The organism is Sulfitobacter sp. G21635-S1 (assembly GCF_027213915.1).
Lineage (GTDB): Bacteria > Pseudomonadota > Alphaproteobacteria > Rhodobacterales > Rhodobacteraceae > Sulfitobacter.
On record NZ_JAPWGV010000002.1, the window covers coordinates 111,408 to 338,448 of the forward strand.

Below are 227,041 nucleotides of genomic sequence, written 5' to 3' on the forward strand. Positions count from 1 at the left end.
GCGAAGGAGGCTTCGGTCCTGGCCAGCCCGTGCAGCAGGACCACACAGCGCGACGGCGCTGCGGCAAGCCCGGAAGCAGCCCCCAGGGACAGGACGGAAATGATGGCAATGATGCGTATCATGGGCCTGAGATAGACTGATTTATCCGAATATGAAATGCTGGCGCCACTGACGTTGCGAAAAGATCGCCCTATGCCTTCTGCCTCCCCCCGTCTTGCGGCCCGCGCCATCCTGATACATCAGGACCGGTTGCTGCTGGTCAACGCCTACCCCAACGGCGAAAGCCCCCTGATGTGCGCCCCGGGCGGCGGGGTGCATCCGGGCAGTTCGCTGCCGGACAACCTGGCGCGGGAGGTCTATGAGGAGACCGGTCTGACCATCACGGTCGGCGCGCCCTGTCTGGTCAATGAGTTCCACGACCCCGGCGGCAGTTTTCACCAGGTCGACATCTACTTTCGCTGCATGTTGTCGGGCGCCCCTGACATCGACCCCGCCTGGCAGGATGTGGACCGGGTGGTGAACAGATGGCAATGGACCAGCCGGGACGAGCTGGCCAACATCCCGCACAAGCCCGACAGTCTGGGCGCGGTCGCCTTCGGTGCGCCGGGAGCGATCAGCTACGATCCGCTGGAACCGATTGTGCGCTGATCGCCCAGCCGATCCCGCCCAGGACCAGGAAAGTGGCAATGATCAGCAGGAGGCTCAGGCTTTCGCCCAGAAACACCACACCTGCGCCGATGGCGATCACCGGAACGCTCAGTTGCACCACCGCGGCGGTGGCGGAATCGAACCCTGGCAGCACGTTGTACCACAGCGCATAGCCCAGCCCCGATGTAAGCCCGCCGCAAAGGATGCCCAGCGCGAGGCCCGTGGGAGTGAAATACAGCCCGGTCGAGGCCAGCAGGACCAGAAGGATCGGCAGGCAAAGCAGGAAATTCGCCGCTGTCGCCGCAAGGGGGTCAGCGGCACTGCGCCCGATGATCGTATAGGCGGCCCATCCCAGCCCGGCAAAGACCATCAGCAAAGCCCCGGCAAGATCGCTGCTGTTCCCCGCCCCCGGCCAAAGCGCCACCAGCAGCCCGGCAAAGGCAATCGCGGCACCTGTGATCTGCCGCATGTTGGGGGCCGTACCCCTTAGCGCACCATGGAGAAACATCGTGATCTGCACCACGCCGAACAGGATCAGCGCGCCCAGCCCCGCATCCAGCGTGAGATAGGCCAGCGAAAACCCGATCATATAGGCGGCAAGGCTGAACGCCCCCGGCAACCGGTTGCGCCGCAGCAGCAGCAGCCCCCCGCCCCGCAGGGTGATCACCATCCCCAGCACCAGCGCACCGGAAGCCACCCGGACAATGGCAAAGCCCGAGGGGTCAATATGCTGCCCCTCAATGGCCAGCCGGGTCAGGACGGAATTGGCCGCAAAGGCGATCATGGTGAGGGCGGTGAACAGGGCAAGGCGCATGACGACAGCAGTAGCGACAGGACCGCCTTTCGCCAAGACGTTGAACGCGCAACCGGAACGATCCCGTGCAAGGCAAGGGGGAACGACCGCTTCGAGCCCCATTTATCATGAGGCGCAGGCCGGGTGTCGCCCGACCTGGAGGGCGTTCCAAACCTCAGTATGGTGGGAAGCGTTTCAGCCCCCACGCCGGGTCATGTGATGGCAAAGGTTGCAAAATCGCCCTCCGGGGGGAGGTCGGGCGATGCCCGGCTTACGCCGGGCGGGGTGTTGGGGGGCAGGCACCGCGCCAATGGCAATGTCAGCAAAGTCCCGCTTACCAGACTTTCACGCGCTTCTCGGCGAAGGTCCAGAAAGCGCCCTTTCGAACCTCGGAGGCGAAGCGCAAGCCGGGCCTGGGTGCTCATGTTTGACGGCAACTTTGTCCACATTATCCCCAACCGTCCATCAAAGATATCTCGGGCCGAATTGCCCCTACCTCACAACCACCGCCATGAACCGCCGATCCATGAAAAAGGGGCGCGCCTTGCGGCACGCCCCGGTTTTCTCTGACAGGTCAGAGCAGCTTACATCATGCCGCCCATGCCGCCCATGCCACCCATGTCGGGCATGCCGCCGCCGTTGCCGTCTTTCGACGGACGATCGGCAACCATGGCTTCTGTGGTGATCAGCAGACCGGCGATGGATGCCGCGTCCTGCAGTGCTGTGCGCACAACCTTGGCCGGGTCGATCACGCCGAACTTGAACATGTCGCCATATTCTTCGGTCTGCGCGTTGAAGCCGAACTTCAGGTCGCTGCTTTCGCGGATCTTGCCGGCAACAACCGAACCGTCCACGCCGGCGTTTTCAGCGATCTGACGCAGCGGTGCTTCCAGTGCCTTGCGCACGATGGAGATACCGACGTTCTGATCGTTGTTCGCACCGGTCAGGCCGTCCAGCGATTTGGCTGCCTGAACCAGGGCCACACCGCCGCCGACGACGATACCTTCCTGCACAGCCGCACGTGTCGCGTTCAGGGCGTCATCGACGCGGTCCTTGCGCTCTTTCACTTCGACTTCGGTCATGCCGCCGACGCGGATGACGGCAACGCCGCCTGCCAGCTTGGCAACACGTTCCTGCAGCTTCTCACGGTCGTAGTCGCTGGTGGTCTCTTCGATCTGGTTGCGGATCTGGGCCACGCGTGCCTCGATCTCGGCCTTTTCGCCAGCGCCGTCGACGATTGTGGTTTCGTCCTTGGTGATGGTGACTTTCTTGGCCGAACCCAGCATGTCCATGGTGACGGATTCAAGCTTCATGCCCAGATCTTCGGAGATGACCTGACCGCCGGTCAGGATCGCGAGGTCCTGCAGCATCGCCTTGCGACGATCGCCAAAGCCCGGTGCCTTCACCGCTGCGATTTTCAGACCGCCGCGCAGCTTGTTGACCACGAGGGTCGCCAGCGCTTCGCCTTCCACGTCTTCAGAGATGATCAGCAGCGGCTTTTGCGACTGGATCACCTGCTCAAGCAGCGGAACCATCGGCTGCAGCGAAGACAGTTTCTTCTCGTGCAGCAGGATGATGGCATCTTCCAGCTCGACGGTCATCTTGTCGGAGTTGGTGACGAAATAGGGGGACAGGTAGCCGCGGTCGAACTGCATGCCTTCGACGACATCGGTCTCTGTTTCCAGACCCTTGTTTTCTTCGACGGTGATGACACCCTCGTTGCCGACTTTCTGCATCGCATCGGCGATCTGACGGCCGATTTCTGCTTCGCCGTTGGCGGAGATGGTGCCGACCTGTGCAACTTCGTCGCTGTCGGTCACGTCACGGGCCGCTGCACGGATCGCTTCGACAACCTTGGTGGTCGCCATGTCGATGCCGCGCTTCAGGTCCATCGGGTTCATGCCGGCGGCAACCGATTTCATGCCTTCCTTGACGATGGCCTGCGCCAGCACGGTGGCGGTTGTTGTACCGTCGCCTGCTTCGTCATTGGTACGCTGGGCCACTTCCTTGACCATTTGCGCGCCCATGTTTTCGAACTTGTCCTCAAGCTCGATCTCTTTCGCCACGGAAACACCGTCCTTGGTGATGCGCGGTGCGCCGAAAGATTTGTCCAGAACCACGTTGCGGCCTTTCGGGCCCAGCGTGACTTTCACCGCGTCGGCAAGGATGTTCACACCCTTGAGCATGCGGTTACGTGCGTCAGTCGCGAATTTGACGTCCTTAGCAGCCATTTTGTTTTCTCCTCTTGAGAGTTCTTGTTCAGTTCAGTTCAGCGATCAGGGTTCAGAGCGGCCGGATGGCTTACTCGATGATCCCCATGATGTCGCTTTCCTTCATCATCAGCATTTCCTGACCGTCGACGGTCACTTCGGTGCCGGACCATTTGCCGAACAGGATCTTGTCGCCTGCCTTGACGGCCGGTGTGATCAGTTCACCGCTGTCCTTGCGGGCGCCTTCGCCCACGGCAACAACTTCGCCTTCGGAGGGTTTCTCTTTTGCGCTATCGGGGATGATCAGCCCGCCAGCAGTTTTCTCTTCGCTTTCAGTGCGCTTTACCAGCACGCGGTCGTGAAGCGGTTTCAATGCCATCTTTGTAGCTCCTTAACGCTCAAAGTTTCTCCCAGTCGCCCGTTTGTCCGGGCCGTTATCACTCAACATGGTCGAGTGCTAACGGCGCATAGCTAGGGTTCGGATGAAGCCGAGTCAACCATTGGTTTGTGGAAAATTTTATTGTGCCGGGAGTGGCGCGGTGGTTTCGCTGAAACTAAGCATACAGGCCTTGCATTCAAGGGATGTTCTGCGGTCTCCAAACCGAGTTCAGAGGTGCGGAGGGTCCCGATCTTTTCAAAAAGATCGCTCCGGAGTTTTCAAAAACTCCGACACCACCAAATCCAGCCCCGCCTTCCCGAAACCGATCTTTTCAAAAAGATCGCTCCGGAGTTTTCAAAAACTCCGGCACCGTCAGGTCCCCAGGACCCTTCCGCTGACCGCAACCGCCTCTGCGCCCGCCGGGGTCAGGCCATAGACCCCCTTCTCGACCTTCTCGAACCAGCCATAGTGGTTGTCGCGCATCATCGTGGTCGCGCGTGCGACGCCGGTTTCCCGGGCCACATCCGCGCCCCGGCTGGCCCCGACCTCGAACAGGTAGACCGCAAGTTTCAGCGTGTCCTGCCGGTAGGCGGTGACCAATCCGGCCCGCGTCTGCCCGCCATCATTGGGGTCACCCTGCCGCCGCGCGAATTCGCGCAGCAACATCGCCTGCCGCCTGGCCGATTTGCGCGGGGCATAGGGGCCGGGATCGCAATGGACCTCGACCAGCCCGTCCGACAGCCGCACGGTGATCAGCCCCAGACCCAGCCGCCGCGCCAGCGCGGTATTCGCCTTGATCGCCTTGGCAAACCGTTTGCCCGGCTGGCGCGCCACCGCCAGATAGATGTCATCGCTGACCTTGAGCCGTTCAAGGCACTGGTGAAACAGCGCCAGTGAAAACCCCAGCTTCAGCTCGATGATCAGGGGCGGTTCCGCACCGCGCACAGCCATCACATCCGCCGCGCCGACTTCGGCCTTCACCACATAGCCCTGATCCTCCAGATAAGCCTTGATCGGGGGGTAAAGATCGGTTTCTCGCGGTTGCGTCATGGCGCCAGAGTGACCTATTTCGCCCGCCCTTCCAAGCCGCTATGATCGCTTGATGACCCGTGATGACCTGAATCGATTCTGCGCCGCGATGCCCCAGGCGACCCATGTGGTGCAATGGGGCAATGCGGATGTCTACAAGGTGGGCGGCAAGGTGTTCGCCATCATCGGCTTGGGCGAAAGCGGAGATACCGTGACCTTCAAGGTGTCTGAACTGGCATTCGAAGTGCTCTCCGACAGCCCGGGGCTGCGCCCTGCCCCCTACATGGCCTCGCGCGGGTTGAAATGGATCCAGCAATACGGCCAGCCGGGCCTGTCGGATGACAGCCTGCGCGATCATATTGCAGCCTCTTACGACATGGTTGCGGCCGGGCTGAGCAAGAAGCGGCGCAGCGAGCTGGGGCTGTGATGCTGCGCCGCAGCATGACGGGGTGACAAGGCAGGGCACTCCCCCTATAAGGCGCGCGAACCCACCGTTTCAATCGCAGGAAAAATTGCATGACAACGCTCGTTTTCGGTCACAAATCACCCGACACCGACAGCACCGGCTCTCCCATCATCTGGGCGTGGTATCTGAACCATGTCCACGGCGTCGACGCCGCCCCCGCCCTGCTGGGCGAGCCCAATACCGAAGCGCTGTTCATGCTGGACCATTGGAAGCTGGACAAACCGCAGATCATCGACGGAGTCAAAGACGACCAGCCCGTCGTGATCGTGGACACCAATAACCCCGCAGAGCTGCCCGACAACATCAACAACGCCGACATCAAGGCGATCATCGACCATCACAAACTGGTCGGTGGGCTGGAAACCAAGGGGCCGATCCACATCAACATCCAGCCTTTGGCCTGCACCGCGACCATCATGTACAAGGCCATCGGTGACGACATGGCGCAGATGCCAACCGAGATCAAAGGCGCGATGCTGACCTGCATCCTGTCCGACACGCTGGAATTCCGCAGCCCGACCACCACCCCCGAAGACGAGGCCATCGCCAAGGCGCTGGCCAAGGATCTGGGCATCGACATTGCCGAATATGCAGCCAGGATGTTCGCGGCCAAGTCGGACGTATCCTCTTTCTCCGAAGCAGAATTGCTGCGGATGGACAGCAAGGAATACGAAGTTGGCGGCAAGCAGTTCCGCGTCTCTGTTCTTGAAACCACCTCGCCCAAGAGCGTCCTGGACCGCAAGGATGCGCTGATGGCCGCGATGCCGGGTGTCGCGACAGAGGACGGCGCCGACCAGGTGCTGCTGTTCGTCGTGGACATCCTGAACGAGGAAGCGACCATGCTGATCCCGAATGAGCTGAGCAAGACCGTTGCCGAGAAAAGCTTTGGTGCCTCCGTCTCCGGCGATACGGTGGTTCTGCCCGGCATCATGAGCCGCAAGAAGCAGATCATCCCGAACCTCAAGGTCTGATTGTAACGGCGGGGGCCGGCACGCCACGCCCGGCCCCTGCGTCACACGGTTTCCTATTCACCGGGAATCGCCTATGGCTGCGGCAATCGCCAAGGAGAATCCCATGAACCGTATCATCACCAGCCTTTCCCAGGTTTCTGCGCAATATGATGCGTTGTTTGTCGATCTCTGGGGCTGCGTGCACAACGGTGTGACGGCCTTTCCCGAAGCGGTGGCAGCGCTTCAGGCCTATCGTGCATCGGGTGGCAAGGTCATCCTGGTGACCAATTCGCCCCGCCCCCGTGCGGGGGTCGAAAAGCAGCTGGTGCATTTCGGCGTACCGCAAGACGCCTGGGATTCCATCGCCACCTCCGGCGATTCCGCACGCGCCGCGATGTTTCGCGGCACCGTGGGCCAGAAGGTCTGGTTCATCGGCCAGCCCGGCGAGGAGAAGTTCTTTGAACCGCTCAGCATCCAGAAAAACCCGATTGAGGTCACACAGGTGCCCCTGGACGCGGCCGAAGGGATTGTCTGTACCGGCCCCAAGGATCCTTTCGCCGACCCCGAGGTCATGCGTCCGGAATTTGAAGCGGCGATTGCCCGCGGCCTGAAACTGCTCTGCGCCAATCCCGACATTGTCGTGGACCGGGGCGAGGAACGCGAATGGTGCGCCGGGGCGCTGGCGCAACTCTACACCGAAATGGGGGGCGAGAGCCTTTATTTCGGCAAACCGCATCCGCCGATCTATGACCTGGCGCGGCGCCGCCTGACCGCCCTCGGCACCGAGGTCCCCGACGACCGGATTCTTGCCATCGGCGACGGTATCCTGACCGACATCAAGGGCGCACAGGGCGAAAACATCGATTCGCTCTTTATCACCGGCGGCCTGGCCGCGAGTGAGACCCAGACCGGCAGGCAGCCGAATCCGGAAGCGCTCAAGGCCTTTCTGGCAAGGGATGTCTACGATCCGACCTATGCAATCGGGTTCCTGCGGTAGAAAAAGACTTGCGTTTCTGCGCCTGCGAAGTAATTAAGTTGCCAGAAGTTCGCTCTTTGCGGCATTTTATTACCTAGGGGGACAGTATGTTGGACAACTTTCCGCGCGGAACCATTGTCATAGAAGACATTGAAATCGGTATGTTCCGCTATATCCGCAAGGAAGTGACCGATGCGGATATCGAGATGTTCGCGACCGTCTCGACCGACCGCAACCCGGTGCATCTGGATGACGATTACGCGCAGGACACCATCTTTCAGGGCCGCATCGCCCATGGGATGCTGACGGCGGGTCTGATCTCTGCCGTGATCGGGGAACAATTGCCGGGGCATGGCACCGTCTATCTTGGCCAGTCGCTGAAGTTCCTGCGCCCGGTGCGCCCGGGCGACGAGGTTTATGCCGAGGTGAAGGTGACCGATATCGACATGTCCAAACGGATCGTCCGGATGGACTGCCATTGTTCGGTCGAGGGCAAGAAGGTCCTGATTGGCGAAGCCACGGTTCTGGCCCCCTCGCGCAAGTTCGACTGAGGCACCGGCACCCCAGCCCGGACTTTTTGGAAGATTGGAATTGGCGTGTCTTGCCCTCCCCCTGAGGGGCGGCTAGGCAAGAGCCATGCAGATCTTGCGCGATTATCAGTTCGTAGAAGCCGCCGACCGGGGCGCGACCGCCGCCATCGGAAATTTCGACGGGGTCCATCGCGGCCACCTGTCCGTGATCGAACTGGCCCGCGCGGCGGCACCGGATGCCCCTTTGGGGATTGTCACATTCGAACCCCACCCGAGAGAGTTCTTTGCCCCCGATGCCCCCCCCTTCCGGCTTATGGGCCGCGTCGCCCGCGCCCACCGGCTGGAGAAGCTGGGCGTCAAGAAGCTCTATGAGCTGGCCTTCAACAAGAACCTTGCCGCGCTCAACCCCGAAGCCTTTGCCGCCGATGTGTTGCGTGACGGGCTGGGGCTGAAGCATGTGGTGGTTGGCGCGGATTTCTGCTTTGGCAAGAACCGTGCCGGCACTGCGCAGGACCTGGAACGGTTCGGCCGCGACATGGGATTTGGCGTGACCATCGCACCCCTTATGGAAAACGACGACAAGACCGTGTCGTCCACCGCGATCCGACAGGCGCTGACGGACGGCGAACCGCGTGTCGCCGCCGCAATGCTGGGCCATTGGCACCGCATCGAGGGCCCCGTGATCGGCGGTGAACAGCGCGGCCGGGAGCTGGGGTATCCGACGGCCAACATGTCCATAGACGGGCTGCATCCGCCTGCTTTCGGGGTCTATGCCGTTCTGGTCGATGTGCTGGAAGGGGCACACGCCGGATCTTATCACGGCGTGGCAAGCCTTGGCGTCCGGCCCATGTTCGGGCAAAACAAGGCGAACCTTGAAACATTCCTCTTTGATTTCAAGGGCGATCTCTATGACACGCCCCTGTCGATTGCGCTGGTCGACTACCTGCGCGGTGAAGAGAAATTCGACAGCCTTGATGCGCTGATCACCCAGATGGATGCAGACAGCGCCGAGGCACGGCGCATTCTGGCGGCGCTGTGAGCGATCCCATCCTCCGCAAGGGCCTGCGTCCCCGGTTCTGGGAGACAACGCCGCTGACGAAAATGACGCCCCGTGAATGGGAGGCGCTCTGCGACGGCTGCGGCAAATGCTGCCTGAACAAGCTTGAGGACGAGGACACAGAGGAAGTCGCCCTGACCCGTGTCGCCTGCCGCCTGCTTGACGATGCCACCTGCCGCTGCGCCCATTACGAGAACCGGCACGAATTTGTCCCCGATTGCATCGTGTTGCGCCCCGACAACCTGGACACCCACGCATATTGGATGCCGCAGACCTGCGCCTATCGGCTGCTGTGGCAGGGCAAGCCCCTGCCCGACTGGCACCCGCTGATCACCGGCACCGCGCAATCCGTGCACGACGCCGGCGTGTCGGTTCAGGGCCGCACTGTTTCGGAATTTGATGTCCCCTTCGAAGAATGGGAAGACCACATCATAGAGGAGTAGCACCGTGTTTTTCAGCTCTGACAATGCCGGTCCCGTGCATCCCGCGATCATGGAGCGGATCGTGGCGGACAATGCCGGGTACCAGATGCCCTACGGCAAGGACACCATCATGGACGAGGTGCGCGACCGTCTGCGCGACATTTTCGAAGCGCCGGAGGCGGCGGTCTATCTGGTGGCCACGGGAACGGCGGCAAATGTGCTGGCGCTGGCGTGTTATGCGCAGCCCTGGCAAACGATCTTCTGCTCCAGCGTGTCGCACATCCATCAGGACGAATGTAACGCGCCCGAATTCTACACCGGCTCGGCCAAGCTGACCCTGGTGGAAACGCAGAGCAAGATGTCGCCCGAAGGTCTGGAGGCCGCGATCTCCGGCCAGAAGCCCGGCAACGTTCATGGCGCCCAGCCGGGGCCGGTCTCCATCACGCAGGTCACCGAACGGGGATCGGTCCACAGCATTGCCGAACTGCAGGCGCTGACGGCAGTGGCCAAGGCGCACGATCTGCCCGTGCATCTGGATGGCGCGCGCTTTGCCAATGCGCTGGTATCGCTCAATTGTTCCCCGGCGGAAATGACCTGGAAGTCCGGTGTCGACGTGGTCAGCTTTGGCGGCACCAAGAACGGCTGCATGGGTGTGGAGGCGGTGATCTTCTTTGATCCCGAAAAGGCATGGGAATTCGAATTGCGCCGCAAGCGCGGGGCGCATCTGTTTTCCAAGCACCGCTATCTTTCGTCACAGATGGCGGGCTATCTCGCGGATGACCTCTGGTTGCGCATGGCGCGGCAGGCCAATGACAATGCGGCATATCTGGCCGATGGCCTGCGCAAGGCAGGTGCGACCTTCCTGCACGAGCCTCAGGCCAACATGATCTTTGCCAGCTGGCCGCGTGCGGTGCACCGCAAGCTGCACGAGGCCGGGGCGCGCTATCACCTCTGGGGCGGCAGCCTTGAAGGGGCGGATGACGAAATGGTCGCTGCGCGCCTTGTCTGCGACTGGTCCCTGCCCCGTGACCAGATTGATGCCTTCCTCAGCCATTTCTAGGACGGTGCCGTCAGGCTCAGACCGTATCCAGGAATTCCTTCCAGATAGCCGCTGTCTCCCCGGGGTGGCTGATCGGGGCCATATGTCCCGCGCCCGGCACAACAGCCTGCCGCGCATTGCGCATCCGGGCGGCCAGACCGTCATTGGTCGCGATGATGGCGGGATGGGCCTGCTCTCCGCGCAGCACGAGGGTCGGCATACGCGCTGCATCCAGACCGCCCGGTTGCAGTAACCCGCGGTCGTCGTCGTAAAGCACATCGCGGCTGCCCGGCACCACGCGAACGCCACGCGTCATTGCGGCACGGGTCCGTTCCGGCAGGCTGTCCCAGGCCGGGGCCTGATCGCTCCACATCCTGTTGAAGACCCGCGCGCCGGCCTCCGCATCTCCGCTGTTCATCGCCTTTGTGAAGGGCAGTGAATGACTTTCATAGGCGGCTACGGTGTCAGGCGCATCCTGCCGTGCGATGGCGAAAAAGACCGGTTCGATCACCGTCAGGCTGCGCACTCTTTCGGGATAGGACACCGCGATGCGCAGCGCGGTCATCGCGCCGAAGGAATGGCCGATCACATCCATCGGCGCATCATCCATCGCGGCAACCGAAGAGGCCACCGCCGTATCGCTCAGGTGGCTGACCCCGTCCCAGTCATCGCTCTTGCCATGGCTGGGCATATCGGGCGCGACAAATGTGACCTCTCCGTCCAGGGCATCGACCATCCCTGCCCATGCGCCGCCAAATGCCAGCGTGCAATGCAGCCCCAGCACCCGGCGCGGACCCTGGCCCAGGGTCCGCACATGGGCGTGGAAGCCGGGTTGTGGGGTCACAGATCGCCTGCAAGATGCAGGTCGATGTCGGCAATCCGGTCCTGCCCCCAGAACCGCTGATCGCCCACGAAATAGAACGGTGCGCCAAAGACGCCGCGCTCCACCGCTTCCTCCAGGTTGCGGGCATAGGTCTCTGCCCCTTCCAGCAGACCGCTGTCCGCCAGTTTGGGGTCGAACCCCGCCTCGGTCAGGCAGGCGCGGATCACATCATCCTCGGCGATGTCCTTTTCCTCGGCCCAGACCGCGCGGGTGATCACATGCGCCAGCTTGCCCAGATCGCCGCCGCCGGCATTCTGCGCCGCGATGAACGCATAGGCCGCGGGCGCCCCGTTTGTGGGCCAATGTGCAGGCTGCAGATTAAAGGGCATGCCCAGCTTCTTTGCCTGCCGGACCAGTTCCTGCGCCCGGTATTCGATGCGGCTGATGTGCCGGTCCTTGGGGGCTGTGCCCCCGGTCCGGGCAAAGGCGCTGACGATGTCGAAGGGCTTGTAGTTGATCGTTGCGCCATGTTTCCGGGCCACCTCTTCGAGCCGGGTGCCGGCAAGGTAGCAATAGGGGGACAGTGTCGCGAAAAAGTAGTCGATCTGGGACATTTGGCGTTCCTTGAGGGGCTGATAGCTTGGTGGCACCGTAGCTGCGTGCTAAGCGAGGTTCAACGACACGAATCTGTCATATTCCCGCTGCCACGGAGACCCTCCCATGCCCCGCACTTCCGAGCCCAAGCTTATTTCAGGCAATGCCAACATGCCGCTGGCCAAGGCGATCGCACGGCGGATGTCGCTGCACCGGGGTGTCAACGTGGGGCTTGTCGATGCACGGGTGGAGCGGTTCAACGACGGCGAGATTTTCGTGGAGGTGTTCGAGAACGTGCGCGGCGAGGATATGTTCATCATCCAGCCCACGTCGAACCCGGCCAATGACAACCTGATGGAACTGCTGATCATGGCCGATGCCCTGCGCCGGTCCTCGGCTGCACGGGTCACTGCGGTGCTGCCCTATTTCGGTTACGCCCGGCAGGACCGGCGGACCAAGGCGCGCACGCCCATCACTGCCAAGATGGTGGCAAACATGCTGGTCGGCACCGGGATCGAGCGGGTTCTGACCATGGATCTCCATGCGGCACAGATCCAGGGGTTCTTTGATATCCCGGTGGACAACCTTTATGCCTCTCCGGTCTTTGCGCTGGACATCGCGAATGCCTTCAAGGACCGCATGGACGAGCTGATGATCGTCAGCCCTGATGTGGGTGGCGTGGCGCGGGCGCGCGAATTGGCCAAACGCCTGAACGCCCCGCTGGCCATCGTGGACAAGCGCCGCGAGAAAGCCGGAGAAGTCGCGGAGATGACCGTGATCGGCAATGTGACCGACAAGATCTGCCTGATCGTCGATGACATCTGCGACACCGCCGGCACCCTTTGCAAGGCTGCCGAAGTGCTGCTTGAGAACGGGGCGAAGGAAGTGCATTCCTACATCAGCCACGGTGTCATGTCCGGCCCGGCGGTGGACCGCGTCACCAAGTCGGTGATGAAGTCGCTGGTGATCACCGACAGCATCCAGCCCACGGTAGAGATCAAGAAAGCCGCAAATATCCGCATCGTGCCAACGGCGCCGATCTTTGCCCAGGCGATCCTGAACATCTGGAACGGGACCTCTGTGTCATCGCTGTTCGAGGCCAATACGCTGGGCCCGATCTATGACGGAATGTACGCGGCGGAATATGCCTCCCGCTGACCGGCACGCCCGCAACAACTTCGGGTTTGAGCATCTGAGGGTCTTCTGACCCGAGCCCCGGGCGCAGAGATGGGCCGTTTCCGGAACGCTATTCGACGTCCCAGTCGCCTTCGTCGCTCAGATGGCCGATGGCAATCCAGGAAATGCGCATCCGCGCGACCCGCGTGTCGCCCCAGGTTCTGAAAACCATGTCGAAACCGGATTTCGTGACGGATTCCGCGCTGATGTCCGCGCGCATGACTGTTGTCGCGTCTAGATCCCACAACGACGGGGAAAGCTGGACCGTGGGCGGCTCCAGATAGGTTTCGGAAAATCGAATATGCCGCCTGCGCTCGCGCTGGCCGCGCCCGGTCCACATCGCCCCCCCGTCTTCGTAATCCGAAAACAGGATGACATCGCCGCTGTCCACACCGGTCGTATGACTTCTTAATCTTTTCATGGGTATATTATGGCCTGAAAGTGGCGTCGATCAAAGCCGGATTATGCGCCTTCAACCCCAGGTATCGGGTTGTTATCACGTCGATTTCCGGCTTCGGGTAACCTCTGTGGTCAACATGGCGTTCAAAGCGGGCCGCTTTGCGACCCAGGGCCGGAAACCCTGATCCCACCGTCTGCCGTTGCCCTGCATCCGGAACAAAAAAGCCCCGCTATTGCAGGGCTTTTCCTTGGAATGTCGATGACGTCAAAGATTTGGTTGCTTTGAAGACAGGCCAATCTCGCCGCCAACCGCTACCATGTCGGCGAGCAGCTTGGCCGCGTCGTCAACCGGTCCCGGCTCGTTCTCGAAGGCTTCCTTTGCCCTGGAATAGACATGGGTGGCCTCTTCGATCATCTCATCGAGATGTTCCTGGGTCATGTCACCCTTGGGCACGGCACGCTCGGCCAGAACCGATACACCACGGCTGCTGATCTCGGCGAAGCCGCCGGTCACAACGTATTCCGCCGTGCCTTCCGGCCCTTCGACCGACAACACGCCGGGGCGCAGGGTGGTGATGGTGGGGGCATGCCCCTCCATCGCTGTCATGTCGCCATCGGCGCCGGGGATTTGCACGGAGGTGACCTGCAAGGAGGCCAGCCGCCGCTCGGGCGACACCAGATCGAATTGCATTGTGTCTGCCATCAGTCAGGCTCCCTCAGGCTGCTTCAGCAGCCAGTTTTTCGGCTTTCGCCTTCACTTCTTCAATGCCGCCTACCATGTAGAACGCACCTTCCGGCAGGTGGTCATATTCACCGGCCACAACCGCCTTGAAGGACGCAATGGTGTCTTCCAGCGGCACCTGCACACCGTCGGACCCGGTAAAGACCTTGGCCACGTCGAAAGGCTGGCTCAGGAAACGTTCGAGTTTACGGGCGCGGGCAACGGTCATCTTGTCGTCTTCGGACAGTTCGTCCATCCCGAGGATCGCGATGATGTCCTGAAGCGACTTGTAGCGCTGCAGGATCTGCTGCACGTCGGTCGCAACCTTGTAGTGTTCCTGACCGATGATCTGCGGATCCAGCAGGCGCGAGGTGGAACCCAGCGGGTCCACAGCCGGATAGATACCCTTTTCAGAGATCGCACGGTCCAGAACGGTTGTCGCGTCAAGGTGCGCAAAGGATGTCGCTGGCGCGGGGTCGGTCAAGTCATCCGCAGGCACGTAAACGGCCTGAACGGAGGTGATCGAACCGTTCTTGGTCGAGGAGATGCGTTCCTGCATCTGGCCCATGTCGGTCGCCAGCGTCGGCTGGTAACCCACCGCCGAAGGAATACGGCCGAGCAGAGCCGAAACCTCGGAGCCCGCCTGCGTGAAGCGGAAGATGTTGTCGACGAAGAACAGAACGTCGGAACCGGATTCGTCGCGGAACTGTTCGGCCAGGGTCAGGCCGGACAGGGCAACACGCATACGCGCACCGGGAGGCTCGTTCATCTGACCGTAGACCAGCGCAATCTTGGATTCCTGCAGGTTGTCAGGGACGATAACGCCGGATTCGATCATCTCGTGGTACAGGTCGTTGCCCTCACGGGTACGTTCGCCCACGCCCGCGAAAACGGACAGGCCCGAGTGCACCTTGGCGATGTTGTTGATCAGTTCCATGATCAGAACCGTCTTGCCCACGCCGGCACCGCCGAACAGACCGATTTTACCACCCTTGGTGTAGGGGGCCAGCAGGTCGATCACCTTGATGCCTGTGGTCAGGATTTCGGTTTCGGTGGACTGCGCGTCAAACGAGGGCGCTTCGCCGTGGATGGCGCGGGTCTCGTCGGTTTCGACCGGGCCCTTTTCGTCAACCGGCGCGCCGGTCACGTTCAGGATGCGGCCCAGTGTGGCCTTGCCGACGGGCACCTGGATGGGGGCGCCGGTGTCGGTGACCTTGCCGCCGCGCACGAGGCCTTCGGTGGCGTCCATCGCGATGGTCCGCACGGTGTTTTCGCCCAGGTGTTGCGCCACTTCGAGAACCAGCGTCTTGCCCTGGTTTTCGGTGTGAAGGGCGTTCAGGATCTCGGGCAGGTTGTCTTCGAACTGCACGTCAACGACGGCGCCGATGACCTGAGTAATTTTGCCGACTGCTTGTGCCATGTCGTTTCTCCGATATTGCTTACAGCGCTTCCGCGCCGGAAATGATTTCGATCAGCTCGTTCGTGATGACGGCCTGACGGGAACGGTTGTATTCGATTGTCAGGTCTTCGATCATCTCGCCCGCGTTGCGTGTGGCGTTGTCCATGGCGGACATGCGCGCGCCCTGTTCAGAGGCCGCATTCTCCAGCAGACCCGAGAAGATCGCCGTGGCGACACCGCGCGGCAGAAGATCGGCCAGAATGGCCTCTTCGCTCGGCTCGTAATCAAACAGGGTGCTGGCACTGTCGGCCTCGCCCTCTTCGAAAGTCGCCGGGATGATCTGCCTGGCCTGCGGAACCTGGCTGACCACGTTCACGAATTCCGCAAAGAACAACGTGGCGACATCGAATTCGCCCGCGTCGAACCGGTTCAGAACGTCCTTGGCAATGCCCTGTGCATCGGCGTAGCTCAGGCGCTTCACCTCCGACAGATCGACATGGCCGACCAGGTGTTTGCCAAAGTCGCGGCGCAGCTGGTCACGGCCCTTTTTACCGACGGTGAGGATTTTCACCTCTTTGCCGGCGCCGAGCAGCTTTTGCGCGTGTACCTTGGCCTTCTTCACGATGTTCGTGTTGAAACCGCCGCACAGCCCCCGCTCTGACGTCATGACGATCAGCAGGTTCACCTTGTCCGACCCGGTGCCTGTCAGCAGCTTGGGAGCGCTGTCGCTGTCGCCGACCGAAGCCGCCAGCCCCGCCATCACGGCATTGAACCGTTCGGCATAGGGGCGTGACATTTCGGCAGCCTCCTGCGCGCGGCGAAGTTTCGCCGCGGCAACCATTTGCATGGCCTTGGTGATCTTGCGGGTCGATTTGACCGACGAGATCCTGTTTTTAAGGTCCTTGAGATTTGCCATTGGCTTATCTCTCCTTAAGCGAAGTCTGCGGCGTAAGCGTCGAGCGCAGCTTTGATCTTGTCTTCCAGCTCGTCTTTCACCTTGCGGTCATTGTTGGTGATGTCCTTGAGCAGATCGGCGTTCTTGGAACGCAGGTGCGACAGGAGCCCCTGTTCCCAGCGACCAACTTCGGTGACTTCCAGCTTGTCGAGGTAGCCATGTGTACCGGCGTAGATGACGCAAACGATTTCCGCGTTCGACAGCGGCGAATACTGCGGTTGCTTCATCAGCTCGGTCAGACGCGCACCGCGGTTCAGCAGGCGCTGGGTGGCGGCATCGAGGTCGGAACCGAACTGCGCAAAGGCAGCCATTTCGCGGTACTGAGCCAGCGACAGTTTCACCGGACCTGCAACCGAGGACATCGCCTTGGTCTGGGCCGAGGACCCAACGCGCGACACCGACAGACCGGTGTTCACGGCGGGGCGGATGCCCTGGTAGAACAATTCGGTTTCCAGGAAGATCTGGCCGTCGGTGATCGAGATCACGTTGGTCGGAATAAAGGCCGACACGTCGCCGCCCTGGGTTTCGATGATCGGCAGCGCCGTCAGCGAGCCGTTGCCAGCGTCGTCGCCCAGCTTGGCCGAACGCTCCAGCAGACGGGAGTGCAGGTAGAAAACGTCGCCCGGATAAGCTTCACGGCCCGGCGGGCGGCGCAGCAGCAAGGACATCTGGCGGTAGGACACAGCCTGTTTGGACAGGTCATCATAGACGATCAGGGCGTGACGGCCGTTGTCGCGGAAGAATTCCGCCATCGCGGTCGCGGCATAGGGTGCCAGGAACTGCATCGGCGCAGGCTCGGACGCGGTTGCGGCAACAACGATGGAATAGGCCATCGCGCCGGTGTCTTCGAGCTTTTTGACCAGCTGGGCCACGGTGGACCGCTTTTGACCAATCGCAACGTAGACGCAGTACATCTTCTTGCTTTCGTCGCCCTCTGCGGCGTCGTTGACCTGCTGCTGGTTCAGCATCGCGTCAAGCGCGACGGCGGTCTTACCGGTCTGACGGTCACCGATGATCAGTTCACGCTGGCCACGGCCAATCGGGATCATGGAGTCAACGGCCTTGAGGCCGGTTGCCATCGGTTCATGCACCGATTTACGCGGGATGATGCCCGGCGCCTTCACATCGGCAACGCCGCGCTGCTTGGCGTTGATCGGACCCTTGCCGTCGATCGGGTTACCCAGACCGTCCACAACCCGGCCCAGCAGTTCGTTGCCAATCGGCACGTCCACGATGGAGTTGGTCCGCTTGACGGTGTCGCCTTCCTTGATGTCCCGGTCGGAACCGAAGATCACGACGCCGACGTTGTCGGATTCAAGGTTCAGGGCCATGCCCTGAATGCCGCCGGGGAATTCAACCATCTCACCGGCCTGAACATTGTCCAGCCCGTAGACGCGCGCAATACCGTCACCGACGGACAGCACACGACCGACTTCGGCAACCTCGGCCTCTTGGCCGAAATTCTTGATCTGGTCCTTCAGGATTGCAGAAATCTCTGCGGCTTGGATACCCATTTATCCGACCTCTTTCATTACGTTCTGGAGGGAATTGAGCTTAGAGCGGATCGACGTGTCGATCATCTTGGAGCCCACTTTGACGATAAGACCGCCGATGAGGCTCTCATCAACGGTCGATTGAAGTGTTACGGCTTTGCCGGTGTTCGCGGTCAGCGATTTTGCCAGCTTGTCAGATTGCGTCTTTGTCAGCGCCTTGGCGGAGGTCACCTCGACAGTGACTTCACCCTTGTCCTCGGCGATCTGGGCGCGCAGCGTCTTGACCAGCTGGGGCAGGACGAACAAACGTCGCTTTGTCGCCATCAGCGCCAGCGTGTTGGTCATGATCGGGGACAGTTTCATCTTCTTGGCAATTGCGGAAATCGCAGCGCCCTGCTGGTCACGGGTATAGACCGGCGAATGGATCAGGTTGCGGAAATCTTCGCTGTCATTCAGCGCGTCGCTCAACGCGTCCAGGTCGGCTTCGATGCCTTTGACCTTTTTGCCATCCTTGGCCAGATCATAGACCGCCGAGGCGTAGCGCTGTGCGATACCGGTGGAAATCGAAGCTGTTTCGGACACGTCCATCCTCTCAAAAATCTGTCCGGATATGCGAAAGAAGTCGCGTCACCGGTTCGTTGGCGCGGCTTGAATAGGCTCAAGACGTCTAAATCAGGTGCCATGTAGCAGAGCACTTCCCTGCCCGCAACACAGTATAGTGCGGCTTTATGACCTGCATATCCCTTTATTTAGGACACGGATAGCACTCTGCGTTTTTTTGCGGGTCGCGCCCTGGTCGTTTGTTCAAACCATGGGCGGGGCGGCGAATCTCCTTGCAGCCTCCGGGGTGTGGCCCGGCGCTGCGACCCCATGATGAGCCGGGTTCGCGATAGTCCGCACTGATCTGCAGCAATTGTTTCATCGGGGGCAACGACTTGCCCGGTTTTTGGCCAGGCATTTGACAGAGGGTCGCTTATCGGTTGCCATGCTCTCTCCTGTTTTGTTTTAGGGGATTCCCATGCTTGGTCTCACACTTCTGCCGCTGCTCGGTGTTGGCCTTTTGCTGATGGCTTTGAACAATGACGACGACACGGTGGACACGCCCGATCCGGACCCTTCCGACGATGTGGTCAATGGCACGGAGGGTGACGACATTTTGTCGGCCGTTGGCTCGGAAACCGTAAACGCGGGCGAAGGCAACGACAGCCTGACCGCCACCGACACGTCTGATGGGGCCGTTCTGAACGGCGATGACGGGCGCGACGACCTGCGCGCGGGTGGCAACGCGCCGACCCTGAACGGCGGCGAAGGCAACGACAGTCTGTACAACGACGATGCCGTGGACGCGGTGCTGAACGGCGACGGCGGGGATGACTTCTTTGGCCTGCAAACCGACCAGGACCTCGAAGCGAACGGCGGCACCGGCGACGACAGTTTCGAAGCCTTCATCGAAGGCGGTGACCTGCGCCTGAACGGCGGCGACGGCAATGACGATTTCTACGTCGGCGGCGAGGGCGGCACCATTCACGGCAACGCAGGTGACGACGTGATTTACAGCGAATCCGCCGGGGCCGAGGTCTTTGGCGACGCGGGAGATGACGATATCGGGGTGCGTGTGGTGCTTGATGACGGAGCCGCAGCCGCAGCCAGCACCCTTTCCGGCGGTGACGGGTCCGACAGTTTCACCATCGACCTGTTCGACGCGGCGCATCCGGGCGCAACGGATGCCGCCGACCTGGGCATCGTGGCCCATATCTCCGACTTTGATCCGCAGGAGGACAGTCTGGTCCTTGATCTGCGCGAAACCGGCAGTCAGGTGACCACAATATCGACAGAACCTGCGGCGGATGGCTCCTATCTGGATGTCACTGTCGAGGTGGCCCCTTCTGCCACCGCGTCAGCGCAGACCTTTACCGTTCGCATGACGGGTGTGACCGCGCTGGAGGCCGATCAGATCGTGATCCGCGAACCCGATCCCGATCCGGTGGCGGCATAGGCTTTTCCGGCAGGCTAAGGTCAGACCCCTAGGTCCGGGCGCTGCTCACGGCGGGCTCGGTGAGCCCGTCCAGCACGCTGATGCGCTTGCGGTTCCTTTGCGTCCGGCCCTTGGGCGGATAGACCAGCTTTGTGGCCTCAACCATGAATGCGCCCCCGGCAAAGATGGTCGGCACGTGCCGACCGATCCGTTCGAACAGGCCGGAGGATTTCATCCAGATACGTTGCTGCGAGGGGATCTGGTAAAGCGCGCCGACCTGGCGCTCAGGCAGAAACTGATGCTTGCGCAGCTGCGCGTCGAGCTGCCCCGGCGAATAGGGTCGCCCATACCCGAAAGGCGTCCGGTCCCGCCGCGCCCAAAGCCCGGCGCGGTTCGGCACGATGAATAGCGCCTTGCCCCCCGGCCCCAGCACCCGCCAGCATTCCTCCAGCAAGTCCGAGGGCCGCTCTGACGTTTCCAGTCCGTGCAGCAACACCAGCTTGTCCACATGCCCGGTCTCGATCGGCCAGAGCGTTTCCTCGGTCAATACGGAGGTATTCGGCATGCCCGCAGGCCAGGGCATCACCCCCTGCGGTCCTGGCATCAGCGTCATCACCCGTCGCGCATCGCTCAGGTAGGGGCGCAGCAGCGGCGCGGCAAAGCCGAAGCCCACCACGGTCTGGCCCTTGGCCTCCGGCCACAGCCCCAGCATCCGGGTGCGCAGGGATTTCTGCGCCGCACGCCCCAACGTGCTGCGGTAGTAGAAATTACGCAGGTCCTGAACATCAAGATGCATTGCAGCCCATCGTCGTGAATGTCACTCTGGCCCTGACCTTACCAACAGGAGAGAGGAATACACCATGCCCTTTGATCTGATTACAATTCCCTGCCTGTCCGACAACTATGCATACCTGCTGCATGACGAAGCCACCGGCGAGACTGCCTGCATCGACGTGCCCGAAGCAGGCCCGATCAAGGCGGCGCTTGAGGATCACGGCTGGACCCTGTCGCAGGTGTGGCTGACGCACCATCACTGGGACCACGTCGATGGGCTTGCCGACCTGCTGGCGGATCACCACGCCTCTGTCGTGGGTGCGGCGGCCGACGCCCACCGGATGCCGGAGCTCAATGTCCCGGTAAAGGAAGGCGATACCGTCAAGCTGGGCAGCCTCACCGCGCATATCCTGGATGTATCGGGCCACACGGTTGGCCATATTGCCTTTTATGTGCCGGGTGCCAGCGCCGCCTTTACTGCCGACAGCCTGATGGCGCTTGGCTGTGGCCGCCTGTTTGAAGGAACGCCCCCGCAAATGTGGGATTCCATGCAGAAACTGATGAAACTGCCCGGCGATACGACCATCTGTTCAGGGCATGAATACACCGCATCCAACGCAAAATTTGCGCTGACTGTTGATCCGCAGAATGACGCTCTTATATCAAGGGCCAAGGCCGTTGAGGACGCCCGTGCCAAGGGTCAGCCAACGGTACCATCGCAACTCTCAACCGAACTCCAAACCAATCCCTTCCTGCGCCCCGCCGACCCCGGCATTCGCGCGAACCTGGGGATGCCAGACGCTTCGGACAGCGACGTCTTTGCCGAAATTCGCAAGCGCAAGGACAATTTCTGATCGGGCGCGCCGCTGCGTTGCATGTGCAATGCCCTGGACCGCTCCGATCCGTCAGCAAACCTGCCGCATCTGACGCCAAAACAACGCTATCACGGTCTTTGTGAAGAGAATTTTCAAGAAAATGCTTGAAGCCGGGCCATGATCAACCAAACTCTAATACTATGAGGCCATGGTCGGACCGGGGCCCTGTTATTCCACAGCCCCCTGCCGACCCCGATCGAAAAGGAGCACCTCGTGCCTTCATTCTCGAATACGCTTGAGCAAGCAATTCATGCAGCGCTGGCCCTGGCCAATGCCCGCCGCCACGAATTCGCGACTCTGGAACACCTTTTGCTGGCCCTGATCGACGAACCCGATGCCGTCCAGGTGATGAAGGCATGTTCAGTCGATGTTTCCGAACTGCGCGACACGCTGGTCGAATTCGTGGACGAGGACCTGAGCAACCTTGTCACCGATGTCGACGGTTCCGAAGCCGTGCCGACAGCCGCCTTCCAGCGCGTGATCCAGCGTGCCGCAATCCATGTCCAGTCGTCCGGCCGGACCGAGGTGACGGGCGCGAATGTGCTGGTCGCCATCTTTGCGGAACGTGAATCAAACGCCGCCTATTTCCTGCAGGAGCAGGACATGACCCGCTACGACGCGGTCAACTACATCGCGCATGGCGTGGCCAAGGACCCCGCCTATGGCGAGCAGCGCCCGGTGGCCGGCGCGCCGGAGCATGAGGAAGAACCCCAGGGCGTGACCGAGGGCGACAAGAAGGAATCCGCACTCGCCAAGTATTGCGTGGACCTCAACGCCAAGTCGCGTGAGGGCGACATCGACCCGCTGATTGGCCGCGAGGCCGAAGTGGAGCGTTGCATTCAGGTGCTGTGCCGCCGCCGCAAGAACAACCCGCTTCTGGTGGGCGACCCCGGTGTGGGCAAGACCGCCATCGCCGAAGGGCTCGCGCGCAAGATCGTCGCTGGCGAGACGCCGGAAGTGCTCTCCAAGACCACCATCTATTCGCTCGACATGGGCGCGTTGCTGGCCGGAACCCGGTATCGCGGCGATTTCGAGGAACGGTTGAAAGCCGTGGTTTCGGAACTTGAGGCGCATAAGGACGCCGTCCTTTTCATCGACGAGATTCACACCGTGATCGGTGCGGGCGCGACCTCGGGCGGTGCGATGGATGCCTCCAACCTGCTGAAGCCCGCGCTTCAGGGGGGCAAGCTGCGCACCATGGGCTCCACCACCTACAAGGAGTTCCGCCAGCACTTCGAAAAGGACCGCGCGCTGAGCCGCCGGTTCCAGAAGATCGACGTGAACGAACCTTCGGTCGATGACGCGGTGAAGATCCTGCGGGGCCTGAAACCCTATTTCGAGGATCACCACTCGGTCAAATATACCTCCGACGCGATCAAGACGTCGGTGGAACTGGCACACCGCTATATCAACGACCGCAAGCTGCCGGATTCGGCCATCGACGTCATTGATGAGGCCGGTGCAGCCCAGCATCTGGTCGCTGCCTCCAAGCGCCGCAAGACCATCGGCACCAAGGAGGTCGAAGCCGTCGTGGCCAAGATCGCCCGCATCCCGCCCAAGAACGTATCCAAGGACGATGTTGTGGTGCTGAAGGATCTGGAAGCCTCGCTCAAACGCGTGGTCTTTGGCCAGGACAAGGCGATCGAGGCGCTGTCCTCTGCCATCAAGCTGGCCCGTGCGGGCCTGCGCGAACCAGAAAAGCCCATCGGCAACTATCTCTTTGCCGGGCCGACCGGTGTCGGCAAGACCGAGGTGGCCAAACAGCTGGCGGATACGCTGGGCGTGGAACTGCTGCGCTTCGACATGTCGGAATACATGGAGAAACACGCGGTCTCCCGCCTGATCGGCGCGCCTCCGGGCTATGTCGGCTTTGACCAGGGCGGCATGCTGACCGATGGTGTCGACCAGCACCCGCATTGCGTGCTGCTGCTGGACGAGATGGAAAAGGCGCACCCGGATGTCTACAACATCCTGTTGCAGGTGATGGACCACGGCAAGCTGACCGACCACAACGGCCGGACGGTGGATTTCCGTAATGTGGTGCTGATCATGACCTCGAACGCGGGTGCCGCTGAACAGGCCAAGGAAGCCATCGGATTTGGCCGCGACCGCCGCACAGGCGAGGATACGGCGGCAATCGAACGCACCTTCACGCCGGAATTCCGCAACCGTCTGGATGCGGTGATCAGCTTTGCACCGCTGCCCAAGGAGGTGATCCTGCGTGTGGTCGAGAAGTTCGTGCTGCAGCTTGAGGCACAGCTGATGGACCGCAACGTGACCATCGAGCTCAGCAAGAAGGCCGCCGAATGGCTGGCCGACAAGGGCTATGACGACAAGATGGGTGCGCGCCCGTTGGGCCGCGTGATCCAGGAACACATCAAGAAGCCGCTGGCTGAAGAACTGCTGTTCGGCAAGCTGGCCAAGGGTGGTGTCGTCAAGGTCGGCGTCAAGAAGGACGAACTGACGATCGAGGTTCTGGGGCTGGAAAACAAGCGTCTTTCGGGCAACAAGCCCCCGCTTCTGACCGCCGAGTGACAGGCACGACGATCTAGTCAAAAGGCGCCCTGCGGGGCGCCTTTTTCATTTCCGGTTGTTGGAATCGAAGAACCGTGGGATGCTTGGGTGCCGAAAAGAGGCCCCGATCGGACAGGTCATCCGATACCGCCCCATCCGGGCGGGCCTTGTTGAAAAGACGCACCCACGGCACCTGACCCCGCAACGGCGGGCAGGTGCCCAATTGCGAGGTGCTTTGCCTGCCTTCTTCGAAAGGCACGACCATGAAACCTGAAACCCGTATCGCGATCCTGACTGGCGCGATGATGTCCTTTGTCATGTCCCTCTTTTTCTCTGGGTTCTTCACCCTGCTGGCACTTGGCCCCGGTGCCGCATGGCTCGCGGCCTGGCTGCGCGGGCTGGCTATCGGCTGGCCCCTTGGCTTCCTGCTGGCTGCACTGACCGGCCCGGTGATACGCCGCCTTGCGCTCTACATTGCGCTGCCGCGGCGCTGAGTACGTGACAAGCGGTGCGCGCGGTCTATGCTGAGCGAAACAACCATCCGAGGACCGCGCGCGCCGTGACCCCTGCATTCTTCCGCACCATTCTTTCTGCAATTGCCCTTGCCTTGCCAGCCACGGCACAGGAGCCGAGGCTGGTGCCTCCAATCGACTGCGACCTCACCCGCTCCTGCTACATCCAGCAATATATGGACCGCGATCCCGGCCCCGGCGCCACGGATTTCACCTGCGCGGGCCTGACCTATGATGGTCACAAGGGAACCGATTTCGCCCTGCCCACCCTGGCGGATATGGCTTCGGGCGTCGATGTGCGCGCTGCTGCACCCGGCGTCGTGGCGGGCGTTCGCGACGGGATGGATGACCTTGGTTATACGCCCGAACGCCGCGCCGAACTTGCAGGGCGCGAATGCGGCAACGGGGTGCTGATCCGGCATGAGGGGGGCTGGCAGACCCAGTATTGCCACCTCAAACAGGGCAGTGTCGCCGTCAGCCAGAACCAGACCGTCGAAACCGGCACCGTCCTGGGGCAGATCGGCCAGTCCGGCAATGCCGCCTTTCCACATGTGCATCTTTCGGTGCGCGATCCCGATGGCGCTTCGGTTGATCCCTTCGATCCGGATGGCACGCTGAGCTGTGACACGCCCGGCGACAGCACGCTCTGGGCCGACCCGCCCGCCTACCGCCCCGGCGGGCTGCTGAATCTTGGGTTCTCGGACGCGGTCCCCGACTATCAAAAGGTCAAAGCAGGAGAGGCCACCTCGGACAGCCTGCCCGTGGACGCCCCGGCGCTGGTGGTTTTCGCCTATTTCTTTGGCCCGCGCGCGGGCGATATCCTGCAGCTGGAGATGACCGGCCCCGCCGGACAGGTCATCGCGGACGAGATCACGCTGAGCAAGACCCAGGCCAAGGCATTCCGGGCAATCGGCAAACGGCGCAGCAGCGCGCTCTGGCCTGCCGGGCGTTATACCGGCACAGCGGTGCTGCTCCGGGACGGCGCGCCAGTGGACCGCATGACTGCGGAGATTTCCCTGCGCTGATCGGCTCCGGGTTACTTCTCGGTGAATTTCAGCTCGATCCGGCGGTTCTGCGCGCGGGCTTCCTCGCTGTCGCCGGTGGCGACAGGCTGATACTGGCCAAAGCCGTTCGCAGCCAGCCGGTCGGGCGGGATTCCCTGAGCGCTGATCATGTATTTCACCACCGAAAGCGCCCGCGCCTGAGACAATTCCCAGTTGTCGGCGAATTCGCCCAGGCCGGAGAGCGGCACGTTGTCGGTGTGGCCGTCCACCCGGATCACCCAGTTGATCTCGGACGGGATGTCGCCCGCGATGGCGCGCAGGATGCCCGCCACCTTGGCAATCTCCCGTTCACCGTCGGGCGACAACACCGCCCCGCCGGGCGGAAACAGCACCTCTGAGGAAAAGACGAAGCGGTCCCCTTCGATCCGTACCCCCTCCTGCGCACCCAGCAGGTTCCGCAGGCGGCCGAAGAATTCGGAGCGGTATTGTTCAAGATCCTTGGTCTGCGCCTCAAGCCGCGCGCGCTCTGCCGCTTCCAGCTCGGCACGGCGGCGCTGCTCTGCCGCGACGCGGGCCAGGGCGGTGTTCAGTTCGGACCCAAGCGATTGCAGTTCCACCGATTGCGCCGCATCCCGCGCCACCGCATCGTCCAGCAAGGCCTGAAGGTCGCCCAATTGCTGGCGCAGGGCCGCAACCTGCTGGTTCAGCAATTCCGTCTGCCGCTGGGCCGCAGCACTTGTGGCTTCTTCCTCGGCCAGTGCCGAGCGCGCCGCCGCAAGCAGCGCCGCGCGTTTTTCCGCCTCGCTTGTTGTATCCTCGGCCAGGGTTTCCGCCGCCAGCTTTGCCGCCAACGCCTGTGCCAGTTGTGCGCGCAGGTCGTCGCGCTCTTCCGTCAGCTCTGCACTTGTTTCATCAAGACGCCCGCGCAGCGCTTCGATTTCCGCACGCAGGCGCGCGGCGTTCTCCTGCGCGTCCTCGCCTTCGGAAATTGATTTTTCTGCCTCCTGCAAACGGAGCAGGGTCTGCGACAGACGGCTGTCCAGATCCGCCTCCGCCGCCCTTGCCGCGGCCAGCAGGGTCAGGGTTTTCTCCGCCTCCCGGCGTTGCTGCTCCAGTGCCAGGGTCATCGCCGTCAGTTCCGCATCCGCATTTTCCAGACGGTTGCGCAGCATTTCCGCTGCTGCCGCTTCGGCCAGCCGCGCGGCCTCTTCCTCGCTCAGTGCTGCCTCGGTCTCGGCAACCTGTTGTGTCAGGTCGGCCACCTGGCCCTCGGCCTCCGCGTTGCGCGCCCGCAGGTCCGCGACCAGGGCATCCAGCGCCTCGCGGCGGGAGGCAGCAAGGCGCGCGGCTTCGGCCTGGGCATCCACCTCATTGCGCGCGCTGGCCAGCGCGAGGTTCAGCGCCTCCTGTTCGCTCAGCAATTGCGCCTGACGTTCCTGCAAGCTGGCCTGCGAATCCTCCAGTGTCGCCACCTGACCCAGCGCAGTGTCGCGTGCAGCGATCAGGGCGGCGACCTGCGCCTCGAACCCGGTAATCCGGGTCTGCGCAGCTTTCAGTGCAGTTGCCTGGCTGTCGCGCTCGCTTGTCAGGGATGCGATCAGGGCGGCCTGCTGGTTGACCTGTTCCTGCGCATCATTCAGCGTTGCGTTAAGCGCGCCCAGACGCGCCTCAAGCTGCGCGTTGGAACGTTCCTCCACCCCCAGCGCGCGGGCCAGGGCGGCAACCTCACCCGAAAGCTGGTCCAACTCGCTTTCCTGACCGGTGATCCGTTCGGTCAGGACATATTGCACCACCATGAAGATGGTCAGCACGAACATCAGAACCAGCAAGAGACCGGTCATCGCATCCACGAAGCCGGGCCAGATCGACCCCTGGAAGCGCGTTCCTGTCCGCCGGGACAAAGCCATGGTCAGCTCTCATCCGGCGTTTCGGGACTGCGCATCCGGCGCGGCACGGATGCGGGCCGCCCGCCCGATACCGCCTTGGCCAGCAGCGAAATGTCATGGCGCAGTTCAGCCATGGTTTCCTGACGGCCGGCGGAAATCTCTTCCAGGATCCGCAGCATCTGCACGTCGATGGACCGCAGGCGCATCCGGCTTTCGGCATCCATACCGTCGCCGCCCGTCTTTTCCAGCGTGGCGATCAGCCGCTCCTGCCCCTCTGCAATACGCTCCAGCGTGCTGGCAGAGTTATCGCCCCGTTCCATCCGGTTTGTCATCCGGTCCACCGCATCGGCCAGCTTGCCCAGTTTTTCATCCACCATGGACCGGCTGATGTCGGACTGGGTGTACATCTGCTGCAGGCTTTCCATCTGCTCTGCCATGTGATCGACCACGCCCGCCATCATATGCTGATCGCTGGTGGCATCATCCCCGGCAGAAAAACCGACGCGGGTGATGGAACTCAGCCAGTCTTCGAGTTCCTGATAAAACCGGTTCTGTCCGTGGCCTGCGAAAAGCTCAATCAGCCCCACCACCAGCGACCCGGCCAGACCCAGCAGGGAAGAGCCAAAGGCAACGCCCATGCCGCCCAGCTGCGCCTCAAGTCCTGTCATCAGGCGGTTGAAGACATTGACACCCCCTTCGCCCTCGGAGGGTGCCAGGCTGCGAATGGTATCCACCACCGCCGGAACGGTCGTGGCCAGCCCATAGAAAGTCCCCAGAAGGCCGAGGAAAATCAGCATGTTGACAATATAACGCGTGATCTCCCGTGCTTCGTCGATGCGGGTCGCAACGGAATCCAGGATAGAGCGTGTCGATGTTGCGCTGATCTGCATCCGCGCCCCGCGCGTCCGCAAAAGCTGCGCCAGAGGTGCCAGCAGTTGCGGCGCCATTGTTTCCGGGTCGGGCTTGTCCGAGGCGAAATTCTCGATCCAGCGGACCGAACCGATCAGCTGGAAGACCTGATAGAAACAGGCCAGCACACCGATGACGAAGACAAAGACGATCACCCCGTTCAGATAGGGGTTGGCCACAAAGATCGGAAACACGGAAGGCAACGCAATAAAGCCGCCGACGGCGGTCAGGGCCAGCACCACCAGCATCAGTGTAATCTGACGCACCGGCTGGGAGAATTGCGGTGTCTGCGCGCGGTCTGGCTGCGCCATCAGGCTTGGCTCCTGACCCTTTTTCCTGCTCTCACCAGTGTTTATACCGAATTTGCCGCGTTGCGCCATGTAATTATGAGGTCAGATGCCTCACCCTTTCGTGCAGCCAATCCAGTTCTGCGTCGTGCAGGCCGATCTCGGCCAGGTGGCTGGCCGTGTTGTAGAGGTATTCGGTATTGGGCCCCCGGCCCCCGACCGCACGCGCGATGATCTGCGCCTGTTCCTCCAACGGCAAACCACCACAATACTGGTCGTGGGTTTCGTCGATGACATAGACCACGGCCCGGACCCGCCTGCCATCGGTCAGATCGACGTCCAGGTTCTTTTCCAGATAGGCGGAGGAGATCAGCTCACGCTCCCGCAGATAGGCCAGCGTCGCCGCCTCCTGCCCCGGCGCCACGCGCAGGGCGATGCCGGTGCAGGCATGATCCGGCTGCTCGTCCAGCGCCAGCACCAGTCCCGGAGATTCCTCGCTGCCGCGATGGTGGATCGAGCGCATGCAGAAGGACCGCGCATATCCCGGCAGAGTGCCGACCACGCTTTCCGCAACCTCGAACCCCGGGTTCCACAACAGGGACCCATATCCGAACACCCACATTTCCATCTGGCTGGTCCTTTCGCTTTGCCCCCGGTAAACCGCATCATCGGGTCGAGTTAAAGGGGGCTCTTGATGCGCAGCTTGGTGATTTTGCTCATATCCGTCGCCCTGCTTTGGTCTGCATGGTGGGCCGGGGCCAGCTATGCCCTGCGGCAAGGGGCCCTGGCATGGCTGCAGGACCGCCGCGCCGTCGGGTGGCAGGCAGAGGCCGAGTTGACACAAAACGGCTTTCCGCTGCATTTGCGCAGCCAGGCACATGGGGTGACCCTGGCCGACCCGGCCAACGGGAATGCGGTATCGGCGGAACGGATCACGCTGTCGGCGCCGACCTATTGGCCCGGTTATGTCACGCTGGAGCTGCCGCAAACGCCGATCACCATCACCCTTGCGGGTCAGCAGTTCAGCCTGCAGGCACAGGATGCCGCCGCCCGGTTGCGGCTGCGCCCGGGAACCGCGTTGCAACTCGAAAGTGTGGCGCTGCACAGCTCGGCATGGCAGTTCTCGGCCTTGCACGGCGCCTTGCTGCGCGCGGAGGCCCTGACCCTGACGGCACAGCAGGATGCGGCAACCGAAACGCTCTATACCATTGATGTCGAGGCGGCAGCGCTGACACCGGGCGATGCCCTGCGCGACCTTCTGAACCTGACCGGTGACTGGCCAGCCACATTTGACAGCTTTGCGCTGAAGGGCGCCATCCGGTTTGACAGGCCGCTGGACCGGGAGGCGCTGACAGGCCCGCCCGCACAGCCGCGCGCGATGGACCTCAAGGCGCTTGATCTGCGGTGGGGCGCGCTGGCGCTGACCGGCAATGGACAGGTTACGATTGACGCGGCCGGTGTGCCGACCGGTGATGTGACCCTGCGCCTGGCACAATGGCAGGAGATGATCGACCTCGCCGCAACCTCAGGCCTGCTGGACCCGGCCCAGCGCGATCAGGTGCAGCTGCTGATGGGCGGGCTGGCCAATATCGGCGGTCAGGACGGCGATATCGAAATCACCCTTGCCTTTGCGCAGGGGCAGATGGCGCTTGGCCCGGTCGCGCTTGGACCCGCGCCGCGCATCATGCTGCGACAGGTTCAGCGGCAATAGGTGCCTGACCGGTAACGCGCGGTATCGAAATGAAAATGGTCGCGATGAAACCGGTTGGCATTGGGGCCCAGCACCGTGCCGAACGGCCCGCAGGCGGCCTTGTGCATCTGGCGCAGTGGTTTGGAATAGGTTCGCGCATTCCACCCCTGCAAAACGCTGACCTCGGTGCCGTTGTTCAGGACAAAGCCCGAAATGTCGATGGCCCGGCCCTTGCCGTGTTCCGATATCTTTGCGCCCTTCTGGTTGTTGCGCCCCCGGCAAGCGTAATGCGCCGCCACCCTGACACCTTTCAGACCGCCACCCGATCTGGACAGGGCCGGCTTGGCCGCGCGTTCCATCCAGGCTTTCAATGCATTGGCCGTGGTGCAATCCATCACCGCGCCGGTGCTGAGCTTTACGCCCGAGACCGACCGCACCTTCACCGCATTGTCCACACCGCAGCCGCTCTGCGTGCCCTTGACCCGGCCCAGGACTTCGCCCTGAATTGCCAGATCACCGCAGACGGCGCCTTTCCTGAGCATTTCGCGCTGCGTGCGGGCGGTCTTTTCCACTTTGCGGGACCGGAACAGGGGGCGCAGGGATTTGAACAATCCCTTCCTTTCGGGCTGCACATTCTGCGTCATGATGGTGTCGTCGGGCTGCCCGGCCGGGGCCACCGGTGCCGATTGAACCGGCTCACCGCCCTCGCGCGGGACCGGGCGCAGCGACGTGTTCGGGCCGCTGGCCTGGGCCAGCGTGGCCAGAACCAGCAGAACACATGCCGCCCCCGCCGCTTTCATTTCTTGCCCCCTCCCCGGCCGAAGTCGGGCGCATCGGTATCCTGACCCGCCTCGATGATCCCTTTGCGGATCGCGCGGGTCCGGGTGAAGTAATCGTGCAGATGCGCCCCGTCACCCTGTCGGATCGCCCGTTGCAGCGCAAACAATTCTTCGGTGAAGCGGCCCAGGATTTCCAGCGTCGCATCCTTGTTCGACAGGAAAACGTCGCGCCACATGGTCGGATCAGAGGCGGCGATGCGGGTGAAGTCGCGGAAACCACCGGCGGAATATTTGATGACTTCGCTGTCGGTCACCCGGCGCAGATCATCGGCGACCCCCACCATCGTATAGGCGATCAGGTGTGGCGCATGGCTGGTCACCGCCAGCACAAGATCATGATGTTCCGCATCCATTTCGTCGACATTGGCACCAAGACCTTCCCAGAGCCGCCGCAGTTTCGCGATGGCTTCCGGGTCCGTACCCTCCGGCGGGACCAGAAGGCACCAGCGGTTTTCGAAAAGCTCGGCAAAACCCGCACGTGGGCCGGAGTGTTCGGTCCCGGCCAGAGGGTGTCCCGGGACAAAATGCACATCTTGCGGAATATGCGGTCCGACCTGGGCGATGACATCCGCCTTGACCGATCCCACATCGGTGACGGTGGCCCCCGGTTTCAGCGCCGGGGCGATTTCCGCCGCCAGCTCCCCCATCACGCCCACGGGAACGCAAAGCACGACCAGATCCGCGCCTTCAACCGCCTCAAGCGCGGTGTCGCAGATCCTGTCACAAAGACCGATCTCGCGCGCGATCTTGCGGGTCTCGGCGGAACGGGCATAGCCGGTGACCTCGCGCGCCAATCCGCCCCGTTTGATCGCCCATGCCATCGAGGAGGCGATCAGGCCAAGGCCGATCAGCGCCACGCGGTCATAGACTTCAGTCATCCGCCTCACCGTTCTTGAACTGGCGCACCGCATGCACGACCCGGCGGCAGGAGGGTTCGTCACCCACCGAAATCCGCAGGCAATTGGGCAGGTTGTAGCTGGCCGAAGGCCGCACCAGCAGGCCCTGAGACGTCAGATGTGCGTTGCAGGCCGCAGCCTCTTCGGGGCTGGCGAAACGGGCCAGCACGAAATTGGTCAGCGACACGTCGGACGGCACGCCGATTTCGGCCAGCGCGTCGGCCATCCAGGTCCGCATGCGCGCGTTTTCCGCCCTGCAGTGATCCACATAGGCCACATCGCGGATGGCCGCCTCTGCCGCGGTCAGCGCCGCCTGGGACAGGTTGAACGGCCCCCGGATGCGGTTCAGCACGTCGATGACATGGCGCGGGCCATAGCCCCAGCCGATGCGCAGGCCGCCCAATCCGTAAATCTTCGAGAAGGTCCGCGTCATGATGACATTTTCGCGCGCCTCCACCAGCGCGGCACCGCCGTCATAGCCATCGACATATTCCGCATAGGCCCCGTCAAGCACCAGCAGCGCCTGCGGTGGCAGGGCCTCCGCAAGCCGCGCAACTTCGCCGGGCGCAATCATGGTGCCGGTCGGGTTGTTGGGGTTGGCGATAAAGACCAGCGCGGTCTTGGGACCGCAGGCGGCAAGGATATTGTCCACATCCGTGACCCGCTCGCGCTCTTTCACCTCCACCGGGGTGGCACCTGCCGCCAGCGCATTGATCTTGTACATGCCGAAACCGTGTTCGGTATGGATCACCTCGCGCCCCGGCCCGGCATAGGCCTGGCAGAGAAAGGCGATGATCTCGTCCGAACCGGCGCCACAGATGATGTTGTCGGGATCGAGGCCCAGGACCTCCCCGATTGCCTGGCGCAGACCGGCATGGTCCGTTGACGGATAGCGATGCAGGCTGAACGCCGCGCGGCGGAAGGCCTCCATCACAGCTTCGGAGGGGCCCAGGGGATTCTCGTTCGAGCTGAGCTTGACCACGTTCTGGATGCCCGCCACATGGCTGGCCCCGCCCTGGTAGAGCTTGATATCCATGATGCCGGGCTGCGGCGTTATCTGTGTCATGCGGCGCACTCCATGATGATGGCCCAACTTCTAGCGGCCCCCGCGGGGCGGCACCACCGGTTTCGTCAACTGGCCAGCACGTTGCGGAAAAGCCAGGGATCGCTTTCGTCGATGTCCTCGGGGAACAGCTCCCAGCGGTTCTGCAGCGGCGTCCAGTCGGTATAATGCGCCTCTACCGGGCCCAGGTAGGGGCGTTGCACCTCAAGGCAGCGGGCATGATCCATCTCGTCGGTTTCGACAATCCCGGCGGTCGGGTTTTCCAGCGCCCAGACCATGCCCGCCAGCACGGCAGAGGTCACCTGAAGGCCGGTGGCATTCTGGTAGGGGGCCAGTTCGACCGCCTCTGCGTTGCTCAGGCGTGAGCCATACCAAAGCGCGTTCTTTTCATGCCCGTAAAGCAGCACACCCAGCTCGTCGATGCCTTCGCTGATCTCATCGGGTTCCATGATGTGGTGTTTGGTCTGGGTCACGCCGGAACCGAACATCTCGTGCAGGGAGAGCACCGCGTCGTCGGACGGGTGATAGGCATAATGACAGGTCGGGCGGTAATCGGGGTTCCCGGCCGCGCCGACGGTGTAATAGTCCGAGATCGACACCGCCTCGTTATGGGTCACCAGAAAGCCGAACTGCGGACCGGGCGTGGGGCACCAGGTGTGCACCCGGGTGATGGCACCCGGACGCTCGAACCAGATTGCCGCCTGGCAGCCGGTGTCATAGCTATGGGCATTCTCCGGCATCCAGGTCTCGTGCGTGCCCCAGCCCAGTTCGGCAGGCTGGAACCCTTCGGAGATGAACCCCTCCACCGACCAGGTGTTGACGAAGGTGCCGCGCGGGCGGGGAATGCGGCGGGCCTGGGTGTCGCGTTCGGCGATATGCACGCCCTTGACGCCCAGCGACTGCATCAGTGTCGCCCAGCCCTCGCGGGTTTCGGGGGTGGTCACCTGCCTGCCCGTATCCTGTGCCAGGGTCAGCAGCGCCTCTTTCACGAACCAGCTGACCATGCCGGGGTTGGCCCCGCAGCAGGACACCGCCGTTGTCCCGCCGGGGTTGGCCGCCGCCTCGTCCCGCACCTTCTGGCGCAGGGCGTAATTGGTGCGTTCCGCATTGTTCTGGGTTTCGAAATAGAACCCCTCCCAGGGCTCCACCACCGTGTCGATATAGAGCACGCCCAACTCGCGGCACAGCTTCATGATATCAAGGCTGGAGGTATCCACGCTGAGATTCACGCAGAACCCCTTGCCGTCCTTGAAAAGCCCCCCAAGCAGATCGCGATAATTGTCGCGCGTGACCTTTTCCGCGATATGGCGAATCTTGCGCTGGCCCAGAAAGGTATGCACGCCCGTATCAGGTTCGATCACCACAAGCTGATCCGCGTCATAGTCGAAATGACGTTCGATCAGCGGCAGCGTGCCGCGCCCGATCGAGCCGAAGCCGATGATCACGATTGGACCGTCGATGCGGCCATAGGTTGGATATGCGGTCATGTGGCGTACCTCACTTTGTCACGGGTTGCCCCCGCTGATGCATGAGGCAGGCTACAGGGTCAATCCTGTGCCGGTGTGTCGTTGACCAGACAGGCTTCGAGTGCGGCTTTCACATCGGCGGGCCAGGGGATCGAGATATGTTTGTCGAGGTCCGATGCGGCCAGGACCTGGGTGCTGGACCAGCGCTTTTCGCCCTTGCAGCTGATCTCGTGGTACATGGTCACCGAAGAGCGCCCGACCTTTTTCACATGCACCTCAAAGGTCAGTTCCTCGCCGAAAAAGGAGGGGCTGGAAAAGTCGGAGGACAGATGCACCGTGGGCGTGCCCCAGCGGTCTTCCCAGATGATCTTGTGCCAGGGCCAGCCGAGGTGAAGCCAGAATTCCTCGTTCACGCCGTTGAGAATATTCAGGTAGGAGGGGAAATAGGCGGTGCCAGAGATGTCGCAATCGCCGAAATTCAGCATGCGGGTGGTCTTGAACGGAACTTGCATGGGCGTCTCCTCCTGCGTTGGGGGATGGTGGTACACTGGCAGAGGCCGCTTTCCCAGATACATTTCCCAAATACAAATCAAGACATGTCAAAAATGACATGTCTTGATTTGTAGTCCTGCACAGGTGACGCCGAGCCGAGGCTTAGGGACCCTCAAGGAGCACGGCAAATCAGCCAGACAGGATGTGTTACGGCTGAACCTTTCCGGGATGCTGTTTGAAATTTCCGCCACACGTGCTCCCAGGCCGCGCTCTTCAACCTGCCAACATTGCCGGCGGTTTTGCCCAAGGGTCCCGTTAACCCCGCCTTCACCTTCCCCCGCTACGCAAATCAAGACATGTCAAAAATGACATGTCTTGATTTGCAGATCGCGGAGGAGGCGGCCGGGAATGCTGACCTACAGACCAGACAAGTTCGAGCGCGCCTTTCATCTGCAGGACGGTGCAGCGCTCTGGGATTTTCTCAGGCAGCCCGAAAACCGCCTGCGCATGGAAACGGCAACCTATCTCGGCCGTCCGGCCATCGAACCGCTCTCCCCCGCGCTTGTACAAGCCTTCGGCAACCAGGTCAGGGATCATCAGATCAGGCAGATGATCGGCCATATGGTGCGCCAGATCATGGAGGAAGGCGGCTATCGCCTGGACCGCAGCGGCGTGCGCATCAGGCGCAAGAACAACATATTCTTCAGCGGCAGCAGGTATCTCGCACCCGATTCCGCATGAAAAAGGCCGCACCCTGCGGTACGGCCTTTCCAGACAGGATGGCGAAAAACCTTAGTTCTTCGCGTAGAATTCCACGACCAGGTTCGGTTCCATCATCACCGGATAGGGCACATCGCCCAGACCCGGTGTGCGCACGAATGTCGCTGTCATCTTGGAGTGATCGGCTTCGATGTAATCGGGCACGTCACGCTCGGCCAATTGTGTCGCTTCCAGCAGGGCAACCATTTGCTTGGAACGGTCACGCACTTCGATCACGTCACCCTCTTTCACGCGGTAGGAGGGGATGTTCACTTTCTTGCCGTTCACGCGGACATGGCCGTGGTTCACGAACTGGCGCGCGGCAAATACGGTTGCGACGAACTTGGCACGGTAGACAACCGCGTCCAGGCGACGTTCCAGCAGGCCGATCAGGTTTTCACCGGTGTCGCCTTTGACACGCTCTGCTTCACCATAGATGCGGCGGAATTGTTTCTCGGTCAGGTCGCCGTAGTAGCCTTTCAGCTTCTGCTTGGCGCGCAGCTGAATGCCGAAATCGGACAGTTTGCCCTTGCGGCGCTGGCCGTGCTGGCCGGGGCCGTATTCGCGGCGGTTTACCGGGGATTTCGGACGGCCCCAGATGTTTTCGCCCATGCGGCGGTCGATCTTGTGCTTGGCAGCGGTGCGTTTTGTCACGGCTGTTCTCCTTTATGTGGCCCCGAGGGGCGGTAAAGGGCGTTGTCCTTTGGGCTTGCACCCCGACAGGCATCCCCTTGCGGGGGCCACCAACACCAATGAAGCCGCGCTTATACGGGGGTGCCACGGGGAGTCAATGCAAGAATTCCCGATTCCGGCAGACCGCGCGGATCCGACGCCAGAACCGTCTTTGGCCGCTGGTATCCACCCGTCGGGCCTCAAGCGCCTGAACGCCCCATTTCCGCACATGCCGCGTGCCGGTGACAGGTCACGATATGATCGTTGACCAACCCGCAGGCCTCCATCCAGGCATAGACGATGGTGGGGCCGCAGAACTTGAAACCTTCCTTCTTCAGATCCTTCGACACCTGCTGTGACAGCACGGTCTGCGGGGGCACGTCGGCCTGTGTCGCAAACCGGTTCTGCAATGGCACACCGTCCACATAGCGCCACATGAAAGTATCAAAACCTTCGCGGGCCTCCACCTCTTGCCAGGCGCGGGCATTTGCAATCGCCGCCTCGATCTTGCCCCGGTGACGGATGATCCCCGGATCTGCGACCAGCCTGGCCACCTCCGCCTCTCCCCAGGTTGCGATTTCATTGGGATCGAACCCGGCAAACGCCCTGCGGAAATTGTCCCGCTTCCTGAGGATGGTGATCCAGCTCAGCCCGGCCTGGAATCCATCCAGGATCAGCTTTTCCCACAAGGCCCGGCTGTCATATTCTGGCACCCCCCATTCCCTGTCGTGGTAGTCCATATATACCGGGTCGGTCCCGGCCCATCCGCACCGCTGCATGGCCCCTCCTCTGCGCAGGAAAAATTCGAAGCAAATTCGTTCCTTAAAGCGCCGTTATCACTTTGGACGCCAAGGTGGCGCAGCACCGTGGGAAAGTACATGCCGTGAATGCCAGACAAAAACAGAAATGGGCCGATGTGCCCGCAGATGCCGTCAATCCACTGACCCATGCCGTCGCCGCGCGCGACCGCAATACGCTTGCCATGGTCCGTGATGCCATAACGCACAAGGAAACCATGCTGGCCTATCAGCCTGTCGTCTCCGCGCGCGCGCCCGGCACCCGGGCCTTTTACGAGGGGTTGATCCGGGTGCTGGACGCCACCGGTCGCGTGATTCCGGCGCGCGAATTCATGCCGGTGATCGAAGACACCGATCTGGGGCGCGAGATTGACGTCATTGCCCTGCGGATGGGGCTGACCGCCCTGCAACGGCATCCGGCCCTGCGCCTTTCGATCAACATGTCTGCCCGCTCCATCGGGTACAAGGCCTGGAAGCAATTGCTGCACCGCGCCCTCAACCGCAACCCGATGCTGGGCGAACGGCTGATCCTGGAAATCACCGAAAGCTCTGCCATGACCGTGCCGGAACTGGTGGTCGACCTGATGGATGAACTGCAACCCAAGGGAATCTGCTTTGCCCTTGATGACTTTGGCGCAGGCCAGACCGCCATCCGCTATTTCAAGGATTTCCTCTTTGACGTGATCAAGATCGACGGCCAGTTCATCCGCGGCATCGCACGGGATGCGGACAACCGCGCCCTGACCGGTGCCATGGTTTCCATTGCGCAGCATTTTGACATGCTCACCATCGCCGAATGTGTGGAAAACGAACAGGACGCCGCGGCCGCCGCTGCCCTTGGCGTGGATTGTTTGCAGGGCTATTTTTTCGGCGCGCCCACCACGCAGCCCGACTGGCTGAAACCTGCAGCGCAGTCTTCGGCCCGGTAACCTACCTGCGCCACTCAGTTGCCGCGCCCCTGTCCTTGGGATATGACAAGCCAGAGGGCAGAGGAGTCGCGGTATTCACCCCTTCACCGCGGCGAGACTCTTCTGTCGAACATGAAGAGGAACGCTATCTCATGACCAACGTCGTCATTGCATCCGCCGCGCGCACCCCAGTGGGCAGCTTTGGAGGCTCCTTCGCCAATATCCCTGCCCACGATCTGGGCGCTGCCGTCTTGCGTGAACTCGTTGCCCGCGCGGGCGTGGATGCCGCCGATGTGTCCGAAACGATCCTGGGCCAGGTACTGACCGCTGCACAGGGCCAGAACCCTGCGCGTCAGGCCCATATCAACGCGGGCCTGCCGATCGAATCCGCCGCATGGTCCATCAACCAGGTTTGCGGCTCCGGCCTGCGGGCCGTGGCCCTTGGCGCACAGCACATCCAGCTGGGTGATGCCGCCATCGTGGCCGCCGGTGGCCAGGAGAACATGACCATGTCGCCCCATGCGCAAAACCTGCGCGCGGGCCAGAAAATGGGCGACCTGCAATTCATCGACACGATGATCCGCGATGGTCTTTGGGATGCCTTCAACGGCTACCACATGGGTCAGACCGCCGAAAACGTTGCCGAAAAATGGCAGATCAGCCGCGACCAGCAGGACGAATTCGCGGTCGCCTCCCAGAACAAGGCCGAAGCCGCGCAGAAGGCCGGCAAGTTTGCCGACGAAATCGTCGCCTACACCGTGAAGGGCCGGAAGGGCGAAACGATTGTGGATCAGGATGAATACATCCGCCACGGCGCCACCATCGAAGCCATGCAGAAACTGCGCCCCGCCTTTACCAAGGACGGCTCCGTAACCGCCGCCAACGCCTCCGGCCTCAATGACGGTGCCGCCGGCGCCCTGCTGATGAGCGCGGACGAAGCCGAGAAACGCGGCATCGAACCGCTGGCACGGATCGCATCCTATGCCACTGCCGGTCTGGACCCGTCGATCATGGGCGTCGGCCCGATCTATGCCAGCCGCAAGGCACTGGAAAAGGCCGGCTGGAAAGCTGAAGACCTGGACCTGGTCGAGGCCAACGAAGCCTTTGCCGCCCAGGCCTGCGCGGTGAACAAGGACATGGGCTGGGACCCGGCCATCGTGAACGTCAACGGCGGTGCCATCGCCATCGGCCACCCCATCGGGGCCTCCGGCGCGCGGATCCTGAACACCCTGTTGTTCGAGATGAAACGCCGCGGCGCGAAAAAGGGCCTGGCAACATTGTGCATCGGCGGCGGCATGGGCGTTGCCATGTGCCTTGAGCGCCCTTGATCTGATTGGCAACGCGGCCCTTTCACGGGGCCGCGTTGCAGCGCGCTGATGCCTGCACTTCCCCGCCCTCCTGTTTCGAACGCTGGTCTGCTGAGGTGGCGGGAGGGACGGCTTTTCCCCGCAACATGTCACCGAACCCTGCGCCGCGGCAGATCAGGCGCGCAGCCCGGGCAAGACTGCGCCGATGCCGCGAAAACGCTGAATTGGGTGGCTCAAGTTCTCTCCCCATATAGTAGAATCGACAAATTGAACCGCCAAGCTCGCTTCGGTGTTGCCAAGCTTGAACAAGCCGCATAAACCGGATGTGGTAGCAATAAAGTTGCGTCTGATAGATGCATTTCGAAATATCATTACTGGAGGAAACTAAATGTCCCGTGTCGCACTTGTAACCGGAGGGAGCCGTGGGATCGGCGCCGCCATCTCGAAAGAACTGAAGGATGCAGGCTATTCCGTTGCCGCCACCTATGCCGGCAATGATGAAGCCGCTGCCGAATTCACCAAGGAAACCGGGATCAAGACCTACAAGTGGAACGTTGCCGACTACGAGTCCTCCAAGAATGGCATAGCACAGGTCGAATCGGACCTGGGACCGGTCGAAGTGGTCGTCGCCAATGCGGGCATCACCCGTGACGCACCCTTTCACAAGATGACGCCGGAACAATGGCACCAGGTGATCGACACCAACCTGACAGGCGTGTTCAACACCATTCACCCGATCTGGCCGGGCATGCGCGAACGCAAGTTCGGGCGCATTGTGGTGATCTCCTCGATCAACGGACAAAAGGGGCAGTTTGCGCAGGTCAACTATGCCGCAACCAAGGCCGGCGATCTGGGGATCGTGAAATCGCTGGCGCAGGAAGGTGCGCGGGCGAACATCACCGCGAATGCGATCTGCCCGGGCTACATCGGCACGGATATGGTCATGGCCGTGCCTGAGAAGGTCCGCGAATCGATCATCGCGCAGATCCCGGCGGGCCGTCTGGGCGAGCCGGAGGAAATTGCCCGCGCCGTCAAATTCCTGGTCTCGGATGATGCAGGTTTCATCAACGGCTCCACCATCTCGGCCAATGGCGCGCAATTCTTTGTCTGATTGCAGCAGTTGAGACAATCAAAGGCCGGCTCCTTCGAGCCGGCCTGAGGCTGCTGAAAAAGCACGTTCCTGCACCCGCCCCCCCGAAACAACGAAATCGTTCTTCCACGACGCCAGCCACAACCCTTGGCGCGGGCTGAAAGCCCGGGCCGCGCCCGACCCTCCCCCCGGGAGGGCGCTTTTGGTGACTTCTCGTATCACACTGACAACATTGATATTTGTAAGGGAAGCGCTCCGAATGCGCGTCTCAATGCGCCCTCCCAGGCTCGGGCGCGGCCCTTCGTTCGAAAACGTAACGCCGAGCGCAGAAGAACGATTTACCTCCGGCGGCAGCCGTTTCCGGGTTTGTCAGCTATCTGAGGCCGGCTCCTTCGAGCCGGCCTTTTTGCTGGTACGGGCTGGGAAAGCCCGATCCGCCGCCCTTAGAACGCCCGACCTTAAACCAGAGACATGAGCGCCTGCGGCGCTCCCGGGGCATTCATGTCGCTGGATACTTCAGGTTAAAGATCGGACGCTTTAGCGGCTGGAACGGGGAAACAACCAACCCCAAAAGGCGTTGACAGCAGCCCCACGCGCACGATGTGCCTTGTGGATGGCGTTGCGGGCTGCGGCGTTTGTTGTGGCTTCAATCATCGGATCAATCCTTGTGATCGTTTTACAGCGTCCCGCCTTTCACCTGATACATTCCGTATCGCCGATGTCCCAGGAGCGCGAAGCGCGGCAGGGTATCGGCTATACAAGTTTAAGGCGGGGCGCTTTAGTGTTTTTGACCTGAACCCAATCTGGGCCTTTGCAACGGTGCTTACAAACGAGACTTTTCAATCCGTCAGTTAAAGTATACTTAACTGAGAATGGTAGGTCGCCTTCCCCCTCTCACCGCCCTGCGCGCCTTTGATGCCGCTGCGCGTCACATGTCCTTTGCCAGGGCGGCAGCGGAACTGAACGTCACCCCTGCCGCGTTAAGCTTTCAGATCAAGTCGCTGGAAGAACACCTTGGCACCCCCCTGTTCCGGCGTCTGAACCGCATGGTGGAACTGACCGAAGCCGGGCGCGCGCTCGCGCCGGATGCCCGGAGTGGTTTTGAAATTCTGACCCGGGGCTGGCGCGCGGCCCAGCGCACCCAGGACCATCAGTCACTGACCGTGACAGCGGGGCCTGCCTTTACCGCCAAATGGCTTGCCCCCCGGCTTTTCGACTTTGCGCAGGAACATCCCGACATCGAACTGCGGTTCTCGGCCTCCCTGCATCTGGTGGACTTTGCCCGCGACGATGTGGATGTGGCGGTGCGCTTTGGCCTTGGCCCCTACCCCGGCCTTTATGCCCTGCCGCTGGCAGAGGAATGGGTAACGCCGGTGATGGTGCCCGAACTGGCCGCCCGATACCCCGAGCCTGCCGATCTGCGCAACGCGGTGCTGATCACCGATGAATCGATGGATTTTCTCGCCCCGCCCGCCGATTGGGCCGCATGGTCCGCCGCATTGGGCTTGCCCCCGCTCAAGCCGGCGGGCCCGCGGTTTTCGCAGGCCGATCACGCGGTGGATGCTGCCCTTGCGGGAATCGGCGTTGTGCTGGGGCGCCGCGCATTGGTGATCAAGGACCTGGCAGAGGGCCGCCTGATCGCGCCGTACAAAACCGCCCTGCCGACCGGGGCAAGGTTTACCTTCATTTGCCCCGAAGGGGCGGAGGACCGCCCCCAGATTGCGGCCTTCCGGGACTGGATGCTGCGGGAGATTGACAAGACTGCACATATCGCCGACGCAATGACCGTGTTGAACAGGGCATCCCCATCATGACAGGCAAGGCCGCCACCGCCATCGGTTTCATCGCCGTGCTTCTCTGGGCGCTGCTGGCGCTTTTTACCGTCGGATCGGCACCTACACCGCCCCTCCTGCTCAACACATTGTGCTTTGCTATCGGCGGGACGCTTGGGCTGATCTGGGCCTGTGCGACCGGTTCGCTTGGCGCATTACGGCGGGTGCCGCTGCGGGTCTATGTCTTTGGCACCCTGGGGCTGTTCGGCTATCACGCGCTCTATTTCTCGGCCCTGCGCCTGGCACCTGCGGCCGAAGCGGGGCTGATCGCCTATCTCTGGCCGCTTCTTATCGTGATCTTCTCGGGGTTGCTGCCGGGCGAACGGCTTCGCGGCGGCCATATGCTGGGGGCCGCGTTGGGATTTGCAGGCGCAGCCCTGATCATCGCCGGGGGCGGTCTGGGGTTTTCGTCGGAAAACCTGCCGGGCTATTTGCTGGCCCTGCTCTGCGCGCTGACCTGGTCCAGCTATTCGGTTCTGTCACGGCTGGTGGGCAATGCGCCGACCGTCTCCGTGACCGTCTTCTGCCTCGCGGCGGCGGCCCTGTCCCTGCCCCTGCATCTTTTGTTCGAGCAGACGATTCTGCCCGCCACCGCATTGGGCTGGGCGGCGATTCTCGGCCTTGGCCTTGGTCCGGTCGGGCTGGCGTTCTTTGTGTGGGATATCGGTGTGAAACACGGCGACATACAGCTATTGGGAACAAGCTCTTACGCGGCACCGCTTCTGTCTACATTGGTGCTTGTACTCGCCGGGGTCGCCGCCCCCAGTCTCACGTTGCTGTGGGCGGCCTTACTGATCACTGGCGGCGCAGGTATTGCCGCCTATACCAGCATGAGAAAGCGTTAGGTCCGCAGACCTACGCCGAAAGGCGCGCAATTTCTTCCTTGAGGCGCAGTTTTTCTTTTTTCATTGTAGCAACTTCCAGATCATCAACTCCAGGGGAGCGTTGGGCCGTCTCCACCGCTTCGCTCATCGCCTGATGTTTCCTTCTCAGAGTCTCCAGATGTGCGTCAAAAGCCATATAATCCTCCATATGATGAGCTAACCCTTCGAGTGGATCACAGAACGATGTTTCTGTCACGCTGCCTCGCAGCATAATCGCTAAAGTAGTAAAAGATTGCCTAACGCGGCCTAAAACTTCAGCGCGGCCCCGGCGCGGAGCACGGCGTCAACCGCCGGCACATAGTCTTTTGCGTCACTTTCGTGATGCGCCCCTGCATGCAGTGCGAGTGCGGGGTGCAGGCGGAATGCCGCCCGCCCGCTCTTGCGCGCCCGCAATATCACGCGGTCAGGGGCACGCCCCGGCCGGGCGGCAAGCGGCAGCACCTCGACAGAGCCAAGGTCATCCGGCAGGGCGCGGATCAGGTCGGGCAGGCGCTCGACCCGGTGAATGAAATGGGCCTGCCCCTTGGGGGCGAGACGTTTCGCCGCAACCCTGACCCATGTGGCCAGCGGCACTCCCTCACCGTGCGCCGCCTCACGCGCCGGATCGTCGGACCGGACAGAGGCCGCGCGATCATAATAGGGCGGATTGGCCAGCACGTGGTCGAACTGGCGTTCACGCAGGGCCTGCGGCAGCCTGGCAAGGTCGGCTGTGAACACCTCCAGCGCCTCGCCTCCGTTGCGCCGGGCCAGATCCGCCATCGGCGGATGGAGCTCCACACCCGTCAGCGCCAGGCCGGAAACCCTTGAATTCAGGCATAAGATCGCAGCACCCACACCGCACCCCAGATCCAGCACGCGCTGGCCGGGCCGGGCCTGCACAGAGGCGGCCAGCAGCACCGCATCCACCCCGGCGCGGTAGCCCTGTCGCGGCTGCCACAGGTGCAGCCTGCCGCCCAGAAAGGCGTCATGGGTCAGATCGCTGTCACCCGACCCGCTCACAAGCCCAGCGGGATCCCGTTATCGCGCATCACCTGGCAGGCGGCGTCATGGTCATCGGGATGCACCATCAGCCGGCGCGGAAAAATTCCGATGCCGCCTTCCAGCACGCTCATATTTACGTCCATCTCGAAGCAGGCTATATCCTCGCCCCTGAGAAGGGCCGTGGCAAAGGCGATGATCGTCATGTCGGTGCTGCGCAAAAGTTCCTTCATCAGATTGATTTGGGGCAAGCGTGCCCGTTTGTCGAGCCTTGGGTGGGGCCATGCCATGAATGTCGCGACAAAGGCCAAGCCGCACGAAAGGCTCGCCGCCTATCTGACCGAGGATATGGCCGCCGTTGGTGCGCTGATCCGCGAGCGGATGGCGTCGAAACATGCGCCGCGCATCCCCGAGGTCACGGCGCATCTGGTCGAGGCGGGCGGCAAGCGCCTGCGCCCCATGCTGACCCTCGCGGCGGCGCGCATGTGCGGCTATGAAGGCCCCTACCATGTCCACCTCGCAGCGACGGTGGAGTTCATCCACACCGCCACACTGCTGCATGACGATGTGGTCGACGAAAGCGCCCAGCGGCGCGGGCGGCCCACGGCCAACCTGTTGTGGGACAACCAGTCATCGGTGCTGGTGGGCGACTATCTGTTTGCGCGGTCCTTCCAGTTGATGACCGAACCGGGCTCCATGCGGGTGATGAGGATCCTGTCGAATGCCGCGGCCACCATCGCGGAGGGGGAAGTGCTGCAACTGACCGCAGCGCAAAACCTGGCAACCGACGAAAGCGTCTATCTGCAAGTGGTCCGGGGCAAGACCGCCGCGCTCTTCTCTGCCGCCACAGAGGTCGGCGGCGTGATCGCCGATGCACCCGAGGAGCACGTCAAGGCGCTGTTCGATTATGGCGATGCTTTGGGCGTGGCCTTCCAGATTGTCGATGACCTGCTGGACTATCGCGGCCAGGCCGATGCCACAGGCAAGAACGTGGGCGACGATTTCCGCGAGCGCAAGCTGACCCTGCCGGTGATCAAGGCAGTGACCCGTGCCGATGCCGAAGAACGCGCTTTCTGGGTGCGCACCATCGAGAAGGGACGCCAGGAAGACGGCGATCTTGAGACCGCGCTGGACCTTTTGCAGCGCCACGGCGCCCTGTCGGACACGCAGGAGGATGCCATGGGCTGGGCGGAACAGGCCAAGGCGGCGCTTGCCCCCCTGCCCGACCATCCGGTGAAATCCATGCTGATTGATCTTGCGGATTACGTGGTCAGCAGAATCAGCTGATCCGCGGCTGGCAAAGCGCCTGCATGTCGCCCAGTTGCGTTGAGGTAACCCACCAGTGCGGCCGCACGTCCGACAGCCACGCGGCAGCCGATTTGGCCCTTGCGGCAGTCTCGTAGAGCCCGAAACAGGTGGCCCCCGATCCCGACATCCGCGCCAGCAGGCAACCTGCCGAGGCCCTGAGGGTTTCCAGCGCATCCTGGATCACCGGTGCCAGGGACACGGCAGGTGCTTGCAGGTCATTGCGCTGATCCTTCAGCCAGGCGATCAGGTCGTTGGCTGTATGGAAGTCTGGCAAATGATCCGGCATTTCCGGATTCCCACGCTGTTCCAGCGCCTTGAACACCGATGGTGTGGACAGGGCCACGCGGGGGTTTGCCAGAACCGCATGTAGTCCGGGCAGGCCCGGCACCGGTGTCAGGTCCTCTCCGACCCCGCGCATCCGGCTGGGACGACACGACAGGCACACCGGAATGTCAGCGCCCAATGCCAGTAACCGGTCGGCCAGATCCGCCGGAACCGCACCCGTTCCCCGGCTGGCAAGCAATGCCCGCACCACCGCCGCGGCATCGGCGGAGCCGCCCCCGATACCGGAGGAAACCGGCAGGTTCTTTTCCAGCCTGAATCTGCCGGTGGGCGTCCCCTGCATCAGAGCTGCCGCCCGCAGCACCAGGTTGTCGCCACCACCCTGCAACCCGCCGCCTTCCGGGCCGGAAATGGTCAGCGAAAGCGATGTGCCCGTGGTCAGTTCCAGCCTGTCACCCACATCGGCAAAGACCACCAGCGAATCCAGCAGGTGATATCCGTCGGGGCGTTGACCGGTGACATGCAGTGTCAGGTTGATTTTCGCAGGCGCGCGGACCCGCACGCGCAGCGGTACGTCAGCCACCGGCCGCTCAGATGTCGCTGCTGGTTTTCAACGGTTCGGCGCCTTCTTCCTCCAGCACCGCGTCCAGACCAACCTCAAGCTTGCGGCGCATCCTTTCGGGGTCCGCCTCGCCGTCGGTATCCTCGGGGTCGACAAAGGAAATCGCCCGGCGCCACTGGAACTCCGCTTCACGTTTGCGCCCGACAGCCCAATAGACATCGCCAAGGTGATCGTTGATCACCGGATCGACCGCCAGGAGCTCCACCGCGCGCTCCATCTGATCCACCGCCTCCTCGTAACGGCCAAGCCGATAAAGCACCCAGCCCAGCGAATCCACGATGTAACCGGAATCAGGGCTGGCCGCGACAGCGCGTTCGATCATGTCCAGCGCCTCGTCCAGGTCACGCTGCTGTTCGACCAGCGAATAACCGAGGTAGTTCAACACCTGCGGCTGTTCGGGATTGATCGCCAGCGCGGCACGGAAATCCGTTTCGGAGGCGGCCATGTCGCCGGAGCGCTCATAGGCGATGCCACGGGAATAGAAGAGCACCCAGCGCATGCGGTTGTCTTGTGGCACCCGTTCAATGGCGCGGTCATAGGCGGCAATCGCACCGGCCCAGTCTTCGCGCCCGCGCAGCAGGTCACCCAGGGTCGAATGTACCACCGCCAGATCGCCGTGGCTGCGCGCCAGCTGGGTCAGCACCTCAATCGCCTGATCGTCCTTGCCGGATCGGCGCAAAGCGCCTGCGCGGCCCAGTTCGGCAGCATGATAGGTGGGGTTGTCCGCAGGCACCGCGGCGAATTCGTCGATGGCCAGTTGGTACTGGCCAAGGTTTTCCAGCAATTCCGCGGTCAGCAGCAGCGCATCCATGTGATCGGGCCGCAGGTATCGTGCGACACGGGAATAGAGCAGCACATAGTAATCGCCGGTATTCTCGTTCTTCAGGACCGCCGCAAAGGTATAGAACACCTCGGCCATCCCGGCCAGGGGATCCGGCACATGGGTGAAAGGCACCGGTTCCCCCGCCGCAAGCGCCGCTGTCAGCATATCAAGTTCGGGGTCGGTCCCAGTGCCAAAGCTGGTGCGGATCAGTGTCAGCGCCTCGTCCTGCCGGTCGAGTTGCGCCAGGATTTCGGCATGGGCCATGACACCCCGGCGGGTCTGACCGGCAGCGCCCACCAGGCCCTCGCCGAATATGTCTGCGGCACCTTCGTAATCGCCGACGCTCGCCAGTGCGAGGGCCTTGTGATACATCACCAGCCCCTGCATCCCCGGTTCTTCGCCAAGCGTATCAAACGCCGTCATGGCCGAGGTCACGTCGCCCACACCCATATGCGCCCAGGCCTTGACCAGCCCGTCGACCCAGGGGCCGATCCCGGTTGCGTCATCGCCCCGTTCCAGCAGGCCCTCATAGTCACCCCGCTTGGCCATGTCGGCGGTCAGGACAAGCCGGGCCACCTGGCTGCGGTGGTTCTTTTCCTCAAGCGCACGGGCCAGCGGCACGGCCTTTTCCACATCACCCAGGGACAACAGGGACAGCGTCCCGCTTTCCATCAGTTCGGCATTGGTCGGATCATGGCTCAGCGCCTCGGTGTAATACCGGGCGGCCTCTGCGTAATCGCTGCTGACAGCAGCATGCCGCCCCGCCAGATAGGCCCCCGCCACCGATTGCGCCTGTACCGGCGGGGTCAGGGCGCTGCTGGCCGCAAGAATGGCAACCGCACTCAGCACTCGTTTCATCATTTTGCAACGGCCTCTAATTCTGTTTTCCCAAAGGCTATCAGGTCCAGCGCCAAGCGCAATGGCACAGCCCCGCCATGACGCACCTGTGAGCAAAGTGGCGCGGACAGGAAAAAGGCGGGGTCACCCCCGCCTCATTTCGCATCACATGTCATTTCGCATCACATGTTGGGATAGTTCGGCCCGTCGCCCCCCTGCGGCGTGGTCCAGACGATGTTCTGCGTCGGGTCCTTGATGTCGCAGGTCTTGCAATGCACGCAGTTCTGGAAGTTGATCACGAAACGCGGGTCCTTGCCGTCTTCGATGACAAATTCATAAACCCCTGCCGGGCAATACCGCGCCGAGGGCCCCGCGTATTCAGGCAGGTTGACCTTGACCGGGACATCCGGGTCTTTCAGCGTCAGATGCGCAGGCTGGCTTTCCTCGTGGTTGGTAAAGGAAAACGCCACGTTGGTCAGACGGTCAAAGCTGAGCTTGCCGTCGGGCTTGGGATAGTCGATGGGCTTGTGCATGGACGCCTTTTCAGTGGCTTGCGCATCGGTTTTGCCGTGTCCCAATGTTCCCAGCAGCGAAAAGCCCAGGGTGTTGCACCACATGTCGAAACCGCCCACCGCGAGGGAGGTGGTCAGGCCGAATTTGGACCACAGCGGCTTGACGTTGCGCACTTTCTTGAGGTCCGCACCGATGGCACCGCCGCGCACGTCCTCCTCATAGGCGGTCAGCTCATCGCCAGACCGGCCAGCCGAGATCGCCTCATAGGCTGCTTCCGCCGCTGCCTTGCCGGAGAGCATGGCATTGTGGTTGCCCTTGATGCGCGGCACGTTGACCATGCCGACGGAACAGCCCAGCAGCGCCACGCCCGGTGCCACCATCTTGGGCATCGACTGATAGCCGCCCTCGGTGATCGCCCGCGCGCCGTAAGCCACGCGCTTGCCGCCTTCCAGCAGCTCCTTGACCATCGGGTGATGCTTGAAGCGCTGGAATTCCATGTAGGGAAACACATGCGGGTTCTTATAGCCCAGATGTACCACAAAGCCGACATAGACCTGATTGTTATCAAGGTGATAGATGAAAGAACCGCCGCCCGCGTTCTTGCCCAGCGGCCAGCCCATGGTATGTGTCACAGTGCCTTCGCGGTGCTTGGCGGGGTCGATCTCCCAGATTTCCTTCATGCCCAGGCCGTATTTCTGCGGCTCCTTGCCTTCGTCCAGACCGTATTTGGCGATCACCTGCTTTGACAGGCTGCCGCGCACGCCTTCGGACAGGAACACGTATTTGCCATGCAATTCCATGCCCGGCTCATAGCTGGGGCCGGGCTTGCCATCCGGCCCCACGCCCATTTCCCCCGCGACGACGCCCTTGATTTCGCCGTTGTCACCGAACACCAGCTCGGAACAGGCCATGCCCGGAAACACCTCGACGCCCAGTTCCTCGGCCTGTTCAGCCATCCAGCGGCAGACATTGCCCATGGAAACGATGTAGTTGCCGTGGTTGTTCATCAGCGGCGGCATGGGGAAGTTCGGCACCCGCAGCTTGCCCGCCTCGCCCAGCAGGTAAAAGTTGTCTTCCTTCACCGGTACGGTGATCGGCGCGCCCTTTTCCTTCCAGTCGGGGATCAGCGCATCCAGCCCGCAAGGGTCCAGCACCGCGCCCGACAGGATATGCGCCCCGACTTCAGAACCTTTTTCGAGCACGACGACATTGCAGTCGGCATCCAGTTGTTTGAGCCGGATCGCAGCGGAAAGACCGGCAGGCCCCGCGCCCACGATCACCACGTCATATTCCATTGCTTCGCGTTCGATCTCGGCCATGCTCGGCGCTCCCTCCAGGCAATTAAAAAGGTTTGAAATTGGCTAAACCACGCCAAGCCCCTTTGCAATCCGGACGTGGGGTGAAATTTCGGGCGTGTCACCGCATGCAGGCAAGGGAAAGCGCCCTACGGGCGACCGGGTTCCGCTGGCATGATGCCGCAGGATCAGCCTTCGGGCGTGTCGCCCATCAGGAAACGCGGCCCCTGTCCCCGATCCGCCGCCTTGTCGGCAGGGTTGTAAAGCGCGCAGCTGTCCAGGCTGAGGCAGCCACAGCCGATGCAGCTGTCCAGACGTTCGCGCAGCTTGGTCATCGTGTCGATGCGCTGGTCCAGCGCGGCCTTGAAACCGGCGCTGATCTGGGCCCAATCGGCCTTGTTCGGCGTCCGCCCGCCCGGCAGCCGGTCCAGTTCCGCCTTGATCTGGGGCAGGGTAAATCCGAATTGCTGCGCGATCATCACAAAGCTCAGACGCCGCAGATCCGCCCTTTCGAACCTGCGCTGGCCGCCCGCATTGCGCCAGGGCCGGATCAGCCCCTGCGCCTCGTAATAGCGGATGGCAGAGACCGCCAGCCCGGTCCGGTCCGCCAGCGCCCCAATCGACAAACCGTCATTTACCGCCATCTGAAATTTCTCCGCAAAATACCTTGACCTAAAGTGAGGTTTAGCAATTACGATGAAAAAATCAACAACAAAGGAGGCCCAGATGCCTGCGATCCTCGAACATACGAATTACACCGTGTCCGACCCTGCCGCCACCGCCGCATGGATGGAAAAGCTGTTTGGCTGGCACATCCGCTGGCAAGGCGATGCCATGGCGGGCGGGCATACGGTTCATGTGGGCACTGACGATCATTACCTGGCGCTTTACACCCCCGGCACCCCGGCCAGCGAAGCGACCTTCAGTTACACCCGTGTCGCCGGCCTGAACCATATCGCGGTCGTCGTCGACGATCTGGACGGCACCGAAACCGCCATCAGGGCGCATGGGTTCAAGACCGGAAATCACGCCGATTACGAACCCGGACGGCGTTTCTATTTCCACGACGATGACGGCATCGAATACGAGGTCGTGGCCTACAACTGATCCCCTCTGCCGCCGATCCTGCGCTGCCCCCCTTGCAATCGGCGGCAACTTTGGGTCACTTGGAGTCCAAGCAAAGCAACCAAGGCCGCTCCCGGTATCAAACCGGGGTGCGGCCCTCCTTACGTGGACGGACGGCCCATGGAAAAGATCCCGATGACCCGCGCGGGTCACACCGCACTGGAAACCGAACTCAAGCAGCTGAAGAGCATTGAGCGCCCCGCCATCATCAAGGCGATTGCAGAAGCGCGCGAGCATGGCGACCTGTCGGAAAATGCCGAGTACCATTCCGCCAAGGAAAAGCAGTCCTTCATCGAAGGCCGCATCAAGGAGCTTGAGGGCGTGATCTCGCTCGCCGATGTGATCGACCCCGCGAAAATGTCCGGCCCGATCAAGTTCGGCGCAACCGTGACACTGGTCGACGAAGACACGGACGAGGAAAAGACCTATCAGATCGTGGGTGAGTACGAGGCCAAGATCGAGAATGGCCTGCTGAACATCAAATCGCCCATCGCCCGCGCCCTCATCGGCAAGGAAGAAGGCGATTCGGTCGAAGTGCGCACACCAGGGGGCGAAAAATCCTATGAGGTTCTCAAGATCGTCTATGCCTGACAGGGGGCTGCGGCATGACTGACGCGCCCGAATCCGCTGCCGGCACCGAAACGTCCGAGACCGCCAAACCGGCGGCCAGGGCGCCCCGGGTGACCCCCTTGGGAATTTACGACAAGCCAAAGCCCGATGCGATCACCTCGATCGAGGTGATTGCCATCGCGCTGAGTGCTGTCTGGCTTCTGGGGGCCGGTATTTTCTTTGTATTTGTCAGCTCCGAGCCGGAAACGCAGGCGGAATCCGGCGGGTTCCGGTTTCTGATGACCATGCTGGCAGTCTTCATGCCGGTTGCGATGATCTGGGTTTCGGCGACGGCGGCGCGCGCCAGCCGCGTGATGCGCGAGGAAAGCCAGCGCCTGCAATCGGCCATCGACGCGATCCGCCAGTCCTACATCGCGCAGCAGCAGGGCATGCATATGCGCACCGAACCCTCGGTCGCGCGCAAACTTGATGAAATCGCCGCCGCCGCCCGCAAGACCGAAACCGCGCTGGCGACCTTTCAGTCGCGCCGCGATGAGCGGATGCGCCTCGCCCCCCTTGCCCCCGCGCCACAGGTCGATGACCAGCCGACACTGGCACTGGGCACCCAGGCCAGCGACATGATGCCGCTTCTGTCGAACGAAGACTTCATCCGCGCCCTCAATTTTCCCGAAACCGCCGAGGACGAGACCGGCTTCGCCTCCCTGCGCCGGGCCTTGAAGGACCGCGCTGCCAAACAGCTGATCCAGGCCGCGCAGGATGTGCTGACCCTGCTCAGCCAGGACGGCATCTATATGGACGACCTGCGCCCCGACCGGGCGCGCCCCGAAGTCTGGCGGCAATTCGCGCAGGGCGCGCGCGGCCGTCCGATTGCGGCACTGGGCGGCATCCGGGACAGATCGTCGCTGGCGCTGAGCAATGCACGGATGAAGCAGGACCCGATCTTTCGCGATGCCGCGCATCACTTCCTGCGTCGCTTTGACAAGACCTTCGCCGCCTTCGAGCAACAGGCATCGGACGGAGAGATTTCAGCCCTCGCCGACACCCGCACCGCGCGGGCCTTCATGCTGCTGGGCCGCTGCGCGGGGACGTTTGACTGACCCTTGAACAGGGTTTGATCGCTGGGTTACCCCTACATCCCGAAACTCCCGTAAGGAATGAACCGCACCATGTCCCCCGGCGCCACCTCTGCCACCGGTTCGGGCAGTTCCACCAGCCCTTCCGCCCAGCTTAACCCGCTGATCCGCCCCGACCCTTCGGAGGCAAAGACCTCGGCCCGCCCGTCCCGCATGCGCGCCCGCAGATATTCCCGGCGCCCCGCCTTCTTGCGCTTGGTGAATCCGGCGGGCACGTCGAAACCCTGGGGCACCGGCCAGCTTTCCCCGGCCAGGACCGCCAGCGCGGGCCGCGCAAAGATCAGGGTACAGACCAAAGCCGCAACCGGGTTGCCCGGCAGGCCAAAGACCGGTTTGCCCTGCCACATGCCCAGGGCCAGCGGACGCCCCGGCTTGACAGCGATGCGCCACAGCCCCATCGCCCCCGCCTCTTCCAGCAGGGCCGAGACGTGATCCTCATCCCCGGCAGAGGCGCCGCCGCTGGTCAGGATCACATCCACCTGCCCCGCCGCATCATCGAGCACCCCGCGCAGCGCCGCCCTGTCGTCACCCACCTGCCCCAGATCGACCGGCTGATGGCCAAAGCGCTGCAACATGGCCAGCAGCATCGGGCGGTTCGCATCGAAGATCTGCCCGTCGGAGGCCGGATTTCCCGCAGCGACCAGTTCATCACCCGTTGACAGCACACCGACCCGCAGCGCGGCCCGCACCGCAACTTCGGCATTTCCCGTAGCCGCCAAAAGGGCCAGGTCGGGGGCGGTGATGCGCCGACCCGCGCGCAGGACCGGATCACCCGCCTGCACATCCTCACCCGCCCTGCGCGTGTTGGACCCTGCCTTGACCGGCCCCTGAAAAGTCACCTCTGCACCGTCAAGCACCACGTCCTCTTGCAGGACAACGGTATCGACCCCCTGCGGAAGGGCCGCCCCCGTCAACACGCGGATCGCCTGCCCCTCGGCCACCACGCCGGGGCGGTCCCCTGCCGCTGCACGCCCTTTGGCCAGGGTCAGGCGATGGCTGCCTGCGCCACGCGCGCCTGCGAAACCATAGCCATCCACGGCCGTATTGGGCAGCGGCGGGTTCGCCCGCAAGGCGGCAACATCCGCTGCGGCAACCCGGTGCATCGCCTGATCAAGGGGAACAATCTGCAGCGGTGTGACCACCTGCATCCGCGCTTTCAGATGCGCCAGGGCCTCCTCCACCGGGGTCCAATGCACCCCCGGCGGCAAGGCAAAACAATCGTTGCGCAGGGGCGGCGGTGCAGTGCCTGCCTGCGCCGCCGCGATCAGCTCATCGCGTATCCGCGCGCCCAGTATCCAGGCCTCCTCGCCCGCCTCATCCGGCAGATCCGCCATATCCGCCGCCAGCCGGTCGGGCGGCAATTTGGCCAGCGCATTGGCCAGCAGCCGCACCTGTTCGCGGTCCCGGATGGCATCGGCCCCCCGTGCCTGCATCGCACCCCGCACCGCCTGTTCCACCAGACCGGGCCAGATTTCCGCCAGGACAACAGCCGCGCCGCTGATATCCTCCAGCGGCCAGGCGCGCGCGCCGCAGGCCCTGCGCAGCCGCGCCAGCACCGGCAGCCCCATCATGACCTGCCCGCCCACCGTCGGGGGGAAAGCCATCTGGAAACAGGAGGAAGCGGCATTTGCCACGATGTCCGTGACACGCCTTTCGGCGACTTCATCGAAGCGGACGCCCTGCTTGCGATAGGGCACGCCGGGCCATCTGTCGCGGTGCGATTTCCCCCAGAAGGGGCCGGGGCCGCTGAAAAGCGCGTTCAGGCGCTCGGCCACCTCATAACGGTTGTTGTCGCCCGAGGCATCCTCGCTGATCTGGCTCTCGAACCAGTCCCACAGGGCCAGCGTGCCCTTGTTGCCGACAACCTTCCGGGCAAACCCCTTTGGATAGCCAAAGGGGAAGTCGAACCCCAGCAACAGCCGCCGCCCCGCCGCCACCTCCTGCGCAATCAATGCGCGCAAGTGGCCTTCCGCCTCCTGCCTGCTGCGACAGTAAAGCGGTGCCTGCTCCACCCCTGCGCGGTTGACCCCGATCCAGATCGCATCCTTTGACGGATGTGCCGGGGCGCGCTTTCCAGCGGACCAGTCGACAACGGCAAATGTATCGAACGCCGTCACAGCCCGACCTCGGCCAGGATGAAATCGGCGATGGCGCTTGTGTCATTGAGGTCAAAGACCGGCCGGTCGAGGTCGAGCGGCACATCGCTGGCCACTGCCCGCACGGTCGGATCCTCCGGCGCGATCAGGGGGTTGCCCGTTTCGGCGCGATGCGCCTCCACCTTGGGATGAGCATCGCGCTTGTAGCCTTCGATCAGCACCAGATCGACCGGCGACAACCGCGCCAGCAGCGCTTCCAGCGTCGGTTCCGCCTCGGCGCGCAGCTCATGCATCAGTGCAAAGCGGTTGCGCGATGCCAGCATCACCTCGGTCGCGCCTGCAACACGGTGACGGTGGCTGTCCTTGCCTTCGTGGTCCACGTCGAAGGAATGGTGCGCGTGCTTGACCGTGGAGACGCGCAGGCCCCGCCCGGTGATTTCGGTTACCAGCCGTTCCATCAACCCGGTCTTGCCCGCGTTCTTCCACCCGACAACGCCGTATAACTTCATAACATTGCCTCGGCCCGCTGCAGGTCTTCGGGCGTATTGATGTTAAAGAACGCCGCCTCATCCGGGAACAACGCTTCGCGCCCGTCGTGGCGCGCTGTCCACTGCACAACCTTGCGCATGCCGTCTTGAAGTGATGCACGAAGATCGTCGCGTAACCCCACAGGCCATAAGCCAAAAGTCGGGTGCCGCGCATGGCCCCGCTCAGGATCAGGCGTCGCGGCCAGCACCAGCGGCTGCGCCATCCCCTCGCTTGCCAGCAACAGCTGCGGAACCAGATCGCAGGGAAAGAACGGCGTGTCGGCGGCGGCGGTCACGATCGTATCCGCCCCCCGTTCCGCCGCCCAGTCCAGCCCGGCCAGAACCCCCGCCAGGGGGCCTGCGAAACCGTCGATACTGTCGGGCAGAACCGGCAGCCCAAGCGCCGCAAAGCGGGCTGCATCGCCATTGGCATTCAGCGCCAGATCAGCGACCTGCGGCGACAGCCGCCCGATCACCCGGTCCAGCACGCTCTGCCCGCCCAGCCGCAACAACCCCTTGTCGCCGCCACCCATGCGCGTGGCTTGTCCGCCTGCCAGGATCACGCCGAGAGGTTGCTTCATGTCGCAGCCTCATGCCACCGGACCACATCCCTCACACCCTTCGCCACCAGCATCGCTCCGACGCCACCGCCGGGGACCAGCATGCCCGCAAAGTGCAATGCGTAGCTCTCGGTCATGATGCGGCCTTCCGCCCGGAGCGCCTCGGCTCATCGGCCACAGTTTCCGGATCCACATCCCGCACCAGACGTTCCGCACCGCTCAGGCAGATGAACCGCCGCCCCTTAAGCCGCCCGATCAGGGTCAGCCCGACCTGCCGCGCAATCTCCACGCCCCAGGCGGTAAAGCCCGAGCGTGACACCAGCACCGGGATGCCCATCATCGCCGTCTTGATCACCATTTCGGAGGTCAGCCTGCCGGTGGTGTAAAGTATCTTGTCCGCCCCATCGACGCCCTCGGACAGCATCCAGCCCGCAATCTTGTCCACCGCATTGTGGCGCCCGACATCCTCCATATAGACCAGTGCGCGCTGCCCCTGGCACAACACGGTGCCATGGATCGCACCCGCCGTGAGGTACAGGCTGGGCGTCCGGTTGATCCGGGCGGAAAGCGCATAAAGTGCAGAGGTCGTCACCGGCGTCTGCGGCAGATGTACCTGGTCCAGCCCCTCCATCATGTCACCAAAGACGGTGCCGACCGCACAGCCCGACGTCCGCGTCTTGCGGCGCATCTTGTCTTCGAAATCGGTTTCGACAGCGGTGCGGACCACCACGGTTTCCAGCTCTTCGTCATAATCCACGCCGGTGATCTCATCGCCCAAGCGCAGCATCTGCTGATTGCGCAGGAATCCCAGCGCCAGATACTTGGGATAATCCCCGATGGTCATCGCGGTGACGATCTCCTGACGGTTGAGGTAGATGGTCAGCGGGCGCTCCTCCACCACGCGGATGTCGGTCTCGACCCCGTTCTGGTCCGTGCCGCGCACCGCCCGTGTCAAACGATCCGCCGCAGGATCGGGCGCGATCAGGAAATCAGACAAATCCGGGTTCTGGGCCAATTGTATCCCCTTTTGTAACAGGTTACCCCTGTCTGCATAATCTAGGGGTATCCCATGACCATCACCACCACCAAATCCGCCTATCTGAAGGGCATCGCCGACGGTGCCCCCTTCATTCTGGTGATCATTCCCTTTGCCGCGCTCTTTGGCCTGCTGGCCACCGAAGCCGGTCTTTCGGTGATCGAGGCGCTGTCCTTTTCCGTGGTGGTCATTGCCGGGGCCGCGCAGTTCACCGCCCTGCAGCTGATGCAGGAACAGGCCCCGACGGTGATCGTCCTGTGCTCTGCCCTTGCGGTGAATCTGCGCATGGCGATGTATTCCGCCTCTCTTACCCCCTGGATCGGGGGCGCGCCGCTGTGGCAGCGCGCGCTGGCGGCCTATCTGACAGTCGATCAATCCTATGTCATCGCGATGGCCCAATACGAAAAGGCGCCAAAGATGACGATCCCGCAGCGGATGGGATATTTCTTTGGGGCGGTCACGCCGATCGTGCCGCTGTGGTATTTCTTTACCTTCATCGGTGCCTACCTTGGCGCCCGGGTGCCGGACGGCCTGGCGCTTGATTTTGCGATTCCGATTACATTTCTCGCGATGATCGCGCCGATGTTCCGCACGCTGGCCCATGTGGTTGCGGCCTTTGTCGCTGTTGTCGTCAGCCTGTTCGCGACCGGCATACCCTATTCGCTGGGCGTCATCGTCGCCGGCTTGATCGGCATGATGGCAGGCGCAGAGGTCGAGCGCCGGATGAAGCGCCGCGCGGGAGGTCCGACATGATCGACAAGACAACACTCTGGATCGTGATCATCGGGCTGGGGCTGGGCAGCTTCTTCTTGCGATTCGTCTTTACCGGGCTGGTCGGCAACCGGGCGATGCCGGAATGGTTGCTGCGGCACCTGCGTTACACCGCTGTTGCCGTATTGCCTGCCCTGGTGGCACCCCAGGTCCTCTGGCCGAATGCAACCGGGGGCGAGTTCGACCCCGCACGGCTGGCGGCAGCGACGGTCACGCTGGCGGTGGGCGTTCTGACCAAGAATGTCATCGGTGCCATCCTCTCAGGAGCGGCAACGCTGTACGGTCTGCTCTATCTGCTGGGGTAGCGGTTAATCCGCGACGACAATGCCCGCCTTGACCGCGTCGGTCACATGGCCTTCGTCATCTTCGAAGTAGCGGGTTGTGGTCACACCGGGGCGTTTTGCAATCTGTTCCATGAACTGCGCAGGGTAGAAGGTGGTTTCGATGTCACCAAAGCCCGGAACCTTCTTGAGCAGGGAGGTGGTGGCATTGGCGCAATAGGCACCGGGCACAGCGCCATTCGCCTGGACCAGCCGCAGGGCGGTTTCCGCCTGCTCGGGTGTCACGATCATTTCCTGGGTGACCACATGAAATGTCTCACGCGCATGGGCGGATTTATAGGCCTGGATCCAGGACGGTGTCATGCCATAAAGCACATCGCCGCGTTCGACGACGCGTTCGTCGCGGAATGACCCCGCCGGGTCGAAGATGACCTGCTGGGAGCCATTGACCAGCAAGGCGGTATGACCGCCCTTGCCGGTGCGGTTGTTGATCATCGTGAAGACGGTGATTTTCTTGGGGCCCGGCGCCTGATAGGCGGCCGCGGCCACTGCTTCCGGCGGGCTGTCGGGGCTTGTGTCAGCCGCGCAACCGGCAAGAAGGGCGGCGCAAACAAGGCCGGTCAACAGGCGTTTCACTAAAGAAATCTCCGATACTGGTCACATATGCCTGGCATCACCGGATGCCGCAGCGCTTCAGCGGATGAAGATCGCCATCAGCACCAGCAGCAGCAGAATGATGATTCCGGTGCGGGTCACAAAGGACATGAAAGATGCAAAGGTCTGTTCCTGCACCTTGATGTCCATGCTGCCATGTTCGTGATCGGCCATATCAATCGGTCCCTCGTTTCAATGTTTGCGGCTGACTACCCTATTCAAACCGTCCTGTCACGACCCCATAGTGGCTCAGGGTCAGGTTGTCGCGGCGCTGTTGTCCGCATCATTCTCCAGGTCCTGGACCAGCCGGAAGCCGATCCGGTTGGGTTCGGCATCCTCGACCGCTTTCGGCAGCGCCCGCAGGATCACGTTCAACTGGCTGACATGCTGGATATGCTGCATTCTTCCGCCCACCGGATCGGCGCCGTAAAAGGTGATGATATCGGGATCGAAATAGCCCATGCCCACGATCCGCAGCACCCCGGCATCAGCCCCGGTAAAGCCCATCGCGACCTCGTGATCGCTGTCCAGCTGCTCTTCGAATTTCTTGAGATAAAGGACAATGCGCTCATAGGCCCATTGGGCCGGTGATTTCTGCTCCATGGGCTGACCGCTGACCGCACCGGGCACCGGCTGGTCCTGCGCGCGGGCCGTCTCGGGGTCCATGTGAACCTCATAGCGGCGCGGCAGCGCGTCGGCCTCATAGGCTTCGGCGGCGGTCTTGATCTCGTTGTCCATGTTCACACCTTGCTCTGGTACACCCAGGCCCCGTCCTGCTGCCGCAGCGCGCGGGTGGCGTGGCCTGTCTGGTATAGGTGGCTCAGATGGGCAACGGCTTCAACCAGGGCGAGGCCATATTCGCCCTCGCCGATCTTGCGCTTGAACAGCGGCGGGAAACATTCCGACGCGGATCTGGGGGTCGCGATGTAATCCATCAGACGTTTCAATGCGCCGTGATGATTCTCGATCAGTTGCTCCATCCGCTTGGGCAGGCCGGTAAAGGGCAGTTTGTGTCCACCCAGCACCAGATGATCGGCCCGCGCCAGCGGGGCCAGCCGCTCGCAGGCCTCAAGCCATTCGCCAATCGGATCCGCCATCGGCTCGGTTGCATAGACACCGACATTCGGGCTGATGGAGGGCAATATCTGATCCCCTGCGATCACCAGGTTGTCATCCCTGCTCCAGAAGGTCGCATGCTCCGGGGCATGGCCATTGCCGATGTGCACATCCCAGGTGCGCCCGCCCATGACAATGGTGTCGTCCTGCCTGATCCGGGTGTAGCCCAGCGGCATCGGGTCGACCACATCGGCAAAGTTGAAGGGCCGGTCGTTGCTCCGTTTCTCCAGCAGCTCGCTGTGCATGCCCGACTGGCGGTAAAAGCTCAGCGTTTCAGCCGGGGCCACTTCCTGCGTGTCGAGGGTCAGCATCCGCGCCGTCAGCCAGGCGGTACGCGTGGTCACCAGCTCGGCGCCGTGTTCGGTCTGGAACCATCCGGCGAGGCCCACGTGATCGGGGTGGTGATGCGTTACCACCACCCGGCTGACAGGTTTGCCCCCCAGCGGGCCCGCCAATGCCTCTGCCCAGATCGCCTTGGATTTCTTCGACGAAAACCCGGTGTCGATGATGGTCCAGCTGTCACCTTCATCCAGCGCATAGATGTTCACGTGATCCAGCTTCATCGGCAGCGGCATCCGAAGCCAGAGCACGCCGGGCGCAACCTCGATCGCGGCGGTGCCATGTTCGGGCGGCGTCTCCCAGGGATAGCGCAGGCCGGCGGGTGCAATATCAGCCATTACGCCACCAGATCGTCGGCTGTGACGGCAAAGAGATCGGCCGCGCCCGCCTGGGCATGGGTCAGCAGCCCGCCATATTCCGGCATGATCCGCTGGATATAGAACCGCGCAAGGCGTTCGCGCGGCCCGCCCTTGTCGGCCATGGCGGCCTTGAGGTGCAGATGCCCCCCCAGCACCCGCGCAAAGGCCCGCAGATAGGGCACAGCCCCGGCAAAGCGCGCCTGCATGTCATCCTGCGCCACCAGCCAGTCGGTCGCCTCGCGCAGGCTTTCGCAGGCCTGCCAGACCGCATCGGCCATGTTGGGAAAGCTGTCGCGCGCCCGTTCGATATCCGCTTCCATCTCGTCCAGCAGCGCGCCCGCCGCATCGCCGCCGTCCATCATCTTGCGGCCCACCAGATCCATCGCCTGAATGCCGTTGGTGCCCTCGTAGATCGCGGTGACCCGCACGTCGCGGGCGAATTGCGCGGCACCGGTTTCCTCGACAAAGCCCATGCCGCCGTGGACCTGCACGCCGGTCTGGGCAACCTCGTTGCCCACGTCGGTGCCAAAGGCCTTGGCAATCGGGGTCAGCAGCGCTGCCCGCGCCTTCCAGGCGGCGTCGCCGGTGGCATTGGTCATGTCGATGGCATGGGCACAGGACATGGCGATGGCCCGCGCGACATAGATGTCGGCCTTCATGGTCGCCAGCATCCGGCGCACATCGGCATGGTCGATGATCGTACCCTTGCCGCCCTGCCTGCGTTCCTGCGCATAGGCCAGCGCGTGCTGATAGGCACCTTCCGCCACGCCCACGCCCTGCCCGCCGACACCCAGACGCGCGTTGTTCATCATGGTGAACATCGCGGCCATGCCGCCCTGTTCCGGCCCCACCATCCAGCCGGTGGCACCGGCGTATTCCATCACGGCAGTGGGCGAGCCATGCAGGCCCAGCTTGTGCTCCAGGCTGACGACCTTCAGATCATTGCGCCTGCCCGGGTTGCCATCGGCATCCGGCAGGAACTTCGGCACCAGAAACAGGCTGATCCCCTTGGTCCCCGCAGGGGCGCCGGGCAGACGCGCCAGCACCAGGTGGCAGACGTTCTCGGCAAAGTCGTTGTCACCCCAGGAGATGTAGATCTTCTGCCCGGTGATCGCATAGGTGCCGTCGCCCTTGTCCTCGGCCCTGGTCGACAGCGCGCCCACGTCCGAACCGGCCTGCGGTTCGGTCAGGTTCATCGTGCCGGTCCATTCGCCCGAGATCAGCTTGGGCAGGTAAAGTGCCTTGAGTGCGTCAGAGGCATGATGCTCCAGCGCCTCGATCTGGCCCTGGCTCATCAGCGGGGCCAGTTGCAGCGACAGGCAGGCGCCGCTCATCATCTCGTTCACGGCGGTGTTCAATGTCATCGGCAGGCCCATGCCGCCATGCTCCGGGTCCGCCGTTATGCCGATCCAGCCCCCCTCCGCGATGGCGCGAAACCCCTCGGCAAAGCCGGGTGAGGTGCGCACGACCCCGTTTTCAAGCCTGGCCGGATGCAGGTCGCCGGGGCGCTGCAGCGGTGCCAGCACGGCGTCGCACATCTTGCCCGCCTCGGAGAGGATGGCACGGGTGACATCCTCTGTCGCCTCCGCAAAACGCGCTGTGGCGCGCAGGGCCTCCGTGTCCAGGATGTGTTCGATCAGAAAGGCAAATTCATCTGTGGCAGCTTGGTATGGCATGTCTATCCTCTCCCGACTGGGGCGCAGCGGCTTGGCAACCCCGTCCCCACCCTGCTATGGGCAGGTCCGTAGTGCCGTCAACATGAAGCGCGGCACCCTGCCCCGCAACCCAAAACGCAGCGTCATCAGCACCCATGGCCGATCAGTCAGAGATCCTGCAATTCGACACGGACGGCATCGCCAGGGCCGCAGCACTTCTGTCCTCCGGGCAGTTGGTCGCCTTCCCGACCGAGACGGTCTATGGGCTGGGCGCGGATGCGCGTGACGGGGATGCCGTGGCGCGGGTCTATGCGGCCAAGGGCCGGCCCGGTTTCAATCCGCTGATCGCCCATCTGGCGGATGCCGGACTGGCCCGCAGCTATGTGCAATGGTCCGACATGGCGGAAATCCTGGCAACCGCATTCTGGCCGGGACCGCTGACGCTGGTCCTGCCGCTGAAACCCGGTCACGGGCTTTCAACGCTGGTGACCGCGGGCCTGGACACGGTGGCCCTGCGGGTGCCTGCCCATCCCGCAGCCCATGCGCTGCTGGAGGCTTTCGGCGGCCCGGTGGCGGCCCCTTCGGCCAATCCATCGGGTCGGATCAGCCCGACCACGGCTGCACATGTCTTGGCCGGTTTGTCGGGGCGCATCGCAGCGGTGCTGGACGATGGCCCCTGCACGGTGGGTCTGGAAAGTACCATCATCGGCCTGGATGGCCCGGCCCCCACCCTGCTGCGCGCAGGCGGGCTGCCGCAGGAGGCCGTGGAAGCGGCCCTTGGCCGGCCGCTGTCGGTTGTGAGCGGCGCAGAGGTGATTGCGCCGGGGCAGCTTGCCTCCCACTACGCGCCGCGCGCGCGGGTCCGGCTGAATGCCACATCGGCAGAGGCCGAAGAGGTGCTGCTGGGGTTCGGCCCGGTGGACGGGGTGCTGAACCTCTCCCCGACCGGTGATCTGGTGGCGGCGGCAAGCCATCTGTTTGACCATTTGCACCAGCTAGACGCCATGAACCGCCCCATCGCGGTGGCTCCGATCCCCGATCACGGGCTGGGCCGTGCCATCAACGACAGGCTGCGCCGCGCCGCCGCCCCACGTTAAGAGATTGCGGAAGAAATCCCGGGGTCAGGCCCTGCCTGCCGTCGCCGACAGGCCCAGGGGATCGACACCCAGCGATTTCAGCGCCGCGGACCATTTACGCTCGTCCGGCAGGTCGAACACCGTTTCTTGCGTTGCCTCGCAGGTCAGCCAGCCATTCTGGGCAATCTCGCCCTCCAGCTGGTCAGGCCCCCAACCGGAATAACCCAGCATCAACTGCGCCTTTTCGGGCCCCTTGCCTGCGGCGATGTCCTCAAGCACATCAAGCGTCGCCGTCACGGCAAAAGCACCTGCGATGTTCATGGTCTGCATGGCAGAGCGGTATTCCGGCGAATGCAGCACGAAACCGCGACCGGTCTCCACCGGCCCGCCGATATGCACCCGCAGGTCGAACTGCGCCGGGGCTGTGGGGGTCTCGATCTGGTCCAGCACATCGGACAGCGCCATGTCCGCCGCGGGCTTGTTGACGATCAGCCCCATCGCCCCCTTTTCCGAATGATCGGCGACAAAAATCACCGCATGGGCAAAGCGGGGGTCGCCCATGCCGGGCATCGCAACAAGAAGTTTTCCGGTCAGGTTCATCGGCTACGGCATGTCATTACAGGTGATTTCAGCCTTTACGATGCCCAAGCAGGCAGGCTGTGGCAAGGGGTGGATCAAATGTCGGTGACCTTGCCCGAAACATGGATGATGCAAACGTGACTTGGCAGGGGCGCGCGCTTGGGCCATTGAAAGGGCATGATCAAACATCTTGCATCCGCGCTGGCCCTTTGTCTGGCAACCGCCTTGCCGGGGCTCGCCCAGACCGGAATCGGCACGCCCGTTACAGCGGAAATCCTGCCCGGATGGGTCAAGGCGGACGGCAGCCGCGTCGCGGCGATCAGGTTCAAACTGGCACCGGGCTGGAAGACCTACTGGCGCGCGCCCGGCGATGCCGGCATCCCACCGCAATTCGACTGGTCGCAGTCGGACAATCTGCGCGGCGTCGGCATCACCTGGCCGGCACCGAAAGTATTCCACGAAGGCGGGGTACGTACCATCGGCTACAAGGACGAGCTGGTGCTGCCGATCACCCTTGCCCCGCGCAACGCCGGCAAGCCGATGCGCCTGACGGCAACCCTGGATTTCGGCGTTTGCAGCGACATCTGCGTGCCGCAGCAACTGGAAGTCTCTGCCATGCTGGACGGCACGGACAGCAGGCCGACACCGGCCATTGCAGCGGCCCTCGCCGCACGCGCCTATTCGGGGTCGGAGGCCGGCGTCCGTTCCGCCACCTGCAGCTTGCGGCCAACGGCAAACGGGCTTGAGATCGAGACGCGGCTGGATATGCCCCGCGCCGGCAAAAGCGAACTGGTGGTGATCGAACCCGGCCAGCCCGGCCTCTGGGCGGGCGAGATGGACAGCACAAGGTCCGGCGGAACGCTGACGGCAAGGGGCGCATTGTCCGCGATGTCGGGGGGCACAATGGCAATCGACAGATCGGCCATCACCATCACCGTATTGGGCGACAATCAGGCCATAGAAATCCGCGGCTGCACACCCGGCTAAAGCGCGCCTTGGATTCAACTTGAATCGCCGATAACCTGCCGCGCTTCGCGCTCTCGGGACATCGGCGATACGGAGTGTATCAGGTTAAAGGCGGGACGCTAAAGGTGTCTGAGGTCAGCTGGCGGCCGCCTTCGCCCGCCTGCCCGACAGGGCGAAATAAAGCGCGCCGGTGACGTAACCTGCCAGCGCAATCACCCCGGCCCCGATCACGAACAACAGCAGCGCACCCTGGATCCCGCCCATGGCAAAGGGAACCAGCCCGGCAACCGTCGGCTGCACGCTGCCCTGCCAGACCGCCCAGCCCAGCGTCAGACCACCCCAGGCCAGCACCAGCAGCCAAAGCGCGATCATCCCCAGCCGCAGGCTGCGCAGCGGCGCCCGCAGGCCGCGCCGCATCGCGGTCACCTGCAACGCCACATCCTGCTGGGCCGCCACCAATGCGGGCACCACAAGAAGCACCAGCAACATGCCAAAGCCCAGCCCATAGACCAGCGTGATCACCGTGGGCTTGAGAAACTGCGCCTGCTGGCTTTGCTCATAAAGCAGCGGCGCCATGCCCAGCACCGTGGTCAGCGTGGTCAGCATCACGGGCCGCAGCCGATCTGCCGCGCCGTCGATGATCGAGGGGACCAGCCCCCGCGTTTCGGCATATTCGTCGATGGTCGTCACCAGCACGATGGAATCATTGATGATGATCCCCGTCATGCCCAGCAGCCCTACCACCGTGAACATGCTCAGCGGCACATCCCACAGCGCGTGGCCATAGATCGCCCCGACCAGCCCGAAGGGGATGATCGCCATCACCACCAGGGGCCGGGTCCAGCTGCCAAAGATCCATGCCAATACCAGGTAGATGCCCGTCAGAACCAGAATCAGCCCGGTCAGCGCGTCGCTGAGGAATTCGCTTTCCTGTTCGCTCAGCCCGGACAGGCGGAACTCGACCTGCTGTTCCGAGGCGATGCGCGGCAGGATGACCTCCTGCAGGGCCTGCTGGATCTCTGTCGCGCGGGCAGCATCGTCTTCCGAGATATCGCCGGTCACCGAGATCAGCCTGATCCCGTTCTCGCGCCGCACCGTGCTGAAACCGGTCCGCCGCGCCACGCTGACGATATCGGCCAGCGGCACATAAAGCCCCTCCGGCGTGCGCATCTGGGTCCGGTCCAGAAAATCCGCCGTCAGCTCGCCCTCGGTCAGTTCCACCCGGATCGCGGCAGAGCGCGGACCATCGGGATAGGTCGCCGCTTCGATCCCGGCCAGGCGATTGCGCAGCACCCGCCCCAGCGTATCGATGGTAAAGCCCAGCGCCTGCCCCTGCGGGGTCAGATCGAGGATCAGCTCTTCCTTGTCATAGGCCAGGTTGTCCTCGACCGCGCTGACCTCGGGATAGCGTCGCAATGCATTCTTCAGGTCTTCCGCCGCAGCCTTGAGCCTTTCGGTACTGGCCCCGTAGAATTGCACGTCCAGCGCATCGCCGCCCGGTCCTGACCGCCAGCCGCGAAAGCTGACGGTTTCAGCCAGCGGATGGTTCACCACCCGGTCCTGCAATTCTCCCACGAAGGCAAAGCTGGAATAGGGGCGCAGATCGGCGTCGATCAATTCGATGGAGATGCCGCCCAGCAGATCCGCATCCTTGTTATCCGCCCCTGCCAGGCCGCGCCCCGAGGTGCCGCCGATCTGTGCCATCACATAGTCCAGCGGATTGGCCCCGTAGCGCGCCTCATATTCCGCACCCAGGGCTTCGGTCGCGCGCTGCATCTCGCGCATCATCTCCATCGTGTCGGCGCGGCTGGCCCCCTCTGCCATGGCAAAACTGCCCGACACGGAGCCCTGCTCCGGCGAATTGAAGAACCGCCATTGCACCGATCCGTTGATAAACAGCGTGATCTGCGACGCCAGCACCACGACCACACCCGCCAGCACGACATAGCGGGCGGCGATCACCCCGGCCATGAAGGGGCGGAAGAGCCGGTCGCGCATGAACTCGAACCCGCGGTTCACCACCCGGCTGGGCAGATCGTACCAATGTTCCCTGGCCGCCGCGCGCATCGCATGTGCCATGTGGTTGGGCAGGATCAGGAAACATTCAACCAGCGACGCGGCCAGAACGGCAATCACGGTAAAGGGGATATCCTGGATCAGGTCACCGAACCGGCCCCCGACAACAACCAGCCCGTAAAAGGCGATGATGGTCGTCAGGGTGGCGGCAAAAACCGGCATCGCCATCCGCCGCGCGGCATTCTCCGCCGCTTGCAAGGCACTTTCCCCGGCCCGGTAGCGCTGATCGGCATATTCGCCCACCACGATGGCATCGTCGACCACGATGCCCAGCGTGATGATCAGCCCGAAAAGCGAGATCATGTTGAAGGTGAGCCCGCCTGCATACATCAGCGCGATGGCCGCCCCCATCGCCACCGGAATGCCAGCCGCCACCCAGAAGGCGGTGCGCGCGTTCAGGAACAGGAACAGCAGCAGCACGACCAGCCCCAGCCCCATAAGACCATTGTCGATCAGCAGGTCCAGCCGCCCGGTGATCGCCTCCGCCCGGGTGCGGATCAATTCGACGGTGACATTTGCGGGCAGGCTGGCCGACAGCTCTGCCGCCACCTCCTCGACCGTGGCCTGGATGCCGATGGCATCACCCCCGTCAGAGCGGTCCACCCGGACCGAAACGGCGGGATTGGCACCGACGAAGTAGGATTGCATCCGGTCCACCCCTTCGCTGCGCACGGTCGCCAGGTCACCGATGGTCAGCTTGGAGCCATCGGCGTTGGAACGCAGGACGATCCCCGAAATCTCCTGTGCGCTGCGTTTGGCGGTGCCGGTGCGGACCCTTGCATTGGCCCCGGTGACATCCCCTGCCGGGTCCGCATCGACTTCGGAGGCGATGGCAGCGGCAATATCGGCCATGGATATGTCAAAGGCGATCAGCTTGGCGGAAGGCACCTCGACCAGCGTCTGTGGTGCCGCGATCCCCTGGATCGACGTGCGGGTGACACCACGGGCGAACAGCCGGGTCACGAATTCATCGGCAAACCGGCCCAGCTGTTCGGGGGCAATGGGGCCGGTGATGACCACATCTGTCACCCGGTCGCGCCAGGCCCCGCGCCGGACATTGGGGTCTTCCGCCTCCTCCGGCAGGGTGGTGATGGCGTCCACCGCCGTCTGAACGTCCGTGGCCGCGCGCGCCATGTCCCAGCCCGGCTCGAAATCCAGCGCGACAGTCCCGCGCCCTTCATGCGACGTGCTTTCGGAGCTTTCGACACCCTCAACCGCCAGCAGCGCCGGTTCCAGCACCTGCACGATTGCGGCATCCACATCCTCGGCTCCCGCCCCGTCCCAGACCGTGGTGACAGTGACGTTGTCGACAATCACATCGGGGAAGAACTGCGCGCGCATGTTCGGCGCGGCAGCGGCCCCCGCAACCAGCAGCAGGACCAGCAGAAGGTTCGCTGCCGTGCGGTGCCGCACGAAGTAGGACAGCAGCCCCCCGGCCTTGCCCGTGATCGCGCGGGCCATACCCTAGCCCCCCATCCGGCTTTCCAGCCGCGCCACCATGCCGGCAGGGACACGCGGTTCCGACAGCCGTGCCAAGACCCGTTCCTTTGCCTCCTGCGGCATCGCGCTGCTGGCCTCGACAAAGGCCACCAATCGCGCGCGGCGCTCTTCACTCAGCTCCAGCATATCCGCCGCCTCATCCGGCTGTGGTTGCGGCAATGCCCGGTCAAGGGGTTTGACGGCAATGCCTGCACCCAGCAGGGGCGAGCGTTCGCTCACGACCTGGCGGCCCTCGACCGGCCCCCTGACCAGCACGTCGTCACCCTGGCGGCGCAGCAATTCCACCGGCACCTGTTCCAGCCTGTTGCCGTCGCCCAGCACCAGCACGCTGTCACCGGCATCCAGCGCGGAAGCGGGCAATTTCACCACGTTCTGCAGCACCGGCTCTGCCACCCGGACGGTGACGAAATCGCCGGTCTTGAACCCGGCGGCATTCTCCAGCGCGGCAAAGATCAGACGCCCCGTCGCCCCCTCGCCCGCAGCGGCACTGGCCCGGCTGATGCGGCCCCGCGCCTCCAGGTCGACACCGGCCACATCCAGCGTCACGGTGACATCGCTGCGGATCAACCGGCCCTCATCGTCCAGCAGGCGGGCATATTGCGCCGTGGACAAGCGAAACGACACCTCCAGATCATCGGGGTCGATCAACTGGGCCAGCTGCTCATTGGCAGAGGCCAGGCGCCCCACCACCACGGAAGTGGCCGAAAGCGTGCCGGAAAACGGCGCTTCGATCGTCGTGTCGTCCAGACGGCGCTCTGCCTCTGCCAGGGCGATCCTTGCCCGTTGCAGGCTGGTCGCGGATTGATCCACCCGCGCCTCGGCCGCTGCAACCGCCTGCCGGGAGGAGATCACCGCCAGCCGGGCGGTCGATGCGGCCAGTTCGGCGGTTTCCGTTGCGGTGGCGGTGCTGACGCCCCGCTCCCCCAGATCCTGTTGCCGGTCAAAGGCACGGTCGCGCAGGGCGGCCTGCTCTTCGGCAGCAGTGAGAGAATCCCGTGCCAGCACCAGCGCCCGTTCCGCATCGCGCTGTTCGGCCTGCGCATCGGCGATATCGCTGGCAGCCCGGTCCACCGCCGCCTGCGCATCGCTGGGGTCAAGCCGCACCAGTACCTGCCCGGCCTCGACCGCGCCGCCATCCTCGAAATCTTCCGCCAGTTCAACGACCCGCCCGCCGACAGCGGCGCGCAGTTCCAGCAGACGGCGGCTTTGCAGCGCGCCGAAGGTTTCCAGCACCGGAGCGATGTCCGTCGCCTCGGCCAGCATCACATTGACGGAAAACACCCGTTCGCGCGCGGGCGGTGTCCGGGGTTCCTGCGCAAGACGTTCCTGCAGCGCACTGCCGACCAGATAGACGGCAAACACCAAAAGCCCCAGCGTCGCCGCCGCGAGGAAAAGGCCGATCATACTCTGTCTGAGAAACCGCATGCAGATCCGATCCGAAAATGACTGAGACGAGAGAGCTATACCCTAGTTCGCAGTCGAAAAATACAATTCACACCCCTGATACGCAGCTGCGAAACCTTTCCGTCGCTGCCACCAGGTAGAATGTCGCGCAGCCTTGATCCGGTACATCCGATTTTCTGAATCGCATCAACGGGCCGCATCCTGCAATTCTGACCCGAACGACAAGTATCTCTGGCCCGGACCGGCCCTTTGGTGACGAGGGCGTCAGCGTCGGCAGTGCGGAATTTACTGCCGTCGATGAAAAGCACCCAGGCCCGGAACAAGCCGAAGGCGCCGGGCCATCGCCTGCCCGTTGTCCCGTTCCGGGTCAGCGATGAGGTAAAAGCCATCTTCGCGCGACCTCATACAACCACAAATAAACCGGGCAGATCAGCCTTGCTTGCCGAACAGCCCGCCAAGGGCACGTTTGATGATGCTCCGCACCCTGGGGCGTTTCGACGGGGTAAAGGGCAAGGGGCGGCACACCTCCATCGCTGCCACACCGACGCGCGCGGTCAGCGCCCCGTTGACCAGCCCCTCGCCAAAGCGCCGGCTGAGCTTGCCCAGCAGCGATCCGCCCAGGATCGGTTCCAGCATGTCGTCGCCCACGGCCACCGCACCCGTCGCCACAAGATGCGACAGCACCGCACGGGTCAGCCGCCATGAGCCGAAAAAACCCGAGCGGCCGCCGTAGATTTCCGCAATCCGGCGGATCATCCGCAGGTTCGATGTCAGCGCCGCGGCCACATCGGCCAGCGCCAGCGGCACCAGCGCCGTCACCGTCGCCACCTGCCGCGCCGCCGCCTCGACCTCGCGGCTGGCGGCAAGGTCGAGCGGGCCAAGCAGTTCGGCCTCGGTCAGTGCCAGCAGACCCTGTGCATCCAGCTGGTCCCCCCGCAGTTCCGCCAGCCTGTCCCGGCCCCAGCGGGTGTCCTCGCGGCCCTTGTAGAGCGCGACCATCCGGTCTGTGACGGCCCGCGCGGCCCCCAGATCAGCCTGCGCCAGCGCCTGTGCCGCATCATGGCGCAGCCCGTCGAGCCGGGCCAGACGGCCAAAGGCAGCCATTTCGCGCAGGCAAAGCAGCGACAGGACCAAAAGGAAGGCCGCGACCAGCACCGTCATCGCCCAGCCCAGCAGCGGATATTGCGCCATCAACCCGGTGATGAAACTCCACGCCGCGATGGAGACCGCAGCCCCCACCAGCGCCGTTGCCAGCCACCAGAACAGCCGCACCAACAACGAGGGGCGCCGCGCGGCAAGCTGGGCAGCGATCTGCATCGCCTGCCCCTTTGGCGCCGGGTCCGACAGATCCGGCACCGGCGGCGCTTCGGCCACCTGCGGGCGCGGTGCCGCGTCTTCGTCGAGTTCAAACAGAACCGGGCCCCTGGCCATCACCTTGCCTCCTGTTGCCAGTCATAGCGAATGTCGGGCAGGCCCTCGTCATTGGCCTCGCCCTGTGTCCGCAACGCTTCACGGAACCCATGCCGCAGGTAGAACCGCTGCGCGCCGGTATTGGCCTGAAAGGTCCAGAGCGTCAGCGCCGGTGCCGCGGCCTGTGCCTGCCGCAGCAGATCGCTGCCAACACCCTGTCCCCGTGCCGCCCGCGCGACATATAGCGCATGCAGTTGGGCAGCGTCGCGCGCGGCAAAGCCCAGAACCTCATCCACCCCCACGGCCAGGGTCACCCAGCCAAGGTCGATCATATCCGCCGCATGGGCCAGATCCTGCGCCCGGCTGTGGATGCGGGGCATCCAGGGGGTCGTGTCCACGAATTCGGACAGGATCATCCCCACCGCCCCCGCATCGACGGGCCGTGCCGCGCGCAGCCGGATCACAGCCGGTCCCCGAACAGGAATTCCGCCGCCCGGTCCAGCCGGATATGCGGCGGCCCGTCGCCGGGACGCAACGCCAGCGGGGCCGGTGCAAACCGCATGATCTGGTAGTCCTGATCCAGCCAGCTTTCCGCCCCGCTGCGCGCAGGCGTCAGCAGATGTGCGGGGTCCGAAGGCAGGTCACCGGGATAGAATGCCGCCTCCTTGCCGGTCTCCAGCAGGGTGCCGCGCACCACGCCCAGATCTTCGCCCTGATGTTTCATCATGTCTTCGGTCGTGGCCCGCAGCGAAGCGATGGCCATGGCGGCGGTCCCCGCACCTGCATATTGCGCCCGGTCCCGCGCCTCGCGGGTCAGCGCCTCCATGATCGCGGTCAGTTTGGGATGCTGGCTGTGATGCAGATGATCGGCCTTGGTGGCGGCAAAGAGGATCTTCTCCACCCGCTTGCCACCCAGCAGGCTGCTCAGGAACCGGTTGCGGCCGGGCCTGAAGGCGCCCAACGTCTCGCCTATGGCGCCGCGCAGGTCCTCCACCGCCTGTGGCCCCTGATGGATCGCACCCAGCGCATCCACCAGAACGATCTGGCGGTCGATGCGCGCAAAATGATCCCGGAAAAACGGCCGCACCACGCGGGATTTGTAAGCCTCGAACCGGCGCGCCATCTCGCGGTGAAGCGAACCGCGCGAAGACGCCCCCTCAACCGGAATCGGGGCAAAGGTAAGCACGGGGCTGCCCGCAAGATCGCCAGGCAGCAGAAACCGCCCCGGCGTGCAGTCGGAAAACCCCGCCGCGCGGGCCTGAACCAGATAATCGCCAAAAAGCCGGGCAAGCTCCTGCGCCAGCGGCTCGTCATGTTTGCCCTCGGGATCGACGTTGCGCGCGCGCGCCATGAATTCGGCAGCCGAAGGCCGCGCCGCGATCCGCTCCAGGGTCTCGCGCGACCAATCTTCGAAACTGCGCTCCATCAGCCCCAGATCCAGCAGCCATTCGCCGGGGTAATCGACAATATCCAGATGGATGGTGCGCGGCCCCTGCAAACCTGCCAGCAAACCGGTGGGCCGCACCTTCAGCGACAGGCGCAATTCGGAAATCGCGCGGGTGCTGTCGGGCCAATGGGGCGCAGGGCCGGTCAGCGCGGCCAGATGGGATTCATATTCGAAACGCGGCACGGTGTCGTCGGGCTGGGGCTGCAGGAACGCGGCCTGAATCCGCCCCTCCCGCGCGGCAACCAGACCGGGCATGCGGCCACGGTCCAGCAGGTTCGCCACCAGCGAGGTGATAAAGACCGTCTTGCCGGACCGCGCCAGCCCGGTCACGCCCAGCCGGATTACGGGCTCCATGAACGTCTCCGACACCGCGTCCTGCACATTTTCGACCTGACGCCAGATGCCGTCCGCGATCCGCCCGATGACCAATGCCTTGCCCGTCCCTTCGTTGCTGGGTGTAACATAGGGTCGCGACGCAGGGATTGCCAGATGGCCACCGCCCCGCTAAAGCGCGGCCATGCCCCGATATGCCCTGAAAATCGAATACCACGGCGCGCCCTTCGTTGGCTGGCAAAGGCAGACGAACCTGTCCTCGGTTCAGGGCGCGATCGAAGCGGCCCTGGCCCGGCTGGAACCGCGCACCCACAACATTGTCGCCGCCGGACGCACCGATGCGGGCGTGCATGCGCTGGCGCAGGTGGCCCATTGCGACATGGCGGATGACTGGGACCCGTTTCGCCTGTCGGAAGCGCTGAACTATCACCTCAAGCCGCAGCCCGTCGCGATCCTTGATTGCAAGGCCGTGCCGGATGATTTTCACGCGCGCTTTTCAGCGCTGGAACGGCGGTATCTTTTCCGCATCCTGTCGCGCCGCGCACCTGCCGTGCACAGCGCCGGTCTGGTCTGGCAGATCAAACACCGGCTGGACCTTGAGGCCATGCGGGAGGCGGCGGGGATTCTGCTTGGAAAGCACGACTTTACCACCTTTCGTTCAACCGTTTGTCAGGCGGACAGCCCGGTCAAGACGCTGGATCACCTGACCATTGCCCAGGTTGAGGCACCCGGCGGCGTGGAATACCATTTCGATGTGCGCGCACGGTCGTTCCTGCACAATCAGGTCCGCAGCTTTGTCGGCTCGCTGGAGCGGGTCGGCACCGGATCATGGCAGCCGCAGGACATGCAAAAGGCACTCGATGCCCGCGACCGGGCGGCCTGCGGTCCGGTCTGCCCGCCACAGGGGCTCTACCTCGCGCATGTCGGCTATCCGGACGATCCCTTCGCCTGAGGCGGTGCCAGACTTTTCAAAAAGTCTGGGCCGATTTTTTCAAAAAAATCGTCATCTTGCGCGGGGTTGTTCAGCTCGGCTCATCCCATGTACCATGGTGGTTTCCGGCCATGTCCAGCCGCCCGAACCCGTGATGCCCGAAGAAATCCCGCTGCGCCTGTATCAGGTTTGCGGTCCCCCGCGCCCGGCGCATCGTATCGTACCACGCCAGCCCCGCAGAGAGCGCAGGCAGCGCCACGCCCATGGAGACCGCCGCCACCAGCACCCGCCGCAATGCCGGGATCGCTTCCTGCAACTGGGTGCGGATTGCGGGGGCCAGGATCAGGTGGCCGTGAGGCAGCTCCCCGCGAAAGGCTGACGCAAGGTCATCCAGCAAGGCGGAGCGGATGATGCAGCCGGCCCGCCAGATCTCTGAAATCCGGGCCAGATCCAGCTGCCAGCCGAATTCCCCGGAAGCCGCCGACAGGATGCGGAATCCCTGCGCATGTGACAGGATGCGCCCCGCCAGCAGCGCCAGCTCCAGGTCCCTCTCAGGGGGCATCTGCGCGTCCAGCGCACCCGCTGCCAGCATCGGCTCCGCCGCCGCGCGCATGTCCTTTTCCGAGGACCAGCCGCGCGCGCCCACCGCCGCCTCGATGGTGCTGGCCGATTGCCCCATCCTCAGGGCCTCGATCAGGGTCCAGCGGCCGGTGCCCTTTTGACCCGCCTGATCGCGGATCACATCGACCATCGGCTGCCCCGTCTCCCTGTCGGTGGAGGACAGCACGGTCGCGGATACATCCATCAGGTAGGATTGCAGCGGCCCCTCGCGCCAGCCCTCAAAGAGCCTGCCGATGCTCTGCGCCGTTTGTCCGGCACCGTCGCGCAACAGCCCGTAAACTTCTGCAATCATTTGCATATCGGCATATTCGATGCCGTTGTGAACGGTCTTGACGAAATGGCCCGCCCCGTCGGGCCCCAGATGCGCAACGCAGGGCTCGCCCTCGAATCTCGCGGCAATTGCCTCCAGCATCGGTTGCAACTGGGTCCAGGAATGACCGGTGCCGCCCACCATCATCGAAGGGCCGTGACGCGCGCCCTCCTCGCCGCCCGATACGCCCATGCCGACGAAATGCAGCCCCTTGTCCTTCAGCGCAGCCGCGCGTCTGCGGGTGTCGTTGAAATCGGCATTTCCGCCGTCGATAATGGTATCGCCCGGGTCCAGCAGGGGTGCGATCTCGGCAATCATCGCATCCATCGGCGCGCCCGACGGGATCATGAACAGGATCGACCGGGGGGTGGCAAGCGCCGCGACGAAACCGGCCAGTGCCGGGGTGCCGACCAGGCGGTCGGCCAGCGGCCCCGCTTCCACCAGGAACGGGTCGATCCATTCCGCCTCCCGGTTGGACACCGCAACGGTGAATCCGCTCTCTGCCAAATTCAATGCCAGAGCGGAACCCATTGTCCCCAAACCGAAAACACCTATATCTGCAGTGGCGGTCATGATTGCTCCCTCAATTGTTTGTCCGCAGAGTGGTCGCTGGACCCGCAAGGTGCAAGCCAACAGATTGGATTTGCCTTTCGGCGGGGAATAAGTTATCCACAGGCAGATACAAGACGATGATATTAATAAGAAATTAACAGGCAAACCAGATGATACACGCCTTTCGCCTCGCCTGGACCGAGATGGTCCTTCCTATTCTGAAACGCCCCAAGCGTTTGCAGGTCGCGGCCCTGTGCTATCGCGACACAGCGGAGGGCAAGCGCGTGCTGCTGATCACCAGCCGCGACACGGGCCGCTGGATCGTGCCCAAGGGCTGGCCGATCGACGGGCTGGACGGCCCCGGTGCCGCCCTGCAGGAAGCCTGGGAAGAGGCCGGCGTGCGCAAGGCCGAGATCGAAAGCGATCCTGTGGGATTTTACTATTATGCCAAGGGCATGACCGAAGGTCTGACCATCCCGGTCGAGGCGCAGGTCTATCTGACGCGAGTCAAGGAACTGGGCGAGGATTATCCGGAGGCGGATGTGCGCAAGCGCGCCTGGTTCACCCCCGAACGGGCCGCCGAGCTGGTCGAGGAACCTGACCTGCAGGACATGCTGCGCGCCCTCTGAAGCGCCTGACGACCCCCCGTGATCCCACAGCACACTTGCGCGCGAAGGCCCGCTGTGCCAACCGGTGGAACCCATAGACATGTCACCGGGGGAGACAACAGGTATGAGCAGCCGACCGAAGGGCAGCCAATGGAAGACGCTGGATACCGACCTTAATCGGATTTCGCAGGTCGAACAGGCCACGGCCTATGTGTCGCGGCCCCTGGTCGCCACCGGGATCGCGCTGGCCTTCATGGTGCTGGCCGGCGTGATGGCCTCCATATTTTTCGGTCAGACCCCGCAGAACTTCGTGGTGATCGCCGCCGCCGTCTTTGGCGCCTACATGGCGGTCAACATCGGGGCAAATGACGTTGCCAACAACATGGGTCCGGCGGTCGGGGCGAATGCCCTGACCATGGGCGGGGCCATCCTGATCGCGGCCCTGTGCGAAAGCGCGGGCGCCCTGCTGGCGGGGGGCGACGTGGTCTCAACCATTTCCAAAGGCATCATCGACCCTGCTTCCATCGCGGACACGCGGATTTTCATCTGGGCGATGATGGCGGCGCTCATTTCCTCTGCCCTCTGGGTCAATCTGGCCACCTGGGTCGGGGCACCCGTCTCGACCACCCATTCGGTTGTGGGCGGGGTCATGGGGGCCGGTATCGCAGCGGCAGGGATGTCTGTGGTGAACTGGCCCTCCATGGGCATGATCGCGGCAAGCTGGGTCATCTCGCCGGTGCTGGGGGGTGTCGTGGCGGCAGGCTTCCTGGCCTTCATCAAGGCGCGCATCCTCTACCAGGAGGACAAGATCGCCGCCTCGCGGACCTGGGTGCCGGTGCTGGTCGGGCTCATGGCCGGCGTCTTTGCCACCTATCTCGCGCTCAAGGGTTTGAACAAGGTCGTCACCATCGGCATGTCCACTGCGCTGATCATCGGCGTTCTGGTGGGTCTGGCCACCTATGCCATTTCCGCGCCGCGGATCCGGCGCAAGTCGGAAGGGATGGAGAACCGCAACAAATCCGTCAAACTGCTCTTTGGCCTGCCGCTGGTCTTTTCGGCGGCGCTGCTCAGCTTTGCCCATGGGGCCAATGACGTGGCCAATGCGGTCGGGCCCCTGGCGGCCATCGTGCATGCCAGTGAATTCGGCGGCTTCGAAGCCAAGGTCAGCATCCCGCATTGGGTCATGGTGATCGGCGCTTTCGGCATCTCTTTCGGGTTGTTCCTGTTCGGGCCCAAACTGATCCGCATGGTCGGCAGCCAGATCACCAAACTGAACCCGATGCGCGCCTATTGCGTGGCGCTCTCTGCCGCCATCACGGTAATCATCGCCTCCTGGCTGGGTCTGCCGGTCAGTTCGACGCATATCGCTGTCGGCGGGGTCTTCGGTGTCGGCTTCTACCGCGAATGGCATATGGAGCGGCGGTTGCGCAGACCGGATGTCACTGTCGGCACCGTCAAAAGGATCGCGCCAGAGGAACGCCGCCGCCGCAAGCTGGTGCGCCGGTCGCATTTCATGACCATCGTCGCGGCCTGGGTGATCACCGTACCGGCGGCGGCAACGATCTCGGCGCTGATTTTCCTGGTTTTGAACGTCGTGACGAACTGACTGCCGCCCGGGATCAGGCCTGCTGATCCAGGGGCCGCGCAGCGGTGCGTTTCAACTCGGCCCGCAATGCGGCGGCGGGCAGGTTGGGCAGGCCCTGACCTGCGATTTCAGCCGTCTCGATCAGTTCGGCCACCAATCGTGCAACCGGTGTCCTGCGCCCCATTTCCGCGCCCATGCGGATAAGCTCGCCCTGCAGCGCGTCGATCTCTGTCGGGCGATGTGCCATCAGGTCATAGGACATGGAGGCGCGGGCCTGATCGTCGATCGTCAGCATCTGTGCGGCCACCCGCGTAAAAAGCGGCGTGGGCAACCGAAAGATCCAGGGGACGGCACCGACGGAAACCGGCGTTGTCGAGGCAGGCGAAATCCCCTTGGCGCGCAGCACCGCCAGCGCCTCGGCCCATTGATCGGCCATCAGCCGCCGCCAGCCCCTGTCGTGCAGCTGCGCCTTCAGCGGCAGGCCGCTGAGCGCATTCAGCGCATTGTTGAGGTTGATCAGGAACTTGCCCCATTGCACCGCGTCGATATCGCGGCTTTCCCTGACCCGCAGGTAAGGCACGCTGAGCAAGGCCCCCAGATCGTCCGGCCCGGCACCGATGACGATATCGCCGCTGGTCGCGCGGTGATAGCCGCCCTGCCCCATCGGGACCACGTTGAATGGCACCATCCCGCCGCGCAGGTCGCGGCCCGGCAGGAGGCGCTGCAGCGTCACGACATTGGTCACCCCGTTCTGAAGGCTCACCACCGGGCATTTCGCGGGCGCATGCCGGTCGATCAGCCGCGCGATCTGCGCGGTGCTGCCCGATTTGACCGTCACAAGGATCAGATCGGCATCGGCGAGGCAGGCAGGGTCTTCCGACAGGGTCATCCTGTCGCCGCTGACCTTCTGCGCCATGCCGTCGAAATCCGTCAGGGTCAGCCCGTGGGTATGTATCTCCGCCGCGACCCTTGGCCGGAGCAGCAAGGTCACCTGTGCCCCCGCCGCCGCCAGCACCCCACCTACGAAACAGCCGATGGCACCCGCACCGGCTATGACGATATTGGGGTCTGCGCGCATTGCGGTCCTATCGGCCCAGACAGTGGCGCATGATGGCCTTTTGCGCGTGCAGGCGGTTCTCGGCCTCGTCGAAGATCACCGAATGCGGCCCGTCCATGACGGCGCTGGTCGCTTCATCCTCGCGGTGGGCGGGCAGGCAATGCATGAACAGGGCATCCTCCTTGGCCCGCGCCATCAGCGCCTCGTTCACCTGATAGCCGCGCAACTGGTTGTGGCGGCGCTCGCGGGCCGACTGGGGGTCATGCATGCTGACCCAGGTGTCCGTCACCACAAGGTCCGCGCCCTCGACCGCCTTGTTGGGATCGCGTTCCACCGTATAGAGCCCGGCAAGCGCCGGTTCCGGGTCAAGCGGTGGCGGGCCGGTAAAGACCAGATCAAAGTCGAACTGCTTGGCCGCATGGGCGAAGCTGGCAAAGACATTGTTGCCATCGCCCGACCAGACAACGCGCTTGCCCTTGATCGGGCCGTTGTGTTCCTCGAAGGTCATGATATCGGCCATGATCTGACAGGGATGGCTGCGGTTGGTCAGCCCGTTGATCACCGGCACGCTGGCGTATTCGGCCATGTCCAGCAGGGTCTGTTCCTCGAAGGTACGGATCATGATCAGATCCACATAGCGCGACAGCACGCGGGCGGTGTCCGCGATGGTCTCGCCATGGCCCAGCTGCATGTCGGCCCCCGAGAGCACCATGGTCTGTCCGCCCATCTGACGGACCCCAACGTCAAAGGACACGCGGGTCCGGGTGGAGGGTTTTTCAAAGATCAGGGCGACCATGTGGTCCTTGAGCGGCAATGTGTCGTCCGGCGCGCCCTTGGGCCGCCCGTTGCGGGATTGTTTCATCGCGGCGGCATTGTCGATGATCTGCCGCAAATCGGCGGAATCGGTTGTGTTGATGTCGAGAAAGTGTGTCATGTCAGTCTCTTACTTGGCGACCGCACGCCCGTGGCGGGCGGAGTCGCAGGGATATTTATGGGCCAAAAAGAAATCAGGACCCGGCAAGCGCGCCAGCGGCCCGATCAAGGCGGCTGACCGCTTCGGCGATCTCCTCGTCGGTGATGTTCAGAGGCGGCAGCAGGCGTACCACATTATCGGCAGCGGGCACGGTTATCACCTCGACGCCGTAACCGGCGGCCACCAGATCGGCGGGGGCGATCTTGCATTTCAGACCCAGCATCAGGCCCGATCCGCGGACCTCTTCCAGCACATCCGGGTGGCTGGCCACCAGCCCCTCCAGCTTTTGCCGCAGCAGCCCCGCCTTGCGGTTCACCTCTGCCAGAAAATCCGGGTCGGCAACGATGTCCATCACCGCGCAGCCCACGGCACAGCCCAGCGGGTTGCCGCCATAGGTGGAGCCATGGGTGCCTGCCGTCATGCCGCTGGCCGCCTCCTCGGTCGCCAGCACGGCGCCCAGGGGAAAGCCGCCGCCGATGCCCTTGGCCACCATCATGATGTCGGGGGTCACGCCCGCCCATTCATGGGCGAAAAGCTTGCCGGTCCGCCCCACGCCGCATTGAACCTCGTCCAGGATCATCAGGATGCCCTTTTCGTCGCAGAGGTCACGCAGCCCCTTGAGACAGGCATCGGGTAGCGGGCGAATGCCGCCTTCGCCCTGCACCGGCTCGACCAGCACGGCGCAGGTCGTGTCGGTGAGCGCGGCGTTCAATGCCTCGTGGTCGCCAAAGGCAAGATGGACAAAGCCGGGCAGCAGGGGGCCGAACCCCTTGGTCATCTTCTCTGACCCGGCGGCGGCAATCCCGGCAGAGGACCGGCCATGGAACGAGCCGTCGAAGGTGATGATCTCGACCCGCTCGGGCTGACCCTTGTCGTAGAAATACTTGCGCGCCATCTTCACCGCCAGTTCGCAGGCCTCCGTGCCCGAGTTGGTGAAAAAGACGGTATCGGCAAAGCTATGTTCGACCAGCTTGTCCGCCAGCGCCTGCTGTTGCGGGATCTGGTAGAGGTTCGAGGTGTGCCAGAGGGCGCCGGCCTGATCCGTCAGCGCCTTGGTCAGCGCCGGGTGTGCGTGGCCCAGCGCGTTCACGGCAATGCCTGCGCCGAGGTCCAGAAAACGTCGTCCGTCCGCCTCGATCAGCCAGGTGCCTTCGCCCTTCACAAAGCTGAGGGGCGCACGGTTATAGGTCGGCAGGACAGAAGAGATCATCTGAAGTTTCCTTGGATAGGGCCGCGAAAAGCCCAAATGGGCATGGGCGGCGTGCTGGGTCAAGAGATTTGGGGAGGTGCAATGCACCATGGATCAGACCTGCGGTCGGCAGGTCACGCTGGGCTGTTTCAGCCGCGGCGTCGTCGGGACGGGATATGTCGCATCGTGATCATGACGCATTCATTACGCCGCATTTCGCCTTTTGCCCAGCCCGAAAATGACGTCTTGTCTCTGCACATTGTTGCGGCCATACCGGCCGCATGTATCAGGCCAGGGTCCAGAACAACGCGCTTGCCGCCGGCTTGATCGGGGTGGCAACGGCCTTCATCGCGGCGACGACCCTGATGGCCAAGGCCCTGGGCGGTGACACCTTCGGCGCGCCCCTGCCCGCGCTGCAGATCAGCCATGGCCGATTCCTCTTTGCCTTTGTGGTGATCGGCAGTGCCACGCTGATCCTGCGCCCCGCCCTGGAGCGGCCCCACTGGGGCCTGCACATCGCCCGGACCGCCTGTGGCTGGGGCGGGATCACGCTGATGTTTGCCTCTGTCGCCTTCATCCCGCTGGCGGATGCCACGGCAATCTCTTTTCTCAACCCGGTGTTTGCGATGATGCTGGCAATCCCGCTGCTGGGCGAGAAGGTCGGGCGCATCCGCTGGTCCGCCGCGGCAATGGCGATGGCCGGTGCGGCCGTGCTGCTGCGGCCCACGCCCGACAGTTTTCAGCCCGCCGCGCTGCTGGCATTGGGGGCGGCGATGGTCATGGGGATGGAACTGATCTTTATCAAGAAACTGGCCCGGCGCGAAAACCCGTTCCAGATCCTGCTGGTCAACAACTTCATCGGCCTTGGCATCGCGACGCTGGCGGTGCTGCCGGTGTGGCAGCCACCGACCACGGCGCAATGGGCCGTGCTGGCGGGCATCGGTGGTTGCATGGCGCTGGCGCAGACCTGTTTCGTCAATGCCATGGCGCGCGCCGACGCCAGCTTTGTCGCGCCCTTCAGCTATGCCACGCTGATCTTTGCCACCCTCTATGACATCGCGTTTTTCGGGGTCATCCCGGATGCGGTTTCGCTTCTGGGCGCTGCCATCATCATCGCCGGTGCCGTCCTTCTGGCCCTGCGCGAGGCGCGGCTGAAACCGGAGCCGCCCCGGCCCACAACCGCGGTGTGACGCATCGTCCCTTGCACCCGGCAGTGGAGTGATTAGAATAGGGGCCTGACTTTGACAAAGCGGCCACTCAAAAAGGGCCGCTTTTTAACTGGGGAAACCTGCGATGTCCTGGACCGATGAGCGTGTTGAGACGCTGAAAAAGATGTGGGGCGAAGGCCAGTCCGCGAGCCAGATCGCCAAGGAACTTGGCGGCGTGACGCGCAATGCCGTGATCGGCAAGGTGCATCGTCTGGGCCTGTCGAACCGCGCCACATCCGGGGCCGCAGCGGCCAAACCGGAAACCAAGCCGAAGCCGGAAGCCAAACCCAAGGCGCCGCCGAAGCCCGAAAAGCCCGAGATGAAGACCGAAGCGGCAGCACCGCCCCGGTCGAACCTGCCCGCCCGCAAGCAGATCATTCCCGCAGGCCAGCCGCTGCCCCCACAGCCTTCGGCCAACGAGATCAGCCCGGAAGCGCTGGCAAAGGTCAACGAGGTCGAGAAGAAGGCCAAGAAGATCGGCTTGATGGACCTGACCGAGCGGACCTGCAAATGGCCCGTCGGCGACCCGGCGACCGAAGATTTCTGGTTCTGCGGGCTGCCCGTCAAACAGGGCAAGCCCTATTGCGAAGCCCATGTCGGGGTGGCCTTTCAGCCGATGTCGGCACGGCGCGACCGCCGCCGCTGAGCCGGACTTCCCGCAAAAACTTCGCCAGGTTCCGTCAGGCATTCAGACATCAGCAATGAGAAGCTGATGGGTTCCCCGTGGGGAACCCAATACATCGTTAATAATCCTTTTTATTTGCATAACGCTGCGCACGGGGCGAGAGAGACCCTTGCCGAAGCGTTTCTGGACATACCTGGTCCAGTTGTTTGCCGCCGCTCCCCTCGATGGAACGTGCAACGTGACCTGCGACGTTTCAGGTTTGTCCCGAAACTCTGTAGCGCAGGACTGTCCTGCAACAAAGCCAACGCGCACGTGAGTTGCGCCCTGCCGCGCCGCGTGGTTGATAATCCTGTCACCCTGCTGGAAAGGCCCCGCCATGCCCGATACGATCCGCGCCGCCGATGCGCTTGCCCGCCGCCTTTATGCCGCAGGGTGCCGTACCGCCTTTGGCATGCCGGGGGGCGAGGTGCTGACCCTTATTGATGCGCTGGAAAAAGCCGGGATCAGGTTCATTCTGGCCAAACACGAGAATGCCGCCGGTTTCATGGCCGAGGGGGTCCACCACCGCGACCTTGCCCCGGCGATCCTGGTCGGCACCATCGGGCCCGGCACGCTGAACGGCGTCAACACGGTGGCCAATGCCCTGCAGGATCAGGTGCCGCTGATCGTGCTGTCGGGCTGCATGGATGCGGATGAGGCGCAAAGCTATACCCATCAGGTGCTGGATCAGGCTGCGGTTTTCAAACCGCTGACCAAGGCCCAGTTCACCCTGAACGCCGGCGCCGCGCATCTGATCGCGGACAAGGCTGTCGCCATCGCCACCGAAGGGCGTCATGGCCCCGTTCATATCGACGTCCCGATTTCCGTGGCAGAGGCCCAGGTGCCGGCCGAGCCCCCTGCCCCGCGCGCGCCTGCCGCTGCCCGCGCGCCCCATGGGGCTGACCTTGCCACCGCAAGGGACTGGCTGGCGCAGGCGCGCCGCCCGGTGATGATCGTCGGTGTCGATGTCTTGAACGAAGGGGCGCAGAGCGCCGTTCAGCAATTCGCCGAAGACCACCATGTGCCGGTCATCACCACCTACAAGGCCAAGGGCATCCTGCCCGAGGATCATGCGCTGTCGCTGGGCGGCGCGGGCCTGTCCCCCCTTGCGGATCAGCATATTCTGCCCTTTGTGCAGGCCGCCGACCTGGTGCTTTGCGTCGGCTATGACCCGATCGAGATGCGCCCCGGCTGGCGCAATGTCTGGGACCCGCGGCAAAAGCACGTCATCGACATCAGCGCCGTGCCAAACCACCATTACATGCATCAGGGGACGCTGAATTTCGTCACCGATTGCGCGCCGACACTTGCCGCCCTCTCCGAGGGGCTGGACACGGATGAAACCTGGCCGGAGGGAGAGATCTACCAGCTCAGGACCGCACTGGCATCGGCCTTTCGCCGGGACGAGGACTGGGGCCCTGCCGCGATCATCGACAGCTGCCGGAAAATCTTGCCGCGCAACACGATTGCCAGCGCAGACAGCGGCGCACACCGCATCCTGCTGAGCCAGATGTGGGAATGTTATGCACCCCGCGACCTGATGCAATCTTCCGCGCTTTGCACCATGGGCTGTGCCCTGCCGCTGGCCATCGGGGCAAAGCTGGCCGCGCCCGACCGGCCTGTTGTCTCCTTCTCAGGGGATGCCGGCTTCCTGATGGTGGTTGGCGAGCTGGCCACCGCCGCAGAGCTCGATATTGCGCCGATCTTCGTGGTCTTTGTCGATGCCTCGCTGGCGCTGATCGAAAAGAAGCAGCGTGAGCGGCAACTGGCGAACTTTGGCGTCGATTTCGCACAGCACAACTTTGCCGCGATGGGCGTCGCCTTTGGCGGCGTCGGGGTCACGGTGCGTGACCGCGCAGGATTGGAAGCGGCTCTGACAGAGGCTTTGCGCGCGGATAAATTCACCGTCATCGCTGCGCTGATCGACAGGGGAGCCTATGATGGCCGTATCTAGTATGGCGGAAACGAAATGCGCATCATTTCGTTTCCGCCATGCCACGGGCGATTGCTGAACTGGGCATCGATTCGTTGCAAAAATAGGCACATCGCCTTGCAACCTAACGATTTTGCGCAGGAACCCGCTCAGCCCGGAGCAGGTTTCGGCGGGTTTTGTCACAATCGCTCACGAAACCGGATAGGCCCTTCACGTTGGCGTGTGACACAGCCATGTGCGGTCCCGGGCTGCCTCTTTGACAGTATGGTACCGGCACCCGAAAGCTGCCCGGAAGGCCATCTTGATGACGAACGATATCTGCAATGCGCCCGTCGCACTGACACGCCCGGCTGCGCTGCGAAGCTGGAATGCGATGATCCGCGCGTTTCTGGCGCACAAGCCCGAGACGCCGCAACACCTTGGCGACACCCTCGCCGCCGCACCCGATTTTGCCATGGGACATGCTGCCCGTGGCCTGTTCTCGTTGATGATGGGCCGGGCCGAACTGTGGCAAGTGGCCGAGGATGCCCGCACGGCTGCCCATGAGGCTGCCCGGAACACGCAGATCAGCCCCCGCGAAAAGGGCTGGCTCGACGCGCTGGATCATTGGCTGGCCGACAGCCCCACGGGCGCCATCGCAGCCCTTGAAGGTATCCTTGATCACTGGCCACAGGACACGCTGAGCGCCAAGGCAAGCCACGGCATCCGCTTTATCCTTGGGGATGCGTCAGGCATGCGCAGATCGGTGGAACGGGTGCTGCCCGCCCATGCCGCCGACCACCCGCTGCGCGGCTACCTGCTGGGCTGTCATGCCTTCACGCTTGAGGAAACGGGCGAATACGCGGCGGCGGAACGGGCGGGCCGCGAAGGGTTGGCCCTGGCCCCCGACGATGCCTGGGGTCTGCACGCCATCGCCCATGTCCACGACATGCGCAACGAGGCGGATGCCGGGATCGCCCTGATCGAGGATTTCCGCAGCGCCTGGGAAGGCAGCAACAACTTTCGCTATCACGTCTGGTGGCACAAGGCGCTGCTGCATCTGCACCGGGGAGAGCTGGATGTGGCGCTGGCGCTTTATGACAGCCAGATTCGTGCCGACAAGACGGACGACTACCGCGACATCGCCAATGCCACCTCGCTGCTGATGCGGCTTGAGCTGGACGGGGTCGATGTCGGGCAGCGCTGGGACGAGCTGGGCGCCCTGGCCCAGAATCGCATCGACGATGGCTGCATCGTCTTTGCCGACCTGCATTATCAGCTTGCGCTGGCCGGTGCCGGCAAGGGCCGCGCGGCGCAGGAGATGGCCGACCGCTTTGCCCGCGATGCCCGCCAGAGCGGTGATATGGCCGCGCGGGTCGCCGATCCTGGCCTCTGCGCGCTGGCCGGTCTCACCGCCTTTGCCGAAGGCCGCTATGGCCATGCGTTTGAAAACCTGAGCGCCGCACGGCCGAAAATGCAGAGCATCGGCGGAAGTCACGCGCAACGTGATGTTTTTGAACGAATGACCATTGACGCAGGCCTGCGCGCGGGCCATTTCCACGCGACAGAACAGATCCTTCTGGACCGGCTGGCATTGCGTGACGGTCATGCGGACCGCTTTGCCGAAAGCCGGTTTGACCAACTGTCACGCATGCGACGAATTCCCGCTCAATAGCTTCGAGAACCCTCAACTAAATGACAATCGCCGACACCACCCACGTGCCTTCTCGCCCCGTCACCGCCCTGGGAGCGCAGGCACCTGCCCGCGTCCGTGACCTGCGGCTGGATTTCTTCCGCGGCCTTGCGATGTTCATCATCCTGTTCGCGCATACGCCCGGCAACCTGCTGTCTCTCTGGATCCCAGCGCGCTGGGGCTTTTCGGATGCGACCGAGATTTTCGTGTTCTGCTCGGGCATGGCCTCTGCCATCGCCTTTGGCGGGGCCTTTGCCCGCGTCGGCTGGTTTCTGGGCACGGCGCGCGTGCTGTTCCGGGTCTGGCAGGTCTACTGGGCACATGTCGGGCTGTTCTTTGCCACCCTGGCGATGACCGTCTACCTGACCGACCTCGATATCACCGGACAGAACTACTGGGGCCAGCTGAACCTCTGGCCGGTCTTCGTGGAAAGCGACAAGTGGGAGAACTCGAACATCCTGCTGTCCTTCATGACACTGCGCTACGTCCCGAACTATTTCGACGTCCTGCCGATGTACATGATCGTGCTGCTTCTGATGCCGCTGGTCATGGCGCTGGCACAGGTCGACAAACGTCTGGTCGCGGCCTTTGTCATCGGCATCTGGCTGCTGGCACAGGACGCTCTGCTGCAGGCCCTGGGGCTGGGAGCCTGGCATCTTGAATTCCCGGCAGAGCCATGGTCGGACCGGGGCTGGTTCTTCAACCCCTTCGGCTGGCAGCTGATCTTCTTCACCGGCTTTGCCTTCATGCGGGGCTGGCTGCCCAAACCCCCGGTCACGCCGCTTCTGTTTGGCCTGGCGGCCTTTATCGTGATCGCCAATATCCCGTTGTCCAACATCGGTGTGAGGGAGCTGGAACTGGGATGGGCCGCCGACTGGCGCAAGGCCAATGCGGCCCTCTTTGACAAGACGGATTTTGCCATCCTGCGCTACGTTCACTTTCTCAGCCTTGCCTATATCTGCTGGGTGCTGGCAGGGGATCAGGGCAAGAACCTTCTGGCACGCGGCACGGGTGCTGCGGCACGCCTGCGCGAGGGTCTGTTGACCGTGATCCTCAAGGTCGGCCAGCAAAGCCTTGCCGTATTTGTCTTCAGCATGTTCACCGCGCGCGTCCTGGGCTTTGTCATGGATGTGATCGGGCGCGGTGTCTTCATCACCCTGGCCGTGAACCTGGTCGGCTGCGCCCTGCTGGTCGCCGTGGCCTATGGGGCAGGCTGGTTCAAATCCCAACCCTGGCGTCAGAAGAGGGCCACATCATGATCCGCCGCGACGTACTGAAAGCAATTGCCGCCCTGGCCGCCCTGCCCGCCACAGCCTGGGCGGAGGACAACAGGCTTGCCCTGAAAGAGACGGCTGCACCCTTTGGCCCCGATACGGTCACCAACCGCGCGCGCATTCTGGCCAGCAAGCCCTATGCCCCGCGCCCGATGATTCCCGAAGCCTGGCGCAAGCTGACCTATGACCAGTACCGACAGATCTGGTTCGACGGGCGCAACGCCCTGTGGGAAGGCACCGACGTGCCACAGCGGGTCGATGTGTTCCCGCCCGGTCTCTATTTCCCGCAGGCCGTGGCGATGCATGTCGTGGCAGAGGGCGAGGCAAGGCCCATCGCCTTTGACATGGGGGTCTTTGACAGGACCGACCAGTTCCCCGATCTTCCCGTGGATGACACCCTGGGCTATTCCGGCCTGCGCTTGCGGGCAGAGCTGGAAAAGCAGGGCATCTTTCAGGAATACGCCGTGTTCCAGGGGGCCAGCTATTTCCGAGGCATCGGAACGGGCGAAACCTATGGCCTGTCGGCACGGGGCCTTGCGCTGAAAACCGGCGATCCGGCAGGCGAGGAATTTCCCGATTTCACCGCCTTCTGGCTGGAACGTCCCGCGGCCGACAGCAACAGCCTGGTGCTGCATGCCCTGCTGGACAGCCCTTCCTGCACCGGTGCCTACCGGTTCGAGATCACCCATGGTCCCGTCCTGCAGATGAAGGTCCGCGCAACCCTTTTCGCCCGCGAAGAGCTGACCCACCTGGGCATTGCGCCGCTGACCTCGATGTTCCTGTTCGACGATACCATGCGGCAACGGTTCTCGGATTTCCGTCCGGCGGTGCACGACAGCGACGGCCTGCTGATGCACAACGGCATCGGCGAGGTCATCTGGCGCCCGCTATCCAACCCGCTGAACCTGCAGATCAGCAGCTTCGTGGACAACAACCCGCGCGGCTTCGGTCTGTTGCAGCGCAAGCGGCAGTTCTCGGACTTCAACGATCTGGAGGCGCTTTATCACAACCGCCCCGCCGTCTGGATCACACCCGGTGAAGACTGGGGCAAGGGCGCCGTGACCCTGGTCGAGATCCCGGCCGATCTTGAGATCTACGACAATATCGTCAGCTACTGGCGGCCTGCCACCCCGCTGCCCGCCGGGGCGGAACACAAGATGAGCTATACCATGCACTGGGGGGCCGACCCCGTGGCGGTCACTGCGGATGTGCCGGTCAAGGTCCTGAACACCGCCATCGGCGGCAGGATGGAGGGCGGTCAGGTCGTGGTGATCGACTTTGCCCCCGGTCCCGAAGTGCCCGAAGACCTGTCGGAGATCGAAGTTGTCATTCGCGGGGGCGAAGTTCCGCTCACACCGGGGATCCTGCAACGCAACCCCGAAACCAACGGCCCGCGTCTGGCGTTTACGTTTCAACCCGAAGATGCAGCCTTCGCGGAATTCCGCGCGCAACTGCGCCTCGCGGGGGAACCGTTAAGCGAAGTCTGGTTATACCGTTGGACTAGAACATGATTGAACATCCGCCGACTGACGACACCATGCCAAGCCGGGCACCGCTGGCCATGCAGATACAGGATTTTTCACGCCCGCCCGTCCGCCGCGCGACGACGGTCCAGCCCCGTTCGCTCGGCTGGCGCCTGGCGGTGTTCGGCCCGGCACTGATCGGGACCGGCCTGCTGATGTACGGGCTTTACGGCTGGCTGGCCGGTGCCGGGATGACCTGGCTCGAATGGGCCCTGCTCAGCATGATCGGGGCGACCTTTGTCTGGGTGACGCTCTCGGTCAGCACCGTGGGCGTGGCGATTGCCGGATTGCTCGCGCGGCAACGTGCCGACGAACGAGCGCCGGATGCGGTGCGTTCCCTCGACGTGGCCCTTCTGGTGCCCGTGTACAACGAGGTGCCATGGGACGTTTTTGGCAACGCCACCGCCATGCTGGCCGATCTGCACCGCCGCGCCGGGCCACACCGCTACACGCTTTTCATCCTGTCCGACACGCGCGACGAGGCGATTGTCGCGCAGGAAGAGCGTGCCTTTGCCCAGCTGCGGGCCGAAGCGCCCGCGGGCATGAACGTATACTACCGCCGCCGCGCCACGAATACGGACAAGAAAGTCGGCAACCTGGTTGACTGGATCACCGGCTGGGGCGCCGCCTATGAAGGCATGGTGGTGCTGGATGCCGACAGCCTGATGACCGGCCGGGCCATCGACAGGCTTGCAAGTGAACTTTCCGCAGACCCCGACGCGGGGCTGATCCAGACCTTCCCGATGCTGATCGGGGCCAATACATTGTTCGCCCGCATCCAGCAGTTCTCCAACATCGCCTATGGCTGGCTGCTGGCCGAGGGGCTGGCCCTGTGGGCACGCAACGAAGGCAATTACTGGGGTCATAACGCGATCATCCGCACCCGTGCCTTTGCCGAAAGCGCCGGGCTGCCCTACCTCACGTCGGGCGGACGCAACGACCTGATCCTCAGCCATGATTTTGTCGAGGCGGGCCTGCTGCGCCGCGCGGGCTGGCGGGTGCGTTTCCTGCCCCGCGTCACCGGCAGTTTCGAGGAAACCCCCGGCACGCTGATCGACTATGTTGTGCGCGACCGGCGCTGGTGCCGGGGCAACCTGCAGCACCTGCGCCTGCTGGGCACGGCGGGGCTGCATCCGGTGTCTCGGTTCCACCTGTTTCACGGGGCGGTCGCCTATCTGCTGTCACCGGCATGGTTTGTCCTGCTGGTGATCTGGTCCCTGCTGGGCAAGGACGCGGACACCAATGTGGTGCGCTATTTCAATCAGGCGAACCCGTTCTTCCCCGACTGGCCCCCGGCAATGAGCCATATCGACAGCGCGGTCTTTCTGGTGATCATGTACGCGATGCTTCTGACCCCCAAGGTGGCGGGCGCGGGCATCATCGCCTTTACCCCCAGGGCCGTCGCGGTTTTTGGCGGCAAGGGTGCCTTTCTGGGGTCCTTCCTGGTGGAGGTGGCCCTTTCGGTGGCCTATGCCCCGATCCTGATGATCCAGCAGACCAAGGCGGTTCTGAATGCCGCATTGACCCGCAGTGAACCATGGGCCCCGCAGCAGCGCGGAGCAAAAGGCTATCCGCTGCGCACGCTGATCGGCTTTCACTGGCTGGAAACACTGCTGGGCCTGCTGTTGCTGTCCGGGCTTGTGGCGGGGCTGATCTCGCTCTGGCTGGTGCCGATTGTCTTCAGCCTTGTCATGGCGGTGCCCCTCTCTGCCCTGTCGAGCGTGAACCTCGCAGGTGTGACGCGCCGGGGCTTTCGGATGGACAGCCCCAATACCCTGCGCGAACCGGCCATCGTTGCGCAGGCGCGGCGCGCGCGGACACAGATCAAGTCCCGGCTGCTGGCCATCGAGAAGGTCGCGGCGGAATAGCCGCGCGCCCTGCACACCGGCGCGCGGTCATTGCATGACCGGCAATCCGCGCGCCAGCCACCCCGGCCCCGCACCGGAACCCAACATGCCTTCGGGCACATCCAGAATCGCGGTGAATCCGGCCTGGGACAGACGTTTGCCAAGCCGCGCGGAGCGGACCCCACGGGCGCAGATCAATGCAACGGGCCGCGCCCTGTCGCCGCCAGCCTCCGCCAGAAGCGCCTCGACAAAGTCATCCCGCCGCAGATCAAGCGGGACCGCGCCCAGCGGAATGCCCGTGGCCTGCCATTCATCCGGCCGTCGGATATCCACCAACAGGATCTCGCCCAGCTGCGCCCGTGCCAAAGCCTCCGGCGCGCTCAGCGCATCCTCACCGATCTCGGCCCCAATGTTGTACCAGCGCGCCGCAAATATGCCGGTGGCCACGACCGCAACCGCCCCCAGCAGGAAACCCCGCCGCAACATGTGCGACGGGGTTCGGGAAGGTTCGGCGCGAGGTTTCAGTTGACCGGTGCCGAAGAGGTGAACTTCGGTATCGTGCTGGTCGACCGCTCCTTGGGCTCGATGGAGACCCAGTTGCTCTCAGCCAGGTTGATGTTGCCGGGAATGTCTTCCTCCCAGAAACTCACCACGTTCTTGCTGATGTTCAGGTAGAGCTTTCCATCAACAATGCGCCAGAGGTTCGGATTGCCCGGCACCTTGCCGCCCTTGGCGACCCCATAGGCGCAATGTCCGTCATATTGCGGCGCATATTTCGCCGGGTCGGCCAGAAAGGCTTCGCGGTTTTCTTCCGAGGAGAATGCGAATGTCGCGCCGTTATACTCCGCGGTGATGGCCGCCTTGCCGGGCACGGCTGCCGGCTGTGGCTGGCCCGGATCGGACTGGGGCAGATCGAAATAGGCGACCACATCGTAACCCGACGCGGCAAAGCCCGTTTCATCAATATATTGATCCCCCGCAAAGGCCTGTGTGGCAAGGGTCAGCGCCGTGGCGGCTGCGGCAAGGGTCAGTGTAAATCTGGTCATATTTCAATTACTCCGTGAACGTTGCGTTGCACCAAGGCTACGCATGCGCCTGCGCCATCGCATCCCACAAACCCGTGACCTCGCAGCCCCGTGAGGCAATCTATCATGCCCCGTGATCAAACTGCCCGATTATTTCAGGATCGGCGGCTTTGCCGGGTCCGACCCCGGCGGCAAACGCGGTGTTTGTTGCAGGGCCTCCCCCTGCGGCAGGTCGAACCGCAAACCGACCTTCGCCAGTTTTGCCACCACCGGATCGGAAGGCGCGAAGAAACCCACGTCCATCGCACCCGCCTCGATCCCGGAAAAGGTCAGCGCCTCGGAGGCCGCGCGCACCAGCGCATCCTGCGCGCGCGGGATCGCCCCGACAAAGGCCAGCAGGTGCCCGCGCCCGCCCCCCGCATATGAGACCCCCACCAGGAAAGCCCCCGCTGCCATCGCCGTTGCCGTTGCCAGCTTGGCGTCGATCGCGGCAATCAGGGTTTCGGGCAGCCCCTTTGGCGGCAGGACCTGTTCGATGCGGGCCTCGACCTCGCCCGGCGCATGGGCCAGCGTGTCACGCAGCCAGTCCAGCGCCTCCGCGGGCAACAGGATTTCAGAGGGCGCCACCCCGACATTCACCGCCATGCCCAGCGGCTGCCCTTCCAGCATCCCCGCGATGGCGCGCCCCGACAGGGCGACATAGGGCGCAGGCTCCCCCACATAGGCGCCCAGCCGCGCGGCCCGGTCAAAGACCAGCACATAGGTGTCATCCAGCAGGACCGGGCTGATCTGATCCCCCTCCGGCTCCGCCTCAAGCAGCAGATACAGTTCCGCATCCGCGATCCGCTCGAAAAACCGCAACCGGGCGGTGTCGTCATCCTGTGCCGCGGTCATGGCGGCATGGGCGGTGTCCAGCGGGGTCGGGTCAGTCATTCAGCACCTCTGCAACGGCGGCACGCAGCCGGGGCAGAACCTCGGCTTCGAACCACGGGTTTTTCTTCAACCACCCGGTATTGCGCCAGGACGGATGAGGCAAGGCAAAGACGCCCGGCGGATGATCGCGCCAATCGGCAACCGCCTGCCTCACTGTCCTGAATCCGGGCAGATGATAGCGCATCGCATGGCCGCCGATCAGCACCGTCAGGTGGATGTCCGGCACCACCTCCAGCGCCCGCGCCCGCCAGGTCCGGGCGCAGATGGGTGGCGGCGGCAGATCGCTGCCCTTGGCGTCATAGCCCGGAAAACAAAAGGCCATCGGAATCACCGCAACCTTGCCGAGGTCATAGAACTGCGCCTCATCCAGTCCCAGCCAGTCACGCAGACGATTGCCCGAAGCGTCCCGGAACGGTTTGCCCGCCTCATGCACGCGCAGCCCCGGCGCCTGACCGGCAATCAGGATGCGCGCACCGGGGGCAAACCACACCACCGGCCTGGGCGCATGCCTCGTGGCCGTCGCGGCAAACCGCGCCGCGCAGAGGCTGCATGCCCGCAATTCATCACGCATATCCGACATGACATCCAGATACACCACCGCACCGTTCTGCCAAACCCCGGTTTCATTGTTCTTCAAATACACATCGCAACCGCGGCAAAGAACACTTCGAGAATTATAGAAATAAAACTTGCGCCACAATTTCATTTCTATATTTCTAGAAATATGAAATCCGAATCGCATATCGCCCCGCCCCTCACCCTGGCCGCTGCCAGCTTTGCCGCTCTCGGCTCCGAACAGCGCCTGTCCGTCCTGCGCAGCCTGGTCCGCGCAGGGCCAGAGGGGCTCAGCATCGGGGCGCTGGGGGATCGGACCGGCGTCACCGGCTCCACCCTCACCCACCACCTGAAACTGCTGGCCGCTGCCGGTCTGGTCAAACAGACACGGTCGGGCCGCTCCACCATCTGCGCCGCCGTCGCCTATGACGAGATCCAGGCGCTTGCGCATTTTCTGCTGACCGAATGCTGTGCCGATGCCTCGGCCCCCTGCAAGGACCACGACCATGGCTGACACCACCCAGACCTCACAAACCCTCAGCGCCGCGCTGCGCTGGCGTCCCGGCGCATGGGCCTTCACCCTCGCGATCCTGGTGGCACTGGCCCTCTTCGACCTGCCGCAGCTTGTCCCGACCCTGGTGTTCGCGGGCAAGGCGCTGGCGGGCACCGCCCCCTTCATCGCCTTTGCGGTCCTGGCCGTGGCCTATCTCAAGGCCAGCGGGGCCGAAACGCTTCTGGCCCGCGCCTTCGAGGGGAACCCGGCGCGGATGATCGTCATGGCAGCGCTGCTGGGCGGGCTGTCGCCCTTCTGCTCCTGCGAGGTCATCCCCTTCATCGCGGCCCTGCTGGCAGTCGGCGCGCCGCTGGGCGCGGTCATGGCCTTCTGGCTGGCCTCGCCGCTGATGGACCCGGCGATGTTCGCCATCACCTCGGGCACGCTGGGCTGGGATTTCGCCATTGCCAAGACCCTGGCCGCCGTCGGCATCGGCATGTTCGGCGGTTTCGGTGTCATGCTGGCCGCGAACACGCCGCTCTTTGCCGATCCGCTGCGCGAACGCCCGGCGGTGGGCGGTTGCTGCGGCGTCAGGAAACCCTTCTCCGGCCAGCCCGTCTGGCGCTTCTGGCAGGAGGGCGCGCGCCGCGAGGTGTTCCGTGACACCGCCATGGACAACGCGCTGTTCCTGATCAAATGGCTGACCCTGGCCTATGTGGTCGAGGCGCTGATGCTGACCTATGTGCCTGCCGACTGGATTGCCGGCGTGCTGGGCGGCACCGGCCTGATGCCGATCCTGCTGGGCGCGCTGGTGGGGGCACCGGCCTATCTGAACGGCTATGCCGCCGTGCCGCTGGTGGATGCGCTGCTGGCGCAGGGCATGACACAGGGGGCCGCGATGTCCTTTGTCATCGCGGGCGGGGTCAGCTGCATCCCGGCGGCCATTGCGGTCTGGGCGCTGGTCAAACCGCGCGTCTTTGCCGCCTATATCGGCTTTGCCCTGATCGGCGCGATCATTGCCGGGCTGCTCTGGCAAGCGGTGGCCTGACCGCTACATCGCATGACAAGCGGGGCTGCACGCGCTGCCGCCCCACCCAATAGGGACAGGAAGACCATGGCGCACGACCATCATCATCACATTGATCCAGAAGCGGGCGACGCCAAGGTGGCCTTTGCCATCGCGCTGAACATGGCGCTGACACTGGCACAGATCATCGGCGGCGTGATTGCCGGCAGCCTGTCGCTGATCGCCGATGCGCTGCACAACTTTTCGGACGCCATCGCGCTGATCATCGCCTTCGGTGCGCGCAAGATCGCCCGCCGCCCGGCAGATGCGCAGATGACATTCGGCTATGGCCGGATCGAAGCCGTCGCGGCGCTGGTCAATTACACCACCCTGATCGTGATCGGCCTCTACCTGGTTTACGAGGCGGTGATGCGCTTTTTCGAACCCTCCGCGGTGGCGGGCTGGATCATCGTGATCGTGGCGGGAATCGCGCTGGCGATCGACCTGGCGACGGCGGCGCTGACCTATACGATGTCCAAAAGCAGCGTGAACATCCGCGCGGCCTTTTTGCACAATGTGGCCGATGCGCTTGGCTCCGTTGCGGTGATCCTGGCCGGGACCCTGGTGATCCTGTTCGGCTGGACCTGGGTCGATCCCGCGGCGACCTTGCTGATCGCGGGCTACATCCTGTGGCAATCACTGCGCGAAATGCCTGCCGTGATGCGCATCCTCATGCTGGCCAGCCCGCCCGATCTGGACACCGCTGCCGTGATCGACACCGTTCAATCCACCCCGGGCGTGGCCAGCACCCATCATGTCCACCTGTGGATGATGGGCGAACATGAAACCGCGCTGGATGCCCATGTGGTACTGGACCCGGGCGCCCCGGCCGATGCCACCCGAAGCGCGGTGAAAGCCCGTCTGGCCGCAGCCCATCACCTGCACCATTCCACGCTCGAAATGGAAACCCGCGAGCACGCCTGCCGGGCTCCCCTGCTGATCGGCCACTGACCTGCCGTGCCGCGTTGTACATTTGTTTCCTAATGAGACATAATGTGGACAAAATTGGGCACTAGGGCTGACCCAAGCCACGGCCAACGGGGCACTCGGATCAGATCAGACACCGCGAGCGAAACAGGCATGCTGGAATTCGAAAACGTCTCCAAGTCCTTTTGGACCGGAACCCAACACAAGGTGATCCTTGACCGGGTTTCCTTCAAGGTGGAACTGGGGCGTTCACTGGGCATCCTGGCCCCCAACGGCACCGGCAAGACAACGCTGATCAACATGATGGCCGGCCTTGAAAAGCCGGACGAGGGCGAAATCAGGCGCGGCTGCAACATCTCTTTCCCGCTGGGCTTCATGGGCGGTGTCGTCGCCAAGGTTTCGGCGATGGAAAATGCCCGTTATATCGCACGGCTTTACGGGCTGGACCCGGATTATGTGGAAAGCTTCTGCCGCTGGCTCTGCGGGCTGGGCGAATATTTCGATCAACCGCTGGGCACCTATTCGGCTGGCATGCGGTCGCGGTTTTCCTTCGCGCTGATGCTGGCGCTTGATTTCGACATGTACCTGATCGACGAAGGCATGCCTGCGACAACAGATGTTGAGTTCAACCGCAAGGCGGGCGATATCCTTCAGGAACGTCTGCGCACCACCACGATCATCATCGTCTCGCACCAGGCGCAGACGCTTGAGAAATTCGCACGTTCAGCCGCCGTTCTCCTGAACGGGCAGCTGCATATGTTTGACACCTTGGAAGAAGCGAAACAGCTCTATGACTACGAAACCCAAGGCTCGTAAGTTCCGCATCAAGCGGAGCGTGCCCCCCATGCCGACGGCAGATCATGCCGAAATTGGCAGTGCGCAGCCGAAAGAGCATGTTACGCCCGAACGCCCCGCCACATCCGCGCGCCCTGCAGGGCCGCGTCCCGTCCCGGTATCCGGTGCCAGGCCCGCAGCGCAGGCGCCTACCGCCTCGCAGCCCAAGGCCGGGGCCGAGGACAGCGCGCCGCAGGACACCCTCCGCAGTGGCGAGGTTTCTTCCCCCAAGGAAGTGGCGGGCGAGCTGGACATGGATGCGATCCGCCGCGAGGGGCTGACCGGCCGTCAGCTGCGCATGGCGCGGCGCGTGGCGCAGAAACACGGGCTTGCGCCCACCTCCGACTTTGACGCGGTGCGCCTGCTGCGGTCCAAGGGGATCGACCCCTTCCAGCGCTCGAACATGCTCGAACTGGTGGTGCCGCAGGCCGGTGGAGAACAGCGCGACGGCGGCCCCGGCGACATGATGGCGCAATTGCCCGCACAGCAGGGCGGTGCCGGAACCGGCCGCGTGCAACTGCCCCAGACCGTGCCGGCGGGCGGCGGCATCAACCTGCCCTCGACCGAGCTGAGCCCCGCCGAACGCCGCCAGCGCGAAATCGGCGACATCCAGCGCGACATCTCGCGCCGCCGCCGCCGCAAGCTGGGGCTGCTGATGGTGCGGCTGGCGTTCTTTGTCATGCTGCCGACCTTTGCGGCAGGGTATTATTTCTACAAGGTTGCGACCCCGATGTATGCGACCACCAGCCAGTTCCTGATCATCCAGAGCGAAGGCACCAGCACCAGCCCCTTTGGCGGGCTGCTGCCGACGCAATTCGCAAACTCGGCGGACAGCATCGCGACACAGGCCTATCTGCAATCCAAGGACGCGATGCTGCGCCTGGATGCGGACGCCAATTTCAAGACGCATTTTTCGAATGCGGACGTGGACCCGATCCAGCGCCTGACCGATGATCCGACCAATGAAGAGGCCTATAAGGTCTACAAGAAGAACGTGAAGATCGGCTATGATCCGACCGAAGGCGTCATCCGGATGGAGGTCATTGCCGCCGATCCGCATGTCTCTGCCGATTTCTCGCGCAACCTGCTGAAATACGCGGAGGAACGCGTCAACAACCTGTCCAAGAAAAAGCGCGAAGACGGGATGGCTGACGCGGTGCAGGGGCTGGAGCAGGCGATGGACAAGCGCCGCGCCGCCCAGCAGAACCTGATCGAGCTTCAGGTGCAGAACGGTGTGGACCCCGAGGCCGAAATCATCGCGATCAGAACCCAGATCACCACCTACGAAGGATTGCTGATCGAAAAGGAACTGGAACTGGCCGCCCTGCTGGACAACACCCGCCCCAACAAGGCCAAGGTCGATGGCGCACAGGGCGACGTGCGCCGCCTGAACGAACAGCTGGACAAGCTGAATGCCAAGCTGAATTCGGCCACACAGGGTGAGGATTCACTGGCCAAGAAAGCGGTTGAACTGCAACTGGCCCAGGCCGATCTGGTTGCGGCGGACACCAACCTGCAACTGGCCCAGACCGGGCTGGAGGCCGCCCGCGCCGAGGCCAACCGTCAGGTGCGTTACCTGACCGTTGCGGTGGAACCGGTGGCGCCACAAGAACCCACCTATCCGCGCAAATTCGAGAACACGATCTTGGCTTTCCTGATCTTTGCAGGCATCTACCTCATGCTGTCGCTGACATCGGCGATCCTAAGAGAACAGGTAACCTCATGACGCAAGTTCCCGTTGGTGACATCCTTATCGGCAATGACCGCCCGCTCACGGTGATCGCCGGCCCCTGCCAGCTGGAATCCGAGGATCATGCCCAGATGATCGCGGGCCGGATGAAAGAAGCCTGTGCAGCAGCCGGGGCGCAATATGTGTTCAAGGCAAGCTATGACAAGGCCAACCGCACCTCGCTTTCGGGCAAGCGGGGCCTGGGCATTGATCAGGGGTTGAAGGTACTGGAATCCGTCGCACGCGCCAATAATGTGCCGGTGCTGACCGACGTACACACCGAGGAACAATGCGCGATTGCGGGCGCGGTTGTGGACATCCTGCAGATCCCCGCCTTCCTCTGCCGCCAGACCGACATGCTGCTGGCCGCCGGAAAGACCGGCAAGGCGGTGAACGTCAAGAAGGGCCAATGGCTTGCACCCTGGGAAATGGGCAATATCGTCGACAAGATCAAATCGACCGGCAATGAAAAGATCCTGCTGACCGAACGCGGCACCTCCTTTGGCTATAACACCCTTGTGACGGATATGCGCAGCCTGCCCCAGATGGCACAGACCGGCTACCCGGTGGTCATGGATGCAACCCATGCGGTGGCCTCTCCCGGCGGCAAGGGGACGTCATCGGGCGGACAGCGCGAATTTGCGCCGGTGCTTGCACGCGCCGCCGTGGCCATTGGCGTGGCAGCGGTTTTCATGGAAACCCATGAAGACCCCGACAACGCCCCCAGCGACGGGCCGAACATGGTCTATCTCGACCAGATGCCGGGTCTGATCGCCAGCCTGATGCGCTTTGACGCGCTGGCCAAAGAATTTCCCCTGTCTTTCTGATACCTGAACGAAAGAGGTCCCTGCGTGACCAGACCAGCACCTGCCGTGACCCAGAACACCTGGGAATTTCTGCGCGACGCCATGATCACGCCCACGGGATTCCGCGAATATGACGCGCGCTGGAAATACCCCGATGATATCAATCTGCCGGGCATCACCGCCCTGGGTCTGGGGCTGGGCACGCAGATGTACCGGCGCGGAATTGAACCGGTCATTGCGGTCGGCAACGACTATCGCGACTATTCCCTGTCGATCAAGAACGCGCTGATGCTGGGGCTGATGCAGGCGGGCATTCAGGTGCGTGATATCGGCCCCGCACTGTCCCCGATGGCCTATTTCGCGCAGTTCCATCTGGATGCGCCTGCGGTCGCCATGGTCACGGCCAGCCACAATCCCAACGGCTGGACCGGGGTCAAGATGGGGTTCGAGCGCCCGCTGACCCACGGCCCGGATGAGATGAGCGAATTGCGCGATATCGTGCTGAACGGCGAAGGCGTGGCGCGCCCCGGCGGTGGCTATGAATTTGTCCACGGCGTGCGCGAGGCCTACCTGGATGATCTGGTTGGCGATTTCAGAATGACCCGGCCCCTCAAGGTGGTCTGCGCCACCGGCAACGGCACTGCGTCAGCCTTTGCGCCAGAGCTTTTTCGCCGCATGGGGGTCGAGGTGGTCGAAAGCCACAACCGCCTCGATTACACCTTTCCGCATTACAACCCCAACCCCGAAGCCATGGAAATGCTGCATGACATGGCCGCGTCCGTCAAAGCATCCGGCGCGGACCTCGCGCTGGGATTTGACGGGGACGGTGACCGCTGCGGCGTGGTCGATGATGAGGGCGAAGAGATTTTCGCCGACAAGGTGGGCGTGATCATGGCCCGCGATCTGGCGCGGCTTTATCCCGGCTCGACCTTTGTGGCGGATGTGAAATCCACCGGGCTTTTTGCCTCGGACCCGGAGTTGATCAAACACGGGGTGACGGCGGACTACTGGAAAACCGGCCACAGCCATATGAAGCGGCGCGTCAAGGAACTGGGCGCGCTGGCGGGGTTCGAGAAATCAGGGCACTACTTTCTCGCAGAGCCCATCGGGCGCGGATACGACTGCGGGATGCGGGTGGCGGTGGAAATCTGCAAGCTGATGGACCGCAATCCGGACAAGAGCATGTCCGACCTGCGCCGCGCCCTGCCGCAGACCTGGGCCACGCCGACCATGTCACCCTATGCCGCCGATACGGAGAAATACGCGATACTGGACCGGATCGTGGGCAAGCTCACGACCCTGCCGGAACTGGCGGGCCGCAAAGTGGCGCAGGTGGTCACTGTGAACGGCGCAAGGGTGATCCTGGACAATGGCGCATGGGGGCTGGTGCGGGCATCCTCGAACACGCCCAATCTGGTGGTGGTCTGCGAAAGTCCGGATTCGGAAGCTGAGCTGCGCCAGATTTTCGCGGAACTGGATGCGGTGATCCGCAGCGAACCCGGCGTCGGCGATTACGACCAGACCTTCTGAACCTGCGCCGGATATTCTTTCAAAGGAATTTGCCGGAGTTTTTGAAAACTCCGGTACGCGGCAGGCAAGACCGGTGGCACAACAGGCGAATTTTTCAAAAAATTCGGTCCGGAGTTTTTTGAAAACTCCGGCGCGCGGCGTCACTTTCTTCGCTGATGCTCGTCCAGACGCGGCATGATCTCCACGAAATTGCAGGGCCGGTGACGGTAATCCAGCTGCTTCACCAGGATCTCGTCCCAGGCGTCCTTGCAGGCCCCGGGTGATCCCGGCAGCGCGAACAGATAGGTGCCATTCGCCACCCCGCCGGTCGCACGGCTCTGCACGGCGGAGGTGCCGATCTTGTTCATCGACACGATGGTAAAGACGGTGCCAAAGGCGTCGATCTCCTTTTCATAGACGTCGCGGTGCGCCTCCACCGTCACATCGCGCCCGGTCAGCCCGGTGCCGCCGGTGCTGATCACGACGTCCACCCCGTCGTCCGCGCACCAGGCGCGCAGCTGGTCGGCGATTTCCGCCCGCTCGTCGCGGAGGATCCGGCGATCGGCCACCCGATGCCCCGCGGCCTCGATCCGGCCCACCAGCACGTCGCCTGACCTGTCTTCGGCCAGATCGCGGGTGTCCGACACGGTCAGCACCGCAATGCGTACCGCGATGAAGTCCTTGGTTTCGTCGATCCGGCTCATGCCCGCTCCATCATTGCCAGCCGCGCGGCCAGCGCGACAAAGATACCCGCGCTGAGATAGCCCAGCAAACGCCCGCCCCGCGCCAGCCTGCGGCCGAGCGTGCTGGCGAAAATACCAACGCCTGCGTTGATCACAAATCCGCCCAGCCCCAGCACCGCGCCAAAGACAAGGAACTGCCCCAGCACGGATCCGGCATCGGGGCGGACGAACTGCGGCACGAAGGCCAGCACAAAGAGGATCACCTTGGGGTTGCTCAGGTTGACATAGAACCCGGTGCGAAACGCCTGCCAGACGCCAAAGGCGCGGGCATTGTCCTTTGCGGCCCTGCTGTGCCGAAGGGTCTGCGCCGCCAGCCACAGCAGATAGGCCACGCCAATCCAACGGATCACCTCGAGCGCCCAGGGCAAGGCGGCCACCACAGCCCCCAGCCCCAGGCCCGCCAGCCCCACATGCACCATGCCGCCAAAAGAAATCCCGGCACTGGCCGCCACCGCCGCCCGGGGACCGGAACGCAGCCCCTGGCCGAGGCAGAACATCATGTCCGCCCCCGGCGTCAGGTTCAGCGCCAGCGCGGCGGGCACAAATGCCAGCAGGGTCAAAGGATCAACCATCCGCCAGCTTCGCCTTCAGCGACAAAAGATCGGCCCAGGCCTCGCGCTTGAACTCGGGCGAGCGCAGCAGGTAGGCGGGATGGAAGATCGGCAAGGCGGGCACCCCGACGGCCTCGGTCCATGCGCCGCGCAGCCGGGTGATGCCACGTTTGCCCAGCAGCGCCTGGCAGGACCAGTTGCCGACAATCACCAGCACCTGCGGCTTTGCCAGTGCGATGTGGCGCATGAGGAAAGGTTTCATCATCGCGATCTCTTCCGGCTTGGGGTCGCGGTTCTGCGGCGGCCGCCAGGGCAGGACATTGGTGATATAGACCGGCGCCTCTGCCCGGTCGCGCCCCATGTCGATGGCGGCCAGCATCTTGTCCAGCAGCTGCCCTGCCCGCCCGACAAAGGGCTTGCCCGCCCGGTCCTCGTCACGGCCCGGTGCCTCGCCCACCAGCATCACGGGCGCGCCGGGGGTGCCATCGCTGAACACCAGATTGCGCGCGCCCTTCTTCAGGTCGCAATGTTCGAATGCCGCCATGGCCGCGCGCAAGTCCTCAAGCGTTGCCGCAGCAGCGGCCGCCTGTTCGGCAATGGCCACGGCATCGACCCTGGCCTGTGGCACCGGCGTGACCGCAGGTGTCGCAGCCACGGCCGCCTTCGGCTTTTCAACAGCGGCAGGCACCTCATAGCGATTGACCGGCACATCCCCGATCGCCTCGAACGCGCCAAGCTCGATCTGCCATTCCAGCAGCGCGAGATCGTGATGATAAGCCGATGATTCCATGCCCCCACTCTACGCCCTGCCCGCGCCAAGCTAAATCCCCACCTTGTCGCCCGCCCCCGCACCCCCCTATAAGGGCCCGACACTGACGAAAGGCGCCGCCATGTCCTTCCCCCACCGCCATCTGCTAGGCATTGAGCATCTGTCGCAGGGCGATATCACCACCCTGCTGGACCTTGCCAACACCTATGCAGAGCTGAACCGCCAGCCTGACAAACACGCCGATGCGCTGGCCGGACTGACGCAGATCAACATGTTCTTCGAGAATTCGACCCGCACGCAGGCCTCTTTCGAGATTGCAGGCAAGCGGCTGGGTGCCGATGTGATGAACATGGCGATGCAGGCGTCGTCGATCAAAAAGGGCGAAACCCTGATTGACACCGCCATGGCCCTGAATGCCATGCACCCCGACCTGCTGGTGGTGCGGCACCCGCAATCGGGCGCTGTGGACCTGCTGGCACAAAAGGTCAATTGCGCGGTGCTGAACGCGGGCGACGGGCGGCACGAACATCCCACACAGGCGCTGCTGGACGGGTTGACCATCCGCCGGGCCAAGGGACGCCTGCACCGGCTGAGCATCGCCATCTGTGGCGATATCGCCCATTCCCGGGTGGCACGGTCGAACATTCTGCTGCTGGGTAAGATGGAGAACCGCATCCGCCTGATCGGCCCGCCGACCCTGATGCCCGCAGGCGTGGCCGATTTCGGGGTCGAAGTCTTTGACGACATGGCCGAGGGGCTGAAGGACGTGGACGTGGTGATGATGTTGCGCTTGCAAAAAGAACGCATGGATGGCGGCTTTATCCCCAGCGAAAGGGAATATTACCACCGTTATGGGCTGGATTCCGAAAAGCTTGCACATGCCAGGCCCGACGCCATCGTCATGCATCCCGGCCCGATGAACCGGGGCGTGGAAATCGACGGCACGCTGGCCGATGACATCAACCGCAGCGTGATCCAGGACCAGGTTGAAATGGGTGTTGCCGTGCGGATGGCGGCCATGGATCTGCTGGCGCGCAACCTGCGCCAGACACCGGTGCGCCAGGTTTCCTGACCTCTGTCCGAACCAATACCGCCCGGTTTGCGTTTGTCCCTCATGAGACAGCTCAAATCATCCACGATTGAAAATCCGGACCCCGACGAGATGGCACAAATCACCATTCCCGCGCATGAACATGGCATTGTGCGTGTCTTCAGTCTTTCGATGTCTGATGATCAGGCGAAATCGCTGCGCAACAGCCGTCAGGCGCAAAAGGATGCGCTGGGGATGCAGCAACTTGATCCGCGCGGAATCGACGTCTTTCAGATTTCCGATCTGGCCGAGATCGGATTGCATGGCTATCTGCGCGAAGGGGTCGATGCCGATGAGGCCGGTTTGACCCGCGACCGCGCCAAGCTGCGTGCGCTCGAAGGATGGGTCATGCTGGTCTATTCCAGCGCTTTTGAAGGGCGCGAGGTGACATTCACGCCGACCCCGGAACTGACGCTGATCGGCACCTATGGTCAGGCAAAGCGCGACTGGAGCCAGATCGAGATCGATTCGGATGCGGCAAAACCATATTCCGGCACGCCGACCCTGACGCCCCCGCAGCCGGTGCGCGGTGGCGCTGGCGGGGCGATGGTGATCATCGGGCTGCTGGTTCTGGTTGCCCTTGTCTGCCTGTGGATGCTTTCCTAACCCCGGCCCATGCGGTAGGTAACTTTCATGAAGGAACCTGAACCCGACCCCAAGATGTCCGGCCGCATCGCGATGATCGCCCTGCTGGTGGCATTTGGCGTGGCCGCGATGATGGTCTGGATGGCCGGATGACGTCGCGGCTGAGCTGGGCGCCGCAACGGGCGGTGTTTCTGCGCCGGGCGGCGGTCACCGCGCTGTTTACCTTCCTGGCGCTGCTGGCGGTCGGGTTTCTTTTGTCCTTTTACACCGATCTGCCGTTCCTTTGGGTGATCCCTACGGCGCTTTTGCTGACAGCAGGATTTCTGTTCGACGACGCCCTGCGCTGGCGCGCCTCCAAATACGACCGCTGGCATCTTGAGGGCGGGCATCTGATCCACGAAGACGGCGATGGCACCGCGCAGCTGCCGCTGAGCGAGATCGACCGGGTCTTTACCCGCTTCGGGGGCCGGGTGGTTGTGGAATTATCCTCGGGCCAGCGCATCGCGATGGGATATCTGCCCTATCCGGCAAAAACCGCCGAGACCATCGAGACCGCGCGCCGGGGTCCCCTCGCGGATTGAACTTGCCCCTTGGTTCAGCCCGCGTTTTAGGGCAAGACACGCCGGACCCAAACACGAAGGCCCGCCATGACGTTGCACTTCATCAACGCGCAGCTGATCGACCCCGAAGCGGGGACACTCACCAAAGGGGCGCTGACCGTCCGCAATGGCCGGATCGAACGGATCGCCGCCAATGATGAACCGCCCGGTGACGCGCAGATCATTGATTGTCGGGGCAAATACCTCGCCCCCGGCATTGTGGACCTTGGCGTAAAGGTCTGCGAACCCGGTGAACGCCACAAGGAAAGCTATCGCTCTGCCGGGTTGGCGGCGGCCGCGGGCGGTGTGACCACGATGATCACCCGCCCCGATACGACCCCGGCCATCGATAGCCCCGAAGTGCTGGAATTCGTCACCCGGCGCGCCAATGAGGCGGCACCGGTCAACGTGATCCCGATGGCGGCCCTGACCAAGGGGCGCGCGGGCCAGGAGATGACCGAGATCGGTTTCCTGATGGACGCAGGTGCTGCGGCCTTTACCGATTGCGACCATGTGGTCACGGATACCAAGGTGTTTTCGCGCGCCCTGACCTATGCCCGCAGCCTTGGCGCGCTGGTCATCGCCCATCCGCAGGAACCGATCCTGAGTGCCGGGGCAGCCGCGACCAGCGGAAAGTTCGCCTCCCTGCGCGGCCTGCCCGCCGTGTCGCCGATGGCCGAACGCATGGGGTTGGACCGCGACATTGCGCTGATCGAGATGACCGGGGCGAAATACCACGCCGACCAGATCACCACCGCCCGCGCCCTGCCCGCGCTGGAACGGGCCAAGCGCAACGGGCTGGACATTACCGCCGGGGTGGGTGTGCATCACCTGACGCTCAACGCGCTCGACGTGGCGGATTATCGCACCTTCTTCAAGCTCAAGCCGCCGCTGCGGGACGAGGATGACAGGCTGGCGGTTGCCCATGCTGTCGCTTCCGGCCTGATCGACATCATCTGCTCCATGCACACGCCGCAAGACGAGGAATCCAAGCGCCTGCCCTTCGAGGAAGCCGCCTCCGGTGCCGTCGGGCTGGAAACCCTGCTGCCCGCCGCGCTGCGGCTGGTCCATGCAGAGGTGATGGACCTGCCGACGCTCTGGCGCGCGCTGTCGCTGAACCCCGCGAAGCGTCTGAACCTGCCCGGCGGACGGCTGAGCGCGGGGGCCCCTGCCGATCTGGTGCTGTTCGACGCCGACGCACCGTTCAAGCTGGACCGTGCCACATTGCGTTCCAAATCGCGCAACACCCCGTTTGACGGAATGCGGATGCAGGGTAAGGTCCTGAAAACCTATGTTGCTGGCAATTGCGTATTCGAGGCCCCCTGATGCCCCTGATTGAAAGTTCCGCCGCCGTTCTGATCCTTTGGGGTCTCATTGGCTATCTTCTGGGCTCGATCCCCTTTGGCCTGCTGCTGACCCGCGCGATGGGGCTGGGCAACCTGCGCGACATCGGCTCCGGCAACATCGGTGCCACCAACGTCCTGCGCACCGGCAACAAGAAGGCCGCCGCGCTGACCCTGGTGCTGGACGGGGCCAAGGGCGCGGTTGCGGTCCTGCTGGCCCGTGCGATGGCGGGCGAGGATGCGGCACAGCTGGCCGGGCTGATGGCGATGCTGGGCCATTGCTATCCCGTCTGGCTGCGCTTCAACGGCGGCAAGGGTGTCGCGACCTTCCTTGGAATCGTGCTGGCACTGGCATGGCCGGTTGGTATCGGCTGCTGCATTGCCTGGCTGATCGGGGCGCTGACCAGCCGCATATCCTCGATGGGGGCGCTGGCCGCCGCTTCCGCCTCGACCTTCCTGATGGTGATTCTCGGCGCGGGTAACGCTCTGGTTCTGGGCGTGGTCCTGACCCTGCTGATCTTTTGGCGTCACCGGGCCAATATCAAACGCATCCGTGCCGGCACGGAGCCGAAAATCGGCAAGACAGCGTAACACTGCCACCCGATGATCCGGGCCTGCACCAAAGATCACAAAGCATTGAATCTATTGAGTTTACCTCAATATCCTGTGTGCTTTCACGACAGGTGACCCGACCCTGTGACATCGCGCCACAGCGCCACCGGACAAATTCTCTTGCCATTCCCGACATTCCTGATATTTCTGTCATTACAGAAATTAACGTACGGAATATGAAGATGCACCTCACACCGGCCATGCAGAACTTTATCCTCCACTGGGGGGACATGGGCGCGAAATGGGGCACCAACCGCTCCGTGGCGCAGATCCATGCGCTGCTGCACATCGCGCCGGAAGCCCTGAGCGCGGATGAGATCTGCGAGCTGCTGAACCTCGCCCGGTCAAACGTGTCGAACGGGCTGAAAGAGTTGCAATCGCTCGGCCTGGTCAAATCGCAGCGCAAGCTGGGGGATCGGCGCGATCACTTCACCTCGATCCGCGACATGTTCGATCTGGTCAACCAGGTGATCGAAAGCAGGCGGGAACGTGAATATGCCCCGACCCTCGCCGCCCTGCGCGAGGTTCAGGCCGAGGCCGAACAGGACGCAACACCGCCCGCCGTGAAAGCGCGCATCAACGAGACGCTGACCACCATGCAGATGTTCGACGACTGGTATCGCGATGTGTCGCGCCTGCCCCGGTCGGTGCAATTGTCGGTGATCAAACTGGGGGGCCGCATCGCGCGCTTCCTGCCAAAGTCCAAGGACAGGGGCTGACAAGCGCCTTCCATTTACCCGAGGATTTCTCTCATGACAGAAATTACTGGAAACTTCGCCTCCGCCCGCACCGCCGGTCCGCGCCATATCATTGATCCCGTGGCGTTCATTCTTGCCCTCATCGGCGGCCCGGTACTGGTAACCGCAATCAGCTTCTGGCTGGTGGTCCCGGTCTTCGCGCTGATCATCGGCGGGCCGCTTTACCTTGCTGTCGGGACCCCGGTTTTGCTGTGGCGTCTGCAAAGAGAGGTCCACGACATCTTTGAGCTGGCCGTTCTTGCGATGAAAGTGGTGGGAATCCTGACACTGGGCGCAACACTCTATCTGTGCCTCACCTCCCAGGAGGGGCAAATCCCTTCCCTGCTGACAATGGCCCTGTTCGCCCTGGTCTTTGCTGCCCTCTGGACCGCCACATTCGGCTGGCTCTATCGCAGGCTCTGCCGCGATTTCTTCACCCATCCCATTCCCAACTGACCTCGATAGGAGAGACAAATGATCCTGCTTGCCCTTATCTACCTTCTTCTGGCCTTCGGCGCGCTTGCCGCCCTGTGCATCATGATCCTGCGCATCGGCGCGATGATCGGCACCTGCCCGCAGACCGGTGCCGCAGCCCGCGCAGCGGCAGTCACCATCGCCACCGGCTTTGCCGCCATCGGCACGGGCGGTGTGATCCTGATCGGCGCACTGCTGCCGCTTGCGGTCAGCGGCCCGGTGATCAGTTTCCTGCTGGCACTGGGTCTGGCAAGCCTCTGCCTTGGCCTAGGCTTCACCCATGCCGTCGGCACCCTGCGCGCCGTGCTGGCCACCCCTGCCCGGGACAATCCCCGGCAACAGCCGGAACCGGCCTGACGGCACGACCACATGAACCAGGGGACCGGCGTGCAACCGCGCCGGTCCCGCACCCTGCGAATAGACGGCGCGCCCGATTAGATCACACCACCGTCAAAATCCTGCCCCGATCGCCCGGCAGTTTCGGTCCCTGAACAACATTCATCGGATTGCACCGTGCGAGCATTTTTCCAGTACTTCGAGAACTTCTTTTTCCGCGCATTCAATTTTTCGGGCCGTGCCTCACCGCTCGAATACTGGTGCGTGATGCCGCTGATCTGGATCGTGATCCTTGCCCTGCTGCCGGGGGATGCCGCCGAATTCTGGTCCAGCCTGCTGGCGCGGCAGGTCCCGCCGCTGAACCCGCTTTACTACGATTCCATTTTGGTCTTCGTGCTGACCATCGTCCCGCGCCTCTCCCTGACCGTGCGCCGCCTGCATGACAGCGGCAAAAGCGGCAAATGGGCCAAGCTGCCCTTCATCGCGATATTCTCCAGCATCACTCTGGCATTGGGCATCGGCTCTGCCTTGCTGACATCCAGCGTCGCCGGCAATGAAGCCGTGCTTGGCCTGGCCGTATTGGCTGCCCTCGTCATGGGATCGGCAGAAAGCGCCTGGGACGGCATTTTTGCCGCTGCAATTGCCGCAAATAGCCTGGGATGGGATGTGATCTGGGCAACGCTCAGTGACATGACGGGCGGCATGCCGAAACCACAGCTTGCACAAGGTGTCGGAGATCTGGCCCAGTCGGTGAAATCGGACCCCGGTATTGGCATTCCGGCGATCCTGGTCACGATGCTGATGGTCTGCACACCCGTCGTCTCGGCCCTGTTGCACCTGATGTTCATGCTGGCCCCCACCAAATACGAAGAGGACGGGTTTGGCGGCATGCTGGACCCCGCGCCGATGCGCAAGACGGGTGGATCCTCTGCCTCCGGGATCAAACGGCGTGATCCGCTGCAAAGCTATGCCTGCCTGTTCGAACGCAGCCCCGAGCAGGAAGCCGCCCTGAAGGTCAGGCAAAAGCAGGAGTTGAAAGACCTCTACCGTACCCGCGTGCTGGGCCAGGGCTAAGGCACGCGCGCCGGGAAAGGCTCAGTAGCTGAATTCGTCGTAGATCCGGCTCAGGTCACCGCCCCAGGGGCCGTGATAGGCCTCCAGCAGCTCATCCGCAGGCACCTTGCCGGTCTCGACGCTTTCCTTCAGCGCGTTCAGAAAATGTGTCTCGTCGGGAACCAGCCCGCCGGCGCCGGCACGTGCGCGGGCTTTCAACCCGGCCTCAGACAGGGCCAGGGCCTCACGGGCGACCTCATGCAGGGAAATGCCCTGCACCTTGCCCTGCAACCCTTCGATGCTGGCCGACACGCGCAGCCCGTCATGCTGTGCCGGTGTCCAGTGCTTGACCAGATCCCAGGCGCCGTCCAGCGCCGACTGGTCATACATCAGCCCCACCCAGAAGGCCGGCAGCGCGCAGAGCCGCCGCCAGGGCCCGCCATCCGCGCCGCGCATCTCGATGAACTTCTTCATCCGCGCCTCGGGGAAGGCGGTGGTCAGGTGATCGGCCCAGTCGCTGAGCGTCGGCGTCTCGCCGGGCAGCGCGGGCAGTTTGCCCGCCATGAAATCGCGGAACGACATGCCCAGCGCGTCGATATACTTGCCGTCGCGGTAGACAAAGTACATCGGCACATCCAGCGCATAGTCCACCCAGCGTTCAAACCCGAACCCTTCCTCAAAGACAAAGGGCAGCGTGCCGGTGCGCGAGGCATCCAGGTCGCGCCACACCCGGCTGCGCAGGCTCTTGTAGCCGTTCACCTTGCCTTCAAAGAACGGGGAATTGGCGAACAACGCGGTGGCCACGGGCTGCAAGGCAAGGGCCACGCGCATCTTCTTGACCATGTCGGCCTCCGACCCGAAGTCGAGGTTGACCTGAACCGTGCAGGTCCGCCGCATCATGATCCGGCCCATGGTGCCGACGCGGCCCATGTAGTCGTTCATCAGCTTGTAACGCCCCTTGGGCATCAGATCCATCTGCTCATGGGTCCAGTCCGGTGCCGCGCCCAACCCGATAAACCCGACGCCGATCTCGTCGGCAACATCCTTGACCTCGCGCAGGTGGCTGTTCACCTCGTCGCAGGTCTCGTGAATGGTCTCGACGGGTGCGCCGGACAGTTCAAGCTGCCCCCCGGGTTCAAGCGAGACATTGGCGCCATCCTTTTCCAGCCCGATCAGCTTGCCGCCCTCTTCGACCGGGGTCCAGTTGTGGCGGTCGCGCAGCCCCTCCAGCATGACCCGGATCGAGCGTTCGCCCTCGTAAGGCAGGGGTTTATGGGTATCCTTGCAATAGCCGAACTTCTCATGCTCGGTTCCGATCCGCCACTGGTCCCGGGGCTTGCAGCCCTCCGCCAGGTATTCGGCCAGTTGTTCGTGACGCTCGATGGGGCCGCCGCCGGACTGTGGAATGGACATGGGTGAGGGCTCCGCAATGATATCTCTGAATGGTCAGGGATGGGCGATCAGAAAGGGCGTGTCAATGCAGCACGCGCACTGGCGGTCGCTGCACCTGCCGCTGCCAGATCACCACCGATTGCACGCCGCCTGCCCGCAGCTCACCCAGCATCCTCTCGGTCCTGATCCCAGGCAGGGTTGCAAAGGCATCAAACAGCGCCTCTGACCCCGCCGCGTTCACCGGAATCAGCAAAGCGGACTGCCCGGGCTGTTCAAGCCGCCAATGCGCCGGATACATGTTGCGTTCCAGCGTCAGGCTCTGCATCTCCCGCAGGGCCACGGTGCCCCCGGTCAGCGGGCCGAAATATGTGACCTCGCCCTCATCGACCTGAACCGCCCCCGGCCCGTCCCGACCCGCCCGGAACCGCAACCGCTGCACCCCGATCCAGGCCAGCCCGGCACCCGCCGCGATCAGCGGATAGCCCACGACCGCCAGCAGAAAACCCGGCACCGCCACCAGCCATAACCCGGTCAGCCCCAGCACGGCCCCCGCGATCACCTCGCGCCAGCGCCACAGACTTTCTGCCGCCTCAGGCCGGAGAAACGTCATCCGGGATCCACTTTCATTTCATTGTTCCCAAAATACACACCACAGACCTCAGCCCCAATCGCCCAAAGCCTGCTGCCAATGCGTCATCGCCGCAACCGCCGCCGTATCCGCCCGCAGAATGCGCGGCCCCAGACGCACCGCCACTGCCGCCTCCAGCCGCGCCAGCCGTTCCCGCTCCTTCTCCGAAAACCCGCCCTCCGGCCCGATCAGGATGGCCCAGGGCCCCCGCGCCTCTGGCAGCGCAGAGCCGCCCCCGGCGGCCAGCGCCTCGTCGCAGAACATCAGGTGGCGGGTGCTGTCCCATCCGTCCAGCAACCGGTCAAAACGCACCGCTTCGGCCACCTCCGGCACATAGGTGCCACCGCATTGCTCCGCCGCCTCCACCGCATGGGCCTGCAGACGGTCGGTCTGCACCCGGCCCGCGTTGGTGAATTCCGTCATCACCGGCACGATCCGCGCCGCCCCCATTTCGGCGGCCTTTTCCACGATGAAATCCGTGCGGGCCTTCTTGATCGGGGCAAAGCACAGCCAGAGGTCCGGCGGCATCTGCAAGGGCCTGCTCTGCGCGACGCAGATCAACTCGCCGTCACGTTTGCCAGCGCGGGCAACCTCTGCCAGCCATTCACCGTCGCGCCCGTTGAACAGCGCCACCTGCGCGCCGACAGGTTGCCGCATCACCCCAAAGAGGTAATGCGCCTGCCCCCGGTCCAAAGGAACCGATTGCCCCGCCCCCAGGGGGTGATCTACATAAAGCCTGATCTTCGCACTCATGAGGTTCATATATGCAAGACCAGCCCGCCGCGCCAGATCGCCAGGACGCAAAAGGCACCGTCGCCGATGCGCCGCCCGACAATTGGGTGGATCGCCACGCGCCCGAAGCCCTGCGCCCCTACCTGCGCCTGTCCCGCGCGGACCGGCCCATCGGGACCTGGCTGCTGCTGCTGCCCTGCTGGTGGGGGCTGGCCCTGGCCATCCTGCATGACCAGAGCCCCCGCTGGGAAGACCTCTGGCTTTTTGCCGGCTGCGGCATCGGCGCCTTCCTGATGCGCGGCGCGGGCTGTACCTGGAACGACATCACCGACCGCGACATCGATGACAAGGTGGCGCGCACCCGGTCCCGCCCGATCCCGTCGGGACAGGTCTCGGTGCGCCAGGCCCTGGCCTGGATGGTGCTTCAGGCGCTGCTGGCGGCCTGCATCCTGTTCACCTTCAACTGGGCCGCCGTCGGTCTGGGGGTGCTGTCACTGCTGCTGGTCACGGTCTATCCCTTTGCCAAGCGCTTTACCTGGTGGCCGCAGGTCTTTCTCGGGCTGGCCTTCAACTGGGGTGCGCTGCTGGTCTGGACCGCACATACCGGCAGGCTGGAATCACCCGCCGTGCTGCTTTACGTCGCGGGAATCGCATGGACGCTGTTCTACGACACGATCTATGCCCATCAGGATACCGAGGACGATGCGCTGATCGGCGTCAAATCCACCGCCCGCCTCTTTGGCGACAAGAGCCCGCAGTGGCTGCGCCGTTTCCTGGTGGTGACCGTTGGCCTGATGGGGCTGGCCGTGGTGTTCTCTGCCCTTCCAGACGCCTCCGTATTGGCGCTGGTGCTGGCCCTGGGCGGCCCCTGGGCCATGGGCTGGCACATGGCATGGCAATTGCGCGGGCTCGACCTGAACAACCCCTCGAAAATGCTGCAATTGTTTCGCGCCAACCGCGATACAGGCATGATCCCGCTGTTGTTCTTCGCAGCAGCCCTGCTGGCATGATTGCACCCCCCGCCCCCGGCGCGTATCAAGACGGCAGCGTTCACGATCAAGAAGAAAAGCCATGCGCCTGTCTGCTGTCCTGACCATCACCCTTACCTTTGTAGCCGCCGCCGTGGTTTCCCTCGTGGCGGCGAATTTCTCTGTCAAACTGATCGAGGAAACATCGGAAATCGGTGTGCGGGACGCGCTGGACGATCAGGGCATGACATGGGCCGAGGTACAGGCCGACGGGCTGCAGGTCACGCTTGCAGGCATCGCACCGACCGAGGCCGTCAGGTTCCGGGCACTGACCACGGCAGGCTCCATCGTGGATGCCGCCCGCGTCATCGACGACATGGAAGTCGAGGCTCAGGCCGCCATCGCCCCGCCGCGTTTTTCCGCCGAGGTCCTGCGCAACGACAGTGGCGTGTCCATCATCGGTCTGATTCCCTCTTCAACCGACCGCGAGGCCGCGATTGCCCGTTTCACCAAGATGTCCGGCAGCAAGGAAGTCGCCGATCTGCTTGAACAGGCGGATTATCCCGCCCCGCCCGGCTGGGAAGAGGCATTGGGGTTTGCCATCACCGCCATTGCCCAATTGCCCCGTGCCAAGGCCTCCATCGAAGCCGGGCGCGTCTCCATCACGGCAATTGCCGACAGTCCCGAAGCCAAGGCCGCAATGGAAACCAAGCTCAAACGCGCAGCACCGCCATCGCTGAAGCTGGTGCTCGACATCGCGGCCCCCCGCCCGGTGATCACCCCCTTTACCATGCGCTTCGAACTGGATGAGGATGGCGCAAGATTCGACGCCTGTTCCGCCGATACGGATGCCGCGCGCAACCGCATCCTGGCGGCAGGCGAACGCGCCGGCGCCCCTGCGAACAGCCGCTGCACGGTCGGTCTGGGGGTTCCAAGCCCGGCCTGGGCGGAAGCGGTGATGCAGGGCATCGACGCCGTCAAACGCCTCGAAGGCGGTTCGGTCACCCTGGCCGATGCCGATATGACCCTGGTCGCCCAGCCCGGCGTCGACCAGTCACTGTTCGACCGCGTCGTGGGCGAGCTGGAAACCTCCCTGCCCGAGGTCTTTGCCCTGAGTGCAAAACGTCCCAAGCTCGAAGATCCCAATGCAGGCCCGCCGGAATTCACCGCCACGCTCAGCCCCGAAGGTCAGGTGCAATTGCGCGGCCGTGTCAGCAATGCGCCGCTGCGCGAACTGGCCGACAGCTATGCCAAGGCACGCTTTGGCTCCGACAAGGTCTATATGGCCGCGCGGATCGACGAAGACCTGCCCGACAGCTGGGGCCCCCGCGTGCTGACCGGGCTGGAGGCGCTCGCCAGCCTGTCCAACGGCGCTGTCACCGTCACCCCCGATACCGTCTCGGTCACCGGCAACACCGGCAATCCCGATGCCAACACCGCAATTGCCTCCCTGCTGTCCGACAAACTGGGGGAAGGGGCCGACTATGACATTGATGTCATCTACCAGGAAAAGCTGGACCCGGTGCTGGGCCTGCCCACGCCAGACGAATGCGAGGCCGAAATCGGCGAAGTGGTGAAAGTCGCCAAGATCAATTTCGAACCGGGCAGCGCCACCATCGACGCCAGCGCCCTGGGCACCATGGACGACATCGCGGAAATCCTGAAACGCTGCGGCGACCTGCCGCTTGAGATTCAGGGCTATACCGACAGCCAGGGCCGCGAGAGCATGAACCTTGCACTGTCGCAATCGCGCGCCGAATCCGTCCTGAACGAATTGCGCGCGCGCCGCGTGTTGACCGGGTCTTTCACCGCCAAGGGCTATGGCGAGGAGAATCCGGTCGCCGACAACAAGACCGAAGTGGGCCGCGAAGCCAACCGACGCATCGAGTTTCGCCTGATCCGCCCGAAAACAGTGGAGCTTCCGGGGCAAACAACGCTGGAATCCGTTGCCCAATCAAGCGATACAGAGGCGGATCAAGTCGAAGAAGGCCCCACTGATGAGCAGAACTGAATTCGTCCTCGCCACCGCGATCATCCTGTTCGTGGCTTTCTGTCTGGGATGGTTTGCAAACTGGCTGCTGCACAGGTTCACCCGTGTCGCGGCAGGTGATGTGGCCCAGCTCGACAAGATGAGCCAGGAATTGCACGAGGCCGAAGAAACCCGCGACCAGGCGATCACCTACCTGCAACAGCGCGAGGCGGAGCTGACCAATCAACTGGCCCAGACGGAAGCGGAACTGCGCGCAGCGATGGATGGCCTGCGCGACGCCCGCCACGAGGCCGAGGAAATGCGCGCCTATATCGACCGGCAGCAGGCCAGCTGACCGGTCCTGCAAAGCGGACAGGGGCGCGGCCGGGGCCGTCTCAGGCCACGGTCATGACAGCACATTGCGCGCTCTTGCTGATCTCCTGAGAGGTCGAACCCAGAAACAGCCCCTTGACGGCACCCAGCCCCCTGCGCCCGGTGACAATCAGATCGGCCTTCGCCTCCCTGGCGCGCGCCAGAACATTTGCCGCCGGAAGACCATGCCCGATGTGAACCTCCACATCCGGCATCCCCGCTTCTGCCGCAATCCCTTTGGCGCGTTCCGCCATTTTCACGGCCGCTTCGCGCAGCATCTCGTCATGGGCCGCCGTGGGGCCGACATAGAACCCTGAAATCGCCTCGGCGGCAAAGGTCACCGTCTCTTCCAGAGGCGTATGGCATACCTCCAGCCTGGCCCCGAACTTAAGCGCTAGTTCGCAACCCATCTTCAGGGCGCGCTCGGCAGCCTCGGACCCGTCAAAACCAACAACTATGGACGTGATCATCTTTCATCCTCCTGTGCTTTCCGCCTGATCCTATCAGCGGAGTGTGCAGGGAACCTTGATGTGGGTCAAACAGCCGCTTGTCAGGACCAGCGGTCCAGCGCCGCCTCGTCCTCGTCCTTTGCCGCGACCCAATCGCCGCCCTGCGCCGTCACTTCGCGCTTCCAGAACGGGGCGCGGGACTTGAGGTAATCCATCAGGAACTCCGCCGCGGCAAAGGCATCCTTGCGGTGCGGAGCCGCGGTCGCGACCATCATGATCATCTCGCCGGGTTTCAGCGCTCCGAACCGGTGGATCACCAGCACATCGCCAAGAGAGAACCGCGTCACCGCCTGCTGCGCCATATCGGTCAGCGCCGCCTCTGTCATGCCGGGGTAATGTTCGATCTCCATCACGTCCAGCGGATCACCGGGCAGGTCCCGCACGACGCCGGTAAAGGTGACAATGGCCCCCATGTCAGCGCGGCCCGCGGCAAAATCCGCAGCTTCCTGCCCCAGATCAAAGGCCGCTTCCTGAACGGAAATGCGCATCGCCTACCCCCCCGTCATCGGGGGGAAGAACGCCACTTCACGGGCGCCATCCAATGGCGTGTCAAAATCCACCAGGGTCTGATCCACCGCCACACGCAGCGCCGACAGATCCTCAAAGGCCGCAGCATAACGTTCCTCGCGCGCGCGCAACTCGACAACCAGGTCATTCACGGTCCTGGCCCCGGTCTCGACCTCTTCGCGCGGCACGCCGATCCGCTCCCGCACCCAGGCAAAATACAAGACGTTCACGAGTTGCCCTCCTTCAGATGCGGCATCGCCTTTTTCAGGTAGTCCACCCCGGTGATTGCCGTCAGCGCCGCCGCGATCCACAACAATGTCAGCCCGACGCGCCCCGCCCAGACTTCCAGGTCGAGGTCGTGACCGATCAGATCGTGCTCCAGCGCCACGCCCAGCGTTTCCCCCGACGCCACATCCATCCCGCCACCGGAAAGGCCGAAATAATGCTCGAACACGCCCTGGCTGAACAGCACAGCGATGGCAATCATCTGCGCCGTTGTCTTCCACTTGGCCAGTTTGGTCACCTTCAGCGTGCCGGACACATCGCCAAGGTATTCCCGCAGCCCGGAGACAAAGACCTCCCGGAACAGAATCACCGTGGTGGGCAACACCAGCCAGGGTGACCAGCTTGAAAAGCCCACAATGACCATCAGCGCAATCACCACCATGGCCTTGTCGGCAATCGGGTCCAGCATGGTCCCCAGCTTGGTCTCCTGTTTCCAGGCACGCGCCAGATAGCCGTCGAACCAATCCGTCACCGCCGCGACCACGAACAACAGCATCGCCAGCCCGTCCGCATAAAGACGATCGAAATACAGGAACATCACCGCAACACCAGGTGCTGCGACCAGACGCAAAAGCGTCAGAACATTGGGCAGATTCCATTTCATGACCGCACCCTAACCCGCCCCGCAAAGGCGCGAAAGCACCAACCCCCCTCTCTTTTTGGCCAAAAATATTCCCAGGGGGTTTGGGGGACAGCGTCCCCCATCAGAAAACAGGATCCTGCGCGGCGCAGCCGCTCCTCCGGGTCAGCCCCGGTCATGAAAATAAGCATATATCGTCTCGGCCAATGCGCCGGATACGCCCTCAACCGCCTTGAGATCGCTCAGGTTCGCGCGCCCCACCGCCTTGGCGGATCCGAAATGCGCCAACAATGCACGTTTGCGGGCCGCGCCCACGCCCGGCACATCGTCCAGCGGCGTGGCCCCGACCGCCTTGGCACGTTTCGCGCGGTGCGTCCCGATGGCAAAACGATGTGCCTCGTCGCGCAGGCGCTGGACGAAATACAGTACCGGATCGTTATGGCGCAGCGCCATCGGGCGTTTGCCAACGCGGTGGAACTCCTCCTTGCCGGCGTCCCGGTCCACGCCCTTGGCAACACCGACCATCGGAATATCCTCGACCCCATATTCGCGCATGATCGACGCCACGGCAGAGACCTGCCCGGCCCCGCCGTCAATCAGCAACAGCTCCGGCCACTGGCCTTCCCTGCGTTCCGGATCTTCCTTGATCAGGCGCTTGAAACGGCGCGTCAACACCTCTTTCATCATGCCGAAATCGTCGCCGGGGGTCAGCTCATCACCGCGGATGTTGAACTTGCGGTACTGATTCTTCATCATCCCGTCGGGTCCGGCCACGATCATGGCACCCACCGCATGGGCCCCCTGGATATGCGAGTTGTCATAGACCTCGATCCGCTGCGGCGGTCCCGGCAGGTCGAATGCCTCGGCCAGACCGCTCAGCAATTTGCCCTGTGTCGCCGTCTCCGCCATCTTGCGGGCCAGGCTCTCGCGGGCGTTGCGCAGGGCGCCATCCACCAGCTCGGCCTTTTCGCCACGCTGAGGCACCAGCAGTTCCACCTTGCGGCCCAGCTTGCCCGACAGCGCATCCGCCATCAGATCGGGGTTTTCGATCTCGTTGCTCAGGATCAACTGGCGCGGCGGCTCACGGGTGTCATAGAACTGACCGATAAAGGCCTCCAGCACCTCGGCAGCATCCACGTCTGCACCGACGCGCGGGTAGTAATCGCGGTTCCCCCAGTTCTGGTTCGCGCGGATGAAGAACACCTGCACGCAGGCCTGCCCGCTGTCCATGTGCAGCGCAATGATGTCCGCCTCGGCCACGCCCTTGGGGTTGATGCCCTGGGCCGTCTGCACCTGCGTCAGCGCCTTGATCCGGTCGCGCAGGGCGGCGGCACGTTCAAATTCCATCGCTTCGGAGGCCTGCGCCATCTCGCCCGCCAGCCGGGCCTGAATATCCGTCGTCCTGCCCGAGAGGAATCTTTCCGCATCCCGCACGGACTGGCGGTATTCATCGCTGCTGATCTTGCCGACGCAGGGGGCGCTGCAGCGTTTGATCTGGTGTTGCAGGCAGGGCCGCGTGCGGCTGTCGAACATGGCATCCGAACAATCGCGCAGCAGAAACACCCGCTGCAACTGGTTCAGGGTCCGGTTCACCGCCCCCGCACTGGCGAAGGGACCGTAGTAGGCGCCCTTCTCCTTCTTGGCGCCCCGGTGCTTCTTGATCTGGGGAAAGTCCTGATCCGTGGTGACGAGGATGTTTGGAAAGCTCTTGTCGTCGCGCAGCAGCACGTTGAACTTGGGCTTGAGCTGCTTGATCAGGTTCTGTTCCAGCAGCAGCGCCTCGGTCTCGGTCCTGGTGGTCAGGAACATCATCGAGGCGGTGTTGGAGATCATCCGTGCGATGCGTGGCGAATGCCCGGTGGGGCGCGCATAACTGCTGACCCGCGCGCGCAGATTCCGCGCCTTGCCCACATAAAGCACCCGGCTTTCCGCATCCAGCATCCGGTAGACACCCGGCGAGGTGTCGATGGTCTTGAGATAGCCCTGGATGACCTCGTGACCCAGCTGCGGTTTGATCGTTTCTTCCGTCATCGTCCCGTTCTGATTCTCCGGTTGGCCTGCAACAGGCGGCTGGTCATGACAAGGATTAACCTGTCCACCAAATATGTGGATAACTCTGCAGATAACTCTGACGCAGGTGGAATTTTTCTTTGAATCCGGCCCGCTTCACCGAAACGCACAATATTTAGGCAGATATGCAACCTCTTGATTTTCCACGTTAAGTTTATTAACCCTTGCCAATTCATTGAATCTTAACGACTTTTGCAACGGTTTTGTAACACCTCCGCAGCGCCGTGCAGAACTTTCGCCCGGGGTCTTACTCGACACCGATGATGTCGCGTGTCTGCCAGACCAGATGCTGCCCGCCATCGACGCACAGCAACTGTCCCGTGACCCCCGGCGCATCCAGAAAATAGCCAAGGGCGGCAGTGATGTCATCGGGATTGGCCCCGCGCTCCAGCAATGCGCTGGCGCGTTGCTGGGCGAAATGCGCATCGCTCTGCCGGGCGCCTTTCAGGGTTGGTCCGGGGCCGATGCCATTGACCCGGATGACCGGGGCCAGCGCCTGCGCGGTGGTATGGGTCATGGCCCACAACCCCATCTTTGCCAGCGTATAGGTCATGAACTCAGGCGTCAGCTTGCGCACCCGCTGGTCGATCATGTTGACGATCAGACCGGTCGCAAGCGGCTCTCCGTTCGCGTCCCGATCCGGGGTCAGCCCCTGCGCGGCCATGGCCTGTGTCAGCAGGAAGGGCGCGCGCAGATTGCTGCCCATATGCCGGTCCCAGCTGCTGCGCGTTGCGGATTTCAGCGTGTCGTATTCAAAGATCGAGGCATTGTTGACCAGACAGGTGATCGGCCCGCCCAGTGCCGCGGCCGCGCGGGGCAGCAGGCTTTCCGTCGCGGCGTCCTCCAGCAGATCGGCCTGCAGCGCCGAGGCCTTGCGGCCCATCGCCTCGATCTCGCGCACGACTTCTTCCGCGCCTTCGGCGGAACTGGCGTAATGCACGGCCACATCATGGCCCCGCGCCGCCAGGTACAGCGCCATTGCGCGGCCCAGCCGCTTTCCCGCACCGGTCACCAACGCCCGTTTCATCACGTTCTCCTCAGCTCAACACGACCACAAGATACAGGGCATATAGAGCGGACAAGGCAATCCCCCAAATGCGCGTGATGTCGCGGCCCAGATAGACAAAGGGGATCAGCAACAGCGATGCGCCCAGCATGACCCAAAGGTCGAGCCTCAGGAAGGCGGGGTCGACGTCGATGGGACCGACGAGGCTGGCGATGCCGATGATCGCCAGCAGGTTGAACATGTTCGATCCGATCACATTGCCCAGCGCCACATCCGCCTGGCGGCGCAGGGCGGCCATGACTGTCGTGGCCAGTTCCGGCAGCGAGGTGCCGACCGCCACCAGGGTCAAACCGATCACCGTATCGCTGACCCCATAGGCGGTTGCGATGATGGTGGCATTATCCACCAGCAGGCTTGCGCCCAGCGGCAGGCCGATCAGGCCCAGCACCAGGAAAACCGCAATCTGCCAGCGCGGCATGTCGGGGTCGGCCCCTTCGGGTTCCTCGGCATCATCGCCTTTGCAGGCGTTGCGGTGGTTGCAGGCCTCGCCGAACTGATCGGCCAGCACATAGGCCAGCCCGCCCAGCAGGACCAGCCCGGCAATCCAGTCAAAGACACCCCGGAACGCCAGCGCGATGAACAGCACCGAGGCGGCGATCATGAAATTATATGTCTTGCGCGTGTGGCATTCAGAGGTGTGCATGGTTGCCAGCAAGGCCGGTATGCCCAGCACCAGCAGGATATTGGCGGTGTTCGATCCCACCACATTGCCCAGGGCAATGCCCGGTGCATTGTCGATCACGGCCTTGATCGAAATCAGCAGCTCCGGGGCGGATGTGCCAAAGGCCACGATGGTCAGGCTGACGATCAGCGCGGGCACGCCCAGCCGCAGCGACAGATTTACCGCGCCCTTCACCAGCGCATCGCCGGCCAGCAGCAGGATCACCAGCCCCAGAAGAGACAGCAGCCACGGCATCAGCATCAGCCCTGCCCCCCGCAGCTACAGCGGCCCTTGCCGATACGATACCGGCCGCAGGCGCTGCATTTGGTCTGGCTGAAGCGTTTGCCGCCGAGCCAGTGCATCTTGCCGAACCAGGCAAGCATCCCCATGAACACAAGGAAAAGAAGAACGATCTTGAATACCATCAGAGCCCAAACCGCGCAAAGGCCGCGCGTTCTTCGATGCCCTGCACTGCATCATCGACGATCTGCGCCCCGAACCGCGACAGCAATCCCTTGCGCGCGCCATAGCGGCGGAATTTGACCTTGTCGCCAAATCGGTCTTTCATCATCGGGCGCAGGTGGCCGATACCGTCGATCAGACCCAGTTCGGCGGCGCGTTTCGCCAGCCAGATCTCTCCGGTGAACAGGTCCTGATCCTCGGGCAGCTTGCCCGCCCGACGGCTGTTCACATGGTCCTTGAAATTCTCGTGGATGTCTTCCAGCAGCACCTTCAGCCGGGCCACGTCTTCCGGGTTTTCGGGGCGGAACGGGTCCAGCATGCTCTTGGATTTGCCAGCGGTATAGACGCGCCGTTCCACACCGTATTTGTCGATCAGCTCATGCACCCCGAAGGAGGCGGAGATCACACCGATGGACCCCAGCACCGACGACGGATCGGCATAGATCTCATCTGCGGCCACGGCCAGCCAGTAGCCGCCGGAGGCGGCGACATCCTCGACAAAGGCGATGACGGGAATCTTCTTTTCCTCTGCCAGCCGGCGGATGCGCGCACCGATCAGCGAAGACTGGACGGGGCTGCCACCGGGCGAGTTCACCTCAAGCGCGATGGCGACCGGTTTGCCCTTGCTGAACGCCTTTTCGATCACCGGCCCCAGGGTCGCGTCGTTCAGCACGCCACGCCCTGAGGTGCTGATCATCCCCGACAGGCGGATCACAGCAACGGTCGGGTTGGACTTCAGGAAAGGCAGCCAGTTGTTCATGCCCCCCATGTAGAACGCCGACGCCGGTCAAACAAGGCGAGGCGAAGCTTTATTGGCGAATGCGCCAGCCGGTGCGGAAAATCCACCATATGATGCCGAGACAGACGCCGGTAAACAGCCCGATGGCCAGAAGGCTGGTCAGGATCGGCACATCCGCGGTGTCAAAGAACGCCCAGCGGAACCCCGAGATCAGGTAAACCACCGGGTTGAACATCGACACTGCCTGCCAGAACGGCGGCAGCATCGAAATGGAGTAGAAAGACCCGCCCAGGAACACCAGCGGCGTGACGATCAGCAGCGGTACGATCTGCAATTGTTCGAAATTGCCCGCCCAGATGCCCAGGATAAATCCGAAGAGCGCGAAACTGATCGTGGTCAGCAGCAAGAACGCCACCATGGCCAGCGGATGGGCGATGCTGAAATCGACAAAGAAGTATGCCGTGATCAGGATGATGAACCCGATGATCAGCGACTTGGTCGCAGCGGCCCCCACATAGCCCATGACGATTTCGAGAAAGCTGATCGGCGCGGACAGAAGCTCAAAGAACGTGCCGATGAACTTGGGGAAATAGATCCCGAAAGAGGCATTGGCGATGGATTGGGTTATGACCGTCAGCATAATCAGCCCCGGCACGATGAACGCCCCATAGCCGACCCCCTCGACCTGTTCGATCCGGCTGCCGATGGCCGCGCCGAAAACGACGAAGTAAAGCGAAGTGGAGATGACAGGCGCAAGCAAACTCTGCGCGACGGTCCGGAAGAACCGGAACATCTCGAAAATATAGATGGAGCGGACAGCCGTCCAGTTCATGCCGCGTCCTCCTTGACCAGATTGACAAAGATATCTTCCAGGCTGGATTGCCGGGTCACGACATCGCGCAGCACCAGCCCCTCGGCGGCAACATCCGCCAGCAGCTTGGTGATGCCTGTGCGTTCGGCGTTGGTATCATAGGTATAGATCAAGGCGTGCCCGTCACTGGACAAGGCCAGATCGTCGGACTGCAGGTTCCTGGGAACCTCGGTCAGGGTCTCGGTCAATTGCACCTCAAGTTCCTTCTGACCCATGCGGGTCATCAGCTTGGACTTTTCCTCGACCAGCAGCAGCTCGCCATGGGCGATCACACCGACGCGGTCGGCAATCGCCTCCGCCTCTTCGATATAATGGGTGGTCAGGATGATGGTCACGCCATCTTCCTTCAGCTTGTCGACGATCTGCCACATGTCCTTGCGCAATTCCACGTCGACGCCTGCCGTGGGTTCGTCAAGAAACAGGACGCGGGGGTCATGGGCCAAAGCCTTGGCGATCAGGACACGGCGCTTCATACCGCCCGACAATTCCCTGATCTGGTTGTCCTTCTTGTCCCAAAGCGACAATTGCCGCAGCACCTTCTCGATGGCCGCATCGTCGGACGGCTTGCCAAACAGGCCGCGTGAGAACCGCACGGTGTTGATGACCCGTTCAAAAGGTTCCAGGTTGATTTCCTGCGGCACCAGCCCGATCATCGACCGCGCGGCGCGATAATCATGCAGGATGTCGTGCCCGCCGACAGTGACCTTGCCGCTGGTCGGCATGGTGATCCCACAGACCGTGGAGATCAATGTGGTCTTGCCCGCGCCGTTCGGGCCGAGAAGGGCAAGGATTTCACCCTCTTCAATCCCCAGGTTCACGCCCTTGAGCGCCTGGAACCCATCCTTGTAGGATTTGCGCAGGTCTGTGATTTCAACGATATTTGCCATGGCTCAGGCCCCCTTCATCCCGCGCGAACTTAATTGGCGGGACGTTAAAGTAAACAGTTCAGTTCAGTCTTTTGACCGACCGAACCAGCCTTTTTTCCTGGGGGCCTCTTCGGCGTCGTCCCCGCCTGCGTCTTCCGCCGGTCCCTCCAGGGCCGCCTGAAGGTTGTCGAAGAACTGATCCGCCATCTTCTTGGCAAACCCGTCGATGATCCGGCTGCCCAGCTGCGCGAGCTTGCCGCCCACCTTGGCCTCCACGTCATAGCTCAGCTCGGTGCCGCCATCCTTTGCCGCCAGCCGCACGTCGGCACCGCCCTTGGCAAAACCCGCAGCACCGCCCTTGCCCGCGCCGTCAATCTTCATGGATTGGTCCGCAACCAGATCGGTGATTGTCACCTCTCCCTTGAAGGTGGCCTTTACCGGCCCGACCTTCTGCACGACGGTCGCCTCGTATCCCTCCTCGACCGAGCCGGTGACCTCGGTGGCGCCCGGCACGCAGGCCTTGAGCACCTGGGGATCCAGCAGGGCAGCGTAAACCTCTGACGGGGGCGCCGCAATCTGACGGGTATCTGACATCTGCATGGGGGAACCTCCGGGTTATTTGCGCGCAGGATAGCCAAGTTGGCAGGACTGTCCAACGCCAAACGCACTGGACAGACGCGGCAGGGCTGATAGGTCAATTGCATGACTGTGCTTCCCCAAAATCGCGCCGGGCCAGCGATTGCCTTTGTACTGGCCGGGATCCTGGCGATTTCCGTAAATGACATGCTGATCAAGCGGCTTTCCGGGGGCTATCCGCTGCATGAACTGGTGTTCGTACGCTCGGCCATCGGGATCGTATTCAGCCTGGTGCTGGTCCAGATCGAGGGCGGCTGGCACATCCTCAAGACCGACCGGCCGGGTCTGCACCTGCTGCGCGGGGCGCTGGTGGTGATTGCCAACATGACATTCTTCGTCGCCCTTGGGGCGATCCCCCTGGCCGATGCCACCGCATTATTCTTTGCGGCCCCCCTGTTCATCACGCTGCTGTCGATCCCGATCCTGGGGGAAAAGGTGGGGCTCCTGCGGCTCGGTGCCGTGATGGTTGGATTTGTCGGGGTTGTCATCATGCAACGGCCCTGGGCCGGCAGTGAAACGCTGGGTGCCTCCCGGCTGGTGCTGCTTTTGCCGGTGCTCGCGGCGCTGACCTATGCGCTGAATCAGCTGATGACCCGCAAGCTGGGGGTAAGCAGCAAGGCCTCGGCCCTCTCGGTCTACATCCAGTCGGTTTTCATCGTCGTTTCGCTGGGGTTCTTCCTGGTGGCCGGCGACGGACGCTTTGTGAGCGAGGGCAGCTCGGCCTCGATGCAGTTCCTGCTGCGCGCCTGGGTCTGGCCCGCGCCGGGGGACGGCTGGATCTTTGTTGGCATGGGGTTGAACGCGGCGGTAATCGGCTATTGCCTGAGCGCCGCCTACCGGATGGCCGATGCCGCCACGGTCGCGCCCTTTGAATACATGGGCCTGCCGCTGGCGGTGTTCTGGGGCTTCATGATTTTCGGGGATCTGCCCGCCTGGGAAGTCTGGATCGGCATCGCATTGATCCTCGGTTCGGGATTGTTCGTCTTCCTGCGCGAGCGGCAAAAGACCCGTGTGCGGGTCAACCGACCGACCACCCGGCGGTACTGAGGGTTCGGAATTTTCAAAAATTCCGAGCCGTTTCCTTCAAAGAAAACGAAGTCAGGTAGCGAAAGTGGCGAGCCGTCTGCGAGACCGCACAGGCTGTGTCCTCTGCATCGATCTACACCGTTTGATCCGTGGCACACGGAATTTTCAAAAATTCCGGACCGTTTTCTTCAAAGAAAACGACTACTCCGGCTGAGACACCTGCACCACCACCTTGCCCGTGGCTTTGCGGGTCCGCAGCAGGTCCAGTGCCTCGTTCGCCTGTTCCAGCGGCAGCACGTTGCTGACATGCGGCTTGATCCTGCCTGCCACATACCAGTCGATCAGGGTGCGGAAACTGTCGGTCAGCACGCCGGGTTTGATCCGCGCGTAACCGCCCCAGTAAAAACCCAGAACCGTCAGGTTCTTGACCAGCAGGATGTTGGCCGGGATCTGCGGCACCTCGCCACTGGCGAACCCCAGCGGCAGCAGCCGCGCCTCGGGGTTGCAGGCGCGCATTGCCGCCTTGAACTGATCGCCGCCGATCGGGTCATAGACCACATCCGCCCCGCCCAGCGACCTGACCACCGCGCGGATGTCATCGGTATCGGAATCGATCAGGTGATCGGCACCCAGCTTGCGGCAGATCTCAAGCTTCTCCTTGCCCCGCGCACAGGCGATCACCTCTGCGCCCATCAGCTTGCCCAGTTCCACCGCGGTCAGGCCAACCCCGCCCGAAGCCCCCAGCACCAGCAGCCGTTCCCCCGGTTTCAAACCTGCCTTGTAGTCCAGCGCGACATGGCTGGTGCCATAGGCGATCAGGAAGGCCGCCGCATCCACCGCGTCCATCTCATCAGGAATCGGGACGCAGACCTCCGCAGGCAGGACCGCGTATTCCGACAGGCCGCCAAAGCCGGTATAGGCCGCAATGCGCTGATCCTTTGCCAGCGTGGTCACCCCGTCACCCAACCCCACGACACGGCCCGCCAGTTCCATCCCGATGGTAAATGGCAGCGGCGGTTTTTCCTGGTAGGTGCCCTTGATCATCAGCGTGTCGCCGAAATTCAACCCGCAGGTGTCGATCCTGACCAGCACCTCGCCCGGTCCGGGCACAGGCAGTTCCAGTTCCCGCAGGCTCAGGGGTTCGTCATAGGCGGTCACTTGCATCGCGCGCATCATGGGGTCCTTTTCGATTGGCCCGCTTTGTCGCCTGTCCCCGCAGCCCTTGGCAAGGGGCATCACGCTATCCTGCGAAAATCACGGCGCGGATGCCATAGGCCACAAGACCCAGGGCCGAAATGCTCAGCACCCAGAGCAGCACGAACCATCCCAGCCGACGCAGCCAGAGCGGCATCAATGATATCCGTCTTCCGGGTCGATCTTGCCCCGGAACACCCAATAGGCATAGGCGGTATAGGCAAGGATCATGGGCACCAGCACCAATGTCCCGACCAGCGTGAACCACAGTGAACTGTCGGGGGCCGCGGCATCCACGATGGTCAGGGCACCGGGCACCATATAGGGGTAAAAACTGATCCCGATGCCGATGAACCCCAGAACAAAAAGGCTGAGTGCGCAGAGGAACGGCTGCAGGTCACGCTGCTGTTGCAACCCCCGGAACAGGCCCAGAATGCAAAGCCCCACCAGCACCGGCACGACAAAGCTGAAGCCCATCGACGGCCAGGTGAACCAGCGTTCGAAATAAACATAGCGCAGGAAGGGTGTCCAGAGGCTGACAGCCGCCATGAAAATCACCGTTGCAATGGCAAACGGCCAGGCCAGCCTGCGCATATGGGTCTGGATGCGCCCCTCCAGCTTGAGGTTCAGCCATGTGGCTCCGAGCATCGCGTAGCCCACCGTCACCGCGACACCGGTCAGGAAGGTGAAGGGCGTCAGCCAGTCCCACCAGCCGCCCGCATAGGCGCGGTTCTCGACCTCGATCCCCTGTACCAGCGCGCCCAGCGCGATGCCCTGGCACAGCGCCGCCGTCAGCGATCCGCCGAAAAACGCGATGTCCCAGGTCCCCTTCCAGCGCTTTGTGCGCCAGCGGTACTCAAAGGCCACGCCGCGAAACACCAGACCCAGCAGCATCAGGATGATCGGCATGTAAAGCGCGGGCATCACCACCGCATAGGCCAGCGGGAATACCGCGAACAGCCCGCCGCCGCCCAGCACCAGCCAGGTTTCATTGCCGTCCCAGATCGGCGCGACGGAATTCATCATCACGTTGCGCTCTTTCTCGTCCTTGGTCAGGGGAAACAGCAGGCCCACCCCCAGGTCGAAACCATCGAGGATGACATAGACCAGCACCGCAAAGGCGATGATCCCCGCCCAGATGAATGACAGTTCAAAACCCAGCATCTCAGGTCCTCGCCTTGTCGTCGTGATTGCCCTGCATCTGCACAGACGGGGTCGTCCCGGCGGTGCGGGTCGGACCTTCGTCCGTGATCGGCGCATCGCTCACGGGTTTGATCGGCTTGCCCATCAGGCGCAGGATATAATAGGTGCCTGCGCCGAAAACGAAGAAATAGACGATGATAAAGGCAATCAGCGAGGCCGCGACCGCAGGGGCCGCGACGGGCGAGAGGCTGTCGGAGGTCCGCAGCAGCCCGTAGACGGTAAAGGGCTGGCGACCCACTTCGGTCGTGATCCAGCCCGCCAGCACCGCGACGAACCCCATCGGCCCCATCGCCATCGACGCGCGGTAAAGCCAGGGCGCATCGAAAAGCCGCCCGCGCGCCCGCGCGATCAGCCCCCACAATCCCAGACCCAGCATGGCAAAGCCAAGACCCACCATCACCCGGAAGGAGAAAAAGACGATGGCCACCGGCGGTTCATCCTCGTCCGGAACGGTATCAAGACCGGCCAGCGGCGCGTTCAGGTCGTGCTTGAGGATCAGAGAGCTGAGCTTGGGGATCTCCACCGCGTAATCGACACGCTTTTCCGCCTGATTGGGGATGCCGAACAGGATCAGCGGCGCCCCGTGGGGATGGCTCTCGAAGTGCCCCTCCATCGCCATCACCTTGACCGGCTGGTGTTCCAGCGTGTTGAGCCCGTGGGAATCGCCCGCCAGGATCTGCAGGGGGGTCACCAGCGCCAGCATCCACATCGCCATGGAGAACATCCGCCGGGCAGGCGCATCGCTGCGGTCGCGCAGCAGGTGCAGGGCCCCCACCGCCCCCACCACCAGCGCGGTTGTCAGGAAGGCGGCCAGCACCATGTGCGTCAGGCGATAGGGGAACGAGGGGTTGAATACGATCTGCCACCAATCCTCGGGAATGAACTGCCCCAGCTCGTTCATGCTGAAGCCCGCAGGCGTCTGCATCCAGGAATTGACCGACAGGATCCAGGTGGCCGAAATCAGCGTGCCGAATGCCACCATGCCCGTTGCCATCATGTGCAGCGCATCACCCACCCGTTCGCGGCCAAAAAGCATGATCCCCAGGAACCCCGCCTCAAGGAAAAAGGCGGTCAGCACCTCATAGGCCATCAACGGGCCGATCACCGGGCCGGCCTTGTCCGAAAACACCGACCAGTTGGTGCCGAACTGGTAGGACATGACGATGCCCGACACGACCCCCATGCCAAAGGCAATGGCGAAAATCTTGACCCAGTAATTGAACAGAATCAGGAAGGTGCGGTCCCGCGTCCAGAGCCAGCGCGCGTTCAGCACCGCCAGGAAGCTGGCCAGCCCGATGGAGAAGGCCGGAAAGATGATGTGAAACGAGATCGTGAAGGCAAACTGCACCCGCGCGAGGATCTCTGCGGAATATCCGTCGAACATGGTCTGGCCTCCATTGCTTCTGTCCCGGACATAGGCTGTTTTCGCAGCCTGTACAGCGACACATTTCGCCGCAGCGGGTATCAGAAGCGCAGGTCCACTTTCAGACCCGGTTCATTGTCACCCAACACGAGTTCCGCACCATGCAGCGCCGCCACGGCCGCCACCAGGCTCAGGCCCAATCCGTTTCCGGGCGTGTTGCGGCTGCGATCCAGACGATAAAGCCGGTCCAGCACCTTGTCACGTTCCTTGACCGGAATGCCCGGTCCGGTATCGGCCACCTGCAGCCAGACCCGGCCCGCCGCGTGCTGCGACAGGCGAATCGTGATCTGGCTGCCTGCAGGCGTATGGCGCAGTGCGTTTTCGATCAGGTTCGAGACCATCTGCCCCAGCAAAGCCCTGTCCCCCCGCACCTTCGGGACATCAGCGGCAATCTCCAGGGTCAGGCGATGGCCGCTGTCGCCGGCACTGGGGTCATAAACCTCGACCAGGGTCTGGCAGACCGGCGCCAGATCAACGGGTGCGAAGCGCGACCGGGCCGATCCGGCCTCGACCTGCGCCAATTGCAGCAGCGCCTGGAACACATGCCCCATATCCGCGACTTCGGCACGGGTGCGGGCAACCAGTTCGGCCTCTTCGCTGTCCGGGGGCACCTTGCCCTCCAGATCCTCCAGTTGCAGGGCAACCCGTTGCAACGGCGTCTTGAGGTCATGGGCGATGTCCGATGACACCTGTTTCAGCGCGGTGACAGACGCCTCCTGCGCAGTGGCCATCTGATTGAGCTTGCCGCCGATCTGCGCAAGGTCGTCTGACCAGCGCGGCCCGACCACCACGCGCGCGCCCAGATCCCCGCCGGTCATCCGGTCCAGCGCGCGGCCCACCACCTCCACATGCCGCTTGGAGCGACGTGCCAGCACCAGCCCGCCCGAAAGCGCGATCAGCGCCGTTGGCAGCAGGCTGATCAGCAGGATGTTGAGGAAGACCCCACCCAGCGCCTCGATCTCTGCCCGGCTGCGGGCGATGGTGATGATGCCGCCATGCAACCGGTCGGTCAGCGACAGATAGGCGCCATCATATTGCGCGCGGTCCCGGTCCAGCGAGATGATGTGAAAACCCGCCTCGTCCCGCGCGATCGCCCCGTTGCCAAAGATCCGGCCCGAGGGCGCGATATAGCTCAGCACCATGCGGTTGGGGTCAGCCTCGCGGCTTTCGGCCTCTACCAGCGCCGCCACGGCGCGGGCATTGGGGGCGGCGCGAAAGCCCGCTAGGTCCTGGCGCAGATCGGCACGCATGGCCTGTTCGAACGAGCGTTGGGTAAACCCGTAGCTGGCCGCGAGGCTCAGCAGGCTGACTGCGGTGAACAGCGCCACCAGCAGCAGCGCCAGCCGCAGCGGCATCGACCGCCAGAGTTCCGCAAGCCGTGCCGTCATGCGGCAATCCGGTATCCCGCCCCGCGCACCGTCTGGATGATTTCCTTGTCAAAGGGCCGGTCCACCTTGGCGCGCAACCGGCTGATGTGGGTTTCCACCACATTGGTGCCGGGGTCAAAGCCGATGTCCCAGACCGCTTCCAGCAACATGGTTCTGGTCTGAACCCGCCCCTTGCGTCGCAACAGATGTTCCAGCAGGGCAAATTCGCGCGGCAACAGGTCAAGCACCTGCCCCGCCCGCGTGACCGTCCGGGTGATCAGGTTCATTTCCAGATCGCCCGCGCGCAGCACCGTCTCCGTCTCCATCGCCTGGGGCCTGCGCGACAGCGCCGCCACCCGCGCCGACAATTCGCCAAAGACAAAGGGTTTCGCCAGGTAGTCATCCGCCCCGGCGCGCAGCCCCTCGATCCGGTCGTCGACATCGCCCATCGCCGTCAGCAGCAAGACCGGCACCTTCGATCCGGCGCCGCGCAGCGTCTTGAGCAGGGTCAGCCCGTCGACCTGCGGCAGCATCCGGTCAAGAATCAGCACATCATGCCCCCCCGCCGTCGCCGCAATCAGCCCTTCGCGCCCGTCCGCGACCAGATCGACAACATGACCTTCCTCGCGCAATCCCTTGGCGATGTAGCGCCCGGTTGTGGCGTCGTCTTCTATGACGAGCAGTTTCATCGTGACCTCTGTTCCTGATCTGCAGGTCTCCTGCATAGACAATATGGGGCCGCAGGCCGCGTTACAAATTTGTATAGGGCCGCCCACGATGCTGTAAGGACAGACCGTCATATGGGGTGGGCACAAGAAAATTCGAGGTAACCCCGATGCACTCCATACTGAAATCACCAAGACAAAGCGCCGCCGCGGCATTGACCGCGGCCCTGCTGGCCACTTCCGCGCTGACCGTCGCACCTGCTGCGGCCTATGCGGTGCCCGCCGGCGGCTATGCCGATCTGGTGGAACAAGTCTCCCCTGCCGTGGTCTTTATCGAAGTCACCACCAAGGCACAGGACACTCCCGCCCCGATGCCGCGCAACATTCCCCCGCAGCTGCGCCGCTTCTTCGAGGACGGCATGCCCGGAATGCCCGGCCACCAAGGGCCGCTTCAGGGCGTGGGCTCAGGCTTCATCATCTCTTCCGACGGCCAGATCGTGACAAACCACCATGTGGTGGCAGGAGCCGACACCGTGACCGTCAAACTGGCCGATGACCGCAGCTTCGAGGCCAAGGTGGTCGGCAGCGACCCGATGACGGACATCGCCCTGCTCAAGATCGAAGCGGATGTTGACCTGCCCTTTGTCAAATTCGGCGCCACAGATGGCCTGCGGGTGGGCGACGAAGTTGTCGCCGTCGGCAACCCCTTCGGCCTTGGCGGCACCGTGACCTCTGGCATCATCTCTGCCCTGTCGCGTGACATCCGCTCGGGCCCCTTTGATGACTTCATCCAGACCGATGCCTCGATCAACAAGGGCAACTCCGGCGGACCGCTGTTCAACAACGCCGGTGACGTGATCGGCGTCAACACCGCCATCCTGTCGCCCGATGGCGGCTCCGTCGGCATCGGCTTTGCCGTGCCTGCCGACCTGGTGCAGACGGTTGTGGCCGATCTGTCCGACGACGGCAGCGTCTCGCGTGGCTGGCTGGGTGTGAACATCCGCCCGATGACCGAAGAGGTCGCCAATGTCCTGGGCTACGATTCACCCAAGGGCGCGGTGATCGAAGCGGTGAGCGAGGACAGCCCAGCCGCCAAGGCCGGTCTGAAGCGGGGCGACATCATCATGTCCTTTGGCAAGACAGAGGTGACCGACCTGCGCGACCTGACCCGGGCGGTGGCCACCACCGAGCCTGAACAAAGCACACAGATGAAAGTGCTGCGCAAGGGCGAGGAGCTGACCCTCGACGTAACCGTGGGCAAGCTGGATCCCAAGCCGGCCTGACCCATGCGTGACCCCGGCGGCGCATCCCCCGTTGCCGCCGGGGCTTTTCAACTCCGGCCCGGCTGCTCCTACAATTTGGCGATGCGCACAAGCGCCTGCCGCAACAGCCGGGCCTCTTCCTGCGAAAAATCCGCCATCAAAGCCCTGTCGAACTGTTTCCCCTGCGCGGCCAGATCGGCATAGGCCTGCCGGCCCTGCGATGTCAGCGCAAGGGTTTCATGGCGCCTGTCGTCCTCCCAGGGGCTGCGCGTCAGGAATCGTTTGGCCTGCAGGGCCGCAACCGCGCGGCTGACCTTGGTCTTGTGCATCCGCGCCCGGTCGCAGATCTCCTTGGCCGTCATTGCCCCGTAGCGCCCCAGATGGAACAGCACCCGCCATTCGGTGCGCAACATCCCGTATTTACCCTTGTAATATCGCTGAAAACTCGCGCTGGATTCCTCCGCCGCCATGTTCAGCAGATAGGGCAGAAACCCCCGCAGGTCGAAATCATCCACCGTCTCCCCCGGCGGTGCCCCGTCTTTTTTCGGCATTTTGCAATTTATCCCGTTGTTAGTTACAAAACCAACTAATATGTGATCTTCACGTTTTGCGAAAGGACCTGCCATGAATAAGGACGTCGCCCCCCACGCGCTGAAAAGCGCCGCAACGCCTGTCGGCACCCATGAGGGATACATGCCCGGCTTCGGCAACGACTTCGAGACGGAGGCCCTGCCCGGCGCCCTGCCCCAGGGCATGAACTCGCCCCAGAAGGTGAACTACGGCCTCTACGGCGAACAGCTTTCCGGCACCGCCTTCACCGCGCCGAGCCACCAGAACGAACGCACCTGGTGCTACCGCATCCGGCCATCGGTCAAGCACACACACCGCTTTGAAAAGATCGACCTGCCCTATTGGAAATCCGCGCCACATGTGGATCCGGATGTGGTCAGCCTGGGCCAGTACCGCTGGGATCCGGTCCCGCATTCCGAAGGGAAACTGACCTGGCTCACCGGCATGCGCACCATGACCACGGCCGGTGACGTCAATACGCAGGTCGGCATGGCCAGCCACATCTACCTTGTCACCGACAGCATGGTGGACGCCTATTTCTACTCCGCCGACAGCGAACTGCTGGTGGTCCCGCAGGAGGGCCGTCTGCGCTTTGCCACCGAACTGGGCGTGATCGACATTGAACCGCAGGAAATCGCGATCATCCCGCGTGGCCTGGTCTACCGGGTCGAAGTGCTCGAAGGGCCCTGCCGCGGCTTTGTCTGCGAGAACTACGGACAGAAGTTCGACCTGCCCGGTCGCGGACCGATCGGGGCCAACTGCATGGCCAACCGCCGCGATTTCAAGACGCCCATCGCCGCCTTCGAGGACCGTGACGCGCCCTCCACCGTCACGGTGAAATGGGCGGGCCAGTTCCACGAGACGAAAATCGGCCATTCCCCGCTCGACGTCGTTGCCTGGCATGGCAACTATGCCCCCTGCAAATATGATCTGCGCACCTATTGCCCGGTCGGCGCGATCCTGTTCGATCATCCGGACCCGTCAATCTTTACCGTGCTCACCGCGCCCTCGGGTGTCGAAGGCACCGCGAACATCGACTTCGTCCTGTTCCGCGACCGCTGGATGGTGGCCGAGGATACCTTCCGCCCGCCGTGGTATCACAAGAACGTCATGTCCGAACTGATGGGCAATATCTTTGGCATCTATGACGCCAAGCCCAAGGGCTTCGTCCCCGGCGGCATGTCGCTGCACAACATGATGCTGCCCCACGGCCCGGACAAGAACGCCTTTGAAGGCGCGTCGAACGCCGAGCTTGAGGCCGAGAAACTGGAGAACACCATGTCCTTCATGTTCGAAACCCGCTTCCCGCAGCACCTGACCGCCTTCGCCGCCAAGGAGGCGCCACTGCAGGACGATTACATCGACTGCTGGAGCGACCTCGAAAAGAAATTCGACGGCACCCCCGGCAAGAAATAATGCCGCCTGCCGGTTTTGCCCTGGGTGAAACCGGCAACTATCAGCACAAGGAATACCCATGACCCTCCTCCAATCCTGGGTGGAAAGCGCCAACAGCGCCGACACCGACTTCCCGCTCAACAACCTGCCCTACGGCGTGTTCGAGACAAACACGCTTGAACCGCGCTGCGGCGTGGCCATCGGCGACATGATCCTCGACATGGCCGCAATGGAAGAGAACGGGCTGATCGACCTGGCCGAAGAGCCGGTCTTTGACGTGCCCTACTGGAATGACGTGATGGAACTGGGGCCCGAAGGCTGGGCCGCCCTGCGCAACCGGCTGACCGACCTGCTGGCGGCCGATGCCCCGGACCAGGCGCAGGTCGCGCCCCACCTGGTGCCGATGGCAGAGGCGCGGATGCACATGCCGCTGGTGGTCACCGAATTCACCGATTTCTACGCAGGCAAGCACCACGCCACCAACATCGGCACCATGTTCCGCAGCGCTGAAAACGCGCTGCCGCCGAACTGGCTGCACATCCCCATCGGCTACAACGGGCGCGCCTCCACCGTGGTTGTCTCCGGCACGCCCATCGTGCGCCCCAATGGCCAGACCATGGCGCCGGACGCCGATATGCCCTCCTTCGGCCCCAGCAAGCGGCTGGACATCGAGCTGGAGATGGGCGCCATCGTCGGCACCTCCTCCGAGATGGGCCACCCGATCACCGTGGCGCAGGCCGATGACATGATCTTTGGCTATGTCCTGCTGAACGACTGGTCGGCGCGCGACATCCAGCCCTGGGAATACCAGCCACTGGGCCCGTTCCAGGCCAAGGCATTTGCCACTTCGATCTCCCCCTGGATCGTGACGAAAGCGGCGCTGGAGCCATTCCGCACCTCCACGCCCGAACGCGAAAAGGACCTGCTGCCCTACCTGCGTGAACCCGGCCCGATGCTCTATGACATCGAGCTGGAGGTGACGATGGCCCCCGAAGGCAAGGCGCCGACCACCATCGCGCGCACCAACTACAACCAGATGTACTATTCCGCCGCACAGCAGTTGACCCATCACGCCTCTTCCGGCTGCGCGATGAACGCGGGCGACCTGCTGGGTTCGGGCACGATCTCCGGCCCCGAAAAGCACGAGCGCGGCTCGCTGATCGAACTCAGCTGGGGCGGCAAGGAAACCATCACGCTGGACAGCGGCGACACCCGCACCTTCATCGAGGACGGCGATACAATGACCCTCAAAGGCGCCGCCAAAGGCGACGGATTCCGCATCGGCTTCGGCGACTGCGTGGGCACGATCAAACCGGCAATCAAGTTCCCCTGAGCTTCATTGTTCCAATAAATACACAGATGTGACGCCACCACATGCGCCACGCCAGAAAGGACATACCATGGCCAAAGCTTTTGCCTCCCAGGGCGACCTGACCGAAAAGAAAATCACCTTCGACGAGGTCGGCCGCGGCCTCTGGGCCTTTACCGCCGAAGGGGACCCCAACTCCGGCGTCATCATCGGTGATGACAGCGTCATGATCGTCGAGGCGCAGGCGACACCGCGCCTGGCCGGCAAGGTCATCGAGAAAGTCCGCGAAGTCACCGACAAGCCGATCAGCCATGTGGTGATGACCCACTACCACGCGGTCCGCGTGCTGGGGGCCTCCGCCTATGGTGCCGATCAGGTCATCATGTCCGACGTGGCCCGCGCCATGGTGGTCGAACGCGGACAAGAGGACTGGGACAGCGAATTCCAGCGCTTCCCGCGCCTGTTTGAAGGGCATGAGAGCATTCCCGGCCTGACCTGGCCCACCACCACATTCTCCGACAGCATGACCGTCTATCTCGGCAACCGCCGGGTGGACATCAAACAGATCGGCCGCGCCCATACCGCAGGCGACGCCGTCATCCACGTCCCGGACGAGAACGTGATGTTCACCGGTGACATCGTCGAGGACCACTCCGCCTGCTATTGCGGTGACGGGCACTTCAACGACTGGGGCGGCACGCTGGACAATATCCTGGCCTATGACGTGGACGCCATCGCACCGGGTCGCGGCGGCGCGCTGATGGGCAAGGATGCGGTCAAGGCTGCCATTGCCAGCACCCGCGACTTCGTGAATTCCACCTATGCCCCCGCCGCCCGCGTCGCGGCCCGCGGCGGCAGCCTCAAGGAAGCATGGGACGCGGTGCGCGAAGCCTGCGACCCCAAGTTCTCGGATTATGCGATCTACGAACATTGCCTGCCCTTCAACGTGGCCCGCGCCTATGACGAAGCGCGCGGCATCGACACGCCCCGCATCTGGACCGCCGAACGGGACATCGAAATGTGGAACGCGCTGCAGGCGTGATCCTGCAGCCCAGGGAGGATCGATATGGTTGCCGTGAGATACCAGACTGCTTTCAAGCTCTACCCCTACCACCAGGTCCCCGCGCAATCGCAGGCCCCGGTGCGGCACCCGGTGGTCATCGTCGGGGGCGGTCCCATCGGCCTCACCCTGGCGCTTGACCTCGGGCTCAAGGGCACCCCGGTACTGGTGTTGGACGACCACGAGGGCGCTGGCCTTGGGTCCAAGGCAATCTGCTTTGCCAAGCGCACGCTGGACATCGCGCATCGTCTGGGTGCGGCGCAGCCGATGGTGGACAAGGGCGTGGTCTGGAACGTGGGCCGGGTGTTTCACGCGGACCGCGAGGTTTACGAATTCAACCTTCTTCCCGAAGACGGCCACCGCTACCCCGCCTTCATCAATCTGCAGCAGCCCTATTTCGAACGCGACCTTGTGGAAGCCATCGAAAAAGCCCGGACCAATGGCGCCCCGATCGAGATACGGGGCGCAAACCAGGTCACCGCGATCACGCCGCAGGACGGGTTTACCACGCTGGAGGTCGACACCCCCGATGGCCCCTACCGGATCGAGGCCGACTACCTGGTTGCCTGCGACGGCGCGCGTTCTCCCCTGCGCGAGATGATGGGGCTGACCTTCGACGGCCGGGTGTTCGAGGACAACTTCCTGATCGCCGATGTCCACATGAAGGCCGACTTCCCCACCGAACGCTGGTTCTGGTTCGATCCGCCCTTCGAGGGCGCCGGCCAGTCCGCCCTGCTGCACAAGCAGCCCGACGACATCTGGCGCATCGACTTTCAGCTTGGCTGGGACATCGACCGCAAGGCGGAGCTGGACCCGGAGCGTATCCGCGCCCGCGTCGATGCCATGCTGTCCAGCCAGACCGGCACCGTGCCGGAATACGCGCGGGCATGGACCTCGAGCTACACATTCCAATGCCGTCGCATGAAGTCTTTCCGGCATGGCAATGTGATCTTTGCAGGCGACAGCGCGCACCAGGTCTCGCCCTTCGGTGCGCGCGGGGCCAATTCCGGTGTACAGGATGCGGACAACCTGGGCTGGAAACTTGATCTTGTGCTGAAAGGGCTGGCCGATGACAGCCTGCTCGACAGCTACGCCACCGAACGTGAATTCGGCGCCGATGAGAACATCCTGAATTCGACCCGTGCCACCGACTTTCTGACGCCCAAGACACAGACCAGCCGGCTCTTCCGTGACGCGGTGCTGACCCTGGCAGAGCGGCATACCTTTGCCCGGCCCTTGGTGAATTCGGGACGCCTGTCGGTGCCATGCACCTATGACGGATTTCCGCATTTCGGCCCCGATGCGCTGAATGGCCCTGCGGTCACCCGCCCCGGCGCGGCCTGCGTCGATGCGCCGGTCGAAGACGGCTTCCTGCTGGACAACCTCGGCGGCACCTTCACCATCCTCGCTCTGGGCTGCGCCGCAGAGGCGCTGAGCGCGCAGGGCATTGACGCGGCTGTGCTGGAAATCGCCAACCCCTCCGACGCGCTGATCCGCCGCTACCTTGGTGACGCGAAACAGGCCGTTTATCTCATCCGTCCCGATCAGCATGTCGTGGCCCGCTGGCCCGGTTTCGACGCGGATGCCATCGCCAGCGCCATTGGCCGCGCCCTCGGAAAGGACAGCTGATGTCTGTGACACTGACCCCGAACATCCCCGACCAGGACGGATTTTACGATGAGCTGCTGCGCGCCCATGAGGGTCTGAGCAAGGAGCAGTCCGATGCGCTCAACGCGCGGCTGATCCTGGTGCTGTGCAATCACATCGGCGACCGCGAGGTGATCCGCGCGGCGCTGGCGGCGGCGAAATAGTCACAGGTCCACTTCGACCACGCCACCGGCCTCTGCCGCCCGGCTCTGGCACAGGATGATCGCATCCTGCCGCTGCGCCCTGGACAGCACGAAATCGCGGTGCTCGACCGCGCCCGAGACCAGGCCGCATTTGCACACGCCGCAGATGCCGTCGGAGCATTTCACGTCCACATGGATGCCATTTTCCGCCAGCACGTCCGTCGCGCTCTTGCCGGCAGGCACGGCGAGGTCGCGCCCCGAGCGCGCCAGCCGCAGGGTGAACTCGTGGTTCACATATTCCGGCACTTCGGGGACCGAGAAATACTCCAGATGCCGCGCCTCCTCCGGCACGCCCGCCGCCTCTGCCGCCGCCATGACCGCCGACATGTAGCGATCCGCCCCGCAGGTATAGACATGCGCGCCCGCAGGCAGGCCGCCCATCACGGTGCCCAGATCGGCGCGTGTATCCTCATCGGTGATGTGCAGATGCACCCTGTCGGCCCAGGGCACCGCCGCGAGGTCCGTCAGATACCCCATGCTGCCGCGTGACCGCCCGGAATAATGCAGGGCAAAATCGCGCCCCGCGCGGTGCAGCTCATGCGCCATGGCAATCATCGGTGTCACCCCGATCCCGCCGCCCATCAGCAGCGAGAACGGTGCCGCCGCATCCAGCGGGAAATGGTTGATCGGGTTCGAGATGAAGACCTTGCGCCCCTCGCTGAAGATCCGGTGCAGCAGTTTCGATCCGCCGCGCCCGGCATCCTCCATCAGCACGCCGATCTGATAGGTGCTGCAGTCGCCCGGATCACCCGACATGGAATACTGGCGCAGGAATTCCGGTGCCACCACGATATCCAGATGCGCCCCCGCCTGCCAGGGCGGCAGATCACCCCCGCCCACAGGCTGAAACTCATATTTGGTGATCCCTGCCGCCATCTTCTCCGCCTTGGTGATCTCTACATGGATCACCGGGCTGTCGGCGGCATCGGTGGTGCGGTGCACCATGCTCTCATCGCCCGCCGCCAGACGCCGCTGATATTCCTCGGCCGTGATCATCGCGCGGTAGGCCTCGATCCCCGCCTCCCGGTCCATCGGGTCAGGGTACGGATATGGATGCGGGGCCAGTGGGGCGGGATAGACCGCCAGAGTCTGGTCCTCATACTTCAGGTCCAGATCCCGTTGCAGGGACCGTTCGTTCACTGGCTTGTCCGTGGGGCGGTAGCCGCCGTCTTCCGCGATCTCCAGATCCCACCACCATTTCTTGACCGGGTTCAGCCCGCCATTGCCCACCGCATCATCCAGCCGCGCCAGCGCCGGGGCCGCTGCGGGAATGTTCATTGCGGCCCAGCGGAACGGGGCTTCCTTGAAGATGCCTTCCAGGTTCCAGGGGCAGGTCTTCATGCAGCGCCCGCACATCGCGCCGCCGGGTGTGGTGATCCGGTAGGTGGCGCATTTCTGGCTGTCGGATTTCCAGATCTCGTAGCCGTTGAACATCAGCTTCGGCCCGGCGGTGATCGCGCCCGAAGGACATTCCCGCGCGCATTTGTTGCAGGACTCGCAGAATTTCTGCAGGCCAAAGTCGATGGGTCTGTCATGCGCCATCGGCAGATCGGTGGTGATCGCGCCGGATTTCAGGCGCGGGCCCAGATAGGGGTTCAGGATCACCTCGCCGATGCGGCTGACCTCGCCCAGCCCGCTCAGCAGCAAGAGCGGCGGTTGCAGCACCTCGCCATCCATCACCGTATGCGCCTTGGCGCTGTAGCCGAGGTTGCGGATCTGTTTCGCCACCACGCCGCCAATCAACGAGAACCGCAAATAGGCGCGCATCGACTGCGCAACGCTGATCCAGTCGTCGCCCGAGGCGCCCTCCATCGTCTCGTAGCCCTGGTCGATGATCAGCGACACCGCCTGATCATGCGGCGGGTCGATGGGCGCGCCGGTGGCGTCATGCGAATACCACGCCCAGTCCGGGCAGCGCGAAATGCCGACCGCATCCGCGCCAAGGTAGTAGCAGGTCGCCTTGACCAGATCGGCGGCCTCCGCCGGGTCCAGCGTGACCTTCCGATCCGCCGGGGCACCATCCTGCAACAACACGAAAGCCCCCAGCGCCCGCCGTTGCGCGGTCGAAGGCGCAGCCTTGCGCACATAGTATCCGCCCTTTGCCCCCTCCTGCAGCGCCTTGCCCATGTCGCCGAACTGCGCGCGGGCGAACATGTCGGTCCGCTTGGGCACCCGCGCCACCCGCGCCTCGTCGATATAGGTGGTAGGGTCCGCCACCCGTTTCAGACGCTCGAAAGGATGCGCGCCATCCACGAACCGGCGTTTGGCATAGGGCACCGCGTTCATCGCATTCTTGCGAGATCCCGTGCCCAGTTTCCACCGCATGCCAAAGGCCGGGGCAGGCTGCGCCGACATCGGGGCAAGGGGCCGGTCCGGGGCCATGGCAAAGCTGGTCGTCACCGCCGCCAGACCGAAGCGCCCGCCGATATAGGGGTGGTGCAGCGCGCCGTGCTCCACCGTCGCCAGCCCCGCGGCAACCGCCAGCCGGCCAAGATCAACATCCGAGGTCGTGACCGTGTGCCCCCGCGCGTCAAAGCCCAGCACCCTCAGGTAATTGGCCAGCACCACGGCGGTTTCCGCCGCAAGCAACCCTGCCCGATGCGCCTGCGCCTCCCTGATCCAGGTGGTTCCGGCTTCGCCCGCCTCAACGTCACGCGGGTTCTCGTAAAGGAACACCAGCGCATGGGTGTGGCCGTCAATCGTGCCCGGCGGCGCCTCCATCGATTCCTTGAGGTCGGCCATGATCATGTCGATGCCCGAGGCCAGTGTTTTGGTCTGGCGGGTGCGCAGGTCTTGCGCCAGCCGGTCGATGTCGGGGTTGCGAAAGGGGGTTTCCAGCACCGCTTCCGCAGGCAGCTTGCAGACACCCACCACCGCCGCGTCAGAGAAATATCCAAAGGCTTTCAAATGATTTGCACGCTCCTGCAAGTCCTCCGGCACCTCGGATATGCCCCGATTGATCAGCCCGTCGCGGATCGCGTCCAGCATCGCCTGATGCTCGCGCATCGCATTGAGGATCGACAGCGGGTCGTCAGACCGTTCAAAGCTGAGCTGCGCCATCTGCGGCACCGCTGACAGCTCCGGCATTTGCCCGGCCCGCGCCAGCAGCTCGGTGGGGTATGGCCCCATGTGGACCGGACGGTTCTTGTCCGAAAACAGGCGGAATGTCATCGCGCGGTCCCTTTGCAACAGCCAAATGCCGAGGTCGCGACGGTCACCTGCCGCACAGGCCTTGTCAACCGATCACGCGCAGGCAATTCCGACCACCCCGGCCGCCCCGAAACAGGCCACAGCCAGCGGCCCCGTGGGGCCGTGACCCAGTCGGATGCAACACACCCCATTTAGTTAGCATGGAAAGTAATATAGCCTTGCACTGCCACCCGTAAAATACCAGATGAACCCATCCCACCAGCCAGCAGGTTCCCGTGTGACCAAGCCCAAAGACGCCAGTTCAGAGACCCTGCCCGCCACCGACCGGTCCCTGCCGATCGCGCTGATCCGCGCGCGGGAAACGGTGATGGCCCCGATCCGCGAGATGCTGAGCGAGACGGGCATCACCGAACAGCAATGGCGGGTTCTGCGTGTCCTGTCCGAAGGCGGCACGCTCGACGCGACCGAAGTGGCGGACCGCGCCAGCCTGCTGCTGCCCAGCCTCACCCGCATCGTGCGCAGCCTGTCGGACCGCGGCTATGTCACCCGCACCCGCGACAATGGTGACCGCCGCCGCCAGATGCTGGCGATCACGCCCGCCGGCCAGCAGGTGATCGACGACAATCTTGACGAGGCCCTGCGCATCGCCCAGCGTATTCGTGCAACCCTTGGCGAAAACAATTACGAAAAGCTGCTGGATCTGCTGGGCGCGTTACACACGTTCAAATAGAAGAACGCCAAATTTCTTGACAGCCGAATGTCTGGTTCCTTACCCTCGCCCAATATTTCGGGGTAATTTCCTTCTAATTCATTCCACTGGATCATTCTGCCCGGCCTTTCCCCCGCCGTGCGAAAGGAACATCATGCGTTCGATCAAATTCATCGCCACGACCGTTTTTCTTTTTCCAATTGCTGTCAGCGCCCAGGACAATTTCCTCAACGGTGTAAGTATTTCCGACAATGATTTGGGAGAGGCCGACCTGTTTGTCACCGACAACTCCGTTCTGGACGGGGATGTGTGCATCGGCAACGGCTGCACCTTGGACGTAACTTTTGCGACAGATGTCGCCGTCATTGTTTCCGATACAAACAACGGCGTGATTTTTGACGATACATCCTCGGCTACCTACCCGGACCGGGACTGGAAACTGCTGATCAATGATGTGCCGCCAGTTGCGTCCGGCGGACTGGAACGGTTCGCTATCGAGGATGTCACCAACGGCACCATTCCCTTTTCGGTTCTGGGCGCTGCCCCGGAGAATGCGCTGGTGGTGGCCAGCAGCGGCCAGGTGGGCCTGGGCACGGCCATTCCGCAAGCTGATCTGCACATTTCCAGCGCGGACACAGCCGACGTGCTGCTTGCACCCACGAATGCGGGTGTGCGTTCTTTTCAGGTGGGAGTGGATGCAGATGGCCTGTTTACCCGGATTTCGACCGGCGCGATCCCGTTCGAAGTGGCAAATGACAGCGCTTTTGGCGCGTTGCAGATCCTCAACAGCGGGGTCCGGGTGAACGCGGGCAATTTCGACAAGGATTTCCAGATCGGCAGCGATGTGAACGACAATGCAATGTTCGTCGATGGCGCCACAGCCTTTGTCGGCTTCGGCACCAATTCCCCCGAACAGCTGCTGCACATTCGTTCCGACGCGACCGGCAGCGACGCCTTCGCCTTGTTCGATGCCAATGGCACAGGCTCCGACGCGGCGTTCCTTCTGCGCCAGAACGGCGTCACGCCCACGACCTGGGAATTCCGCAACCAGCAGGATTCAGGCCGCCTGAATGTCGGGGTCGCGGGAGGCAACACGCCGCTCAAGATTGACAATACCGCCAACAACAATCTGCTGAAACTGGGCCGCAACGGCCGCCCGGACGAGGTGGTGGTGACCGGAAAGCTGGTGGTGAACAACACCCAGATGAACGTGCCGGATTACGTCTTTGCCGAGGATTACGCCCTGCGCCCGCTGTCTGATGTTCAGGCATTCATTGACGCCAACAGCCATCTGCCCGAGGTGCCCTCCGAAGCACAGATCAGGGCAAGCGGTCTGGACATGGCCGAAATGCAGCTGGTCCACCTGAAAAAGATCGAGGAACTGACGCTTTACACGCTGGAGCAGGAAGAACGGATCACCCGGCTCGAAGCCGCGCTGGAGGCGCTTGTCGCAGAGTAGCCGCAGCGGGGAACTGATAATGGCCTGCGTCTGCGCTGCCCGTGATGTCACGACACAGGGACTTGATCTGGCACAGATGCAGATGGTGGACCTGGAAAAGATCGAAGAGCTTACCCTGCACAGTATCGAGCAGCACAAGACCAACACGGCACAGGGCGCGAGGATAGAACGACTGGAAGAACTGATCGAGGATATGCGCACCACCCGCTGACCAATTTCTTTTCATGGACGGGTCAGCACCAGGCGCTTAGCGTTACCTGCATATTCACAACTTTAAAGCGCCGTTTCGACGGCTGAACAAAAGGAACAATTTCAATGATCCATTCACGTCTGTTTGCTTCCGGGTTTGCCCTTGCTCTTGCCGCGATGCCAGTGCTGGCCCAAGACCTGACCGGGGACGATCTGATCATCAGCGGAGAGATCGACCAAAACGGATTTGGTACAAACGATTTCAGCGCGTCACTCTCACTCTTTGACGGGCGCATGTGTATCGGGAATGCCTGTGACGACTCCACTGTAGGCGCCCCGGGCCAGCCACCGCTGAAACTACGCTGGAGCGATCCAAGCCTCGTTTTTGAGGACAGTACGACAACGAGTAGCATCCCCAAGCGTGACTGGCGGATTCAGATCAATGATAACACGGTCGGCGGGCTGGACCGGTTTTCCATTCAGGATGAAGGCGATACACCCGGTGAGGAAATACCGGTGATCCCCTTTACAATTATCGGTGGTGCCCCGGAAAACAGCTTCTGGATCGCAGACGATGGCGATATCGGCCTGGGGACAAGCCTGCCGCAGGGCGATCTGCATATCGTAAGCTCTGGCACCCCCGTCAGCCTGCGGATGCAGAACGGCGGCGCCAGCCCCTACAACTGGGAAATGCAATCCAACAGCCTGAACTGGTTCGTGAAAAACGTTACCGGCAACCGGGTGCCATTCGTGGTGCGCGCCGGGGCCAGGGACAGCACCCTCGTTCTGAGCGACGACAGCTTTGTCGGCGTCGGGACGGCGGCACCCGAAGAACTGTTGCACATCCGCTCCGATGCGCCCAACACGGACGCCTTCGCGCTGTTCGATGCGAATGGCAGCGGCTCTGACGCGGCCTTCCGCCTGCGCCAGAACGGTGTCATCCCCACCACATGGGAGTTCCGCAACCAGCAGGATTCCGGTCGCCTGAACGTCGGCATCGCGGGCGGCAATACACCGCTGAAGATCGACAATGCAGCGGCCAACAACCTGCTGAAGCTGGGCCGCAACGGCAAACCGGACGAAGTGGTCGTCACCGGCAAGCTTCTGGTCAACAACACCGAGTTGAACGTGCCCGACTACGTTTTCGATGACAGCTATGCCCTGCGCCCCTTGGCCGATGTCCGGTCCTTCATCGAGGCCAACAGTCACCTGCCCGATGTGCCCTCGGCCGCGGATATTGCTGCGACCGGGGTCGATATGACCGAGATGCAGATGACCCTGCTGAAAAAGGTCGAGGAGCTGACGCTTTATACCCTGGCGCTGGAAGATGCCCGCGCAGCGCAGGCACAAGAAATCGCGGAATTGCGCCGGTTGGTCACGGCAATCCAGGACTGACGACAATCAGCCACCACACCATTTTACGCCATATGGGCGGCAAATTCTGAACGGATTTGCCGCCCATATGCCTTTCCCTCGCCCATTTTAGGCCAAACCGTTGGTTAATGTAGCCACTGGATCACGACCAAAGGTGGCGCAAACAGATGAACAGCCCAAGCACCCTCGCCCGCTGCGCTATTGCAGCCTGCACATTATTTGCTGCGGGGTCGGCTGCTGCGGAAACTGCGCTGCCGGTCAATGACAAGGTGGCTGAACAGAACCACCGGACAGAGGCATTGGCACCCCTTGTTCACCGCTTCACCCCACAGGCCAGTAACCAGTAAAGAGGACCAACAATGCCCTTCACCAAATACCTGCGCGCCACCGCGATTGCGGCGGCTACCCTGCCCGCCCTTGCCCAGGCTGAAGTCCTCAGCGAGGACAATCCGACCATCCGCAGCTTTCTCTGCGTCGGCTTCAACTGTGCAGATCAGGATATTGCAGGGATTGACGATTTCCGGGTCAAGGACAACACGATCCGCATCCACTTTGACGATGTGTCCTCCTCCAGCAGCCCGGACAACGACTGGCGCATCATGATTAACGACAGCGCCAGCGGATCGGACGAATACTTTGCCATCCAGGATGCGACGCGCGGGCCGCAGATCTTTCGTCTGTCCGCAGGCGCACCGGAAAACGCTTTGTTCATGGCCCCTACCGGGCGCATCGGCCTGAAAACCTCAATGCCACTGCGTGAACTGCATATGGTGGACGCCAATACCGTGACCCTGCGCATGGACCAGCGCGGCGGCAGCGCGCCCGTGCAGGTCTGGGACATCAACGCCAACCACAACGCCTTTTACGTGACCGATATTTCCAACAGCACGACCCCCTACAGGATCGAACCGGGCGCGCCCAGCGACAGCTTCAGCATCGAGAGCAACGGTTTCATCGGTCTGGGCACCAATGCCCCGGAGGAATTGCTGCACATCCGCACAACGGCTGACAATACCGATGCCTTCGCGCTGTTTGACGCCGCGGGCAGCGGCTCGGATTCCGCCTTCCGCCTGCGCCAGAATGGCGTGACCCCCACCACATGGGAATTCCGCAACCAGCAGGATTCGGGCCGCCTGAATGTCGGGATCGCCGGGGGCAACACGCCGCTCAAGATTGACAATACCGCCAATAACAACCTGCTGCGGCTGGGCCGCAACGGCAGACCGGATGAAGTTGTCGTCACCGGCAAGCTGGTGGTGAACAACACCGAAATGAATGTCCCGGACTATGTGTTCGAACCCGGTTACAAGCTGAAGACCCTGGCCGAAGTCGATCAGTTCATTGCCGAAAACGGGCATCTGCCCGGTGTTCCTTCTGCCGCCGATGTCGCGGCAACCGGGCTGGACATGACGCGGATGCAATTGGCCCAGCTCGAAAAGATCGAGGAACTGACCCTGCACAGCATCTCGCAGGACAAGCAGCTGTCAGCCCAGCAAGAGGAAATCGCACAACTGCGCGCAATGGTTGAGACCCTTGTCGAAGCCCGGTGAAATCGGGGGTTGGGCGCAGCTGCCCGGCAAATAACAACCACGCGCCCTGCCGAAGCCGGGCGCCTGGCCACCCAACTGTGGCCAAAACCCAGCACAAGGTGATAATTCCTGCGACGCGGGACGAATTGGGCAAAACTGTGTTCTCTGTCACGCCCAACCCCGTTATGTTAACTCTGAAATATCAAAAACATCAAAGAGCGACAGCAAACTGTGCTATAATTGCGCTTCCCAGCGCCAGGAGAGAAAAATGAAAAACACCTTTAACCGCACCAGCACCATTGTCGCCGCCGGCGCTTTGATGACCCTGACAGGTGCCGCAAGCGCGCAGCAGGTTTTTGCAACAGACGTCATTATACAGGGCAGCCTCTGTGTCGGCTTTGATTGTGTAAACGGTGAAAACTTCGGTTTCGACACGGTGCGGCTCAAGGAAAACAACCTGCGTGTGCATTTTGACGACACCAGCGCCTCGGCTTCCTTTCCCGGCAACGACTGGCGCATTGTCATAAACGATACCGGCAATGGCGGTGCAAACTACTTTGGCATCGACGACGCAACGAGTGGCAGGCGTGTTTTCAACATCGAAGCGGGCGCAATTTCCAATGCGATGTATATTGATGGCGATGGCGATGTTGGCCTCGGCACCACCAACCCTGCGGTCGAACTGCATGCCGTGGACGGCAATACGCCAGCCCTGCGGCTGGAGCAGGACGGCAGCTCCGGTTTTACGGCGCAGACCTGGGACCTTGCGGGCAACGAAGCAAACTTCTTTGTCCGGGACGTGACAAATGGCAGCAAGCTGTCTTTCCGGATCAGACCCAACGCGCCTGAAGACTCGCTCTTCATCAAAGAAGGTAATGGCGATATCGGCATGGGTACGGACAACCCGCAGGCCGGCCTTCATATTCGCCGGACAAGTACCACAAAGGCGGCGCTTTTGGTTGAGGCAGCTACCGCCGATGCGACCCTCGAACTCAAGCAGAGCGGCACCGTCAGCACGACCTGGGAATTCCGCAATCAGCAATCTTCGGGGCGTCTGAATATCGGTCTTGTGGGTGGCAATACGCCGGTCAAGATCGACAATACCGCCAACAACAACCTGATCCGCATCGGTCGCAACGGTCTGCCGGACGAGGTGAACATCACGGGGCGTCTGGTGATCAACAATACCCAGGTCAACGTGCCCGACTACGTGTTCGCTGATGATTACGTGCTGCGCCCGCTGGCCGAGGTCCGGGCCTTCATCGACACCAACAGCCACCTGCCCGAAGTCCCCTCTGAGGCGCAGATCAAGGCCAATGGCGTCGACATGAGCGAAATGCAGATGGCCCTGCTGAAAAAGGTCGAGGAACTGACGCTCTATACGCTTGATCAGGAAGACGTGATCAGCGCGCAGCAGGCCAAACTGGCCGAGGTTGACGCCCTGCGGGCGGAACTGGCCGAGATCAAGACGCTGCTGTCAGAAACCCGCTGAACAACAAAGCCAGCCCCTTATAGGGTCTGGCGAAATACCTGAAGCATCAGGCATCACGTAGCGCGTTGAAATCTCTGATTTCAGGCAGCGTTACGTGATGCAGGTTTTTCGCATGACGTTTTACAGCGTCCCGCCTTTAACCTGATACACCCCGTATCGCCGATGTCCCGAGAGCGCGCAGCGCGGCAGGGTATCGGCGATTCACGTTTAAGGCGGGGCGCTCTAGCGGGGCTGGTCGGTCCCTGTTTCCTCAATCTCCAGATCAGCCTCCGGGACATTAAGGGTCGACCAGGTCTTGTCCTGCCGGGGGCTTGGCGGCATGTCGCAAGCGCGCTTGTGAATGTTCACCTTGGCAATGAAATTGGCGGATATCGGCGCGGTCACAAAAAGGAACGCGATGATCAGCAGCTCATGCATCGACCCTTCCGCGTAAACGTAAGAGTGGATCATCGACGCCAGCAGCAGCGCCCCGATGCCGACCGTACCAACTTTGGTCGGGGCGTGCAGTCGGGTCATGGAACCGTTGAGTTTCAGCAGGCCTATCGCCGCCACCAGGGCGAAAAACGCGCCCACGACAAGGCAGAAGGCCACGGCATATGTTCCGATCACGGCAAGGGTCATTCGATGATGTCCCCCCGCAGCACGAAGCGCGCATAGGCCACGGTCGACACGAAGCCGAGCATGGCGATGATCAGCGACGCCTCAAAATAGATGCCGGTGCCCTGCGCGACCCCCAGCAGCACGATCAGCCCGATGGCATTCACCACCATCGTGTCGAGCGCCAGGATCCGGTCGCCGGTTGACGGCCCGATCACCAGCCGGACCATCGCCCCCAACTGGCTGAGCGCCACGCAAACAAAGGCAGCAACCAGGCTCCATTGCATCACCTCCTGAGCAAGGGTCATGCGAAAATCTCCTTCAATCTGCGTTCGTAGCGGTGCTTGATATCATCGCGCACGGCATCAGGATCAGGCGCGTCGAGCGCATGTACAAGCAGGCTGTGCCCCTCGTCCGAAAGGTCCGCCGAAACGGTGCCGGGGGTCAGGGTGATGGTGCCGGCCAGAATCGTGATCGCCTCGGGCTGGCGCAGGTCCAGCGGGACGACAACCCAGGCCGGCCGCATCGCGGCATTGGATTTGGTCAGCACGATCCAGGCCACCTGCACATTGGCCACCAGAATGTCCCACATCACCAGCAGGCAATAGCTGAGCATCCTGAAAACCCTGATCTTGCCAGGCCGATCCGGCCACCATTGCGCCGTACCAATGGGGATCACGATCCCCAGGATCAGACCAAAAACGACCATACCCGCCGAGATGCCGTTCTGCAGCAGGGTCCAGACCACGACCAGCAGCAGCGTCAGGAACGGATGTGGCAGCAGCCATCGCAAGGCACGCATCATCTCAATGTCCCTCCTCTTTGGTCTCGCCATGGCCTGCATCCCCGGCCCCGTGGCCCTCATCCGCATGACCGTTGTCATATCCTTCGGGCTTGGGCCGCGTCAGCTTGCCCTTGGTCTCAAGCACCGTGGACATATAGCGCGAGGGCGCGAACAATTGTGCCGAAGTCGCCTCCGTGAAACGGTAGATCGGCCCGGCCAGAACCGTATGCAGCACCAGCAGCACCAACAGCCCGCTGACCGCACCGTAGGACAGGAAACTTGGCACGTCAGAACCATCGTCCTTGGCCGTGGCTTCACGGTTTTCCGCGCTCTTGCTGTCCTCCGCGTCGGCCACATCGCTGGGCACCACGACACTTCGCGACTTCCAGAACAGCGTGCTGCCCGCGCGCGAGAACCCGATAACCGAGATCAGGCTGGAGCCAAGCACAACCGCCCAGATCCAGACCACCCAGCCGCTGGCATAGCCGGCATCCAGGATCAGCAGCTTGCCCACGAAACCCGACAGCGGCGGCAGCCCCGCCATGGCAATCGCGGCGGCAAAGAACATCGCCGCTGTCAGCGGCCCACCGGCCACCGGAGGCTGCGCTGTCAGGTTCAGATCGGAACGGCCCGCGCGGGTCAGATCGGTGATCAGGAACAAGGCCCCCGCCGCCAGCGTAGAATGCACGATATAATAAAGCGCCGCCGCGATGCCGGCCGGTGTGAACAGGGCGATGGACACCATCACCATCCCCATCGACCCGATCACCGAAAAGGCCACCAGCCGGTGCAACCGCCGCGCCGCCAGCACACCGATCATGCCGATGGCCAGCGAAATCAGCGCCAGCGGCATCAGCCACAGCCCGTGCAGCCCTTCCGTCACCGCCACATCCGGGCCGAAGATCAGCGTATAGACCCGGATGATCGCATAGGCCCCCACCTTGGTCATGATCGCGAAGAGCGCCGCCACCGGGGCCGGTGCCTCGGCATAGCTCGACGGCAGCCAGAAATGCAGCGGCACCAGCGCCGCCTTGATCGCAAAGACCAGCAGCAGCATGACGGAGGCGATGCGGATGCCCACCGTCTCGGCCCCGTCGATCATCGCCACCCGCTGCGCCAGATCGGCCATGTTCAGCGTCCCGGTCTGGGCGTAGAGCGCGCCCAGCGCGAACAGGAACAGGGTGGAGCCAAGCAGGTTGTAGAGCACATATTGCACCCCGGCCCGCAGCCGCACATGCCCGCCCGCGTGGATCATCAACCCGTAGGAGGCGATCAGCAGCACTTCGAAGAACACAAAGAGGTTGAACAGGTCACCGGTCAGGAAGGCGCCCATGATCCCCATCAGCTGGAACTGGAACAGCGCATGGAAATGCCGCCCCCGGTTGTCCCATTCCGACCCGATGGCATAAAGCAGCACGAACAAGGCCAGCACAGCTGTCAGCAGCACCATCATCGTGCTCAGCCGGTCCCCCACCAGCACGATGCCAAAGGGCGCGGCCCAGTCGCTGAGTTGGTACAGGGTGACCGTCCCGTCCGAGGCCTGCCAGGTCAGACCGGCGGCAATGGTGATCAGCGCCAGCACCCCGGCGACGGAGAACACCCGCTGGATCCCGATGTGATAGCGCGCGGCCAGCACGATGAACGGAGCCAGCATGGCGGGCAGAACGACGGGGGCAATGATCCAGTGGTTCATGCTGCGCCCTCCGACCCGTCTTTGGCCGGGGCCGGATCGTCCACGTGATCGTCATCCGCGCCCAGGTAGGCCCCCAGCGCGATCATCACCACCACTGCCGTCATGCCAAAGGAGATCACGATCGCCGTCAGCACCAGCGCCTGCGGCAAGGGATCGGTATAGCGCTCCGCATCCGTCAGGATCGGCGGGGCACCGATGGTCAGCCGCCCCGAAGCGAACAGGAACACATTGACCGCGTAAGTCAGCAGCGACATCCCCATGATCACCGGAAAAGTCCGCAGGCGCAGGACCAGGTACAATCCTCCGGCGGTCATGACGCCAATGGCGGAAGCAACAAGGAATTCCATCTTACAGCCCCCCTTCCAGCTTGGGATTGGCAGGATCGGCCGGATCGCGCGAGGGATCGATGTCCATCGCATGTTCCGTATCCGGCACATGGGCGCGCCGCGCCAGCCGCGAGAAACTCTCAAGCGACAGCATCACTGCGCCGACCACTGCCAGAAACACGCCCAGGTCGAACAGCGCCGCCGTGGCCAGCTCGAACTTGTAGAAAGGCGGGATCCGGACATAGGTGAAATCCGAGGTCAGGAAGGGTTTGCCCACGAACCACGACCCGATGCCGGTCAGCCCGGCCACCAGCACACCTGCACCGATGATCCCGTGATAGGGGTAGCGTTGCCGCGCAGCGGCCCAGCTGAAGCCGCTGGCCATATACTGCATCACCACGGCGATGGAGACGACCAGCCCGGCAATGAACCCGCCGCCGGGTTCGTTGTGGCCCCGCAGGAAGATGTAGAAACCCACCATCAGCACCACCGGCATGATCACGCGGGTCAGCACCACCATCATCATCGGATGCATGTCCCCCGCGCGCGGCTGGTCCGGCTTGCGGTTCAGCAGCCGCGCCCGCACCGGGCCGTCCAGCAGCGTTTCGGTCAGGGCATATATCAGCAGCGCCGCGATTCCCAGCACGATGATCTCGCCAAAGGTATCAAACCCCCGGAAGTCCACCAGGATCACGTTCACCACATTGGTGCCGCCGCCGCCCTTGTAGGAATTGGCCAGATGAAATTCCGAGATCGACGGCGCCACGGTATCGCGCAGCAGGAAATGCCAGGACATCAGCGCCGCCGTGATCCCGCCGCCCAGCGCCACCGCCACATCGCGCATCCGGCGCAGCACGGTGCTTTCGATGGGGGTCCGGTTCGGCAGGAAGTTCAGCGCCAGCAGCAGCAGGATGATCGTCACCACCTCGACGGTAAGCTGGGTCATCGCCAGGTCCGGCGCGCTGAAGACGACAAAACCGACCGAGACCATCAGCCCGACGATGGCAATCAGGATCAGCGACAACAGGCGGTTTCGGTGCAGGAACACCAGCCCCAGTGTTGCCGCCACCAACATCGCCCAGCCGGCAATCTCGATTGCTCCGGCGGTCTGCATGCTGCGCGTCGCGGGCCCCACCGTGCCCGTCCGCCAGCCATGATAGCCCAGCGCCACCACCGTCACGGCCATGATCGCCGCATAACGGGTGAAAGCGCCGTTGTGCAGACCGTGGATCACCCAGCGCGCCAGCGCCACGGCCCCTGCGATCACGGCTTCAAAGATCACCTTGGCCTCTGGGCGTGGTGCCGCATCCCAGACCCGCAGCAGCGGGCGGAATGACGCCAGCACCAGCAACCCGCCACCCACGGCCGCAATCGACATGTAAAGGGCGGGCGTCAGGCCATGCCAGATCTTGATGTAATGCACATCCAGCGGGGCCACCCCGCCGATCACCGCGCGCGCCACGAGAAAGACGAAGTCCTGCACCAGGAAGGGCGCCACCCCGATCACGACCACCAACACCACCAGCAATGCGGGCGGCGCCCACATGCCGAAGGGCGGATCATGCGGATGCGCCGGATAATCGTCTCGCTTGGCCCCCAGGAAGGTATGCGAAATCAGGCGGAAGCAATAGGCGGCGGAAAACAGCGAACCGATCACCGCAAGTGCGGGCACCAGCCAGCCGGTGTTGAACAGAACAGTATGCGAGGCTTCCTCAAGCATCATTTCCTTGCTGAGGAAGCCGTTCAGATAGGGAATACCGGCCATCGACAGCGCGGCCAGCGTGGCCATCACAAAGGTGATCGGCATCAGATGGCGCAAGCCCCCCAGCTTGCGGATGTCACGCGTATGGGTTTCGTGGTCGATGATCCCGGCAGACATGAACAAGGCGGCCTTGAAGGTCGCGTGGTTGAGAATGTGAAACACCGCCGCCATCGCGCCAAAGGCGGTGCCGGTGCCCAGCAACATGGTGATCAGCCCAAGGTGGCTGACCGTGGAAAAGGCCAGCAGCGCCTTGAGATCATGCTTGAACAGCGCGATCACCGCGCCCAGCACCATTGTGATCAGGCCTGCAGAGGTCACGATCACGAACCATTCCGGCGTGCCCGACAGCACCGGCCACATCCGCGCCATCAGGAATATGCCTGCCTTCACCATCGTGGCGGAGTGCAGATAGGCGCTGACCGGCGTCGGTGCCGCCATGGCATGGGGCAGCCAGAAATGGAACGGGAACTGCGCCGATTTTGTGAAACAGCCCAGCAGGATCAGGATCAGCGCCGGCAGATAAAGCGGGCTGTCCTGAATGATCTCACGGTTCTGCAGGATCACGCTCAGGTCATAGCTGCCTACGATCTGGCCCAGGATCAGCATCCCCCCGATCATCGCCAGCCCGCCCATGCCGGTCACGGTCAGCGCCATCCGCGCGCCTTCGCGGCCCTCGGGCAGATGCTTCCAATAGCCGATCAGCAGGAAGGACGACAGCGATGTCAGCTCCCAGAAGACCAGCAAAAGCAAGATGTTGTCGGACATCACAATGCCCACCATCGCGCCCTGGAACAGCAGCAGATAGGTGAAAAACTCGCCCATATTGTCGTCACGCGACAGGTAGAACCGCCCGTAGGTGATGATCAGCAGCCCGATCCCCAGGATCAGCGCGGCAAAGAAGAAACCCAGACCATCCAGCATCAGGTTGAAATTCATGCCCAGCATGGGCAGCCAGTCCACCCCGGCGGTGACGACATCGCCCGCCAGCACAGCGGGCAAATTGGTCAAAAGCCCCACAAGGGCGGCAAGGGTCACGGTGAATGTCACGCCAGCACAGGCAGAGCGCCCCGCCGAATTCATTATTCCGGGCAACAAAGCACCCAGAAAGGGCAGGGCAACGATAAGAAAGAGGGACACGCGAACTCCTGATCTGTCAACCTGTGCAGTCCTCCATTGTTGGGGGAAATTTTCAGGTTTCTCAAGGCGAACCGGGAAATTTTATTGCAAATTCGTGACTTCTGTCGCTGCAATCGCCCGTCCTGGCCCCCGGTCCGGGAAATGTGACGCAAGGGAAGTTCGCATTTGCGAAACGAAGTTCCGACCTGCGGGATTGGCAGCGCCGCATTTACTGTCTAGCCTCCGGCAAGAGAGTCGCGCCACCCTGTGGAGGAGGTGGCGCTGCAGATGCTCCGGGGGAGGACCGACCATGCGATACCACAGACCAGCCGCGCAGCACGGGCGCGCATGAAGATGACCGCCATGACACCGGAAGAGGCCGTGCGCCATGTGCTCGCCACCGAACCCACCTTCGCCGTGGAAGAGGTGAACATACGCGGTGTTACCTACAAGGCGTTCAAGAACGTCCCCCCCACCGTCCCGGCCCTGATGGCCGCCAGCCGTGCCAAGCAGGGTGATGGCACGCTGGATTATCTCGCATACGAGGGAGAAAGCCTGACCTACGACCAGTTCTGCACCCATGCGCACCGCGTCGCCCATGCGCTGCGTGACGATCTGGGGGTGCGCCAGGGCGACCGCATCGCCATCGCCATGCGCAACTACCCTGAACTTCTGACCGCGATCATGGCAATCTCCTCGCTGGGGGCGACGGTGGTGTTCCTCAACGCCTGGTGGACCACGGAAGAGCTGGACTATGCCCTGCGTGACAGCGGCGCGCGGATCGTCTTTGCCGACCGTCCCAGGATCGAACGGTTGGCCCCGCTGAAAGACGCGCTGGACCTCAGGCTGATCGGCTGCCGCGACGGCACAGGCCTGGGCGACCACGATTATACTGCGCTCTACGATGCCGCCACCGGCGACGCGGCCCCCGCGGTCACGATCGACACCGACGATGACTTTGCAGTGATGTATTCCTCCGGCACCACCGGGCACCCCAAGGGCGTGGTCCAGACCCATCGCGGCGCGGTGAACGCGGTGTTCAGCTGGCTGATGCAGTCGGTTCTGGCTCCGCTGGTCACCCCGCCGGAACCGGATGCACCCGAAGCGCCCCGCCCTTCGGTGCTGGTGGTCACCCCGCTGTTTCACGTCACCGCAACGCATCCGATCTTTCTGCTGTCGATGCCTGCCGGGGCCAAGGTCACGCTGATGTACCGCTGGGACCCGGAAGAGGCCGTGCGCCTGATCCGCGATGGCAATGTGACCCGCTTCCTGGGCGTACCGACCCAATCCGCCGAACTGATGGAAGCGGCCCGCAAGATGGGGGAAACCCTGCCCTCGCTCGATTACATCGGCGCAGGCGGTGCGAAACGCCCCGCCGCGCAGGTTGCCGCCATCGCCGAGACCTTTCCCAATGCGGGCGTCGCCACCGGCTGGGGCATGACAGAGACCCAGGCGCTTGGCATCGGCATGATCGGCGACGATTACAAGGCGCGCCCCGACTGCGCGGGCAAGCTGCACCCGCCGGTGCAGGAACTGCGCTTTCTCGATGATGCGGGCAACGATGTGCCGCCGGGGACATTGGGCGAGATCACGGTCAAGAGCCCGGCCAACATGCGCTGCTACCTCAACATGCCCGACGCCACCGCCCAGACGATGCAGGACGGCTGGCTGCGCACGGGCGACCTGGGAGTGATCGACGCGGACGGCTATGTCACCATCCTCGACCGCAAGAAGAACATCATCATTCGCGGCGGCGAGAACATCGCCTGTCTCGACGTGGAAGGCGCGCTGCATCGGCTGCCCCAGGTGGCCGAAGCCTGTGCCTTCTCCGTACCCGATGAGCGGCTGGGCGAAATCGTGGGTGCCATCGTGCAACTGCGCCCTGGCGCAACGCTTGATCGTGAGAGCATGGCACGCGCGCTTGAGGGGCATCTGGCCAGCTTCAAGATCCCCGCCCTGCTGTGGTGCCAGGACGGCCCCCTGACCCGTGGCGCCACCGACAAGATTGACCGCCGCGCGCTGCGCGCGGCCTGTTTGCAACAAATGGAAGAGACTGCATGACCCATCCGACAGAAGAAGAGATCGGCCAATACATCGCGGCGGCCGGCAAGGCCGCATGGGAGGTTCCCGGCCTGCCCGACGGCATCGCGCACCGCCCGGTCAAGACCGTGGGCATCATCGGTGCCGGCACCATGGGCGGCGGCATCGCGATGAACTTTGCCACCGCAGGCTACCCGGTGAAGATCGTGGAAACCACGCAGGAGGCGCTGGACCGGGGCCTTAAGGTGGTGCGCGGCAACTACCAGCGCAGCGCCGACAAGGGGCGTTTCCCGCAGGACGAGGTCGAGACCCGGATGGACCGTTTTGACGGTCGTTTGTCGATTGCCGATCTGGCCGACTGTGACCTGGTGATCGAAGCGGTGTTCGAGGACATGGAGCTGAAGCGCAAGATCTTCACCGAACTGGACCGCGTGATGAAACCCGGCGCGATCCTGGCCACCAACACCTCGGCGCTGAACATCGACGAGATCGCGGGCATGACGAAGCGGCCCGAGGATGTGATCGGGCTGCATTTCTTTTCGCCCGCCAATGTGATGAAACTGCTGGAGATCGTGCGCGCCCACCATACCGCTGACGATGTGGTTGCCACCTGCATGGCATTGGCCAGGGACATCAACAAGATCGCAACGCTGGTCGGCGTCTGCCCCGGCTTTGTAGGCAACCGCATCCTCTTTGCGCGCCAGAAACAGGCCAACAAACTGGTCTATCAGGGCGTCATGCCCTGGGACGTGGACGCGGCACTCAACCGGTTCGGGTTCAAGATGGGCCCCTTCCAGATGAGCGACCTTGCGGGCCTCGACATCGGCTGGTCCAAGGGGGCCAAGACCGAGAACCCGATCCGCGATGCGCTGTGCGAAATGGACCGGCGCGGGCAAAAGACCCAGGCGGGCTTTTACGATTACGACGAAAACCGCCGCCCGATCCCTTCGGATGTTACCGCCGGGATCATCCGCGACATCACCGGGGCCGAGCCGCGCAGCATGAGCGCGGAGAAGATCATCGAGATCTGCATCTACCCGATGATCAACGAGGCGGTGAAAATTCTTGAAGAGAACAAGGCCCAGCGCCCCAGCGACGTCGATGTGGTCTGGCTCAACGGCTACGGCTGGCCCGCCGACAAGGGTGGCCCGATGTTCTATGGCGACATGGTCGGTGCGCAGGCGGTGCTGGACCGGATGGAGAAACTGGGCGCGGAAGACCCCGACTTCGCCCCCGCCGACACCCTGCGCAAACTGGCGGAGACGGGCGGCAAATTCACGCAGATCGACACCGGAGGGCTGAAAACATGAGCTACGAATACATCCAGACCGAGACCAGGGGACACATCCTGGTCGTCACCATGAACCGCCCCGATGTCTACAACGCGGTGAATGAGGACATGCACCACGAGATGAGCGATTGCTGGGATGCCTTCGCCGCCAATCAGGATCTCTGGGTCGCCGTGCTGACCGGCGCGGGGGACAAGGCGTTCTCTGCCGGGAACGACCTGAAGGCGACGCAGCAGGGCGGAATCAAGAAGGGCCTGCCCAAGACCGGTTTCGCCGGGCTGTCCTCGCGCTTTGATCTGGAGAAACCGCTGATCGCCGCCGTGAACGGCTTTGCCATGGGCGGCGGCTTCGAAACCGCGCTGTCCTGCGACATCATCCTCGCCTCGGAAAACGCGAAATTCGCGCTGCCCGAGGTCAAGGTCGGCTTTTTCGCCTCCGCCTCCGGCGTGCAGCGCCTGTCGCGCTACATCGGGCGGCTGGCAGCGCAGGAGCTGATGCTGACGGGCCGCACCATCGGCGCCGAGGAGGCATTGCGCATGGGCTGCGTGAACGAAGTGCTGCCCGCCGCCGATCTGATGGACCGCGCCATGGCAAAGGCCGAAGAGCTGTGCAGCGTCTCGCCCTCTTCCGTGAAGGCGACAAAGCGCATCCTGAATTCCATGGCCGTCGCCGACGGTCTGCCCGAAAGCCTGGCCTATTCCCGCGAAGTCCAGATGGACCTGGCCCGGACCGAGGATTTCAAGGAAGGCGTCAACGCCTTTGTCGAGAAACGCAAACCCAATTGGGTCAACAAATGACGGCCCCCGAGAGGGGCTGAGACATTGGGTTCTTCGGGAACCGGAAAAACACAACTGGAACAATGCCCAGGGAGGCACAAAAGATGAGCGATATGAACCCACCGGAGTTGAACAACCTTGAGATGTCAGAGGGCAACAAGCCCCTGCTGAACGCGGTGATCAAGCACATCCGCGAAAACGTGGACCCGATCAGCGAAGAATACCACCGGCTCGGCGACGCGCAAAAGGACCGCTGGTCCTATCACCCGCGCCAGCTGGAACTGCTGGAAGGGGCCAAGCAAAAAGCCCGTGACGCGGGCCTGTGGAACTTCTTTCTGCCCAACGCGGAAACCGGCGAGGGGCTTTCGAACCTCGACTACGCCTATATCGCGGCGGAACTGGGCAAGAACCCCCTCGCCTCGCAGACGCTGAACTGTTCGGCCCCCGATACGGGCAATATGGAAGTGCTGGAACGGGTCGGCACGAAAGAGCAGAAGGAAAAGTGGCTCAAGCCCCTGCTGGCCGGTGAAATCCGTTCGGCCTTCGCGATGACGGAACCGGACCGCGCGTCTTCCGACGCCAAGAACATCGCCATGTCCGCCGTGCTGGAAAACGGCGAATGGGTGATGAACGGCGAGAAATACTATATCTCCGGCGCAGGCGATCCGCGCTGCAAGATCATGATCGTGATGGTCAAGACCTCTCCGGATGCGGAACCCTTCCGTCAGCAGTCGCAAATCCTCGTGCCGATGGACACGCCTGGGGTCGAAATCCTCGGGCCGATGCATGTCTTTGGTCACGACGACGCGCCGCATGGGCATATGCACATCAAGTTCACCGATGTCCGCGTCCCCGAAAGCAACATACTCTGGGGTGAGGGCCGCGGTTTCGAGATCAGCCAGGTCCGCCTTGGACCCGGCCGCATCCACCACTGCATGCGCTCCATCGGACAGGCGGAAAAGGCGCTGGACCTGATGATCGAACGCGGCCTGTCGCGCGAAGCCTTCGGCAAGCGGATCATCGACCTGGGCAAGAATATGGAAACCATCAGCCGCGCCAAGATCGAGATTGAATCCATGCGCCTGCTGGTGCTCAAGGCCGCCAAGGCGATGGACGTGCTGGGCAACAAGGAGGCCCGCATCTGGGTGTCGATGATCAAAGCCAAGGTGCCCGAGCAGGTCTGCGACATCATTGATCAGGCGATGCAGGTGCATGGTGCGACAGGTATTTCCCAATGGTCGCCGCTGTCGGGCATGTACGCCCAGCAGCGCACCCTGCGCTATGCCGACGGCCCCGATGAGGTGCATCACCACGTCATCGCGCGCCACGAGGTCAATACCTACAAGGAAAGCAACGCGCGCCAGGACGCCGCCAAGCAACACACCGAAAACCGGGGCAGCGCGGGGTTCATGGGATGAGCAAACTTTTCGACCTGACCGGAAAAGTGGCGCTGCTGACCGGTGCCTCAAAAGGCATGGGCCTGGCGATGGCGACAGCGCTGGCCGAACATGGTGCCACAGTTGTCATTTCCGCACGCAAGCAGGATCAGCTTGACGCGGCAGCCGAGGGCATCAATGCCCTCGGCAAGGGCAAGGCCTTTGGCATCGCCTGCAACGTCGGCTACAAGGACCAGCTGCAGGCGCTGGTCGATCAGACCCATGAAAAAGCGGGCAAGATCGACGTGGTGATCGGCAATGCGGGCGTGAACCCCTATTATGGCAAGACATCGGAAATCCCCGACGACGCCTACGACAAGACCATGAACGCCAACGTCAAATCCAATCTCTGGCTGGCGCAGATGGTGGCCCCCGACATGATCGAGAAAGGCTCGGGGTCTATGGCCTTTACCTCCTCCATCGGGGCCTTCAAACCCTCGGTCATGCTGGGCACCTATGGCATGTCCAAGCTGGCGCTGATCGGGCTGTGCCGCAACCTCGCGGCGGAGTTCGGCCCGAAGGGCCTGCGCTTCAACGCGATCTGTCCGGGACTGGTGAAGACCGAGTTCGCGCGCGAGCTGTGGGATAATCCCGAGGTGGAAAAGCGCATCAAGGAGGAAATCCCCCTGCGCCGCCTGGGCGAGCCGGAGGATTTCGCGGGTCTCGCCGTCTTCCTCGCCTCGGATGCCAGCCGCTATATGACAGGTCAGGCGCTGACCGTCTGCGGCGGCTCCAACATGTGGACGTGACGCCATGGAACTGAAGGACAAGATCATCGTCGTCACCGGTGCCGCCAGCGGCATCGGACGCGCCATGTGCATCCGCTATGCCGAGGAGGGCGCGAAACACATCGCCTGCGTGGACCGCGACCTGAAAGGCGCGGAAGAAACCGCCGCAATGATGGGCGGCACCGCCCATATGGTGGATGTATCGGTCAAGGATCAGATCACCGGCATGATCGACAAGGTCGAGGCCGAGGTGGGCCCGATTGACCTGTTCTGCTCCAACGCGGGCATATCCGTGGCCGGTGGTGTCGAGGTGGAGGATGACGCATGGCAGCGCATCTGGGAAATCAACGTGATGTCCCATGTCTGGGCCGCGCGCCATCTGGTGCCGAAGATGGCCGAACGCGGCGGCGGATATTTCCTGAACACCGCCTCCGCCGCCGGTCTGCTGAACCAGGTCGGCTCGGCCCCCTACGGCGTGACCAAACACGCGGCGGTCGGCCTGGCCGAATGGCTGGCGCTGACCTATGGCGACCAGGGGATAAAGGTCAGCGTGCTCTGCCCCCAGGCCGTGCGCACCGAGATGACGCGCGGTCACGAGGACCACGTGGCGGCCATCGACGGCATGATGGAACCCGCCCCCGTGGCCGAAGCCTGTGTGCAGACGATCCGGGACGAGACATTCCTGGTCCTGCCACACCCCGAGGTGCTGGGCTACATGCGCAAGAAGACCGAAAACTATGACCGCTGGATCGGGGGCATGCGCAAGCTGAACCGCCGTTTCGGCGGGTTCGAGGAGTAAGCCAATGATCGGATATGCAACCATCGGCGTGGCGGACATGACCCGCGCCAAGACATTCTACGGCGCCTTGTTCGAGGGCAAGGCCAAGGTGGTGATGGATCAGGGGCGCATCGCCTTTCTGTCCTCGGGACGCGGCCAGCCGATGCTGGCCATGTGCGAACCCTACGATGGCAACGCGCCCAACCCCGGCAACGGCACGATGATCGCCTTCACCTGCACCGACAAGGCAGAGGTGGACGCGATGTACGCCCGTGCCCTGGCACTGGACGCACCGGACGAGGGCGCACCGGGCCAGCGCATCCCCGACCGGTTCTATGGCGCCTATGTGCGCGACCCGGACGGCAACAAGCTGTGTTTCTTTGTGTTTGGGTGAGCACATGGCCCACATCGGCCCTCAGGTCACGCTGAATGACCCTGCTTTCGTCCACGACAGCGCACTGCTTTTCGGCAAGGTGACGCTGGGGCCCGGCAGCTCTGTCTGGCCCTATGTCGTCACCCGTGCCGAGATGCATGAGATCATCATCGGCGCGCGCACGAATATTCAGGACCATGTGATGATCCACGTGGGCTATGCCACGCCGACCATTGTCGGGGAGGATTGCTCAATCACCCACCGCGTGGTTCTGCACGGCTGCGAAATCGGCGACCGTGTCCTGATCGGGATCGGCGCGACGATCATGGATGGTGCAAAGATCGGCAGCAATTCCATTGTCGCAGGCCATTCCATCGTGACCGAAGGATCAGAGTTTCCGGAAAATTCGATCATCGCCGGCAGTCCGGCGAGGTTGGTCAAAACGCGTGACAACGGCCCGGCCAACCTGGCAAATGCGCGCTTCTACCACATGAATGCACTGAACTATGCGCAAGGGATCGACCGCCTGACGGAAGACAATCTGCGCCAACTTCAGCCCTGATGAGACCGGGCTGCGGCCCTACCCGCGCCCCTTCAGCGGCCGCATCAACCCTTCTTGCGTCACCGATGCAGCCAGCTGGCCGTTCTGGTTGTAGATCAGCCCCCGGTTGAACCCGCGTCCGCCGCCCGTCCAGGGGGCGTCGAGGTCGTAAAGATGCCAGTCCGAGAATTCGATCGGCGCGTGGAACCACATGGCGTGGTCCAGGCTGGCGGTCATCACCTTGCCCTGGAACCAGGTCAGCCCGTGGGGCCGCAGCGATGACCCCAAGAGGTTCATGTCCGAGGCATAGGCCAGCAGGCAATGCTGCATCTGCGGCCCCTGCCCCTTGGCCGCCTCCATGCGGAACCACAATTGGTTGCGGTCATCCGCAGGGCCGGGTGAGAACAGGTCACGCGGCTCGATCTCGCGGATCTCGATGGGGCGCTCACGCAGGAAATCTTCGCGGTATTTCTCCGGGATGCGCGCCACATTGGCCTCGCGCAGGGCGGGACGGTCGGGCCAGTTCTCCGGCGGTTGCGCGTCGGGCATGGGGTGTTGGTATTCCCACCCCTCTTCCGCGATATGGAAGGAGGCCGACAGGTTGAAGATCTGCTTGCCATGCTGGATCGCAACCACCCGCCGGGTGGTGAAACTGCCGCCGTCGCGGGCGCGGTCAACCTGGTAGATCACCGGGATCGCCGGATCGCCCGGCCGGATGAAATAGGCATGAAGCGAATGGCACAGCCGGTCTTCTACCGTGCGGTAGGCCGCCATCAGCGCCTGGGCGATCACATGGCCACCAAAGATACGCGTCGTTGTCTCCCCACCCGACCCGATGCCCCTGAACAGGTCCACTTCAAGCTGTTCGATGTCCAGCAGTTCGAGCAATTCTTCAGCGACGGCGGTCATGTGAGGGCTTTCTCAGGTCAGGGCCCGTGCCTCGGCATAGGCGATAAAGAAATCAAAGCTGTCCGGGTTGGCCATGGAATCGCGGTTCACGACCCTGGCAGCATCGCCCCCCAACAATAACTTTTTGACCGGAACCTCAAGCTTCTTGCCCGACAAGGTGCGCGGCACTTCCTTTATCTCTATGATTTCATTCGGGATAAAACGGGCTGACACGCCACTGCGGATCGCGGCGTTGATCTGATCCTTCAGGGTATCATCCAGTGCAACGCCCGGTGCGGGCACCACGAAAAGCGGCATGAAGCTTTCGCGGCCCAGGAATTCAAGATCGACCACCAGCGAATCCATCACGCTGTCCAGCCCCTCGACCGCCTGGTAGATCTCGGCAGAGCCCAGCCGCAATCCCTTGCGGTTGATCGTGGCGTCGGACCGCCCATAGATCACACTGGCCCCTTCGGCATTGATCGAAATCCAGTCGCCATGGCGCCAGATGCCGGGGTAATCGGCAAAATAACTGTCGAACAGGCGGCTGCCGTCCTCGTCCCCCCAGAAATACAGCGGCATGGAGGGCAAGGGCTCTTTACAGACCAGCTCGCCCACCTCGTCCACCAGCGCATTGCCATGGGCGTCATAGGCATGCACCGCATTGCCCAGGGCACGGCATTGCATTTCGCCCGCGCGCACCGCCATGCCGGGATGGCCCAGCACAAAGGCCCCGGCAAGGTCGGTCCCGCCCGAGATCGGCGCAAGCCATTGATCCGCCTTCACGTCCCGGTAGATCCAGTCATAGGCATCCGACGACAACGGCGACCCGGTGGACCCGAGCGAACGCAGCGCGCTCAGATCGACATCGGTGCGCGGGGTCACGCCCGCCTTCATGCAGCCGCTGTAGAATGCGGCACCGGCACCGAAATAGGTGATCTTCTCCGCCGCCACAAAACGCCAGACAACGCCCATGTCAGGATGGTTCGGCGCACTGTCGAACATGGCGACGGTCGCCCCCTGCCCCAGTGCCATCCATTGCGAATTCCACATGATCCAGCCCGAAGAGGTCATCCAGCAGAACCTGTCCGCAGCTGTCAGGTCATGGTGCAGCGACTGCTTGGCCGCCTCAAGGATGATGCCGCCATGGCCATGCACGATGGGTTTGGGATTGCCCGTGGTGCCCGACGAATAAACGATCCAGAGCGGATGTTCGAAATCCACCTGTTCCGACAGGTACGGCATGTCGTCCCGCGTCAGGCTGGCCCAGGCGACATGGCCCGGCGGCAGCGCGCCCACCACCGGTACGGTCACGCATTGGGTAACGCTGGGCAGGCCCGCCGCGATCTCGGCCAGAATGGCGCGCCGGTCGATGGTCTTGCCCGCGTGCACATAGCCGTCCTGCGCGATCAGCACCTTGGGTTCGATCTGTTTGAAGCGGTCAAGGATGGCGACATGCCCCATGTCCGGTGCGCAGAGCGACCAGATTGCCCCGATGCTGGCCGTTGCCAGAAAAGCCACCAGCGCCGTGTCGGTGTTGGGCAGGATCGCGACAACCCGGTCACCGGTGCCCACCCCCATGCCGCGCAGCCGCGCGGCAACGCTTGCCACCTGGGCCCGCAATGCGCCCCAGGTCATCTCGCTCCGGCCAAAGGTCTCCGATTGCACGATCAGCGCAAGCTGGTCCTCGCGCCCTTCCACGTGTTTCATGATCTGGTCGACATAGTTCAGTCGCCCGCCGGTGCCCCATTCGGCCCCCGGCATCTGACGTTTGACCAGCAGCTTTTCCGGCCGAACACTGGCCCGCACGTCAAAGAAGTCCCAGATCGCCGACCAGAACCCTTCCAGGTCCTCGATGCTCCACCGCCACATGGCGTTGTAATCGTCGAAACTCAGGCCACGGTGATCGGCCAGCCAGCGCTCAAACGCGGCCATGGTGGAGGCCTCCCGGCGTTCAGCCGAAGGTGCCCAGAGCACCGGTGCCGTCATGTCAGCGCCCCATGCACCAGCGCCTTGAGCTGTGCGCGTGCGGGATAGGCGCTGCTGGGGATCAGCTGGGTGAAAAAGATCACCGAGAGGTCAAAGACCGGGTCGATCCAGAAAAAGGTCGAGGCCATGCCACCCCAGCTGAAATCGCCCACCGACCCCGGCGCACGGGCGCGGCCCGGATTCAGCAAGACGGCCCCGCCGATGCCGAACCCCATGCCTTCCATCGGCTGTTCGGCAAAGCTTTGCGGCCCCATGGAGGCGATTTCCCCCGGCAGATGGTTGCGCATCATGAAGTCGAGCGTCTTCGGCCCGATGATCCCGGCCCCGCCGGTGCGCAGCATTTCGGTGAACTTCAGATAATCGTCGATGGTCCCGACAAGGCCACCACCGCCCGACAGCAATGTGGCCTCCAGAAACGGGGATTTGTCCGCGCCGTCGATCAGGCGCAGGGTATCGCCGCCCTTTTCGATCTTGCCCACGGTAAAGCCCCCCTCCGCCATCGGGGTGTAGCAGGCGGCAAAGCGGTCGCGGGCGGCGGCAGGCACGGAAAACCGGGTTTCATCCATGCCCAGCGGGTCAAAGATACGCTCGACAAAAACCTCTTCCAGGGTCTGGCCGGTGACCACTTCGATCACCCTGCCGATCACGTCAATGCCCACCGAATATTCCCAGCGGCTGCCGGGCTGAAAGGCCAGGGGCAATTCCGCCAGCATGTCACACATCGGGGCAAGCCCCGACTGATTGGGGCGGAATTCCACCTTGTGCTCACCCATCAGCCCGCCCAGCACCCCCGGATTGAACGCATAGCTCAGCCCGGAGGTATGAGTCAGCAACTGGTGCAATGTCGGCGGCGCGCAGGGTTCGACCTGATCGGCAGCGGTGGCACCCGGCACGAGGCAGGTCATGTCAGAGAAAGCGGGAATGAAGTCCGACACCGGTGCGTCGAGGTGAAACAGGCCTTCTTCGACCAGCGTCATCAGGGCAAGGCTGGTGACCGGTTTGGTCATGGAATAGATGCGCGCCACGGTATCGCGTTCCCAGGGGCGCCGGGATTCGACATCGCGGTGGCCGGCCTGATGATAACATACCTCCTGCCCGCCCTGCACGATCAGGGCAGCGCATCCGGCAAGGCGGCGTTGATCCACATAGGACTGCATCCAGCCCGCGATCCGGTCCAGCCGCCCGGCATCAAATCCGCCCATGTCTCAGACCTCTAGCCATTCCTTGCGCACGTCTTCGCGGGCTTTCAACTCGGCCGGTGTCCCTTCGAACACCACCTGCCCGTGCCCCATCACATAAACACGATGCGCAATGTCCATGGCAATGGACAGTTTCTGCTCCACCAGCAGGGTCGAAATGCCCTTTTCCGCAATCGCCTTGAGCACTTCAGCGACTTTTTGCACCATCTGCGGTGAAAGCCCCTCTGTCGGTTCATCGATCATGACGAAATCCGGGTCCCCCATCAGCGTGCGGCACATGGTCAGCATCTGCTGCTCGCCCCCCGACAACACAGAAGCCTCGACATCGGCACGGCGATCGAGGTTCTCGAACATCTCGAACATCGCCTGCATGGACCAGCGCCCGGCACCGTCCTTCTGCCCCGGCTTCAGACCCAGCGTCAGGTTCTGCCGCGTGGTCAGACCGGGGAAAATGTCGCGGTTCTCGGGCACATAGCCGATGCCCATGTTGGCGATTTCATAGGCCTTCTTGCCCGCAATCTCCTTGCCTCTGAACTTGACCGAACCCTTCGGTTCGACCTCGCCCATGATGGCCTTGCAGGTGGTGGACCGGCCCACGCCGTTGCGGCCCAGAAGGGCCACGATCTCGCCCTCCTGCACGTTCAGGGACACGCCCTGAAGGATGTGGGACTTGCCATAATAGGCATGCATGTCGGTGACTTCGATCATCAGTGTTCTGCCTCCAATGCCGCGCCAAGATAGGCTTCCTGCACCTTGGGATCGCCGCGCACCTCTTCGGGTTTGCCTGTCGCGATGATTTCGCCGTAGACCAGCACCGAAATGCGGTCCGCGAGGCCGAATACGACACCCATGTCATGTTCCACCATGATCAGGGTCTTGCCCTCGGTCACCTTCATGATCAGGTCGGTGATGTAATCGGTTTCCGAATGGCTCATCCCGGCGGTGGGTTCATCCAGCATGATCACATCCGCACCACCGGCAATGGTGATCCCGATCTCAAGCGCACGCTGTTCGGCATAGGAAAGCGTACCGGCAGGCAGGTTGCGCCGCTCTGTCAGGTTGATCTGCTCCAGGATCGCCTCTGCCCCTTCGGTCAGGTCACGGCTGCGGTTCACCAGGTTCCAGAAGCTGTACCTGTACCCCTGCGACCAAAGCAGGGCACAGCGCACGTTCTCGAAAACCGTCATCTTGGGAAAGATATTGGTGATCTGGAACGACCGCGACAGCCCCTTGCGGTTGATCTGGTAGGGTTCCAGACCGATCAGGTCCTCCCCGTGCAGTTTCACGGTGCCTGCCGTGGGCTGGAAACGCGCGGTGATCAGGTTGAACAGCGTGGATTTCCCCGCCCCGTTCGGCCCGATGACCGCATGGCGTTCCGATTTGCCGATGGACAGGTCGATGCCACGAATGATCTCTGCCTTGCCAAAGCTCTTCTTGAGGCCGCTCAGTTCAAGTGCCGGGGTGCTCATGCGCTGCCTCCTGCCGTATTTGCTTCGTTCCAGGCATCCCGCAGCGCAGGCACATTGGCGCGGGTGATGCCAAGGGCAATGGCCGTCACCCCGAGGGCAATCACCCAGGGCAGGATGTCGTGGCTGTTGAACGTGGTCCAGAACAGCGTCATCTCATCGTCCCCATAGGCCGCGTGGCGCACATGGAATACCATTTCCACCAGCGCTGACAGACCAAGTATGCCAATCAGGGCCGGCAGCAGGGTCTTGAGGTAGGGCCATATCAGCAACCTTGCCTTGCCCAGTTTGAACACCGGCACATGCATCATCATCAGCCCGGCAAGACCGCCCGGAAAGAACATCACCGTGGCGACAAAAAGCGTGCCTGCATAAAACGCCCAAAGCTCCGTTTGCAGGCTGAGCACGGTCTGCAGCAGGGTAAAGGCGATGGCCCCGATGATCGGCCCGAAGAAGAAACCGACGCCGCCCAGGAAGGTCACCAGCAGGATGACGCCCGAAGACGTGGTGTTCAGGTTTTCCTCGGTCAGGATCTCATAGTTGATGGCAAAGAGCCCGCCCGCGATCCCGGCAAAGAACCCCGAGGCGACAAAGCTGTAGAACCGAACCCAGCGCGCCGAATAGCCCAGAAACTCGGCCCGTTCCGGATTGTCGCGCACGGCATTGGCCATCCGCCCCACCGGGGTACGCGACCACAGGTACATCAGTGCGGCCGCGATCAGGACCCAGGCGGAAATCAGGTAGTACACCTCGATCTGTTGCAGGAATTCGGTGCCGAAGAAGGGCCGCGCATAGGTCCGGTCGCCCGACACGCCTTCCTCGCCACCGAAGAAGGCGACGATGATCACCGAACAGGCGGCGATCAGCTCGCCCACGCCAAGCGAGATCATGGCGAATACGGTGCCCGCGCTGCGGGTGGAGAAACTGCCGACAATCATCGCCAGCCCCATGCCGAACAGCCCGCCAAAGACCGGCAGCACCGGCAAGGGCAGCGCCGCAAAGAAGTCGGAGGCATTCATGATGTGCATGCAGGCGAACCCGCCGACCCCGGCATAGACCGCATGTCCGAAAGACAGCATGCCCCCCTGTCCCAGCAGCATGTTGTAGGCCAGCGCAAAGATCACCGTGATCCACATCTGGTTCATGATGGTGATCGAGGAGTTGTTGGTGAAGATGAACGGCAGCACCGCCAGCAACACTGCCGCCACGATCCAGGGACCGAGGGTCAGGGTCATGGAACCGGCGCGCATCCGCTCGGATGGTTTGGTCGGGTCGGTGGTGATTTGATCGGTCATGAGTGACGCTTTCCGAAAAGTCCCGAAGGCCGGAAGATGAGGATCAGCACCATCAGGATATAGGGCAGAATGTCTGCGATCTGCGGGCTTGTGATGGTCCAGAAGTCGCGAAACACGCTCTCGTCCAGGTTCTCGGGTGTGCCGATGCCGATGCCGTTCAGGATATCGGCCATCTCGATGTTGTAGGATTTGGCGAAGGTGGTGATCCATCCGATCAGCAGCGACGCAACCAATGCGCCCCACAGGGATCCAAGCCCCCCGATCACGATGGTCACAAAGACGATGGACCCCAGCACAAAGGCCATGCCCGGAAAGGTGCCCAGCACCGGCCCTGCGATGACCCCGGCAACACCGGCCAGCGCCGTGCCGACACCGAATACCCCCATGAAGATCAGCGGCACGTTATGGCCCAGCGCCTCGACCGTGCGCGGATAGCTGAGCGCGGCCTGGATGATCATGCCCACCCGCGTCCGGGTCAGGATGTAAAGCAGCCCGATAAAGATCCCGATGGAGATGAAGATCATGAAAATCTTGTAGGCGGGAATGGAGTTGCCCGCGATGGCGAAGGCCGAGAAGTTCAGCGCATCAGGCACGAAATAGGGCATCTGGTTCTTGCCCCAGATGAACTGCACCAGTTCCTCGATCAGCAGGGCAAGGCCGAAGGTAAAGATCAGCTCCGGCACGTGGCCATATTGGTGCACCCGCCTGAGCCCGTATCGTTCGACCCCGGCGCCCAGTACGCCGACAATCAGCGGCGCCAGCAGCAAGCCCATCCAGAATCCCAGCGCGATGCTGATCTGATAGGCGAAATAGGCCCCCAACATATAAAAGCTGGCATGGGCAAAGTTCAGAACGCCCATCATTGAGAAAATCAGGGTCAGACCGGCAGACAGCATGAACAGCAGCAGTCCGGTTACCAGCCCGTCGATGATATTGACGAGAATGAGGTCCATTGGCCCCTCCGGCTAGGATATGGCAAGGTCGTGTGACGCGAATGAAAAGGTCCGTCCCCGGCAGCGCCGGGAACGGACCGGCAGCACCTTATTCGGGGCGCTTCATCTCGCAGGTGGTCGGGCTGTCCATGGAGGCCATCTCGATGGTTGACTCGTTGACAATGCCAAAACCGGACTGGTCGTAGTCGAAGTCGATGTTCTCATCGGTGTGGACGCCGACATGCATGTCCTGGATCAACTGGTGATCCTGCGGACGCATGAACAGTTTACCGCCCCACATGCTGTCATACTCCATGCCTTCCAGCTTGGAAGCGACGGCCACGACATCATCCGCTGTACCCGCTTCCTCGATGGCGGTCGCCAGCATGCCGATCACGTTGAAGATCCGGCTCTGGTCGATGTTGCCATCCGGGTATTTGGCTTCGAACGCCTCATAGGTGGCACGCGCCTCCTCGGAGCCGATCGGGTTGATGCTGCCCTGGGAAATCAGGCGAATACGACCCTTGCCGCTGTCACCGAAGGCCGCGGTCATGCCGGAGCCTGCCGCATAATAGGTATAGATCGGTCCTTCGAAACCGTTGTCGATGATCGCCTTGCCCAGACCCAGCATGTCAGCGCCCCAGTTGCCGGTAATCACGGCATCCGCACCGGATGCAACGATCTTGCGCGCGTAGGGGGTGAAATCCTTGACCTTGCCGATGGGGTGCAGCTCGTCGCCGACAATTTCGATGTCGGCACGTTTTTCGCCCAGCATCTTGTTTGCCGCATCAGACACGGCCTTGCCGAAGGAATAGTCCTGACCAATGATATAGACCTTCTTGATGTTCTCGTCCGCGACGATCACATCGGTCAGCGCATCCATCTTGATGTCCGCGTTGGCGTCGAAACGGAAGTGCCAGAAGTTGCATTTCTCGTTGGTCAGCGCCGGGTCAACAGCAGCGTAGTTCAGGAACAGAACGCGGCTGTCGGGGTTGCGCTTGTTGTGCTTCTCGATCGCTTCGGTCAGCGCGTTCGCCACGCCGGAGCTGTTGCCCTGCACGATATAGCGAATGCCCTGGTCAATCGCGACCTGCAGCTGGATCAGGGATTCCTTGGGGCTGATCTTGTTGTCGAAACCGACAACTTCAAACGTGTCGCCGTCCAGAACGCCGCCCTTCTGGTTGACCATATAGTCGGCCGCGAATTCGAACTGATGCAACCCGTTTGTACCGGTGCTTGCGAAAGGTCCGCTCAGCGGGTCGATGAAGGCGATCTTGATTGTTTCGGCAAAGGACGCAGAGGCGCCCACAATAAGTGACAGGGCCGAGACCACGCCCAGCTTGGTGATATTTTTCATATATTCCTCCCTATGGCGACCTGTTTTGCGTTCGCTTGGGACGCTTCCGGTCGCAGGCTGAGCCTTGCATACCAGAGGCCAAAGTCAAGGCTGGTGATGGCATCCGACCTAGCGTCACTTCATCCGAAAATCCGGCGCTGCCCCACATTCGGGCAGTGACCTCACTTTGCGCATCGGCACGAATTTCCCGATAAGGCGCTGAAATTGAATAATAAATGGAAACAGGTGCTTGGAAAGGCATGGATCCGAAGGGGCGAAATGACTGTAAAAAAAGCATTTTCCCGGTTTTTTTAACCCGTGAATACTGCGCGTTTTCTCTCGCGAAAACGTGAGAAATCGGATCGAAAATCACGATTTTTTCACCGTCGCGAAATATTATGACTTTTACGCATTCCGCTGTGCGAAACAAATGTCCGCTTACTTTCAGGCGATTCTCTGCGGCCTGACGGCGCTCTCAGCCGCGCAGGCTGATCAGCTCCGCCGCCTTGATCAGGCGGGGCGCATAGACGGTTTCAAGCTGCTTTTTCTTGACCCCGAACGAGGGTCCGCCAACGTTCAGCCCGTAGACGCGTTTGCCATCGGTGCCCATCACCGGCACGGCGATGCCGTTCACATCGCTGCGCCAGTCACCGTAGCTGGAGCAGAACCCCTTGGCCTTGTACTCGCTCAGGCCGGCCTTGTAATTCGCCCGCCCTTCATCTTCGACATCCTGCCCCTGTTGCGCTGCAACCTGGAAGATCTGTTCGCGTTCGGCATCCGACATGCCCACCAGGATCGCCCGCCCGATGGCCGATCTGAACAGCGGCAGGCGCGACCCGATCCGCATTGTCAGGGAGACCCCTTCGAATGAATTCTGGGTGGCGATGTAAATCACGTCCAGCCGGTGCTGTTCGCCCAGCGCCACGGTGATATAGCTGTTCGGCCCGTCCCGAAGCGCGCGCATCTCCGTCTCGGCCCGGGCAGAAATATCCATTGAATTCAAGGCGCTGAACCCAAGCTGAAGCACACCGGAACTCAGCCGGTAGGTTCCGACCCGCGCATCGGCCACAAGGTAATCCAGCGCACAGAGCGTATGGGTCAGACGCGAGATCGTGGCCTTGGGCAGGCCCGTCCGCTCCGAAAAATCCGAATTTGTCAGCGTCACCTCATTGGGTCGGAAACAGCGCAGGATATCCAGGCCGCGCGCCAGTGCGGTCACGAAATTCCGGTCTTTGCCTTCGCCGAGGTCGGTGCCAAATTCGTCCATAAGTCTCTTTACCGCTTGAGTGAATCCACCCCGTGCTGCGCAAAAACGGGAACATATTGTCCCAGCTTCATGGCCCGCTCGGGGTTTGAGGCATTGCCGTCCAGCGCGCGCTTGTGAACGCCCTGGATGATCGCCGCCATCCGGAAAAAATTGAATGCCAGATAATAGCCGAAATGGTCGATACCTTTCAGACCGCGCCGCTGGCAATAGGCCGCGATGAATTCTTCGTCCGAGGGCAGGCCCAGCGCCGCCCGGTCAAGCCCGCCCATACCGCGCCCTTCGGCGCCCGCGGGCATCTGCCATTGCATGATGACCGCCGCCAGATCGGCAAAGGGGTGGCCAATGGTGGACAGCTCCCAATCCAGCACCGCCCGGCAATCGGTGGTCTGCGCGTCATAGATCATGTTGTCGAGCCGGTAATCCCCGTGCACCAGCCTGCGCTGGCCATCGTCTTCGGGGCATTCGGCCACCAGCGCCTTCATCAGATGGTTCATCGCCGGGATATCCTCGGTCTCGGAGGCCTTGTACTGCTTGCTCCACCGCCCCACCTGGCGTTCGAAGTAATTGCCCACCGGTCCAAAGTCGCTCAGCCCCACGGCGTCGATATCGACCTCATGCAGGGCGGCCAGCACGCGGTTCATCTCGTCGATGATCCGGCCCCGGTCCTGCACCGACACGCCGTCCATCGTGGGCTGGTTGAAATTGCGCCCCGGCACATGGTCCATGATGTAAAAGGCCGAGCCGATCACCGCGTCATCCTCGCACAGCAGATGCATCTTCGCGACCGGCACATCGGTGTCCGCCAGCGCGCGCTGCACGCGAAACTCGCGGTCGACCGCATGGGCGGATTTCAACAGGACCCCCGGGGGCTTGCGCCGCAGCACGTATTTCCGGCTGGGGGTTTCCAGCAGGAAGGTCGGGTTCGACTGACCGCCCTGGAATTTGGTGACAGCCGTCAGCCCGTCAAAGCCCGGAAGATTGTCACGCAGATAGGCGCTGACGGCGGCTTCGTCCAATGTCTGTGTGTCTGCGCTCATGACCAGATCCTTAACTGTAACTTAGCAGTTCCGCACCCGCAGCGTGCGAAAAATGCGGTGTGGCGTTGAACTCATGCAGGGAAAAACTGCTGCCCGAGAACATGAAACGCGTGATGGAGGAATTCTTGACCTGCAGGTTCAGGTTCATCATCTGGGCGATGGGTGCGCCAAGCGATGCAGCCGTCAATTGCCCGATGACGCCCCCCGATGAGATCACCAGCACCCGCCGGGCATCCGTATCGGTGGCAAAGACGCGGGCCGCCTCGACCCGTGCCGCGAACTCACCCCAGGTCTCTGCCGCCCCGTCAAAAGCATCCTCCTGCCACTCGAAAATGGTATCCCGCAGCGCCCGGAAATGGGTCTTGCGGTCCCCCTTGACCAGTTCCGGCACCTTCCCGCGATAACGCGCATGCAGCAGGTCGTGAAAATCGTATTCGTTGAAGCCGGCGTGCTCCTCCGGGGTGGCGGTGAACCCCATGGCCGACAGCGTGTCCTTCTGCCGGGTCAGCGTGCCGGTGATCAGACGGTCCGGCACCCAATCCATGTCACGCAGCACCGCGCCCACGGCAGCCGCCTGCCGCTGGCCAAGGTCGGACAGCACGTCGTAATTGTCCTGCCCGAAGGAGGCCTGCCCATGGCGGATGACAAGCAATTCAGCCATGGCGCTCCCCTGCAGGAGGCAGGAAATCCGCGGGACATCCGTTCCCGGCCCCTATCGTATCAAGCATATCCTTCACGAGAACTCCGCCGCCAGTTTCCGGCCCGCAGCGAGGTATTCGTGCGCCATCCGGTCGACGATTTGACCCGCAGGGCCCACCGATTTCACCGCGCCAATGCCCTGCCCGGAGCCCCAGATGGTTTTCCATGCTTTCGGCTTTTCACGGTCCTGACCAAAGTTCATCGACGATGCATCCGCCGTCGGCAGATTGTCCGGATCCATCCCTGCATTGCGGACCGAATCCTTGAGGTAATTGCCCCAGACCCCTGTGAACAAAGAGGAATAAACAATATCCTCGGCCCCGCCCGAGACGATCATCTGCTTGTAGGCGTCGTCGGCGTTGGCTTCGTCCGTGGCGATGAAGGGCGAACCGGTATAGCCCAGATCGGCCCCCGCCGCGCGGGCGGCAAGCAGCGCCTCGCCCGTGGCGATGGCACCCGACAGCGCCACCGGCCCGTCGAACCATTCGCGGATTTCACGCATCAGGGCAAAGGGCGATTGCTGCCCCGCATGCCCCCCGGCCCCGGCAGCCACAGCCACCAGACCATCCGCGCCCTTTTCAATCGCCTTCCTTGCGAAAGTGTTGTTGATGATGTCGTGCAGCACGATGCCGCCGCAGGAATGCGCGGCCTCGTTCACCTCTGTCCGGGCGCCCAGCGAAGTGATCCAGATCGGCACCTCGTGTTTCGCGCAAATTTCCAGATCCCGCTCAAGCCTGCCGTTCGACCGATGCACGATCTGGTTCACCGCATAGGGCGCTGCCGGGTGATCGGGGTTCGATTGGTTGTGACGGTCCAGCTCCTCGCGGATTTCGGTCAGCCAGGTGTCGAGCAACGGATGCTCGCCCTCCGCCTCGCGGGCATTCAGCGCGGGAAAGGCACCGACAATGCCCGCCTTGCACTGCGCAATCACCAGTTTCGGCACCGAAATGATGAACAGGGGAGAGGCGATCATGGGCAAGCGCAACCCTTGCAGTGCCTTGGGCAGATGGGAATCGTCGCGGGGCATCGTGGCTCCTGTCAGGGTCATGTTGACGGTCAGGGGGCGGGTGAACCCGCCCCTCTTGTTGGCAAAGCGCAAGGGGTTACAGAACCTCGAACAGGCCCGCAGCCCCCATGCCGCCGCCGACACACATGGTGCAGACCACATATTTGGCACCGCGGCGCTTGCCCTCGATCAGCGCATGGCCGACCATGCGGGCGCCCGACATGCCATAGGGATGCCCGATGGAGATCGCGCCGCCGTTCACGTTCAGCAGTTCATCCGGAATCCCCAGCACATCGCGCGACTGGATCACCTGCACCGCGAAGGCTTCGTTCAGCTCCCACAGGCCGATGTCATCCATCGTCAGCCCATGCGCCTTGAGCAGCGGCGGCACGGCATAGATCGGGCCGATGCCCATCTCGTCGGGCTCGCAGCCCGCCGCCATCACGCCGACATAGCGGCCCAGCGGCTGCAGGCCCATCTGCTCGGCCTTCTTCGCCTCCATCACCACGGTGGCAGAAGCGCCATCAGACAATTGCGAGGCGTTCCCGGCGGTGATGTATTTGCCTTCCGCGATGTGGATGCCGTTCTTGTGTACCGGCTGGAGCCCCGCAAGGCTTTCCGCCGTGGTGCCGGGGCGGTTGCCCTCGTCCTTCTCAAGCGTCACCTCATGTTCGGTGATCTCCTTGGTTTCCTTGTTCTGCACCATCATCTTGCTGGGCAGCGGCACGATCTCATCGTCGAACTTGCCCGCTTCCTGCGCCAGATGGGTCAGCTCCTGCGACCGCGCGGCATATTCGTCCTGACGCTCGCGGCTGACGTTATAGCGTTCGGCCACGGTTTCCGCCGTCTCCAGCATCGACATGTAGATTTCCGGCTTGTGCTCTTTCAGCCAGCCGTCCGCCTTGACCCGCATTTCCGGGGTCTGCACCATCGAGATGCTTTCCACCCCGCCGCCGACAACCACGTCCATGCCGTCCATCACCACCTGCTTGGCCGCCGTGGCAATCGCCATCATGCCGGAGGCGCATTGGCGGTCCAGCGACATGCCTGCAACTGTCACCGGCAGGCCCGCCCGGATCGCCGCCTGACGCGCGATATTGCCCGCCGAATGGCCTTGCTGCAGGGCCGCACCGATGATGCAGTCCTGAATCTCGGCAGGGTCCACCCCGGCACGCTTGACCGCATGTTCGATGGCATGGGCCGCCAGCGCCTGCGGCGTGGTGTTGTTGAACGCCCCGCGATAGGCCTTGCCGATCGGGGTGCGGGCTGTGGATACGATGACTGCGTCGCGCATGGGTAATCTCCTATGTTACCAGTCGAGCTTCAGGCCACGGGCCTGCGCTGCATTGAGGGCGTATTTCTTGGTCTGGCCGAAGGCGTCGCCCAGTTGTTCTTGGTCCTTGGGATTGCGGATGTCGTCGAACCGCGCCGCCACTTCCTCGGGTGTGTTGTCTTCGCCCATCAGGGTGATGCCGCGCGTCTCATAGACCCGCGTTTCGGCAAAGCTGCCCGCGCCGGCCCCCAGAATGACCTGGCTGGGGCCATCCTCGCTGACCAGATACAGCAGACCGGGCGTGATGGTTTCAGGGGCCAGCAGCTCCTGCGCCTCGGCCGGCAGCAGATCGGCGGTCATCCGGGTGGCGGCGGTGGGGGCCAGCGTGTTCACCCGGATGTTGTCGCGCGCACCTTCCATGTGCAGCACGTTCATCAGCCCCAGCATCGCCGCCTTGGCCGCGCCATAGTTCGACTGACCGAAGTTGCCATAAAGCCCCGAGGCGGAGGAAGTCAGCACGATACGCCCGTATTTCTGTTCGCGCATATGCGGCCAGCAGGCATGGGCCACATTGGCCGACCCGATCAGATGCACATCCACCACCTTGCGGAAGGCGGACATTTCCATCTTGGCAAAGGTCTTGTCCAGCAGGATGCCCGCATTGTTCACGCAGATGTCGATGCGGCCCCAGGCGTCCATCGCCTGCGCCACCATATCCCTGACCGCAGCCTCGTCAGACACATCGGCGCCATGGCTCATCGCCTCGCCGCCCATTGCCTTGATCTCGGCCACCACGGCCTTGGCCGCCTCTGACGATGTGCCGGTGCCGTCGCGGGCCACGCCCAGATCGTTCACCACAACCTTCGCGCCGCGCGCGGCAAGACCCAGCGCATGAGACCGGCCCAGGCCGACGCCCGCACCGGTGACAATCGCCACCCTTCCATCAAACCGGATATCAGCCATCAGTGCAGCGCCTGTTCAAAGATGTTGGGGCCGGACATCACGTTGATGCCGCCCGACACCGGGATCACCGCGCCGGTCACATAGGCCCCGCCCCGTCCGCAGAGGAACAGCATGCAGCCCGCGATATCCTCATCCCGGCCCACGCGCTTCAACGGCACGTCGTCGCCGACCCTGCTGCGCATGTCTTCGTCATGGGTGGCAAAGGCGGTCATGCGGCTGACAAAAGGTCCGGGGGCCAGCGCATTCACGGTGATCGCCTCGCCCGCAAGCTCCTTGGCGAGGATCTTGCTCAGGTGGATCACGGCGGCCTTGGAGGCGGCATAGCTGTAGGCGCCATCGCCCATCTCGCGCTCGCCCATGACGGAGCCGACATTGACCACCCGCGCGGGGTCATCCACGCTGCCCGAGGCGCGCAGCATCGGCAGCAGTTTCTGCGTCAGGTCGAACAGCCCCGCCACGTTCACGTTCATCACCTTTTCCCAGGCCTTGAACGGGAAATCGCCCAAGGGCGCGCCCCAGGTGATGCCGGCATTGTTCATCAGGATGTCCAGCCGGTCGGTGTATTGCTGCACCGTCTTGACCAGCGCATCGACGCCCGCTTCGGTGCCGACGTCCCCGGCAAAACCAACCGCCTTGCCGGATGCGCCCATGGCGTTCAGCTCTTTCGCGACAGCTTCGCAGGCCTCACCCTTGCGACTGGCCAGCAGCACCGTGGCCCCGGCGCGCACCAGCCCTTCTGCGGCCATCCGGCCGATGCCGGTGGCCCCGCCGGTGACCAGCGCCACTTTGCCCTCAAGACCGAATAACGTGTTGATATCCATTTAAAACCCCCTTGCCGCTGCGACCTGTTCGGCGTGATAGCTGTAGTCGCCCAGCCATTCCGCACCCACCCGCGCGCGTTTCATGTAGAACCCCATATCATAGGCATCCGTCATGCCGATGCCACCGTGCATCTGCACCCCTTCCTGCACCGCCAGCGTCGCCGTCTGGGTCGCGCGGGCCTTGGCCAGCGATATCGCCAGCGCCGCATTCTCCGGGTCCGCATCCATCATGCGACCCGCATTCAGGATCGCCGATGCCGTCACCTCGATCTCGCACCACAGATGCGCCGCCCGATGCTGAAGCGCCTGAAAGCGGGCGATTTCCACGCCGAACTGCTTGCGCTCCTTGATGTAGCCCACGGTCATGTCGAAGGCCCCGGCAGCCAGCCCCGTCATCTCGGCGGCAAGCGCGCCCTGGCCGGCCATCAGTGCCGGTTTCAGCACCTTCATCGCCTGATCGACCTGGCCCAGCACATCCTCGCCCGTGGCCTCCACGTCATCAAAGGTGATCCGCGCCGCATCGCGGGCGTCGATCATATTGCTGCGGTCGCGGGTCACACCAGCACGGTCCGCCGGGATGTCGAACAGGGTCAGCCCGTTCTCCGTCCGCGCCAGCACCAGCAGCCGGTCGGCCATCGCGCCATCGACGACAAATTGCTTCTTCCCGCTCAGCCGGAAACCATTCCCATCCGCGCGCGCTGTCATCTGCGTGGCCTCGGGATCGAACTTGATCCCCTCATCCACCGCCAGAGCATAGGTCGCCTCACCCGCCGCGATGCGCGCCAGTGCTGCCTCCGCACGGGCATCGGCTACCTGCCGCAGGGCCGTGGCCGCGATCACGGCACTGGAGATGAAGGGGCTGACCGTCAGCGTCTTGCCCATTTCGCGCGCCAGCACATTGGCGGCGGCGTACCCCATGTCAGAGCCACCCTGCGCCTCCGGCACCAGCACCCCGGCCCAGCCCATCTCGGCCATTTCCTTCCAGAGCGCCGCATCATGGGTCTCGTTCGCATCGCGCATCTTGCGCAGCTTGGCGACCGGTGCCGCGCCATCCAGATACCCGCGCGCCATATCGGCGAGCATGGTTTCTTCTTCCGTCAGTACAAGTTTTTCCATGATCCTACCCCGGCAATCCAAGAACGCGGCGCGAGACAATCGACAGCATCACCTCGCTGGTGCCACCCTCGATCGAATTCGCCTTGGTGCGCAGCCAGTCGCCTGCGCGGTTGCCCAGCGGGCCATCCCATTCCAGCGCATCCGATCCACCTGCCGTCATCATCAGCTCGTGCCGCCGCTTGTTCAGCTCGGTGCCCATGTATTTCAGCATGGCCGAGGCATCGCCCGCGCCCTGCCCGGCCTCTGCCTGATCCTTGTAGCGTTCCAGCGTCAGGCCGATGGCCAGCGAATCAATCTCGCAGCGCATCGCATCGGCGCGCAGGGTCGCGTCGCTGATCCCCTCCATGGTGTCATTGATCACCGCACCCAGCGCGCGACCGCCACCCGACAGGCCCGCGCCACCACCGGAAATCATCTCGCGCTCATGGGTCAGCAGGTATTTCGCCACGTCCCAGCCGCGATTCTCTTCGCCCACGATCTGATCCTTGGGCACCTTCACATCGGTAAAGAAGGTCTCGCAAAAGGGTGAAATGCCGCTGATCATCTTGATCGGGCGCGTCTCGACTCCCGCGTCTTCCATGTTCATCAGCAGGAATGAAATGCCCTTGTGCTTGGGCGCCTCGCGGTCGGTGCGCACCAGCGCGAAGATCCAGTCGGCCTTGTCCGCGTAGGAGGTCCAGATCTTCTGCCCGTTGACCAGCCAGTGATCGCCCCTGTCCTCGCCTTTGGTCTGCACATTGGCCAGATCGGACCCGGCACCGGGTTCGGAATACCCCTGGCACCAGCGGATTTCACCGCGTGCGATTGGCGGCAGATAATGCAGCTTTTGTTCATGAGAGCCAAAGTGCAGCAGCGCCGGGCCCAGCATCCAGATGCCGAAACTCTGCAACGGCTTGCGCGCATTGATACGGTCCATCTCCTGATGGAATATCTTTTCCTGCGCCCGGTTCAGCCCCGCCCCGCCATAGTCCTTCGGCCAGGTCGGCACGGTGTATCCCCTGGCGGCGCAGCGTTCGAGCCACTGCTTTTGCGCATCTGACGTGAACTGCCAGTTCTTGCCGCCCCAGCAGATGCCGTTTTCGGTCATCTTGCCATCCCGCATTTCCTGCGGACAGTTTTCCTCAAGCCATGCGCGCAACTCTTCGCGGAACGCATCGGGCGTCGTTTCGGCACTCATATATGTCTCCCTCCCAAGGGAACGCTGCGTCACTTCCCGCCGCATCATTCCGCAGAGCAGAATGCCCTTTCGAAATTGGATTGACAAGAAGAGACGCTGCGTCCCCTACTGAGGCGCAACCGAATTCGGGAGGAATTACAGATGAAAGCGATGCTGAGCGAAGCACCGGGCGGACCGGAAACACTGGTCCTGAAAGAGATCGACACACCCGAGCCCGGCAAGGGCCAGGTGCGGCTGCGGGTGCATGCCGCCGGGCTGAACTTTCCCGACACGCTGATCATTCGTGACATGTATCAGATGAAACCGCCACGCCCCTTTGCACCGGGCGGCGAAGTCGCGGGAGAGATCGAGGCCGTCGGTGACGGCGTGGCGGACTTTGCCCCCGGCGACCGGGTGCTGGCGATGACCGGCTTTGGCGGCTTTGCCACCCATGTGGTGGCGGATGTGACCAAGGTCATCAAGATCCCCGATGACATGCCCTACGAGGAAGCCTCCTGCCTGGTGCTGACCTATGGCACATCGCATCACGCGCTCAAGGACCGCGCGGCAATCCAGCCGGGGGAAACCCTGCTGATCCTCGGTGCCGCAGGCGGCGTCGGCGCGGCGGCAATCGAGTTGGGCAAGGCGGCGGGCGCACGGGTGATCGCCGCCGTTTCCTCCGAGGAAAAGGCGCAGTTCTGCCGCGACCTCGGCGCGGACGAAACATTGATCTATCCGCGCGAGCTGGACCGCGATGCGCAAAAGGAGTTTTCCAGCCAGATCAAGAAACTGGCAGGCGGTGACGGCGTCGATGTCGTCTATGACGCCGTGGGCGGCAATTATGCCGAACCTGCCGTGCGGGCGCTGGCCTGGAAGGGGCGGTTCCTGGTCGTGGGTTTCCCGGCGGGCATTCCCAAGCTGCCGCTGAACCTGACCCTGCTCAAGGGCTGTCAGATTGTCGGCGTCTTCTGGGGCGCGCATACCGCCCGTGAACCCTTGGCCCACGCAGAGAACATGCAGGATCTGTTCCGGATGTATGCGGATGGTCAGATCAAGCCGCGCATTTCCGCGCGTTTCCCGCTGGAAAAGGCGGCAGAGGCGCTGGAAATGATGCAGGACCGCAAGGTGCTGGGCAAGGTCGTGGTGACGGTGGCGTGAGAAAGATCCGGCGGGCGCTGCCGCCCCCCGGGCATCTTGTCACTCAGCGCCGTTCAAAGATGCGACACATCGTTGAAACCCCGCAGGATCATCTGGTCCCCCTGCACCACGAGACGGCTGATCGAGCCGTTGTCGGCCCCGGAGAAGCCGAAGGGCCGGGACTCGGTGGCGAGGGCCAGCGCCGCGCCGATCACACCGCCGTGCACGACGACCGCCACCAGTTCGTCGGGATGCGCCGCCGCAATCCGCGTCAGCCCGCGCCGCACGCGGCCGAAGAAGGCATCGCGCGGCTCCGCCCCCGGAAGCGCGCCCCAGTCCTGCAATTCGCGCATGCGCAGGATGACCGGATCATTCTCGGCGGCGCGGAACCGGTATTCGCCGCCGTCCCAATCGCCCAGATGCACTTCGCGCAGGTCCGGCTCGACCCTTGGCGTCAGACCCAGCGCCCCGGCCAGCGGGGCCGCCGTCTGATGGGTGCGCTGCATGGTGGTCACATAGATCGCGCGGATCGGCTGATCCTTCAGCCGCGCCGCGACGGCCTGCGCCTGCGCCTCGCCCTCGGGGCGCAGTGCCGGGTCGCCCTGCCCGTCCACCATCGGGAAATCCTGCCCCCGGATCGCCGCCTGCGTCTCACCATGCCGGATCAGCAACAGGTCAGCGGCCCCCGACGGGGGCTGGAACCTGTGCTGGCGCGCTTCATTGCTCATACCTCACTCCTTCTCAATTCAACCCAATAGGACATATCCCATGACAAATCGCCAGATCGTGATTGCCGAACTGCCCAGCGATGCGCTGACCCCCGACCATTTCAGGATGACGGAAACCGCCATGCCCGAACCCGGCGCGGGCGAGGTGCTGCTGCGGGTGATCCTGATGTCCATCGACGCGGCAAACCGGTCCTGGATGAAGGGCGCGACCTACCGCGCCGCCGTGCAGGCGGGAGATGCCATGCCGACCTATGCCATCTGCGAGGTCATGGCCTCCAACAGCCCCAAACTCTCCGTCGGTGATCTTGTGGCGGCGGAGGCGACATGGTCCGACTATGTCACCCTGCCCGCGCACAAGGCCCAGAAACTGCCGAAGGTGCCGCAGCTTTCGCATCTGATGTCGGTCTATGGCATCGCGGGAAAGACCGCCTATCACGGGCTCATCTCCATCGGTCAGCCGGTGGCGGGCGAAACCGTGCTGGTCTCTGCCGCTGCCGGGTCGGTGGGGGCCTATGTGGGCCAGATCGCCAAGGCGCTGGGATGCCGCGTGGTCGGCATCGCCGGCGGCGCGGAGAAATGCAAATGGGTGCAGGAGGAACTGGGCTTTGACGCCTGCGTCGATTACCGCGAAGGCGGATTGTCGCGGGCACTGGCCGAAGCCTGCCCGGACGGGGCGGATGTCTATTTCGACAATGTGGGTGGCAAGGTCCTGGAATCCGCGCTGAATGTCATGAACGAAAAGGGCCGTATTGTCTGCTGCGGCGCGATCAGCCAGTATGATACCGACGCCCCCTCCGGCCCGCGCAACCTACCCGGCGCGATTGTGGTGAAACGGCTCCGGATGGAAGGGTTCATCGTGATGGATTTCGCCCGCAACGACGCCAAATGCCTGCGCGCCCTGCAGCATTGGGTGGCCAGCGGACAGATCAAGGTCACCGAGGATATCGTCGAGGGGCTGGAAAACGCACCGGCGGCGCTGATCGGCCTGCTGGCCGGTGACAACAAGGGCAAGCGCATGGTGCGCGTTGCCGCCGACCCAAGCTGAAGGAGCAAGGACGATGTCCGCCATGCAAGAGGCCCTCGCGGCCAGCGAGAAACTGATCGGCACCGAAGTTGGTGTGTCGAACTGGATTCTGGTCGATCAGGCGATGATCGACCAATTCGCCGAAACCACCCATGACATGCAGTGGATTCATGTGGACCCGGAACGCGCCGCCGCCGAGACGCCCTTTGGCGGCGCCATCGCGCATGGGTTCCTGACCCTGTCGCTGGCCAGCCGCTTTGCCTATGATTGCTTTTCGATGCTGCCGGGGCAGGTCATGGGCGTGAACTATGGCATGAACAAGCTGCGGTTTCTCAAACCCGTGTTGGCCGGATCGCGACTGCGGGGGCGCTTTACCCTTCAGGCCGTGCGCGCGCGGGGCAAGGAAAAGATGATGCGCGAGAACCTTCTGACGGTCGAGATCGAGGGCGAGGAAACCCCCGCCCTGATCGCGGAATGGCTTGGGCTGGCGGTGTTCAAGGATTGAGGCAGCGCCCTCCTGCAGTGCCGCACCCTGCAAGCAAAGCGACGCAGCCTCCCCACGGCTGCATCCTGCGGCACCTTGCGCCATGTCCCCCGCAAATGAAGACATGTCATATTTGACAGGTCTTACATGACATGTCTTCACGAGAGGCATTGCGGCCCCGCATGCCGCGCACCCGGGTCCCGAGGCGCCATGCGCACCCCGGCCACATACGCCCGGCAATCACCCTGTCAGAGCAACTTTTCCAGCAATGCCCGGGTATTCTCTGCCGTCATCTTCACCGGATTGCCACCCGTGCTGGGGTCGGCCAGCGCCCCCTTGACGACACGGTCCATGTCCAGGTTTTCGATCCCCATCTCGCTCAGCGATTTCGGGATACCCATCGAGGCATTCAACGCGTCCACGAAGGCCGCGAACCCGTCAAAGCCCCCGTCGATGCCCAGATAGCGCGCCGCGCGTTCGATCACGCCCTCGATCTCGGGCCGGTTGAACTGCAGCACCGCGGGCATGCAGACCGCATTCGTGGTGCCATGATGCGTGTGGTAGATCGCCCCGATCGGATGCGACAGCGCATGGATCGCCCCCAACCCCTTCTGAAAGGCCGTTGCCCCCATCGCCGCCGCCGCCATCATCTGCGCCCGCGCCTCGATATCGCTGCCATCCGCATAGGCACGCGGCAGATAGTCCTTGACCAGCCGCATCCCTTCCAGCGCCATGCCCTGCGACATCGGATGATAATGCGGCGAGGAAAACGCCTCGACACAATGGGCAAAGGCATCCAGCCCGGTCCCGGCGGTGATGAAGGGCGGCATGCCCACCGTCAGCTCCGGGTCGCAGATCACGACACGCGGCAGCATCCTGGGGTGAAAGATGATCTTCTTCTCCGCCGTGTCGGATTTGGTGATGACGCTGGCGCGGCCCACTTCCGATCCGGTCCCGGCGGTGGTGGGCACCGCCACGATGGGCGCAATCGCCTCCGCGTCGGCCCGTGTCCACCAGTCGCCGATGTCCTCGAAATCCATCAGCGGACGCGTTTGCCCCGCCATGAAGGCGATGACCTTGCCCAGGTCCAGCCCCGAGCCGCCGCCAAAGGCGACCACCCCGTCATGCCCGCCCTCGCGGTAGACGCGGACACCTTCTTCGGCGTTCCTGTCGGTGGGATTCGGGTCCACCTCGGCAAACATCGCGCGGCCCAGACCCGCCGCTTCCAGCAGGTCCAGCGTGCGCGTGGTGATGTCCATCGCCGCAAGCCCCCGGTCGGTGACCAGCAGCGGCTTCCGGATGCCCGCGGCAGCGCAGGCCTCCGCAATTTCCGAGATACGTCCGGCACCAAAGCGGACAGCGGTGGGATAGGACCAGTTGGCGGTAAGCGTCATGGGTCAGGCTTTCTTGAGATGGTATGATTTGGGACGTGTAAGGTTGTGATAGCCGATCACCGACAGGCCCCCGCCGCGTCCGGTGTCCTTGCAGCCGGTCCAGCACAGCGCCGGGTCCAGGTAATCGGCACGGTTCAGGAAAACGGTGCCGGTTTCGATCCGGTCGCCCAGCGCCTCGGCAGCCGCCGCGTCGCCGGTCCAGATCGAGGCGGTCAGCCCATAGTCGCTGTCATTCATCAGCGCCACCGCCGCATCGTCGTCGGAAACCCGCATGATCCCCACCACGGGGCCAAAACTTTCCTCGCGCATGACGCGCATGTCATGGGTCACATCCGTCAGGATCTGCGGCATCAGATAGGCTCCGCCATCCTGGGGGAAAAGCGCAGGGTTGATCAGCGCCTTGGCACCCATTTCCACCGCCTCTGCGGTCTGGGCGCGCACCAGGTCGGCAAACCGCGGCTGCGCCATCGGGCCCAGCGTGGTCTCCGGGTCCAGCGGATTGCCCAGCTTGTAGCCCTCGACGATGGACACCGCCCTGGCGACAAAGGCGTCATAGACGTCCTCGTGCACATAGATCCGCTCGATCCCGCAGCAGCATTGCCCGGCGTTGAACATGGCCCCGTCGATCAGGGTTTCCGCCGCCGCCTCGACATTGGCATCCGCCCGGACATAGCCGGGGTCCTTGCCGCCCAGTTCCAGCCCCAGACCGGTAAAGGTCCCGGCCGCCGCGCGTTCGATCGCCTGACCGCCACTGACCGAGCCGGTGAAATTCACAAAGCCGAAAGATTTCGCCGCAATCAGGTCAGAGGTGGTCTGGTGGTCCAGGAACACATTCTGAAACACCGCCTCCGGCACCCCTGCCGCGTGGAAGGCTTCGGCCAGCCGCTCGCCCACCAGCGGGGTCTGGCTGGCGTGTTTCAGCATTACCGCATTGCCCGCGATCAGGGCAGGCGCGACCGTGTTGATCGCGGTCATATAAGGATAATTCCAGGGCGCGATCACCAGCACCAGACCATGCGGCACCCGTTTGATCACCCGGCGAAAACTGTCGCTGTCCTCGATCCCGATATCCGCCAGCGCCTCCGAGGCGATCCCGGCCATGTAGGTGGCGCGCTCGTTGAAGCCGCCGAATTCGCCGCCATAGCGCACCGGCCGGCCCATCTGATGCGCCAGCTCCGGCACGATGGCATCGTTCATCGCGCCCACATTGGCGACACCCGCCTGCACCCGCGCGATCCGGTCTTCCAGCGGCAGCGCCGCCCAGGTGGCCTGGGCCGCCCGCGCCTCGGCCACGGCGCCTTTCGCCTCGGCCAGCGTCAGGGTGGGCCGCTCGGCAAAGACCGACCCGTCGATGGGAGAAATACAAGTGATCATGTCAGGCCCTTTCAAATCCGCGTGCGATTTCCCAATCCGTCACCGCGCGGTCAAATTCCTCCTGCTCCCATTCGGCGCAGCGGGTGTAATGGTCAATCACGTCATCGCCCATCACCTCGCGCAGGAAGGCCGAATTGCGCAGGGTTTCCGTCGCCGCCCGCAGGGTCTGCGGAATATCCGCCGCCTTGGAATCCTCATAGACATCTCCCCTGGTGGGCGGGGCAAGCGCCATCTTCTCCTCGATCCCCTTGATCCCGGCGGCCAGCATCGCGGCCTGTGCCAGATAGGGGTTGAGGTCGGACCCGCCCACGCGGCATTCCACGCGCACCCCCTTTGTCCCCTCGCCACACAGCCGGAACCCGGCGGTGCGGTTGTCCACGGACCAGACGGTTTTTGTCGGCGCGAAGGTGCCCTTGGCAAAGCGTTTGTAGCTGTTCACATAAGGCGCGAGGAAGAACGTATACTCCGGCGCATAGGCAATCAGCCCCGCCATATAGTGGCGCATCAGATCGGACATGCCCAGATCGGCCTCCGGGTCAAAGAACATGGGCTTGCCGTCTTTCCACAGTGACTGATGCACATGGCTGGAGGAGCCCACCCGGTCCGGGTGCCATTTCGGCAGGAAACTCGCCGCATGGCCCTGCTGCCAGGCAATCTCCTTGACCGCGTGTTTCGCAATGGTGTGGTGATCGGCACAATCGAGCGCCGGGGCATAGCGGATGTTCAGCTCCTCCTGTCCCGCCTCGGCCTCGCCCTTGGTGTTTTCAATCGGCAGACCGGCGGCAAAGAGGTGATTGCGCACCGGGCGCATCACATGTTCCTCCTTGGAGGTCTGGAAGATGTGGTAATCCTCGTTATAGCCGCTGATCGGGGTCAGATCCGTGAATCCGCCCTTGCGGATTTCATCCAGGGTTTTCTCGAACAGGAAAAACTCCAGCTCGGTGGCCATCTGCGCCTCGAACCCCAGGTCCGCCAGCCGCGCAATCTGCTTTTTCAACATGCCGCGCGGGTCATGGGGCACCGGTTTGTGGTGGTGATCCAGAATATCGCAAAGCACCATTGCCGTGCCTTCCAGCCAGGGCAGCGGGCGGATGGTGCTCAGGTCCGGCGCCATCACGTAATCGCCATAGCCCTTTTCCCAGGAGGTCGAGGCATAGCCGGCCGGTGTCGCCATCTCAAGATCCGTGGCCAGCAGGTAATTGCAGCAATGGGTCTCCTTGAAAGAGGTCTCGACGAAATTCACCGCATGGAAGCGCTTGCCCATCAGGCGGCCCTGCATGTCCACCGCGCAGACCAGCACGGTGTCGATGGTGCCCGCCGCAACACGGGATTTCAGATCGTCAAAACTCAGGTTGCCCGGCATCTCGTTCTCCATTCGCAAAAGGCAGGCAGGGGCGCCACAACGCCCCCGCCGATCGTGGTTCAACCGTTGGTATAGGGAGGTCCGGCCTGATTGATGACGCTATTGTACTCCTTGAAGATGTTGACGATCTTCTGGTGCACTTCGCCTTCCTGGGCCACTTCTTCCCAGAACGCCTTGGCCGCGTCTTCGACCTCGTTCCATTCCGCTGCCGGCACCGTGCGCAGTTCCAGCTTTTCCCCCTTGGCGCGCAGGGCCGCTTCACCACCCCAGTACCATTGGTTGCGATAGGTGTGGCCCGCTTCGGTCCCCGCCATGACGATGGCCTTGAGGTGTTCCGGCAGATCGGCCCAGCGCTGTTCGTTCACGAACCACGACCCGATCCAGGCACCGGAAATGTTGTTGGTCAGGAAGTAATCGGTCACATCCGCCCAGCCGACAGTATAATCCTCGGTGATCCCCGACCATGCCATGCCGTCCAGCTCGCCGGTCTGCACAGCGACTTCGGCATCCTCGTAAGGAATGTTCACCGGCACAACACCGAACTTCGACAGGAAGCGGCCCGCCGTCGGGAAGGTATAAAGCTTCAGACCGTCAAGATCGGCAACCGATTTGATTTCCTTCTTGGTGTTGAAGTTGCAGGGGTCCTGCCCTGCCGCCGACAACCACTTGACGCCGACCTTGGCGTATTCCTCTTCCCAGATCTCTTTCAGACCGTATTGGTTGAACAGCACCGGCACGTCGAGGATATGCTTGGTGGCAAAGGGAAAGTAGCCGCCGAACTGCTGCAGCGGCGTGGGCGAGGCCATGGAATCGTCGTCCGAATGCACCCCGTCGATGGTCCCGCGCTGCAGCGCCTGGAACAGCTCGCCCGTCGGCACGATCTGATCCGCATAGAACAATTCGATCTCAAGCTCGCCGTTTGCGGCGGTGTTGATATAGTCGATGACCGGCTTGGTCACATGTTCCCCCAGCGCAGAACCGGCATAGGTCTGGAAGCGCCACTTGATTGCTTCCTGGGCACGGGCGATGGAGGGCGCGGCCAGTGTGGCGGCGCCGGCAAGGCCAGCGTGTTTGATGAAATTACGTCTCGTGGTCATGTCTTTCTCCTTGTTGAATGAGGCTCCGTTGGCGGAGTTCTTGGGGTTATTTTCCGTAAACGAGGTCGGGCAGCCACAGCGCCAGTTGCGGGAAGATCATCACCAGCGCCAGCGCCCCGGCCATCACCAGCACGAAAGGCGTGATCGAGGCATAGATGTCGCGCAGCGAAATCTCCGGCGGGGCCATGGCGCGCATCAGGAACAGGTTATAGCCGAAGGGCGGCGTCATATAGGCGATCTGGCAGGTGATCGTATAAAGGATACCGTACCACACCAGATCAAAACCCAGGGCGCCCACCAGCGGCACGTACAGCGGGGCGACGATCACCAGCATCGCGGTATCGTCCAGAAACGTCCCCATCAGGATAAAGCTCAGCTGCATCAGGATCAGGATCACCCAGGGTGACAGGCCCAGCTTCTCGGTGAACAGGTTCTCGATCGCCTTGACCGCGCCCAGCCCGTCGAACACCGCGCCAAAGGCCAGCGCCGCAAGGATGATCCACATGAACATGCAGGTGATGCCCAGCGTGTTGCGCACCGAGTTCTCAAAGACCTGCCGCGTCATCCGCCCCTTGAGCACGGCAGCCAGAAAGGCCGCAATCGCCCCGATGGCCGAACTTTCCACCAGCGAGGTCCAGCCGCGCACGAAGGGCACCATCATGACGGCAAAGATCACCAGCGGCAGGATGCCCGCCCCCAGCAGCCGCAGCTTTTCACTGCGCGGGATCGCGGCGCGTTCCTCGGCGTCAAGGACCGGACCAAGCACGGGATTGAACCGGCAGCGGATGGCGATATAGGCGATGAAAAGCCCCGCCATCATCAGCCCCGGCACCACACCCGCCAGCCAAAGCTGCCCCACCGGCTGCCGCGCGATCATCGCGTAGAGCACCAGCACCACCGAGGGCGGCACCAGGATGCCAAGGCTCGATCCCGCCTGGATCACCCCGGTCACCATGCGCTTGTCATAGCCCCGCTTGAGCAGTTCCGGCAGCGCGATGGTGGCGCCAATGGCCATGCCCGCCACGCTCAGCCCGTTCATCGCGGAAATCAGCACCATCAGCCCGATGGTGCCGATGGCCAACCCGCCGCGCAGCCCGCCCATCCAGACATGGAACATCTTGTACAGATCATCGGCGATCTTCGATTCCGACAGCACATAGCCCATGAAGATGAACATCGGCAGGGTCAGCAGCGGATACCATTTCATCAGCTTCATCGCAGCGGAGAACCCGATGTCGAACCCGCCCTGGTCGCCCCAAAGCAGCAGCGCGGCCACCACGGCGACAAAACCGATGGCCCCGAACACCCGCTGCCCGGTCAGGAGCATCAGCATCATGGTGGAAAACATCAGGGTGGCGATCAACTCATATGACATCAGATCGTTTCACCCTTCAGACGCAGCACGTCTTTGCAGAATTCAGACAGGCATTGCACGATCATCAGGCAGAACCCGACGATCATCACCACCTTGATCGGCCACATGTAGGGCCGCCAGGCGGAGGATGATTGCTCAAGCCGCCCGATCTCTTCGCTGCCGGTCAGGACGCCGAAAAGATAAGAGATCGGCGCGTCCTGCCAATAGCCCAGCGAATAGGCAGTGGAGCTGATCGCCCCGTAAAGCAGCACGCAAAGATAGAAGATCAGCAGCACAACCGTGAACAGGTCGAACCAGGCCTTGCGGCGGACCGACCAGTTTCCATAAAGCAGGTCCATCCGCACGTTGGAGCCGAGCTGCAGCGCATAGGGCCCGCCCAGAATGTAGTAGCCCACCATGACGAACTGGGCCATTTCCAGCGTCCACAGGGTCGGCACAAAGAAGGTCTTGCTGATCGAGGACCACAAAAGCACCCCCATCAGCGCAAAGATCCCGTACATCGCGATGCGGCCCAGACGGTAGTTCACCGCATCGGCCACCCGAATATATCCGCGCATCACGCCACGCATGAAACACGTCCTCCCCTGCCCAGCCGCGTACAGGCATCCGCCAGCCAGCCCGCGATCATCTCGGCCATCCGGCGCTGTGCCTCTGCCGTCGCAATCAGGTCGTTGCGCACCTCCAGCATCACGTTCAGATGGCCCTGGCGCTGCGCGTGCACTTGCAAGGTATGGGTCACACCGTCTTGCGGCCCATAGGGCGCATTGCGCGCCACGCGCGCCCCGGTATGCGCCCCGGCACATTCCAGCAGCGCATCGGCCAGACGGCTGTCCTCGTCATGCAAGACACCGATTTCGACACTGCGCCGCTGGCCATGGAAAACCGGGGTGAAACTGTGGATCGTGATCAGGATCGGCTCGGCAATCCGCGCCATCTTCCGGCTGATGCAGTCGTGAAACGGCCTGTAATAGCGCGCCACCCGCTCCGCACGCGCGGCATCGGACAGATCCCGGTTGCCCGGCACCACGATCAGCTCGCTCTGCGCGGGCATTGCGCCCGGCACCTCAGGCGGACGGTTCAGATCATAGACCAGCCGCGACACGGTGCCGGCGATCAGGACGGCATCCAGCCGGGTCGACAGATGCTCCGCCACCGCCAATGCACCCGGGTCCCAGGCGGCGTGGCTGGTCCGGTCGCCTTCAGCCATCCCAAGCCCGTCAAATTCATCGGGGATCAGGTGGCTGGCATGTTCGCAGACCAGTACAATGCAGGATGTGCCAGAGGGGTTCACCTCCGCCACGCTTTCTTCCGCTGCATGATCTGTCGTCTGAGCCATGGCACCCCCGTCTGAGGATAAAGTGCTTGCCAAGCGGCGCGGATGTCAACAGAATTGTGAAAAATTTATCACAAGCACGAAGGCTTTGATAATTTTCCGATCAAATCCGGAGCGACGATGGCCGAAGCGCCCCTGACCATATCCGACCGCATCCAGCAAAAGCTGGAGGGGCTGACCCGCGCCGAACGCCAGCTGGCCCATTCGATTCTCGAAAACTACCCGGCCTCCGGGCTGGGTCCGCTGACCGCGCTGGCCAAGGATGCCGAGGTTTCCGTGCCGACAGTGGCCCGGATGGTGCAGAAGCTGGGTTTCCGCGGATACCCCGAATTCCAGGCCGAACTGCGCGAGGAACTGCGGGCCAAGGTCAAGGGGCCGATAGCCAAACACGACACCTGGGCCGACGGCGCGCCCGAGGGGCATATGCTGAACCGTTTCACCGACGCGGTGATCGACAACATCCGCCACACGCTGGGCCAGATCGACCCGAAGGCCTTTGACGCCGCCTGCGCGCTGGTGGGCGACACCAAACGTCACCTTTACATCGTGGGCGGGCGTGTCACCCATACGCTGGCCGAATATCTGTTCCTGCACATGCAGGTCATCCGCCCGCGCATCACCCATATCCAGTCCACCTCCAACACCTGGCCGCATTACCTGCTGGATGTGGCGCCGGGCGATGTTTTCGTGATCTATGACGTGCGCCGCTACGAGAACAACACTTTGAAACTGGCCGAGATGGCCCATGCGCAGGGGGCCAGGGTGATCCTCTTCACCGACCAGTGGCGCTCTCCCGTGCATGAGCTGGCCGACATCAGCTTCAGCAGCCGGATCGTCGTGCCTTCGGCCTGGGATTCCGCCGCCACCACCCTGCTCTTGACCGAAACGATGATTTCCGCCGTTCAGAACCTCGACTGGGACAAGACCAAGACCCGGATGGAAGCGCTGGAGGACATGTTCGACCAGACCAAGCTGTTTCGGAAATTTACCTAGGGCCTGTGGTCATTCGTGAAAAATGCAGCGGCGCTCCGGAACGAGTCCTTTCCGCTTTCCCAAGCGCGGAATCAAGGCCGCAGGCCGCCGCGCATCGCCGGGCCGTCCCCTGGCACGGCGATTTGGCTGCTGTCGTGTGCCACGGATAACTTGGAAGTGCTTGGCTGCCATAAAGTGCCAGTCACGACTGGTCGCATCGCCGCACCACGGCCCGTCAATGCGCGGCTTGGGCTTTCGTTGCGAACGACAGAAAGGTCCCGCTCAGCTAACCTTGCCCCATACCACGCCAGGAGCCTGAGTTGCGCGACATGCGACACCGGGGGTTCGGGACCCGTTCATTCTATTCGTCGTCCAGCAGGATTCGCGCGGCATTGCCCTTGTCGTCGTCATACTGGTCCGACCGCACGGTCCACAGAAACGCCGCAAGGCCCACCCCGCCAAGGATCAGGGACACCGGGATCAGCACCACCAGAACATTCATTTCAGGCTCCTCATCCTTTGGGAATTCAACAGGACCGTGATGGAAGACAGCGACATCGCCAACGCTGCAGCAAGCGGTGTGGCAAACCCCGCCAGAGCCACCGGGACCGCGATGAAATTATAGGCCGCCGCGATGGCAAAGTTCTGACGGGACAGCCGGCCCGTCGCCCGCGCCACCCGCAGCACCATGGGCAGATCGGCAAAACTGTCCCGCAGCACCACGACATCCGCCGCACTGCGCGAGGCGTCCAGCGCCTTTGCCGGCGCGATGGAGGCATGGGCAGAGGCAAGCGCCGCCGTATCGTTCAGCCCGTCACCCACCATCAGCACCTTCCCGCCACGCGCGGCCAGCGTGTTCAGGCGGCGCAGCTTGTCTTTCGGCCGGGCATTGGCGGTCACCGGCAGGTTGATCCTTGCCGCCAGTTGCCCTGCGGGGCCCTCGGCGTCACCGGTCAGCACCTCGCAGGGCAGATCGATCCCCGCCAGCGCCGCGCGCACGCCCGGACGCAACCCATCCGTCACCTCCAGCGGAATCGCCTGAGCCGTGCCGATGCGCAGGCCCAGACCGGGAAAGTCAGCGCCCAGCCAGGGACCGCGCCCAAGGCGGATCATCTCGCCACCCTGGCGCAGCTCCACCCCCTGGCCCGCGACCTCCCTGATCTCCTCTGCCGCCGCCGCCCCGGTGTCGCCCAGCGCGGCAACCAGCGCGCGTGACAAGGGGTGATGCGAGGCTTCGGCCAGCGTCTTTGCCACGGCACGGTCGGCGGGGCCCAGCGCTTCCGGCACCGCGACGCCCGGCATGGTCAGCGTGCCGGTCTTGTCGAATACCACATGGGTCACTTCCGCCAGACGCTCCAGCGCGGTGGCGCTGCGCACCAGAAACCCGGCAGAGAACAGGCGGCTGACAGCGGCGGTGGAAACGGCGGGTACCGCAAGGCCCAGCGCACAGGGGCAGGTGATGATCAGCACCGCAATCGCCACATTCAGCGCATGGCGCATGTCGCCGGTCGCAATGGCCCAGCCCAGAAAGGCCGCCAGCGCCAGCAGATGCACGGCAGGCGCATAGACCTGCGCGGCGCGGTCGGCCAGCGCGGTATAGCTGTTGCGCGCATTCTCTGCCGTCTCGACCAGCGCTGCCATACGGCGCAGCGAGGTATCTTCCCCCACCGCCGTGGCCCGCAGGCGCAGGGGCGCGGCAAGGTTGATTTCACCCGCCTGCAGGGCCTGCCCCGCCGTCACCGCCACCGCAGCGCTTTCGCCGGTCAGAAACGACCGGTCCATCAGCGCCGCATCACTTATCAGCACCCCGTCCACCGGCACCCGCGCCCCGCAGGGCACGGCGATCACATCATCCACTGCCAGCGCCGTCAGCGGCACCGTTTGCAGGCCGCGCGCGGTCACGCGGTCGGCGGTATGCACCTCCAGCGCGGTCAGTTCCCGCGCGGCGGATCGCGCGGCGCTGCGCGTGCGGTGATCCATGTAGCGCCCGATCAGCAGGAAAAAGGTCAGCGACAGCGCCGCGTCGAAATAGGCATGCACCCCGCCATGCAGGGTCTCGAACAGGGACATGCCCGCCGCCAGCAGGATCGCCAGTGAAATCGGCACATCCATGTTCAGCCGCCACACCCGCAGCGCCGCCCAGGCATTGATAAAGAACGGCTGGCCGGAATAGGCCACCACCGGCAGGGCAATCAGCGCCGAGATCAGGTGGAACAGGTCGCGGGTGGCATCGCTGGCCCCGGACCAGACCGCCACCGACAGCAGCATGACATTCATCATCGCAAAACCCGCAACCGCCATGCGCGTCAGCAGGGCGCGCCCTTCGGTGTCGCGCGCACGGTCCAATGCGGCCAGATCCAGTGGATAGGCCTCGTAGCCCAGATCCTCCAGCACCGACAGCACCCGGTCGGGGTTCACCTGTCCCGACACGGAAAGCCGCTTCAGCGAGAGGTTCACCCGCACGTCCTGCACCCCCAGAACACCCGCCAGCCCCCGTTCGATCTTGCCGATACAGGCGGCGCAATGGACGCCGGGCAGCGAGAATTGCAGCGCCGGGCCGCTGGCCACATCCTGCGCCAGCGGCGCAGCCGCACAGGCGGGACAGGCCATGGTCATGACGGATGCCTCACAATGATGCGCTGCTGGAACAGCGTGCCATCCTCGGCCCGCGCCTTCAGCCGCAGGTTCCAGTTGCCGCGCCCGCCCTGAACGCTGGCGCGCAGGGCCGCGCCGTCAAAGGTGAACTCCGGTGTCTGATCCTGCGCAACGCTGGTGGCCCGCGCGAAGGTGGCGCTTTCGATCTGCGGCGCGATGGCCCTGCCCCCCTCCAGGATCACCAGCTCAAGCTCATTGCCCCGCAAGGTCGCAGAGACTTCCCAACCCAGCCCCAGCTGCGCGGCCTTGTCCCGGTCAAAGGTCTGGCTGGCGACATAGGAATTCTTCACCTCCAGCCCCGGAAAGGTCCGCACGGCCTTGAAGGCCAGCGTCAGGTTGACCGCAATGATCACGCCAAAGGCCATCGAAAAGCCTGCAAAGACATGCCATCCCTTGATTTCACGTATCATTGTACTCTCCCGTTGAAACTGGTGGCGCGGCTGGCGCGGTCCCCGCTGGCGATGTCCTCGACCCAGATGCGCAGATCGGTGGTATGGGCGCTGGCCGCAGGGTCCTGCGGGCGCGCGGTGACATAGACCCGTTGCAGCACGGTGGTGTCGGCGGGCACGGTCACGTTCAGCCGGTTGTCCCTGCCCTCCAGCTCGATCCGCAGGATCTCGGCGCTGGTCAGGCTCAGGTGAAACACGCGGTCCTCGCCCAGCTTGTTGCGCAGCCGCACGTCATAGATGTTGCGGATCGACCCGTCCGATTGCACCACATAGGTCGGGTTGCGCACCGGGCTGACTGTCAGTTCGATGTCCGACCGGATGAACAGCGCATAGACCAGCCCGGCGCCGATCAGCAGCCAGATCGCGGTGTAAAGCAGGGTACGAAGCCGCAGCACATGGCGCCAGATCGGTTTCGGCGCGGCACCCGCGCGCTCCTCCGCCTCGTCCGACAGCGCCATGTAGTCGATCAGCCCGCGCGGCTTGCCGATGCGGGCCATCACGTCGTCGCAGGCGTCGATGCAAAGCGCGCAGGTGATGCATTCCATCTGCTGACCGTTGCGGATGTCGATCCCCATCGGGCAGACGTTCACGCAGGCCATGCAGTCGATGCAATCGCCAAGCTCCTGCTCCGGCGCGGTGGCTGTGGGCTGTCCGCCCGCCTGCAGCGCCCGGTTGGGATAGGGTGTCGCGGGATAGCGCGCCGCCCCCGGGCCCGCGGCCCGCACCTCGCGCTCGGCCTTTTCGGCGGCGGCGCGGTCGCGCTTGCGCAGGTTGCCCTTGCCGCGCGGCTCGCCCCGCCAGTCGCGGTAGGCGACGGTGATCGTATCCGGGTCCATCATCGCGGCCTGAATGCGCGGCCAGGGGCACATGTAGATGCAGACCTGCTCGCGCATGAAACCGCCAAAGACAAAGGTGGTCGCGGTCAGCACCGCGATGGTGCCATAGGCCACAGGATGGGCCTGAAACTGCACCAGGTCGCGCAGCAGCGTCGGCGCATCGGTGAAATAGAACACCCAGGCCCCGCCGGTCGCCACCGCGATCATCAGCCAGACCGCCCATTTGGTCAGCCGCAGCCGCGATTTGCGCAGATCCCATTTCGCCTTATGCAGGCGCAGCCGCGCGTTGCGGTCGCCTTCGATCCAGCGTTCGACAGCCAGGAACAGATCGGTCCAGACCGTCTGCGGGCAGGCATAGCCGCACCAGACCCGCCCCAGCGCCGAGGTGAACAGGAACAACCCCAGCCCCGCCATGATCAGCAGACCCGCGACAAAGTAGAACTCATGCGGCCAGATCTCGATCCAGAAGAAATAGAAGCGCCGGTGCGCCATATCCACCAGCACCGCCTGATCCGGCAGGTTCGGCCCCCGGTCCCAGCGGATCCAGGGCGTCAGGTAATAGATGCCCAGGGTGATGAACATGATCCACCATTTGAAACGGCGGAAGGCCCCGGTGACACGCCGGGGAAAGATCGGCTCGCGGGCCGCATAGAGACTGGGAGTGGTCATTTCAAGATTCCTGTTCGCAAGACCTGTCTAGGGCCAGGTGCATCAGGCCGCCTTGATCTGGATCAAGACAGCACCTGTCGTATGCCGCGTATTTCCGAATCTTTCCGGACCCTTGACACGGCGCGCGCAGGTGTCTGCTCAGCGGGACGAAGCTGCCGTCCACCAAAGCCCGGAGTCAAGGTGCGCAGCACCGCCGGGCAGCGCCCGACCGCCCCATGGGCGGGCGCTTTCTCACCGTATTGCGGTTCATCATCCCCACGCCAAAGATTAGAAATAAAGTGGCACCCACGGACGTTCCGCTGCCCACCCGCGGCCAGGCGCTGCCCTGTGTGGTTAAGTCACTTTGGGCTCGTTCCCGACCTTCGCTGCATTTTTCACGAATGACCGCGGATCTACTGCCCGTCCTTCGGACGCAGCGCCGCGATCCGGGTCGGCGACGTGACGCAAAAGTCGGTTTTGCATTGCAACTGACAGCACCCGAAGCGGCGACGGTTTGCGAACAGGGCCGCTTCGGGGCGGGCTGCCCTTGGGCAGCCGGGGTCTGTCTACTCGCCCCCTCCAAGGCTGTAAACGTAGACAGAAACGGCGCGGACATCCGCATCGGACAGGCGCTGGCCCCAGGCGGGCATCACCCCGAAACGCGCATCGCGCACCGTGGCAGTCAGCGTGTCGCGGTCACCGCCATAAAGCCAGATCGCATCCGTCAGGTCAGGCGCCCCCATCTCGCGGTTGCCCTCTGCCCCGTCGCCGTGACAGGCGGCGCAATTGTCCGCAAAGACGGTGCTGCCGCTCTCGGCCAGCGCGCGGTCATAGTCATCCGACGACAGGCTGACCACATGTTCCACCACCGCCGCGATCTCTGCCTTTGGCAATATGTCGCCAAAGGCCGGCATCTGCGAATAACGCGCATCCGGGTCGGTTTCGTTGCGGATGCCGTGGTTCACCGTGGTCGCGATGTTTTCGATATCACCACCCCAGAGCCAGTCGTCATCCAGCAGGTTGGGATAGCCCTTGGCCCCCGCCGCCCCGGCCCCGTGGCACTGGCTGCACTGGGCGCGGAACACGGAACCGCCCCGCGCGGTGGCATAGCGCCGCAGCCCCTCGGCATCGTCAAGCGCGGTCAGATCCGCCGCCTCAAGCGCCGCCGCCAGTTCAGCGTTCTTCGCCTCATGCGCCGCGATGTCGGCGGCAACCTCGGCCCGCGTGGAATAGCCCAGCAGCCCCGAGGTCGCGCCCGAGATCATCGGCCAGGCGGGATAGGCGATGGTATAGCCCACCCCCCAGATGATCGTGGCATAGAGCGTCCAGAGCCACCAGCGCGGCAGCGGGTTGTTCAGCTCCTCGATGCCGTCCCAGCTGTGGCCCGTGGTTTCCACCCCGGTGGTATCGTCGATCTTGCGGTCAGACATTGTGCTTGTCCTCGAAAGTGTAACGGGACGGCGCGCAGGCGCAGGTGGCGCAGGTGCCCTTGCAGGGCGCCTTGGCGTCGTCGTCGCGGAAGGGGATCATCGCGGCATCCTGGCGGGCGCGGCTCTGGCTTGGCAAAAAGGCCCAGATGGCGGTGCCCATGAAGAAGCCGAACATGGCCAGCAGGACCCAGCTGTCGGCGATCTGGCGAAGAAGGGAATAGGTATCCATGTCGGTGCCTCCTAGCGGGTTTCATCCGGGGTGAAGGTCGAGAAATCGACCATGGTGCCCATGACCTGCAGATAGGCGATCAGCGCGTCCATCTCGGTCAGCCCGGGCTGGCCGTCGAAATTGCCCACCGCCGCGCCGGGATAGCGTTCCACCAGCCCGTCCCAGTCGCCTTCGGGATCGGCCTGCACCCGGAAATCCGCCCGGGCCGAGGTGATCTGCGCGTCGGTATAGGGCACACCCACCATGCGGTGCGTGGACAGCAGATCTTCGATATGGTCGGCCTCGATCCGCTTGTCGGCAAGAAAGGCGTATTTCGGCATGATGCTTTCGGGCACCACGGACTGCGGGTCCATCAGGTGATCCACATGCCAGGCATCGGAATACCGCCCGCCAACCCGCGCCAGATCAGGCCCGGTGCGTTTGGACCCCCATTGGAACGGGTGGTCGTACATCGATTCCGCCGCCAGCGAATAATGCCCATAGCGCTCCACCTCGTCGCGCATCGGGCGGATCATCTGGCTGTGGCAGACATAGCAGCCCTCGCGCACATAGATGTCGCGCCCGGTCAGCTCCAGCGGGCTGTAGGGGCGCACGCCCTCGACCTTTTCGATCGTGTTCTCCAGCCAGAACAGCGGTGCGATTTCCACGATCCCGCCGACGGTGACCACCAGCAGCGAAAAGGTCAAAAGCAGCGTCGGGCTTTTCTCAAGGATGGCGTGTTTGTCAAGAATGGCCATGGTTTGCTCCTTATTCGGCAGGTGTTGCGGTGGCGGATGTGCCGGGCAGCGCGGCGGTGGCGGGCTGTGCCCCGCGGATCGTCATCCACATGTTCCAGACCATGATCAGCGCCCCGGAGAGGAACATGACGCCGCCCAATCCGCGCACCACATACATCGGGAACTTGGCGCTCACGGTGTCGGCAAAGGAATTGACGAGGAACCCCTGGTCATCGACCTCGCGCCACATCAGCCCTTCCATGATGCCGGTGACCCACATCGACGCGGCGTAAAGAACGATGCCAAGCGTCGCGAGCCAGAAGTGCCAGCTGATCGCGGACATGGAATACATCTGCTTGCGGCCCCAGAGTTTCGGCGTGAGGAAATAGAGGCAGGCAAAGGTGATCATCCCGTTCCAGCCCAGCGCGCCGGAATGCACATGCCCGATGGTCCAGTCGGTGTAATGCGACAGCGAATTGACCGCGCGGATCGACATCATCGGCCCTTCGAAGGTGGACATGCCGTAGAACCCCAGGCTCAGCACGAACATCCGCAGGATCGGATCGGTGCGCAGCTTGTCCCAGGCACCCTGCAGGGTCATCAGACCGTTGATCATGCCGCCCCAGCTGGGCATCCACAGGATGATCGAGAACACCATCCCCAGTGTCGAGGCCCAGTCCGGCAGCGCGGTGTAATGCAAATGGTGCGGTCCGGCCCAGATATAAAGAAAAATAAGCGCCCAGAAGTGAATGATACTCAGCTTATAGCTGTAAACCGGGCGCCCCGCCTGTTTCGGAACGAAGTAATACATCATCCCCAGGAAACCGGCGGTCAAAAAGAAGCCGACCGCGTTGTGGCCATACCACCACTGGGTCATTGCATCCTGCACGCCCGAGAACACCTGCACAGATTTGCTGCCCCAGATGCTGACCGGGACCGACAGGTTGTTGACCACATGCAGCATCGCCACGGTGATGATGAACGCCAGGTAGAACCAGTTGGCGACATAGATGTGCTTTTCCCGGCGCTTGATGATGGTGCCCAGGAAAACCGCAAGGTAAGCCAGCCAGACAACTGTCAGCCAGAGGTCCACGTACCATTCGGGTTCCGCATATTCCTTGGATTGGGTGGACCCCAGCAGATAGCCGGTGGCGGCCAGCACGATGAACAGCTGGTAGCCCCAGAACACGAACCACCCGGTCCGCCCGCCCCAGAGCCGCACGCCGCTGGTGCGCTGCACCACATAGAACGACGTGGCGATCAGCGCATTGCCGCCAAAGGCAAAGATCACCGCCGATGTGTGCAGCGGCCGGAGCCGCCCGAAGTTGGTAAAGGGCTGGCCCCAGTCAAAGTTGAGCGCCGGAAAGGCCAGCTGAAAGGCGATGAAAGTGCCGACCAGAAATCCCGCGATGCCCCAAAAGGCCGTGGCGATCACCCCGGCCCGGATCACCCCGTCGGCATAGATGCCGTCCTGGGCCGGCCCGGCCTGTCGCGGCTCGTCGGTGTTGCGCAACACCCAGATGAACATCGCAAAGGCGATCACCATGATCAGGAACGCATGTACCTGATAGGCAAGGTCATGCCCCCAGCTGGCCGCGATGGCGGCGATCAGCGTGACAAGACCCAAAAGGATGAGTTTCACATAGTCCATATTCATGCCCTCAAATCAGTAAGAGCATCGCGGGACGCTCCTGTTCGCAGGACATCTCTAGGAATATGGGCGCGCGCCCACTTTGATCTGAATCAACTTCCGCAGAAAATGATGCGGGAAACCGTCAGCTTCGCCTTGTCAGGAAAGGATACCACCGTCGGAATCATCGCCGGTGGCTTCCTGAAGCGCGACGATATCCAGAATCTCGAACTGGCGGCGGTCGGTGAAATCGACCACGCCTTCCTTTTTCAGCGCGCTGAACTGGCGGCTTACGGTCTCAAGCGTCAGCCCGAGGTAATTGGCGATCTGGTCGCGGGTCATCGGCAGCTGGATCGTGGTGTTTGCCAGCGGCTCGGTCCCCTGCGACCGGCGCACCAGCATGTCGATGAAGGTGGCGATCTTCTCCCGCGCGGATTTGCGGCCCAAAAGCAGCATCCAGTCCCGCGCGGCATCCAGCTCGTCCAGCGCCAGTTCCATCAGCCGCTGCGCCACATGGGGGGTTTCATCGACCAGCTTTTCAAAAGGTTTGCGGTCGAAACAGCACAGGGTCACATCGGTTGTGGCGGTCACGTCGAATTCGATCAGCTTCCGGCCCGGCCTGCCGATGAAATCCGAAGGCAGCAAAAGACCCACCATCTGGGTCCGCCCGTCCTCCATCGTCTTGGAGAGGGAGGCGACACCGGCAACCAGAGAGGCCACGAAGTTCAGCGGCTCCCCCCGCCAGAGAATTACCTCCCCCGCCGCATAGCTGCGGTAGGATTTCATCCCCTCCAGCACTTCCAGCTCATCCGTGTCGCAACGCGCACAGACGGCGCGATGCCGGATCGGACATTCGCTGCATTTGACGCGGGTCAGTGAAGGTATCGCCATGGTGTCTTGATCTAAATCAAAGAAGGACTCTCCCCTGCAACCCTAGAAACACTTATGCACAGCTTCAACACACTTCGCCGCCACGGGCTTTTTGACGCACGTGTGCCCCGCTACACCAGCTATCCGCCGGCCAATCATTTTCAGAATGATTTCGGCCAGCGCCATCAGGTGGATTGGCTGCGGGCGGTGCCGCAGGACAGGGATATTTCCGTCTATGTTCACATCCCCTTTTGCAAGCGGCTGTGCTGGTTCTGCGCCTGCCGGACCCAGGGCACCAAGACACTGCGCCCGGTCGACGCCTATGTCGAGGTCCTGCTGAAAGAGATCGAAACAATCCGCCAGACCCTGCCGCCGGGCATCCGCATGGCGCGGCTGCATCTGGGCGGCGGCACACCGACCATCCTGCCCTGCGGCACCATGTCGGCCTTGCTGAACGCGCTCTTCGCCGCTTTCGAGCGCAGCGCGGATTTCGAGTTTTCCGTCGAAATCGACCCGACCGAAGCCCCCGACGATCTGCTGCAACTGCTGATCGACGCGGGCATGAACCGGGCCAGTGTCGGGGTGCAGGATTTTGCCCGGCCCGTGCAACAGGCCATCGGACGCAGCCAGTCCCCGTCACAGACCCGCCATGTCATCGACCTGATGAGCAGCCAGGGCGTGGCCAGCCTGAACCTCGACCTGCTTTACGGGCTGCCGCACCAGACCGCGCAAAGCTTTGGCCAGACCCTGCGCCACGTGGCCCGGATGCGCCCCGACCGGCTGGCGATCTATGGCTATGCCCATGTGCCCTGGATGTCGAAACGCCAGATCATGATCAAGGCTGCCGACCTGCCCGACAACGAGACCCGCTTTGCCCTGGCCGAACAGGCACGCGCGGCCTTTCTTGCCGAAGGCTATGACAGCATCGGCATCGACCATTTCGCCCTGCCCTCCGACAGCCTTTCCCGGGCCGCCGTCACAGGCAGGCTGCGGCGCAACTTTCAGGGCTATACCGACGATCAGGGCGAAACCCTGATTGGTCTGGGGGCCTCGGCGATATCGCGTTTTCCCGGCGGATACATGCAGAACGCCACCGCCACCTCCGCCTATCAGGACCGGGTCACAAGCAGCGGCCTGGCCGCGCACAAGGGCTATGGCATGACAGCGCAGGACCAGCTGATCGCCCGTATCATCGAAGACCTGATGTGCCGCTTTGTCTATGACGAGGCCGCGCTGCGTGACAGCTTCCCCGAACAGGCCGCGCTGATCCGCCAGACCGGCATTTCGCTGATGACCCGCTTCACCGATGTCTTTTACATCAGCGAAGCCGGCCTGAAGATGCGCAGCGACACCCGCCCGCTGGTGCGTGTCATCGCCAGCCATGTGGATGCCTTCGCCTCGGAGGCAACCGCACATTCGGCAGCGATATGATCCCGACCCGCGTGGTTCGGACCTGCCCCGAGTGCAACTCAAAGGGTTCAAAGTTTTCAAGGATCGGCATGGAGGGATGCGATGCTATCATCGCGCGACAAGCCACAAGATCGACATTGAGAAGTCCCAAATCGGTTCTGGGGCGTGCGCGGCAATACTAGCGAAGAGGTCGCTAATCCTATCAGCCCGACTTTGAAGACAATGCTCTTCCAGATATATTTCCAAGTTTGCCAAATCGGCATTGGAATCCTGTCGGTCGTTGGGTTCTCTATGATTGATGCGTTTGAATAGATTGAGTTCGACCGCGCACCGGCTTTGGTTTTCGTCAACAGTAAAGAAAGCGTCGATTTCGGCGTTGTTGCGCCCCGTCTTGGGAAAAATGCCTCTACTGGCGCGCTGAATTCACCTCTCCATGATAATTGAGAAAGGCAAACCTTACTCTCTCACCAAAAGGTGCAGGCAAAGGGCCAAATGGTGCAGTAAGTTCGACTCGTTTGTCTGTCCCATTCCCCCGATTTACTTGACCGGATACCTCTTAAAAGGCGCGCAAAAAAGTCTTCCGCCGCCTCGATAGTCACGCTACGCCCAGCCTTTCGACGCGGGGTATCTCGTGCCCAGCATGTAAAGGCCCGAGTGAACGTCGATCATGCTCCAACCCGATCTGCCTTGGAGAAGTTCAGCCATCAGGGCGTTGTTCTCGTAGATCGAGCCGGGTTCGAAGGCTTCGTCGTCCAGTTCGTTCCCGGACGGCGGCGTCTTCAGAATCTTGGCTTTGTGCAGAATTTTGAGACCGTTGAAGATCGGGCCACCCGGAGGCAGCATGACTTCCCGATTGGTCAAGGTCGCTGCCAGCGCGGGCTTGGAGAACAGGGCCACCATAAATATCGCGGTCGCGTTCCAACTGCCGATATACTTGGGCCGGTCCATTGACGGCGACACGAGCGGCGAGAGCCATCTTTCCTGCGCACGCCCAATCATCCGCAAGTCGTCGGGCAAGGTCGCAGGCAGCTTCACCCTTTGAAACATCAGGTAGCCACCACGAAGCGACTGTTCGATGGGGGTCGGGCCACGTTCCAGGTGGAAGGTTCTCGCAACGCTTAGGGCGGCGGGGTCCAGATCAGTCAGCACCTCGATAGCGGCGGCGGTGAAGTCTTCGTCGATTTTCGCCAGGTGCCCCCAACCCAATCCCACAGCAAAGCAAACCTGCCACGGATTCGCGTCCGGGAAGGTCTTCAGTTGATGCGAGATTTCGTCGAAGGCCATCGTGTTCAGTGTCTTGCTGCCATTGTGCAGCAACTCCTGAACCTTGGTTCGCGCTGGGCCTCCACCCGCGCCGCCGCCCTTGGCGCAGAGTTCGTTGAATTCGACTTGAACCGGGTTCAGTGGGTTTGCGATTTTCATTTCGTTTTCCTGCCCGAGTAGTTCACGCCTGTTCGTCCAGTGGTAGCAGCCCCACCGGGGCTGTCCAGTTTGATTGTTTGTGCGTGATCGGCCTTTGGACCGTCCGGAGGATGGTTTCCGGGACCTGTTGGCGGTAGCCCAATTCGATTTGTGGACGTTTCGTGTTGTAGTGCTTCCTCCATTCTTCAGTCAGGATTTGCACTTCAGGGAGGCCGTAGAAGACTTCGCCGTTCCGCACATCATCTCGGAACCGAGCATTGTAGCTTTCGCAATATCCGTTTGCCCAAATTGAAGTTATGGTCTCGGATTTCTTGCCCAACGGTACAAAATTGAGCGCAAAAAAGCCCTAAAAATGACATGGTTGGCGATATAGTCATTAGTATGTACAATACTAAGGTATGTATCTTAAGCGCGTAGAAAGGTTACTGACTGCCGTGACTCCTTCGTCACCCCGACGCCGATCCGGCAGGAAGTACGTCATCGAAACTTGAATTCTCCGGCTCTGATCTGTGCCTGCCAAACCACGGTTAAAGGAAACCACCCATGAAAATACTCGCCGTAGATGACGATTCCTTCATGCTCGACTTCTTGCCGGCGATCCTGAAGGAAGCGGATTTTCCGGATGTGACCGTTGCATCCTCCGGACAGGAAGCGCTGCGCATCCTGGAAAATGCGACAGAACCCTTCGATTGCCTGCTGCTCGACATTGTCATGCCCGGCATGGACGGGATCACGCTCTGCCGGAAAGTGCGCGAGATGCGTAGCTACCGGACAACGCCGATCACGATGCTTACCCTCAAGACCGATACGGTTTCGATCGAAAAGGCCTTTGCCGCAGGGGCCAATGATTACATCTTCAAACCCTTCGAAGTCCGCGAGATTGCACGCCGCCTCCGGGTCACTCAGCGGATGCTGGACACGACGGAAGTCGCAATGCGGGTCGATCCGCAGATGATGCTGCCGGACGGAGAACGCGGCCAGCATGTTTTCTCACTCGAAGATCCGGTTTACGTTCTGGGGATCCATCAGCTGGTCCCCCCCTTCACCCTTGGCAACTACCTGTCGCAGCTCTCGCGCAAGAATCTCAATTCCTGCCATGTCTTCTGCGCACAGGTCGAGGATATCACAACCCTCTACGCCCATTGCACCAGCCGGGAATATGTCATGGCCATTGCCGCCGGCGCGCGGGCCATTGGCCGGGTTGTGGACAGGCCGCAGCTTCTCATGGCGCATATCGGAAGCGGCACGCTCCTGGGCATTCTCACCGGCGACAGCCTGCCGGAATGGCCACATATAGAGGAAGATGTGCAAAGAGAACTGAAGACCCTGACCCCCTGGGATCAGGACTCGCTCGATATCCCGATCAGCATCTCGCTGGGCCGCCCGATCCAGCCGAACGCCCACCGGACACAGCGGGTCAAGAACACCTTTGACCGGGCGATTGGCCGGCTGGTCGAGCGCCAGAAAACCATGCACAAGGCACTGCTTGGTCACACGCCCGCGGTATCATCCGCACGCTGATCGCCTGACCGCGACAGACGCAGATCTTCAGACGCGGCCCGACACGGTTCTTCCGGTCGGGCCGTTTTCTTTTGTTCAGGCAGGGTGTCCGATGCGATGCCGGCAACATGGAACTGGCGCAGGATATCGGCACGGATCACGGCGGCCACCTTCATCGCGCTGGCCCCGCCCAGCAGGAACGCGATCACCACGGTCCAGGCGACACCGCCCATAAGATAGACGACGGTGGCGGCGACGATCGCATAGATCAGGCCGATCAGCGCCACGCTTGCGGGGGGAACAAAGGAAAGCCAATCGGATGCAAAAGCCTGGCTTTCGCGCTTTCCGGCCCCGTCCTTGGTTTTTGTGCTGTGCAATTTCAGCCCCTGATCTTGTCGGCATTGTCGAGATCGGCAAGTGGTCGACCCCGGTCTGCAAATCCTTGGAAGGTCACGCTGTCGTCCGCTCGGGCTAAGAGAGATGATGATCGTTAAAAAGGAACGGCTGCCTGCGCAGCCCTGTACTCCCGATTGGTCCTTGAACTGGCTTGGCCCCCCGCAGTCTTGCGACTTGAGCGAGGGGCCAATCCGTTGGCTTTTATGGTTCAGCTCAGGCGATCAGATGTCGCCCAGGCCGTCGTTGCCCAGAAGCCCGCCCAGCAGGTCGCTGGCATCGGAGAGCGTTTCACCAAGCGGGTTGCTGCCGCCCAGCAATCCGCCGCCGAGCACGTCACCCAGCGGGCCGTCCTCTCCGGTCAGGTCGCCAAGCACGTCACCCAGCGGGCCGTCTTCGCCAGTCAGACCGCCAAGCACGTCACCTACCAGGTCACCCTCTCCGGTCAGACCACCAAGCAGATCACCCACCAGGTCGTCCTCTCCGCTCAGGCCACCGAGCAGACCACCCACAAGGCCGTCATCTCCGGTCAGACCACCGAGCACGTCACCCAGCGGACCGTCTTCACCGGTCAGACCACCGAGCACAGCACCCAGCGGACCGTCTTCTCCGACAACCCCGCCAAGTACGTCACCCAGAGGGCCATCCTCGCCGGTCAGGCCACCCAGCAGACCACCCACCAGGTCGTCCTCACCGGTCAGGCCACCGAGCAGACCGCCCACAAGGCCGTCATCTCCGGTGAGGCCACCGAGTACGTCGCCCAGCGGACCGTCCTCGCCGATAACACCGCCGAGCACATCACCCAGAGGACCGTCCTCGCCGATAACACCGCCGAGCACATCACCCAGAGGGCCATCTTCGCCGATAACACCGCCGAGCACATCACCCAGAGGGCCATCTTCGCCGACAACACCGCCAAGCAGGTCGCCCACCGGGCCATCCTCGCCGAGGACACCGCCCAGTATGCCGTCCACCAGGCCATCTTCGCCGACAACATCGTCGAGCAGGTCACCCAGCGGGGCATCCTCGCCGATCAGATCGCCGACAACATCGCCCAGCGGGCCGTCTTCGCCGACAACATCACCAAGCAGATCACCCAGCGGGCCATCCTCGCCGATAACATCGTCCAGGATGTCGTTGTCGCCCAGCAGGCCACCGAGGAGGCCATCGTCGCCCAGGACACCATCCAGAAGACCGCCGGCAATGCCGTCACCTCCGGGCGTGCCGTCACCAAGCGTGCCGGTGCCGGTCAGATCCCCGACAAGTCCGTCGGAGCCGGTGGCGTCGGACAATTGCCCGTCGTTGCCGATAAGGTCGCCCAGCAGACCATCGGAACCCGTCAGGTCGCCAAGCAGGCCGGAGTTACCGGTGATGTCGCCCAGAAGGCCGCCATCCCCGATGAGCCCGTCGGCGATACCGACGTCCCCTGTTACGCCGTCGCCCAGCAGGGGCTGACCCAGAAGGTCATCGCCCAGATTGCCAAGCAGCGTTCCATCTCCGATCAGATCGCCGAGCAGGCCGTCCGAGCCGGTGATGTCACCAAGCGCCCCGGAGTTGCCAGTCAGGTCACCGAGCAGCCCGTCATCAGAGATGATCGGATCAAGGAAGCCCTGGTCACCAGCATCCGTAGGATCGGTCGGATCTGTCGGGTCCGTAGGATCAGTCGGATCGGTCGGGTCCGTAGGATCGGTCGGATCTGTCGGGTCCGTAGGATCGGTCGGATCGGTCGGGTCCGTGGGATCGGTCGGATCGGTCGGGTCCGTAGGATCGGTAGGATCAGTCGGATCGGTCGGGTCCGTGGGATCAGTCGGATCAACGGGTCCACCGCCGCCGCCACCGGATGCGGCGGCAAGCAGGCCCAAACCACCAACGGCAGCTGCGATAATGCCCTCATCGGTCATTTCGCCACTGCCGCCGGCTTCGGGATCACCCTCGATACCGCTTTCATCACCATCGGCCAGGATCAGGCTGTGCAAAGAGCCGTCCATCGCTGGCTTGTAAAAGTCGACAACGGTGATCACGTCACCGTTTTTGAGGGTAATGAACAGGTCACTCCCCTTTCTTGCGTAATTGGCGATGTCAGACCGCTCTACGTCGATCTTGATGCCAATTTCAGGGCCAGCCTGGATGCTTCTGTTTGCCATGTTTGAACTCCTCATGGGTGCGCTTGCGGGCAAGGCGAACTAAAGTATGTAATGCAATCTTAAGTATATGAAAACCAGCCATCGGTATCTATGTCAATGCCGAATGGGTAGTTCTCGCCCCTCTTGCCCCAGAAAGCACAACTTTTACGTGAAAGCACTGAAACTGCTGTTTTCAAATGAAAAAGCCCCGTCATTTGGCGGGGCTTTTCCGGATTCTCTTAAGATGGAAACAGTTTGTTTACATCTCGGTTACCGTGGCAGGCGGATTTGAACCCGCACCACCTCAGTTCAGGCCGTCAAGCAGATCGCCGCCCAGGTTGCCCAATAGGCCGCCATCGCCGCCGTCGCCCAGCAGGCCGACACCGATCAGATCACCAAGCAATCCGTTCTGCCCGGTCACGTCACCCAGCAGGCCCATGTCGCAGACAATATCGCCCGCCAGGCCCTCTGACCCGGTCACCTCGCCCAGCAGGCCTTCATTCCCCGTGAGATCGCCAAGCAGACCACCGTCCGCGATCACCGGGTCAAGCAGGCCATCTTCGGCACCAATGCCGGCCAGCAGATCCCCGACAGTGCCCGAGAGGACACCACCAGCACCGTCACCACCGAGCAGGCCACCAACGATACCCTCGTCGCCGAGCACACCATCCAGCAGACCACCGTCACCGCCGAGCAAGCCGCCGACAACGCCCTCGTCGCCGATAACACCGTCCAGCAGACCGCCGTCACCGCCGAGCAAGCCGCCAACGATGCCTTCGTCACCGAGGACACCGTCCAGCAGGCCGCCACCGAGAAGGCCGCCGTCACCGCCAAGCAATCCGCCAACGATACCCTCGTCGCCGAGGACACCGTCCAGCAGGCCACCGTCGAGAAGACCGCCATCACTGCCGTCGCCCAGCAGGCCGACACCGGTCAGGTCACCGACCAGCCCGTTCTCCCCGGTCACGTCGCCCAGCAGGCCCATGTCACCGACAAGATCACCCGCCAGGCCGTCGGACCCGGTCACATCGCCCAGCAGGCCTTCGTTCCCGGTCACGTCACCAAGCAGACCACCGTCCGCGATCACCGGGTCGAGCAGGCCATCTTCGGCACCAATGCCGGCCAGCAAACCGCCGTCGCCGCCGAGCAGACCACCAACGATACCTTCGTCACCGAGCACACCGTCCAGCAGACCACCGTCGCCGCCGAGCAAGCCACCAACGATACCCTCGTCACCGAGCACACCGTCCAGCAGACCGCCGTCACCGCCGAGCAGACCGCCAACGATACCCTCGTCGCCGATCACGCCGTCCAGCAGACCACCGTCGCCGCCCAGCAGGCCGCCAACGATGCCTTCGTCGCCGATCACGCCGTCAAGGACCTCTTCCACGGTTTCAACGATTTCATCCACCGTGCCGCCTTCGCCAAGCAGACCATCGGTCAGACCGATGCCACCAAGCACATCGCCCAGCAGCGAATCTTCCGACAGAAGTCCGCCGGTCAGACTGCCCGATCCATCACTGTTCCCCAGAAGCCCGCCGCCGGTCAGGGTGCCGAGCAGGCCATCCTCTCCGGTGACGGGGCTGAGCAGGCCATCGTTGCCGACCAGGTCGCCCAGCAAACCGTCGGAACCGGTCAGGTCGCCGAGCAGGCCGTCGTTGCCCGTGAGGTCGCCCAGCACGCCTTCGTCCGCGAGAATCGGGTCTAGAATACCCGCGTCCGCCGCATCAGTCGGGTCCGTGGGATCGGTAGGATCAGTAGGATCGGTAGGATCTGTCGGATCGGTAGGATCTGTCGGGTCCGTGGGATCGGTAGGATCTGTCGGATCCGTGGGATCAGTCGGATCGGTAGGATCAGTGGGATCAGTGGGATCAGTCGGGTCCGTGGGATCAGTCGGGTCTGTAGGATCAGTGGGATCAGTCGGATCCGTGGGATCCGTGGGATCTTCGCTGTCACTGGCCGTGGCAAGAAGCCCGGTTGCCAGCGCACCCAGGCCGGCACCGATCTGCTCCATGTTGGCACCCAGACCGGCGGCCTCTTCATCCTCGTTCCAGATGCCCTCGACACCGCTGTAGCTGCCGTCCGCCAGCATCAGCCGGTGGGGTACGCCTCCCTGCGCGGGATCGTAGAAATCGGAGACAACGATCTTGTTGCCATCCGCCAGCTCGACGACAAGGTCGTCACCTCTTTTCACATATTTGGAAATATCTGCTTTTGTTGCATTTATTTTCACCTCGACCATATTTCCGGCCCGGTATGAAGTCGTCGTCATATCACTTCCCTCTGTCTATCTATCGCTCACACGGAACGTGTTCAGGCCCCCACCCAATCCCCCTCACTCACATCACATACTAAAGTTACGGTCAATAGATTGATCTAACATACTTTCGGCTAATATTTCACCGTTGTTGCTTCATTGCCTTCCCTGCTGCCTGATTCCACCGCAATGGCCCGCGCAGTTGACGGCATGGAACCGAAACAGCAGACTCACCGCGACGACCTGGTTCGGGTTGACGTTGTTCCTGCGCGAGAGAAGATGCAGCATCATGGAGAATGGGATGCCCAACGAAAGCGAACCGGGGTTCAATGCAGCGCGGGTCAGACCCACCCTGCAGGCCATTGCGCGGCTCATCTCCACTGATCGGCGCATCGTCGTCCTGGCGACGGAAAAGGCGGAAATCCTGCTGTCGAACAAGCCTGCCGCCCAGCTGGAACTGGACGTTTCCGCCCTGCAGACGGCTTTCAACTGGCATACGCTCTGCACCCGTGCGCGGCGCAGCGGCAGTGTCGCGGTATCGGTGACCTTCCGCGAGAAACACCTTGAGGGAGAGCTGGTCCACCTCCCGCTGGGGAATGCCGCTGCTTTCCTGCTCCGCCTGGTGGAAACCGATCAGGAAGCGGTGCTCTTGCAGAACCGGGCGCGCGCGGCAACGCTGCTTCGGGTGTCGCATGATCTCAAGACGCCGATCCAGTCCGTGCTTGCTTCCGCAGAAGCGCTTTTTGACAGCAGGGAAGACCACGCGGGAAAAACCAATCCCGATACCGCCAGGGTGGAGAAATCAGCCCGGATGGCGCTGACCCATATCGAAAAGGTGATCCGGGTCATCCGCGGCGAGATGACAAGCGCCGATCTGCAGGCCGACGAGGACTTCGATCTGGCCGAAGAATCCCGCAATGTCCTCGACATGATCGAACCGATCGTGCTCGCCCGCCGCGCGACCGTGACGATGAAGATCGAGCCGGAAACCGCGATCGGCCTGCACGGACCGGTGCATATCGTCCGTGCGCTGCTGCAGAACATGTTCGACAACGCCAGCAAGCATGGCGGCGAGACCATCGACATCCGCGTCGCCTGTGCCCCCGAAATGACCGCTTCGAAAGACGGCCGCAAGGAGCGGCTGATCACCGTCGAGGTCGCGGATCAGGGGGGCGGCCTGCCCGCCACGCAAAAGGCGCGCCTGCTGGGCACCGGCATCGACGGCACCCGCGACGAGCGTACCACAGGCGCCAACGCGGACCGGACGACGGCAGGGCTGAGCGTGCTGGCTCATGCCATCGGCCACCTTGGCGGCCATATCGAGGTCTTCGACCGGCTCGGCGGGGGCGCGCCGCTGAAGAACGGGACGCAGCCTGTGATCGGCACCATCCTGCGGGCGATCTTCTCGCTCCCGCCGACCGAAACCGATGCGCTGCCCGAGACCAGGGAAACGCCGCAGGCCGGCGTCGCGAACGGGCTGCTGCAGGGCATCGGCGTGCTGGTGGTGGAGGACAGCCCGTCAAGCCGCGACTGGCTGGTTCAATGCCTGCGCAATGCCGGGGCGCGGGTCGATGGGGTCGAAAACGGCTTCAAGGCGCTTGAGGTTCTGAAACAGCCCGAAGCGGTGCATCAGATAGATGTCCTGCTGACCGACATCACCCTGCCAAACATGAGCGGTGTCGAACTCATGCGGCGCATCAAGACCGAAAGATCGAAGAAGACGATGGCTTGGAACGGCCAGATCCTGGGTCTGACCGCCCATACCGATGCCGGGCTGGAAAAGACCTGTCTGGCGCTCGGCATGTCCCGGCTGCTGGAAAAGCCGATCCGCACCGCCGCACTCTGCCGCGCCGTGCAGAATGCAGCCCGGGGCAAAGCCGACACCCGGCAGACTGCGGCAGTCAGGCTGAAACACCGCCCGGCCAGGACAGCCGCAACGCCGGATCAACCGCTGGCCCGGAAAGTGGTTGCCGAACTGATCGGTCAGCTCGGCGAGAAAGCGGCCCTGGGCTTCATGATCCGTGCCCATGCAGAGGCCAAAGCGGTCATGGACAAGATCACCAGCGACGGCCAATGCCCGGACACCAAACGCCTGCTCCATTCCGCAACCGGCTCCTCCGGGCTGACCGGTCTGGCCCTGCTGCAAAGCAGCCTGCGTCAGGTGGAACTCGCGCTGGACGGCCCCGTGGCAAAGCTGAACGCGCTGGTTGCAGAGGCGAATCAGGCGCTCAGCGCCACGGAAAAGGCGATCAGCCTGATCGGGTCAGAGGCAGGCGGTGGGAGATGATCGCTTGCCACGCTTCACTTTCGTGATACATTACAGAGCACTCTGGCAATCGGGCGGGCAAATCCTGTTCGATCTCCACCGGCGGAATTCCGTCTGACAGCGCCGTTCTTGACGAGTAGGTTTTACCATTGGGTTTCGTAAATCTAAGATGAGCATGATGACACCCTCTGAAGCCAAACCGATCCGAGTGCTGATTGCAGATGACCATGCCATGGTCCTGGAGATGTTTAAGCAGTTCCTGTCCAACCTCCCGGATTTCGAGGCGCAGACCGCGCCCGACCTCGACACCGCGCTTGAAAAGATGGACGCCGAAGGGCCCTTCGATCTGGTTCTGGTGGATCTCGACATGCCGGGCATGAACGGGGTCGGCGGGCTGTCCAAGGCGATAGAGCGCAATGGCGGAAATCCGGTCGGCATCCTGACCAGCAACCCGACGGCCCATGTGGTTTCAGAATCCCTGTCGCTCGGCGGCGCGGGCATCATCCTCAAGACGGAATCGCTGAAGAACCTGACCAACGAAATTCGCTTCATGGCCAATGGCGGGCGGTATGTTCCGGTTGAACTGATCAACCGCCCCCGCGCCAAGGCGCGCGACACCTCAGGCAATTCATCGCTGTCAGAGCGTGAGATGACCGTCCTGGCGCTGCTGGCCCAGGGAAAACCCAACCGGGAGATCGGCGCCGAGCTTGGCCTCGCGGAGGCCACGGTGAAGATGCACGTAAAGTCGATCTGCGCGAAACTCGGGGCCAGCAACCGCACCCAGGCGGTGATTGTGGCCCGGGACATCGGGATTTTCTAGGCGCTGGGCAGGTCCCGCAAACCGGCCCGCCGGGGCCTCTTCTTTGGTTGCGTCCTTAAGTTTATGTGCGTTACGCTCCGGGGTGCCCCGGTCACCCGGGCTGCCTGAGAACGGAGAGCATGCACCGTGAGCAAACCAGTGATCGTCTTTGTCGGTGCGGTATACCCGGGCCAGTTCGGCCATCTGTGCGATTACCTGCGCGAAACCGGCCAGGCGCAAAGCTTTTTCCTGACCACCCCCGGACACATGGAACGCAACCGCGAGCGGGGCAACCACATTCTGGGGTTTCAGCCCGACGGGCCGATCATCTCCGATGACCGCTATTATTATTCGGCCAAGGTCGAACGCTCTGCCCGCATCGGCCGGGGGGTGCTCAACGCCCTCACCGCGATGCGCAAACACACCCGGATCGACGCGGTTGTGGCGCATTCGCTCTGGGGGGCGCCGCATTTCCTGTACGACGAGATAGACGCGGCAATCATCAGCTACATCGAATTCCCGAGCTTTCGGGCGCATGGCTGGGATCCGGCCTATCCCCCCGATCTGGCGCAGCGGATCACCGACCGGAACACCGAAATGCTGAACTTTCATCAGGCGCTGAACAGCGATCTGGTGATCTGCCCCAGCCAGCATGCCAAGAACATGTTTCCTGCCGCTCTGCGCTCCCGCATCGAGGTGCAGCTTGAGGGGTTCGATTTTGCCGCGATGGCCGAGCCCGAACCCCCTGCCAGCGACAAGGGGGGTAAGGGCGGCAAACGTGGCAAGGGCAGCAAGCCGGTGATCGGTTTTGCCGCCCGCGACCTGTCCTCTGCCAAGGGGTTCGAGACCTACGTGCGGCTGGTCGATACCCTGGTGGAGCGGGGCGTCGATGCGCAATTCGTTGCCTTCGGCGGCGCCGAGGAAGTGACCTATGGCTACGAGCAGCAGGCCGTCAAGCGCCAGCATGGCGGCAAGGTGACGACCTTCCGCGACCACCTGATGCTTGCCTATCCGCGTGCGGCAAAGGTGATCGAATTTCCCGGCAAGCTGCCCTACGACGAATTCGCCAGTCGCATCGCCGGGGTCGATATCTTTCTCTACCCGCTGAAGTTCGGGGTCGCCAATTGGGGATTGGTGGAGATTCTGGGCCGCGGCGGCTGTGTCCTGGCCCCTGATCGCGGCTATGCCGCCGAGCTGATCCAGGACGACATCAACGGCCGGCTTCTGCCCGATGACAACGAAGCCTGGATTGCCGAAATTCTCGCCCTGATGGACGATCCGGCGCGGCGCTATCGCTATGGCCAAAAGGCCCGGTCCATGGCCCGCGCGCAATACGACCTCTCCGTCGTCGCGCCGCGCTACATGGCCCTGTTCCGGCAGGCCATGGCCAACCGCGCCGCAAGAACAGGCCGCCCTGCCCGGCGCTAAAGCACTTCTCGAAAAACATGAGACGCAGCGCATCACTTAACGCGTTGAAATCTATGATTTCAGGCAGCGTTAAGTGATTCAGGTTTTTCCGAAAGTGCTATAGGCTCTGGACCTTAGATCTGAATCATCCTGTGACAGGACGGTCCCGAAAGCGCCGCAGGCGCGGCAGGGTATTGGCGATTCAAGGTTAAGGCGGGGCGCTTTAGAACTGCGTGCTCAGGCTGATGCCAAAGGTCTGCCGCTCGTCGCCCGGCTCATGTTCGATCGGCGTGGCAAGATAAAGCGAAACCGGGGTCTTGCCGATGTCGAAAACAACCGACAGCCCGACGCTGCTGCGCCGGCGCCAGCCGTCATCAATGGCCCCGCCAAGCGTATCGTCCAGATCCCAGCTGCCGCCAGATTCCAGGAAAATACCGCCAAGAACCGGCGCCTTGAACACTTCGCCAAAATCGCGCTGCAACTCGATGGAGGCCCGGACAAAGGTGTTGCCCCCCAGGGCATCCCCGCCATCCCGCGGGCCGATGCCACGGGGCGCAAAGCCGCGGAAGCCGTCAGCACCCGGATAGAACCGGTCGATGGCCCGCGTCGCATTGCCGTTCAGCCCGGTGACCGCGCCCGCATCGAATCCGAACAACAGACGGGTCCTGTCGGCGATCGGAAACTGCATCAGCGCCTCGAACCTGGTATCGGACAGCGGGTCCGATGTGCCGATGTTCCAGAAATACTGGTCCAGCCTGACACTGTAGCCAAAGTTCTGCCAGCGGTCGTCGCCCTCTTCGGCGTCCGGCAGGCTCTTGTGTTTCAGCCCCAGACGGACATAGGGCGCCGAAATGCCGTTGGTCTGTTCGCGCACCAGCAAGGGGCTGGCGGCAGGGTCCAGATCATAAAGCCGGTGGTCACGAAAACCGATGCCCCCCTCGAACCGGGTCGTGGCTGAGACTGGCCAGGCCAGATAGGTTTCGGCGCGGATGGTTTCATGGGTGAAACTGCGGTCGTCGAAATCGTCACGCCCGCCGACAAGCTCAAACCCCAGATCCAGACCGCTCTCAAAGACTTCGGTGCGGTACAGGTTCGCGCTGTAGCGCTGAATCTCCTTGCTGTATTCAAGGCTGAACGCGCCATAGGTCCGGTCGAAAAGGTTGTAGCGCTCATAGGCCAGGCTCGCCGTCAGCCCATCCTGCGAGACATAGGCGATGCTTGCATCAATCCGCCCCGGCCGCGTGTCCAGCTCCTGAACGTCGATCACCAGCGTGTCGCCCTCACGGGACAGGGCCACCGTTTCAAACACCCCGGTGGACATCAGGCAATCCTCGATGGCCAGCAGTTCCCACCGCGAATATTCCACTCCCGATTCGGCACCGCAGGTCCTGCGGATGTCGTCTTCGGGAATGAACTGGGCGCCGCGCACCTCGACGTTGCGCACAACCTGCGCATCGGCCACCGACCCCGGTATCATCGCCAGTACCATCGCCACAGCCGGTGACAATCCCGCAAGTACAGTGGAAAAAGAGGCGCGCGAGGCACCTGACGGCAGCAGAGAGGGCAAGGGCAGCACTTTCCTGTTTTACTTGGCGTGGAGACCGGCCAGCAGCGGCCCCGCCCCACGGATTTACTGAAGACGCGCCTTGAGGATCGGGCGTGTCAAATAACTTAGAATGGACCGCTCGCCACTTTCAATATCGACCTGCGCAATCATGCCGGGCCGGATGCTGTAGCGCTGACCGAAACGTTCGAGATAGCTGCGCTCGGTGCGCACCATGACCCGATAGAAGTCAGCCGGCCCCTGGGGCGTGTCCTCTTCCACCGTGTCCTCCGAAATCTGCGTGACCGTGCCGCGCAGATCGCCGTAGGTGGCAAAATCATAGGCCGTGATCTTGACGCTGGCGGGCATGCCCGGCGCGATCAGCGCAACGTCCCGCGGCTTGATCTTGGTCTCGATGATCAGCTGGTCGTCGGTCGGGGTGATCTCCATGATCGATTCACCCGGCTGCACCACCCCGCCCAGCGTGGTGATGTCGATGTTGTTGACCCGGCCCGACACCGGAGACCGGATCTCCGTCCTGCGAAACTCGTCCTGTTTCTGGACCAGTTGCTGCTGCATCATCTGCAGCTTGGCGCGCCGTTGCGCCAGGTCCTTGTAGGCGTCCTGCACATAGGCATTGCGGGTCTCGCTGATCTTGCCGTCCAGTTCAGCCTTCTTCTGCTCCAGCTGAAGCAGGTTGATGCGGCTGACCGATCCGCTGGCCGTGAGCGGGCGGGTGATGTCGATCTGTTGCTGGATCGCCTTCAATTCCGCTTCGAGGGCCACCAGGGACGCCTCAAGCTTGGTCCGCCGCGCGGTGAACAGCTTCAGCTCGGTCACTTCGGACGAATTCGGCGTTTCGCCGAAATCCAGCTTGGGCTGCTCCAGAACTTCCGCCTCAAGGCGGGCAACCTCGGCCACCAGCGCCGTGATCTCGGATTCCGCCGAAAGGAACGCAGCCTCCGAACGGGTCGGATCAAGCCGGGCCAGCACCTGCCCCTCCTTGACGATATCGCCTTCCCGCACCATCAGTTCCGCCAGAATGCCGCCTTCGAGGCTCTGGATCGTCTGCATTCTGCGCAGGGGAATGACGCGACCGTCGCCACGCTTGATCTCGTTGATCTGGGCAATCGAGGCCCAGACGATGGCGATGATCAGCGAGATGACGACCGTCCGGATCGTCCACCGCGCGACCTTCAGGGTCTGCCGTCGGTAACTGCCATCCAGATGGCTGGTCAGCATGTCCTCGGCGACGGTCATGTGACGGCCTGCACCGGTTTTTTCTGAACCGCATTGGCGCGCGCCGTATTCAGGATGTTGAGCAGATCGCCGTCGCGCGCGACGCGGCCATCTTTCAGCACGACCGCCCTGTCGGTCAGGGCCAGCAACTCCCGCTTGTGGGTCGAAATGATCGTGGTCCGGCTCTTCAGCCAGTCCTTCATATGGGCGATGACCTTGTTTTCCGTCACATGGTCGAAAGCCGAAGTGGGTTCATCCAGCAGCACGATCCGGGGGTCCTGCAACAGCACCCGCGCCAGACCAATCGACTGGCGCTGCCCGCCCGACACATTTGCATTGCCCTGCAGCATCAGGTCGAGCCCGCGCACATGGCGGCGCACGAAGGTGCCCAGACCCACCGCGTCAAGCGCTTCAAGCAGTTCATCGTCGCTGTGCAGCCCATGATCCAGCAGCAGGTTGTCCCGCAATGTCCCCTGGAACAGCGCAACGCTCTGCGGCAGGTAGCCGATCTGCCGCCGCCGGTCGATGGGGTCAATCTGGCTCAGCGACAGGCTGTCCACCAGCACGCTGCCGGACTGCGGATCAATCAGACCCGCCATCATGCGCAACAGGGTCGATTTGCCCGCACCGTTGCCGCCCAGCAGCGCAATGCGTTCGCCCGGCTCGATCGCAAGCTCGGGGATCGACAGCACCGGCGGCGCCTGCGGATCGTGGCGGAACACCACGCCGTCCAGCGTGAAGCCACCGCTCAGCGAAGGCGCGCGCACGAAATGGCGGTCTTCGGGCCGTTCCACAGAGAGGCCCATGATCTGGTCCAGCCCCTCCATCGCCGCGCGCACATGCTGCCAGCGCGCCAGCAGCCCGGCCACCTGCCCCATGGGGGCCATGGTCCGGCCGGACAGCAGCGTGCAGGCAATCAGGCTGCCCACGGTCAGCTCACCCGCGCTGATCAGATAGACACCGGTGACAATCACCCCGGCATAGGCCAGCTTCTGCACCGTGCTGACCAGCTGGGTCAGAAAGTTGGTGATGCTGCGGGTGTTGATTGCCGTGGTGGCCATCGTCGCCGTCAGATGGGCATGGGCCCGCTGCAGCCGCCCTTCCGCGCGGGAGGCCTTGACGGTCTCCAGGTTCGAAATCGTTTCCAGCAACAGACCGTTCAGCGCGGCAGCCTCGCGGGTGTTCTCCTTTGACGCCCGCGCAAGTTTTTTCTGCATGACCAGGCCGGGCACCACCGTCAGGATCACCCCTGCCAGCACCACCAGCGCCACCGGGCCGCCGATGAAATAGATCACCCCGACAAAGATCAGCACAAAGGGCAGGTCACAGATGGCTGTCACCGTGCTGGAGGTGAAGAAATCCCGCACCACCGCAAAGTCGCGGACCTGGTTGGCAAAAACCCCGGTCGAGGGAGGCTGGTGTTTCAGCCGCATGTTCGCGACCTTGTCGAAAAGCTGCGCCGACAGCCGCAGGTCGATATCCCGCCCCGAGACATCGACAAGCGTCGCTCGCATCAGCCGCAGCACCAGCTCCAGCACGATGGCGATCCCGACACCGCTGGCCAGGATCCACAGGGTATCAAATGCATTGCTGGGCACCACCCGGTCATAGACCTGCATCGAGAACAGCGCCGTGGCAACCGCCAGCAGGTTGGCCGCAAAAGAGGCCCAGATCACGTCGCGATAGATGCCCCAGTTGCCCAGCACCGGGCCCAGGATCCAGTGCTGGCCGGTTTTGGAATCGTCCAGCCGGCGGGTCACGATATCAATCGGTTTCGAAATCAGCACCCGCCCGTCGTGCAGCGCGTTGAGATCCTCAAGCGGCCAGTCCCCGCGACCGCCGCCGGATTCCGGCAGGATGACCCAGGCCTGGGTCTTGGTCAGGGATTCGACCACCACGGTCCGGCCGTCTTTCAGGAACAGCAGCGCAGGAAGGCAGTGCTCTGGCAGCGTGGTAAGCGGCTCCCGGCTCACCCGGCAGCTCATGTTCACCCGGCGCAGCGCAAGACCGGCAAGGCTCTCGCCCTTTTCGGCCCAATGCGTTTTCGGCAGGCCGTCGGTCAATTGCTCTGCCGAGGTCGTCACACCTTGAATCCGGCAAAGCTCGACGAGACCGGCAATCAGGGGATCCGGGGCACCGTGGTTAGTCATTTCTACACCCGTTCAGCACATTGCCACCTGTCTACTGGGTTGCCGATGCGGCAATGATCAGGGTCCCCAGGACACCCAGATCATGCGCCGCCTGGTATTCCGCCCGCTTGCGTTCCTCGTAGGTGGAGATCTTTTCGATTTCCGAGTCGTACAGATCGCGACCCGTCGTCAGCAGGTCCAGCAACTCGCGCTGCCCGCCAATGAACTGTTGTTCGTAATTGTCCAGCACGCGCTTCGATTCGATCAGCTGCTGCGACCGCGCGCGTTCGGTCCTGCGCAGGATCTCGATCTGCTGCAGCGCGCTTGCGGCCGTATTGGTCAGCTCGCGCTCGGTGAAAACCAGCGTCGATTCCGCCGCCTGCAGGTCCAGCTGCGCCGCCTGGATCTGACGCCGCCCCAGCCCGCTTGAGCTCAGGTCCACCCCCGTGGACAGGCCGATCGCGGCCCGGCTTTTGCCGCCGTTCAGGTCGGCACGCCCCTGGGCCTGCAACTTTATCGTCGGCAGCCGCGAGGCCTTGGCGATTTCCACACCGGCTGCGGCTTCATCCACCCCCGCACGGGCGGCGATGTAATCCGGCGCGATGCGCACGGCAGAGCGGATTTTTGCGGCCTCGGCATAGCGGCGGGAAAAGCCCAGATCGCTCGGCGTACCAACGGCCCCCACCTTCCCGCCGACCAGAAACTCGATCTGCGACAACGCGATGCGCTGGTTCGCCATAAGCTGCGAAAGCTGGTCCTCCGCGCGGGCAATTTCCAGACGCGCGCGCGCAACTTCGCCATTGTCACCGATGCCCGCCTTGGCGCGATCCTGCGCCTGCCCCGCGATCCGCTTGGCAAAGGCGAAATAGTCACGCGTGCGCGCGATCTTGAGGTCGGTCATCTCGACGTCGATGAAATATTCGGCCACCTGAAGGGTCAGCCCCTCCACCGCCATTTTCAGGTCGGAAACCGCCTGCACGCGGACATGGGACGCCGCATTGATCTTGTTCCGGATCAGCCCCCAGTCAAACAGCACCTGTGACACCGTCAAGGTGATCCCCGGCCCGTTCGAATCGGTGGTGGAGGTATCGCCCGACAGGCTGACACTGGGGTAATATTCGTCGCGGGCCGACTGGATGTCGATTGTCCGGCTGGCAACCTTCTGGCGCAGCGCCGAGATTTCGCCATCCCTTTCCGTGGCGCGCAGAACAGCCGTGCTCAGCGCCATCTGCGCCTGCGCCGGTGTCACCAGCACCAGCAAAAGCAACAACGCAAACCCGGAGTTCAGCCAAACGGCAAAGTGCCGACACCAGTGGTGGATGGGGTCAACACGCTTCATACGACAAACTCCGTCAACAATTCAGCCAGCAGATCGAGCGGAGCGTCAGACTCCGCATTTGGCAGGACATCTGCCGTTTCAGAGGCACCGACAAACGTGCCGTCCACGGTGACATCATCCGAACCAATCAATTCGCCTGCCACATCTTCCGCCCCCGACTCGGCATCGGCCTCCTGAGTATCCATATCATATTCCGAAGGGTCCAGGACCTCGGATTCACCCCCGGTGAAATCGTCAATGATCTGCGCAAGATCATCTTCCTCTTCCCTTCCGGTCTCCGGCGCAGTGCTGCTGCCGCCGCCCGAAAGGAAATCCACGCCCGAACCAAGCGAAATCCCGGCCCCGGCCAGAAGCAAAGGATTGGACCAATCCACCGATTGCCCGACCAGCCCGTCCTGACCGGCATCCCCGTCATCGCCCGCGGCATCCTCCGCCCCCGATGCCTGTGCCATCTGCTCTGTCGCCCCGTCGGGATAGGCCGGTTCGGGCCCCATCAGCCCGGTCACAAAGGGGTCTCCGCCGGGCAGCAGAAGACGGCTGAAGTCGCCATTCTCTCCGATCACGAAAAAGTCTTCGACCCGAAGCGTGGTGCCATCCGAAAAGGTCACAACCAGGTCAGAACCCAGCTTGTCCGAGGCAACGATGGAGGCCGCCCCATTCACAAGCGCGACATCCATCGGCTTGTTCAGTGACACATTCGACGCAGTTTGCAGATCTCCCGCTTCGGAAGATCCCCTTTGCTTCAGTGTAACGCCGACTGCCAAGGCCAGTCCTTTCCAAATCTCTTTGTCTCACCCGGAAGAAATCCCAAAACATCCCGGACTTCCACCCAACCAGAGGTGGTTTTCTTTAAAACGTTCCAGACCGTTCGTTACAAGTTGTAATTGTACTCTTTTGCACGCTGCAACTAAATTGAGTTAATTCTATGGCACTCGATAAAATTTAACGATACTAAATACTTACTAAAAATCACTCATGCGAAATATGGCCACCACTTGACTGTGGTGACCACCTGTCCTCCCCGCCTGAATCGCGCTCGTTAAACGCTGTCGTCGTTGGTCAGGCCACCCAGCAATCCACCAAAGGGCGAGTTGTGCCCTTGTTCCGCGCCCTGGTCGAAGAGAATGCCCAGAGCGTCCTCGACCGCCGTTGCCTCCGCAAGTTCGCCAACCTCGGCCCCGATCAGCTCGCCAATTTCGCCCACTTCCTCGACTTCGGCATCGTTGCCCAGAAGCGCGTCAAAGGCGGCCTCCTCACCGGTGATGTCACTCACGCCACCAGCCAGAATATCGTTCAGAAGGTTGTCGATATAATCGTCGGTTTCGCCGGTATCGACCGGATCGGAAAGCTCCAGCACACCTTGCTCGATCAGGCTTCCGGAAAGCCCCTCGCCACCGGTCAGACCCGCGAACAGATCATCGCCTTCCGCGCCGTTTTCGACAACATTGATACCAAAGACATCCGTTTCGCCAAGCAGCCCGTCAAGAACCGACCCGCCCAGCTCGAAAATTTCCCCTGCAGGATCCAGGGTTTCATCGCCGATCCCGGCCACCAGCGTATCCAGGAACCCGCCATCGCCTTCGGCGTCGCCAACCGGCAGATCTTCGACGACCGCTTCGACGGTTTCCTCGACCATATCGGCGGCGGGTGCCGCTGCGGGTGCTTCATCGACATTGTCCACCGGCAGGGGAATCACCCCTTCGGTCAGAACACCACCGACCGATGGCAGCGTATCCGCAAGCACGCCCGCCACAGGCGTTTCACCAAGCAGACCGCCCGCAACACCCGCGTCCCCGAGAACCTCATCCGCAAGGTCCTCGACCGTCTCTGCGGCATCCTCGACCACTTCCGGCGTGACGACTTCCGCGACTTCCGCAACAGGCTCATCAACCGCCTGTACTTCGGGAAGAACATCCTCAACATCCGGCACGGCACCGCCGAGCAGACCGCCTAGAAGACCACCGAGGACACCTTCCTCACCGAGAACCTCATCCGCGAGGTCTTCGACAGTCTCGACAGCATCCTCGACCACCTCAGGCGAGACAACATCCGCCACATCCGGCGCGACATCACCGAGCAATTCACCAACGACGCCCTCGTCGCCAAGAACCTCATCCGCAAGGTCTTCGACCGTTTCTACAACGTCCTCAACCACTTCAGGCGAGACGACTTCCGCGACATCCGCAACCGGCGCATCAACCGCCTGCACCTCAGGAAGAACATCCTCAACATCCGGCACGGCACCGCCGAGCAGACCACCGAGCACACCATCCGCAAGGTCTTCGACAGTTTCTACAACGTCCTCAACCACCTCAGGCGCGGCCACATCTGCCACATCCGGCGCGGCATCGCCAAGCAAATCACCGACGACGCCCTCGTCGCCAAGAACCTCATCCACAAGGTCTTCGACCGTTTCTACAACGTCCTCAACCACTTCAGGCGAGACGACTTCCGCGACATCCGCAACCGGCGCATCAACCGCCTGCACCTCAGGAAGAACATCCTCAACATCCGGCACGGCACCGCCGAGCAGACCACCGAGCACACCATCCGCAAGGTCTTCGACAGTTTCTACAACGTCCTCAACCACCTCAGGCGCGGCCACATCTGCCACATCCGGCGCGGCATCGCCAAGCAAATCACCGACGACGCCCTCGTCGCCAAGAACCTCATCCACAAGGTCCTCGACTGTCTCGACGACATCCTCGACCACATCCGCGACCGGCGCATCAACCGCCTGAACTTCGGGAAGAACATCTTCAACGTCCGGCGTGTCACCTCCGAGAAGACCGCCCAACAGACCACCAACGACGCCATCCTCCCCGAGAACCGCATCCGCAAGGTCTTCTACCGTATCTACGACATCCTCGACCACCTCAGGCGAGACCACGTCGGCCACATCCGGCACAGCACCCCCGAGCAGGTCACCAACGACGCCCTCGTCGCCAAGAACCTCATCCACAAGGTCCTGGACCGTCTCGACGACATCCTCGATCACCTCAGGCGCGACAACATCCGCAACTGGCTCATCAACCGCCTGCACCTCAGGAAGAACATCTTCCACGTCCGGCGTGTCACCTCCGAGAAGACCTCCCAGCAGACCACCGAGGACACCTTCCTCACCGAGAACCTCATCCGCGAGGTCTTCGACCGTTTCTACAACGTCCTCAACCACTTCCGGCGCGACGACATCCGCCACATCCGCAACCGGCTCATCAACCGCCTGCACTTCGGGAAGAACATCTTCCACGTCCGGCGCGTCACCACCAAGCAGACCGCCCAGAAGATCACCGACGATACCGTCCTCACCGAGAACCTCATCCGCGAGGTCTTCGACCGTCTCTACGACATCCTCGACCAGCTCAGGCGAGA

Annotated in this window: 218 protein-coding genes and 1 pseudogene (2 of these 219 only partly in view); 88 read left to right on the top strand and 131 right to left on the bottom strand. The window is 63.0% G+C overall.

What is annotated here, in order from left to right; translation table 11 throughout:
* A protein-coding gene (locus O4H53_RS02785; RefSeq protein WP_269361217.1) for an alpha/beta fold hydrolase crosses the window boundary here: on the bottom strand, window positions 1-122 show its 5' end (the start). The gene continues 664 nt to the left of window position 1, outside the view; 122 of the gene's 786 nt are visible here — the first part of the coding sequence; it begins with the start codon at window positions 120-122; its stop codon lies off the left edge, out of view.
* Between the two features lie 70 nt (window positions 123-192).
* Here O4H53_RS02785 and O4H53_RS02790 point away from each other — a divergent pair, with 70 nt between their 5' ends.
* On the top strand, window positions 193-648 hold the full coding sequence (locus O4H53_RS02790; RefSeq protein WP_269361219.1) for an NUDIX domain-containing protein: 456 nt from the start codon (window positions 193-195) through the stop codon (window positions 646-648).
* Here the strand turns inward: O4H53_RS02790 and O4H53_RS02795 are convergent.
* From O4H53_RS02795 to O4H53_RS02810, 4 genes are all read right to left on the bottom strand, one after another.
* A complete protein-coding gene (locus O4H53_RS02795) occupies window positions 614-1,462 on the bottom strand; it encodes a DMT family transporter (protein WP_269361221.1) in 849 nt (282 codons plus the stop codon). The genes O4H53_RS02790 and O4H53_RS02795 overlap by 35 nt on opposite strands.
* Window positions 1,463-2,025: 563 nt before the next feature.
* Window positions 2,026-3,672, bottom strand: a complete 1,647-nt coding sequence (gene groL, locus O4H53_RS02800) for a chaperonin GroEL (protein WP_269361223.1) — start codon at window positions 3,670-3,672, stop codon at window positions 2,026-2,028.
* Window positions 3,673-3,742: 70 nt separating this feature from the next.
* Window positions 3,743-4,030 carry a co-chaperone GroES gene (groES, locus tag O4H53_RS02805; RefSeq protein WP_269361225.1) on the bottom strand — a complete coding sequence of 96 codons (288 nt, stop codon included), beginning with the start codon at window positions 4,028-4,030 and terminating at the stop codon, window positions 3,743-3,745.
* 372 nt (window positions 4,031-4,402) lie between these two features.
* Window positions 4,403-5,080 carry a DUF2161 domain-containing phosphodiesterase gene (locus tag O4H53_RS02810; RefSeq protein ID WP_269361227.1) on the bottom strand — a complete coding sequence of 226 codons (678 nt, stop codon included), beginning with the start codon at window positions 5,078-5,080 and terminating at the stop codon, window positions 4,403-4,405.
* Window positions 5,081-5,132: 52 nt separating this feature from the next.
* Between O4H53_RS02810 and O4H53_RS02815 the strand changes: the two genes are divergently transcribed.
* The 7 genes from O4H53_RS02815 to O4H53_RS02845 all read left to right on the top strand — a co-directional run bounded on the left by O4H53_RS02815 (window position 5,133) and on the right by O4H53_RS02845 (window position 10,520).
* Window positions 5,133-5,486, top strand: coding sequence for an MmcQ/YjbR family DNA-binding protein (locus O4H53_RS02815; RefSeq protein WP_269361229.1), 354 nt, complete (start codon window positions 5,133-5,135; stop codon window positions 5,484-5,486).
* 89 nt (window positions 5,487-5,575) lie between these two features.
* Window positions 5,576-6,496, top strand: a complete 921-nt coding sequence (locus tag O4H53_RS02820) for a manganese-dependent inorganic pyrophosphatase (protein WP_269361231.1) — start codon at window positions 5,576-5,578, stop codon at window positions 6,494-6,496.
* A 103-nt stretch (window positions 6,497-6,599) separates the two neighbouring features.
* A complete protein-coding gene (locus O4H53_RS02825; RefSeq protein WP_269361233.1) occupies window positions 6,600-7,472 on the top strand; it encodes a TIGR01459 family HAD-type hydrolase in 873 nt (290 codons plus the stop codon).
* Between the two features lie 86 nt (window positions 7,473-7,558).
* Complete coding sequence (locus O4H53_RS02830) at window positions 7,559-8,002, top strand: MaoC family dehydratase (RefSeq protein ID WP_114275166.1); 444 nt, start codon at window positions 7,559-7,561, stop codon at window positions 8,000-8,002.
* 85 nt (window positions 8,003-8,087) lie between these two features.
* Complete coding sequence (locus tag O4H53_RS02835) at window positions 8,088-9,020, top strand: bifunctional riboflavin kinase/FAD synthetase (RefSeq protein ID WP_269361236.1); 933 nt, start codon at window positions 8,088-8,090, stop codon at window positions 9,018-9,020.
* Window positions 9,017-9,481 (top strand): YcgN family cysteine cluster protein, encoded by a 465-nt coding sequence (locus tag O4H53_RS02840; RefSeq protein ID WP_269361238.1) that lies wholly within the window; start codon window positions 9,017-9,019, stop codon window positions 9,479-9,481. The genes O4H53_RS02835 and O4H53_RS02840 overlap by 4 nt, the downstream gene beginning before the upstream one ends.
* 4 nt (window positions 9,482-9,485) lie before the next feature.
* A complete protein-coding gene (locus O4H53_RS02845) occupies window positions 9,486-10,520 on the top strand; it encodes a threonine aldolase family protein (RefSeq protein ID WP_269361240.1) in 1,035 nt (344 codons plus the stop codon).
* 16 nt (window positions 10,521-10,536) lie between these two features.
* On the opposite strand, the gene O4H53_RS02850 is transcribed toward O4H53_RS02845, so the two are convergent.
* A complete protein-coding gene (locus O4H53_RS02850; protein WP_269361242.1) occupies window positions 10,537-11,343 on the bottom strand; it encodes an alpha/beta fold hydrolase in 807 nt (268 codons plus the stop codon).
* Complete coding sequence (locus tag O4H53_RS02855) at window positions 11,340-11,936, bottom strand: 2-hydroxychromene-2-carboxylate isomerase (protein WP_269361243.1); 597 nt, start codon at window positions 11,934-11,936, stop codon at window positions 11,340-11,342. The genes O4H53_RS02850 and O4H53_RS02855 overlap by 4 nt, the downstream gene beginning before the upstream one ends.
* 106 nt (window positions 11,937-12,042) lie before the next feature.
* Here O4H53_RS02855 and O4H53_RS02860 point away from each other — a divergent pair, with 106 nt between their 5' ends.
* Entirely contained in the window at window positions 12,043-13,074 is a 1,032-nt protein-coding gene (locus O4H53_RS02860) for a ribose-phosphate pyrophosphokinase (RefSeq protein WP_269361244.1), read from the top strand.
* An 88-nt stretch (window positions 13,075-13,162) separates the two neighbouring features.
* Here O4H53_RS02860 and O4H53_RS02865 read toward each other — a convergent pair whose 3' ends face one another.
* The 6 genes from O4H53_RS02865 to O4H53_RS02890 all read right to left on the bottom strand — a co-directional run bounded on the left by O4H53_RS02865 (window position 13,163) and on the right by O4H53_RS02890 (window position 18,641).
* A complete protein-coding gene (locus tag O4H53_RS02865) occupies window positions 13,163-13,513 on the bottom strand; it encodes an H-type lectin domain-containing protein (RefSeq protein ID WP_114275173.1) in 351 nt (116 codons plus the stop codon).
* Between the two features lie 243 nt (window positions 13,514-13,756).
* Entirely contained in the window at window positions 13,757-14,194 is a 438-nt protein-coding gene (locus O4H53_RS02870) for a F0F1 ATP synthase subunit epsilon (RefSeq protein WP_114275174.1), read from the bottom strand.
* A gap of 13 nt (window positions 14,195-14,207) precedes the next feature.
* Window positions 14,208-15,632: a F0F1 ATP synthase subunit beta gene (gene atpD, locus O4H53_RS02875; RefSeq protein ID WP_269361248.1), complete on the bottom strand. Its 1,425-nt coding sequence runs from the start codon at window positions 15,630-15,632 to the stop codon at window positions 14,208-14,210.
* A gap of 19 nt (window positions 15,633-15,651) precedes the next feature.
* Window positions 15,652-16,527, bottom strand: a complete 876-nt coding sequence (locus O4H53_RS02880) for a F0F1 ATP synthase subunit gamma (protein WP_114275176.1) — start codon at window positions 16,525-16,527, stop codon at window positions 15,652-15,654.
* A 14-nt stretch (window positions 16,528-16,541) separates the two neighbouring features.
* Window positions 16,542-18,080: a F0F1 ATP synthase subunit alpha gene (gene atpA, locus O4H53_RS02885; protein WP_269361251.1), complete on the bottom strand. Its 1,539-nt coding sequence runs from the start codon at window positions 18,078-18,080 to the stop codon at window positions 16,542-16,544.
* Window positions 18,081-18,641: a F0F1 ATP synthase subunit delta gene (locus O4H53_RS02890; RefSeq protein WP_269361252.1), complete on the bottom strand. Its 561-nt coding sequence runs from the start codon at window positions 18,639-18,641 to the stop codon at window positions 18,081-18,083.
* Between the two features lie 436 nt (window positions 18,642-19,077).
* On the opposite strand from O4H53_RS02890, the gene O4H53_RS02895 reads away from it, so the two are divergent.
* On the top strand, window positions 19,078-20,055 hold the full coding sequence (locus tag O4H53_RS02895) for a calcium-binding protein (RefSeq protein WP_269361254.1): 978 nt from the start codon (window positions 19,078-19,080) through the stop codon (window positions 20,053-20,055).
* Between the two features lie 28 nt (window positions 20,056-20,083).
* On the opposite strand, the gene O4H53_RS02900 is transcribed toward O4H53_RS02895, so the two are convergent.
* A complete protein-coding gene (locus O4H53_RS02900) occupies window positions 20,084-20,830 on the bottom strand; it encodes a methyltransferase domain-containing protein (protein ID WP_269361256.1) in 747 nt (248 codons plus the stop codon).
* 64 nt (window positions 20,831-20,894) lie between these two features.
* On the opposite strand from O4H53_RS02900, the gene gloB reads away from it, so the two are divergent.
* The 4 genes from gloB to O4H53_RS02920 all read left to right on the top strand — a co-directional run bounded on the left by gloB (window position 20,895) and on the right by O4H53_RS02920 (window position 25,734).
* The gene (gloB, locus tag O4H53_RS02905; protein WP_269361258.1) at window positions 20,895-21,662 is read left to right on the top strand and encodes a hydroxyacylglutathione hydrolase; all 768 of its coding nucleotides are present in this window, start codon (window positions 20,895-20,897) and stop codon (window positions 21,660-21,662) included.
* A 234-nt stretch (window positions 21,663-21,896) separates the two neighbouring features.
* The gene (gene clpA / locus O4H53_RS02910; protein ID WP_269361259.1) at window positions 21,897-24,218 is read left to right on the top strand and encodes an ATP-dependent Clp protease ATP-binding subunit ClpA; all 2,322 of its coding nucleotides are present in this window, start codon (window positions 21,897-21,899) and stop codon (window positions 24,216-24,218) included.
* Between the two features lie 242 nt (window positions 24,219-24,460).
* Complete coding sequence (locus O4H53_RS02915) at window positions 24,461-24,691, top strand: DUF2798 domain-containing protein (protein WP_269361261.1); 231 nt, start codon at window positions 24,461-24,463, stop codon at window positions 24,689-24,691.
* A gap of 65 nt (window positions 24,692-24,756) precedes the next feature.
* A complete protein-coding gene (locus O4H53_RS02920; RefSeq protein WP_269361262.1) occupies window positions 24,757-25,734 on the top strand; it encodes a M23 family metallopeptidase in 978 nt (325 codons plus the stop codon).
* Window positions 25,735-25,745: 11 nt separating this feature from the next.
* On the opposite strand, the gene O4H53_RS02925 is transcribed toward O4H53_RS02920, so the two are convergent.
* From O4H53_RS02925 to O4H53_RS02935, 3 genes are all read right to left on the bottom strand, one after another.
* Window positions 25,746-27,620, bottom strand: a complete 1,875-nt coding sequence (locus O4H53_RS02925) for a peptidoglycan -binding protein (protein ID WP_269361263.1) — start codon at window positions 27,618-27,620, stop codon at window positions 25,746-25,748.
* Between the two features lie 2 nt (window positions 27,621-27,622).
* A complete protein-coding gene (locus O4H53_RS02930; protein WP_269361265.1) occupies window positions 27,623-28,819 on the bottom strand; it encodes a biopolymer transporter ExbB in 1,197 nt (398 codons plus the stop codon).
* Window positions 28,820-28,892: 73 nt separating this feature from the next.
* Window positions 28,893-29,423 carry a gamma-glutamylcyclotransferase gene (locus O4H53_RS02935; protein WP_269361266.1) on the bottom strand — a complete coding sequence of 177 codons (531 nt, stop codon included), beginning with the start codon at window positions 29,421-29,423 and terminating at the stop codon, window positions 28,893-28,895.
* Window positions 29,424-29,489: 66 nt separating this feature from the next.
* On the opposite strand from O4H53_RS02935, the gene O4H53_RS02940 reads away from it, so the two are divergent.
* Window positions 29,490-30,506: a DUF2125 domain-containing protein gene (locus tag O4H53_RS02940; RefSeq protein WP_269361269.1), complete on the top strand. Its 1,017-nt coding sequence runs from the start codon at window positions 29,490-29,492 to the stop codon at window positions 30,504-30,506.
* On the opposite strand, the gene O4H53_RS02945 is transcribed toward O4H53_RS02940, so the two are convergent.
* The 5 genes from O4H53_RS02945 to O4H53_RS02965 all read right to left on the bottom strand — a co-directional run bounded on the left by O4H53_RS02945 (window position 30,494) and on the right by O4H53_RS02965 (window position 35,261).
* A complete protein-coding gene (locus O4H53_RS02945) occupies window positions 30,494-31,285 on the bottom strand; it encodes an extensin-like domain-containing protein (RefSeq protein WP_269361270.1) in 792 nt (263 codons plus the stop codon). The genes O4H53_RS02940 and O4H53_RS02945 overlap by 13 nt on opposite strands.
* Window positions 31,282-32,202 (bottom strand): prephenate/arogenate dehydrogenase family protein, encoded by a 921-nt coding sequence (locus tag O4H53_RS02950; protein ID WP_269361272.1) that lies wholly within the window; start codon window positions 32,200-32,202, stop codon window positions 31,282-31,284. Before O4H53_RS02950 ends, O4H53_RS02945 begins: the two co-directional genes overlap by 4 nt.
* Window positions 32,195-33,286: a histidinol-phosphate transaminase gene (gene hisC, locus O4H53_RS02955; RefSeq protein WP_269361273.1), complete on the bottom strand. Its 1,092-nt coding sequence runs from the start codon at window positions 33,284-33,286 to the stop codon at window positions 32,195-32,197. Before hisC ends, O4H53_RS02950 begins: the two co-directional genes overlap by 8 nt.
* Before the next feature lie 65 nt (window positions 33,287-33,351).
* Window positions 33,352-34,770, bottom strand: coding sequence for a homospermidine synthase (locus tag O4H53_RS02960; RefSeq protein WP_269361275.1), 1,419 nt, complete (start codon window positions 34,768-34,770; stop codon window positions 33,352-33,354).
* 59 nt (window positions 34,771-34,829) lie between these two features.
* The gene (locus O4H53_RS02965; protein ID WP_240313051.1) at window positions 34,830-35,261 is read right to left on the bottom strand and encodes an acyl-CoA thioesterase; all 432 of its coding nucleotides are present in this window, start codon (window positions 35,259-35,261) and stop codon (window positions 34,830-34,832) included.
* A 388-nt stretch (window positions 35,262-35,649) separates the two neighbouring features.
* Between O4H53_RS02965 and O4H53_RS02970 the strand changes: the two genes are divergently transcribed.
* Complete coding sequence (locus O4H53_RS02970; protein WP_269361278.1) at window positions 35,650-35,982, top strand: hypothetical protein; 333 nt, start codon at window positions 35,650-35,652, stop codon at window positions 35,980-35,982.
* A gap of 51 nt (window positions 35,983-36,033) precedes the next feature.
* Here O4H53_RS02970 and rpsD read toward each other — a convergent pair whose 3' ends face one another.
* Together rpsD and O4H53_RS02980 are read right to left on the bottom strand one after the other, a co-directional pair.
* Window positions 36,034-36,654 (bottom strand): 30S ribosomal protein S4, encoded by a 621-nt coding sequence (rpsD, locus tag O4H53_RS02975; protein WP_114275193.1) that lies wholly within the window; start codon window positions 36,652-36,654, stop codon window positions 36,034-36,036.
* 218 nt (window positions 36,655-36,872) lie between these two features.
* Entirely contained in the window at window positions 36,873-37,451 is a 579-nt protein-coding gene (locus tag O4H53_RS02980) for a DNA-3-methyladenine glycosylase I (RefSeq protein ID WP_269361280.1), read from the bottom strand.
* 104 nt (window positions 37,452-37,555) lie between these two features.
* Here O4H53_RS02980 and O4H53_RS02985 point away from each other — a divergent pair, with 104 nt between their 5' ends.
* The 5 genes from O4H53_RS02985 to yddG all read left to right on the top strand — a co-directional run bounded on the left by O4H53_RS02985 (window position 37,556) and on the right by yddG (window position 43,451).
* Complete coding sequence (locus O4H53_RS02985) at window positions 37,556-38,398, top strand: EAL domain-containing protein (RefSeq protein ID WP_269361281.1); 843 nt, start codon at window positions 37,556-37,558, stop codon at window positions 38,396-38,398.
* Window positions 38,399-38,529: 131 nt separating this feature from the next.
* Window positions 38,530-39,705: an acetyl-CoA C-acetyltransferase gene (locus O4H53_RS02990; RefSeq protein WP_269361283.1), complete on the top strand. Its 1,176-nt coding sequence runs from the start codon at window positions 38,530-38,532 to the stop codon at window positions 39,703-39,705.
* A 367-nt stretch (window positions 39,706-40,072) separates the two neighbouring features.
* Window positions 40,073-40,795, top strand: coding sequence for an acetoacetyl-CoA reductase (gene phbB / locus O4H53_RS02995; RefSeq protein WP_269361285.1), 723 nt, complete (start codon window positions 40,073-40,075; stop codon window positions 40,793-40,795).
* Window positions 40,796-41,646: 851 nt separating this feature from the next.
* Window positions 41,647-42,588: a transcriptional regulator GcvA gene (locus tag O4H53_RS03000; RefSeq protein ID WP_269361287.1), complete on the top strand. Its 942-nt coding sequence runs from the start codon at window positions 41,647-41,649 to the stop codon at window positions 42,586-42,588.
* Window positions 42,585-43,451 carry an aromatic amino acid exporter YddG gene (gene yddG / locus O4H53_RS03005; RefSeq protein ID WP_269361289.1) on the top strand — a complete coding sequence of 289 codons (867 nt, stop codon included), beginning with the start codon at window positions 42,585-42,587 and terminating at the stop codon, window positions 43,449-43,451. The genes O4H53_RS03000 and yddG overlap by 4 nt, the downstream gene beginning before the upstream one ends.
* Before the next feature lie 10 nt (window positions 43,452-43,461).
* On the opposite strand, the gene O4H53_RS03010 is transcribed toward yddG, so the two are convergent.
* From O4H53_RS03010 to O4H53_RS03020, 3 genes are all read right to left on the bottom strand, one after another.
* A complete protein-coding gene (locus O4H53_RS03010) occupies window positions 43,462-43,626 on the bottom strand; it encodes a YdcH family protein (RefSeq protein ID WP_269361291.1) in 165 nt (54 codons plus the stop codon).
* Window positions 43,627-43,736: 110 nt separating this feature from the next.
* Complete coding sequence (locus O4H53_RS03015; RefSeq protein WP_269361292.1) at window positions 43,737-44,489, bottom strand: tRNA1(Val) (adenine(37)-N6)-methyltransferase; 753 nt, start codon at window positions 44,487-44,489, stop codon at window positions 43,737-43,739.
* Complete coding sequence (locus O4H53_RS03020; RefSeq protein WP_269361295.1) at window positions 44,486-44,701, bottom strand: putative signal transducing protein; 216 nt, start codon at window positions 44,699-44,701, stop codon at window positions 44,486-44,488. Before O4H53_RS03020 ends, O4H53_RS03015 begins: the two co-directional genes overlap by 4 nt.
* A gap of 55 nt (window positions 44,702-44,756) precedes the next feature.
* On the opposite strand from O4H53_RS03020, the gene O4H53_RS03025 reads away from it, so the two are divergent.
* Window positions 44,757-45,755, top strand: coding sequence for a polyprenyl synthetase family protein (locus O4H53_RS03025; RefSeq protein ID WP_269361297.1), 999 nt, complete (start codon window positions 44,757-44,759; stop codon window positions 45,753-45,755).
* Here O4H53_RS03025 and O4H53_RS03030 read toward each other — a convergent pair.
* From O4H53_RS03030 to soxR, 4 genes are all read right to left on the bottom strand, one after another.
* Complete coding sequence (locus tag O4H53_RS03030) at window positions 45,748-46,641, bottom strand: 4-(cytidine 5'-diphospho)-2-C-methyl-D-erythritol kinase (RefSeq protein WP_269361298.1); 894 nt, start codon at window positions 46,639-46,641, stop codon at window positions 45,748-45,750. The two genes, O4H53_RS03025 and O4H53_RS03030, sit on opposite strands and share 8 nt — an antisense overlap.
* Window positions 46,642-46,648: 7 nt before the next feature.
* Complete coding sequence (locus tag O4H53_RS03035; RefSeq protein ID WP_269361299.1) at window positions 46,649-48,364, bottom strand: tetratricopeptide repeat protein; 1,716 nt, start codon at window positions 48,362-48,364, stop codon at window positions 46,649-46,651.
* Between the two features lie 158 nt (window positions 48,365-48,522).
* On the bottom strand, window positions 48,523-50,172 hold the full coding sequence (locus O4H53_RS03040) for an electron transfer flavoprotein-ubiquinone oxidoreductase (RefSeq protein ID WP_269361300.1): 1,650 nt from the start codon (window positions 50,170-50,172) through the stop codon (window positions 48,523-48,525).
* Between the two features lie 164 nt (window positions 50,173-50,336).
* Window positions 50,337-50,792: a redox-sensitive transcriptional activator SoxR gene (soxR, locus tag O4H53_RS03045; protein WP_269361302.1), complete on the bottom strand. Its 456-nt coding sequence runs from the start codon at window positions 50,790-50,792 to the stop codon at window positions 50,337-50,339.
* An 82-nt stretch (window positions 50,793-50,874) separates the two neighbouring features.
* Between soxR and O4H53_RS03050 the strand changes: the two genes are divergently transcribed.
* The 3 genes from O4H53_RS03050 to O4H53_RS03060 all read left to right on the top strand — a co-directional run bounded on the left by O4H53_RS03050 (window position 50,875) and on the right by O4H53_RS03060 (window position 52,940).
* Entirely contained in the window at window positions 50,875-51,255 is a 381-nt protein-coding gene (locus O4H53_RS03050; RefSeq protein ID WP_269361304.1) for a VOC family protein, read from the top strand.
* A gap of 138 nt (window positions 51,256-51,393) precedes the next feature.
* Window positions 51,394-51,864 carry a transcription elongation factor GreA gene (gene greA, locus O4H53_RS03055; RefSeq protein WP_269361305.1) on the top strand — a complete coding sequence of 157 codons (471 nt, stop codon included), beginning with the start codon at window positions 51,394-51,396 and terminating at the stop codon, window positions 51,862-51,864.
* 14 nt (window positions 51,865-51,878) lie between these two features.
* Window positions 51,879-52,940 (top strand): hypothetical protein, encoded by a 1,062-nt coding sequence (locus O4H53_RS03060; protein WP_269361308.1) that lies wholly within the window; start codon window positions 51,879-51,881, stop codon window positions 52,938-52,940.
* A gap of 32 nt (window positions 52,941-52,972) precedes the next feature.
* On the opposite strand, the gene O4H53_RS03065 is transcribed toward O4H53_RS03060, so the two are convergent.
* The 4 genes from O4H53_RS03065 to O4H53_RS03080 form a co-directional block, all read right to left on the bottom strand.
* Entirely contained in the window at window positions 52,973-55,093 is a 2,121-nt protein-coding gene (locus O4H53_RS03065) for a molybdenum cofactor synthesis domain-containing protein (protein ID WP_269361310.1), read from the bottom strand.
* Complete coding sequence (gene mobB / locus O4H53_RS03070; RefSeq protein ID WP_114275207.1) at window positions 55,090-55,581, bottom strand: molybdopterin-guanine dinucleotide biosynthesis protein B; 492 nt, start codon at window positions 55,579-55,581, stop codon at window positions 55,090-55,092. Before mobB ends, O4H53_RS03065 begins: the two co-directional genes overlap by 4 nt.
* A complete protein-coding gene (gene mobA, locus O4H53_RS03075) occupies window positions 55,578-56,180 on the bottom strand; it encodes a molybdenum cofactor guanylyltransferase MobA (protein ID WP_269361311.1) in 603 nt (200 codons plus the stop codon). Before mobA ends, mobB begins: the two co-directional genes overlap by 4 nt.
* 112 nt (window positions 56,181-56,292) lie before the next feature.
* Complete coding sequence (locus tag O4H53_RS03080; RefSeq protein WP_269361313.1) at window positions 56,293-57,174, bottom strand: formate dehydrogenase accessory sulfurtransferase FdhD; 882 nt, start codon at window positions 57,172-57,174, stop codon at window positions 56,293-56,295.
* Between the two features lie 54 nt (window positions 57,175-57,228).
* Between O4H53_RS03080 and O4H53_RS03085 the strand changes: the two genes are divergently transcribed.
* The gene (locus O4H53_RS03085; RefSeq protein WP_269361315.1) at window positions 57,229-57,948 is read left to right on the top strand and encodes an AzlC family ABC transporter permease; all 720 of its coding nucleotides are present in this window, start codon (window positions 57,229-57,231) and stop codon (window positions 57,946-57,948) included.
* Window positions 57,945-58,271 carry an AzlD domain-containing protein gene (locus O4H53_RS03090; RefSeq protein WP_269361316.1) on the top strand — a complete coding sequence of 109 codons (327 nt, stop codon included), beginning with the start codon at window positions 57,945-57,947 and terminating at the stop codon, window positions 58,269-58,271. The genes O4H53_RS03085 and O4H53_RS03090 overlap by 4 nt, the downstream gene beginning before the upstream one ends.
* Window positions 58,272-58,274: 3 nt before the next feature.
* Here the strand turns inward: O4H53_RS03090 and O4H53_RS03095 are convergent, their stop codons facing one another.
* From O4H53_RS03095 to O4H53_RS03115, 5 genes are all read right to left on the bottom strand, one after another.
* A complete protein-coding gene (locus O4H53_RS03095) occupies window positions 58,275-58,883 on the bottom strand; it encodes a hypothetical protein (RefSeq protein WP_114275211.1) in 609 nt (202 codons plus the stop codon).
* Window positions 58,884-58,940: 57 nt separating this feature from the next.
* Entirely contained in the window at window positions 58,941-59,075 is a 135-nt protein-coding gene (locus O4H53_RS03100) for an aa3-type cytochrome c oxidase subunit IV (protein ID WP_269361319.1), read from the bottom strand.
* A gap of 81 nt (window positions 59,076-59,156) precedes the next feature.
* Window positions 59,157-59,639, bottom strand: coding sequence for a DUF6173 family protein (locus O4H53_RS03105; protein WP_269361321.1), 483 nt, complete (start codon window positions 59,637-59,639; stop codon window positions 59,157-59,159).
* Between the two features lie 2 nt (window positions 59,640-59,641).
* The gene (locus tag O4H53_RS03110) at window positions 59,642-60,694 is read right to left on the bottom strand and encodes an MBL fold metallo-hydrolase (protein ID WP_269361323.1); all 1,053 of its coding nucleotides are present in this window, start codon (window positions 60,692-60,694) and stop codon (window positions 59,642-59,644) included.
* The gene (locus O4H53_RS03115; RefSeq protein WP_269361324.1) at window positions 60,694-62,391 is read right to left on the bottom strand and encodes an acyl-CoA dehydrogenase; all 1,698 of its coding nucleotides are present in this window, start codon (window positions 62,389-62,391) and stop codon (window positions 60,694-60,696) included. Before O4H53_RS03115 ends, O4H53_RS03110 begins: the two co-directional genes overlap by 1 nt.
* A gap of 134 nt (window positions 62,392-62,525) precedes the next feature.
* On the opposite strand from O4H53_RS03115, the gene O4H53_RS03120 reads away from it, so the two are divergent.
* Window positions 62,526-63,467, top strand: a complete 942-nt coding sequence (locus O4H53_RS03120) for an L-threonylcarbamoyladenylate synthase (RefSeq protein WP_269361326.1) — start codon at window positions 62,526-62,528, stop codon at window positions 63,465-63,467.
* Window positions 63,468-63,491: 24 nt separating this feature from the next.
* On the opposite strand, the gene O4H53_RS03125 is transcribed toward O4H53_RS03120, so the two are convergent.
* The gene (locus O4H53_RS03125; protein ID WP_269361328.1) at window positions 63,492-64,046 is read right to left on the bottom strand and encodes a YqgE/AlgH family protein; all 555 of its coding nucleotides are present in this window, start codon (window positions 64,044-64,046) and stop codon (window positions 63,492-63,494) included.
* Between the two features lie 156 nt (window positions 64,047-64,202).
* Between O4H53_RS03125 and O4H53_RS03130 the strand changes: the two genes are divergently transcribed.
* On the top strand, window positions 64,203-65,012 hold the full coding sequence (locus O4H53_RS03130) for a protein-disulfide reductase DsbD domain-containing protein (protein ID WP_269361330.1): 810 nt from the start codon (window positions 64,203-64,205) through the stop codon (window positions 65,010-65,012).
* A 114-nt stretch (window positions 65,013-65,126) separates the two neighbouring features.
* Here the strand turns inward: O4H53_RS03130 and O4H53_RS03135 are convergent, their stop codons facing one another.
* The 5 genes from O4H53_RS03135 to O4H53_RS03155 form a co-directional block, all read right to left on the bottom strand.
* Window positions 65,127-68,528, bottom strand: a complete 3,402-nt coding sequence (locus tag O4H53_RS03135; RefSeq protein ID WP_269361331.1) for an efflux RND transporter permease subunit — start codon at window positions 68,526-68,528, stop codon at window positions 65,127-65,129.
* 3 nt (window positions 68,529-68,531) lie between these two features.
* Complete coding sequence (locus O4H53_RS03140; RefSeq protein ID WP_269361332.1) at window positions 68,532-69,992, bottom strand: efflux RND transporter periplasmic adaptor subunit; 1,461 nt, start codon at window positions 69,990-69,992, stop codon at window positions 68,532-68,534.
* 408 nt (window positions 69,993-70,400) lie between these two features.
* Window positions 70,401-71,402 (bottom strand): YcjF family protein, encoded by a 1,002-nt coding sequence (locus O4H53_RS03145; RefSeq protein WP_269361334.1) that lies wholly within the window; start codon window positions 71,400-71,402, stop codon window positions 70,401-70,403.
* Window positions 71,402-71,845: a GNAT family N-acetyltransferase gene (locus O4H53_RS03150; RefSeq protein WP_331284214.1), complete on the bottom strand. Its 444-nt coding sequence runs from the start codon at window positions 71,843-71,845 to the stop codon at window positions 71,402-71,404. Before O4H53_RS03150 ends, O4H53_RS03145 begins: the two co-directional genes overlap by 1 nt.
* A complete protein-coding gene (locus O4H53_RS03155) occupies window positions 71,842-73,257 on the bottom strand; it encodes a YcjX family protein (protein WP_269361336.1) in 1,416 nt (471 codons plus the stop codon). Before O4H53_RS03155 ends, O4H53_RS03150 begins: the two co-directional genes overlap by 4 nt.
* A gap of 88 nt (window positions 73,258-73,345) precedes the next feature.
* Between O4H53_RS03155 and truA the strand changes: the two genes are divergently transcribed.
* The gene (gene truA / locus O4H53_RS03160) at window positions 73,346-74,113 is read left to right on the top strand and encodes a tRNA pseudouridine(38-40) synthase TruA (protein WP_269361337.1); all 768 of its coding nucleotides are present in this window, start codon (window positions 73,346-73,348) and stop codon (window positions 74,111-74,113) included.
* Between the two features lie 70 nt (window positions 74,114-74,183).
* Here truA and gndA read toward each other — a convergent pair whose 3' ends face one another.
* Complete coding sequence (gene gndA, locus O4H53_RS03165; protein WP_269361339.1) at window positions 74,184-75,596, bottom strand: NADP-dependent phosphogluconate dehydrogenase; 1,413 nt, start codon at window positions 75,594-75,596, stop codon at window positions 74,184-74,186.
* A gap of 149 nt (window positions 75,597-75,745) precedes the next feature.
* Between gndA and O4H53_RS03170 the strand changes: the two genes are divergently transcribed.
* Window positions 75,746-76,204 (top strand): NUDIX hydrolase, encoded by a 459-nt coding sequence (locus O4H53_RS03170; protein ID WP_269361341.1) that lies wholly within the window; start codon window positions 75,746-75,748, stop codon window positions 76,202-76,204.
* A 103-nt stretch (window positions 76,205-76,307) separates the two neighbouring features.
* A complete protein-coding gene (locus O4H53_RS03175) occupies window positions 76,308-77,789 on the top strand; it encodes an inorganic phosphate transporter (RefSeq protein WP_269361343.1) in 1,482 nt (493 codons plus the stop codon).
* A gap of 13 nt (window positions 77,790-77,802) precedes the next feature.
* On the opposite strand, the gene O4H53_RS03180 is transcribed toward O4H53_RS03175, so the two are convergent.
* The 3 genes from O4H53_RS03180 to O4H53_RS03190 all read right to left on the bottom strand — a co-directional run bounded on the left by O4H53_RS03180 (window position 77,803) and on the right by O4H53_RS03190 (window position 81,008).
* Entirely contained in the window at window positions 77,803-78,846 is a 1,044-nt protein-coding gene (locus O4H53_RS03180) for a 2-dehydropantoate 2-reductase (protein ID WP_269361344.1), read from the bottom strand.
* 7 nt (window positions 78,847-78,853) lie between these two features.
* Window positions 78,854-79,759: an ornithine carbamoyltransferase gene (argF, locus tag O4H53_RS03185; protein ID WP_269361346.1), complete on the bottom strand. Its 906-nt coding sequence runs from the start codon at window positions 79,757-79,759 to the stop codon at window positions 78,854-78,856.
* A gap of 73 nt (window positions 79,760-79,832) precedes the next feature.
* On the bottom strand, window positions 79,833-81,008 hold the full coding sequence (locus tag O4H53_RS03190) for an aspartate aminotransferase family protein (RefSeq protein WP_269361347.1): 1,176 nt from the start codon (window positions 81,006-81,008) through the stop codon (window positions 79,833-79,835).
* 260 nt (window positions 81,009-81,268) lie between these two features.
* Between O4H53_RS03190 and O4H53_RS03195 the strand changes: the two genes are divergently transcribed.
* From O4H53_RS03195 to mdoH, 7 genes are all read left to right on the top strand, one after another.
* Window positions 81,269-82,177: a DMT family transporter gene (locus O4H53_RS03195; RefSeq protein WP_269361349.1), complete on the top strand. Its 909-nt coding sequence runs from the start codon at window positions 81,269-81,271 to the stop codon at window positions 82,175-82,177.
* 103 nt (window positions 82,178-82,280) lie between these two features.
* A complete protein-coding gene (locus O4H53_RS03200; protein WP_269361350.1) occupies window positions 82,281-82,841 on the top strand; it encodes a GcrA family cell cycle regulator in 561 nt (186 codons plus the stop codon).
* A gap of 355 nt (window positions 82,842-83,196) precedes the next feature.
* The gene (locus tag O4H53_RS03205; protein WP_269361351.1) at window positions 83,197-84,813 is read left to right on the top strand and encodes a thiamine pyrophosphate-binding protein; all 1,617 of its coding nucleotides are present in this window, start codon (window positions 83,197-83,199) and stop codon (window positions 84,811-84,813) included.
* Window positions 84,814-85,096: 283 nt separating this feature from the next.
* Entirely contained in the window at window positions 85,097-86,446 is a 1,350-nt protein-coding gene (locus tag O4H53_RS03210) for a tetratricopeptide repeat protein (RefSeq protein ID WP_269361353.1), read from the top strand.
* A gap of 20 nt (window positions 86,447-86,466) precedes the next feature.
* Window positions 86,467-87,723, top strand: a complete 1,257-nt coding sequence (locus tag O4H53_RS03215; protein WP_269361355.1) for an OpgC family protein — start codon at window positions 86,467-86,469, stop codon at window positions 87,721-87,723.
* Complete coding sequence (locus O4H53_RS03220; RefSeq protein ID WP_269361356.1) at window positions 87,720-89,249, top strand: glucan biosynthesis protein G; 1,530 nt, start codon at window positions 87,720-87,722, stop codon at window positions 89,247-89,249. Before O4H53_RS03215 ends, O4H53_RS03220 begins: the two co-directional genes overlap by 4 nt.
* Window positions 89,246-91,129 carry a glucans biosynthesis glucosyltransferase MdoH gene (gene mdoH / locus O4H53_RS03225; protein WP_240313054.1) on the top strand — a complete coding sequence of 628 codons (1,884 nt, stop codon included), beginning with the start codon at window positions 89,246-89,248 and terminating at the stop codon, window positions 91,127-91,129. The genes O4H53_RS03220 and mdoH overlap by 4 nt, the downstream gene beginning before the upstream one ends.
* A gap of 27 nt (window positions 91,130-91,156) precedes the next feature.
* Here mdoH and O4H53_RS03230 read toward each other — a convergent pair whose 3' ends face one another.
* From O4H53_RS03230 to O4H53_RS03245, 4 genes are all read right to left on the bottom strand, one after another.
* Window positions 91,157-91,594 (bottom strand): rhodanese-like domain-containing protein, encoded by a 438-nt coding sequence (locus O4H53_RS03230; protein WP_269361358.1) that lies wholly within the window; start codon window positions 91,592-91,594, stop codon window positions 91,157-91,159.
* Between the two features lie 35 nt (window positions 91,595-91,629).
* Entirely contained in the window at window positions 91,630-92,154 is a 525-nt protein-coding gene (locus O4H53_RS03235) for a YHS domain-containing (seleno)protein (RefSeq protein ID WP_269361360.1), read from the bottom strand.
* 129 nt (window positions 92,155-92,283) lie between these two features.
* Window positions 92,284-93,066, bottom strand: coding sequence for an SseB family protein (locus O4H53_RS03240; protein WP_269361362.1), 783 nt, complete (start codon window positions 93,064-93,066; stop codon window positions 92,284-92,286).
* Window positions 93,059-93,646 (bottom strand): uracil-DNA glycosylase family protein, encoded by a 588-nt coding sequence (locus O4H53_RS03245; RefSeq protein WP_269361363.1) that lies wholly within the window; start codon window positions 93,644-93,646, stop codon window positions 93,059-93,061. Before O4H53_RS03245 ends, O4H53_RS03240 begins: the two co-directional genes overlap by 8 nt.
* 144 nt (window positions 93,647-93,790) lie before the next feature.
* Here O4H53_RS03245 and O4H53_RS03250 point away from each other — a divergent pair, with 144 nt between their 5' ends.
* The 7 genes from O4H53_RS03250 to O4H53_RS03280 all read left to right on the top strand — a co-directional run bounded on the left by O4H53_RS03250 (window position 93,791) and on the right by O4H53_RS03280 (window position 101,006).
* Window positions 93,791-94,135 carry an ArsR/SmtB family transcription factor gene (locus O4H53_RS03250; protein WP_269361365.1) on the top strand — a complete coding sequence of 115 codons (345 nt, stop codon included), beginning with the start codon at window positions 93,791-93,793 and terminating at the stop codon, window positions 94,133-94,135.
* Window positions 94,128-95,162 carry a permease gene (locus tag O4H53_RS03255; protein WP_269361366.1) on the top strand — a complete coding sequence of 345 codons (1,035 nt, stop codon included), beginning with the start codon at window positions 94,128-94,130 and terminating at the stop codon, window positions 95,160-95,162. Before O4H53_RS03250 ends, O4H53_RS03255 begins: the two co-directional genes overlap by 8 nt.
* Before the next feature lie 66 nt (window positions 95,163-95,228).
* Window positions 95,229-96,131, top strand: coding sequence for a cation diffusion facilitator family transporter (locus tag O4H53_RS03260; RefSeq protein ID WP_269361368.1), 903 nt, complete (start codon window positions 95,229-95,231; stop codon window positions 96,129-96,131).
* A gap of 129 nt (window positions 96,132-96,260) precedes the next feature.
* Complete coding sequence (locus O4H53_RS03265) at window positions 96,261-96,923, top strand: ABC transporter ATP-binding protein (RefSeq protein WP_114275243.1); 663 nt, start codon at window positions 96,261-96,263, stop codon at window positions 96,921-96,923.
* Window positions 96,898-98,667 carry a capsule biosynthesis protein gene (locus tag O4H53_RS03270; protein WP_269361371.1) on the top strand — a complete coding sequence of 590 codons (1,770 nt, stop codon included), beginning with the start codon at window positions 96,898-96,900 and terminating at the stop codon, window positions 98,665-98,667. The genes O4H53_RS03265 and O4H53_RS03270 overlap by 26 nt, the downstream gene beginning before the upstream one ends.
* Complete coding sequence (kdsA, locus tag O4H53_RS03275; RefSeq protein ID WP_269361372.1) at window positions 98,664-99,497, top strand: 3-deoxy-8-phosphooctulonate synthase; 834 nt, start codon at window positions 98,664-98,666, stop codon at window positions 99,495-99,497. Before O4H53_RS03270 ends, kdsA begins: the two co-directional genes overlap by 4 nt.
* A gap of 81 nt (window positions 99,498-99,578) precedes the next feature.
* Window positions 99,579-101,006, top strand: coding sequence for a phosphomannomutase/phosphoglucomutase (locus O4H53_RS03280; protein ID WP_443069510.1), 1,428 nt, complete (start codon window positions 99,579-99,581; stop codon window positions 101,004-101,006).
* A gap of 140 nt (window positions 101,007-101,146) precedes the next feature.
* On the opposite strand, the gene moaB is transcribed toward O4H53_RS03280, so the two are convergent.
* The 3 genes from moaB to O4H53_RS03295 are packed head-to-tail and all read right to left on the bottom strand — an operon-like array spanning window position 101,147 to window position 103,069.
* The gene (gene moaB, locus O4H53_RS03285) at window positions 101,147-101,689 is read right to left on the bottom strand and encodes a molybdenum cofactor biosynthesis protein B (protein WP_269361376.1); all 543 of its coding nucleotides are present in this window, start codon (window positions 101,687-101,689) and stop codon (window positions 101,147-101,149) included.
* Window positions 101,686-102,300, bottom strand: coding sequence for a LysE family translocator (locus tag O4H53_RS03290; protein WP_269361378.1), 615 nt, complete (start codon window positions 102,298-102,300; stop codon window positions 101,686-101,688). The genes moaB and O4H53_RS03290 overlap by 4 nt, the downstream gene beginning before the upstream one ends.
* Window positions 102,293-103,069 carry a uracil-DNA glycosylase gene (locus tag O4H53_RS03295; RefSeq protein WP_269361380.1) on the bottom strand — a complete coding sequence of 259 codons (777 nt, stop codon included), beginning with the start codon at window positions 103,067-103,069 and terminating at the stop codon, window positions 102,293-102,295. The genes O4H53_RS03290 and O4H53_RS03295 overlap by 8 nt, the downstream gene beginning before the upstream one ends.
* A gap of 100 nt (window positions 103,070-103,169) precedes the next feature.
* On the opposite strand from O4H53_RS03295, the gene O4H53_RS03300 reads away from it, so the two are divergent.
* The 9 genes from O4H53_RS03300 to O4H53_RS03340 all read left to right on the top strand — a co-directional run bounded on the left by O4H53_RS03300 (window position 103,170) and on the right by O4H53_RS03340 (window position 109,898).
* Window positions 103,170-104,120 carry an aspartate carbamoyltransferase catalytic subunit gene (locus O4H53_RS03300; RefSeq protein ID WP_269361381.1) on the top strand — a complete coding sequence of 317 codons (951 nt, stop codon included), beginning with the start codon at window positions 103,170-103,172 and terminating at the stop codon, window positions 104,118-104,120.
* Window positions 104,121-104,210: 90 nt separating this feature from the next.
* The gene (locus tag O4H53_RS03305; protein ID WP_269361383.1) at window positions 104,211-104,744 is read left to right on the top strand and encodes a hypothetical protein; all 534 of its coding nucleotides are present in this window, start codon (window positions 104,211-104,213) and stop codon (window positions 104,742-104,744) included.
* A gap of 128 nt (window positions 104,745-104,872) precedes the next feature.
* Window positions 104,873-105,304, top strand: a complete 432-nt coding sequence (locus O4H53_RS03310) for a hypothetical protein (RefSeq protein WP_269361385.1) — start codon at window positions 104,873-104,875, stop codon at window positions 105,302-105,304.
* Between the two features lie 66 nt (window positions 105,305-105,370).
* On the top strand, window positions 105,371-106,648 hold the full coding sequence (pyrC, locus tag O4H53_RS03315) for a dihydroorotase (protein ID WP_269361387.1): 1,278 nt from the start codon (window positions 105,371-105,373) through the stop codon (window positions 106,646-106,648).
* A complete protein-coding gene (plsY, locus tag O4H53_RS03320; protein WP_269361389.1) occupies window positions 106,648-107,256 on the top strand; it encodes a glycerol-3-phosphate 1-O-acyltransferase PlsY in 609 nt (202 codons plus the stop codon). Before pyrC ends, plsY begins: the two co-directional genes overlap by 1 nt.
* Before the next feature lie 203 nt (window positions 107,257-107,459).
* Entirely contained in the window at window positions 107,460-107,996 is a 537-nt protein-coding gene (locus tag O4H53_RS03325; RefSeq protein WP_269361392.1) for a GbsR/MarR family transcriptional regulator, read from the top strand.
* A 33-nt stretch (window positions 107,997-108,029) separates the two neighbouring features.
* A complete protein-coding gene (locus O4H53_RS03330) occupies window positions 108,030-108,470 on the top strand; it encodes a hypothetical protein (RefSeq protein ID WP_269361394.1) in 441 nt (146 codons plus the stop codon).
* 18 nt (window positions 108,471-108,488) lie between these two features.
* Window positions 108,489-108,845, top strand: a complete 357-nt coding sequence (locus tag O4H53_RS03335; protein ID WP_269361396.1) for a hypothetical protein — start codon at window positions 108,489-108,491, stop codon at window positions 108,843-108,845.
* A 156-nt stretch (window positions 108,846-109,001) separates the two neighbouring features.
* Window positions 109,002-109,898, top strand: a complete 897-nt coding sequence (locus tag O4H53_RS03340; RefSeq protein WP_269361398.1) for a DUF805 domain-containing protein — start codon at window positions 109,002-109,004, stop codon at window positions 109,896-109,898.
* 21 nt (window positions 109,899-109,919) lie between these two features.
* Here the strand turns inward: O4H53_RS03340 and O4H53_RS03345 are convergent, their stop codons facing one another.
* The 3 genes from O4H53_RS03345 to O4H53_RS03355 form a co-directional block, all read right to left on the bottom strand.
* A complete protein-coding gene (locus tag O4H53_RS03345; RefSeq protein WP_269361400.1) occupies window positions 109,920-111,290 on the bottom strand; it encodes a glutamate--cysteine ligase in 1,371 nt (456 codons plus the stop codon).
* A gap of 61 nt (window positions 111,291-111,351) precedes the next feature.
* Entirely contained in the window at window positions 111,352-111,879 is a 528-nt protein-coding gene (locus O4H53_RS03350) for a hypothetical protein (protein WP_269361401.1), read from the bottom strand.
* Between the two features lie 48 nt (window positions 111,880-111,927).
* Window positions 111,928-112,650, bottom strand: a complete 723-nt coding sequence (locus tag O4H53_RS03355; RefSeq protein ID WP_269361402.1) for a 16S rRNA (uracil(1498)-N(3))-methyltransferase — start codon at window positions 112,648-112,650, stop codon at window positions 111,928-111,930.
* Window positions 112,651-112,661: 11 nt separating this feature from the next.
* Here O4H53_RS03355 and ubiA point away from each other — a divergent pair, with 11 nt between their 5' ends.
* The 3 genes from ubiA (at window position 112,662) to O4H53_RS03370 (ending at window position 115,921) form a co-directional block, all read left to right on the top strand.
* Complete coding sequence (gene ubiA / locus O4H53_RS03360; protein WP_269361404.1) at window positions 112,662-113,639, top strand: 4-hydroxybenzoate octaprenyltransferase; 978 nt, start codon at window positions 112,662-112,664, stop codon at window positions 113,637-113,639.
* 61 nt (window positions 113,640-113,700) lie between these two features.
* A complete protein-coding gene (locus tag O4H53_RS03365) occupies window positions 113,701-115,608 on the top strand; it encodes an OmpA family protein (RefSeq protein ID WP_269361406.1) in 1,908 nt (635 codons plus the stop codon).
* Entirely contained in the window at window positions 115,595-115,921 is a 327-nt protein-coding gene (locus tag O4H53_RS03370) for a hypothetical protein (RefSeq protein WP_114275262.1), read from the top strand. The genes O4H53_RS03365 and O4H53_RS03370 overlap by 14 nt, the downstream gene beginning before the upstream one ends.
* A 40-nt stretch (window positions 115,922-115,961) precedes the next feature.
* Here the strand turns inward: O4H53_RS03370 and O4H53_RS03375 are convergent, their stop codons facing one another.
* From O4H53_RS03375 to O4H53_RS03430, 12 genes are all read right to left on the bottom strand, one after another.
* Window positions 115,962-116,408, bottom strand: a complete 447-nt coding sequence (locus O4H53_RS03375; RefSeq protein ID WP_269361408.1) for a universal stress protein — start codon at window positions 116,406-116,408, stop codon at window positions 115,962-115,964.
* An 80-nt stretch (window positions 116,409-116,488) separates the two neighbouring features.
* On the bottom strand, window positions 116,489-116,935 hold the full coding sequence (locus tag O4H53_RS03380) for a molybdenum cofactor biosynthesis protein MoaE (protein ID WP_269361410.1): 447 nt from the start codon (window positions 116,933-116,935) through the stop codon (window positions 116,489-116,491).
* Window positions 116,936-116,938: 3 nt separating this feature from the next.
* On the bottom strand, window positions 116,939-117,184 hold the full coding sequence (moaD, locus tag O4H53_RS03385; RefSeq protein WP_269361411.1) for a molybdopterin converting factor subunit 1: 246 nt from the start codon (window positions 117,182-117,184) through the stop codon (window positions 116,939-116,941).
* On the bottom strand, window positions 117,181-117,843 hold the full coding sequence (gene pgsA, locus O4H53_RS03390; protein WP_269361413.1) for a CDP-diacylglycerol--glycerol-3-phosphate 3-phosphatidyltransferase: 663 nt from the start codon (window positions 117,841-117,843) through the stop codon (window positions 117,181-117,183). Before pgsA ends, moaD begins: the two co-directional genes overlap by 4 nt.
* Window positions 117,844-117,984: 141 nt before the next feature.
* Window positions 117,985-119,850 carry an excinuclease ABC subunit UvrC gene (uvrC, locus tag O4H53_RS03395; RefSeq protein ID WP_269361415.1) on the bottom strand — a complete coding sequence of 622 codons (1,866 nt, stop codon included), beginning with the start codon at window positions 119,848-119,850 and terminating at the stop codon, window positions 117,985-117,987.
* Window positions 119,851-120,136: 286 nt separating this feature from the next.
* Complete coding sequence (locus O4H53_RS03400; protein ID WP_269361417.1) at window positions 120,137-120,916, bottom strand: SDR family oxidoreductase; 780 nt, start codon at window positions 120,914-120,916, stop codon at window positions 120,137-120,139.
* Window positions 120,917-120,926: 10 nt separating this feature from the next.
* A complete protein-coding gene (locus tag O4H53_RS03405) occupies window positions 120,927-121,874 on the bottom strand; it encodes a calcium/sodium antiporter (RefSeq protein ID WP_269361604.1) in 948 nt (315 codons plus the stop codon).
* 2 nt (window positions 121,875-121,876) lie between these two features.
* On the bottom strand, window positions 121,877-122,041 hold the full coding sequence (locus O4H53_RS03410; protein WP_205388213.1) for a hypothetical protein: 165 nt from the start codon (window positions 122,039-122,041) through the stop codon (window positions 121,877-121,879).
* Window positions 122,041-122,838 carry a S49 family peptidase gene (locus O4H53_RS03415; protein ID WP_269361419.1) on the bottom strand — a complete coding sequence of 266 codons (798 nt, stop codon included), beginning with the start codon at window positions 122,836-122,838 and terminating at the stop codon, window positions 122,041-122,043. Before O4H53_RS03415 ends, O4H53_RS03410 begins: the two co-directional genes overlap by 1 nt.
* A 49-nt stretch (window positions 122,839-122,887) precedes the next feature.
* Entirely contained in the window at window positions 122,888-123,649 is a 762-nt protein-coding gene (locus tag O4H53_RS03420; protein WP_269361420.1) for an ABC transporter permease, read from the bottom strand.
* Window positions 123,646-124,575, bottom strand: coding sequence for an ABC transporter ATP-binding protein (locus O4H53_RS03425; RefSeq protein WP_269361422.1), 930 nt, complete (start codon window positions 124,573-124,575; stop codon window positions 123,646-123,648). Before O4H53_RS03425 ends, O4H53_RS03420 begins: the two co-directional genes overlap by 4 nt.
* 63 nt (window positions 124,576-124,638) lie before the next feature.
* Window positions 124,639-125,154, bottom strand: a complete 516-nt coding sequence (locus O4H53_RS03430; RefSeq protein WP_269361424.1) for a CoxG family protein — start codon at window positions 125,152-125,154, stop codon at window positions 124,639-124,641.
* Between the two features lie 102 nt (window positions 125,155-125,256).
* Between O4H53_RS03430 and O4H53_RS03435 the strand changes: the two genes are divergently transcribed.
* On the top strand, window positions 125,257-126,237 hold the full coding sequence (locus O4H53_RS03435) for a DMT family transporter (protein ID WP_269361426.1): 981 nt from the start codon (window positions 125,257-125,259) through the stop codon (window positions 126,235-126,237).
* Window positions 126,238-126,417: 180 nt separating this feature from the next.
* Here O4H53_RS03435 and O4H53_RS03440 read toward each other — a convergent pair whose 3' ends face one another.
* The 6 genes from O4H53_RS03440 to O4H53_RS03465 form a co-directional block, all read right to left on the bottom strand.
* Entirely contained in the window at window positions 126,418-127,389 is a 972-nt protein-coding gene (locus tag O4H53_RS03440) for an NADPH:quinone oxidoreductase family protein (RefSeq protein WP_269361427.1), read from the bottom strand.
* A gap of 67 nt (window positions 127,390-127,456) precedes the next feature.
* Complete coding sequence (locus tag O4H53_RS03445) at window positions 127,457-127,567, bottom strand: DUF2474 family protein (protein ID WP_269361429.1); 111 nt, start codon at window positions 127,565-127,567, stop codon at window positions 127,457-127,459.
* Window positions 127,567-128,574, bottom strand: coding sequence for a cytochrome d ubiquinol oxidase subunit II (gene cydB, locus O4H53_RS03450; protein ID WP_269361430.1), 1,008 nt, complete (start codon window positions 128,572-128,574; stop codon window positions 127,567-127,569). Before cydB ends, O4H53_RS03445 begins: the two co-directional genes overlap by 1 nt.
* Window position 128,575: 1 nt before the next feature.
* Window positions 128,576-129,997, bottom strand: a complete 1,422-nt coding sequence (locus tag O4H53_RS03455; RefSeq protein WP_269361431.1) for a cytochrome ubiquinol oxidase subunit I — start codon at window positions 129,995-129,997, stop codon at window positions 128,576-128,578.
* An 80-nt stretch (window positions 129,998-130,077) separates the two neighbouring features.
* Window positions 130,078-131,424, bottom strand: coding sequence for a sensor histidine kinase (locus O4H53_RS03460; protein ID WP_269361433.1), 1,347 nt, complete (start codon window positions 131,422-131,424; stop codon window positions 130,078-130,080).
* Window positions 131,421-132,092: a winged helix-turn-helix domain-containing protein gene (locus O4H53_RS03465; RefSeq protein ID WP_269361435.1), complete on the bottom strand. Its 672-nt coding sequence runs from the start codon at window positions 132,090-132,092 to the stop codon at window positions 131,421-131,423. Before O4H53_RS03465 ends, O4H53_RS03460 begins: the two co-directional genes overlap by 4 nt.
* A 146-nt stretch (window positions 132,093-132,238) precedes the next feature.
* On the opposite strand from O4H53_RS03465, the gene O4H53_RS03470 reads away from it, so the two are divergent.
* Window positions 132,239-133,351: a Do family serine endopeptidase gene (locus O4H53_RS03470; RefSeq protein WP_269361437.1), complete on the top strand. Its 1,113-nt coding sequence runs from the start codon at window positions 132,239-132,241 to the stop codon at window positions 133,349-133,351.
* 68 nt (window positions 133,352-133,419) lie between these two features.
* Here the strand turns inward: O4H53_RS03470 and O4H53_RS03475 are convergent, their stop codons facing one another.
* Window positions 133,420-133,881 carry a MarR family winged helix-turn-helix transcriptional regulator gene (locus tag O4H53_RS03475; protein ID WP_269361439.1) on the bottom strand — a complete coding sequence of 154 codons (462 nt, stop codon included), beginning with the start codon at window positions 133,879-133,881 and terminating at the stop codon, window positions 133,420-133,422.
* 73 nt (window positions 133,882-133,954) lie between these two features.
* Between O4H53_RS03475 and hmgA the strand changes: the two genes are divergently transcribed.
* From hmgA to O4H53_RS03500, 5 genes are all read left to right on the top strand, one after another.
* Window positions 133,955-135,316 carry a homogentisate 1,2-dioxygenase gene (hmgA, locus tag O4H53_RS03480; RefSeq protein WP_269361441.1) on the top strand — a complete coding sequence of 454 codons (1,362 nt, stop codon included), beginning with the start codon at window positions 133,955-133,957 and terminating at the stop codon, window positions 135,314-135,316.
* A gap of 58 nt (window positions 135,317-135,374) precedes the next feature.
* Window positions 135,375-136,628: a fumarylacetoacetase gene (fahA, locus tag O4H53_RS03485; RefSeq protein WP_269361442.1), complete on the top strand. Its 1,254-nt coding sequence runs from the start codon at window positions 135,375-135,377 to the stop codon at window positions 136,626-136,628.
* A 67-nt stretch (window positions 136,629-136,695) separates the two neighbouring features.
* Window positions 136,696-137,646, top strand: coding sequence for an MBL fold metallo-hydrolase (locus tag O4H53_RS03490; RefSeq protein ID WP_269361443.1), 951 nt, complete (start codon window positions 136,696-136,698; stop codon window positions 137,644-137,646).
* A gap of 24 nt (window positions 137,647-137,670) precedes the next feature.
* Complete coding sequence (locus tag O4H53_RS03495) at window positions 137,671-139,293, top strand: FAD-dependent oxidoreductase (protein WP_269361445.1); 1,623 nt, start codon at window positions 137,671-137,673, stop codon at window positions 139,291-139,293.
* Window positions 139,293-139,475, top strand: a complete 183-nt coding sequence (locus O4H53_RS03500; protein ID WP_114275286.1) for a DUF2783 domain-containing protein — start codon at window positions 139,293-139,295, stop codon at window positions 139,473-139,475. Before O4H53_RS03495 ends, O4H53_RS03500 begins: the two co-directional genes overlap by 1 nt.
* Here the strand turns inward: O4H53_RS03500 and O4H53_RS03505 are convergent, their stop codons facing one another.
* Entirely contained in the window at window positions 139,476-142,685 is a 3,210-nt protein-coding gene (locus O4H53_RS03505) for a 2Fe-2S iron-sulfur cluster-binding protein (protein WP_269361447.1), read from the bottom strand. It abuts the gene before it with no gap.
* 256 nt (window positions 142,686-142,941) lie between these two features.
* On the opposite strand from O4H53_RS03505, the gene hpaR reads away from it, so the two are divergent.
* The 6 genes from hpaR to O4H53_RS03535 all read left to right on the top strand — a co-directional run bounded on the left by hpaR (window position 142,942) and on the right by O4H53_RS03535 (window position 149,416).
* Window positions 142,942-143,394, top strand: a complete 453-nt coding sequence (gene hpaR, locus O4H53_RS03510; RefSeq protein WP_269361449.1) for a homoprotocatechuate degradation operon regulator HpaR — start codon at window positions 142,942-142,944, stop codon at window positions 143,392-143,394.
* Between the two features lie 133 nt (window positions 143,395-143,527).
* Window positions 143,528-144,832 (top strand): hypothetical protein, encoded by a 1,305-nt coding sequence (locus O4H53_RS03515; protein ID WP_269361450.1) that lies wholly within the window; start codon window positions 143,528-143,530, stop codon window positions 144,830-144,832.
* Window positions 144,833-144,851: 19 nt separating this feature from the next.
* Window positions 144,852-145,043 (top strand): hypothetical protein, encoded by a 192-nt coding sequence (locus O4H53_RS03520; RefSeq protein ID WP_269361451.1) that lies wholly within the window; start codon window positions 144,852-144,854, stop codon window positions 145,041-145,043.
* Window positions 145,044-145,147: 104 nt separating this feature from the next.
* Window positions 145,148-146,416 (top strand): hypothetical protein, encoded by a 1,269-nt coding sequence (locus O4H53_RS03525; protein ID WP_269361453.1) that lies wholly within the window; start codon window positions 145,148-145,150, stop codon window positions 146,414-146,416.
* A gap of 338 nt (window positions 146,417-146,754) precedes the next feature.
* On the top strand, window positions 146,755-147,945 hold the full coding sequence (locus tag O4H53_RS03530; RefSeq protein WP_269361455.1) for a hypothetical protein: 1,191 nt from the start codon (window positions 146,755-146,757) through the stop codon (window positions 147,943-147,945).
* Window positions 147,946-148,192: 247 nt separating this feature from the next.
* Window positions 148,193-149,416: a hypothetical protein gene (locus tag O4H53_RS03535; protein WP_269361457.1), complete on the top strand. Its 1,224-nt coding sequence runs from the start codon at window positions 148,193-148,195 to the stop codon at window positions 149,414-149,416.
* 222 nt (window positions 149,417-149,638) lie between these two features.
* On the opposite strand, the gene mnhG is transcribed toward O4H53_RS03535, so the two are convergent.
* Genes mnhG through O4H53_RS03565 form a run of 6 tightly spaced genes read right to left on the bottom strand, consistent with a single transcriptional unit; the run spans window position 149,639 to window position 155,715 of the window.
* A complete protein-coding gene (gene mnhG / locus O4H53_RS03540) occupies window positions 149,639-150,037 on the bottom strand; it encodes a monovalent cation/H(+) antiporter subunit G (protein WP_114275294.1) in 399 nt (132 codons plus the stop codon).
* Complete coding sequence (locus tag O4H53_RS03545) at window positions 150,034-150,321, bottom strand: K+/H+ antiporter subunit F (protein ID WP_114275295.1); 288 nt, start codon at window positions 150,319-150,321, stop codon at window positions 150,034-150,036. Before O4H53_RS03545 ends, mnhG begins: the two co-directional genes overlap by 4 nt.
* The gene (locus tag O4H53_RS03550; RefSeq protein WP_269361460.1) at window positions 150,318-150,818 is read right to left on the bottom strand and encodes a Na+/H+ antiporter subunit E; all 501 of its coding nucleotides are present in this window, start codon (window positions 150,816-150,818) and stop codon (window positions 150,318-150,320) included. The genes O4H53_RS03545 and O4H53_RS03550 overlap by 4 nt, the downstream gene beginning before the upstream one ends.
* A gap of 1 nt (window position 150,819) precedes the next feature.
* Window positions 150,820-152,490, bottom strand: coding sequence for a monovalent cation/H+ antiporter subunit D (locus O4H53_RS03555; protein ID WP_269361462.1), 1,671 nt, complete (start codon window positions 152,488-152,490; stop codon window positions 150,820-150,822).
* On the bottom strand, window positions 152,487-152,837 hold the full coding sequence (locus O4H53_RS03560; RefSeq protein WP_269361463.1) for a Na+/H+ antiporter subunit C: 351 nt from the start codon (window positions 152,835-152,837) through the stop codon (window positions 152,487-152,489). The genes O4H53_RS03555 and O4H53_RS03560 overlap by 4 nt, the downstream gene beginning before the upstream one ends.
* A 1-nt stretch (window position 152,838) precedes the next feature.
* Complete coding sequence (locus O4H53_RS03565; RefSeq protein WP_269361464.1) at window positions 152,839-155,715, bottom strand: monovalent cation/H+ antiporter subunit A; 2,877 nt, start codon at window positions 155,713-155,715, stop codon at window positions 152,839-152,841.
* Window positions 155,716-155,982: 267 nt separating this feature from the next.
* Between O4H53_RS03565 and O4H53_RS03570 the strand changes: the two genes are divergently transcribed.
* From O4H53_RS03570 to O4H53_RS03605, 8 genes are all read left to right on the top strand, one after another.
* Window positions 155,983-157,755: a class I adenylate-forming enzyme family protein gene (locus O4H53_RS03570; protein ID WP_269361466.1), complete on the top strand. Its 1,773-nt coding sequence runs from the start codon at window positions 155,983-155,985 to the stop codon at window positions 157,753-157,755.
* A complete protein-coding gene (locus tag O4H53_RS03575) occupies window positions 157,752-159,044 on the top strand; it encodes a 3-hydroxyacyl-CoA dehydrogenase (RefSeq protein WP_269361468.1) in 1,293 nt (430 codons plus the stop codon). Before O4H53_RS03570 ends, O4H53_RS03575 begins: the two co-directional genes overlap by 4 nt.
* Window positions 159,041-159,820: an enoyl-CoA hydratase-related protein gene (locus O4H53_RS03580; RefSeq protein ID WP_269361470.1), complete on the top strand. Its 780-nt coding sequence runs from the start codon at window positions 159,041-159,043 to the stop codon at window positions 159,818-159,820. The genes O4H53_RS03575 and O4H53_RS03580 overlap by 4 nt, the downstream gene beginning before the upstream one ends.
* Before the next feature lie 83 nt (window positions 159,821-159,903).
* Window positions 159,904-161,217, top strand: a complete 1,314-nt coding sequence (locus O4H53_RS03585) for an acyl-CoA dehydrogenase family protein (protein ID WP_269361471.1) — start codon at window positions 159,904-159,906, stop codon at window positions 161,215-161,217.
* Entirely contained in the window at window positions 161,214-161,984 is a 771-nt protein-coding gene (locus O4H53_RS03590) for an SDR family NAD(P)-dependent oxidoreductase (protein ID WP_269361473.1), read from the top strand. Before O4H53_RS03585 ends, O4H53_RS03590 begins: the two co-directional genes overlap by 4 nt.
* 4 nt (window positions 161,985-161,988) lie before the next feature.
* Window positions 161,989-162,762, top strand: a complete 774-nt coding sequence (locus O4H53_RS03595) for an SDR family oxidoreductase (protein WP_269361474.1) — start codon at window positions 161,989-161,991, stop codon at window positions 162,760-162,762.
* Between the two features lie 4 nt (window positions 162,763-162,766).
* Window positions 162,767-163,135 (top strand): VOC family protein, encoded by a 369-nt coding sequence (locus tag O4H53_RS03600; RefSeq protein WP_269361475.1) that lies wholly within the window; start codon window positions 162,767-162,769, stop codon window positions 163,133-163,135.
* Window positions 163,136-163,139: 4 nt separating this feature from the next.
* A complete protein-coding gene (locus O4H53_RS03605) occupies window positions 163,140-163,676 on the top strand; it encodes a gamma carbonic anhydrase family protein (RefSeq protein ID WP_269361477.1) in 537 nt (178 codons plus the stop codon).
* Between the two features lie 18 nt (window positions 163,677-163,694).
* Here the strand turns inward: O4H53_RS03605 and O4H53_RS03610 are convergent, their stop codons facing one another.
* The 17 genes from O4H53_RS03610 to O4H53_RS03690 all read right to left on the bottom strand — a co-directional run bounded on the left by O4H53_RS03610 (window position 163,695) and on the right by O4H53_RS03690 (window position 182,119).
* A complete protein-coding gene (locus O4H53_RS03610; RefSeq protein WP_269361479.1) occupies window positions 163,695-164,564 on the bottom strand; it encodes an acyl-CoA thioesterase in 870 nt (289 codons plus the stop codon).
* A 12-nt stretch (window positions 164,565-164,576) separates the two neighbouring features.
* Window positions 164,577-166,532: an acetoacetate--CoA ligase gene (locus O4H53_RS03615; protein ID WP_269361481.1), complete on the bottom strand. Its 1,956-nt coding sequence runs from the start codon at window positions 166,530-166,532 to the stop codon at window positions 164,577-164,579.
* On the bottom strand, window positions 166,529-167,734 hold the full coding sequence (locus O4H53_RS03620) for a serine hydrolase domain-containing protein (protein WP_269361483.1): 1,206 nt from the start codon (window positions 167,732-167,734) through the stop codon (window positions 166,529-166,531). Before O4H53_RS03620 ends, O4H53_RS03615 begins: the two co-directional genes overlap by 4 nt.
* A gap of 3 nt (window positions 167,735-167,737) precedes the next feature.
* Window positions 167,738-168,442: an ABC transporter ATP-binding protein gene (locus O4H53_RS03625; protein ID WP_331284217.1), complete on the bottom strand. Its 705-nt coding sequence runs from the start codon at window positions 168,440-168,442 to the stop codon at window positions 167,738-167,740.
* Window positions 168,439-169,200, bottom strand: coding sequence for an ABC transporter ATP-binding protein (locus O4H53_RS03630; protein ID WP_269361485.1), 762 nt, complete (start codon window positions 169,198-169,200; stop codon window positions 168,439-168,441). Before O4H53_RS03630 ends, O4H53_RS03625 begins: the two co-directional genes overlap by 4 nt.
* Entirely contained in the window at window positions 169,197-170,492 is a 1,296-nt protein-coding gene (locus tag O4H53_RS03635) for a branched-chain amino acid ABC transporter permease (RefSeq protein ID WP_269361486.1), read from the bottom strand. The genes O4H53_RS03630 and O4H53_RS03635 overlap by 4 nt, the downstream gene beginning before the upstream one ends.
* Entirely contained in the window at window positions 170,489-171,445 is a 957-nt protein-coding gene (locus tag O4H53_RS03640; RefSeq protein ID WP_269361487.1) for a branched-chain amino acid ABC transporter permease, read from the bottom strand. Before O4H53_RS03640 ends, O4H53_RS03635 begins: the two co-directional genes overlap by 4 nt.
* Window positions 171,446-171,533: 88 nt before the next feature.
* Complete coding sequence (locus O4H53_RS03645; protein WP_269361488.1) at window positions 171,534-172,781, bottom strand: branched-chain amino acid ABC transporter substrate-binding protein; 1,248 nt, start codon at window positions 172,779-172,781, stop codon at window positions 171,534-171,536.
* Window positions 172,782-173,235: 454 nt separating this feature from the next.
* The gene (locus tag O4H53_RS03650; protein WP_269361490.1) at window positions 173,236-174,027 is read right to left on the bottom strand and encodes an IclR family transcriptional regulator; all 792 of its coding nucleotides are present in this window, start codon (window positions 174,025-174,027) and stop codon (window positions 173,236-173,238) included.
* A gap of 8 nt (window positions 174,028-174,035) precedes the next feature.
* The gene (locus tag O4H53_RS03655; protein ID WP_269361491.1) at window positions 174,036-175,064 is read right to left on the bottom strand and encodes a phosphotransferase family protein; all 1,029 of its coding nucleotides are present in this window, start codon (window positions 175,062-175,064) and stop codon (window positions 174,036-174,038) included.
* 10 nt (window positions 175,065-175,074) lie between these two features.
* Window positions 175,075-175,725, bottom strand: a complete 651-nt coding sequence (locus O4H53_RS03660) for a histidine phosphatase family protein (protein ID WP_269361492.1) — start codon at window positions 175,723-175,725, stop codon at window positions 175,075-175,077.
* Between the two features lie 72 nt (window positions 175,726-175,797).
* Window positions 175,798-176,790 carry an NAD(P)H-dependent flavin oxidoreductase gene (locus O4H53_RS03665; protein WP_269361494.1) on the bottom strand — a complete coding sequence of 331 codons (993 nt, stop codon included), beginning with the start codon at window positions 176,788-176,790 and terminating at the stop codon, window positions 175,798-175,800.
* Between the two features lie 76 nt (window positions 176,791-176,866).
* Entirely contained in the window at window positions 176,867-178,063 is a 1,197-nt protein-coding gene (locus O4H53_RS03670; RefSeq protein WP_269361496.1) for an acetyl-CoA C-acyltransferase, read from the bottom strand.
* A 15-nt stretch (window positions 178,064-178,078) separates the two neighbouring features.
* Window positions 178,079-179,005, bottom strand: a complete 927-nt coding sequence (locus O4H53_RS03675; RefSeq protein ID WP_269361498.1) for an SDR family NAD(P)-dependent oxidoreductase — start codon at window positions 179,003-179,005, stop codon at window positions 178,079-178,081.
* Entirely contained in the window at window positions 179,005-179,826 is an 822-nt protein-coding gene (locus O4H53_RS03680) for an SDR family oxidoreductase (RefSeq protein WP_269361500.1), read from the bottom strand. Before O4H53_RS03680 ends, O4H53_RS03675 begins: the two co-directional genes overlap by 1 nt.
* Entirely contained in the window at window positions 179,827-180,942 is a 1,116-nt protein-coding gene (locus O4H53_RS03685; RefSeq protein ID WP_269361502.1) for an acyl-CoA dehydrogenase family protein, read from the bottom strand. It lies immediately after the preceding gene.
* A gap of 4 nt (window positions 180,943-180,946) precedes the next feature.
* The gene (locus O4H53_RS03690; protein ID WP_269361504.1) at window positions 180,947-182,119 is read right to left on the bottom strand and encodes an acyl-CoA dehydrogenase family protein; all 1,173 of its coding nucleotides are present in this window, start codon (window positions 182,117-182,119) and stop codon (window positions 180,947-180,949) included.
* A 141-nt stretch (window positions 182,120-182,260) separates the two neighbouring features.
* Here O4H53_RS03690 and O4H53_RS03695 point away from each other — a divergent pair, with 141 nt between their 5' ends.
* Window positions 182,261-183,256, top strand: a complete 996-nt coding sequence (locus O4H53_RS03695; protein WP_269361506.1) for an NADPH:quinone oxidoreductase family protein — start codon at window positions 182,261-182,263, stop codon at window positions 183,254-183,256.
* A gap of 53 nt (window positions 183,257-183,309) precedes the next feature.
* On the opposite strand, the gene O4H53_RS03700 is transcribed toward O4H53_RS03695, so the two are convergent.
* Window positions 183,310-183,963, bottom strand: a complete 654-nt coding sequence (locus O4H53_RS03700; protein WP_269361508.1) for a histidine phosphatase family protein — start codon at window positions 183,961-183,963, stop codon at window positions 183,310-183,312.
* A gap of 40 nt (window positions 183,964-184,003) precedes the next feature.
* Here O4H53_RS03700 and O4H53_RS03705 point away from each other — a divergent pair, with 40 nt between their 5' ends.
* Window positions 184,004-185,008, top strand: coding sequence for an NADP-dependent oxidoreductase (locus tag O4H53_RS03705; RefSeq protein ID WP_269361509.1), 1,005 nt, complete (start codon window positions 184,004-184,006; stop codon window positions 185,006-185,008).
* A 13-nt stretch (window positions 185,009-185,021) separates the two neighbouring features.
* The gene (locus O4H53_RS03710; protein ID WP_114275324.1) at window positions 185,022-185,492 is read left to right on the top strand and encodes a MaoC family dehydratase; all 471 of its coding nucleotides are present in this window, start codon (window positions 185,022-185,024) and stop codon (window positions 185,490-185,492) included.
* Window positions 185,493-185,719: 227 nt separating this feature from the next.
* On the opposite strand, the gene O4H53_RS03715 is transcribed toward O4H53_RS03710, so the two are convergent.
* From O4H53_RS03715 to O4H53_RS03745, 7 genes are read right to left on the bottom strand one after another with little or no spacing between them, the layout of a single operon-like run.
* Window positions 185,720-186,865 carry an iron-containing alcohol dehydrogenase gene (locus tag O4H53_RS03715; protein WP_269361511.1) on the bottom strand — a complete coding sequence of 382 codons (1,146 nt, stop codon included), beginning with the start codon at window positions 186,863-186,865 and terminating at the stop codon, window positions 185,720-185,722.
* A gap of 3 nt (window positions 186,866-186,868) precedes the next feature.
* The gene (locus tag O4H53_RS03720; protein WP_269361513.1) at window positions 186,869-188,239 is read right to left on the bottom strand and encodes an aldehyde dehydrogenase family protein; all 1,371 of its coding nucleotides are present in this window, start codon (window positions 188,237-188,239) and stop codon (window positions 186,869-186,871) included.
* A 1-nt stretch (window position 188,240) separates the two neighbouring features.
* A complete protein-coding gene (locus tag O4H53_RS03725) occupies window positions 188,241-189,602 on the bottom strand; it encodes a glutamine synthetase family protein (protein ID WP_269361515.1) in 1,362 nt (453 codons plus the stop codon).
* 59 nt (window positions 189,603-189,661) lie between these two features.
* Window positions 189,662-190,699 (bottom strand): TRAP transporter substrate-binding protein, encoded by a 1,038-nt coding sequence (locus O4H53_RS03730; protein WP_269361517.1) that lies wholly within the window; start codon window positions 190,697-190,699, stop codon window positions 189,662-189,664.
* Window positions 190,700-190,745: 46 nt separating this feature from the next.
* Window positions 190,746-192,074: a TRAP transporter large permease gene (locus O4H53_RS03735; RefSeq protein ID WP_114275329.1), complete on the bottom strand. Its 1,329-nt coding sequence runs from the start codon at window positions 192,072-192,074 to the stop codon at window positions 190,746-190,748.
* The gene (locus tag O4H53_RS03740; protein WP_269361518.1) at window positions 192,074-192,643 is read right to left on the bottom strand and encodes a TRAP transporter small permease subunit; all 570 of its coding nucleotides are present in this window, start codon (window positions 192,641-192,643) and stop codon (window positions 192,074-192,076) included. The genes O4H53_RS03735 and O4H53_RS03740 overlap by 1 nt, the downstream gene beginning before the upstream one ends.
* Window positions 192,631-193,410 carry an N-formylglutamate amidohydrolase gene (locus O4H53_RS03745; protein WP_269361519.1) on the bottom strand — a complete coding sequence of 260 codons (780 nt, stop codon included), beginning with the start codon at window positions 193,408-193,410 and terminating at the stop codon, window positions 192,631-192,633. Before O4H53_RS03745 ends, O4H53_RS03740 begins: the two co-directional genes overlap by 13 nt.
* 117 nt (window positions 193,411-193,527) lie before the next feature.
* Between O4H53_RS03745 and O4H53_RS03750 the strand changes: the two genes are divergently transcribed.
* Complete coding sequence (locus tag O4H53_RS03750; protein ID WP_269361521.1) at window positions 193,528-194,400, top strand: MurR/RpiR family transcriptional regulator; 873 nt, start codon at window positions 193,528-193,530, stop codon at window positions 194,398-194,400.
* A 340-nt stretch (window positions 194,401-194,740) separates the two neighbouring features.
* Here O4H53_RS03750 and ccoS read toward each other — a convergent pair whose 3' ends face one another.
* The 9 genes from ccoS to fnrL all read right to left on the bottom strand — a co-directional run bounded on the left by ccoS (window position 194,741) and on the right by fnrL (window position 203,863).
* Window positions 194,741-194,881: a cbb3-type cytochrome oxidase assembly protein CcoS gene (gene ccoS / locus O4H53_RS03755; protein WP_114274894.1), complete on the bottom strand. Its 141-nt coding sequence runs from the start codon at window positions 194,879-194,881 to the stop codon at window positions 194,741-194,743.
* On the bottom strand, window positions 194,878-196,995 hold the full coding sequence (locus O4H53_RS03760; RefSeq protein WP_269361524.1) for a heavy metal translocating P-type ATPase: 2,118 nt from the start codon (window positions 196,993-196,995) through the stop codon (window positions 194,878-194,880). Before O4H53_RS03760 ends, ccoS begins: the two co-directional genes overlap by 4 nt.
* A complete protein-coding gene (locus O4H53_RS03765; protein WP_269361525.1) occupies window positions 196,992-197,444 on the bottom strand; it encodes a FixH family protein in 453 nt (150 codons plus the stop codon). The genes O4H53_RS03760 and O4H53_RS03765 overlap by 4 nt, the downstream gene beginning before the upstream one ends.
* Window positions 197,441-198,988, bottom strand: a complete 1,548-nt coding sequence (gene ccoG, locus O4H53_RS03770; protein WP_269361527.1) for a cytochrome c oxidase accessory protein CcoG — start codon at window positions 198,986-198,988, stop codon at window positions 197,441-197,443. Before ccoG ends, O4H53_RS03765 begins: the two co-directional genes overlap by 4 nt.
* 545 nt (window positions 198,989-199,533) lie before the next feature.
* Entirely contained in the window at window positions 199,534-200,397 is an 864-nt protein-coding gene (gene ccoP / locus O4H53_RS03775; RefSeq protein WP_269361529.1) for a cytochrome-c oxidase, cbb3-type subunit III, read from the bottom strand.
* Window positions 200,390-200,626 (bottom strand): cbb3-type cytochrome c oxidase subunit 3, encoded by a 237-nt coding sequence (locus tag O4H53_RS03780; RefSeq protein ID WP_269361530.1) that lies wholly within the window; start codon window positions 200,624-200,626, stop codon window positions 200,390-200,392. Before O4H53_RS03780 ends, ccoP begins: the two co-directional genes overlap by 8 nt.
* 11 nt (window positions 200,627-200,637) lie before the next feature.
* Entirely contained in the window at window positions 200,638-201,363 is a 726-nt protein-coding gene (ccoO, locus tag O4H53_RS03785) for a cytochrome-c oxidase, cbb3-type subunit II (RefSeq protein WP_269361532.1), read from the bottom strand.
* A gap of 10 nt (window positions 201,364-201,373) precedes the next feature.
* Window positions 201,374-202,993: a cytochrome-c oxidase, cbb3-type subunit I gene (gene ccoN, locus O4H53_RS03790; RefSeq protein ID WP_269361534.1), complete on the bottom strand. Its 1,620-nt coding sequence runs from the start codon at window positions 202,991-202,993 to the stop codon at window positions 201,374-201,376.
* A 138-nt stretch (window positions 202,994-203,131) separates the two neighbouring features.
* The gene (gene fnrL, locus O4H53_RS03795) at window positions 203,132-203,863 is read right to left on the bottom strand and encodes a transcriptional regulator FnrL (protein ID WP_269361535.1); all 732 of its coding nucleotides are present in this window, start codon (window positions 203,861-203,863) and stop codon (window positions 203,132-203,134) included.
* Between the two features lie 102 nt (window positions 203,864-203,965).
* Here fnrL and hemN point away from each other — a divergent pair, with 102 nt between their 5' ends.
* Window positions 203,966-205,273 carry an oxygen-independent coproporphyrinogen III oxidase gene (hemN, locus tag O4H53_RS03800; protein ID WP_269361537.1) on the top strand — a complete coding sequence of 436 codons (1,308 nt, stop codon included), beginning with the start codon at window positions 203,966-203,968 and terminating at the stop codon, window positions 205,271-205,273.
* 579 nt (window positions 205,274-205,852) lie between these two features.
* On the opposite strand, the gene O4H53_RS03805 is transcribed toward hemN, so the two are convergent.
* Together O4H53_RS03805 and O4H53_RS03810 are read right to left on the bottom strand one after the other, a co-directional pair.
* Window positions 205,853-206,674 carry a hypothetical protein gene (locus tag O4H53_RS03805; RefSeq protein WP_269361539.1) on the bottom strand — a complete coding sequence of 274 codons (822 nt, stop codon included), beginning with the start codon at window positions 206,672-206,674 and terminating at the stop codon, window positions 205,853-205,855.
* 22 nt (window positions 206,675-206,696) lie between these two features.
* Window positions 206,697-206,966, bottom strand: a pseudogene (locus tag O4H53_RS03810) (integrase core domain-containing protein); the annotation flags it as partial.
* A gap of 251 nt (window positions 206,967-207,217) precedes the next feature.
* On the opposite strand from O4H53_RS03810, the gene O4H53_RS03815 reads away from it, so the two are divergent.
* Window positions 207,218-208,195, top strand: a complete 978-nt coding sequence (locus O4H53_RS03815) for a response regulator (protein ID WP_269361541.1) — start codon at window positions 207,218-207,220, stop codon at window positions 208,193-208,195.
* On the opposite strand, the gene O4H53_RS03820 is transcribed toward O4H53_RS03815, so the two are convergent.
* The 3 genes from O4H53_RS03820 to O4H53_RS03830 all read right to left on the bottom strand — a co-directional run bounded on the left by O4H53_RS03820 (window position 208,165) and on the right by O4H53_RS03830 (window position 212,962).
* The gene (locus O4H53_RS03820) at window positions 208,165-208,551 is read right to left on the bottom strand and encodes a hypothetical protein (protein WP_269361542.1); all 387 of its coding nucleotides are present in this window, start codon (window positions 208,549-208,551) and stop codon (window positions 208,165-208,167) included. The two genes, O4H53_RS03815 and O4H53_RS03820, sit on opposite strands and share 31 nt — an antisense overlap.
* Window positions 208,552-208,791: 240 nt before the next feature.
* Window positions 208,792-210,711 carry a BapA/Bap/LapF family prefix-like domain-containing protein gene (locus O4H53_RS03825; protein ID WP_269361544.1) on the bottom strand — a complete coding sequence of 640 codons (1,920 nt, stop codon included), beginning with the start codon at window positions 210,709-210,711 and terminating at the stop codon, window positions 208,792-208,794.
* Between the two features lie 283 nt (window positions 210,712-210,994).
* The gene (locus O4H53_RS03830) at window positions 210,995-212,962 is read right to left on the bottom strand and encodes a BapA prefix-like domain-containing protein (RefSeq protein ID WP_331284215.1); all 1,968 of its coding nucleotides are present in this window, start codon (window positions 212,960-212,962) and stop codon (window positions 210,995-210,997) included.
* A 286-nt stretch (window positions 212,963-213,248) separates the two neighbouring features.
* Between O4H53_RS03830 and O4H53_RS03835 the strand changes: the two genes are divergently transcribed.
* The 3 genes from O4H53_RS03835 (at window position 213,249) to O4H53_RS03845 (ending at window position 217,440) form a co-directional block, all read left to right on the top strand.
* Window positions 213,249-215,234 (top strand): ATP-binding response regulator, encoded by a 1,986-nt coding sequence (locus tag O4H53_RS03835; RefSeq protein ID WP_269361546.1) that lies wholly within the window; start codon window positions 213,249-213,251, stop codon window positions 215,232-215,234.
* Window positions 215,235-215,382: 148 nt separating this feature from the next.
* Window positions 215,383-216,033 (top strand): response regulator transcription factor, encoded by a 651-nt coding sequence (locus tag O4H53_RS03840; RefSeq protein WP_331284216.1) that lies wholly within the window; start codon window positions 215,383-215,385, stop codon window positions 216,031-216,033.
* Between the two features lie 126 nt (window positions 216,034-216,159).
* Window positions 216,160-217,440 (top strand): glycosyltransferase, encoded by a 1,281-nt coding sequence (locus O4H53_RS03845; protein ID WP_269361547.1) that lies wholly within the window; start codon window positions 216,160-216,162, stop codon window positions 217,438-217,440.
* Between the two features lie 202 nt (window positions 217,441-217,642).
* Here the strand turns inward: O4H53_RS03845 and O4H53_RS03850 are convergent, their stop codons facing one another.
* The 6 genes from O4H53_RS03850 to O4H53_RS03875 all read right to left on the bottom strand — a co-directional run.
* Entirely contained in the window at window positions 217,643-218,908 is a 1,266-nt protein-coding gene (locus O4H53_RS03850; RefSeq protein ID WP_269361549.1) for a BamA/TamA family outer membrane protein, read from the bottom strand.
* Window positions 218,909-219,049: 141 nt separating this feature from the next.
* Window positions 219,050-220,222, bottom strand: coding sequence for an HlyD family efflux transporter periplasmic adaptor subunit (locus tag O4H53_RS03855; RefSeq protein ID WP_269361550.1), 1,173 nt, complete (start codon window positions 220,220-220,222; stop codon window positions 219,050-219,052).
* Window positions 220,219-222,351: a type I secretion system permease/ATPase gene (locus tag O4H53_RS03860; protein WP_269361552.1), complete on the bottom strand. Its 2,133-nt coding sequence runs from the start codon at window positions 222,349-222,351 to the stop codon at window positions 220,219-220,221. Before O4H53_RS03860 ends, O4H53_RS03855 begins: the two co-directional genes overlap by 4 nt.
* Before the next feature lie 31 nt (window positions 222,352-222,382).
* Window positions 222,383-223,669 carry a TolC family protein gene (locus O4H53_RS03865; protein WP_269361553.1) on the bottom strand — a complete coding sequence of 429 codons (1,287 nt, stop codon included), beginning with the start codon at window positions 223,667-223,669 and terminating at the stop codon, window positions 222,383-222,385.
* Window positions 223,666-224,364 carry a hypothetical protein gene (locus O4H53_RS03870; protein WP_269361555.1) on the bottom strand — a complete coding sequence of 233 codons (699 nt, stop codon included), beginning with the start codon at window positions 224,362-224,364 and terminating at the stop codon, window positions 223,666-223,668. Before O4H53_RS03870 ends, O4H53_RS03865 begins: the two co-directional genes overlap by 4 nt.
* Before the next feature lie 344 nt (window positions 224,365-224,708).
* On the bottom strand, window positions 224,709-227,041 hold the 3' end of the coding sequence (locus O4H53_RS03875) for a hypothetical protein (RefSeq protein ID WP_269361557.1). It continues 2,605 nt past the right edge of the window; 2,333 of the gene's 4,938 nt are visible here — the last part of the coding sequence; its start codon lies off the right edge, out of view — the gene reads right to left on this strand; it ends in the stop codon at window positions 224,709-224,711.

Coding starts and splice junctions, on each gene's coding strand:
- O4H53_RS02790 (WP_269361219.1), top strand. CDS start 193: ATGCCTTCTGCCTCCCCCCGTCTTGCGGCCCGCGCCATCCTGATACAT.
- O4H53_RS02795 (WP_269361221.1), bottom strand. CDS start 1,462: ATGCGCCTTGCCCTGTTCACCGCCCTCACCATGATCGCCTTTGCGGCC.
- groL (WP_269361223.1), bottom strand. CDS start 3,672: ATGGCTGCTAAGGACGTCAAATTCGCGACTGACGCACGTAACCGCATG.
- groES (WP_269361225.1), bottom strand. CDS start 4,030: ATGGCATTGAAACCGCTTCACGACCGCGTGCTGGTAAAGCGCACTGAA.
- O4H53_RS02810 (WP_269361227.1), bottom strand. CDS start 5,080: ATGACGCAACCGCGAGAAACCGATCTTTACCCCCCGATCAAGGCTTAT.
- O4H53_RS02815 (WP_269361229.1), top strand. CDS start 5,133: ATGACCCGTGATGACCTGAATCGATTCTGCGCCGCGATGCCCCAGGCG.
- O4H53_RS02820 (WP_269361231.1), top strand. CDS start 5,576: ATGACAACGCTCGTTTTCGGTCACAAATCACCCGACACCGACAGCACC.
- O4H53_RS02825 (WP_269361233.1), top strand. CDS start 6,600: ATGAACCGTATCATCACCAGCCTTTCCCAGGTTTCTGCGCAATATGAT.
- O4H53_RS02830 (WP_114275166.1), top strand. CDS start 7,559: ATGTTGGACAACTTTCCGCGCGGAACCATTGTCATAGAAGACATTGAA.
- O4H53_RS02835 (WP_269361236.1), top strand. CDS start 8,088: ATGCAGATCTTGCGCGATTATCAGTTCGTAGAAGCCGCCGACCGGGGC.
- O4H53_RS02855 (WP_269361243.1), bottom strand. CDS start 11,936: ATGTCCCAGATCGACTACTTTTTCGCGACACTGTCCCCCTATTGCTAC.
- O4H53_RS02860 (WP_269361244.1), top strand. CDS start 12,043: ATGCCCCGCACTTCCGAGCCCAAGCTTATTTCAGGCAATGCCAACATG.
- O4H53_RS02865 (WP_114275173.1), bottom strand. CDS start 13,513: ATGAAAAGATTAAGAAGTCATACGACCGGTGTGGACAGCGGCGATGTC.
- O4H53_RS02870 (WP_114275174.1), bottom strand. CDS start 14,194: ATGGCAGACACAATGCAATTCGATCTGGTGTCGCCCGAGCGGCGGCTG.
- atpD (WP_269361248.1), bottom strand. CDS start 15,632: ATGGCACAAGCAGTCGGCAAAATTACTCAGGTCATCGGCGCCGTCGTT.
- O4H53_RS02880 (WP_114275176.1), bottom strand. CDS start 16,527: ATGGCAAATCTCAAGGACCTTAAAAACAGGATCTCGTCGGTCAAATCG.
- atpA (WP_269361251.1), bottom strand. CDS start 18,080: ATGGGTATCCAAGCCGCAGAGATTTCTGCAATCCTGAAGGACCAGATC.
- O4H53_RS02895 (WP_269361254.1), top strand. CDS start 19,078: ATGCTTGGTCTCACACTTCTGCCGCTGCTCGGTGTTGGCCTTTTGCTG.
- O4H53_RS02900 (WP_269361256.1), bottom strand. CDS start 20,830: ATGCATCTTGATGTTCAGGACCTGCGTAATTTCTACTACCGCAGCACG.
- gloB (WP_269361258.1), top strand. CDS start 20,895: ATGCCCTTTGATCTGATTACAATTCCCTGCCTGTCCGACAACTATGCA.
- O4H53_RS02915 (WP_269361261.1), top strand. CDS start 24,461: ATGAAACCTGAAACCCGTATCGCGATCCTGACTGGCGCGATGATGTCC.
- O4H53_RS02925 (WP_269361263.1), bottom strand. CDS start 27,620: ATGGCTTTGTCCCGGCGGACAGGAACGCGCTTCCAGGGGTCGATCTGG.
- O4H53_RS02930 (WP_269361265.1), bottom strand. CDS start 28,819: ATGGCGCAGCCAGACCGCGCGCAGACACCGCAATTCTCCCAGCCGGTG.
- O4H53_RS02935 (WP_269361266.1), bottom strand. CDS start 29,423: ATGGAAATGTGGGTGTTCGGATATGGGTCCCTGTTGTGGAACCCGGGG.
- O4H53_RS02940 (WP_269361269.1), top strand. CDS start 29,490: ATGCGCAGCTTGGTGATTTTGCTCATATCCGTCGCCCTGCTTTGGTCT.
- O4H53_RS02945 (WP_269361270.1), bottom strand. CDS start 31,285: ATGAAAGCGGCGGGGGCGGCATGTGTTCTGCTGGTTCTGGCCACGCTG.
- O4H53_RS02950 (WP_269361272.1), bottom strand. CDS start 32,202: ATGACTGAAGTCTATGACCGCGTGGCGCTGATCGGCCTTGGCCTGATC.
- hisC (WP_269361273.1), bottom strand. CDS start 33,286: ATGACACAGATAACGCCGCAGCCCGGCATCATGGATATCAAGCTCTAC.
- O4H53_RS02960 (WP_269361275.1), bottom strand. CDS start 34,770: ATGACCGCATATCCAACCTATGGCCGCATCGACGGTCCAATCGTGATC.
- O4H53_RS02965 (WP_240313051.1), bottom strand. CDS start 35,261: ATGCAAGTTCCGTTCAAGACCACCCGCATGCTGAATTTCGGCGATTGC.
- O4H53_RS02970 (WP_269361278.1), top strand. CDS start 35,650: ATGCTGACCTACAGACCAGACAAGTTCGAGCGCGCCTTTCATCTGCAG.
- O4H53_RS02980 (WP_269361280.1), bottom strand. CDS start 37,451: ATGCAGCGGTGCGGATGGGCCGGGACCGACCCGGTATATATGGACTAC.
- O4H53_RS02990 (WP_269361283.1), top strand. CDS start 38,530: ATGACCAACGTCGTCATTGCATCCGCCGCGCGCACCCCAGTGGGCAGC.
- phbB (WP_269361285.1), top strand. CDS start 40,073: ATGTCCCGTGTCGCACTTGTAACCGGAGGGAGCCGTGGGATCGGCGCC.
- O4H53_RS03000 (WP_269361287.1), top strand. CDS start 41,647: ATGGTAGGTCGCCTTCCCCCTCTCACCGCCCTGCGCGCCTTTGATGCC.
- yddG (WP_269361289.1), top strand. CDS start 42,585: ATGACAGGCAAGGCCGCCACCGCCATCGGTTTCATCGCCGTGCTTCTC.
- O4H53_RS03010 (WP_269361291.1), bottom strand. CDS start 43,626: ATGGCTTTTGACGCACATCTGGAGACTCTGAGAAGGAAACATCAGGCG.
- O4H53_RS03020 (WP_269361295.1), bottom strand. CDS start 44,701: ATGAAGGAACTTTTGCGCAGCACCGACATGACGATCATCGCCTTTGCC.
- O4H53_RS03025 (WP_269361297.1), top strand. CDS start 44,757: ATGAATGTCGCGACAAAGGCCAAGCCGCACGAAAGGCTCGCCGCCTAT.
- O4H53_RS03035 (WP_269361299.1), bottom strand. CDS start 48,364: ATGATGAAACGAGTGCTGAGTGCGGTTGCCATTCTTGCGGCCAGCAGC.
- O4H53_RS03040 (WP_269361300.1), bottom strand. CDS start 50,172: ATGGCCGAGATCGAACGCGAAGCAATGGAATATGACGTGGTGATCGTG.
- soxR (WP_269361302.1), bottom strand. CDS start 50,792: ATGGCGGTAAATGACGGTTTGTCGATTGGGGCGCTGGCGGACCGGACC.
- O4H53_RS03050 (WP_269361304.1), top strand. CDS start 50,875: ATGCCTGCGATCCTCGAACATACGAATTACACCGTGTCCGACCCTGCC.
- greA (WP_269361305.1), top strand. CDS start 51,394: ATGGAAAAGATCCCGATGACCCGCGCGGGTCACACCGCACTGGAAACC.
- O4H53_RS03060 (WP_269361308.1), top strand. CDS start 51,879: ATGACTGACGCGCCCGAATCCGCTGCCGGCACCGAAACGTCCGAGACC.
- mobB (WP_114275207.1), bottom strand. CDS start 55,581: ATGAAGTTATACGGCGTTGTCGGGTGGAAGAACGCGGGCAAGACCGGG.
- mobA (WP_269361311.1), bottom strand. CDS start 56,180: ATGAAGCAACCTCTCGGCGTGATCCTGGCAGGCGGACAAGCCACGCGC.
- O4H53_RS03085 (WP_269361315.1), top strand. CDS start 57,229: ATGACCATCACCACCACCAAATCCGCCTATCTGAAGGGCATCGCCGAC.
- O4H53_RS03090 (WP_269361316.1), top strand. CDS start 57,945: ATGATCGACAAGACAACACTCTGGATCGTGATCATCGGGCTGGGGCTG.
- O4H53_RS03100 (WP_269361319.1), bottom strand. CDS start 59,075: ATGGCCGATCACGAACATGGCAGCATGGACATCAAGGTGCAGGAACAG.
- O4H53_RS03105 (WP_269361321.1), bottom strand. CDS start 59,639: ATGGACAACGAGATCAAGACCGCCGCCGAAGCCTATGAGGCCGACGCG.
- O4H53_RS03110 (WP_269361323.1), bottom strand. CDS start 60,694: ATGGCTGATATTGCACCCGCCGGCCTGCGCTATCCCTGGGAGACGCCG.
- O4H53_RS03115 (WP_269361324.1), bottom strand. CDS start 62,391: ATGCCATACCAAGCTGCCACAGATGAATTTGCCTTTCTGATCGAACAC.
- O4H53_RS03120 (WP_269361326.1), top strand. CDS start 62,526: ATGGCCGATCAGTCAGAGATCCTGCAATTCGACACGGACGGCATCGCC.
- O4H53_RS03125 (WP_269361328.1), bottom strand. CDS start 64,046: ATGAACCTGACCGGAAAACTTCTTGTTGCGATGCCCGGCATGGGCGAC.
- O4H53_RS03130 (WP_269361330.1), top strand. CDS start 64,203: ATGATCAAACATCTTGCATCCGCGCTGGCCCTTTGTCTGGCAACCGCC.
- O4H53_RS03135 (WP_269361331.1), bottom strand. CDS start 68,528: ATGGCCCGCGCGATCACGGGCAAGGCCGGGGGGCTGCTGTCCTACTTC.
- O4H53_RS03140 (WP_269361332.1), bottom strand. CDS start 69,992: ATGCGGTTTCTCAGACAGAGTATGATCGGCCTTTTCCTCGCGGCGGCG.
- O4H53_RS03145 (WP_269361334.1), bottom strand. CDS start 71,402: ATGGCCAGGGGCCCGGTTCTGTTTGAACTCGACGAAGACGCGGCACCG.
- truA (WP_269361337.1), top strand. CDS start 73,346: ATGCCCCGATATGCCCTGAAAATCGAATACCACGGCGCGCCCTTCGTT.
- gndA (WP_269361339.1), bottom strand. CDS start 75,596: ATGACCGCCACTGCAGATATAGGTGTTTTCGGTTTGGGGACAATGGGT.
- O4H53_RS03170 (WP_269361341.1), top strand. CDS start 75,746: ATGATACACGCCTTTCGCCTCGCCTGGACCGAGATGGTCCTTCCTATT.
- O4H53_RS03175 (WP_269361343.1), top strand. CDS start 76,308: ATGAGCAGCCGACCGAAGGGCAGCCAATGGAAGACGCTGGATACCGAC.
- O4H53_RS03180 (WP_269361344.1), bottom strand. CDS start 78,846: ATGCGCGCAGACCCCAATATCGTCATAGCCGGTGCGGGTGCCATCGGC.
- argF (WP_269361346.1), bottom strand. CDS start 79,759: ATGACACACTTTCTCGACATCAACACAACCGATTCCGCCGATTTGCGG.
- O4H53_RS03190 (WP_269361347.1), bottom strand. CDS start 81,008: ATGATCTCTTCTGTCCTGCCGACCTATAACCGTGCGCCCCTCAGCTTT.
- O4H53_RS03195 (WP_269361349.1), top strand. CDS start 81,269: ATGTATCAGGCCAGGGTCCAGAACAACGCGCTTGCCGCCGGCTTGATC.
- O4H53_RS03200 (WP_269361350.1), top strand. CDS start 82,281: ATGTCCTGGACCGATGAGCGTGTTGAGACGCTGAAAAAGATGTGGGGC.
- O4H53_RS03205 (WP_269361351.1), top strand. CDS start 83,197: ATGCCCGATACGATCCGCGCCGCCGATGCGCTTGCCCGCCGCCTTTAT.
- O4H53_RS03210 (WP_269361353.1), top strand. CDS start 85,097: ATGACGAACGATATCTGCAATGCGCCCGTCGCACTGACACGCCCGGCT.
- O4H53_RS03215 (WP_269361355.1), top strand. CDS start 86,467: ATGACAATCGCCGACACCACCCACGTGCCTTCTCGCCCCGTCACCGCC.
- O4H53_RS03220 (WP_269361356.1), top strand. CDS start 87,720: ATGATCCGCCGCGACGTACTGAAAGCAATTGCCGCCCTGGCCGCCCTG.
- mdoH (WP_240313054.1), top strand. CDS start 89,246: ATGATTGAACATCCGCCGACTGACGACACCATGCCAAGCCGGGCACCG.
- O4H53_RS03230 (WP_269361358.1), bottom strand. CDS start 91,594: ATGTTGCGGCGGGGTTTCCTGCTGGGGGCGGTTGCGGTCGTGGCCACC.
- O4H53_RS03235 (WP_269361360.1), bottom strand. CDS start 92,154: ATGACCAGATTTACACTGACCCTTGCCGCAGCCGCCACGGCGCTGACC.
- O4H53_RS03240 (WP_269361362.1), bottom strand. CDS start 93,066: ATGACTGACCCGACCCCGCTGGACACCGCCCATGCCGCCATGACCGCG.
- O4H53_RS03245 (WP_269361363.1), bottom strand. CDS start 93,646: ATGTCGGATATGCGTGATGAATTGCGGGCATGCAGCCTCTGCGCGGCG.
- O4H53_RS03250 (WP_269361365.1), top strand. CDS start 93,791: ATGAAATCCGAATCGCATATCGCCCCGCCCCTCACCCTGGCCGCTGCC.
- O4H53_RS03255 (WP_269361366.1), top strand. CDS start 94,128: ATGGCTGACACCACCCAGACCTCACAAACCCTCAGCGCCGCGCTGCGC.
- O4H53_RS03260 (WP_269361368.1), top strand. CDS start 95,229: ATGGCGCACGACCATCATCATCACATTGATCCAGAAGCGGGCGACGCC.
- O4H53_RS03265 (WP_114275243.1), top strand. CDS start 96,261: ATGCTGGAATTCGAAAACGTCTCCAAGTCCTTTTGGACCGGAACCCAA.
- O4H53_RS03270 (WP_269361371.1), top strand. CDS start 96,898: ATGACTACGAAACCCAAGGCTCGTAAGTTCCGCATCAAGCGGAGCGTG.
- kdsA (WP_269361372.1), top strand. CDS start 98,664: ATGACGCAAGTTCCCGTTGGTGACATCCTTATCGGCAATGACCGCCCG.
- O4H53_RS03280 (WP_443069510.1), top strand. CDS start 99,579: ATGATCACGCCCACGGGATTCCGCGAATATGACGCGCGCTGGAAATAC.
- moaB (WP_269361376.1), bottom strand. CDS start 101,689: ATGAGCCGGATCGACGAAACCAAGGACTTCATCGCGGTACGCATTGCG.
- O4H53_RS03290 (WP_269361378.1), bottom strand. CDS start 102,300: ATGGTTGATCCTTTGACCCTGCTGGCATTTGTGCCCGCCGCGCTGGCG.
- O4H53_RS03295 (WP_269361380.1), bottom strand. CDS start 103,069: ATGGAATCATCGGCTTATCATCACGATCTCGCGCTGCTGGAATGGCAG.
- O4H53_RS03300 (WP_269361381.1), top strand. CDS start 103,170: ATGTCCTTCCCCCACCGCCATCTGCTAGGCATTGAGCATCTGTCGCAG.
- O4H53_RS03305 (WP_269361383.1), top strand. CDS start 104,211: ATGGCACAAATCACCATTCCCGCGCATGAACATGGCATTGTGCGTGTC.
- O4H53_RS03310 (WP_269361385.1), top strand. CDS start 104,873: ATGACGTCGCGGCTGAGCTGGGCGCCGCAACGGGCGGTGTTTCTGCGC.
- pyrC (WP_269361387.1), top strand. CDS start 105,371: ATGACGTTGCACTTCATCAACGCGCAGCTGATCGACCCCGAAGCGGGG.
- plsY (WP_269361389.1), top strand. CDS start 106,648: ATGCCCCTGATTGAAAGTTCCGCCGCCGTTCTGATCCTTTGGGGTCTC.
- O4H53_RS03325 (WP_269361392.1), top strand. CDS start 107,460: ATGCACCTCACACCGGCCATGCAGAACTTTATCCTCCACTGGGGGGAC.
- O4H53_RS03330 (WP_269361394.1), top strand. CDS start 108,030: ATGACAGAAATTACTGGAAACTTCGCCTCCGCCCGCACCGCCGGTCCG.
- O4H53_RS03335 (WP_269361396.1), top strand. CDS start 108,489: ATGATCCTGCTTGCCCTTATCTACCTTCTTCTGGCCTTCGGCGCGCTT.
- O4H53_RS03345 (WP_269361400.1), bottom strand. CDS start 111,290: ATGTCCATTCCACAGTCCGGCGGCGGCCCCATCGAGCGTCACGAACAA.
- O4H53_RS03350 (WP_269361401.1), bottom strand. CDS start 111,879: ATGACGTTTCTCCGGCCTGAGGCGGCAGAAAGTCTGTGGCGCTGGCGC.
- O4H53_RS03355 (WP_269361402.1), bottom strand. CDS start 112,650: ATGAGTGCGAAGATCAGGCTTTATGTAGATCACCCCCTGGGGGCGGGG.
- ubiA (WP_269361404.1), top strand. CDS start 112,662: ATGCAAGACCAGCCCGCCGCGCCAGATCGCCAGGACGCAAAAGGCACC.
- O4H53_RS03365 (WP_269361406.1), top strand. CDS start 113,701: ATGCGCCTGTCTGCTGTCCTGACCATCACCCTTACCTTTGTAGCCGCC.
- O4H53_RS03370 (WP_114275262.1), top strand. CDS start 115,595: ATGAGCAGAACTGAATTCGTCCTCGCCACCGCGATCATCCTGTTCGTG.
- O4H53_RS03375 (WP_269361408.1), bottom strand. CDS start 116,408: ATGATCACGTCCATAGTTGTTGGTTTTGACGGGTCCGAGGCTGCCGAG.
- O4H53_RS03380 (WP_269361410.1), bottom strand. CDS start 116,935: ATGCGCATTTCCGTTCAGGAAGCGGCCTTTGATCTGGGGCAGGAAGCT.
- pgsA (WP_269361413.1), bottom strand. CDS start 117,843: ATGAAATGGAATCTGCCCAATGTTCTGACGCTTTTGCGTCTGGTCGCA.
- uvrC (WP_269361415.1), bottom strand. CDS start 119,850: ATGACGGAAGAAACGATCAAACCGCAGCTGGGTCACGAGGTCATCCAG.
- O4H53_RS03400 (WP_269361417.1), bottom strand. CDS start 120,916: ATGAAACGGGCGTTGGTGACCGGTGCGGGAAAGCGGCTGGGCCGCGCA.
- O4H53_RS03410 (WP_205388213.1), bottom strand. CDS start 122,041: ATGGTATTCAAGATCGTTCTTCTTTTCCTTGTGTTCATGGGGATGCTT.
- O4H53_RS03415 (WP_269361419.1), bottom strand. CDS start 122,838: ATGAACAACTGGCTGCCTTTCCTGAAGTCCAACCCGACCGTTGCTGTG.
- O4H53_RS03420 (WP_269361420.1), bottom strand. CDS start 123,649: ATGAACTGGACGGCTGTCCGCTCCATCTATATTTTCGAGATGTTCCGG.
- O4H53_RS03425 (WP_269361422.1), bottom strand. CDS start 124,575: ATGGCAAATATCGTTGAAATCACAGACCTGCGCAAATCCTACAAGGAT.
- O4H53_RS03430 (WP_269361424.1), bottom strand. CDS start 125,154: ATGCAGATGTCAGATACCCGTCAGATTGCGGCGCCCCCGTCAGAGGTT.
- O4H53_RS03435 (WP_269361426.1), top strand. CDS start 125,257: ATGACTGTGCTTCCCCAAAATCGCGCCGGGCCAGCGATTGCCTTTGTA.
- O4H53_RS03440 (WP_269361427.1), bottom strand. CDS start 127,389: ATGCGCGCGATGCAAGTGACCGCCTATGACGAACCCCTGAGCCTGCGG.
- O4H53_RS03445 (WP_269361429.1), bottom strand. CDS start 127,567: ATGCCGCTCTGGCTGCGTCGGCTGGGATGGTTCGTGCTGCTCTGGGTG.
- cydB (WP_269361430.1), bottom strand. CDS start 128,574: ATGCTGGGTTTTGAACTGTCATTCATCTGGGCGGGGATCATCGCCTTT.
- O4H53_RS03455 (WP_269361431.1), bottom strand. CDS start 129,997: ATGTTCGACGGATATTCCGCAGAGATCCTCGCGCGGGTGCAGTTTGCC.
- O4H53_RS03460 (WP_269361433.1), bottom strand. CDS start 131,424: ATGACGGCACGGCTTGCGGAACTCTGGCGGTCGATGCCGCTGCGGCTG.
- O4H53_RS03465 (WP_269361435.1), bottom strand. CDS start 132,092: ATGAAACTGCTCGTCATAGAAGACGACGCCACAACCGGGCGCTACATC.
- O4H53_RS03470 (WP_269361437.1), top strand. CDS start 132,239: ATGCACTCCATACTGAAATCACCAAGACAAAGCGCCGCCGCGGCATTG.
- O4H53_RS03475 (WP_269361439.1), bottom strand. CDS start 133,881: ATGCCGAAAAAAGACGGGGCACCGCCGGGGGAGACGGTGGATGATTTC.
- hmgA (WP_269361441.1), top strand. CDS start 133,955: ATGAATAAGGACGTCGCCCCCCACGCGCTGAAAAGCGCCGCAACGCCT.
- fahA (WP_269361442.1), top strand. CDS start 135,375: ATGACCCTCCTCCAATCCTGGGTGGAAAGCGCCAACAGCGCCGACACC.
- O4H53_RS03490 (WP_269361443.1), top strand. CDS start 136,696: ATGGCCAAAGCTTTTGCCTCCCAGGGCGACCTGACCGAAAAGAAAATC.
- O4H53_RS03495 (WP_269361445.1), top strand. CDS start 137,671: ATGGTTGCCGTGAGATACCAGACTGCTTTCAAGCTCTACCCCTACCAC.
- O4H53_RS03500 (WP_114275286.1), top strand. CDS start 139,293: ATGTCTGTGACACTGACCCCGAACATCCCCGACCAGGACGGATTTTAC.
- O4H53_RS03505 (WP_269361447.1), bottom strand. CDS start 142,685: ATGACATTCCGCCTGTTTTCGGACAAGAACCGTCCGGTCCACATGGGG.
- O4H53_RS03515 (WP_269361450.1), top strand. CDS start 143,528: ATGCGTTCGATCAAATTCATCGCCACGACCGTTTTTCTTTTTCCAATT.
- O4H53_RS03520 (WP_269361451.1), top strand. CDS start 144,852: ATGGCCTGCGTCTGCGCTGCCCGTGATGTCACGACACAGGGACTTGAT.
- O4H53_RS03525 (WP_269361453.1), top strand. CDS start 145,148: ATGATCCATTCACGTCTGTTTGCTTCCGGGTTTGCCCTTGCTCTTGCC.
- O4H53_RS03530 (WP_269361455.1), top strand. CDS start 146,755: ATGCCCTTCACCAAATACCTGCGCGCCACCGCGATTGCGGCGGCTACC.
- O4H53_RS03535 (WP_269361457.1), top strand. CDS start 148,193: ATGAAAAACACCTTTAACCGCACCAGCACCATTGTCGCCGCCGGCGCT.
- mnhG (WP_114275294.1), bottom strand. CDS start 150,037: ATGACCCTTGCCGTGATCGGAACATATGCCGTGGCCTTCTGCCTTGTC.
- O4H53_RS03545 (WP_114275295.1), bottom strand. CDS start 150,321: ATGACCCTTGCTCAGGAGGTGATGCAATGGAGCCTGGTTGCTGCCTTT.
- O4H53_RS03550 (WP_269361460.1), bottom strand. CDS start 150,818: ATGATGCGTGCCTTGCGATGGCTGCTGCCACATCCGTTCCTGACGCTG.
- O4H53_RS03555 (WP_269361462.1), bottom strand. CDS start 152,490: ATGAACCACTGGATCATTGCCCCCGTCGTTCTGCCCGCCATGCTGGCT.
- O4H53_RS03560 (WP_269361463.1), bottom strand. CDS start 152,837: ATGGAATTCCTTGTTGCTTCCGCCATTGGCGTCATGACCGCCGGAGGA.
- O4H53_RS03570 (WP_269361466.1), top strand. CDS start 155,983: ATGCTCCGGGGGAGGACCGACCATGCGATACCACAGACCAGCCGCGCA.
- O4H53_RS03575 (WP_269361468.1), top strand. CDS start 157,752: ATGACCCATCCGACAGAAGAAGAGATCGGCCAATACATCGCGGCGGCC.
- O4H53_RS03580 (WP_269361470.1), top strand. CDS start 159,041: ATGAGCTACGAATACATCCAGACCGAGACCAGGGGACACATCCTGGTC.
- O4H53_RS03585 (WP_269361471.1), top strand. CDS start 159,904: ATGAGCGATATGAACCCACCGGAGTTGAACAACCTTGAGATGTCAGAG.
- O4H53_RS03590 (WP_269361473.1), top strand. CDS start 161,214: ATGAGCAAACTTTTCGACCTGACCGGAAAAGTGGCGCTGCTGACCGGT.
- O4H53_RS03595 (WP_269361474.1), top strand. CDS start 161,989: ATGGAACTGAAGGACAAGATCATCGTCGTCACCGGTGCCGCCAGCGGC.
- O4H53_RS03600 (WP_269361475.1), top strand. CDS start 162,767: ATGATCGGATATGCAACCATCGGCGTGGCGGACATGACCCGCGCCAAG.
- O4H53_RS03605 (WP_269361477.1), top strand. CDS start 163,140: ATGGCCCACATCGGCCCTCAGGTCACGCTGAATGACCCTGCTTTCGTC.
- O4H53_RS03610 (WP_269361479.1), bottom strand. CDS start 164,564: ATGACCGCCGTCGCTGAAGAATTGCTCGAACTGCTGGACATCGAACAG.
- O4H53_RS03615 (WP_269361481.1), bottom strand. CDS start 166,532: ATGACGGCACCGGTGCTCTGGGCACCTTCGGCTGAACGCCGGGAGGCC.
- O4H53_RS03620 (WP_269361483.1), bottom strand. CDS start 167,734: ATGGGCGGATTTGATGCCGGGCGGCTGGACCGGATCGCGGGCTGGATG.
- O4H53_RS03630 (WP_269361485.1), bottom strand. CDS start 169,200: ATGAGCACCCCGGCACTTGAACTGAGCGGCCTCAAGAAGAGCTTTGGC.
- O4H53_RS03635 (WP_269361486.1), bottom strand. CDS start 170,492: ATGACCGATCAAATCACCACCGACCCGACCAAACCATCCGAGCGGATG.
- O4H53_RS03640 (WP_269361487.1), bottom strand. CDS start 171,445: ATGGACCTCATTCTCGTCAATATCATCGACGGGCTGGTAACCGGACTG.
- O4H53_RS03645 (WP_269361488.1), bottom strand. CDS start 172,781: ATGAAAAATATCACCAAGCTGGGCGTGGTCTCGGCCCTGTCACTTATT.
- O4H53_RS03650 (WP_269361490.1), bottom strand. CDS start 174,027: ATGGACGAATTTGGCACCGACCTCGGCGAAGGCAAAGACCGGAATTTC.
- O4H53_RS03655 (WP_269361491.1), bottom strand. CDS start 175,064: ATGAGCGCAGACACACAGACATTGGACGAAGCCGCCGTCAGCGCCTAT.
- O4H53_RS03660 (WP_269361492.1), bottom strand. CDS start 175,725: ATGGCTGAATTGCTTGTCATCCGCCATGGGCAGGCCTCCTTCGGGCAG.
- O4H53_RS03665 (WP_269361494.1), bottom strand. CDS start 176,790: ATGCCCCGCGACGATTCCCATCTGCCCAAGGCACTGCAAGGGTTGCGC.
- O4H53_RS03670 (WP_269361496.1), bottom strand. CDS start 178,063: ATGCGCGACGCAGTCATCGTATCCACAGCCCGCACCCCGATCGGCAAG.
- O4H53_RS03675 (WP_269361498.1), bottom strand. CDS start 179,005: ATGGCTGATATCCGGTTTGATGGAAGGGTGGCGATTGTCACCGGTGCG.
- O4H53_RS03680 (WP_269361500.1), bottom strand. CDS start 179,826: ATGGATATCAACACGTTATTCGGTCTTGAGGGCAAAGTGGCGCTGGTC.
- O4H53_RS03685 (WP_269361502.1), bottom strand. CDS start 180,942: ATGGAAAAACTTGTACTGACGGAAGAAGAAACCATGCTCGCCGATATG.
- O4H53_RS03690 (WP_269361504.1), bottom strand. CDS start 182,119: ATGAGTGCCGAAACGACGCCCGATGCGTTCCGCGAAGAGTTGCGCGCA.
- O4H53_RS03695 (WP_269361506.1), top strand. CDS start 182,261: ATGAAAGCGATGCTGAGCGAAGCACCGGGCGGACCGGAAACACTGGTC.
- O4H53_RS03700 (WP_269361508.1), bottom strand. CDS start 183,963: ATGAGCAATGAAGCGCGCCAGCACAGGTTCCAGCCCCCGTCGGGGGCC.
- O4H53_RS03705 (WP_269361509.1), top strand. CDS start 184,004: ATGACAAATCGCCAGATCGTGATTGCCGAACTGCCCAGCGATGCGCTG.
- O4H53_RS03710 (WP_114275324.1), top strand. CDS start 185,022: ATGTCCGCCATGCAAGAGGCCCTCGCGGCCAGCGAGAAACTGATCGGC.
- O4H53_RS03715 (WP_269361511.1), bottom strand. CDS start 186,865: ATGACGCTTACCGCCAACTGGTCCTATCCCACCGCTGTCCGCTTTGGT.
- O4H53_RS03720 (WP_269361513.1), bottom strand. CDS start 188,239: ATGATCACTTGTATTTCTCCCATCGACGGGTCGGTCTTTGCCGAGCGG.
- O4H53_RS03725 (WP_269361515.1), bottom strand. CDS start 189,602: ATGCCGGGCAACCTGAGTTTTGACGATCTGAAATCCCGTGTTGCGGCG.
- O4H53_RS03730 (WP_269361517.1), bottom strand. CDS start 190,699: ATGACCACGAGACGTAATTTCATCAAACACGCTGGCCTTGCCGGCGCC.
- O4H53_RS03735 (WP_114275329.1), bottom strand. CDS start 192,074: ATGTCATATGAGTTGATCGCCACCCTGATGTTTTCCACCATGATGCTG.
- O4H53_RS03740 (WP_269361518.1), bottom strand. CDS start 192,643: ATGCGTGGCGTGATGCGCGGATATATTCGGGTGGCCGATGCGGTGAAC.
- O4H53_RS03745 (WP_269361519.1), bottom strand. CDS start 193,410: ATGGCTCAGACGACAGATCATGCAGCGGAAGAAAGCGTGGCGGAGGTG.
- O4H53_RS03750 (WP_269361521.1), top strand. CDS start 193,528: ATGGCCGAAGCGCCCCTGACCATATCCGACCGCATCCAGCAAAAGCTG.
- ccoS (WP_114274894.1), bottom strand. CDS start 194,881: ATGAATGTTCTGGTGGTGCTGATCCCGGTGTCCCTGATCCTTGGCGGG.
- O4H53_RS03760 (WP_269361524.1), bottom strand. CDS start 196,995: ATGACCATGGCCTGTCCCGCCTGTGCGGCTGCGCCGCTGGCGCAGGAT.
- O4H53_RS03765 (WP_269361525.1), bottom strand. CDS start 197,444: ATGATACGTGAAATCAAGGGATGGCATGTCTTTGCAGGCTTTTCGATG.
- ccoG (WP_269361527.1), bottom strand. CDS start 198,988: ATGACCACTCCCAGTCTCTATGCGGCCCGCGAGCCGATCTTTCCCCGG.
- ccoP (WP_269361529.1), bottom strand. CDS start 200,397: ATGTCTGACCGCAAGATCGACGATACCACCGGGGTGGAAACCACGGGC.
- O4H53_RS03780 (WP_269361530.1), bottom strand. CDS start 200,626: ATGGATACCTATTCCCTTCTTCGCCAGATCGCCGACAGCTGGGTCCTG.
- ccoO (WP_269361532.1), bottom strand. CDS start 201,363: ATGGCCATTCTTGACAAACACGCCATCCTTGAGAAAAGCCCGACGCTG.
- ccoN (WP_269361534.1), bottom strand. CDS start 202,993: ATGGACTATGTGAAACTCATCCTTTTGGGTCTTGTCACGCTGATCGCC.
- fnrL (WP_269361535.1), bottom strand. CDS start 203,863: ATGGCGATACCTTCACTGACCCGCGTCAAATGCAGCGAATGTCCGATC.
- O4H53_RS03805 (WP_269361539.1), bottom strand. CDS start 206,674: ATGAAAATCGCAAACCCACTGAACCCGGTTCAAGTCGAATTCAACGAA.
- O4H53_RS03815 (WP_269361541.1), top strand. CDS start 207,218: ATGAAAATACTCGCCGTAGATGACGATTCCTTCATGCTCGACTTCTTG.
- O4H53_RS03825 (WP_269361544.1), bottom strand. CDS start 210,711: ATGGCAAACAGAAGCATCCAGGCTGGCCCTGAAATTGGCATCAAGATC.
- O4H53_RS03830 (WP_331284215.1), bottom strand. CDS start 212,962: ATGACGACGACTTCATACCGGGCCGGAAATATGGTCGAGGTGAAAATA.
- O4H53_RS03835 (WP_269361546.1), top strand. CDS start 213,249: ATGCCCAACGAAAGCGAACCGGGGTTCAATGCAGCGCGGGTCAGACCC.
- O4H53_RS03840 (WP_331284216.1), top strand. CDS start 215,383: ATGAGCATGATGACACCCTCTGAAGCCAAACCGATCCGAGTGCTGATT.
- O4H53_RS03850 (WP_269361549.1), bottom strand. CDS start 218,908: ATGGTACTGGCGATGATACCGGGGTCGGTGGCCGATGCGCAGGTTGTG.
- O4H53_RS03855 (WP_269361550.1), bottom strand. CDS start 220,222: ATGACCGTCGCCGAGGACATGCTGACCAGCCATCTGGATGGCAGTTAC.
- O4H53_RS03860 (WP_269361552.1), bottom strand. CDS start 222,351: ATGACTAACCACGGTGCCCCGGATCCCCTGATTGCCGGTCTCGTCGAG.
- O4H53_RS03865 (WP_269361553.1), bottom strand. CDS start 223,669: ATGAAGCGTGTTGACCCCATCCACCACTGGTGTCGGCACTTTGCCGTT.